Source organism: Bradyrhizobium cytisi (assembly GCF_008123515.1).
GTDB lineage: Bacteria > Pseudomonadota > Alphaproteobacteria > Rhizobiales > Xanthobacteraceae > Bradyrhizobium > Bradyrhizobium cytisi.
In genome coordinates, this window is sequence record NZ_VSSR01000021.1 from 173,015 (window position 1) to 395,015 (window position 222,001).

Below are 222,001 nucleotides of genomic sequence, written 5' to 3' on the forward strand. Positions count from 1 at the left end.
TGAGGTGCGTCAGCCGCGTATCGATCGCCTGGATCGTCTGGGAGGCGCCGTCGGTCAGCGTCGTCGTGAGGTGGGTGAGGCGGGAGTCGATGGACTCGAGCGCCTGCGATGCGCCACCGGTGAGTGTCGTCGTGAGGTGCGTCAACCGCGTGTCGACCGACTGGATCGCCTGCGCGGCACCATCGGTCAGCGACATCGCCAGCGTGTTGAGGCGCACGTCGATGGTCTCGGTGACGGACTTGGCGCGGGTGTCGAACGACTCTTCGAGAGCGGCGACTCGGCCAACGAGCTGTTCGTCGAAGGTCCTGATGTGGCCTTCGATGGTGCCGTCGAGGCTCGTGATCTTGCCGTTCAGCGAGGCGTCGAGGTTGGTGACGCGTTCGCCGATCGTGGTCTCGAACTGCACCAGGCGCTGGTCGAGGACGGCCGTGATCGCGCCGCCGTTGGAGGTGAAGCGGGTGTCGAAATTGTCGACATAGGTCTTCAGCGACTCATGGATGTCGTGGGTGCGCTGGCCCATGCGTTCGACGATCTCGCCGCCGAACGTTTTCACGGTGCGGTCGAACTCGGAGATGTGGCGCGTGATCAGGGCACCCAGCGTGCCGGAATCGCGGGCGAACTTCTCGACCAGCTCGGAACCCTGGTTCTTCACCAGCTCGTCGAACGCGCTCATCTGCAGCGACAGCGAGTCGTGCGCGGTCTCGGTCTGGCTGACGACCTTGGCGACGAGGGTGTTGACCGTGGCGTCGAGCGCCTCGCTCGCCTTGTCGCCGGAGGTCATGATCTGGCCGGCGAGGCGGTTGCCGGCGTCGTCGATCTTGGCGGAGAGGTCGTTGGAGCGCAGCTCGAGCTCGAGCAGCAGCGAGTCCGACGAGTTCTTCAGGCTGTCATGCACCTGCTCGGTGCGCTCGGAGATGCCGTCGACGATCGCGGCGGAACGCTGCTCGAACTCGCCGGTGATGCGGTCGATGCGCTCGTTCAGCATCTCGTGGACGCGGTCGGCGAGGTCGACGAACTCGTCGTGGACGTGGCCGGTCTTGAAGTTGAGGCTGGTGGTCAGCCGCTCGCTGGCGTCGAGCACCGCGCGCGTCGTCTCGGCGCTGGCCTCCTCGAGGCGGTCGAGCAGGTCGCCGCCGCGCTCGCCGAGCGCCAGGATCATGTTGTCGCCGGCGTGGCTCAGCGCGCCGGTGATGTGGGCGCCGCGCTCTTCCAGCGCGCCGGTGATGGATTTCGCGACCTCGTCGACGCGCGAGGCGATCGCGTCCGAGATCAGCGCGATGTCATGGCGGAGGTCGATCTGCACGCCGGAAATGGCGCTGCGGACCTGCTCGGCCTGGCCGACCAGGTTGTCGCGCTGATGCGCGATGTCCTGGAGCAGGGCGCGGATGCGGACTTCGTTGTCGGAATAGGCGCGCTCAAGCGCGGCGACCTCGTTGGCGACCAGCGTCTCGAGCTCACCGGCGCGCGCGATCGCCCGCTCGATGCCGTCGCCCATCGCCGCGACCTCGCGGCGGATGGCCTGGCCGACGGTGACCATGGAATCGGACGCAGAGCCTTCCGGCTCGGAGAAGCGGATCGCGACCTGCGCCATCGCCTGCGCGACCTGGCTCATCTGCTGGCCGCGCCAGACCAGGCTTGCGAGGAAGTAGAACAGCATGATCGGCGCGAAGAACATCGTGACGAGGCCGGCGATCGCCAGCACGCCGCCGCTCTGGCCCATGGCGGCCTGGATCGAGGGCAGGAAGCCGACCGTCAGCGCGGCGCAGGCCGCAAGCCAGACGACGGTGAAGATGGTCGCGCCGGTGTAGATGTTGCGGGCCGGGCGGCCCGTCTGCAGCGACTGGAGCAGCTGGCCGATGGTCTCGCGGTCGTCATTGGCGGCGCGGCGCGAGGTCCGCGGTTCCTCGATCGGATCGAACACGTCGCGCTCGTTGGCAGCAGGGCGCGGCTCGAATGTCGGCTCGTCGAACACGGAAGGTGCCGGCGGCGCCGTTTCGTTGCGCATCGATGCGTTGCGGCTGGTGTCGGCAGCCGTGTCGCTGATGTTGAGGGCTTCCTGGATCGCAGAAAGCGCAACTTCTGTGGGATCTTTGACCTTCTTGGGAGTGTTGGCCATGTGCAGTCGAGCCCTCGTTACTTGTACGCGTCCCCCCGCGAGCCCTGCGCGCTGCGCAAGCCCACAGTCCGGATCATGCCGCTTGCGCGGATCTCCGAGCCATCCCCACCCGGATGGCTTGTCCGCCAATTTCCGAAACATCCTATTGGCAGAGCGTCGCGAATGAAATGCCCGCGGTTAAGACAATCTTAATCATCGTTAACAGGATCGCGCCGTAACACCTTAGGCCTAAATGAAATTCTCCACGGAACTTGGCCGATTGCGGCAACTTTTCGTCAATAAACGGGCGGATTTGCGTAAAACGGTCCGAACACTTCGTTAACCATTTCCGTGCTTCGGTGGGGCAAACCGCCGAACCGGCGGACCGTCGCGCGATGCCGGGGCCTGCGCCATGCTGCCTGAACTGCAACGGATGGACTGGATGCCCTCGCCCCCGCTTGCGCCCATCGATAGCCCCCTCGACCTCGACCACCTCTCGCGGATGACGCTCGGCGATGCCGAGCTGGAACAGGAAGTGCTTGCGATGTTCGCCGAGCAGGCGGTTCGGCTGATCGCGGCGATGACGGCGCTGCCGGCCGAGACCGGTGCGCTCGCGCATAAGCTTAAAGGCTCGGCGCGCGGGATCGGCGCCTTTGCGGTTGCGGATGCCGCTGCCAGCCTGGAAACCGCGGCCCGGATCGGCCACAACCAGCCCCGCGCGTTCGCCGTGCTGAAAGAGGCGGTTGCCGAGGCTCGCGCGGCCATTGCGGCGATCCTGAAGCATTAGGCGGCGCTGCCACGAATGCGGGTGGACTGCGCACTAGCGCTGCCCTGACCGACCCGTTATAGGACAGCCCGGACCCTCCTTTCTCCCTAGATCGCGGCAGCACGAGCACTCATGGCCAAAATTCACTTTGTCGACCACAAGGGCGAAACCCGTACGGTGGATGTCGAGAACGGCGCGACCGTGATGGAAGCCGCCATCCGCAACAGCGTCCCCGGCATCGAAGCCGAGTGCGGCGGCGCCTGCGCCTGCGCGACCTGCCATGTCTATGTCGACGAAGCCTGGCGCGAGAAGGTCGGCAGCCCGACGCCGATGGAAGAAGACATGCTCGACTTCGGCTTCGACGTGCGCCCGAACTCGCGCCTGTCCTGCCAGATCAAGGTCTCCGACGAGCTCGACGGGCTCGTGGTGTCGACGCCGGAACGTCAGGCCTGATCTTTCTTACGATATGCTCGGCCGCGCGACCTCGATGCCGCGCTTGTGCCAGGGGCTGAACCTCTCGACGATCTCCATGGTCAGCGGCGCCGGCCGCCGCGTCGCCTCGTCGAGCAAGACGCCGACTGACGTTGCCGAGGCGATGCATTTTCCCTGCGAGAACACGACCTGCTCGAAGGTCACGGACGTCCGTCCCAGTTTCACGACGCCAAGGCCGAGCTCGATCGTGTTCGGCCAATGCAGCTCGGCCCGGAAATGGATGTCGAGCCGCACCATGATCCAGGCGAGCCCTGGCGGTGTCAGCCCGTATTCCGGGAGCTTCATCAGCGTGACACGGCCGGTCTCGAAATACGTGGCGTAGACCGCATTGTTGACGTGCTGGTTCGGATCGAGATCGCCGAAGCGGACATTGTCGCTGAGGCGAAAGGGGAAGTCTTCCAGACGCAGCGTCGTATCGAGGCGGCTTGGTGCGTTCACCGATTGATCTCCGTCATATCCAATCTCGTTACAGCCCAGTTATTTTGACCCGGCAAGTGGGCGCGGCTGCGGGGCGCTCCCGCTTTTATGCCTTCCCTGATCCATCCCCGTTGGATAGACAGGCAGGGTCACCTCTGTCCGCAGGGCGCCGTCCAACCGATAACGACCGATAAAGAGACGACATGAGCGACGTGATCAAAACCGATGTGCTGATTATTGGCGCTGGCCCTTGCGGTCTGTTCGCCGCCTTCGAGCTTGGCCTTCTCGACATGAAGGCGCATTTCGTCGACATCCTCGACAAGGTCGGCGGCCAGTGCGCCGAGCTCTATCCGGAAAAGCCGATCTACGACATTCCCGGCATTCCGCATGTGTCGGGGCAGGGCCTCACCGACGCGCTGATGGAGCAGATCAAGCCGTTCCACCCGACCTTCCATCTCGGTGAGATGATCGAGACCGTGGAGAAGATCGGCGATCCCCTGTTTCGCTGCACCACCGATACCGGCAAGGTGTTCGAGTGCAAGGTGGTGGTGATTGCGGCCGGCGGCGGCTCGTTCCAGCCCAAGCGTCCGCCGGTGCCGGGGATCGAAGCCTATGAAGGCACCTCGGTGCACTACGCCGTGCGCAAGATGGAAAATTTCCGCGACAAGAACGTGCTGATCGTCGGCGGCGGCGATTCCGCGCTCGACTGGACGCTCAATCTGCATCCGCTGGCCAAGCGCATCACGCTGCTGCACCGGCGCGACGATTTTCGCGCCGCGCCCCACAGCGTCGAGCAGATGCGCGCGCTGGTGGCCGGCGGCAGGATGGATCTGCGGCTCGGCCAGGTCACCGCGCTCTCAGGCGCCGATGGCCAACTGACCGGCGCCACCGTCAAGGGCAACGACAACAATGTCAGCGATATTGCCTGCGACACCATGCTGCCGTTCTTCGGGCTGACCATGAAGCTCGGTCCGGTCGCGAACTGGGGCATCGCGCTGGAGAACAATCTGGTTCCGGTCGAGACCTCAGCGTTCGAGACCAACGTATCGGGCATCTTCGCCATCGGCGACATCAATACCTATCCTGGCAAGATCAAGCTGATCCTGTGCGGCTTCCACGAGGGCGCCCTGATGTCGCAAAAAGCCCACCGCTACGTCTATCCGGAGAAGCGGCTCGTGTTCCAGTACACGACATCGTCCTCCAGCCTGCAAAAGAAACTCGGTGTCAACTGATCGCGACGGAAGCGGACGGGCGATGCCCCATGTTTCTGGTGCTGGAATCGTTCGCGAAATCGCCGTAGTCTGCGGCCATTGCAGTGGCGGCTCAGCAAGGTGATCATGATGCGGAATCTCTTTACCGGCTTTCGGCTGCTCCCGTTGCTCGCGCTCGCGCTGTCGCTCAATGCGGTGAGTCCGGCTGCGGCGCAAGCGCAGCAGCCAACTGCGGCGGGCCTCTGGCAGAAGGTCGAAGACGGCAGGACCGTGGGATGGTTTCTCTTCATCGACCACAACGGTATCTTCGAAGGCGTGATCGCAAAGACCTTTCCGCGTCCCGGCGACGATCCGAACGAGGTCTGCGCGAAGTGCACCGACGATCGCAAGAACGCGCCGGTGCTGGGGCTCTCCTTCATCCGCGACATGAAGCGCGACGGCTTGAAGTATGACGGCGGCAACGTGGTCAATCCGCGCGACGGCAACATCTGGAAGGCCAAGATGACGGTGAGCCCGGATGGGCAGACCCTGACCATGCGCGGCTTCCTCGGCATTTCCCTGTTCGGCAAGGACGAGACCTGGCAGCGTTTGCCGGATGCAAATATCGCGGAAGTCGATCCCGCCATCGTCGCCAAATATCTCCCCGCACAGGCCGCCGCGGCCAAACCGGTTCCCGCGCCTGCGACCAAGAAAGGTGGCGCGACGATGATGGCGCCGGCAGCGAAGAAGTAGGGCTGCTTTCACGCCGCCCGCTCTAACAATCTCAATATGTCCGCGCCTTCTTGCAAGGCGCATAGAACGTGCCGTTGCCGGCAACGACCCGCTCGAGGCATTGCCGGGGATCGGTGATCTCGCCATCGACCTGAAAATAATAGGCCTGCGGTCCCAGGCTCAGGACGTAATGTCCCGGCGGAAGCTCTAGCTCTGCATCGCCGGCGTGAAGCTCGTACATTTCGGCTTTCCCCGGAATCGGCGAGATCCGGAACGGATAGGAGAAGTTGCGGATCACGCCGACGTCGTCTCCGCCACTTGTCGTCTTGCCTGCAGCGTCGGTCGAAAACTCTTTGACCTTCGCGACAACACGGACCTCGACCCGCTCGGGGATCACATTTGCAACGTCCCGGCGGAACACGATGAACTTGACGTGGCCGTTCGGCAGATGCGGCCGATCGGGCTTCTTGAACTCCGGTGAAATCGCAATGCGCATGTCCGGCGCCATCACGCCGGTCGCGTTCAACTCAGCCAGCGACTTGTCGTCGATCAACGCATAGGTGCCGTAATCGCTCGGGAGCACGCGCACTGGTGGAGGCGGGGCGGAGGGGACCATTTCCGGCTTGGCGACCGCGATCGTCGTCTCCGGCCTGGGCGCGACCTGCGCGATCTCCGGCGTCTGCGACGACATCAGCCGGCGCAGTGCGGCGATCCTGTCTCGATGCGAGACGGTCACGATGACTGCGCCAACGACAACAAGGATTGCCACTGTACGCTTGATCACCGGTAGAAGCGGGCCCGAGGCCGCAGGCCGCTTGCTGCTGGACGTCCCGATCGCCGAAGGCAAAACGGTCGCATCGCCGGACACCAGAAGAGTCCCTGCTTCGGTCACCCCAGATGATGTGAGGTGTTGCGACGGCAAGCGCTCCAGCGGTGCCCGTTCGCGCGAAAACTTCTCGACCTCATTGATCGCGACCTCGAGGGCCTGCTTCATCTTGTCGACGTTTTTCGCGTCGGCGTAGGTGAACTGTTCCTGGAGCTTGTAGCGGGCGAGATCGTAGACCATCTGCCGCCGGGCTTCGGCGTCGTCTTTCACCGTCTCGAGCATGCGCGAAATCACCAGCGCAAATTGCACCTGGTTTGCGGGCAAATCGGCCGGGTCCTGTTGACCGGGAAGCAGCTCTTTCGAACTCATAGCGCTGACGGTCCAATGCCTGTCACGCCAACACCCAATTTTTGCATTCGAAACAGTTGGTTAAACGATGCGGTCGCGTCCGCGCCAGCTTGGTACACGTCCTGACACAACAAGGAAAGCCTCCGAACGAGCTGCGGCAAGCCGCAGAGACGTCACACTTGCACGGGGTGCAGGCCGGCCGAGGCCGCCTATCGCGCCAGTAGTTCCCCGGAATGTGCGCTGGCGCCGGATTTGCATAGCTGTCGCAAAGCTGCTGGGGGAACGGGTCGCCACATTTCCACGCCTGCCGCCGTTGCGCGGGTGGGCGGGCGGCCTTGTCTGTCCCTTGCGGCGCCGATTTGATCCGCAGGAAGACGATATGAGACTTGCAAGATTGTGTGCGGCGACGTTGCTGGGGCTAATGACGCTGCTGGCGACATCGGCGCTCGCGCGCGACGATGGACGCTACGCCAACTCGCCGCTCAAACCCTGGTTCGAGAGTCTGCGCAGCGAATACGGCCAGTGCTGCTCGGATGCCGACGGCTATATCGTCGCCGATGTCGACTGGGAGTCCGATAAGGGACACTACCGCGTGCTTCTCGACGACGAATGGATCGTCGTGCCCGATGGCGCGGTGATCACCGAGCCGAACAAGATCGGCCGTACCATGGTGTGGAAGCACTATATCGACGGCCACCCGCGCGTGCGGTGCTTCATGCCGGGCAGCATGACGTGAGAGGTGCGCGGCATTGCGGGCGACGCGTCGCGTCGAACCCGGAATGAAAGAATGAGGCGCAACGCGACGCCGATCGTGCCTCATGCCAGCTTGGACTCTCGCACCACTGCATCCGCGCGGCGGCCTCTTTGTCTTGCTCTTCGTCTTGCGGTCGCCGTCGCAGGCGCTCAGGTCACTGGTGCCGGATTAAACAGCGTGAGGTCGTTGTGGATGCCCCAGCGATCCGACCACGGCTTGGTGCGGCCGCTCGCAACATCGAGGATCAGGTGGAACAGGTCCCAGCCGGTTTCCTCGATAGTCTTCTCGCCGGTGGCGATTCCGCCCGCGTCGAAATCGATCAGGTCCTTCCAGCGCCGCGCCAGCTCGCTGCGGGTCGCGACCTTGATCACGGGCGCAGCCGCGAGGCCGTAGGGCGTGCCGCGGCCGGTGGTGAATACCTGCAAGGTCATGCCGGAGGCAAGCTGGAGCGTGCCGCAGATGAAGTCGGAAGCCGGCGTCGCCGCAAACAGCATGCCCTTCTGCGTCGCCTTCTGGCCGGGCGACAACACGCCGGTGATGGCGCTCGAGCCGGACTTGACGATCGAGCCGAGAGATTTCTCGACGATGTTGGCGAGACCGCCCTTCTTGTTGCCGGGCGTGGTGTTGGCGCTGCGATCGGCACCGCCGCGCGCCAGATAAGAGTCGTACCAGGCCATCTCGCGCACCAGCGCGCGGCCGACGTCCTCGTTGATGGCGCGGCGGGTGAGGAGCTGGATGGCGTCGCGCACCTCGGTGACTTCGGAGAACATCACTGTGGCGCCGGCGCGCACCAGAAGGTCGGCGGCGAAGCCGAGGGCGGGGTTCGCGGTGACGCCGGAGAAGGCATCGCTGCCGCCGCATTGCAGGCCGATCACCAGATCGGCAGCCGGGCAGGTCTCGCGGGTGCGCTTGTTGAGGATTTTCAGGCGGGCCTCCGCCTGGGTCATGATCGCGTCGACGATCGCGCCAAAGCCGTCAAAGGCTTCGTCCTGCATGCGCACGATGGCGTCGCTGACGCCTTCGGGCACCAGCCGCTCGGGCGCGAGCTTCTCGCAGCCGAGACTGATGACCAGGATCTCGCCGCCGAAATTCGGATTGAGCGCGAGATTTTGTAGCGTGCGGATCGGCACGACCGCGTCGGGGGCATTGATGGCAACGCCGCAGCCATAGGCGTGCGTCAGTGGCACGACGTCATCGACATTCGGATATTTCGGTAGCAGCTCAGTGCGGATGCGCTTCACCGCATATTCCATCGTGCCCTTGACGCATTGCACGGAGGAGGAAATGCCGAGGATGTTCTTGGTGCCGACCGAGCCGTCGGAATTGCGAAAGCCTTCGAATGTAAAACCTTCGAGCGGCGGCAGCGGCGCAGGCACGGCGGTGGAGATTTCGAGCTTGTCCAGCGCTGGCGCCTCCGGCATGCGGATGCGCGCCTCGTCCACCCACTCGCCGGCCAGGATCGGCGAGAGCGCGTAGCCGATCACCTCGCCATAGCGGATGATCGGCTGGTCTTGCGCGATGTCGACCAGAGCCGTCTTGTGCCCTTGCGGCACGAAGGCGCGCAGCGTCAATCCGCAGGCAAAACGGGAGCCGGCGGGAAGCCCGAAATCATTCACCACGATCGCGACATTGTCGCGCGCGTTGAGCTTGATGTAGCGGGGCTGTTCTTTCGCTGCGACGTCCTGGTCCATGCGGACTCCGGGGATTTGTAGGGTGGGTTAGCGCAGCGTAACCCACCAATGTCTCTGTCTGCAGGTGGGTTACGCTGCGCTAACCCACCCTACGATGTCTACGATATCAACCTATCAGCCCGGATAGGTATAGGCGGTCTTCACCGTGGTGTAGAACTCGCGCGCATAGGAGCCCTGCTCGCGGGCGCCGTAGCTCGAGCCCTTCCGGCCGCCGAACGGCACGTGATAATCGACGCCGGCGGTCGGCAGGTTGACCATCACCATGCCGGACTCGCTGTTGCGCTTGTAGTGCGAGGCGTATTTCAGGCTGGTGGTGCAGATGCCGGAGGCGAGGCCGAATTCCGTGTCATTGGAGATCGCCAGCGCTTCCTCGTAGTTCTTGGCGCGGATGACGGTCGCGACCGGGCCAAAAATCTCCTCACGCGCGATGCGCATGTTGTTGTTGGCTTCCGTGAACAGCGCTGGCTGGAGGTAGTGGCCGGGCGTCTCGCGCGTGAGCAGTTCGCCGCCCCAGGCGAGTTTCGCGCCCTCTTCCTGGCCGATCTTGATGTAGCGCAGGTCCTGGTCGAGCTGGCTCTGATCGACCACGGGGCCGATATGAACGCCCGCCTTGAGTGCGTCGTCCACCGACAGGCCCTTCAGGCGCTCGGCCATCGCCGCGACGAAGCGGTCATGGATGCCTTCGGTGACGATCAGGCGGGAAGACGCCGTGCAGCGCTGGCCGGTCGAGAAATAGGCCCCGTTGACGGCGACCTCGACGGCGGTCTTGAGGTCCGCGTCGTCGAGCACGACCAGCGGATTCTTGCCGCCCATCTCGAGCTGGAACTTCTTCATCGGGTTCGACAGCACGCAGGCCTGCGCGATCTTGCGGCCGGTCTGCACCGAGCCGGTGAAGGAGATCGCGGCGACATCCGGATGGTCGAGCAAGGTCTGGCCGACCACCGAGCCGGAGCCGACCACGAGGTTGAAGACGCCTGCCGGGATGCCGGAGCGGGCGATGATCTCGGACAATGCATGCCCGGAGCCCGGCACCAGCTCGGCCGGCTTGAACACCACCGTGTTGCCGTAGCAGAGCGCGGGCGCGATCTTCCAGGCCGGGATCGCGATCGGGAAATTCCAGGGCGTGATCATGCCGATGACGCCCACCGGCTCGCGGGTGAGCTCGACGTCGAGACCGGGGCGGACAGAGGCGCCTTTCTCACCGATCAGGCGAAGCGCTTCACCTGCGAAGAACGCGAAGATCTGGCCGGCACGCGCGACCTCGCCGATGCCCTCGGGGAGCGTCTTGCCTTCCTCGCGGGCAAGCAGGCGGCCGAGCTCTTCCTTGCGGGCGAGGATTTCGAGAGAAATCTTGTTCAGCGCGTCATAGCGCACCTGCGGCGTCGACTGGGCCCAGGCGGGGAAGGCGGCTTTCGCGGCCGCGATTGCCTTCTCGGTCTGCGCCTTGTCGGCCTTGGCGTATTCGCCGACCAGATCGTTGGTGTTGGAGGGGTTGATGTTCTTGGTGACGCCGGAGCCGTCGACCCATTCGCCGCCGATGAAGTTTTTCAGGATCGCTGTCATCTTTTTCCTCCAGGGAAGTTCTTAACGCATGAGGCAGGGACGCTTGTCGTCAAAGGTCCAGCCGGGGATCAGGTCCTGCATGGCAGTAGCGTCATCGCGGGCTCCGAGTCCATGCTGCTTGTAGAGCTCATGCGCGGCCTCGATGGCCGCACGGTCGATCTCGATGCCGAGGCCCGGACGATCCGGGACCGCGATCCTGCCGCCCTTGATTTGGAGCGGCTCTTTCGTCAGCGCCTGGCCGTCCTGCCAGATCCAGTGGGTGTCGATCGCGGTGACCTTGCCGGGGGCCGCGGCGCCGACATGGGTGAACATGGCGAGCGAAATGTCAAAATGGTTGTTCGAGTGCGAGCCCCAGGTCAGGCCGTTGTCACGGCAAGTCTGGGCGACGCGCACGGAGCCTTGCATGGTCCAGAAATGGGGATCGGCCAGCGGAATGTCCACTGCACCCAGGCGCAGTGCGTGGCTGAGCTGGCGCCAGTCGGTGGCGATCATGTTGGTTGCGGTCGGCAGGCCCGTGGCGCGGCGGAACTCGGCCATGATCTCGCGGCCGGAGAAGCCGGCCTCGGCGCCGCAGGGATCCTCGGCATAGGCGAGGATGCCGTGCATGTTCTTGCAGAGGCTGATGGCCTCGTCGAGCGACCAGGCGCCGTTCGGATCGAGCGTGACGCGGGCGTTGGGAAAGCGCTTTGCGATGGCCGTGACGGCCTCGATCTCCTGCTCGCCGCGGAGCACGCCTCCCTTGAGCTTGAAGTCGGCGAAGCCGTAATGGTCCTGGGTTGCTTCCGCCAGGCGCACCACCGTCTCCGGCGTCATCGCCTCCTGATGGCGCAGGTTGAACCAGTCGGGTTTGCCGGTTTCGCCCTTGACGTAATCGAGCCTGGATTTGCTGATGTCGCCGACGAAGAAGAGATAGCCGAGCGTCTCGACGCTCTTGCGCTGCTGACCTTCGCCGAGCAGCGCCGCGACGGGAAGATTGAGGTGCTGGCCGAGCAGGTCGAGCAGGGCGGATTCAATCGCGGTAACAGCGTGAATCATCACGCGAAGGTCAAACGTCTGCTTGCCGCGGCCACCGGCGTCGCGGTCGGCGAAGGCCGTGCGGACGTCCGCGAGGATGTTGTTCAGCGCGCCGACGGTCTTGCCGATCACGAGATCGCGGGCGTCCTGGAGCGTCTGCCAGATCTTTTGCCCGCCCGGCACCTCGCCGACGCCGGTGTGACCGGCATTGTCGGTGAGGATGACGATGTTGCGGGTGAAGAACGGCGCATGCGCGCCGCTCAGGTTGAGGAGCATGCTGTCGCGGCCCGCGACCGGGATCACCTGCATCGTTGTGACGACCGGTGCGCCGGCGACTGGCGCGCAGGAGATATCAGTCTGGGCCATCGCACGCTCCTCCCTGTCGTTTGTTATTCTGCAGCCTGTTGTGACGATCGAATGGCGGGCAGATTTTTGACCAGCGCGGTCAGTTCCGCAATCTCCTGCTCGGAGAGATCGGTCAGCGGCGGACGGACCGGGCCGGAATCGCGGCCGATGACCTTCATGCCGGCCTTGATGATCGACACCGCATAGCCCTTCTTGCGGTTGCGGATCGCGATCAGCGGCAGGATGAAATCCTTCAGGCCGGCGTGGATTGTCGCATGGTCGCGCTTGCGTACCGCGGCGTAGAAGTTGGTGGCGAACTCCGGAACGAAGTTGAACACGGCCGACGAGTAGGTCGTCACGCCCATGTCGAGATAGGGCAGCGCAAACGTCTCGGCGGTCGGCAGGCCGCCGACATAGGTCAGGCGATCGCCGAGCTTGGTGTAGACGCGGGTCATCAGCTCGATATCGCCGATGCCGTCCTTGTAGCCGACGAGGTTCGGGCAGCGCTCAGCGAGGCGGGCGACCGTGTCGGGCTGGAGGATGGCGTTGTCGCGGTTATAGACGATGACGCCGATCTTCACGGCGGCGCAGACGGCCTCGACGTGGGCGGCAAGGCCTTCCTGCTCGGAATGGGTGAGGTAGGGCGGCAGCAGCAACAGGCCGTCAGCGCCGGCCTTCTCGGCGCCGATCGCGATCTCGCGGGCGATTGCGGTGCCATAGCCGGTGCCGGCGAGCACGGGCACGCGGCCCTTGGTCTCCTCGACGGCGACCCTGACCACCTCAGGGACTTCGGTCGGGGTCAGCGAGAAGAACTCTCCGGTGCCGCCGGCGGCGAATAGACCTGCGACATCATAGCCGCACAGCCAGTCCATGTTGGCGCGATAGGTGGTCTCGTCGAAGGAATAGTCAGCCTTGAACGGCGTGACGGGGAAGGACAGGAGGCCGGATCCGATCTTCTCGGCCATTTCCTGCGGGGTCATCTTGCTCATGGGCGCTGCTCCCTGTTTCTCGTGTTGTGGCGGCCGCAACAAGGCCGCGCGTCCATGCGCCGCTGTTTAGGAGACCGTTCGATGCGCGTCCAAGCCAAAGCCTATATCGACCGATGCGGATTGAGCATCAATCTTCCATCACCTCGGCCGAGGACAATTCGCTGGCGATCTTGACCAGCGCGGACAGCAGCGGATTCTCGTCGTCGCGGCGCCAGACCATGAAGAGCTCGACCGGAACGCGGTTGCGCAGCTTCAGCGGCCGCAGCCGAACGTCGGAGATTTTCAGGCCGGCGGCCGCGGCCGGCACGATGGCGAGGCCAAGGCCGGCGCGCACCATCGCGAGGATCGAGTGGATCTGGCTCAGATGCTGGACATAGCGTGGCAGGATGTCGGCGCGGGTGAACAGCGCGACCAGGAGATCGTGGAAGTAGCGGCTCTCATAGGGCGAATACATCACGAAGGGCTGGCCGTCGAAGTCCTTGATGGTGATGCTGTCGGCATTCGCCAGCGGATGCTTCTTCGGGATCGCGGCGAGCAGCGGCTCGGCGACGACGCGGCGGCTGGCAAGCTCGGGTCGCGCGATCGGCGGGCGCAGCAGGCCGGCATCGATCTGGCCCGAGGTCAGCGCCTCGAACTGGTCGCCTGAGACCATCTCCTTCAGCGAAAAATCGACCTCCGGCAGCTTGGCGCGGCAGGCCGCGACCAACTCGGGCAGGAAGCCGTAGGCGGCCGCGGCCGTAAAGCCGATCTTCAGCGAGCCGATTTTGCCGAGCGCGATGCGGCGGGCGACCTGCGAGGCGCTTTCCGCGAGCTTCAGGATGCGGCGGGCCTCGGGCAGAAAGCTGCGCCCCGCCGGCGTCAGGCGCACCGAACGGCTGGTGCGCTCCAGCAGCGGCGCGTCGATGATGTGCTCCAGCACCTGGATCTGCCGCGATAGCGGCGGCTGGGTCATGTTCAGCCGCGCCGCGGCACGGCCAAAGTGCAGTTCTTCGGCCACCGTGACGAAACAGCGGAGCTGGTTGAGGTCGAACATCGATACATGCCTTAGATGAATAAGGCGTTTCCCCGGCACTTCTAGCATCGATCATCCCCAAAACAAAGACGGCGGCCTTGTGAGCCGCCGTTGAGTTGCCTGTCCCGCTCCGATCACTCGGAGCGCTCAGGAGGAACGTTTGAGCACCACCCGCTCGATCTTGCCGACCACCACGAGATAGGCGACCGCGGCCACCAGCGCGTTGATGCCGACGAACACCAAGGCACCGTTGAAGGAGCCGGTCGCGGCCACGATGTAGCCGATCACGATGGGCGTGGTGATCGAGGAGAGATTGCCGAAGGAGTTGAACAGGCCGCCGGAGACGCCGCCGGCCTCCTTGGGGGAGGTGTCGGAGACGACCGCCCAGCCGAGCGCGCCGATGCCCTTGCCGAAGAAAGCGAGCGCCATGAAGCCGACCACCAGCGCCTGGCCGTCGACATAGTTGCAGGCGATGATTGACATCGACAGCAGCATGCCGCCGACGATCGGGATCTTGCGCGCCATGGTCAGCGATCCGGTCTTGCGCAGGATGGCGTCGGAGATGACGCCGCCGAGTACGCCGCCGATGAAGCCGCACAGCGCGGGCAGCGTCGCGACGAAGCCGGCTTGCAGGATCGACAGGCCGCGCTCCTTGACCAAGTACACCGGGAACCAGGTCAGGAAGAAATAGGTCAGCGTGTTGATGCAGTACTGGCCGAGATAGACGCCGAGCATCATACGGTTGGAGAGCAGCTGGCGGATATGGTCCCATTTCGGGCCGGAATCCGGCGCACGCTCGCTCTTCACATCGTCCTTGGGCGCGTCGAGATCGACCAGCGCGCCGCCTTCCTTGATGTAGTCGAACTCGGCCTCGTTGATCGAAGGATGCTCCTTTGGTCCGTAGACGGTCTTGATCCAGGCGAGGCCCATGATGACGCCGAGGCCGCCCATCACGAAGAACACGTAGCGCCAGCCGTAATCATGGGCGATCCAGCCCATTAGCGGCGCGAAGATCACGGTGGCGAAATACTGTCCCGAATTGAAGAAGGCCGATGCGGTGCCGCGCTCATTGCCGGGAAACCAGGCGGCGACGATGCGGGCATTAGCGGGGAAGGACGGCGCTTCCGCGACGCCGACCAGGAGGCGAAGCGCGAACAGCACGACGATCGCAGCGCCGGCGCCGAAGAAGCCGACCCAGCCCTGCATCATCGTGAACAGCGACCAGACGATGATGCTGAAGGCATAGACGAGGCGCGAGCCGTAGCGGTCGAGCAGCCAGCCGCCCGGCACCTGCGCGGCGACATAGGACCAGCCGAACGCCGAGAAGATCCAGCCCATGGCGACGGGATCGAGATGAAGTTCCTTGGCGAGCGCGGGGCCCGCGATCGAGAGCGTGGCGCGGTCGGCGTAATTGACGGTCGTGACCAGGAACAGCATGGTCACGATGAACAGCCTGACGCGAGACCTCCTCACGTCGGTTGCGGACACGACTGCGCTCATCAGGCGCCTCCTTAGAACTCGAAATGTTTCCTCACCACGACTCCTAGAGGCGCACGCGGGAAAGTGTCCAAGTTCAAGGGAGTATCGATTGATACCGTTTTTGAATTGATGGAACGAGGTGGCGCCAAGAACCAGGATCGCTCGCTTCGCGGGCGATGGCGTGAGTGTGCGGCGGAGGGCTGTCGCCCTCCGCCGCCTCGGGGATCAGTCGCGAAGGATCAGTCCTTCAGCCGTACGCCCGGCAGCAGGCGGGTATGGTCCTCGCCGCGCACCGCCTCGAGCTCGTCCGGCTCCAGGCCGAGCGCCCTCAGGATGGTAGGCGCGACCTGCCTGTTCGCGACGCGCTCATCGACGACCGAGGGACCCAGTTTCGGATTGGAGACGACGAGCAGGACGTGCGTATCGTCCTCGGCGAAGCCGCCGTGCTCGGCGATCTTCTTCTTGCTCGCGCTATAGATCGTGCCGGCGATCGGCTGGATGATGATATCGGGCGTACGGCCGGCCGCGGGATCGCCGAACCGATCTACGAGCTCCTCGCCGGCATAGATCTTCTCGATGTGAGCCCGGTTGCTGGCCTTGCGGTCAGCCTCGAGGATCGCGGCGGCTTTAGCAGCGTCATTCTGGTCCTTGAGCCAGATCAGGGCAACGTCATCGGCAGTTTCCTGGGCCAGTGCAACGCCGCCATTCGTCAGCAGGTCAGCCGGATCGGTTACGTCGGCGCGCGTGCCGCCGCCCAGCTTCGGGTTGGTGCTGCCGGTCAGCATGTGAAGCTTGTTCACGTCGATCGGCGACTGGCCATGCTTGGCGCCGACGATGATAAGCGTGTCACGGGCGAGGTGCTGGTCCGCCAGCGCATCCAGCATCTGGCCAAGCGAGGCCTCGACGAAGTCGAGCGACGCCTGTAGTTGCGCACTCGGCGTTGCCGCGGCGTCCAGATAGCCGTCGGCGGTCACCTTCTGGCCGACGCTGACGGCCTGAAAATTCATGCCAAAGATCGCGGGAACGCCGACCTTGGTTGTACCGGTGTGATCGAAGCCCTTGATCCAGTTGAGCACGGCCTTGACCTTGAGCTCGTCATAGGTGCGCGTGAAGCTCGGATCGGTGGTCCAGTCTGCGCCGGGCTGCCCCGGCACCGAGGTCGAGTTGATCTCGGGCGTATAGAGCTCATCGAGTCCCTTGCCGGACGGACCGCTGACGATTTCGTAGGCGGGGTGCTTGTCCGACCAAGCGGTGCGCCGACCCGCCTCGTGGATTACTTCCATAATGGTGTTGAGCCGCTGGAATTGATGCGGATAGACCGGCTCGCATTTACCGGCCTTCAGGCGCATGGGCAGGTGCGTCGGATCGATATGGTTGGAGCCGGCAGGGCCGCCACCGTCGAGCTTCGTCAGGTCATAGTCGATCGATTCATCGAAGAGCGTCTCGGTTCCGGGATTGCCCTGGCAGTTGCTGCCGGGGGCGAACAGTGTGCGGTCGTAGGAATCGTCATAGAACACGCCATGGGTTTTCGGCGAACCGCCGGTCATGAACGCAAGGAGGCCCGGGAAGGAGTCCGAGGGCCGGGAGGTATGTGCATCGGTAAAGTGGACCCCATGCGCGAGCAGCCTGGCGAAGCTCGACGCAGGATGGGAACCGACATAATGCTGAAGGTCGACCTCATGCATGCCGTCGACGCTGATCAGCAGGACGTGCTTGACGTTGCTCTTGTCCTTGTCCTTGTCCCTGTCGTCGGCGTGCGCGAATGATGGTGCCAAGAGCGAAAGACTCAGGGTCGAAGCAAAGGCAAGAGCGACGGCCGCATGGGGCCGCTTTACGATCGTCATTATTGGACTCCCCAGTGGTGTCTGTTGTTGGTTGACGTGCAGTCGGGCGACACCGCGCAGCGGAGAGCCTGCGCTCCCGTCGCGTGCGTCAATTTGTAGCGTTGGGAAAACTAGGCAGCGGCGATGAACGTTGGATGACGCTGCGATTACGTGGCGCGCGAAAATTTGCCTGTGTGCGGCGGCGTCAGCTCCTCAAGTCGGATGAACGCCAACGCCAAAACACCTATTGCTGCGCGCTCGGCAGAAGCGGAGCCAGCAGTCCGCGTGTGACGCCTGGGGGCACCGCATCCAACCCGAGCACCGCGCTCGCAGCCGGCAGTGTGGCGTCTGCCATCGCGGCGTGGCCTTCGGCGCTCGGATGCACGGCGCCGCCATAGACCGCCGAGAGCACGCCCCAGGTCGCGTCGTGGATGTCGGTCGGCTGGCTCGCCGACGGCAACCCTTGCGGATAAGTCATCGCTGCAAAATAGCTGTCATTGGCATCGCGGATCCAGCGCGCGCGCGGCAGGTAGGCGCGATATTCCGAGGCGCCGCGGCCGCACAGCATCGGCTGGCTCGCCGCGCTGACGATATCCGGATTGAAGCTCTGGCCGTTCTCGGCGAAGCAGGTGCGATCGAATTCGGGATCATTGCCGGAATGAGCGCAAAAACCGTGATCGGCGAACGCAGCCTGATGCGTGTCGACGAAGGTCATGCGGTCAGCCTCGGGATCGCGGCACAGCGCGCCGTTCGTGCAGGTGGCGAGCCCCTTCAGTTGTGGCAGGAACTCGGTGTCGACGAAGGTCGAGACGCGGGCGAGACGTTGCGGATCGGCATTGAACGCGGGATGGATGTCGAAGCCGCCACGGCCACCGCGGCAGGGCACGCCGCCGTCGGCCAGCGCCGGATTGCCGTAGGAGACGTAGACCACGTGCGAGAGATCGTCGCCGACCAGCGGCTTCAGCGCCTCGCGCAGCTTGACGAAATTCTGCGGCAGCTCGCGCTGGAGCGCATCGCGGGACTCGTCGACGCTCGCCATCACGCCGGAGCGGCGGAACAGGGCACGCTCAGTTGCGGTATCGACGATGACGTCGGCGACGAGACCGGAGAAGTAGACGTCGTTGGCGCCAATCGAGAGCAGCACCAGATCGAGATTGCGATCCGGCTGGCGTTTCTTGGCCGCGGTGAGCGCCTCGCGCAACTCCGCGACCTGGGCATTCACGCTGGTGTTGCAGACGCCGCTCTTGCCGGGCGGGCATTCGCGGGCGCGCTGCGAGCCGAGCAGCCCGTCGCTGATGCTGGCGCCGGTGCAGGCGAGCGGCAGATAGGTGACGGCGATATGGGTGTAGCGCACCGCGAGCGCGAGCGCGGTGCGGGCCTGGTAGCTGTAGAGCGAGCGGTGGCAAGGTGAGTTGAACCAGAGGGCACCGTAGCGCTGCCAGTTGGCGAGCGTATCCGGCGCCTCGCAGGCGCGACCGCCCTTGAAGCCAGCGCGGCTCGGCCGGTAATACTGTCCGCCGGCGGTGCCGAGATAGGAGCGGAAGCAAAAGCCCTCGTCCGACAGCGCCAGCGGCCGGTCCGGATTGCCTTCGCCGGAGGCGATGCTGTCGCCAAGGCCGGCGATGAAGATGTCGCGGACCTGGATCTCGGTTTGGACGCGCTGGCTCGGATCGGAGCCGGAGGAGACGTCGACGCTCGCGACCGTCTGCTTGCCGTAGCGGACCCGCAGATTGACCGGCTCGGCGCAGTCGAAGGTCGAGGTCTGTGGTCCGTCGCCGTCGTCGAACGACCAGGCGCAGGTGGCGCCGACCGGCACCGCGCCGGTCAAGCGCACGGTAATGGGGTGGTCGATCGGGGTGATGTAGTTCTCTTTGACGTTGTCGCGGGTGCAGGGCTGGTTGACCCGGCCCTGGAGGTCGATGCAGAGCCGGTTGACCATGTTGCGGGCCCAGCCGCGGCCCTCGCTCTGCAGCTCCAGGGACTGTTCGGCGGCGAGGATGCTGCGGTTACGCGCATTCTCGACATGCAGCAGGAAGTCGCGCTCCTCGCGAAACAGGCGGAAGCGGTTGCGGACCTCCCAGTTGATCTGCATGGCGCCGGCATCCTGCGCGACTGCGCGCTGAAGCGGCAAAACGGTAAGGAGCCCGGCCAGCAGCAGGGCGCCCGAGAGAAAACGGCGAAGGGAAACAGGGATCATGGCCCGCGTCTTCAACGGCAAAGTTGAGGCGGAAATAAGAGAGCATAGCTCTCCGCCCCGCAACCTTTGTCTGCCGCCTTTTACGGGCTGCCGGCGTGACCGCTGGCTGGCCGTTATCGTTTGCTGGCCTGGCGCACCAGCCGCTCGCGCTCCATCGGCGCCACCTGCTTGGGCAGGTTGGCTTGCGCGCAGGCTTCCGCCAGCCGTCGCCGCTCCTGCCAGGGCCGGACGACGTTCATCCAGAGCTCGCGGGTGCCCATGATGGAGATGGCGAGGCCGAACGGGATCACGAAATAGAGGATGCGGAAGACGAGCAGGGTCGCCAGCAGCTGCTCGCGGCCGAATTCGGGCAGTGCCACCAGCATGGCGGCGTCGAACACGCCGATCGAGCCCGGCGCATGGCTGGCGAAGCCCAGCAGCGTCGCCAGGATGAACACCACGGCGAGCGACAGGAAGTCGATCGGCGGATTGGCCGGCATCAGCAGGTACATCGCAAGAGCGCAGAAGCCGAGATCGACCACCCCGATCAGGATCTGCACCAGCGTTAACGGCGCGGACGGCAGCACGACCTTCCAGCCCTTTTGGCCGAGCTCGCGGCGTTTGTCGCCCATGCAGAGCCAGACCAGATAGGCGGCAATCGAGGCGAGGCCGCCGAGCGCGATCAGCCGATTGATCCACGACGGCAGCTGATCCATGTAGGAGGCCGCATCCGGGTGGATGGTCATGCCGATCGAGAGCACGAAGATGTTACCGAGCCAGAAGGTCAGTCCGGAGAGGAAACAGATCTTGGCGACGTCGATCGCATTCAGCCCGTAGTCCGAGTAAATCCGGAAACGGATCGCACCGCCCGTGAACACGGTGGCGCCGATGTTGTGGCCGATCGAATAGGACGTGAAGCTCGACAGCGCTGCGATGCGGTAGGGCACGTGCTTCTTGCCGATCGTTCGCAGTGCAAAAAAATCGTAGAAGGTCAGCGTACAGAACGCGAAGAACACGCAGATCGCGGCCAGGCCGATATGCCCGCGGGGAATATCGCTCAATGCGGTCAGGATGACGCCGGTATCGATGCCCTTGAGGGTCCGCAGCAGCGTGGTGACCGCGAAGGCGATGATCATCACGCTCGCGGCAATACCGAGCCGTCGCCAGCCGATCCATCTCTTGAGGCCGCGTTTCAGCGCGGGCAGCATTCCGTGCATTCATCCTCCCGGCGGGGGGCAAAACCGACCGGCCAGACATTGGCCGGTCGGTTGCGATCAGTGCCCGAAATGAGCGTCGATCGCTAGGCATGATGTAGCTCATTTAAGGCAAAAACAGCGGCTTGTGCAGCCCTTGACAACGATAGGTTCTGCGCCGCACCGGCTGTTTTGTCATAAGTGGTTCACATGGCGCGCGCGTTAAGCATATGAGTCGGGGACCGATTTGCATCTTGCACCCCGGACGTTCAGATGGTTTCAAATCCTGCGGTCGCAAGCATTGTTCCAGCGCAACGCTGCGGGCTTTCTTTGGAACGACGGCGCCGTGGACAGGTTAGCGCCCCATCAGCGATCGAACACGGCGAAACAGCGGCTTTGCGTGCAAGCCGATGCCGTCGTGTTCCCGAAACCCAGGAGGATCGGAACGATGGGACTGTTCACAAAAGACATCAAGACCATGAACGACCTGTTCGTGCATCAGCTGCAGGACATCTATTACGCCGAGCAGCAGCTCACCAAGGCGCTGCCGAAAATGGCAAATAAGGCGACCGATCCGCAGCTGAAGCAGGGCTTTTTGACGCACCTTGAAGAAACCAAGCAGCACGTCACGCGGCTCGAGGAAGTGTTCAAGATGCATGGTGCCCAGGTGAAGGCGGTCGACTGTCCCGCAATCGACGGCATCATCGAGGAGGCCGCCGAGACCGCGGGCGAAGTCGCGGACAAGGCGGTGCTCGACGCGGCGCTGATCAACGCTGCGCAGGCCGCCGAGCATTATGAGATCGTCCGCTACGGCAGCCTGATTGCCTGGGCTAAGCAGCTCGGCCGCAGCGACTGCGCGTCCGTGCTCGCGAAAACGCTCGAGGAAGAGAAGGCGACGGACAAGAAGCTGACCTCGCTTGCCGAGAGCAAGGTGAACCTGCGGGCGGCGAGCTAAGGCTTAGCCGCAAGAGCGCCGCGCGGTCATCCGCGCGGCGCTCGCCTGTCGCGCATCCATCATTCGGTCATTGTCGAAACATGACGGCTGGGCGGTGGCGTATATGTCGCATGGGGCTGCAATCGAGGTGGCAGCATGCGAGCCAGCACCATCAAATATGAAACATTCGACGCAGATGGTGCCCCACGCACCGCATCGCACCTTGCAACCTCGCTCACGCTGGCTGCGATGAGTCTCGGCTATGGCGTGGTGCAGCTCGATGTCACCATCGTCAACACCGCGCTCGATGCCATGGGCAAGTCGCTCGGCGGCGGGGTCGCCGAGCTGCAATGGGTGGTCAGCGCCTATACCATTGCTTTTGCCGCCTTCATCCTGACGGCCGGCGCACTTGGTGACCGGATCGGCGCCAAACGCATCTTCATGGCCGGGTTCGCGATCTTCACAGCGGCCTCGCTGGCCTGCGCGCTATCTCCCAATGCCATCGTGCTGATCGGTGCACGGCTGGTTCAGGGGCTGGCGGCGGCGATCCTGGTGCCCAATTCGCTGGCGCTGCTCAATCATGCCTATACGGACGACCGCGCGCGCGGTCGTGCCGTCGCGGTCTGGGCCGCAGGCGCGAGCCTGGCGCTGACAGCCGGTCCCTTCGTCGGCGGCGCGCTGATCACGCTGGTCGGCTGGCGCGCGATCTTCCTCGTCAATCTGCCGATCGGCCTCGCTGGTCTGTGGCTGAGCTGGCGCTTTGCGACCGAGACCACGCGGGCGCGCTCGCGCGAGATCGATCTGGCTGGCCAACTCGCGGCGATCGGCGCGCTCGGAGCCCTCGCGGGCGCGATCATCGAAGGTGGTGCGCTCGGCTGGCAGCATCCGCTCGTGCTTTCGGCTTTCGCGGCGGCCGCGGTCCTGGCCACGCTGTTCGTCTGGCGCGAGAGCCGCGCGGCGCAGCCGATGCTGCCGCTGTCCTTGTTCGGTCACCGGCTGTTTACCCTGACCACGGTCGTCGGCCTCCTCGTCAACGTCGCGATCTACGGCCTGATCTTCGTGCTCAGCCTCTACTTCCAGCGGATCAACGGGCTCTCGGCCTGGTGGACCGGGCTTGCCTTTGTGCCGATGATGGGCGCGGTGTTGCCGGTCAATCTGCTGGCGCCGCGCTTGGCCGAGCGCATCGGCCCGTGCCCGACCATCGTCGTCGGCGCCTGCATCTCGGCGCTTGGTTGTCTTGGTCTGGTCTGGATCGAGGCGGGGACGAGCTATTGGGCAATCTTCGCGCAGATGATCGCGATCAGCGGTGGACTTGGCCTCCTGGTGCCGCCTCTGACCTCGACCTTGCTCGGCAGCGTCGAGAAGGCGCGCTCCGGTATCGCTGCGGGTGTGCTCAACGCGACGCGGCAGACCGGCAGCGTCCTTGGTGTTGCGTTGTTCGGTTCGCTGGTGGCGTCCGACAGCGCGTTCATGATCGGCCTTCATCAGTCGCTAATCATATCGGCGGCCGTGCTGCTGCTGGCCGCCGGTGTGATCGGCCTCGGCGCAAAGGCGCTCGGGCGAGCAATGTGAGCAGCCGCGCACATTCCCTGTTCACCATTCCGGCAACCGGCGCACAGCCGGTTACCGACTGTCCATCTCTGCCGGTTCTAGTGCCCGATGGAATAGGGGCCGGCAATGTATCAAGTTCTGTTTTGTCTCACGGACCAGCATGATTGGCGTCTGGTCGTCCTTGGCGGGGCGGTATGCCTGCTCGCCAGCGCGGCGGCAATCAGCCTGTTTCATCGCGCGCGTGCGGCGAGCGGGTCGGCTCGCCTGGTTTGGGTTGCGCTCGATGCCGTCGTCGCTGGTTGCGGTATCTGGGCAACCCATTTCATCGCGATGCAGGCCTACGGGCCGGGCGCCGGTGGGGCCTACAACATCCCCGTAACGGTCCTGTCGCTGCTCTTTGCGATCGCAGTCACCTTCATCGGTCTCAGCATCTCGGTTTCGACGACGCACAGGGGTCTGGTCGCGGTCGGCGGCGCCGTCGTTGGCACCGGCGTTGCCGCGATGCATTACACCGGCATGATGGCGTTCGAGATTCCTGCCCATGTCGGCTGGACCACCGGGACCGTGACGGTGTCGATCTTGCTCGGCATCGTCTTTGGATCGTTCTCCCTACACGTCGCGGGACGAGGCGATAGCCTGTCCAACGCGCTTGCCGCGACGACCCTGTTGACGGTCGCCATCGTCTCTCACCATTTCACCGCGATGGGCGCGCTGGAATTGACGCCCGATCCGACGCTTGTGATCAGCAGTCTTTCGATCCCGCCGACGTCGTTGTCGATCCTGACCGCCAGCGCGGCCGCTGCCATTCTCGTCATTGCGCTCACGGCGGCGGTGCTCGATCGTCGTGCCAAGGGCGAGATCGGACGCCAGCAGGTCGTGCTCGACACCGCGCTCGAGAACATGTCGCAGGGGCTCTGCATGTTCGATGCCGAAGGCAAGATCATCCTGTTCAACGAACGCTATGCGACGATGCTACGCCGCTCCGACATGCAGCTTACCGGCCGCGTCCTGCTCGACGTGGTCCGCGAGGAGGCGGCGAAGGGGCAGTGGAATGGCGAGCCCGAGCAATTCTTCGCACGCCTTGTCGAGGACGCCCGGGAGGGACGTACGACGACGGACGTCGTTCGACGGTTCGACCGCTCGATCCGCGTCGTCAACCAGCCGATGCAGGGCGGCGGCTGGGTCGCCACCTTCGAGGACATCACCGAATGGCTGGAGGCGCAGGCCAAGATCTCGCACATGGCGCGCCATGACGCGCTGACCAATCTGCCGAACCGCGTGCTGTTCCACGAGCAGCTCGAACAGGGGCTGCGCCGGGCTGGTGTGAACGACCAGCTCGCGGTGCTCTGCCTCGACCTCGACCATTTCAAGGACATCAACGACTCGCTCGGCCATCCCATTGGCGACGCGCTGCTGAAGGAAGTCGGCCGCAGGCTGAAGGCCACCGTCGGCAAGCACGACACCGTGGCCCGCCTCGGCGGCGATGAGTTCGCCGTGGTCCAGATCGGTCGCTCGGAGGAAGCCGCGGCGAGGGCGCTCGCCGGCCGCCTCGTCGAGGTGATCTCCGCGCCTTACGAGATCGACGACCATCAGATCGTGATCGGCGTCTCGATCGGCATCTCGCTTTCGCCGCAGGACGGCAGCAATCCCGACGAGCTGCTGAAGAACGCCGACCTCGCGCTGTACCGCGCCAAGGCCGACGGCCGCGGCACCTATCGCTTCTTCGAGACCGGCATGGATGCGCGGGCGCAGGCGCGGCGCTTGCTGGAAATGGATATGCGGGCGGCGCTCCAGCGCGACGAGTTCCAGCCGTACTACCAGCCGATCCGCGACGTCGCCAGCGATCGCGTGGTCGCCTTCGAGGCGCTGTTGCGCTGGAATCATCCGCATCGCGGCCTGATCTCGCCCATCAACTTCATTCCGCTTGCCGAGGAGACCGGCCTCATCATCCAGCTCGGTGAGCTCGTGTTGCACGCTGCCTGCGCGGATGCCGCGACCTGGCCCGACGATATCGGCGTCGCCGTGAATCTCTCGCCGGTGCAGTTCAAGAATCCGAACCTGATTACATCCGTGACCGACGCACTGGAGAGATCGGGCCTCGCGGCGCGCCGGCTCGAGCTCGAGATCACCGAATCCGTGCTGCTCCAGAACAGCGAGGCGACGCTGACCACGCTGCACGAGCTGCGCGCCATGGGCGTGCGCATCTCGCTCGACGATTTCGGCACCGGCTATTCCTCGCTGAGCTATCTGCGCAGCTTCCCGTTCGACAAGATCAAGATCGATCGTTCGTTCGTGTCGGAGCTTGCCACGCGCGAGGATTCGGTAGCGATCATCCGCGCCGTGACGGGCCTCGGCCGTAGCCTCGGCATCGTCACCACGGCGGAGGGCGTCGAGAACGACGCGCAGCTCGAGCTGCTCAGGCGCGAAGGCTGCACCCAGGCGCAGGGCTTTCTGTTCAGCAAGCCCAGGCCCGCATCCGAAGTGGCTTTGATGCTGGAACGCCTGCGGCTGCTTGCCTCGGCCTAGAGAGGCCTAGCCGCGGCGCAGCGCGAAATGCGCGCCGCAGAACGCCATCACGGCGCCGAGACACAGTGCCGCGAGGCCCGCCAGCACGCCGGAAATGGTCGGGATCGGGCTCGGCGCCGAAGCGGCTTGCCCGGCGCCGGCGAGCAGGAGCACGCCGACCGCGATCAGGAATTGGCGCATCCGTTGCGGGATCTGGCCGGAGACGGCGCTTTGCATCAAGGACGCGGTGAAATAGCCGCCGGAGAATCCGACGGTCGCGATCAGCCACCAGGCCATCGCCGCGCCCGTCGGCATGAACTCATGCGTGTCCGAACGCCAGAGGCCGCCGAGGTCGAGCCCGTAGCGCGCGCCGAGCATATGCACCGCGAGCGCGAGCAGCACGCCCGAGATCATGGCGGCCCCGAGAATCAGCCGGCGCGGAAAATAGATCGTCTCAGCCATGGCCCGCTTGTAGGATGGGGGAGGGCGATCGCGCAAGCGGATCGCGGACGGGATTGACAGATGCAGGTTTCGGACGGGCAGGGCCAGTCGGTCACGAGCTATGCCTACAAGGCGTCGCTGATCGGCTCGGCGCATCGCTTCGAGCTGACCGATGAGGGATTGTCCTGGCACATCGCCGGCCGCTCGGGTGTCTGGCGCTATGATGAGATCAGTACCGTCAGGCTGTCGTTCCGTCCGGTCTCGATGCAGCAGCACCGCTTTCGCGCCGATGTCAGCCGTACCAGTGGCGGCCGCATCGCGATCCTGTCGACCAGCTGGCAGACCGCGGCGCTGATGGCGCCGCAGGACAGAGGCTTTCGCGATTTTCTCCTCGAGCTGCACGCGCGGATGGCGAAGGCCGGCAGCCGCGCCGAGCTGACCGCCGGCCTCGGCCGCAAGACCTATGCGGCGGTGCTGGCGTTCCTCGCTATGCTGGCCGTGGCGATGGCCGGGTTGTTGATCCGCGCGCTGATGATCGGGGAATTCGCCGGCGTGCTGTTCATCCTCGGCTTCGCCGCGCTGTTCGCCTGGCAGGTCGGCGGCTTCGTCCGGCGCAACCAGCCGCGCAGCTACAGTTTTGATCGGCTGCCGCCCGGCTTGCTGCCCTAGCACTTGCAATCGGCCGCAATCAAAATTGACTTCGTAGCCGTGCGCCGGTCCCGCATCGTGCCGCGATGACAGTCATGGATCGCAGCACGCGCCTGCCGACGGCGGACGAGATCGCCGAGATCAATCGCACCCATCTGATCGATACGCCGCTCCGGCCGGTCGACCTGCTGTTTCTGTTCGGCACCCGCGAGGACGTCGCGCTGCGCGTCGAGACCGCCGCGCGGCTATGGCGTCAGGGCCTTTTCCGCTGGTCGATTGTGAGCGGCGGCGTGACGCCCGGCTCGGAGCAATCCGAGTGCATGATCATCAAGGCGGCGATGGTCGATGCGGGCATTCCGGCGGATCGAATCCTCGAGGAGCATCGCGCGATGAACACCGGAGAGAACGTGATCTTCTCGCTGCCGATCATCGATGTGGCGCTGGGACTGCGCAGCATTCGCAGCGTGATCTGCCTCGGCAACACCTGGACCGCGCGGCGCTATCCGATGACATTGCACCGGCACTGGCCCGAGGTGACGAAGCTGCTGCTCACCGTCGACAGTTTTGCGACGCCACGCGCGCTCTGGCATACCGACGCCGAATTTCGCCGTCGTGTCCTGCACGAATGGGACAAGATCGAGCCGTACAAGGCGACGGGTTTTATCGCGGAATGGCCGGAGCGCTGACCGGCGAGGGGCTACTCCGTCGAGTCGAAATCTTCCTCCTTGGTGCCGAGCAGCGAGACAATCGTGCGCAGCCCGGAATCGAGCTGCTCGAACGAGGGCGGGGCGAGCGCCAGCCGCACCGCATTCGGGGCATGGCCGTGCGCGACCGCGAAGGTCGAGGACGGCGTCAGCGCGATGCCGCGCCGGGCCGCCGCGGCAACGAATGTCTGCGAACGCCAGTGCGATGGCAGCGTCAGCCAGAGATGATAGGAGCGCGCATCGGCGGCGATCTGGTAACCGGCGAGCAGTCGTGCCGCGGTCTGCTGGCGGCGTGCGGCGTCGATGCGCTTGAGCCGGGTCAGCTCGGCGACGGTGCCGTCGGCCATCAATCGCTGACCGGACGCGAGCGCGTGGCCCGAGGCGATCCAGCCGCCGGTGCGGACCGCGCTCATCACGGTCTCGCGCAAGTGAGGCGGCGCGACGAGGATGCCGAGCGCCAGACCCGGCGCGACTTTCTTTGAGAGGCTGTCGAGCACGATGCAGCGATCGGGTCCCAGCGCCGCGAGCGGCGTGTCGTCTGCGAGGAAGCCGTAGACGGTGTCCTCGATGATGGTGAGATCGAGCTTCTCGGCGACACGCATGATGTCGGCGCGCCGCGTCGCGTTCATGGTGACGCCGAGCGGGTTCTGGATGATGGGCTGAAGATACAGCGCCGAGAGATGCGCCTCGCGATGCGCCTTCTGGATCGCGTCAGGCCGCGCGCCAAATTCGTCCATCGGGATCGGCACCAGCGTGATGCCGAGCCGCGCGGCGATGCTCTTGACGTAAGGGTAGGTCAGCGCCTCGACGCCGCATCGGCCGCCGGTCGGTACGAGTGCTGCGAGCGCGGCCGCGAGCGATTGCTTGCCATTGGCGGTGAACACGATCTGTTCGGCCTGCGGCGTGAAATCCTTGCGCGCGAGATAGGCGGCGGCCGCATTGCGCGCGCTCTTGGTGCCGGTGCTGGTCGATGCGCGCAGCGCGGATTCGAGCGCGTCGACCCGTTCGAGCCCGGCGAGGCTCTTGGCGATCATCGCCCATTGCTGCGGCAGGAGCGGATAGTTGACCTCGAAATCGATACGCGCATCGCGCGGCTCGGTGATGATCTCGATCTCGCGCCTGATGTCGCCGGAGATGAAGGTGCCGCGGCCGACCTCGCCGACCACTAGCCCGCGGCGCAACAGCTCCGTGTAGACGCGGCTCGCGGTCGAGACCGCAATGCCACGGTCATAGGCAAAATTGCGCTGCGGCGGCAACCGGTCGCCGGCTCTTAACGTGCCGTTAGAGATATCCGCGGCAATGGCATCCGCGAGCTTCACGTACTCAAACTTGGACATATTGCACCGAGAGCAATGTTTTCCTTGCTCCGAGCAATGTACTGGAGCATTTAAGTTCCATCAAGGTCCGCGATTGAGCCGAGGAAAGCGAGAGCAATCCGACGGCAAATGAGGTGCAGGCGCTCAGGCGTTTGCGCCAACGGCATCCGCTTCGCCGCGCAGGACCAAAGGCCGGAGAAGAAAAATGACCACGATCTCGCAAACTGCCGGGCGGAGCTTGCGCCCATCCTCGTCGAGCGGATTTTTTGGCACGCTCGCCACCGCTGCCTATGCGCTGTTCGACCGCCTGGAGCGCCGTTCCGCCGTCAAGACGCTGAACGAGCTCGACGACCGCGCCCTGCGCGACATCGGGATCAACCGCAGCCAGATCGAAGACGCCGTCTACGGGCAGTTCAAGGACGAGCTGACGCGGTATCTGTGAGCCCCTTCGCCTGTGTCCCGGACGCGCTGCAGCGTTCTTACGCTGCTGCGCAGAGCCGGGACCCAGAAAGCCGCAGAGCTCGCTGCCGCATGGGCCCCGGCTCAGCAGCGCACCGCTGAAGTGGCGCTGCGCTGCGTCCGGGGCACGAGACCTTTGCTCGACGTTAGACACGCCTTCGCCTTCTCGCGGCTGATCTCGCCCGAGCTTTGCTTCGTCGCCTTGCCCTCAATTGAAAGAGGGCGCAGGGAAAACCGGGTGCCGGCTGGCACCCGCGGTCCACTGTGCGAATTTGCGCTACGAAAAGCTGCACAGCGGCATACAGGTGAAGCCAGGACATCCGGCCTTCCCTGCGCAGTGGCTTTACGGCTTATGTCGTGCTCTCCCCGGGGAGCGATGCACTATTGCCCCCGTCGCCTTGCGGATGATCGATACGCATGTCCGGTTGGACACAACGCATCAGCGCAAATCTTGACGCACAGGCTCCGGGCGCCAGGACCACACGATTTTGCCGTACGCGGATCACACCGGTCGTATGCGCGAGGCCTTCGCTCACGGTTGCCCCCCCTGCAAAACCCTTCGCGCCGACGTGACCCACGTCCACCGCCATCCGGCCCGCGTTCGTGACGATCGCGATACGCCCCTCTTCCTTGGGCCGGGTTGCGCGACACATACGCCGTTTCCGAATTTCGGTAAAGCGGTATATTTTTTGTGATGCGGATTGACTGAGAGTTCGGGTGTTTTGCCCGTCGGGCAGCGCAAGACCTTGTAGCCAGGATCAGGCCAACACGACCTGGCCCCACACGCCGCCAAAAGCTCCATCGTCCTCGGACTGGACAGGCTTGCGGCGAGGCCGCATCGGAGTGCTGCGTTGCCGCCGGTGCCGGACATCGAGGCGCTGCAATTGCGTGGCAACGTGGCCTGCGAGCGATGCGATGCGGGCCGCCGCCTGCTTCACGACGAACAAGATCGTCGTGATGCGACTCAGCACGCCGAGCAGGAACAGCACCGAGAAGATGTCGATATAGGCCAGGAAATCGCCGATCAGCATCAGTTCCGGCGGAATCGGGATGCTGTGATAGTAGGCGGCTATGAGGATGACGACGGGGATGAAGGCGATGACCTTCCGCACCGTGAGCCTATCCAGCAGCGCGGCCAGTTGCACGACCAGCACCTCCCACAATGCATCGCCAATTGCGAGCGGGACCTCGTAGGTCCATCTCCGCCACCATTGCTTCACGACCTTGCTCCGCGTTTAGTGTCTCACCACCAGCACCGAGCACTTGGCATAACGCACCACATGCCCGGCATTGGAGCCGAGGAAATAGGTGCGCATCGCAGGCCGGTGCGAGGTCATGACGATCAGATCGGCCTTCATGTGCACGGCTTCCTCCAGGATCTCGTGATAGATGCCGCCCTGGCGCACCACGCTGGAGATGTGAGAGGCGTCGATGCCGGATTCGCGGGCGACGATGGCGAGTGCCTCTTCCGAGGTCTGGCGCTGCTGCTCGTCGAAATCGGCCGGGACGTATTCGGCCAGCATCACCGGCGTCATCGGCAGCACATTGAGCAGCCGGATCGATCCGCCCCAGTTCTGCGACAGCGTTGCCGCGGTCGCGATCGCCGGTTTTGCGAGATCGGTATCGGCGAGGTCGATGGGTACGAGGATGGACTTGAACATCTGCGCCTCCAAATCTTCCAGTCAAGATCCTGGGACCAAGCTGGATCAACCGGTCGAGACGGTGCCCGCGCGTCTCATCCCAGTCGAAGCAACTTGGGGCTGACGAACAGCACCAGTTTGCCGCGGCGGTAGGCCACGTCACCCCAATCCTTGACGTCAAAGTCGAGGACCGCAAGCCCCGCGGTAGGAAGATTGTCGGCAAGCGCCTTGGCGCCGGCCCGATCGCCGCTGCCCATCAGCATCAGGCCGGCCTCGTGCATGCCCGGATTGTGCCCAACCAGCAGCAATTGCCTGGGGTTGGCGGGAATCGTTGCAGTGCGAATGGTTTCGAGAATCTGCGCGGGATCAGCGCCGTAGAGCTCCGGCAGGATCTCGACCTGCGGCGCTGCGACGCGGTCCTTCATCGCCTGCCAGGCGATGTCCCAGGTCTGCCGGGCGCGGACGGCGTGCGACACCAGCACAGTCTCGGGCACGGCTGGGTGGGCGGCGATCCAGTCGCCCATCTCGGCGGCATCCCGCTGGCCGCGGTCGTCGAGCCGGCGGTCCTGGTCGCGGCCGCTCGGCGCGTGGGTCTCGGTCTTGGCGTGACGCAGCAGCATCAAACGGCGCATGGCATTCTCGAATCGTTCCACGTCCAGGATAATCTAAAAGGATAATCTACAGGTGTCGGTTGAGGACAAGGTGACAAGCGCCCGATTGGTCCTTTAAGAAGATTGCTCCGTTAACAAAAATGACATGAGCGAGACTTTCACAAGCGTGTCCCAGGAAGAAGCCGGCTTTCGTGAACGTGCGCGGCTGTCGTTCGATCTCGACGCCGACATTTGCGTGATCGGGGCGGGGCTTGCCGGCCTCTCCATTGCGCTGGAGGCGGCCCGGCTCGGGGCCAGCGTGGCGGTGCTCGAGGGCCGCCATGTCGGCTGGAACGCCTCCGGCAACCAGCTCGGCGCCGTGACGCCGGGCTTCGCGCTGCCGCTCACCGAGCTGATCGAGCGCATCGGCTTTGAGGACGCCAGCGAATTGTGGACGCTCTCGAAGCAGGGCGCCGAGTTCGTCCGCGCCAATGCCACCGAAGAGAACATGCCGGGCATCGGCCTCACAGACGGGGTGCTGGAGGTCTCCAACGTCGATGCCGGCGACCGGCTGATCAGCCGGCTCCAGATGCTGAACGAGGATTTCGACACCGAGGCCGAGGGCTGGCAGGTCGATCGCGTTCGCGCGGCGCTCAAGACCGATCGTTACTTCCACGGCGTCTACTACCCCAAAGCGTTCCAGGTCGACGGCCGCAAATATGTGCACGGCCTGGCCGCGCTGGCGCGGCGCGCCGGCGCCCGCATCTTCGAGGATACGCCGGTCGTCAGCATCGATCATTCCGGCATCCGCAAGCGCATCGTCACGCCGTCGGCGCGGCTGCGCGCGACGCACATCGTGCTCGCCGGCAACATCCATCTCGGCGCGCCGTTGCGGCGGCTGTCGGAGACACTGCTGCCGGTCTGGCGCTACGCCGGAATCACCGCGCCGCTCGGCGAGCGCCTGCACGAGATCATCGGCTTCAAGGGATCGGTGATGGATTCCGACGGCGTCGATCATTTTCGTATCGTCGACGGCGACCGCCTGATGTGGGAGAGCCCGGAGACCACCTGGGCCGCGCGGCCGCAGCGCTTTGCAGGTAGCGTGAAGCGGCGGATCCGCACGATCTTTCCGCGGCTCGGCGATGTCGAGATCACCGAGACGTTCGGCGGCGCCACCGGTCAGACCGTGCACGGCATGCCGCAGATCGGCCAGCTGCGCAGAGGCCTGTGGGTGGCGAGCGGGTTCGGCCGCCAGGGCATGAACACCTCCGCCATGGCCGGGCAGCTGATCGCGCGCAGCATCCTGTGGGGCGACGAGCGCTGGAAGCTGTTCTCGCCGTTCGAGCTGGTCTGGGCCGGCGGCACCACCGGGCGGGTCGCGGGCCAATTGGTCGGCATCTGGGGCAGGACGAGCTCGGCGGCTGCAGGGTCGCTCGCCCGCTATCGCGAGCGGGCACGGATCAAGGACAGGGAACGGGAGGCGCGGGTGGCCGAGGCCAACCGGGCCGCCGGCACCGGCCCGCGCCGTCCGCCGCCGCCCGAGGTTCGGCCGCGGCTGGCGCCAACGCCGCAGCCGGCTGCGACGGAGGAGGCGGAACCGGTTTCCCACGAGCAGGGCGTCTCGCAATAAGTTGAGAAAATTCCCGCCTGGACGTGTAACGTCCGCCGTTAGAACCCGTATCTCAGGGCGTGAACTTCCTGCGCACGGAGAAAGACATGTTTGACCGCCGCATCCTGTTGACGACCGTCGCCGGCCTGTTCGGCCTTTCGGCCTTCCGCTGGCTGAGAGCAACGCCGGCTCAAGCCGCCGAGAAGTTCGAGATCGAGAAGACCGACGCCGAGTGGCGGGCCCAGCTCACGCCGCAGCAATATGAGATCCTGCGCAAAGAGGGAACCGAACGGCCGGGCACCAGCCCGCTGCTCAAGGAGCATCGCAAAGGCGTCTTCGCCTGCGCCGGTTGCGATCTGCCGGTGTTCGCCTCGGAGACCAAGTTCGAGAGCGGCACGGGTTGGCCGAGCTTCTACCAGCCGATCGAGGGCAATGTCGGCAAGACCGAGGACCGCACCTTCGGCATGGTGCGCACCGAGGTGCATTGCCGGCGCTGCGGCGGCCATCTCGGCCACGTCTTCGATGACGGTCCGAAGCCGACCGGATTGCGCTATTGCATCGACGGTTTCGGGCTGGTCTTTCACCCGGCGTCGCCGTCGGCTACGTGAGCTTTGGGTGACGTTTAATCCCGGCAATTGTTGCCGGCCCGGCAATTGTGCCCCGGTCATGTGACCGGGGCCTTTCTATTCAAGTCATTGATTTCCTGAGAATACCCGCATTGGCATAGGCCTTGCGACGTCTCCTCCGAATGCGGCCATTGGTCTGCCGGCCGCCGAGATCGGATCTGGAGACAAAGTTATGGGTATCTTCGATGCAATGAACACCTCGGTGGGTGGCCTGCAGGCGCAGTCCTACGCGCTTCAGAACATTTCCGGCAACATCGCGAACTCATCCACCACCGCTTACAAGGGCATCGGGACCAGCTTCGAGGATCTCATTCCCGATTCCTCGGTGCCCAACAAGCAGGTCGCCGGCGGCGTCACCGCGCATGCGCAGGCAACGATCACCACGCAGGGCACGATCTCGGGCTCCAGTGTCGCCACCAACATGGCGATCACGGGCGATGGCTTCTTCTCGGTGCAGAAGGCGACCGGCGTCGTCGACAACGTGCCGGTGTTCGACGGCGTCTCCTATTACACCCGTCGCGGCGACTTCCAGGTCAACGCCAACGGCAATTTGATCAACGGCGCCGGCTACTATCTGATGGGTGTCACGGTCGACCCGAAGACGGGCAATCCGACCGGCAGCGTGCCGACGGTGCTGCAATTCCAGAACAACTTCGTCCCGGCGCAGGCGACCACCTCGATCCAGTATGCGGCGAACCTGCCGACAACGCCGAACACGGTGGCGAGCTCGACAGCGGCGAGCCACACGCTGCTGGCCAATGGTGGTCTCGATCCGACTGACTTCCTCGCGTCGAACCCCCTGCCGGTCGGCAGTCCGCCTCCGCGCACGGACGCCACCATCACGAGTGCGGGTGCCAACAACAGTGTGCCCGGTCCGATCACCGGTGCGACGAAATTGTCGGGCACCGCGCCGAGCGACTCGCTGACAACGAGCTTCGCGGCCGGTGACACCATCATCGTCGGTAGTTCCCCCGCGACGACAATCACGATTACTGCGGCGGGCACCGGCCTGCAGGACGCGACGCACGTTCGCGCCGACGACACCGTCGGCGACCTGCTCACGGCGATCGGCACCGCCACGGGCGTAGCGCCATCCATCAACGCCTCGAACGGCAAGATCACATTCCACACCGGCACGGCGCAGGACCTCAACATCACGAGCACGGCGCCCGCGTTCTCCGCGCTTGGATTGACGAGCCCGGTGACCCAGGCACGTGGCACCGGCATGACCGCAACCGGTGTGGTGATGGGCAGCGACGTCGCCACCTTTACCAAGGAGTCGATCAGCGGCGGCGCGGTGACGGCCTACAATGCGGCCGGTACGCCCGTGAACCTGCAGTTGCGCTGGGCCAAGACCGACAGTTCCGCACTGGGCGGCACACACAGCGATACATGGAACCTGTTCTACCAGACCGACCCCAGTGCGACCGGCAGCACGCAGCCGGCCTGGGTGAACACCGGCCAGACCTTCGCTTTCGCCAGTGACGGCTCGCTCACCTCGCCGAGCGGCTCGGGCATCACCATCAACAACGTCAGCGTCAGCGGCCAGTCGCTCGGCTCGGTCGCCTTCAACCTCTCCTCCGGCGGGCTGACGCAATTTGCGAGCACCAGCGGCGCGGTGACCATCAACACAATTACGCAGAACGGCTACGCCGCCGGCCAGCTCCGCTCGGTCGCCGTCAACAACAACGGCCTCGTTGTCGGCACCTTTTCCAACGGCCAGAACCTCGATCTCGCCTCGGTAACGCTCTCGCACTTCAACGGCACCAACTACCTGAAGGCATTGGACGGCGGCGCTTATGCCGTGACCGATCAGTCGGGCCCGGCGATCGCGGGCGCCTCGGGCACCATCAGCGGCTCGTCGCTGGAGGGATCCAACACCGATATCGCCGACGAGTTCACCAAGCTGATCGTGACGCAGCAGGCCTATTCGGCCAACACCAAGGTGATCACGACGGCGAATTCGATGGTGCAGGACCTCTTGAACGTGTTGCGCTGATCGGTCCGCCGGCGCGTAACGTAACCAAAGACGGCAGGTCAACATGGGTTTGAGTTCAGCCCTCGCCAGTGCGATGAGCGGTCTGCGTGCCAACCAGGCCGCGCTCTCGATCGTCTCGTCGAACGTCGCGAATTCGCAGACGCCGGGTTACGTCGCCCAGACGCCGAACCAGGTCGAGGTTACCACCGCGGACTTCGGATCGTCGGTGATGACGACCGGCGTCAGCCGGGAGCTCGACACCTTCGTGCAGAACCAACTTCGCACCGAGACCGGCGGTAGCGGCTACGCCGACCAGATGGCCAACATCCTGAAGCAGCTTCAGAACGTCTATGGCAACCCCGGTGGCAGCGGCACGCTCGAAACGGCGCTGAACAACTTCACCAGCTCGCTCCAGGCGCTATCGACGAGCGCGGGCTCGTCGTCGGCGCAGACGGTCGCGGTCGGGGCGGCGCAGGCGCTGGCGACGCAGCTCAACGTCACCACCAAGGGCATCCAGTCGCTGCGCTCCAACGCTGAGCAGGATCTCGGCACCTCGGCACAGCAGGCCAACGCGGCGATGAACCAGATCGCCGACATCAACACCAAGCTACAGGGCCTGTCTTCGAGCGATCCGTCCGCCGCAACGCTGATGGATCAGCGCGACCAGGCCATCAACTCGCTGTCCAAATATGTCGACGTTCGCGTCACCACCGACGGATCGAACCAGGCCAACATCTACACCACCACGGGCATCCAACTCGTCGGCGCGGGGCTCGCCTCGCAATTCACCTTCGCCTCCGCCGGCGCACTCTCGGCGACCTCGCTCTACAACACCAATCCGGCCAAGTCCGGTGTCGGCGCGTTCAACATCAAGCTTCCGAACGGGTCGCAGATCGACGTCGTCGCCAACAACGTGGTCTCCTCCGGCCAGATCGCGGCGGATCTGAAGCTGCGCGACCAGACGCTGGTGCAGGCGCAGACCCAGATCGACCAGCTCGCCGCGACGATGTCGAGCGCGCTGTCGGACAAGACCACGGCGGGCACGACGGTCTCGGGCCCACCGGCGGGCTTCGACGTCGATCTCGCCGGCGCCGCACCGGGCAACACGGTCAACCTGACCTACACCGATACGACGACCAACACGCAGCGCCAGATTACGCTGGTCAACGTGACCGACCCGGCGGCGTTGCCGCTCCAGAACGCGACGAATGCGAACCCGATGCAGGTCGGCGTGAATTTCTCCGGCGGCATGGGCGCGATCGCCTCGGCGCTCAACACCGCGCTATCCGGCACGCACCTGTCATTCTCCGCGGCGCCGCTGCCCGCCACGGCCACGACGCTGCGGATGACCGATGACGGCACCGGCCTCGCCAAGATCAACTCGTCCTCGATCACCAAGACGATCTCCTCGCTGACCTCGGGCAGTCCGCAGCTGCCGCTGTTCACCGACGGCGGTCAGGCGCTCTACACCGGCGCGATCACGGCAGCGGGCTCGCAGATGACCGGCCTTGCCGGGCGCATCGCGGTGAACACGCAGCTCGCCACCGATCCGACCCGGCTGTCGGTCTATAGCACCTCGCCGGTGACACCGGCCGGCGACACCACGCGCTCGGACTATCTCTATTCGCAGCTCACCAATGCTGTGTTCTCCTATTCGCCGCAGACCGGTCTAGGTTCGGCGAGCCAGCCGTTCAGCGGCAGCGTCTCGAACTACCTTCAGCAATTCCTGAGCGTCCAGAGCAACGCATCGACCCAGGCGACGCAGCTCCAGCAGGGCCAGAGCGTCGTGGTCTCGACGCTCCAGGCGAAATTCAACTCGACCTCCAGCGTCAATCTCGACGCCGAGATGTCGAACCTGATCCAGCTCCAGAATGCCTACGCGGCCAATGCCCATCTCATGTCGGTGGTGCAAAGCATGATGAACACGCTGCTCCAGGCTCAAGGGTAACCGCGCGTATCAAGTGTAGGGGCGACGAAACATGTCGATCAGCAGCATCAACTACTCCTCGTCGGTCCTCGGCGCGCAGATCCGCAACATCAATCAGCAGCTCACGGATCTGTCGACGCAGCTCTCGACCGGCAAGCTGTCGCAGAACTATTCGGGGATGGGCACCAACGAGGGCTTCGCGATCGCCTCGCGCGCGCAGTTGTCCAACATCGACGCCTATACCGACACGATCACCAACGTCAACGTCAACATCAACCTCACCAACACGGCGTTGCAGGCGCTGACGACGATCCGCAGCACGGCGCAGACGGGCGCCGCGAATACGTCGCAGGATCTCAACGTCAACGGCCAAACGGTTGCGCAGAACACCGCGGCCGCCCAGTTCGGCTCGATGATCGGCGTCCTCAACACGCAGTCCGGCAACCGCTATCTGTTCTCCGGAACCGCGGTCAACACGCCGTCGGTCACCGACGCCGGCGACATCATCAACGGCACCACGACGCAGGCGGGCTTCAAGACCGTGATGGCGGAGCGCCAGGCCGCAGATCTCGGTGCCAACGGAATGGGCCGGCTGGTGCAGACGCAGCCGACGCCGAGCTCGGTGAAGGTGTCGGAGGACGTCGCGGGATCGCCGTTCGGCTTGAAGATCGCCGCGGTCTCGTCGACGCTGACGGGCGCGACGGTCACCGGCCCAAGCGGCTCGCCGGTGTCGTTCTCCGTTGATCTCAACGGCGTTAACCCGAACAACGGCGACAAGCTCAGCGTTCAGTTCACGCTGCCGGACGGCTCGACCGAGCAGATCGACCTGACTGCGTCCAGCGCGACGCCGACGCCGGCGGGAAGCTTCGCGATCGATCCGACCATCCCCAACAACACCGCCGCGAACCTCAATACGGCGCTGAACACCGCGATCACGAAGCTCGCCAACACCTCGCTGGTGGCGGCATCCGCCGTGACCGCCGGCGACAACTTCTTCAATACCGCGAGCTCTGCGATCGGCACTGCCAAGAACAACCAGGCGGCCCCGCCCGCACCGATCAGCGGGGCGACCGCGCTGTCCGGCACGGCTCCCTCGAACTCGATCTCGCCCGGTTTTGCTGTCGGCGACACCATCACGGTCAACGGCACCACGCTGAGCTTCGTCGCGTCAGGCGCGGCCGGCAACCAGCTCAACGTCACCGACAGCATCCAGACCCTGATGAGCAAGATCGACCAGATCACGGGGACCTCGAAGCCGTCGACCGTCCATGGCGGTTCGATCACGATCAACACCGATGATGCGGCGAGCCTGAGCATATCGGGCTCGACCCCGGGCGCTGTGGCCGCGCTGGGTGCGCTCGGCTTCAGCACGTTGCCGATCACCGCCACGCAACCGCCGCTGCGCGTCGGCTCTTCGCCGGCGAGCTCGGCGACGACGCTGGTGAACGGCTCGGCCACGACAGTGAAATGGTACACCGGCAATGACGGGCCCGGCTCGCCGCGCTCGACCGCGGTGGCACGGGTCGACGATTCCATCACGATTCAATATGGCGCACAGGCCGATGAGGACGCGATCCGGCGGCAGTTGCAGGCAGTCGCTGTGTTCGGCACGTTCTCGACCTCGCCGGCCGGAAACTATTCCAGCGGACAGGTCTCGGCGCTGAGCCAGAGGGTGGCTCAGGCGCTTGCGCCGCAGCCTGGACAGCAGCGAATCGAGGACATCCAGACCGATATCGCGATGGCCCAGAACACCATGAAGGACGCCACCGCGCGGCAGACCCAGGCCAAGGCGCAGCTCCAGACCATGATCGACCAGGCCGAGTCGGCCCCGCCGGACCAGGTGGCGAGCGAAATCCTGTCACTTCAGAACGCGCTCCAGGCGTCCTACCAGACCACTTCAAAGCTCGCGCAGCTGTCGCTCGTCAAGTTCCTGTAGGAGCACGCGTTAAGGTTCCATTAACCATGCCTGTTTACCTCTTGGTGAGGGTTTGAGCGGGGGCGGAGCCATTGATGTGGGATCGGATGCAACTCGTGGCGGTCACGCCGTGCTTCGGCGGGCACGTCCTGCCGCGGGTGTTCCATGGCGACATCGCCTCGCAATTCGCGCCGGCCCCTGCGGCTGCGGCCGACGCGGCGTGAGCCTGGCGGGATGAGCATCGGCGCATCCCGCCTGCCAGACATCGAGCGAGCGTCCGAGGGCGGCTCGCGCTATCGCCTGCGCGATCTCTTCACGCCGCTGGATACGCTGCTCGCCTCCGGCGGAGACCAGCGGCTGGCGCTCGATCCCGGAGATCGCGTCAACGCTTATGGCTGCGGACCGTCCCCAGAACCCGAGATCTGGAATTTCGCTTCATCTACGGCATCGCCGATCTCGCAGGCGGCCTATGACCGCGCCGCGCTGGCGCGCGAGGAGCTGGTCCACAAATCGCTGTTCGACGAGGTCGAGATCGCCTTCGACCGGCGCTGCGAGGACATGCGCGACGAATTGCGCGGTCACTTCCAGCTCCCGCCGCACGTCGATGTCGTGTTCTCGCCGTCGGGTACCGATTCCCAGCTCCATGCCTTGTTCCTGGCGCACGCGGTGCTCGGCGGACCGCCGGTGTCCATCGTGGTCGGGGCCGACCAGACCGGCAGCGGCACGGCGCATACCGCACGCGGGCACCATTTCAGCGCGATGACGGCGAGCGGCGTTGCGGTGCGCAAGGACGCTGCGATCGCGGGCCTCGCCGGCGACAGCATCGCGGTGCCGCTGCGCGACGCCAATTCGGGCCTCGCGATGCGCACCGACGCGGACGCCGAGGTGATGCGTGCAACCGAGGACAGCCTCGCGCAAGGCCGGCGCGTTTTGTTGCACATCATGGATTCGTCAAAGCTCGGCTGGCGCGCGCCGAGTGCCGCCTGCCTCGATGAGATCGCGCGGCGCTGGCCGCGCAAGGTTCAGGTCGTCGTCGATGCCTGCCAGGCGCGGCTCGGCCGCCGGCGGCTGCGCTCCTATCTCGATCGCGGTTACATGGTGCTGATAACAGGCTCGAAGTTCTTTGGCGGGCCTGCCTTCAGCGGTGCGCTGCTGGTGCCGAAGGGCCTGTCGCGCGCGCTCGACCGGATTGAAGGTATCGCGCCGGGCCTTTTCGACTATGTCGGCCGTTGCGACTGGCCGATGACATGGACGGCGCTGCGCTCGCGCTTTGAACGGCGTCCGAATTTCGGCCAATGGTTGCGCTGGGAAGCGGCGCTGGTCGAGATCGGCAACTACTACGCCGTGCCCGGGGCGTTCCGCGCCAGGGCGGTCGCCGAGCTTGCGGCCGGCATCGACAGCATGATCGCGTTGTCGCCGTCGCTGCGCGCCGTACCCGCAGCCTTCGACAAGGCGGATGCGGACGATGAGGAGTTCGCGCAGCGTACGATCTTTCCATTCACGCTGCTACGTAACGGCAAGCCCGTGTCCATCGCCGACACCAGCACCGTTCATCGCGCGCTGGCGCGCGACATGAACGGCGACATCGTCGGGAGCGCTGCGGACCGGCAGGTTGCCGCACAACGCTGTCTCGTCGGCCAGCCGGTGCGGCTGGAGCAACCGGACGGCGTGCCGCAGGCTGCGCTGCGCCTGTGCATCGGCGCGCGGCTCGTCACCGACGCCTGGTCGGCCGACAGCGCGCAAGCGCAACGCAATGTGCAGCAGATCCTCGATCGCATCGCCCACGTCCTGGTGAAGACCGAGCTGCTGCTTGACCATACCGCCGCTGTGCCGGCGTAGCCCTCATAGGTGTGAGATGTTGCATACGCTTGCCGCGCCGAACTTTGCCGACCGTATCGGCTTTGCGCATTTGACGCGCCAGGCCTTCGAGGGCGTCGATCTGCATCCGTTGCGCGAGCGGCTGCTGGCCCGGATCGCGGAGGGCACGGCGCAGGCGGGCGAGGGCCTCGATCTGTCGCTGATTGCCCAGCTGATGGGCGAGAAGGAAGCCGGGCTCGTGATCCAGTCCGAGGTGCTCTCCTTCCACCAACTGTTTCGTACGCCCGCCCCAGTGCCGAAGCCGGGCTTGCGCGTGCTTGCGCTGGCGGCCGACATCGACATGGGCGGCAACACGCCGATCGAATTTTTGCTCGAAGGCTCCGACATCGAGCTCCTGACGCTCTATGTGACCAAGACAACAGGCTTGCCCGAAACGCTGCCCGATCACGACGTTGCCATCGTGGTCGCATCCGATTCCGAGGAATGCCGCGAAGCGCTGGCGCTGATCGAGAAGGCCGCGCCGTGCTGGCCGCGTCCGTTGCTCAATCGCCCCGAGCTGATCGGCAATCTCGATCGCGACAAGCTCTATCGGTTGCTGGCTGATATCCCCGGTCTCGATATTCCCGTGACCGCCAACGCGACGCGTGCGCAATTGACGGCTCTCTCGGAAGGACGGATCGCCTGCGCTGAGATCTCGGGCGAACTGCACTTTCCGATGATTGCGCGGCCGCGCGGCACGCATGCCGGTGTCGGGCTTGCGAAGATCGACGATGCTTCCGCGCTCGCGGCCTATCTTGCCGAACGGGAGGAGCAGGATTTCTTCGTCGCGCGTTTCGTCAACTACGCTGGTCCCGACGGGCTCTTTCGCAAGATCCGGCTCACCATGGTCGACGGCAAGCCTTATGCCTGTCACATGGCGATCGCCGATCGCTGGGACATCTGGTATCTCAACGCCTACATGGCGTTCAGCGAGGAGAAGCGCGCCGAAGAAGCCATCTTCATGCAAGACTTCGATCGCGCCTTCGCGTCACGTCACAGGAATGCGCTCGACGAAATGAGCCGGCGCGTCGGCCTCGATTACTTCATCGTCGACTGCGCCGAGAACCAGAACGGCGAGCTTCTGGTGTTCGAGGCCGACAACACCGCCGTCGTGCACAACATGGATTCGCCGGTGGTGTTTCCGTACAAGCCGCCGCAGATGCGCAAGATATTTGCCGCGTTCACGGCGATGCTGTCGCGGCATGCAAGAACGAGCGTGGGGAGCGCAGCATGAACGAGATCATCCGCAACACGCAGATATCTGCCACGAACGGATCGCTCGATCCGCAGGACTGGAGCGAGTTTCGTGCACTCGCCCATCGCATGCTGGACGAGGCGATCGACGGCATCGCCAATGTCCGCGCGCGTCCGGTCTGGCAGCCGATCCCCGACGAGATTCGCACGGCAATCCGGACTGACGTGCCGCGCGAAGCGACTTCTCTCGCGGACGTGTATCGCGAATTCTCCGAGCACGTCGCGCCTTACGCGACCGGCAACGTTCATCCCGGCTTCATGGGCTGGGTGCACGGCGGTGGCACCGCCGTCGGCATGGTCGCGGAGATGATCGCGGCCGGCCTCAACGCCAATCTCGGCGGCCGCGATCACATGCCGATCGAGGTCGAGCGCCAGATCGTCGAGTGGATGCGCGGCCTGTTCGGCTTTCCGCAAGGCGCGAGCGGCATTTTCGTCACCGGGACGTCGATGGCCAATCTAATGGCGGTGCTGGTTGCGCGCACGAGCGCGCTCGGCGCGCCGGCGCGGCAACACGGTATCGGCAATGACGGCGCGCTGCTCACGGCCTACGCGTCGAAGGCCGCGCATGGCTGCATCTCCCGCGCGATGGACGTCGCCGGGTTCGGCACCGATGCGCTGCGCAAGATCGATATCGATGCCGATCATCGCATCGATGTCGCCGCGCTGCGCGCGCAGATTGCGATCGATCGCGAGGTTGGCTTCAAGCCGTTCCTGGTCACGGCATCGGCCGGCACCGTCGACATCGGCGCGATCGACGATCTCAGGGCGCTCGCGGATCTGTGCCGCGAAGAAGGTCTCTGGTTTCACGTTGATGGCGCCTTCGGTGCGCTCGCGATCCTCTCGCCCGAGCTTGCGCCGCTGCTCGAGGGCATCGAGTTCGCGGATTCGATTGCGCTCGACTTCCACAAATGGGGGCAGGTGCCTTACGATGCCGGCTTCCTGCTGGTGCGCGACGGCGAACGGCACCGGCAGGCCTTTGCACAGCCGGCGGCCTATCTGAGCCGCGAGGCGAGGGGGCTTGCGGCCGGCGCTGTCTGGCCGTGCGATCTCGGTCCGGATCTGTCGCGCGGTTTCCGCGCGCTGAAGACGTGGTTCACGCTGAAGACATTCGGCACCGACCGTCTGGGTGCGGTGATCGCGCGCAGTTGCGCGCTCGCAAGATATCTCGAGACGCGCGTGCTCGCCGAACCGCGTCTCGAGCTGCTTGCGCCGGTCAATCTCAATATCGTCTGCTTCCGCTATCGCGCCGACGATGCGATCAACCGGGAGATCGTCGCCGATGTCCAGGTATCAGGCATCGCCGCACCGTCAGGCACGACGCTGGACGGCAAGTTCGCGATCCGCGCGGCGATCGTCAATCATCGCACCGCGGAGATGGATATCGACGCGCTGATATCGGCCGTGATCAGGTTCGGTATGCGGCGAACCGGCGGATTGATCGACGTTGAGGCGCCGCCGCTCGCGGCGCCGTAAAAGCGACCCGCTGGAACGACAACGGCCCCGGAGATGATCCGGGGCCGTTGTCGTTTGCGCGGGTCGTCTAGCTTAGGTCTTAAGACCTTGGATCAGGCGGCCGTGCTGACGTCGCTTTCGGGATGCGCTGCATTGTACTGGTCGCGCAGCTTCTCTTCATAGGCGATCAGCTTGCGGGCATCCTTCAGCGCCCGGTACAGATCGCCGCTCATGATATGGTTGTTGATGCCCTCGATGATCGGCCAGGCGCTCGGTACGGCGGTGACGATGTCGCGCACCAGGTTGAAATAGGTGCCGTGCTGTGACTGCGGATCCGGCGAGATGTACATCAGCTGGACCGCGAGATAGACGAGCTTGGCCGGCGTATCGGCGGTCTCGGGCGTGAGGATATCGCGCTCGCGCAGGATCGGCACATTCTCGCCGTTGATGAGAAGACGGGCGCGCTGATCGGTGTTGGTGATCACGCAGTTGCCAATGATGATGCGTTCGTGCGGTCTGAGCTCGACCTTGAGAGCCATGCTTGTTCTCCATCGATCTTTTGCAACTAGCGACCGCGGCGCCACCGCTGAGATTGTAATCTGGCATGCGAGCCATTGCTTCTGCAACATGTTCGTTGCTCGTTAACCATGTGATCAGCGTGTGATCGGGCGGCCGCCGTGGATCGCATCATGTTTTGTGGAGAATCTTTATCCTTCCTAAAGCATGCGCTCCGAAGGGCGTCGGGATCAGGAATTCCTGCGGGACCGATTCAGTTTTCGTTGATCACTTGCTTCGTACGGTCCGGTCCTCGGCCAAGAAGGCCGATTGTTGCGTAACGCCAGAAAGGTTGTTTCCATGTCCCTCTCCACCGTCACCCTCTCCGCTGCAGTCCGCCAGAACCTGCTCTCGCTGCAGGGCACCGCTGACCTGCTCGCGACGACGCAGAGCCGTCTCGCCACCGGCAAGAAGGTCAACAGCGCGCTCGACAATCCGACCAACTTCTTCACCGCCGCCGGTCTCGACTCCCGCGCCAGCGACATCAGCAATTTGCTCGACAGCATCGGCAACGGCGTGCAGGTCCTGCAGGCCGCCAACACCGGCATCACCTCGCTGTCGAAGCTGGTCGATACCGCGAAGTCGATCGCCAACCAGGTGCTGCAGCAGCCGTCGGGCTATTCTGCGAAGGCCACGTTCACCGGCAATGCGCCGGCAACTGGCGCCGCCGGTACTGCGACCGACCTGGTCAACATCGGAAGCGGCACCGCCAACGCGCTGAAGGGCCAGACCGTGGTCTTCAAGACCGCAGGTGGCGCGAGCAACACGCTGACCATCACGGACGTGATCGGTGCCAACAGTGCCAACTCGATCACCGCCGTCAACAGCTGGCTGTCGAGCAAGGGTATTCAGCTCACCGCCAGCCTTAACACCAACGGCTCGCTGACCTTCACCTCGTCCAATGATGCCGCCTCGCAAACGATCACCAACACCGGCACCTATGCGGCGCCGGGTGCCGGCTCGTCGAGCTCGGTGGACATCTCGGGCGGTGCGGCCTTCACCACCGGTACGGTGGTTGCGGCTGTCGCCGACCCGGTGTCGCAGGCCACGCGCTCGTCGCTGGTCACCCAGTACAACCAGATCATCCAGCAGATCACGACCACGGCGCAGGATTCGTCGTTCAACGGCATCAACCTGCTGAACGGCGACTCGCTGAAGCTGGTGTTCGACGAAACCGGGAAATCGACCTCCACGATCACCGGCGTCACCTTCAATCCGGCCGGTCTTGGTCTGGGTTCGCTCACCGCCGGGACCGACTTCATCGACAATACTGCGACCAACACTGTCTTGACGGCGCTCAACACCGCCAGCACGACACTGCGGTCGCAGGCGTCGGCCTTCGGCGCCAACCTGTCGATCGTGCAGATCCGCCAGGACTTCAACAAGAGCCTGATCAACGTGCTTCAGACCGGCTCGTCCGCCCTGACGCTGGCCGACTCCAACGAGGAAGCGGCCAACAGCCAGGCGCTGTCGACCCGCCAGTCGATTGCGACGTCCGCGCTGTCGCTGGCCAACCAGTCGCAGCAGAGCGTTCTGCAACTGCTGCGCTGAGCCCGGCGCAGTTCTCGATCTGGAAGAGCGGCGGGGCCTCGGCCCCGCCGCTTTTTTTTCGCGCTGCAGTTTGTGTTTTCCGGAATCGATCGAGGCCCGGCGCCGCGGAGGCTGCTTAACCGATCGACCGGCCTTGACCGTTTGTTAACCATAATTTTTCGAAAGCGCCTCGGCCGTTAACCAAGACCGGTCTGCTTTATCCTTTGTTGACCATAGCGTCCCTAGGGTTCCCCCATGCGCGGCCAAGGAAGGCCCGCTGAGTTACACCAGAAAGGTCGTTTCGCATGTCTCTGTCCAACATCACGCTCTCCGCGGCAGTCCGCCAGAACCTGCTCTCGCTGCAGGGCACCGCTGATCTGCTCGCGACCACGCAGGGCCGTCTCGCCACCGGCAAGAAGGTCAACAGCGCGCTCGACAATCCGACCAACTTCTTCACCGCCGCCGGTCTCGATGCCCGCGCCAGCGACATCAGCAATTTGCTCGACAGCATCGGCAACGGTGTGCAGGTCCTGCAGGCCGCCAACACCGGCATCACCTCGCTGTCGAAGCTGGTCGATACCGCGAAGTCGATCGCCAACCAGGTGCTGCAGCAGCCCTCGGGCTACAGCTCGAAGGCCACCTTCACCGGCAACGCGCCGGCCACTGGCGCTGCGGGCACCGCGACCGATCTGGTCAACATCGGCAGCGGCACCGCCAACGCGCTGAAGGGCCAATCGCTGGTTTTCAAGACTGCGTCTGGCACGACCACGCTGACCGTCACGGACGTGGCCGGTGCTGGCAACGTCAACTCGATCAGCAGCCTTAACGCGGCACTTTCGGCGGCGGGGGTTCAGTTGATCGCAAGCTTCAACACCAACGGCTCGCTGACCTTCACCTCGGCCAACGATGCCGCCTCCCAGACCATCACCAACACGGGTACCTATGCCGCCCCGTCGGCCACTTCGTCGACCTCGGTGGATATCTCTGGCGGTGCAGCATTCACCGCCGGAACGATTGTCGCCGCGGTTGCCGACCCGGTGTCGCAGGCCACGCGCTCGTCGCTGGTCACCCAGTACAACCAGATCATCACGCAGATCACCACCACGGCGCAGGACGCTTCGTTCAACGGCATCAACCTGCTGAACGGCGACTCGCTGAAGCTGGTGTTCGACGAAACCGGCAAATCGACCGTGACGATTGCGGGCGTGACCTTCAATCCGAACGGTCTCGGCCTGAAGTCGCTCACCGCGGGCAGCGACTTCATCGACAACACTGCAACCAACACCGTTCTGACGGCGCTCAACACCGCCAGCGTCACCCTGCGGTCGCAGGCGTCGGCCTTCGGTGCCAACCTGTCGATCGTGCAGATCCGCCAGGACTTCAACAAGAACATCATCAACGTGCTTCAGACCGGTTCGTCCGCCCTGACGCTGGCCGACTCCAACGAGGAAGCGGCCAACAGTCAGGCGCTGTCGACCCGCCAGTCGATTGCGACGTCCGCGCTGTCGCTCGCCAACACGTCGCAGCAGGGCGTTCTGCAGCTGCTGCGCTGAGTTCGACAAAAGTCTTGCTACGGAATTGCGGCGGGGCCTCGGCCCCGCCGTTTTGTTGGCTGCATGAGAGTCGTCCTGGAAACCGTGCGCCACTGCCTCGCGTCGGCCGCTGTACGAGTTTCTCGTTTAGCCTGTCAGGGCGGTCGAGTTGTCGTCGTGCCCACAGGTTTTTGCTACGAGAACGAGAACAAAAACAAGAAGCGGCGAAGCCAAGCCTCGCCGCCCCAATTTTATCGCCCGCAGAGAGGCCGGACTCAGCTGTCAACGCAAGAGCTGTAGCACACTCTGCTGCGACTGGTTGGCGAGCGAGAGCGCGGACACCCCGATCGACTGACGAGTCGACAGCGCCTGGCTGTTGGCCGCTTCCTCGTTGGTGTCGGCGAGCGTCAGGGCGGACGAACCGGTCTGCAGCACGTTGATGATCTGCTTCGAGAAATCCTGGCGGATCTGCACGATCGACAGGTTGGCGCCGAAGGCGGAGGCCTGCGACCGCAGCGTGGTGCTGGCGGCATTGAGCGAGGTCAGAACCTTGCCGGTCAGGACGTTGTCCGTGAAATCCACGCCGGCGGTCAACTGGCTCAGGCCGAGACCGTTCGGATTGAATGTCACGCCCGCGATCGTCAGCGTCGACTTGCCAGTCTCGTCGAAGATCATTTTCAGAGAGTTGCCATCGAGCAGGTTGACGCCGTTGAAAGAGGCGTCCTGCGCTGTGGTGGTAATCTGCTGAAGGATCTGGTTGTACTGGCTGACGAGGGTCGCCCTGGCTTGCTGCGAGATCGGGTCGGGCACCGCCGCAACGACGGCACCACCTGCGCCACCGCCCGCGGCATTGCCGCTGATATTGATGGCGTCCAGCGTGACGGGAGCAGCGGGAACGGCGGTACCCGTGATCACCTGTCCCGCACCGTCATTGGTCGACGTAAGAGTCAGACTGTCAGGGCCGGTGATTGAGCCCGCGAGGTTGACGCCCGCATCCGCCAGTGCCTGATTGAGCTGTGCCAGCGACTGGACCTGTGCGGTCTTGGTCACCGGATTGAAGCTTGACGGGGCAGTGCCGATGGTGATCGTGGCAGCAGTGCCGGCGGAATTGGTAAACGTATAAACGCCGCCGTTGAGCTTACTTGTCGTGAGGTCCGCGGAAGTGGCTCCGCCCGTCCCGGTGGGAGCGCCCGTGCCGGTGAACTGGATGTTTGATTTGGTGCTGTAGCCCGTGGGCTGCTGCAGCACCTGGTTGGCGATCGACTTCGCGGTATCGACCAGCTTCGACAGCGAGGTGATGCCGGTGTTGGCGGCCTGCAGGACCTGCACGCCGTTGCCGATGCTGTCGAGCAAATTGCTGATGTCGCTGGCGCGGGCATCGAGACCGGCGGCGGTGAAGAAGTTGGTCGGATTGTCGAGCGCGCTGTTGACCTTCTTGCCGGTGGCGAGACGGCCCTGCGTGGTCGCGAGCAGATCAGCGGTGCCCTGCAGCGAGAGCAGATTCTGACGGACTGCCGCGGTAAGGACGACGTCGGACATTTGAATGACTTCCCTTGTGTGCACCGCCGGCGTCCTAGTCCGGGTCAATGCGCTTTGTGGTTTCAGCCTCCGCAAGAGTGAACAAAAGCTTTTAAAATATGATTAACCACTGCTTACGAAATGTGGTTAACGATACGTTCCGATCGGCGACGGCTGGGGCAGTGCTGGACAACGCCGCGGTTCTGGCCGGGGAATCCTGCTTCGGCCGAAACAGACCGGTCAGCGATGATCTCGAAAGCCGCGCTCGGTTCGAGCCCGAAACTCCCCTGGGTCAAATCTGATGACGCGAATTCGGGCAGCGAGTAAGTTAATCTTAATTGGCCGCCTTTAGGGGTTACAACGAGGAAGTCCGGAAACTTGTCAGACGGAACAAGGTTTGCTGAGGTGACGAATGTCTAGTGCTGCCGCTCAAGCCTACGCGCGCGTCGCGAGTACCACCTCATCCCCGCGCGATATTGAAGCCCAGACATTGTTGAAAGCGGCGAACAAGCTGCAAGCCGTCGTATCCGACCCCGAAGCGAGCTATGTGCAGATGTCCGAGGCGTTGATCTATAACCGCAAGCTCTGGACAATCTTTCTCAGCGAAGCTCAGCGCGATGGGAACCCGCAGCCAATGGATGTTCGGCAGAACATCGCCAACATCAGCATCTTCGTGCTGTCCCAGACAGCGGCGCTGCAGATCAGCCCCCAGCGGGAGCACTTCAAGTCGTTGATCGAGATAAACCGCAACATTGCAGCCGGATTGAGCGGGCGCGCCTGAGCGGACGTGCCGATTGAGGTGAATTCAAGCGATGGCGGACATCCTTAGCATTCTGAGCAACAGCTATAAGACAGCGCCAACGGCTTCGTCATCGAATGTGAAGTATGTTCCGGTCGATTCCACCCTTTATACCGGAACCTGGAAGGGGACGTATTCCACAGGCGAGAAGTTTTCGTTCTCAATCTCTGACGTTCAAGGATTTCGCGCCAAGGTCAAATACCAGAGCGGCACGGGCCCAGTTCAGTACCAGGACGTGCTGATCAAGGAAAATTCCTTCCGAATCGGCGACTCCAAGTTCCTGCTGAAGAAGATCGGTCACGCGCAGATCAAGACGGTCGTCACCAATCCTGCGACCGGAGCGAACGTGCTCAATACGGCGTACGCCGACCTGGTCTGATCGCGGCATCGCGAAGCGTCCTGGTCACCGATCCGCGTTGTCGCGCCGCGGTAGTTAATGTCTCGTTAACCAAACCCATTTACCGTTTGGCAACGGAAATCCGCGCTACGGCCGGCAAGCCGACCGTTCGAAAGTAGCTCAGCCGGCCCGTGCGCAGCCGGCGGTGGGGTTCCCTCCGACGAACCTGGTCAGCTCGCTGGAGCAGGAGTCTTTCATCTCTCGCTTCGTCGCAGACGGCTTGTTTTTGGTATGAGCGCAGGAGGTAACAGCGATGGCGCTGAAAGTTGAACTGAAGCCCTTCGAGCGAATCATCATCGGCCAAAGCCTCATCACCAACTCAGATGCGCGAACCAGGCTATTGATCTCGGGAGAGGCGCCGATTATGCGGGAGAAGGATCTCCTGACCGCGGAGACCGCCGACACGCCGGTGAAGCGGCTCTATCTTTGCGTTCAGATGATGTACCTCGAGAACGACATCCCGAAATACCAGGAGCTCTATGTGAGCTTCGTCAAGGATCTGCTCGAGGCGGTGCCAAGCTTCAGAACGTCGATCGAGGCTGCAAGCAAGCTGATCCTGAGCGGCTCTCTGTACAATTCATTGAAGGAGATCCAGAAACTCGTCAAACGGGAGGACGAGTTGCTGAAGCAGAGCGTTTAGCTCTGCTGATCAGCCTCCACGACTTCAGGCGCTGCGGTCGGTCGACAGCGGGCGTTCTGCGTCGGCCTTGCTGAGGTCGAGCGCGTGAAAATAGGCGCGGCGGCGCAGCATCGCTTCGTCCGGAAATTGCTCCACGACCTGGTCGGTCTTCTCGTTGACGACCTGGAAAACGAAGGATGCGGCGGCCTGGTTGAACACGACCTGGCGCGAAACGTTCTGACTGTACAGATCATTGCGCGCGGCGGCGCCAGCGTCGCTCGCGCTGACGGTCTGGCTCGCGGGCAAATCGGTCCGCACGGCGTCGTTGGCCGCCGCGCTCGACGTCGCTATGGGTAGCGCGGCGACCGGTATCCCCACCGGCCTGATGCTGAAATCTGTACTCATGGCAGCCTCCTGGTTGCCTCGTGTGAGTCAAATCCCAACCCCTCTCAATACGCAACCATGGAACACCAGGATTGAACACCGGGTAAGCAAACGTGACTAACCGCGCGACGCTTTCGCCGCACGGTTTTTCGTAAAATTGGATGGAGTTCCTTGTCTGCGCTCAGAGCGTGCGGCTGACCGCGAGCGGCGTGATGTGACGCGGGCCAGGCGTGGCGCGGCGGCCCGCCGCCGTATAGGTGTTCGGCACGTTGCGCTTCTGGATCTCGGCATTGACGCCGCGCACGACGCTCTCGGAGACCGCATGGGCGGTCGCGAGCACTGTAAGATTGACCTGAAGCATGGCGCGGAAGGCGTCGTGGTGGCGGTGCAGCGTCGAGAGTAGCTCGGGCGCGGATTTCGAAAGCTGCACCTGGTTCGCCTTCAACTGGCTGACGGCGCCGGCGTAGCGCCGCGACAGCTCCTGCTTCTGGCTTTCCATCATCATCGCTTCGCGAACCTTGCCGGCACGGACGAGCTCGGTCTCGCGCTCGATCAGGCCGAGCAGGGCGCTCATCGCGTCCATCAGGTCCTCTGCGAGCTTGCGCGCAGCGGCGCTCTCGGGCGTATTGTTCGGGCGCTGCGCTGGCATCGGCCGACGTGACGCGTTGAAGTGGTTCATCTCGTTTGACCTTATGCCGTACGAAGAGTGGTTTTGGCCTGCTGCATGATCAGGGTACGGTAGACGTCGCGGGCTACACCGACGCCGCCGGCATTGGCGAAGTTCTTGGAATATTGCTCGGTCAGCATCGAGCGCCAGACGCCGGTGCCCGGCGTATCGCCGAACGGGCCTTCGCCCTTCAGCCCCGAAGTCATCTGCGCGAACATGCTGTTGAGGAACATGCCCTCGAAGTCAGTGGCGGTCTTCTGCGTCTTGGCCTGCTGCTGCGGCGAGACCTTTTGCAACGCTGCGGCGAGCTCGAAATCGGGACGGCCGTTGCGGCTTTCCACGGAGAACGCTGGGTTCGAGAGTGCGGCGGTGACGACGTGCGCGGTGTTGAGCATGCCGGTCTGCATCACATCACCTCTATGTCGGCTTCGATCGCACCCGCGGCCTTGATCGCCTGGAGGATGCTGATGAGGTCGCGCGGGCCGATGCCGAGGCCGTTGAGGCCGTCGACGAGCTGCTGCAGCGAGACGCCGTCCTTGACGACGGCGAACTTCTTGCCGTCCTCGGTGACGCCGACGCTGGAGCGCGGCGTGACCACGGTGCGACCCCGCGACAGCGGGTTGGGTTGGCTCACTTGCGGGCTCTCGGAGATCGTGACCGTGAGATTGCCCTGCGCGACCGCGACGGTGGCGACGCGGACGTCGCGGCCCATCACGATGATGCCCGAGCGCTCGTCGATGACGATCTTGGCGGCGAGATCCGGATCGACCTGAAGCTGCTCGATCTCCGTCAGGAAGGCGACCACGTTGCCCTTGAACTCCGGCGGGATCGTCAGCTGCACTGTCGAGGGATCGATCGGCTCGGCGCTCTTGACGCCGAGATAGTCGTTGATCGCCGCTGCAATGCGCTTGGCGGTGGTGAAATCGGCGTTGCGCAGCGCGAGCCGCACGTTCGGCAGCCGGTTCAGCGCGAACTCGATCTCGCGCTCGATGATGGCGCCGTTGGCGATGCGTCCTACGGTCGGAACGCCGCGTACGATTTTGGCCGCTTCACCCTCGGCCTGAAAGCCGGAGATCGCGAGCGAGCCCTGTGCCACTGCATAGACGTTGCCGTCGGCGCCGAGGAGCGGGGTGACGAGCAGGGTGCCGCCGCGCAAATCCTTGGCATCGCCGAGCGCGGAGACGGTGACGTCCATGCGGGTGCCTTGCGTCGCGAATGCCGGCAGATTGCCGGTCACCATGACGGCCGCGACGTTGCCGGTGCGGATGGTGGCGCCGCGGATGTTGACGCCCATGCGCTCGAGCATCGCTTGCAGCGACTGCTTGGTGAAGGGGATGTTGTTGAGGGTGTCGCCGGTGCCGTTGAGGCCGACGACGAGGCCGTAGCCGATGAGCTGGTTCTGCCGCACGCCTTCGATATTGGCGAGATCCTTGATGCGCGAGGTCGCACGCGCAGGCGCGACCGAGAGCGCCAGCGCTGACAGCGCGGCGCAGGCCACCCCAACAATCCTCACCCAACGAACGCCTGGCATCCTCTGCTCCCCGAGGCTCCTCACATCTCGGACCATCTGCGACACTCCCATGACGAGCTGGTCCGACGCTTTCCTTGCGAGCGCTGTGCCAACACGGGGCAGAGGGTGTAGTCGATTGAATAGGTTGAATAAATCTCTTCGGATCGGTGCCAGCCGGCATTCGCCCTAAGGAGCGAAACTGCCGCCTGTCGGCAGATTTTGCCGGGCCGTTTACGCCCCGTTAACCATAAAGCGGCGAATGTGGCGCATCGATCACCCGGATTGCTCCGATGCGCATCTACGGACCGAATGGCACCACGCTTGGAACGCCGGCCAGCCAGGCCAGGCGAACGAGCTCCGGCACCTTCGTGCTGCCCGACACGAATTCGGCGCAGGAGACCCGCGCAGCGGCCGCACCCAAGGCCTCCGCCAACATCGATGCGCTGCTCGCGCTGCAAGGCATCGAGGAAGATCCGGTCGAGCGCCGCAAGCGCTCGGTCGTCCGCGGCAAGACCGCGCTCGACGTGCTCGACGATCTCAAGATGGGACTCTTGTCCGGCAATCTCGATACATCGACCGTGATGCGGCTGCGCGATGCGGCTGCGAACCTGAAATCGTCCTCCGGCGATCCCGGTCTCGATTCCGTGCTGTCCGAGATCGAGCTGCGCGTCGAGGTCGAGCTGGCCAAGGCCGAGCAGGCGTAGTCGTCCAGCGGATCATTTGAGGCGCTTACGGAACGGCTTTACGCCGCTTCGTCTTTCTGCTGCGAATCGTAGCGGCGCTGGGCGGCGAGCACGTCTTTCAGATTTTCCTCGGCCCAATCGCGCAACGGATCGACCGCGGCGGCGAGCGTCACACCGAGCTGCGTGATCGAATATTCAACCGTCACCGGCACGGTCGCGATGGCGCGGCGCTTGATCAAGCCGTCGCGCTCGAGCGACTTGAGAACCTGGCTCAGCATCTTCTGCGAGATGCCTTCAATCGTGCGGCGTAACTGATTGAAGCGCATCGGCTCCTCGCGCAGCAACAACAGGATCAGCACGGCCCATTTGTCGCCGACGCGATCGAGGATCTGGCGCGTTGGACAATCGGCTGCATAGACGTTGGGTTTCATCTCATTCCTTGCACTTGCCTCGTACTTGCCTCGCACTTGCGTTCGGCTTGCCGGTTACTCCTGCGTAATCAGGTAAGCACAAAGTGCTCTCTTAACACCAGCGTTCCTTACGATATCTAGTTACCATTGGTTACTACAGAAGCGAAGGAGCCTTCCATGAAAATCGCAGTTGCCGGCGCCTCGGGCCGGGCCGGTTCGGAGATCACCAAGGAACTGTCTCGCCGCGGCCACGGCGTCACCGCCATCGCACGGAACCCGGAGAAGATTGCAATCCTGCCGAACGTCACCCCGACTAAGGGCGACGTGCTCGACCAGGCCGGCCTGTCCAAGCTCTGGGCCGGGCACGATGTGGCCATCAGTTCCGTCCACTTCCTGGCGAGCGACCCGCACAAGTTGATCGGCGCGGCCAAGGACGCCAAGGTCGGGCGCTATCTGGTTGTCGGCGGCGCCGGCAGTTTGGAGGTCGCGCCCGGCGTCAAACTGGTCACAACCCCCGGTTTTCCGGCCCAATACAAGGCCGAGGCGGAGGCGGGTGGGGCCTTTCTCGACCTGCTGCGCCAGGAAAAGGAGCTGAACTGGACCTTCATCTCGCCCTCGGCGCTGTTCATCGAGGGGGAACGGACCACCAAGTTCCGGCTCGGGACCGATCAGCTTCTCGCAGATGCGAACGGCAAGAGCTGGATCAGCTTCGCCGACTACGCCATCGCGCTCGCCGATGAGATCGAGAAGCCGGCCCATTTGAGGCAGCGTTTCACGGTCGGCTACTAGCTCGGCTTTTGGCCGCCCCCGGGCCCTCCCGGATAAACCTTCCTGTGCAAGGGCTTGGGGGCGCTAACTGCGCTATTAAGGAAATATTGTCTGTCACATGGGGTAGCTATATAAGCCCCGGCTCAACGGACCCCGTTCCGTTCATGAGTCGTTGCTTGAGAAGATAGGCCGCCCTTGGAAAAGTTGAAAAACTACCGACCGACCGAAAAAGAGCCTTTCATGAACGACCGGCAGAAGGAGTACTTCCGTATGAAGCTCCTCGCCTGGAAGGATGAGATCCTCAAAGAGTCCAAGCTCACGCTGCAGGCTCTGCAGGAGGAGAACGTGAACCACCCCGATCTCGCCGATCGGGCATCGTCCGAAACCGACCGCGCCATCGAACTCCGCGCCCGCGACCGCCAGCGCAAGTTGATCGCCAAGATCGACGCCGCGCTCCAGCGCATCGAGGACAACACCTACGGCTATTGCGAGGATACCGGCGAGCCGATCTCTTTGAAGCGGCTCGAGGCCCGGCCCATCGCAACGCTCTCGGTGGAAGCGCAGGAGCGCCACGAGAAACGCGAGAAAGTCTATCGCGACGAATAGAGTCAGGGCCGCAGCGATGCGGCTCTTTGTTTTTGGATATGCCGCCACCGAAAGAACGAGTCGGTAGCGCATTAAGAACGAGTCGGTTGGTGCCAAGGCATCTCTTCAACCGACAGTTGGCGCGCGACTACAAGAACGTTCTAGGTCGCGCTCGGTTGGGCGCGCGCCGAAGAATTTTTTGCTAAGAATGAATTAGCGCGAGCAGGACCTACAGGGGCGACGATGCAGGGCGTCGATCTTTCAGTACCACTTGCCTTGAAGTTCAACCCCTCTTAGTTCCTTGATCATTGGGATCATGCCTTCGGTCGGCACCCTTCCATCTGTCAGGTGGTCCAATAGCTCGTGGACTTGAAGAACACGCGGCATTCCCGCTTTGTCGTATAACGGCTCGTCCATCAGCCACGCGAACTCAACGAATGGCGACACGACACGCCATTCGATCGATTTGGCCCAGGACACGTCGAAGTTTGTGCCTTTTGGCTCCTTCGCGACCCGGTCTGCAAGTGACCGCGCCTGGTCGACCTTCTCCAGGATGAACTTCTTTCTCTTCTCGAAGACGCTCGGCTTTCCAAGCTCGAAGTCGAGAGGCAGCTCGTAGGAAAAACATTCGATCAAGATAAGCCGGTCGTTCAGCCGGACGGCGGCGTCGACCTCGCGCGGATTGCCGCTTGTCCACTTGAGGTCGCCTTCGAGGCAGAGGTCAAGTCCTCGAGCCCGGATCGCGCTGCGTACGGAGTTCTCAAAGCTTTCGCCGCCGCCGGCCGCCTTGCGCAGACCCACGAAGATCGTATGCAGGGCAGGTAGGATCGCCGCCAGATCGATCATTACCTTGCCCATCGATGGAAGAAGGATTGGGCGCTTACCGCCACTCCAGAGACCAATGTTCTTCTGAGCTTCTTCGCTCAAGGATATGAACTCGACGGCTTTGCGCACCTCTTCGACAGTAAATACCTTTTCGTGTCCGAGTTGCTTTGCGAACCAAACCGCTTCACCCGCGAATTCGTCGAGGTCGAAACTGACCATCGTGTAGCCGCGGAACATCAGGTTAGTGAAGTTGTTCATCGTCCGGTCGCGGCGCTGCGCCCACGTAGAATGATGCATCGTGATGCCGACGTAGGTGCCAAAGAACGCGGCAGCCCACACCGCGAACAGTACCGCGTCGAAATCGATCCCGTACTTCAGCCTGAACGGTTCGCTCATAAATGCATTTTCCTTTCGGAACTGCGCCAAGGAGAACGAGCCGATCTCGAAGTTGGTGGCGCCGTACCCGCGTCCGATGCGACCCGCGACGCTGTTCCAGGCGGGATACTCTTCCGTCTTCGGGTTCGGCTTCAACTGGGCGAACTTGATCGTGTCGCCACCTTCGGCTTCAGTCTCGCCGGCATTTTCTTCGTCGAGCCAGGTGCCAAGCCGCGTATGAAAGCCAAAGGTTTCGGCGTTCCTCGCGTCGTGAAGCTCGAACGTGAGAGGGTTGACGACGCTATCCTTGTAGCGGTGCGACCCTAGTGCAGGGTCCCACTTGATCATCGATCCCTTGCCGATGCATCGCATCGCGGCCGATGCCCGCCAGTATTCGTAGCAAAGCCCCTCGATGGCGAACACGTCTATCAAGTCGGACCGGCGGAAGTCGGTCATCACGATCTGGTCTGTTTCGCGCAAAGCCTGGTAGGCCTTCTTCGCCTTCAATTTCCCTCCATACGCTTCGGCCATGGCTTCATACCAGGTGCCGTCGAGTAGGGTCTGTAATCGCGTCCGGCGGACAGGACCAAGGTCATCGGTTTTGTTAAGCGCACCGTGCTTCGCGTATGCGAGCTCGGCGATGCCGCGCACCAACATCACGGTGGCATCGTCGTTGTTGAACCCGTGCGCCTCCGCGAGCATGGGGCGCAGACGCCGATGGAGATGAAACCAAAATCCAGGAGAGTGACCTCGAACGAGCGCTGCGATCTCCGCCTCGACTTTGTCCAGATACGCGCGGAAGACGAGCCACACCTGATCGCCTGCGGCTTCGCCCAGCGGGATGAGCTGAGGTGCCAACTCCCGTTGTCGCAGTTCGCGAGGAACGTCGACGAGCCGCCGACGAATTTCCGCGTGATGTTTGAACATCAGATACGGAAACGTCTGCGAGTAGTAGAACTGCGTTACGACAAGCGGATCCTCTCCACCCGCCTTTGTTCGAATATTCATTCACGCGATCTCATCATCCGGTCGCTGGATGCGACCTGGGACTCGAAAATTCTCTCAGAGACAAGGGTTTAGGCCTGAAAACATAGCATTTTGCGCGAAGGGCGTCGACTCGATAGTTTCTCGCGAACCTGCCGTCGGAGCAGCGTGGTGCGAGGCTATTCGAAGGCGCATCGTTCCTCGTTCGTGGCTCTGCAGTCTGTTGAAATCGGCGAAGGAGTGAAACGAGTCGCCGCTTCGAATCGATCAAGGACTCGATTGGGACCGAAAGGCAGATAGGCTATCGACGACATGTCGTTTCAGATCACGAGTCCATCCGAAAGGATTCGTTTGCATCTGCGCCACAACTTATTTGGAAGCGAAATAGAGTGAGGCACGCCTTTCACGGTGTGAGGTGAAAGGCGAAGCCAACAAGTCGCTGCTGTCGAGTCCTTCCACAACTAGCACAGTCGCCGCGAGCGAGCACTTGCCGAGGTCGGGAGTGGCGGAGAAAGTGGGAATCTCTTCCCCGATGCAGCAAATGCGCGAAAAACGCCGAAAAACAAGGATTCCAAAAAGGTCCGGTCGAGTTTTGTGACCACCGCTGTGTACCACTTAGGCGGCCGTCGGACCATCAATCTCGGCCGATTTCGGGGCAATTGGGGCAACTAACGCGCTCCCTGCGCTTCAAGGAATCCTCGAACGCGGTCTGCTCCGCCAGACCCGCGGCGTCGGCCTGCCGGCCGCCTCCAGCATTTACGGCGTTTTCGAAGGTCCGGATCGGGGTTGAGGTTGGTCCAGCTCGACGCTCACATGGCCGGCGCGTTCTCCCGCCGCGGCCCGTCCTCCGCCGACGCCCCGGACCGCACTTGGATTGCGGTGCGGGCGATTCCTTGCGAGATTCCTGGTTGGCCTCCTGGCTTTGAGCATCCGCGGATGCGGAACGTCCGGGCTTATGATTGGCAGGGTGTCACGCAAATGTTGAGAACAGTTGACGAGCCGCTCGAACCTCAGGTGTCTCGTTGCTCTCCCTGAACTTGGCACAGATAGGACCGAGAAGATTCCTCGCCTGAGTTCTCAGGCCTGATGCAGCCCATAGCGCCGCCAAGCTCGTTGCTGATCTTAGCTCCCAGATCGCCGCGCCTTGACGGACGGCTACCCGCAAAGCCTGTTTGAGGAGGGCGTCGGCCTGCGCCTGTTCACCGCCGGAGAGGCGCACGATTTCTGCGCGCAGGCGCAGGATCTCGGGGTCGCAAAGCCCTTCGCCGTTGGTTTCGGATTGTCGTTCGAGTTCGTTTAGCAGGTGGCTCGCGGGCTCAAGTCTTCCCATTTCGATCAGAGCGGTCGCGAGTTCGGCTTTGAAGCGGTTGTGATTGGCCGAAATTCCTCGGTCGTCCAACCGCGCGATTCCCGCAGCCAGTTCCTTAGCGCCCGTTTCCACTTCTCCCTGACGGATCAGGATCATCCCTCGAAGTGAAGGCACCCAGCTGGCATACGGCCGATGACGCTGGCCGTAGGTCTCGAGCCGGGTCAGATATTTCTCGGCCAGGTCCAGGCGACCGGCGAAGATCGCGGTCGGACACGCCGCCTGCTGGAGAGCGTAGAATTCTGAAACCGGGTCCGTTCGAGATTCGGCTTCACGAACGGCCTCTTGCGCCGTGCTGATGGCCTCTCCGATTTCGCCGCGCAGGAACTGGACCTGCGCGAGCGTGCTCAGTGCCAGGCTCCTTTGATCGTAGACCAGTCTCGCATCCATCGGAGTGTCCGACCGATCCAAGCGCTCCAGCACGCTCTGCAGGAGACGTGCGGATTCGATCTGGTCACCCATCGCGTGGCGGACGTTGGCGGTCAGCCGGTCTCCTACGAGTATCGCGGCAGCGTCGCCATTGCGGAGCCCCAGCTCTCTGAATGCCTCGGCATGTGCTGCCGAGACCTTGAATCGACCAGCGTTCCAGGCGTTGACCATCAGGCTCCATCTGGCCCTCAATTGGTGCGGCAGATCGCCGAGCTTTTCCGCGATTGCAAGCGCGCGCTCGGCGATCGCGATCATATGCCGTCCATGGGAGTCGATCTGGAGCAGCGATGCAAACAGTTCGACAAGGAGCCGCATCTCGGTTCCGGGATCGGCCGCAAGATCTGCGGACTCGAGCGCGTGGTCGACGCGCGCGCGGCACTCCTCGACGAGCTGCCACGACCACCAGAGGGGAACGGACGCGAGTGTGAGCGGCAGTCCGATCGTGTATGCCTCTCCATGCGCGAAGCTCCAGTCGAGAGCCGCGCGTACGTCGTCGATCTGCACCGGCGCCCCTCGGCGTAGCCGCTCGAGCATAAGCAATGCGTGCCGCTGACGAACGGTCGCTTCCTCGCCTTCCTGGCGAAGACGATCCAGCGCAAAATGTCTCGTTGTGACCAGCATCCGGAAGCGCCGTGTATATCCGTCGGATTCGGTCGAAAGAAGAGATTTAGCGGCCAAAGCAGCGAGGTCGCGGATCACCGCCACGGCAGGGTGGCTTTCATCCGCGGCGACCGCGGCGTCCTCGGCGGTGAACGAGCCGGCGAAGACCGACAATCGCCGAAACAGCGCGCGCTCAGAGGACGAGAGCAGATCGTGACCCCACTGGAGCATCTCGGTGAGCGTCCGATGGCGAGTGATGGCTGTCCTTCGCGAGCCCAGGTCTTCGAGCTGCAGCCGGCCGAGCTGTTCGGCCAGGCATCTGACGCCCAACGCACCTGCCTGCACCGCCGCCATCTCGATCGCGAGCGGCAGGCCGTCCAGGGCACGGCAGAGGGCGCAGACATAAGGTGCTTCGTGATCGCCAAGAGCGAAGCTCCCAGCAGCCGCTGCACGTTCAGCAAACAATTGGACGGCCGAATAGCTCAAGGCCTGCTGCGCCGAAGCCAGATCGGCGGGAGGAATATCGAGCGGATCGACGCGGTAGATCCATTCTCCTTCCACCCGGAGTATCTCGCGGCTGGTCGCGATGATGCGGACCCGTGGCGCACCTCGCGCCATCGCTTCGCAAAAAAGAGCGGCCGCCTCGACGAGGTGCTCGCAATTGTCCAGCAGTATCAGGACGCTCCTGTCCTTCAGCCCCGCGACCAGCATCTCCGTTGGATTTCCTGAAAGCACCACCTTTCCCAGCGCGGTTGCGATCGCTGTCGGGACCCGCTCGGGCTTGGCCACCGACGCAAGGTCGACGAAGACCGCGCCGTCGGGAAACTCGCGTTCCAATCGGGTCGACACGGCTTGGGCCAACCTCGTTTTTCCAATGCCTCCGGCACCTGCCACCGTCACCAGCCGGTTCTGTCGGATCAATGCGGCCAGATGGTTGATGGCGGCCTCTCGTCCGATCAGCGACGAGGGGGATTGCGGAATGCCTTCCTGCGTGCGGGGCTCCCGCACCGGCGCACTCGGCTTGTCTTCAATCGTTATAGGAGCCGCAAGCCGGTAGCCCCGACCGGACTCCGTCTGGATAAGGGACGCGCCGCCTTGGGTTCGCCCGAGCGCGTTGCGGAGCTTGGAGACGTGCGCTCGAACTGTGCCGTCGTCGACGTGGACTCGTCCCCAGACGCGCGCAACCAAGTCCTCTGGGCTCACGAGGTCGCCGCGAGCCTCTATCAGTGCGAGCAGGATTTCGAAGCCGCGGGGGCCAAGAGGGATCGGAGTTTCGCCGTCAAAAATCTGTCGCTTGAGGCGATCCAGGCGCACGCCTCCGAAACGAAGCACAACGTGTTCCGAGATGGCTCCTTCGGCCGTCCGCTCGCCCGCAAGTGTCATCATCGGCCGCTCGCCACACCGCAACAATTCTTCACAACACGCAACATGCTTGCCGGTGCCGTCCAATCTACAGTTTGCACGGCCCGATTGTCGTCGACAAGGACAGAGCTGGCGATGGGGAACACAAAGCCGAGAACGGTTATCCTGGTCCATGGCGCTTGGACCGACGGCTCCTGCTGGTCGTCGGTAATCGCTCAGCTCAATGGCGCAGCAGTCGAGACCACAGCAGTCCAACTTCCGTTGTCCTCGTTGGCTGAGGATGTCGCGACCGTTCAGCGGGCCATGGCTCTTGAGGAAGGACCGCTGCTGCTGGTGGGACATTCGTATGGTGGCGTGGTCATCACCCAGGCTGGCGATGATCCGAGGGTCGCGGGGCTCGTCTACGTGGCGGCGTTCGCACCCGATGCGGATCAGTCCGCCTTGACCTTGGCCGAACTGCTTCCGCCATCGCCGGCGGCATCGGAGCTGGAGCGCGATGGCTCAGGCTTCTTCAAGCTCACCCGCAAGGGGATCCTCGAGGACTTCGCCCAGGACCTGATCGTCGGACAGAAAGAAGTCATGATCGCTACTCAGGGACCGATATCCATCCACGCACTCGGCGCACCGGTCAGCAGCACCGCCTGGAGAGGCAGGTCCTGCTGGTACGTACTGGCCGAAAATGATCGCACCATCTGGCCCGCGCTTCAGGAAAGAATGTCGAGTCACATCGGCGCAGAGACCATCCGCGTTCCTGCCGGCCACGTCGCGATGCTCTCCTGTCCTCAAAAGGTCGCCGAGGTGATCCTGCTCGCAACCGCGGCAACGCCCTCACGAAAGAAATGCGAGCACATGCCCCCAGAGGGGAGCAGACCATGAGCCAGGCAAACATTCTGATCAGCGGGGCGACCGGACGCACGTGGGGCGCTGCTGTCAACGAATTGCTCAACATTGGAAAGAGCGTGCGGGCCTAGGCGTCTCCAACTGGAGGCTTCCGGTATCAACGAAAGCGCATATCATGCCGAAGACGTGGTTTATTACGGGTGCGAGCAGCGGCTTCGGACGTGAGCTGACCGAGCTGCTGCTTCATCGTGGCGACACGGTAGCCGCCACAGTCCGCAAGCCCGAGGCTCTCCAGGACCTCGCGAGCAAGTATCGCGAGCGTCTTTGGGTCGCGGTCCTCGACGTCACGGACGGCGAGGGCGTGCGCCAAATTGTCAGCCGAGCCTTCGCCGATTTGGGGCGGATCGACGTCGTGGTCAGCAACGCCGGCTACGCGCTGTTCGGCGCGGCGGAAGAGGTCAGCGACGCGCAGATCGAGCGCCAGATCGACACCAATCTACTTGGGTCGATCCGGCTCGCCCGCGCGGCAATCCCCCACCTTCGGCGACAGGGCGGTGGGCGGATCATTCAGATCTCGTCGTCTGTTGGGCAGGCTGCCTATCCGACGATGGGCGTCTACGCGGCCACCAAGTGGGGTGTCGAAGGCTTCTTCGAGGGTACGATCCCGGAGATCGCTCCGTTCGGCATCGAGGTCACGCTGGTTGAGCCAGGCGCTTCACGCACGAATTTTGCTTCGTCCAGCGCTGATATGGGCCAAATCCTTCTGGTCTATGAACAGACGCCTGCCGGCGAATTTCGCCGCAAGGCAGAGTCGGCCGGCCTCGCGATGTTTCCCGGTGATCCGCGCAAGGTCGCTGCGGCGATCATCGCCTCGGCCGATCAGGCCCCGGCGCCAAGGCGCTTGACGCTCGGCAGTGACGCCTACGCGCTCGTCCATGCGGCCCTGACGGAGCGGCTGGCGGTCCTGGAAAATCAGGAAGCATTGGCGCGCTCGACCGACATAGCGATCCAGGGAGCCGCAGTCTGACCGTTCAAATCGAAGGAGCGGGACGTCGCCGCCATCGTCTCTGACAAGGATTGCACACTTCGCGACATCACCTTCACGCAATCAAGCGCGAAACAATGGAGAAAGAAAAATGGTGAAATACAGCGAGTTTGAATTCAGGACACAGCCGTGGTTCGAAGCGTCATGGTTCGACCGGTCCAATTTCAAGGGTTTCAGCCATTTCATCCCGATGAAGACGATCGTCATTCACTGCTTTGACCCTCGAGCATCAGAGATTCCAAAGGCGGTCGCCGATCATTTTGGAGATGAGGTCTACCCTGGAGAGAACATCCTCGATGAACATGGCAACCGGATCGGAAACACGCGAACGCTGTTCGTCGTGTCCAACGCGGGCGGCCGGGCCCTTTCGGCCCTGCAATCAGTGGCCACGATGGACTATCTCTTTCAGGTTCAGAAGGTCGTTGTTGTGCACCATTCATTCTGCGGCGCGACGGCCTTCTTGCCGGAGACTCTCGTTGCTGATTTCCACGATCATCATCACGCCGACATTTCGAAGATGTTTGAGCATGATAGCCTTGCTATCACGGACTACGAGAAATCGATCAGGCACGATGTCGAACTGCTCCGCGCCAGTCCGGCAGTCCCGAAGCACATCAAGCTCTACGGTTTCTTTTTCGAGATGAATTCGGGCAAGTTAACCGAGGTTGTCCGGGACGTTCCCGCGTAGAATGCGGCGCGCAAGCGAACGCGGCCGAGTCGCAAGCAGACGCTTGCGATCATGGACGCGGGTTTGGCTGCAGACGCGCTGGAAGTTGTGAAGTGTGGTGTGTGATCGACTTACAGGACATCTCATGATCGTAGATATCAAGGTTCCGGATAGCAGCATCGTACGCCAGGCCGAAGAGCTCGTGCGCTCCGTTTCCGATGACACACTCTTCAACCATGTGATGCGCTGCTACTGGTTCGGCGAGCTGTTCGCGCAGCAGGAAGGCAAGAAGGTCGACAGCGAGCTGATGTTTCTTTCAACCATCCTGCATGACCTCGGTCTTACCACCCATGCACCCGGCCCGCACCGGTTCGAGATCGAAGGCGCGAGCGCGGCGCGGGCATTCCTGCGGGAGCAGGGCGTGACGGAGGATCGAGCCCAGAAAGTTTGGGATAACATCGCGTTGCATACCTGGGACGTGAATCAATTCAGGGGCGACACAAGTCGTTTGATGCAGCGTGGCCTCGCCTACGACGTCTCCGGTGTGCAGGACGCGCGACTCGACCCCGCTGACGTTGCCGAAGTGGTTCGGCGATATCCGCGACTCAATTTCAAGCGGGCGTTCAACGAAATGCTCAATCATGAGCTCGACTGCAAGCAACCCTATCCGCACTGGTTTCACATCTGCTCTCGCATTGCGCACAACAGGTCGCCGCTCACCATTGTGGATGCGCCGGTCGTTCTTGACTGGGCGCCGTTCGATGAGTGAGCGGGCGTTTTGTCGCGACGGTGCTTCCTTTCGGCTCGCGGGGTTTCGCAGTCGGACATCGACCTCGTACGGACCGCGATCGCACTCCGTACGACTCCAGGGATCCCGCAGCACATGCATCCGCTCGTTGCGCTCGTAACTGCTGGTGTCGAAATGGATGAGCTGGGCATCTCTTGTCGCGATTGCAGCGATGAAGAGCCTCCACCGAGGCAACTCTGTACTGTCGTCCGTCAATCGGCGTGGCCGAGTTAGGCGTGAGGCGCTTCCCAATGACCAAAGGATCAAAGCGATGAGTGAGTCGGACATCCTTGTGAGCGGTGCGACCGGTCGAACGGGGGGCGCTGCCATCGACGAGCTGGTGGCCATGGGAAAGCGGGTCAGGGCCTACCTGCGCTCCGACGACGAGCGGGCGGCGGCCCTGCGCCGGCGCGGTGTCGACATCGCCGTCGGGGATTTTACCGACATCGATGATATTCGCGCCGCGATGGAAGGCATCAAATCGGCCTATTTTCTTCACCCCATCGCACCGGGGATCATCAGCGCAGCCGCCTATTTCGCGCAGGCGGCGAAGGAAGCGGGCGTGTCGGCAATCGTCAACATGTCGCAGATTTCAGCGCGGCGCGAGTCGACGAGCCATGCCGCGCAGGATCACTGGATCTCCGAGCGCGTCTTCGACTGGTCAGGCGTGGCGACTACGCATCTCCGTCCCACCTTCTTCGCCGACTGGCTCGCCTACCCTCATTTCGCGAAGGAGATTTGGGCGAAGAAGAAGATCGAATTCCCCTTTGGGAACGGACGCCACGCCCCGATCAGCACGGACGACCAGGGAAGGGTGATCGCCCACCTTCTGGCCAATCCGGCAGGTCACGAGGGGAAGATCTATACTCTTCATGGCCCCGTCGAGATGAACCATACCGAGATCGCCGCTGCAATGAGCGAGGTCCTCGGCGCGGAAATCACATACGCGCCAACGTCGATCGAAGAGTTCAAGCGGAAAATGGAGGATCTGTACAGGTTTCCACCTTTTCTGGTGCAGCACCTGGTTGAAGTCGCCCAGAATTACCGCGAAGGCATCTTCGCAGGCACAAACGACGTGGTCGAAAAGATTACCGGCACGCCAGCGCTATCGGTCCCTGCTTTCATCGCGAAATACCGTGGTGCTTTCGTCTGACCGGCGCGCAGCCTAGGGCCAACGCGAACGGAACACGGAGAGGACGGGGATGCTGCGGGTCGAGCGATTGGCACCACAGCGGTTGCGATCGTTTCTTCCGTTCCACCAGCCGGAGCTACAGCCCCGGCATCATCCATTCAAGGAGGCATCAATATGACCGGTCGCTTTGTAAAGACACAAGACGGGGTCGAGATCTTCTACAAGGATTGGGGCACGGGCCAGCCGATCGTTTTTCATCATGGTTGGCCGCTGAGTTCGGACGATTGGGACACCCAGATGCTCTTCTTCGTGCATCAAGGCTACCGGGTCGTCGGGATTGATCGGCGGGGTCACGGCCGTTCCAGCCAGGTTTCCGAAGGCCATGACATGGACCACTACGCCGCCGACGCGGCCGCGGTCGTCGAGCATCTGGGCCTTCAGAAGACCATCCATATCGGCCATTCGACCGGGGGCGGAGAAGCAACCCGCTATGTCGCACGTCACGGCAAGGGCCGGGTCGCGAAGCTGGTACTTGTCGCCGCAGTGCCGCCGATCATGGTAAAGTCTCCGAACAATCCGGAGGGCTTGCCGATTGAGGTGTTCGACGGCTTTCGGAAAAGCCTGGCCGCCAACCGTGCGCAGTTTTATCGCGAGGTCGCGTCCAAGCCCTTCTACGGGTTCAATCGGCCTGGCTCGCCGCCGCTCGATGGTGTCGTCGATAATTGGTGGCGTCAGGGCATGATGGGGGGTGCCAAGGCCCACTATGACGGCATCAAGGCCTTCTCTGAAACGGACCTCACCGAGGACCTTAAGAGCATTGATGTTCCGACCCTATGCGTGCAGGGGGACGACGATCAAATTGTTCCGTATAAGGGCGCCGCTGAGCTGCAGGTCAAACTCCTCAAGAACGCCACTCTGAAGATCTACCCTGGATTCCCGCACGGCATGCTTACTACCTACGCTGACACCATCAACCCAGATCTCCTGGCGTTCGTGCGCAGCTAATGCTGTTCGGCAGTGCTCAATATCGAGAGCGGAGCACCGCCGTTCGGCCCGGAGCGTGCGGGGCCGGGCCGGGCGCGGCATTGCGGATGCCGCGGGGGCGTCAAGTCGAGAAGTCTAGAAGTCTCCAGACCAACAAATCCTTGGAATTTCGAATCCTTGAATCTGAGCCAATTTCGGCCGATCAAAGGTCCTCGCGCAGACCCTTGAAGAAGGGGTGGCGAACTTTTCCCTCCGCCGACTTGGCCCGGTACTCGATCTCGGCGAGCAGCTTCGGCTCGACCCAGATGCCTTTGTGGGCGATCCGCTTCGAATACGGCTGCGTCTTCCGGATGAGCGGCTTCAGCCGCTTCTGTAGGTCGGAGGCGGAAACCCTGTCGAAGCCATGGTCGACCTTGCCGGCATAGACTAGATCGGCCCCCTGGCGCCGGCCGAGATAGATGCCGTCCCATTTGCCTTCGTCGAGGGCGAAGCCGGCGATCGTCAGGGTCTCCCGCTGCGCGCAGGTCTTCTTGACCCAGTTGTTGCGGCGGCCGCTGGCATAGACGCTGTCGCGGACCTTGGAGACAACGCCCTCTAGCCCAAGCTTGCAGGCGTGGGCGAACATCTCTTGGCCCTCGATCTTGAAGCTCTCGCTGAACTGGACGTCTGTGCCGGCGATGATCTTCTTGAGCTCCGCCTTCCGCTGGTGGAGCGGAAGCTTCCGCAGGTCGCGGCCGTTCAGGTAAAGCAGGTCGAAGGCTACCAGCACGATGCGCTTCGAACTCCCCCTTAGCTCGTTCTGCAGTACCGAGAAGTCGGTGGTGCCGTCGGCGGCCGGCACGACGATCTCGCCGTCGATGATGGCGGAGCTTGCCTTGATGTGCCAGGCCTCGTCGGCAACCTTCTTGAAACGGTGGGTCCAGTCATGGCCCCGCCGGGTGAAGACCTTGACCGCCTCATTGTGGAGATGGACCTGCACGCGGTAGCCGTCGAACTTGATTTCGTGAATCCATCGTGACCCGGACGGCACCTTCTCGATCGATGATGCTAGGGCCGGTTCGACGAAATCCGGAAACGGGGCCTTCCCGCCAAGGCCGGCGGCCGGCTTCTTACGCTGAAACGCCACGAACGAGCTCCACGCAACACGTGATTCAAAGTGGCACAGGCGGAATCGTTCCGGAACCGGCGAATCCTTCGCGGCGTTGCACTTGTCTCAAGACACCTCGAGGAGAAAAGCGATGGCTGCAGCGAAGAAGGCGACCAAGAAGACCGCGAGAGGGCGCAAGCAGGACCGGGCGCGCGTCGCCGGCGGTCAGAAGTACGAGGTCGGCTATGAGGCGGAGAAAACCGGCCGGTCCGCGTCCGCCGTCAAGAAAGCGGTCAAGAAAGTCGGCAACTCGCGCAAGCGGGTCGAGAAGCGTCTCGGGCGCTGACGCGCAGGTGGCGGGCTGCCGCCTTAGATCCGGCTGGAGAAGCGGGTGAAGGCGGTCAGCGTCTGCAGACGCGGCTCGACGTCGCGCAGGTAGATTTCCGCCTTCAGGAATGCGAGCTCGTCGTCGACGGCGCACTCGCCGACGTCGACGTACCAGGACTTGGGGCGGCCATCCGTACCATCGCTCCAGCGATAGCCTCGCCGTTTCAACGAATCCTTCAACTCGAACGGCGAGTGCTCCGCCCAGATCCGGACCGTCTTCCGGCGTGCCGTGTCGAGCAGGACGGCGAGCGCCGGCGCGCCGGTCGTCGGTAGATCGAAGTCCAAGATCTCAAGCAGCGCGTGACAGTCGTCGACGGCGCGGTGCGCCTGGTGGAAGTAGCCGGCGCCGTTCAACAGGTAGCCGAGTTTCGCCCCATCGAAGCCGTGCTGTCGCCAATCGACCTCCGTCGCGGAGCATGCCCACGCCTTTCGCTCGAAGACCGGCCAGTAGCGTTCGGAAAATTTCCGATCGAACCCGCTATTGTGGCCGATAATCAAAACCACGGAATCATCGACGAATGCATCGACGGCGGCATCGTCGATTTTTTGGCCGGCCACCATTTCGTCGCTGATTCCGGTGAGCGCCGTTATCTCGGGCGGGATCGGCCCTGATGGCTCGTTGAAGGCTGAGAAAGTGTCCCTGACTCCGACGATCCTGCCGTCCGGCGCGTAGTCGAATTTGACCATCCCGAGCTCGATGAGTTCGTCCGATCGGTGATCAAGTCCAGTCGTCTCGGTGTCCAACAGGATCCCAACCCTGGTTTCTTGCCCGCTGGTTGGCGTGGATATCGGTCGCGGGACGAGGCGCCGTAACACCCGGTAGTCCGTCGAGCGCCCCAATGCCTCGGCCATCGCGGCCGGTTCCGATGTGTTTTGAATCATCTCTTCTCGAGGTCAGTTTATCCAACGGCCCGGTTTAGTCGCACAATAGCGGGGGCGTCGACCGCGAGGTATCTGAAAGGCGAGCCATTCACGGTTGTTTCGGCTCATGTTGACCCGATTCAGCCGGCTTGCGGGCGTGGTGCTCGACGTGCAGCTGTTCGATGCCGGCGCGATCTCGCCCACGACGGCACCGATTTTCCGCCACGAACCGACTCGGATAGTTTCGCTGTGTCCTTGGAGATGCGGGGCTTGCGATGGCTACCGAGCCGAAGCCGAAAGCGGTCAGTAAGTCCAGGCGCAAGGCGCGCGAGGAAATCGTCGACTACATCGTCGCGATCGAGGACTGGGACTGCGGCTACTCGTTTTCGCTCAACGTGGAGCGGTTGCCGATCGACCCCTACCACGAATTCCGCCACCTGCAGATCAAGGGCCGCCTGCTGACGCCCGCTGGGCTGAAGGTCGAGACGGCGGAGATCTCGTTGCTGCCGTCGTCCGACTTGGTGGAAGAGCGCCGCAAGGACTTGACGCCGGTCGCTCTCGGTTCGCTCACCGTCGGTCCGGACGGCATCCTGGGCAACATCGGCATCCCGTGGGACGCCCTAACGCCGATCCTGCAGATGCTGATCGCCGGCCGGTTCAAGTTCGTCTTGATGCGCGGCACCAGATTTCGGCACCGGACCGCGAAGCTGAATAGCCTCCGGATCGAAACCAGGCTCACGGAGGACGACGTGTCGGTCGGCTAAATCGGCCTTGCTGCCTTGAAGTCCCTCTTCAAAGCTCCACATACCATCCACCGGCCATCCACTTGGATGGTAAATCATGGAACTCTCATGGCTGACAACGTCCACGAGTTCCGGCCAAAGACCCCGGATACCGAGAAAATCACCATCAATCTGGGCTTCGTCGACCTCGGTCAGGTCGATCTGATGGTGCAGGAGGGGTTCTATTCGAACAGGACCGACTTCATCCGGACGGCCATCCGCAATCAGCTCGAACGGCATGCGGACGTCGTCAAGAATTCGACGGCCCGGAAGAGCCTGGATCTCGGGCTGCGAAACTATACCCGCCAGGATCTCGAGGCGGCGCGGCGCGCCGGCGAGATGCTGCACATCAACGTTCTCGGTCTGGCGACCATTGCCCAGGACGTCACGCCCGAGCTGGCCCGCGCCGCCATCGCCTCGGTCTCGGTGCTGGGCGCCCTGCATGCCACTCCCGCCGTCAAGGCCGCTCTCGCCGACAGAACGAGGTGAAACGATGCTGAATCCAGAGATGGTTCGCGAAGCGACCCGCCTCACGCGTGCCGGCCAACTGGTCGAGGCCACCGCACTCCTGCAGCGCATGCTGCGCGGTGATGGCGCCCACGCAGCGACGAGAGGCGGTGCTGTGCATGTCAAGCCGGCGAGGCTCGAGCCGCCGACACTCGATCTGAAGGCCAACGTCGTCGAGGAGAGGGAGAGCGGCCCGTCCACGCAGGCCACGTCTGTCCAGCGGCGCAAACGCCACTTGCCATTCGGCATGAAGAATCTTTCCGGAGTCAGCCTGCCAGGTCCGGTCGGACGCACTCCACCGTCCAAGGGGGATATCGCACCGGACGGCACCAGGTTCGTCGCTGCCACCTTCGCGAACGCGGCGGGAAGCCGGACCTACAAGCTGTTCATCCCGAGCCGCGCTGATAGAGCACCGCGGCCCCTTGTCGTCATGCTTCACGGCTGCACCCAGTCTCCTGACGATTTCGCCGCCGGCACCCGGATGAATTTTTTGGCGGAAGAGCAGAACTGCTTCGTCGTCTATCCGGAGCAGCCACGCGGAGCCAACCAGGCGAAATGCTGGAACTGGTTTCGTACCGGCGACCAGCAGCGGGACGGCGGCGAGCCTTCGCTGATCGCGGGCATCACCCGCAAGATCATGCGGGAGCACCCAATCGATCCCAAGCGCGTCTACGTCGCAGGCCTGTCGGCCGGCGGGGCCGCCGCAGCCATCATGGGCGCGACCTACCCGGACTTGTACGCTGCCGTCGGCGTCCATTCGGGTCTGGCGTGCGGGGCAGCCAGCGACCTTCCCACTGCCCTGACGGCGATGCGGCAGGGCAGTGGGCCGAGAGGTATTGCGAAGGCTTGCTCTCCGGTACCCACCATCGTCTTTCATGGCGACCGCGACACCACCGTGCATCCGGACAACGGTGAACGGGTTCTCGATCCGCCCGGCGAAGCTGAGGGCCAGCAAGCCAAGGTGGTTCGAGGGCGAGTACCCGAGGGGCACGCCTATACCCGCACCATCCTCGCCGACGGCGGCGGGGTGGCGATTTCCGAGCACTGGAGTGTCCACGGCGCTGGCCATGCCTGGTCGGGAGGCAGTCCCGCCGGATCCTACACCGATCCGCGCGGGCCGGACGCGACCAGGGAGATGCTGCGTTTCTTCCTCGAGCATTCGCTGGCAAGCTTCACGCGGAGATAGCGGCCTGAAACTCGCCGCCCGCCGGATCTCCGGTTTGACTGAACGCGACGGAGCGGGCGGCCCCTGAGAGACCTAAGATCAGGCCTCGCCCGGTCCGGAGAAGACGGAAGCCGGCGGCGTGGTGCGCGGGACGGGCAGCGGTCGTTCGGTTGCTGCGGATCGCGCGGTGCCGCCCTTGGCGTCGTACCGCTTGGCGAGATCCAGCAGACGACGTCGGGTGAACGGATCGGCCTTCTCGGCGATGACCCGGACCCGCTGTGCGAGACCCTGATAGAATTCCTGCTCCATGACGCACCCCCACAACATCACTCCCCAGAGTTGAGTAGCCTGCGGACGTGGAGTCAAGCGCGTCGACGCCGCGGCCTTTTCCGCGAACCGTCTTGAGATCGCGATGTCGGCGGACGTAGACTGCCAGCGCAGGGGAAATCAGATGCCAGTGTTCGATCCCGTCCGGAAGGCGTGCCCGGCGTGCGGCAGGCCTATGAAGGCTGTGCCCGACGAAGCTCGGGAGGGTAGGTCGCGGTATGGCTGCACCAATTGCGACGACGACCCGCTACACGACCCGGCGGCCCTAAAATGGGCCGACAGTCCGCTTCGCCCGTCGGCGAATTGAGCGGGATCCGCGCGACGACGTCGATCGTTCGAACCTCCAGTGGCAGGGTGGGCCGCTCTACGCGTGCGCTCCTCCCGCAGCGAGCGTTCCGGACGAAAGCGAGCGGCCGGCTCCGCCGTCAATTCGGTGAAGCGCGCCTGCGCATGGTTTTCACGGCTCTGACGATGTCCGCCGGATCATAGGGCTTCTGCAGGACCAGGCTGCCGGATACCGGACGCGGCGCGACGGGCGAGAAGCCGGTCGCGTAGATCACCGGGAGTTCGGGATCCTGCTCGCGGCATCGCTCGGCGATCTGCCATCCGTCGACTTGTCCCGGCAGCCTGACGTCGGTGACGAGCACGTCGGCGACCAGCCTCCCACACCATGCCAGCGCGTCTTCGCCGTTGGCCGCATGGATGACTTCGTAGCCCTCCTCCCGCAGAGCCTCCACCACGAATTCGCGGATGAGGGGGTCGTCCTCGACGAGGAGTATTCGCACCGGCGGCTCCCGGAAATCCTCACATCTCATGCCAGTTTGCGAACGGCCGAAGCTATGGACCGTTCCCGCAAACCCCCTCGCGTCCGACGCACGTCCGGCCGGTCGATCAAGCGGTCTTTGGGATTCAACGATGCGCGAGGGGGCGTCTGGGAAGCCAAGCCCGTGTCGCACGCGGTATTCGGCGAGCATTCGCCGTCCGGAGCGGAACGGGCTCACTCCATGCGACTTGATTCTCCGAAGTGCCTCAGCTCGGAGAACGATCATGAAAGCGATCTTGGCCATCACCTGCCTGTCCGTACTCGCCTTGGCGTCACCGGCGGAAGCCAAAGGATGCATCAAGGGCGCCATCGTCGGCGGCGTAGCCGGCCACATGGCGGGCCATGGCAAGCTGGGCGCTGCGGCGGGATGCGCGATCGGACATCACGAAGCCAACAAGCCGAACCCGAACAACTCGAACGCCCAAGTGCCATCGGGGCAGAAGTAGCGCGCTGGTACCTGGGCTGCGCGATGAAGATCAGATCTCATTCCGAGAGCCACATCGTCGAGCTCGACGATGGCTCGCGCTGGCAGATTTTCCCCGGCGATCTTGATCTGACGCTGAACTGGAAGCCCGAGACGGAAATCGTCGTCATGCCGGCTGACGATGATCTCAGTTCTCACGTGCTGGTCGGCGGAGACGCAAAGGTGCGCGTGATCGGGGACGGCGAGAGCTGGCCGGTACGTGAGGTCAAGTCGGCGCTGAAGGAAGGATAGGACCGGGCTCCGCCGGGTCAGAGGAACGCGTCCGGGAGGAAAATGCGATGAAATCGATGGTCGTTCTCGCGTTGGCACTCGTCGCCTCGACAGCGACGGTGTCGGCACAACCGGTGAGATGGACCAGGTACACCATTCCGCAGACCGGCACCGCGGTGGATTTTCCTTCCTCGATCTTCACGGAGGAAGCCGGCCGGCCGGACGGGTACGGCCAACGCTTCCGAACCGCCGACGGGCGCGCCGACCTCACGATCCAGGCCGCGCCCAACGTCGCGAACGATTCACCCGCCGCCTTTCTGGCGAAGAGGCATCCGCCTTCCCGCATCCAGTACAAGCGGGTGACACCACGCTTCTTCGCGGTTTCCAGCTACAAGGGCGACAAGGTGTTCTACGACCGCTGCAACTTCTCGGGGCGGCTGGTCCATTGCGTGCTGATCAACTATCCCGCCGAAGAAGAGCACGCCTGGGACGATGTCGTCACCCGCATCAGCCTGTCCCTCAGCGGCAAGTAGGTTGCACCGGGCCCACGACGAACTCCGTAGGCCCCGCGCTCTGAGCACACACAGATCGTCCGGCACGTCTCCGAACACGCGGACGACCTCGGCCTCGGGCCGACGCGGATTGTCGCCGGCGGCGCAGGCGCGCCGTCGACAATCGCATACCGCCGGGCAGCGGGTTAGCGGTGGTTTGGCTGCCGCGCGACCTTGGGCGGTTCGAGTAGCACTTCCTTCAAGCGGTCGCCGGTGGCGACGACGACAACGAAATTGAGCTTGCCGTCCTGTTTCATCAGCCCGCCAGCGAGCGCTTTTCCCTCCGCCGCTTTCTCCGCGATCCGCACCGCATCCGACAGCTCCTGCTTGATCCATTTCAGGGCGATGACGTTGGCGAGATCTTCTCGATCGAGCTCCTTCAAGGACGACGCAACCTCGCGCTGCGACACGCTCCCGGTGCTCGCATCTATCACGTTCTCGTAGATATGCTCGTTCTTGACCGTGCGCACGCGGTAGACGGGCGGACTGGATATCTCGAAGTTGACGTCGGCGGTCCTTGAGCCGTCGTGCAGGCGCTCGGCGATCGTCATCGCCTGATCCAGCGGCACGCGGGTGGCACGGAACTGCTCGAGCACATGGCGCATGGTGGCTTCATCGACATCGTCCAGCGCGGCGGCGCTTTGCTGTGCAGCGTCGGAAGGAGCCCGAGTGATGTCGGCCATCGCTCCCGTCCCGGTCGCAACGGCGGAGCAAAACAGGAGGGCAAGCAACTGTATTTTTGGCATCGGATAAGTCCTATGGTTTTCACTCATGGCTGGGGATTAGTTCGGCACCCACGCATACCGGCAATGACGGCGCTCGCGGATCGATGAACCGCAGGCACCAAGGCCGTTAGCGAAAGCAGAATGCGGAGCGTGCCGCCGCTTTACGGGATGGGCGCGATCGAGTTTGCGCTCTCGCACCGCGATGTCGCCTCGACTGGCGGTTTCGCCTGCGTGGTCGTCAACGTCAGGCTCCGATTGCGCCAGGCTTTGCCGAAGGCGCAGATCAGTTGGCTGCGTCGGAGTTTCGTCGCTACTTTCGAGGTGAGCTTCGGGCTGCCCCGCTAGACCGTCGGCGATGTCGTGCTCGGCAGCCCTCACGCGCAGTCCAAACCCGCTGGTATCGATGACGACCGCCTCCGGTGCCTTGGTGTCGGAGCGGATCCGGATCGGCGGCAGCGCAGAACGCGAGTCCGTGAGTGGGCTCGGCGCAGGAGCAGGCAGCGCCCAACCGGCCGCCAAAAGCAGCAAGAGCAGCGCGCCTCCGACCCAGAAAAAATAGCCCCGCAGGGGTAGCTCCGGTTCGACGAGGCCGCTCGCACTTCGTGACAGCATGGATTGCCTGCTCATGGCAGCTCGATCCTGGACATGGCACGAGACCTTCTCATCGTCAGATGCCCCAGGGTCGCGGATGCCGGCGCGCGAGCTGGGCATCGAGATACCCGCGCTCGTCGATCCATTCGACCGGGCAATAGGCCATGGCTTTTAGATCGATCTCGTGCCCATCCCGCTTGAGGGCTGTGCGCGTGCCCGTGAGGCCGGTCCACACTGGATGGCCGGTGGCCGGATCCGGGTGCATGACGTCGAAGACTTCGATCACGTCGAGCATGTCAGAATTTCCGCCAGGATTGTCGTGGGGTGCAACCGAGCGTCGTCGAAGGCATCCGGAGCCCGCTCGGCTCGCCACATCGCAGGGGCGCGGGCTGCCGGTCGGCAAGCTCGTGAAGCCAGGCGAGTGTCCCGATGGTCACCGTCAGCAGCAGGCTCATGCCCACGAGCGACAAGGCGACCATGAAATTGAGAGATGCGAGTGCGATTCCGGGCCAGGGATTTTCCCTTGCGAGCGTCAACAGCAGGCTTGACATCGTTCTACCATTAAATAAACTATACCGTATATTTCGCATACCGCATGGGTCGCGAAAGTGTCAAGTGCAGAGACTCACAAGCGCGTGTTCGCGCTGCTCGGCCGCGGGGCTTCGGGCCGAGCGACGCTGCGCCGTCGAATGAATCAACCGGTGAAAGGGATCGGATATGTTTAGGAAGCGAGCAGCGCTCGTCGGTGTGACGTTAGTTTTAGTGGCCGGTGCGGCGTTCGCGCAGGAGGACCGGGGCACGGCCGAGCAGAGGGCCGCCTGCGCGCCTGACGCGTTTCGCCTGTGCATCGGCTACATTCCCGACCCCACCGGTGTGGAAGCCTGTCTCCGGCAAAGAAGGTCGGACCTGAGCGAATCTTGCGGGGCCGTCTTCGACCAGGCAGCCGCCGCTGCAGCCTCGATCAGAACGATGGAAGCGCGTCGGCATCGCGGCGCAAAAGATGAGGAGTGATCGCATGAACACGATCTATTTCCCCGCTTTCGCCGCGTTCGGAGGCTCGGCCTTCGGAGCGATTTCCACGATCGTCACGGGGTGGGCGACCCGCCGTCGGAGGGTCCGCGAACGCCATCATGCTCACGCGTTCGTCAAACGTGAAAAGCTGTATCGATGCTTCATCGAGGAGGCGTCCCGGCTGTATGCGGACGCGCTGACCAGCGACAAATCCGAGATTCCGGCTCTGGTGAATCTCTATGCGCTGATCGGGCGCATGCGGATACTGTCCGACGACGAGGTGGTCCATGCCGCAGAGCGGGCGGGACGGCTGATCATCGAGACCTACCTGGCACCGAACACCTCGTTCGTCGACCTGCCGGGCTTCCTCGAAGAGATGGATCCGCTGCGTGAATTCGGCGAGGCTTGCCGGCGCGAGGTGCAGGCAATTCCGCCGCATTGAGCCCGAAGATGAACAAGACCCAGGCATCCCCGGGCGGATCGCCGTGCCCTCGCGAAAGAATCGTGCAGGCCGCCATTCGACTGTACCGGGCCATCGGCTATCGGAAGACGACCGTTGCGGACATCGCCCGCAGCGCCTCCATGTCCCCGGCAAATATCTATCGGTTCTTTCCTTCCCGCCAGGCGGTAGAGGAGGCCGTGGTGGCAGGACTCCTCGGCGAGGTGTGCGCCGGCGCGGGAATCGAGGCCCGCAGTAATGTCTCGGGCGAAGAGCGCCTGGAGGCTGTCTTTTGGACGATCTGCCAGCGTCATGAACATAGGCTGGCGCACGATGCGAGGCTGCACGAACTGGTCGTAGCCGCAGGACAAGCGAATTGGCCCGTCGTCTTTTTCCACGCCGAGAGGGTCCGCGGACTCGTCGGGTCGATCATCGCGGCCGGGCAGGCAAGCGGCGAATTCCGGGCAGGAAGCGCGACGGCGCTGGCTCGCTGCACGTGCGAGGCGATGGGTTCGTACCTGGATCCGTCGCGCATCAGAACGAGGGCCGGCAGGGCGACCTTCGAGGAGATGATGAGCTTCTGCTCGGGCGCGCTCCGCAACGCCGCGCCGGCGCAGGTTGCCGGGCTGCGGCTGCAGTACCGCCCGACGTGCCGCGCCTAGCGCCCGGCGAAGGCGCGGTTCAAGGTGTCCAATCCGCCTCGCACGCCGAGAGGAAAAACCGGACGCGTTCCCGCACGAAAGACGGCAACTCCCGTCGCAGGTCTTTCGGCGGTTCCCCCACCAGCGAACGGAAGAGCATCGGGAGCAGGATCAGATCCAGGAAGATCTGAGCGGTGGCGATGCTGCGCTTTCCGGTGAAGGGGCCTCTCGGTGCGCGCGCGACCTTCTGGGTCGTCTCGTTCAGCAGCTGAGAAATGGCGCCGACGGAGCGATCCCGCGCTGCGTCGTGGACGTTGCGGCTCAGCTCCGGGAAACGCTGCGCTTCCGCGATCGTGGCGCGAACCATCCCCAGCGATTCCTCGATGACCTTCTCCACGATCGCGGTGCCCAGGCTCATGAGTTTGTCCTGCAGCGTGCGGCCCTCCGGCTCGAAGCCTTCGAAATCCGACAGGCCGCTGATGGTCCGGGCCACCACCGCCGCGAACAGCGCCTCCTTGCCCTGGAAATGCGCGTAGATCGTCGGCTTGCTCGCGGGGGCCAGTTCGGAAATGTCGTCGATGCTGGCGCTGCGGTAGCCCTTGTCGAGAAAAAGCTGCTGGGCCGCATCGAGGATCCGGGCCTGGACGTCGCCGGCGAATTCCTTCGCCGGCCGGCCCCGTTTCGGGGTGGTCTTCTTCGTCATCGACGGTCTCCCAATCACGAGTCTGTGCGTACGCAGAAGCCACTTGACATAGGCGGCAGTGAAAGGCAAGAAAAAGAAAATATACGGTATAGTTTGATTAACGCTTTGCAGCGCCTTCGGGTGATCGGGGCCGCAAGAGCCTTCGCGCAGAGGCCGATCATCCGAGCCCACTTCAGGAGAACGCAGTGCCCGTTTTGAGCCAAGATTCGCATCGTCTGCCGGAAGGCGTCCTGTTGCGGGAGTCGCATCACAGGGTCGCGGACGGCGTCGCCTCGGCGCTCGATCTGGTCTCGGCTGCGATCGTCCGGGCCGAAGGGGCCGAAGCGAAGGCCGCCTTGAACGATGTGGCCTCCCTGCTGCACGGACATGCCGAAGTGCATCTGATGCTCGCGCGGCCTCAGGGCGAAGCCCTCGTCGATGCCGCAGCGCACGTCCACAAGTTGGGCTGCGCGATGCGCCGGTCCCGACTGGACGGCATGAGGATTCAGCTGATCTTCGACACCGAGTGCGTCCCCCTTCAGTCGGAGCGGTGCTGGCGGCTGGGTCTGATCGTCCATGACCTGATCGCGACGGCGGCCAAACACGCCTGTTTCGATGCGCGTGCCGGTGAGATCAAGGTCAAGCTGACCCGTCGCGGCGCACTGGTGAACTGCGTCGTGCTGGACAACGGCTCGCGTTCCGTGCGGTCGGATGCCGGACGGCGCGTTCGGACCGACAACGACCTGGCGAGGAGCCTGGGCGGTCGGATCGAGCAGGGTTTCGGCAGCGAGTTCACGTCGGTCGTTCTCTCGTTTCCGCTGACCGAGCGAGAGCGGCAGACGAATTGGGGGATGGCGACGCGGCGCATGAGGTTGACGCGGCCCGTCAAGGCCAAGTCGGCCGACACCGCGGCTCTTCCTCCGCCTGCTGCCGTCTCGCACCAGGCCAATCATCCCGTTGCAGCCAAGCCGGATCCTAAACCGTCCGATGCCTTGGGTCAGCTGTTCTCATCCCCCAACCGCATGGTCGCGCTATGAAACCTCCCTGTCCAAAATTCGTCCGTGAGAAGCGCTTGGTGAAGCCCATCGGCGGACTGACGCTCGCGCTCGTCGCCGCCGCGCTCGCAGGCTGCGGCGATCACGCGGCCGCTCCCGCTGCCCGCGCCGCCTTCGTGCGCACGGAAATCGTGCAGCCGAAGGATCGGCAAGCCTCCCTCACCTTGACCGGGGAGGTCCAGCCTCGCTTCCGCGCCGATCTGTCGTTCCGTGTCAGCGGACGTGTGATCGCGCGCTTCGTCGAAGTCGGGACCCACGTCGAGGCGGGCGAGGTGCTGGCACTGCTCGACCCGGCCGAGCAGGAGGCCGATGTCGATGCCGCGACGGCTGCAGAGCTGGCGGCCGAAGCCCAGCTACGTGTGGCGAAGACGACTTTCGAGCGCCAGAAGTCGCTGATCGCAAGCGGCTTCACCACGCGCACGGCCTACGACCAGGCGCAGGAAGGATTGCGAACCGCTGAAGGTGCGCTTGAATCGGCGCGAGCGTTGCTGGGGACGTCGAAAGACGCCCTCGGCTACACCGCGCTGCGGGCCGAGGCAGACGGCGTCGTCACCGCCCGCAACCTGGAAACGGGCCAAGTCGTGCAGGCGGCGCAACCGGTCTTTTCGTTGGCACAAGATGGCGAGCGGGACGCGGTCTTCGATGTGTACGAGTCGATGTTTCTTGGAAACGCCGACGGTGGCGACGTTTCGTTGAGGCTGGTGGCCGACTCGGGCGTGACCGCGAACGGCGAGGTTCGAGAGATCTCTCCGGCCGTCGATCCGAGGAGTTCGACCATTCGGGTGAAGGTGGCGATCAAGGCTCCGCCCCCCACGATGACGCTTGGAAGCGCCGTCGCGGGAACGGTGAAAGTAAAGGCCGAGCGGCAGGTCGCCCTGCCATGGAGCGCCTTGATGGCGGCGGGCACCAGACCCGCGGTCTGGACCGTCGATCCGGCGACGCGGATCGCCTCCCTGAAGCCGGTGATCGTCGGTGGCTACGAGGCCGGGGAAGTGTTGATCAAGGCGGGTCTCGAGCCCGGCGAGCGAGTGGTGGTGGACGGCGGCAAACTCCTGAGCGTGGGCCAGCCCGTGACTTACGAAGGAGATCACTCATGACGAGCCCCGTGACCATCGCCGGCACGCTGGCATGCGCGCTTGCGCTTGCCGGATGTCAGCAGGAAGCGAAGGCGCCTGAGCCCACGCGTCCCGTCCAATCGATGCTTCTCGAAGCCGATCATTCCGCCGATACCGTCGCGGTGGGCGTCATCGAGCCGCGCTACAAGACCAATCTCGGGTTCCGCGTGCTGGGACGCCTGACGAGCCGTCCCGTCTACGTCGGTGATCTCGTCAATGAGGGACAGACGATCGGCACCATCGACGCGACGGCCCTCGAACTCGCCGTTCGCGCCGCCAAAGGACAGCTTGCCAAGGCCGAGGCGCAGTTCGCGACGGTTCGAGCGACGGAGGAACGGCAGCGGACGCTCATCACCACCGACGCCACCACGAAGCAGACTCTGGACAATGCCGAGCAGGCGCGCGCCGGCGGCGAAGCAACGGTAGCGCGCGAACAGGCAAATCTAACCAAAGCGATGGAGCAGCTCGGCTATTCGCAGATCAAGGCCGACTTCGCCGGCGTGGTCACCGCGATCGGCGCGGAAGTCGGCCAGGTGGTGTCCCCTGGTCAAACGGTGGTGACGATCGCAAGGCCGGACGTTCGCGAAGCCGTCGTCGATATCGGCGAGGACTTTCCGCTGCCGCTGGAGATCGGGCTGCCGTTCACGGTCTCCCTACAGCTTCTTCCCGCTGTTCAGGTGCAGGGGACCGTCCGGGAGATTGCGCCCCAAGCCGATGCGGTCACCCGACTGCGGCGCGTCCGGATTGCCCTCGACAATCCGCCCGACAGCTTTCGGCTTGGCGCGACCGTGACCGCCAGGCTCGACAGGGCTCAACCCCGGGCCCTGCACGTGCCTGCTTCGGCGCTGCTCGCCAAGGAGGACGCAAATTTCGTCTGGGTTGTCGATCAGACCGCCAACACGGCCTCGCTGCAAAAGGTCGATGTCGTTGCCGATCCAACCGGTCTCCGCGTCGTCGGCGGTCTTGTCCCCGGCGCCCGCGTCGTTACCGCCGGAATCCACAGCCTCAAGCAAGGACAGCACGTCCGCATCGAACAGGATCAGAAGCCATGAAGTCGTTCAACCTCTCCGACTGGGCGCTCGGTCATCGTTCGCTCGTCTGGTATTTCATGATCGCCTTCATGGCGGCGGGCCTGTTTGCCTACCTTCAACTGGGCCGGCAGGAAGACCCAGACTTCACCATCAAAACCATGGTGATCCAGGCGCAGTGGCCGGGTGCCTCGCCCGCGGAGATGACCCGGCAGGTCACCGACAGGATCGAGAAGAAGCTCGAGGAGCTGGAATCGCTCGACTACACCAAGAGCGTCACCGTCGCCGGCCGGACCACCGTCTTCGTCTATCTGCGTGACACCACCAAGGCCGCCGACGTGAAGCCGACCTGGATCCGGGTCCGCAACATGATCGCGGACATCAAGGGCGAGTTTCCGCAAGGGGTGATCGGGCCGGGCTTCAACGACCGCTTCGGCGACGTGTTCGGCAACATCTATGCGTTCACCAGCGACGGCTTGAGCCAGCGTCAGCTGCGCGATCACGTCGAAGACATCCGCGCCAAGGTGCTGACCGTGCCGGACGTCGGCAAGGTCGACATTCTCGGTGCGCAGGACGAGGTGATCTATCTCGAATTTTCGACCCGGAAGATCGCGGCCCTTGGCCTCGACGTCCACGCCATCATGACCTCGCTGCAGGGGCAGAATGCGGTCGCGCCCTCCGGTGTGTTCCAGGAAGGGCCGGAGCGGATCAGCGTGCGGGTGAACGGCCAGTTCACCTCGGAGGCAAGCCTGAAGGCGGTCAACCTCCGCATCAACGATCGCTTCTTTCCCCTGACCGACGTCGCAACCATCACGCGCGGCTATGAGGATCCGGCCAAGACGTTGTTCAGGTACGACGGCGAGCCCGCGATCGCGCTTGCCATCGGCATGAAGTCCGGCGCCAACCTGCTTCACTTCGGGGAGGGCTTGAAGGAGGAAATGACGAAGATCATCGCCGACCTGCCGATCGGCGTCGGCGTTCACCAGGTCGCCGATCAGCCCGTCATCGTCGAGCATGCCGTCTCCGGCTTCACGGAAGCGCTGTTCGAGGCCGTGATCATCGTGCTCGGCATCAGCTTTCTCAGCCTGGGCCTGCGCGCAGGCCTGGTGGTCGCCGTCGCTATCCCGCTGGTGCTCGCCATCACCTTCGTCGTGATGGCCTATGCCGGGATCTCGCTTCAGCGAATTTCGCTTGGCGCGCTGATCATCGCTCTGGGCCTGCTGGTCGACGACGCCATGATCGCGGTCGAAATGATGGTGGCGCGGCTCGAGATCGGCGAGCCCCTGGAGAAGGCCGCGACCCACGTCTATACGTCGACCGCGTTTCCGATGCTGACGGGCACCCTGGTCACGGTGGCCGGGTTCATCCCGATCGGGCTCAACAGCAGCAATGCCGGCGAGTTCACCTTCACGCTGTTCGTGGTGATCGCAGTCTCCCTGATCGTGTCCTGGATTGTCGCGGTGCTGTTCACGCCGCTGCTCGGCGTCACGATCCTGCCCGCCAAAATGAAGGGCCACCATGGAGAGAAGGGCCGCGTGGCGCAGCTGTTTGCGCGTCTGCTTCTGTTCTGCATGCATCATCGCTGGACGACCATCTCGGTGACGGCCGCAGCCTTCCTGGTCGCCTTGTTCGGTCTTCAATTCGTCCAGCAGCAGTTCTTCCCGTCCTCGGACCGCGCCGAGCTCGTGATCGACTGGAATCTGCCGCAGAACGCCTCCATCGCCGACACCAACGTGCAGATGGCGCGGTTCGAGCGCGAGCAGCTTGAGGACAACCATTCGGTCGATCACTGGTCGACCTACGTCGGCACCGGCTCGCCGCGGTTCGTCCTGTCGTTCGACGTGCAGACGGCCAACACCTGGTTCGGCCAGATGGTGGTCGTGACCAAGGGCGGCATCAACGCCCGCGACCAGCTCAAGGCGCAGTTCGAGGCCTACCTGAAGAAGACGTTCCCCGGCACCGACACCTACGTCAAGCTGCTCGAGGTCGGTCCCCCGGTGGGCCGTCCCGTGCAGTACCGCTTGAGCGGGCCTGACATCGCCAGGCTGCGGGATCTTTCGCAGAAGCTTGCCGGGATCGTCCGGAGCAGCCCCGATCTGGGCAACGTCGTGTTCGACTGGATAGAGCCGGCGCGGGTCGTCAAGGTCGACGTTCTCCAGGACAAGGCCCGCCAACTCGGCGTGACCTCGGAGGACATCGCCACGGCAGTGAACTCGGTGCTCGAGGGAACGCCGATCACGCAGGTGCGCGACAGCATCTACCTGGTCAATGTCACGGGACGGGCGACGGCGGCGGAGCGTGCGTCCATCGATACTCTGCGCGATCTGCAGTTGACGGGCGTCGGCGGTCAGTCCGTGCCCCTCGGGGCCGTGGCTAATCTGCGTTACGAGCTCGAGCAGCCGACGATCTGGCGGCGCGCGCGGATCCCGACCATCACGTTGAAGGCGGGCGTCGTCGGCAGCGCGCAGCCCAAGACGGTGGTCGATCAGCTCGCGCCGAAAGTTGCGGAGTTCACCAAGGAGCTGCCGGCGGGCTATTCGGTGAATATCGGCGGCTCGGTGGAGGAGAGCGCCAAGAGCCAGGCGCCGATCGTGGCCATCGTTCCGCTCATGCTGTTCGTCATGGCGACGGTGCTGATGATCCAGCTGCAGAGCTTCCATCGCCTGTTCCTGGTGTTTGCGGTCGCCCCGCTCGCCGTGATCGGCGTCGTCATGGCTCTGTTGCCGAGCGGAGCGCCCCTCGGCTTCGTCGCCATCCTCGGCGTTCTCGCCCTGATCGGCATCCTGGTCCGAAACTCGGTGATCCTGATCGTGCAGATCGAGGACCTCAGGAAGGAGGGGCGCCCGGCCTGGGACGCCGTGGTGGAGGCGACCGAGCATCGCATGCGGCCGATTCTGCTGACCGCCGCCGCCGCAAGTCTCGCCCTGATTCCGATCGCGCGCGAGATCTTCTGGGGCCCGATGGCCTACGCGATGATGGGCGGCATCATCGTCGGCACGCTGCTGACGCTTTTGTTCCTGCCGGCGCTGTATGTGGCCTGGTTCCGCATTCAGCCCGATCTCGACCACGAAGCATCGGCGCAGGAGCCTGCTGCGCCTGCGCACGATACTCCCCGTCCGGACGCGCAGATGCCGGCACACGTTCCCGCGTCCAAGCCGACGCCTGTCCTCGAAACGCAGTCTTGAGAGAGAAAACACCATGACACGAAAGACACTGATGCTGTCGCTCGCCGCGACGTTCGCGACAATGACGCTGTCGGCGCACGACGCGTTCGCGCAGTTTCCGCCGCCGCCCCCGATGGCGGGACCTCCGCCGATGGCAGCCGGCGGTCCGCCGCCGATCGCAGCGGGGGGTCCTCCGGCCTTTGCGGCTCGTCCTCCGATGGGACCCGGCGGTGCGCCGCGTGCCGGCCTCGCCGGCGGGGCGCCTCGTCTCGGTGCAGGACCCGCGGTGCGCGGCGATCTCGCCGGGGTCGGAAGGGGCGGACCGGCGAGCGCCACTCGTGCTGCATCGGTCGGCTCCGGCCGCTTCGGCGGCTACGGCCGTTACGATGGATCGCGGTACGGCTATCGTGGTGCGTATGCGGCGAGCGCTTACGCGGGGGCCGCTGCGGGCTACGCCTATGGACGCGGCTACTCGTCCGACGGCGACTGCTACCTACACCTACACCCGCCACCGCCGCGTTCTGGCCTGCGACTGACGAAGCACGCGCATGTGAACGTGGCCATCTTGACCATTTAATAAACTATACGTTATAGTTTATTAAATGGTCGGCCGACGGGCCGGGCCGGCCGAACAGGCGCTGCCTCAGCCATCCCAAATCAAGGGCAACAACAATGAACTTTCAGCCTCGACAGAACCTCGCGACCGCCGACCGGCGTCTGCCGTTCGATTGCATCGCCCTGCTGCTGCAGGGCGGCGGCGCCTTGGGGGCCTACCAGGGCGGCGTCTACGAGGCCTTGGCCGAAGCCGACATCCATCCCGACTGGATCGCGGGCATTTCGATCGGGGCGATCAATGCCGCGATCATCGCCGGCAATCCGCCGAACGCCCGGGTGGACCGGCTCCGCGAGTTTTGGACGCAGGTGACCTTGGACACGCCTTTCACCCATGGGATGAATGGCGATCACACTCGCAGTTTTCTCAATCAGGTGAATGCGGGCTTTGCGGCGATGTTCGGGGCGAACGGATTCTTTTCCGCGCGGCCGTTCGCGCCGTGGCTGCAAGCGGGTGGAACGCTTGCCGCCACCAGCATCTACGACACCAGCGCGCTGAAGACGACACTGGAGCGCCTGGTCGATTTCGATCGCATCAACGCTGGTGTGACGCGGTTCAGCGCAGGGGCCGTGAACGTGAGGACCGGCAATATGGTCTATTTCGACACTGCCACCCACACCATCCGGCCGGAGCACATTCTGGCGAGTGGTGCGCTGCCGCCGGGCTTTCCGGCTGTCGAAATCGATGGCGAACAGTATTGGGATGGCGGCCTCGTATCCAACACGCCGCTGCAGTGGGTGATCGAGTGCGGCGCCCGACAGGACACGCTCGTGTTTCAGGTCGATCTCTGGAGCGCGCGCGGCCAGATCCCGGGCAACATGGCGGAAGTGATCACTCGCCAGAAAGAGATCCAATACTCCAGTCGCACGCGGGCGAGCACCGACCAGTTCAAGAGCCTGCACCGGTTGCAGCGAGACCTGGCGGCTCTCTTGAGCAGGCTGCCGGAAGAACTGCGCGAACAGGACGACGTCAAGCTGCTCAGGACTGCTGCCTCCAACAACGTGCACAGCCTGGTCCACCTGATCTATCGCGCGCGGGATTACGAAGGCCACTCCAAGGACTACGAGTTTTCCCGTCTGTCGATGCAGGATCATTGGCGCGCCGGCTATCACGACGCCTTGCGCACCCTTCGGCATCCCGAGGTGCTGGCCCGCCCGACGAGTGCGGACGGCGTCTCCACGTTCGATCTTGAGCACGACGGTCGCGAATAGGCCGGCCGGGCCCTTCCCAGTCACAGGAGAATTCAAATGCGCGAGAGTGAGGTCGTTAGGCGTGCGTTCGCCATGCCGCTGACGAATCCGGCCTATCCGCCGGGACCGTATCGTTTCGTCGACCGCGAATACCTGATCATCACCTATCGCACCGATCCGGCGAAGCTGCGATCGGTCGTCCCGGCTCCGCTCGATCTCGATGAAGGCGAAGCGCTGGTCAAGTACGAATTCATCCGCATGCCGGATTCCAATGGTTTCGGCGACTATACCGAGAGCGGCCAGGTCATCCCTGTGTCGTTCCGCGGACGCAAGGGCGGCTACACCCACTGCATGTTCCTGAACGATGAGGGACCGATCGCGGGTGGCCGGGAGCTCTGGGGCTTTCCGAAAAAGCTCGGCCAGCCGACCTTGCGGACCGAGCTCGATACGCTCATCGGCACGCTGGATTACGGTCCGCTGCGGGTAGCGACCGGCACGATGGGATACAAGCACCGCGAAGCCGACGTGGCCCAGGTGAAGGCCGCGCTGCAGGAGCCGAACTTCCTGCTCAAGATCATTCCGCACGTCGACGGCAGCCCGCGGATCTGCGAGCTCGTCGAATATCACCTCGAGCAATTGGTCTTGAAGGGGGCGTGGACCGGACCCGCCGCTCTCTCCTTGACGCCTCACGCCCTCGCTCCCGTGTCCGATTTGCCGGTGCTCGAGATCGTCTCCGCGGTTCACATCCGTGCAGACCTTACGCTGGGATTGGGCAAGGTCGTTCACGACTATCTGCAGCAGCCGGTCCGACGTCCCGTCGGGGGCCATGAGAGAGCCCTGGTCACCTGAGTGCAGTCTCGACGGGCTGCGTAGGTCCGAAAACACCGCGGCGACGAGCCGCACACGGTACAACAAGGAAAGGCAAAATGAGTATTCTGAAAGGTAAAGTCGCAGTCGTGACCGGCTCCACCAGCGGCATCGGTCTCGCGTATGCTCGTGCTTTCGCAGGCGCCGGGGCCAACGTCGTGCTCAATGGAATGGGGGCGCGGGCCGATGTCGAGAACGAGCGCTCTGCGATCGAGAGGGAATTTGGCGTCAAGGCGGCCTATTCGGCTGCGGACATGGCAAGCCCGGACCAGATCGCCGAGCTCATCGCGCTGGCGGAAAGCACCTTCGGCAGCGTCGATGTCCTCGTGAACAATGCCGGCGTCCAGCACGTCGCCCCTGTCGAGGAGTTTCCGGTCGACAAGTGGAATGCGATCATCGGGATCAACCTGTCGTCCGCGTTCCACGCAATCCGTGCAGCCGTGCCCCGCATGAAGAAGCGCGGTTGGGGCCGGATCATCACCACGGCCTCGGCGCATTCGATCGTCGCTTCGCCCTTCAAGTCGGCCTACGTCGCCGCCAAGCACGGCATCGTCGGACTCACCAAGACGGTGGCGCTGGAGCTCGCCCGGTCCAAGATCACCTGCAACTGCATCAGCCCCGGATACGTCTGGACGCCGCTGGTGGAGAAGCAGATCCCGAACACGATGGTGGCGCGCAACATGAGGCGGGATGAGGTGATCAGCGAGGTCCTGCTCGCGGCCCAGCCGACGAAGGAATTCGTCACGGTGGAACAGGTCGCTTCGCTGGCGCTGTTCCTGTGCAGCCAGGACGCCGCTCAGATCACCGGTGCCAACCTTTCCGTCGACGGCGGCTGGACGGCCGCGTAGGCCGCCCAAAACGAGCGACCGAGAAGCGGACCGCTAAAGAAGTTCTCGCGAACACATGGGTTAGATCAAGCGACGGTGCTCCCACCTGCGCTCCCTTGGTACCGAACATCAACAAATCATCTGGAGAGAAGATCATGAACAAGCGACTACTCGCGAGCGTCGTCGGCTGTGCCTGCCTTACCCTGGCGACGGCCGTCGAGGCTCGAACCTCTTACGATGGATCCTGGAATCTCCTTTTCGTCACGCAGCGCGGCAGCTGTGATCCGACCTACAGCTTTACCGTGAACATAAACGACGGCTTCGTCACGCATCCCAACCTGGTGAAATTCGCCGGCCACGTCGGACGTTCGGGCGCGGTTCACGCCTCGGTTACGGTCCACGACAAATACGCAGCAGGGTCCGGGAGGTTGACGCGAGACGCCGGTCGCGGGAGCTGGAGTGGCCACGCAGCGGGCGGGCGCTGCTCGGGATATTGGACCGCGCAGCGAAACGGGTAGGAAGCGAGGTCCGGGATTTTGCTCCGAAACCGCTCAGGCCCTGCATCGGCGCGGCGTTTGCGAACCGGCGCGTCGCGCCAGTGCGCCGGTGATGGACGGCGGAGCGGCGAGCCGAGTTGATCCTGGTCAAGGTGGAGCAGGCGCAGGGTGCGTACGCTGATCGCGTCGATGAAACCGATGGAGACGAGCGATGAGCACGCAAGCAAACTTTCAGTCTTGGGCTAAGGAGCGGCTCGACGAAATGGAAGCCACGCTCACCTTTCTCGATGGCAAAGCGGGGGAGGTGCAGGCGGAGCTTCGAGCCAAGGCCAACGAACTTCGCGCCGACCTTCGGGCCAAGCAAAGTGAGTTCCGAAAGACGGTCAAGAAGCAAGCCGAGGCGAACGAAGCGGCCTTCGTTGCCGCCAAGGCAAAACTGGAAGTGGATTGGAAGGCTTTCGAGGCCGATGTGGCGAAATACGTCGATGGCTTCAGCAAGCGGGTCGAACAGCAGCGGGCCGCTTTCGAGGTTCAGGCCGCAGCCCAGCTGAACGCCTGGCGCGAAGCGGCCGACAAGATCGCCGGCGATGGCAAGCAGTTTGCTGCAGAGCGTCGGGCCCAAATAGAGGAGGCCGTGAAGCGCATGAAGGCCGAGGCGGCCGAGGCGGAGGGAAAGCTCCAGAAGCTAAGCCAGGCCGGAGCGCAGTCATGGTCCGCCCTGATGGTGGCTCTGGCCGAAACGCGGACCAGCTTCGATCGCGCCAACCAGGCCGCCCAGGAAGCGTTCAAACGAGCGGCCTGAGACTGATACCTTTCGGGGGAGACTGCCGCGAGGCGGTCTCCCCCCGTTCACTCAATTCGGCCTCGCCGAGCCGCCGCTCTCGACGCGTGCGGAGAGCGCCGACCATCTGAGCCGGTCCGTGAATGACGCTGGCCCGCTGCAGCATCTGGATCTCGCGCTCCTGGGTTCGGATCAGCCCGCGCAAGCCGGCGGATCTCATTCCGGACCCAGTGAAGTCTCATAGGGTACTGAGGTCGTCCGGCACCTCGCCGAACTTCCGGATCACGGTGGCATCTCCGAAGTCGCCCGTCGCAGGATCCCCGCTGCGGCTGAACGCGACGGCGCCGACGATGCCGGGCTTCCGCGAAAGCGCCTCGGCTTTCATCACGGCAGCGTTCGGATTGAAGCACTCGACCGCCTCGCCGGCGGCGACGCCGTCGTCGGCGGCCACGAAGGGCAGGGCTACGTAGTAGGTGACCTCGGACATCTCAGTCGTACCAATCCTTCCGATCGCGCGGGAGGTCGAACCGGCCGCGCGAGTAGCCGGCGGAAACAGAAGCCCGGAGCTCCTCGACCTGCGCCTCGAGGAAGCCGTTCGCAACGATGAGCGCCTTGACGGCTTCCCGGGCGTCGCCGCCGCAGGCCGCGATGGCCTGGTCGGCGGCGGCATCGAGGTCGTCGGGGGACGGTCCGGATGGCTCGGGGGCAGCGGTCATCGGAGGATGTTCTCATTTTGTTCGCAGGAGTCAAGCGTCCGCGCCGTGTTTCGCTGGCGGCTGCTGCGGGGACGGGCTTGAATTGCGGCCCTAGCCAGGAGCGGGTTGCTGTCGAAGAGGGAAGGGCAGTTCGCGATGTTCGCGCGTGCGGACGTGCAAAAGGTTGGCCGGCAGTACATTTTCGGCCCCGAAATGATCAGAGCGAGCGTGTTCAACCAGATGGCTCAGCTGAACCGGTGGCTGAAGTCCGTCGGCGTGCTACCGGTGGCCTCCCTCATCGGCGAGAAGGGCAAGGTCTACGACCGCAAGCTTTTCGAGGCTACGCTGCATTTGCAGCCGAAGCCTCTCGACGAAGTTGTTCCCGGAAAGCGGGAGAACCATCGGCTCTCGCAGAAGGACAAGGAGGAGGCGGTCGCTGCCGTAAAAAGCGGATTGACGCCGCACCACGTCGCCCAACGGTTGGGCGTGCATCATTGCACGGTCGCCAAATGGGCCAAGGAGTTCGAAGAGACCGGCCGGGTGCGACCGGTCGGGAAGCTCGCCCCCTGGGCGGCCGCAATCGTCGCGATGATCGAGGCCGATCCTGCACGAAGCGCGCACGCGCTTTGGAAGAAATTCAACGAGATCAACAAACTGACGGTGGCCTACACGACTTTCTCCGCCTTCATGGCCGAGATCGGGTTTTCGCGCGATCCTACGACAGGTCTGTTCCACCGACCGGATCGACACTGAATTTGGATCAGTGTGCGAGGCTGCGAGATGGTGGGCTTACAGCTGCGGTTGGCCGTCAATGGCGGCTAAGGATCAGGCACAGCAACGCTGGGATCGTCGGCGCGGACCGAAGTCTGAAATGCCCTGGATCATGCGCTTTGCCCATTCCACAAGGTTCTGAGACCGGTACACGCGCAACGGCTAAAACTGGTCAGCGAGTCCTCAAGGTTTGCAGGGCGCCTTCGTGATTTAGACGATTATATCGTCCCGGTAGTCGAAGCAAACTCACCCCAACGAAGCCTGCATCATGTGGTTCAGGACCGTCAATTCGGTTCCGAAGGCATCGGAGAGCGGGTTTTCCTCCGAAATCGCAACTACAGTGCCGACCTTCAACGGCATGACGACCGGCCTACTGTTCTCGGGATGCAGGGCAACGGTGGGACAGAACGCGAGACAAAGTACCGACCCGGTCGCCTTCTTGCCGTGGAAGAGAGCGTCGATCTTCGCCTGACCATTGTCGACGACGATCTGTCCGACCATCTGCCGGCACGCCTCGGCTAGATGGATCGCGGGGAGGCGCCAATCAGCAAAGCACCCCCCTTCGGGCCAGACCGCGTGCGCCTGAAGCAGCCGCGGCGTCAGATTGAACGCGACGATCCCATCGGTGCTCGACGATACCTCGATCTGATTGATGCCTTTCTCAAGATGATCGAGCATGTTCTGCGTGTACGGCGATCGAACCGTCTTAAACGCGTAGCCATGCCTGGATCGCCTCAGATCTGTTCCGGTAATCACATCCGGATTTTGGCCGTTGGAGTTGGTTGGGTGATCGAGGTCGATGGTCAAACCAGCGCCGAGGCAGAGACCGGCCCAGTAGAGTTCGATCAGCTTGTTGTACCCGTCCGGGTAGGCTGGCGGTGGGGCCGTCAGATGAATTGCTCCTTTTGCCAGCAACTCGAGATGCGGCACCAAATCCGCGAATTGCGGGCGTTGGCTCACGTCGAGCATTTTCGCTGCCAGATCGTGTGCCGCCAATCCGGCCGTGTATTCATGCCGGAGTTCGTCCGGACTCCCTCTAAACCCGGCCCGAACACGCTCCAACACCTTCCACATTGAGAGCATGTCCGCGCCAGTCTCCGAGTGCTGTGGAACGCTGATGCCGTATGCCGACAACAGTTCCTCGAAGAGGTCGATCAGTTCGGACGCGGATGCGACGGTGACGTCCATATTCGCCCTCCTAACAAGCCAACGCGGAGGCCGAACGGATTCCTCCTCACGCTGCCGACCGCGATCCTACCACGGCGCACCCGTCGTTCCGGTATCGGCGGATCGCCGTCGCCGACGAGAACTCTAGGTCTCGCGTGGTTTCAATGCTTTGCATCGTGCGCCCCGATCCTATCGTCAAAGGCCGCTGATCGTCCCGTTCCTAAAGTCGATGCTGACTCGTTCATTGGCGGCGACTTCAAGCAATTTCAATGCCTTAGGTGCCCCGTTCTTATTGGACTCACGGCGCCGTTTCGCGCCGCAATCGATATTTTTGCCTGACGTTTGCCGCCGCGCGCTTCGACGCGCGAGCGCAATCGCGAAAAGTGAATCGCGATCAAGGAGGTAGAGTCGATTGCTGCAAGCTCACGTGAGTTCACATCAGAAACAGCCTTCACTTCAGGTGCGGGAGGTTTTGCGAGTCGCATCAACGAGATCGTCTCGGATGCTGAGACACTGATCCAGCGGCTTCACTGCAACCAGGCTTCATGCGACGCTGTAAGGCGTGCATCTCCATAAGGCTTGGACCAGCTCAATATTTCCTTAACCGGCGGCAGCAGGCCGCAAGCCGCATCTGCGGCGGGAACTGGGACCGCGGGCGCGCCGGGTTCCGCGGCTCCAGGCCCGGACTGGCCGGTGCGGCGCGCCACGAGCCGGATTCCCTTGCAGGCGATGCTCGGCCGCGTCAGGCATTCCAGCAGCGTCAAGGATCCGGCTCGGCCTGGTCAAGGCGTGATGCCACAAGCCGCCCGCGCTTGTCAGGCCCGGGCGGGGATGCTCCACTGCCGCCCTCGATTGGGTAGCGTGGGAGCCGGCGCCGATGGACAAAATTCTCGAAGCCGCAAAGGCGATCGCGCTGGCGCGCCGCAACCATGCGCCGCTCGCAGCGCTCGAGGTTCCGCCTGATGACGAGGCCGAGGGCTACCAGGTCCAGCGCGCGCTGCATGATCTGCTGCTGAAGAATGTCGGGCCGCTGGTCGGCTACAAGGTCGGCTGCACCAGCCAGGTGATGCAGGACTATATCGGCATCCCGCACCCCTGCGGCGGCGGCGTGTTCCAGAAGGGCGTGCACGACAGCGGCGTCAAGCTCGCGGCCTCCGACTATGTCCATGTCGGCGTCGAGTGCGAGATCGCTGTGCGCCTGAAGCGCAACCTCGCCGCCGGCGAGGCGCCGTTCACCGCCGAATGGGTCGGCGAAGCCGTCGAGGCCTATCATCCCGCGATCGAGATCGTCGACGACCGCTACGTGAAATGGGAGACGATGGGCGCGCCGACGCTGATTGCGGATGATTTCTTTGCCGCCGGCTGCGTGCTGGGCGCCTCCGTTCCGCGCTCGGCGGTGCCGGACCTGAAGGCGGTCAAGGGCCGCGCCCTCGTCAATGGCGAGGAGGTCAGCCACGGCACCGGTGCCGACGTGCTCGGCCATCCCCACAACGCACTCGCCTGGCTCGCCAACCACCTCGCCGCCGAAGGCAAGGGCCTGCACGCGGGACAGCTCGTGCTGACCGGAAGCCTGGTGAAGACGCTGTGGCTGAAAGCCGGCGACAAGGTGCGGATGGAGCTGGATGGGCTCGGAGTGGTGGAGGCGGAGTTTACGTGAGGCGTTGCGACTCTCTCCGATGTCATTCCCCACAAAGGCGGGAATCCAGTACACCGTGCTGTATCGGTTCAGCAACGAAGGTCTCGGAGTACTGGATCGTCCGCCTTCGCGGACGATGACAGCAACACCTTGCAAAATACATGCGGCCCTCGCCAGGGGAGCTGGCGAGGGCCGCGTCGTACATCGTCGTTCGCGCCTAGGTTCGCGAACACGATGTGGGAGCTCGGGAGAGGGCTAGAAGGGCAGCAGCACGTCCATGACTTGCTGGCCGTAGCGCGGCTGCTGCACGTCCGTGATCTGGCCGCGGCCGCCATAGGCGATGCGGGCCTGCGCGATCTTGCTGGAATCGATGGTGTTGTCGCTCTGGATGTCTTCGGGGCGGACGATGCCGGCGACCACGAGCTCGCGGATCTCGAAGTTGACCCGGATCTCCTGCTTGCCTTCGACCACGAGGTTGCCGTTCGGCAGCACCTGGGTCACGACCGCCGCGACGTTGGTCTGCAAGGCTTCCGTGCGCTGCACGCTGCCCTTGCCGTCGCTGGAGGCGGTGGAGTCGGCGGTGAGGATGCGGCCGGGCAGCACCTTCTGCGCCTGGACGCCGAGCGTCTTCGAACCGATGAAATCGGTGATGCCCGAATCTTCCGAATTGGTGCGGCTGCGCTGGGTCTCGTTGGAGAGATTGGCCTTGTCGGTGATATTGACGGTCACGGTCAGGAGGTCGCCGACATGGGTCGCGCGCTGATCCTTGAAGAAGGCGCGGCTGCCGTTCCGCCACAGCGAGTTCGGATTGTAGGAGGCGACTTCCGGCTTCGGCATCGGCATCTGCACCGGCTTGTAGCCGGGCTGCGTCGTCGGATTGTCGATCGCCGACAGCTTCGGTTGCTCGCCGATCTGCGACAGACGGTCAATCGAGGAGCAGCCGCTTGCGAGCGCGCAAGTGGCGAGCAGCAGGGCAGAGATCGCGATACGACGAAGACGGGAAGCCGAACTGAACGAGGACATGACTTACTCTGACTTGGCTGGAGCTTGCTTGGCTGGAGCTTGCGAGACGCGAACTTGCGGGATCTGGGCTTGTGCGATCTGCGCCGGTGACGCGGGGGCCTGGACCAGGTTCCGGACGAGGGCTGCAGTGTCGACAGGAGCGGGCGCTTCGTCACGCCTAAGCGAGGAGGTCTGCTCGACCGCAGTCTCCATCGGTGCGGACTGGCTGGCGCCCAGCACGGTCACCTGGCCGCGGCCGGTGACGACGCCGGTCAGCGTACGCTTGGTCTGCAAATTGAGGACGCTCACGGTGTCGCCCTCGGCGCCACTCTCGATCGCCTTGCCGCGGGTGGTGAGGTGGATTCCGGGGACCTGGTAGATGACGGTGACGCTCTGGTCGCGCGACACGAATTCGGGCTTGGCGATGTCGGCGGCGCGGATCGGCGTGCCCGCGCGCATCGGCCGGCGAAGCTGCATACCGACCGCGCGGTCGCGCAGCGCAGGTTCGCCCGTCACTTCGGCCTTTGGCCGTCGCTCCTGCGCGACGTCGGAAGATTTCAGCGTCTCGGTGCGTTCGATGTCGCGGGTCAGGACGGCGACCTCCACGGTCTCGATCGCGGTGCCGGTGAAGCGCAGCTTGGTCGGCGCCGGGCTGCTGTCGTTGTTGATCTCGAAGGCGATGTCGAAGCGGCCGCTGCGGGCATCGTAGCGCGTCGCAACCGGCTGCAGCGCGCCGGTGTTTGAGGCATCGAGCCGCATGTCGGAAATGCCGCGGTCGAAGGTCACGGTGATGTTGGCGGCGTCGCCAAGCCCGAAGCGGCGCTCGAGCGCGGAGCCGACCGCGTTTTCGAGATCCTTGTTGGCAAAGGTGCGGGCAAGCCGCGTGACCTGGACTTCCCTGATGTCGCCGGTCATCACGCCGATCACCTGCTTGGCGCGGAGCACGCTCACGACCTGGGCAACGGGCAATGCGCCGGTGGTGCCGAGATCGGGCGAGCGGTAGACCGCAATCAGCGCGGCCGAGCCGGCGTTCTCGATGAGGTCGCCGACCCGCACCACGTCGGACGTGACGGTGATGCTGGCGCGCAGCGTCGGCGCGGCGATGCCGTCGTCGGCGGCCTGCGCCGGCAGCGCCAGCACGAGCAGGGCGGAGAGGGTGGCAAGCGTCGCGCGGATCATGATCATCACCTCAGCGGAACAGCGCCGTGGTCGATTGCATCATCTGGTCGGCGGCGCTGATCACCTTGGCGTTCATCTCGTAGGCGCGCTGCGCGGCGATCAGGTCGCTCATCTCCGAGACGACGTCGACATTGGCCTGTTCGAGGCTTCCTTGCGTGATCTTGCCGTAGCCCTCGGAGTTCGCGGTGCCGTCCTGCGGCGCGCCCGACGACGTCGTCTCGGTAAACTGGTTGCTGCCGACGGGCTGCAGGCCGGCCTTGTTGATGAAACGGGTCACGCCGATCTGGCCGAGGATGGTGTTGCTCGACGAGCCCGGCAGCGTCACCGACACCTGGCCCTGCTCGTTGACGGTGATGCCCGAGGCGTTGTTCGGGATCGTGATGGTCGGCTGCACCGGGTTGCCCTGCGCGGTGACGACGCGGCCCTGGTTGTCCATCTGGAACGTGCCGTCGCGGGTGTACTGGTAGGTGCCGTCAGGCATCAGGATCTTGAAAAAGCCTTCGCCCGACATCGCGAGATCGAGGTCGTTGCCGGTCTGCGACAGCGTGCCCTGCGTCATGCTGCGCGGGGTGCCGACGGTCTTGACGCCGCCGCCGATGTCAACGCCGACCGGCAGAATGGTGCCCTGGTCCGAGGCCTGCGCGCCGACGCGGCGGATGTGTTCGTAGATCAGGTCCTGGAACGCTGCGGTCTGCTTCTTGAAGCCGGTGGTGCGCAGGTTGGCGATGTTGTTGGAGATCACCTGAACGTTCAGTTCCTGTGCCGCCATTCCGGTCGCAGCGGTGTGGAGCGCTTGCATGTCAGTGGTCCCCTAATCAGGCCGGAACGTCGGCGAGCTTTTCGATCGCCGATTTGTGGAGGTCGCTCTGCTGCTGGAGCAGGTTGGCGATCGCGGTGTAGCTGCGCATGACCTCGACCATGCGGCTCATCTCGCCGACCGAATTCACGTTCGACTTCTCGATGTAGCCCTGCTGCAGGGTGGATTTGGCGTCGGTCTGCTGGTTGGCGGAGCCGGCGCCGTAGAGATTGGCGCCGAGCTTGGTCAGCTTGGCCGGATCGTCGAACGTCACCATGCGGATCTTGCCGCGGATCGAGTCGGTCTTGGCCGTGCCTTCGAGCACAGTGACGGTGCCGTCGGGGGAGACGTTGATGTCGTGGTCGGTCGGCTGGAAGACGATCGGGCCGCCGGTGCCGAGCACGAGATTGCCGTCGGAGGTCATGAGCTGGCCGGTGCTGCTGAGCGCGAACTTGCCGTCGCGGGTGTAACGCTCGGCGCCATTGGCCTGCACGGCGAAAAAGGCGTTGCCGCTGATCGCCATGTCGAGCGGGTTGTTGGTCGCCTCCATTGGCCCCTGGCCGACGTCGCGGTAGGTGCCGCGGTCCTGCACATAGGAGACGCGGCGGTCGGAGCCGACGAAATTGTCCTCATGCGCGTTCGAGTTGAGGTACTCCTCGAACAGCGAATGGTCGGCCTTGAAGCCGTTGGTATTGGCATTGGCGACGTTGTTGGCGATGACATCCATCTGCCGTTCCAACGTCATCTGCCGTGACAAGCCGATCAGAAGCGCATTCTGCATCGGTCAATCTCCCCTGCGTGAGATCCGCCATTTCGCTCTCCCAAGCGCCTTGGCCGATCCCGTGAACGAGACCGTCGGGTTCTCCCAAACCGTTCAGTCTCGCCCCTCTCTCAGCGAAAGCCGTGCCAACCTGAAATGATATGCAATTACAATGAGTTGGCTATTTTTCAGCGGCGCGGGCGGCGGGCAGAAAGGTTCTGTTAGCCATGTTTGCCCGGCAGATTTTTCCTAGTGGAGGCCCGATCGAAAGGTTCCGTTAACCATTATTACCGTAGCGTTTGCAGGTAAGAGGAGCGCTTTGCGCTGGGGCATTTGTATCGCGTCACTGTCTGCCAGGAGGCTTCGCTCTTTCGGCCCTTTTTGAGATGAGCGAGCCCGGACGATCATGGCAGAGAATGGAGCGGAAGGCGGTGCAGTCGCCGAAGGCGCGGAAGCCGCTGCCCCCAAAAGCAAGTTCAAGCTGATCCTGATCGTCGTCGGCGCGCTGGTCGTGCTCGGCGGCGGTGCCGCGACCTGGTTCCTGTTCTTCCGCCATGGCGAAGACGAGCACCATGCCGAGGTCGCACCCCCGCCGAAGCCGCCGGTATTCGTCGAGGTGCCCGACATGATGGTCAACCTCGCCGGCGCGCCCGGCGAACGCGTGCAATATCTGAAGCTCAAAATCGTGCTCGAGCTGAAGGAAGAGAAGCAGGTCGAGGCGATCAAGCCGACGATGCCGCGCGTCACCGATATCTTCCAGACCTATGTGCGCGAGCTGCGCTCCTCCGACCTCAACGGCTCCGCCGGCATCTTCCGTCTCAAGGAAGAGCTGACCAAACGCGTCAACGCCGCGGTCGCGCCGGTGCAGGTCAGCGCGGTGCTGTTCAAGGAAGTCGTGCTCCAGTGAGGATGCTGCGGAAGGGTACGGGCTAGCGTCATGGCCGGCAACGAGCAGATGGACCAGGATGCGATTGCCGCCCAATGGGAGGCGTCGCTCGATTCCGAGGATCCCGCGGAGGCCGCGAAGGCTGCTGCCGAAAACGAGCTGTCTGAGACCATGGCCCTGCAATGGGCGGCCATGGTCGAGGACGGCAGTCGCGATCTCGGCACCGGCAAGAACTCCGGCGAGCGGGTGCTGTCGCAGGAGGAGATCGACAATCTCCTCGGCTTCACCGTCGGCGACGTCACGCTCGACGACCATTCCGGCATCCGCGCCATCATCGATTCGGCGATGGTCTCCTACGAGCGTCTGCCGATGCTCGAAATCGTCTTCGACCGCCTGGTGCGGTTGCTGACGACATCCTTGCGCAATTTCACCTCCGACAACGTCGAAGTCTCGCTCGACCGCATCACCTCGGTGCGGTTCGGCGATTACATGAACTCGATCCCGCTGCCTGCCGTGCTCTCGGTCTTCAAGGCCGAGGAGTGGGACAATTTCGGCATGGCGACGGTCGATTCCAACCTGATCTACTCGATGATCGACGTGCTGCTCGGCGGCCGCCGCGGCTCGAGCCAACTCCGCATCGAGGGCCGGCCCTACACCACGATCGAGACCGAGCTGGTCAAGCGGCTGGTCGAGGTGGTGCTGACCGATGCCGAGCAGGCGTTCCGGCCGCTGTCGCCGGTGACCTTCACGATCGACCGGCTCGAGACCAATCCGCGCTTCGCCGCGATCAGCCGTCCCGCCAACGCCGCGATCCTGGTGCGCCTGCGCATCGACATGGAAGATCGCGGCGGCAACATCGAACTGCTGCTGCCTTACGCGACCATCGAACCGATCCGGGCCGTTTTGCTCCAGATGTTCATGGGCGAAAAGTTCGGCCGCGACCAGATCTGGGAGGGTCATTTCGCCACCGAGATCGTCCAGGCCGAGATTTCCGTCGACGCCGTGCTCTACGAGGCCGACATTCCGCTCAAGCAGCTGATGCGGCTGAAGGTCGGAGACACGCTGCCGCTGGACATGCGCGCCGATGCCAACGTCACCGTGCGGTGCGGCGATGTCACGATCACCGAAGGACGCATGGGCCGGGTCGGAGAGCGCGTTGCGATTCGCGTGACGAAACCCTTGCGCAAGCCAAGTACGACACTTGCGATGTTCGAGAAGGTGGACGAGCAGAACAAGCTGATGGAGGCCCCATGAACCACTCCCTAGGAATGGCGATCGAGACGCTGGTGGCCATCCTGCTGATGCTCACGATCGGCTACTGTATCCTGCTCAACAAGCGGCTGACGCGGCTGAAGGCGGACGAGCATTCGCTGAAGGCTGTCATCGGCGAGCTGATCACCGCGACCGAGATCGCCGAGCGCGCGATCGGCGGGCTCAAGCTCGCGGTGCGCGACGTCAACGAGAATCTCGGCAGCCAGCTTGCCGCCGCCACGCAGATGTCCGGCCAGTTGCACAAACAGCTCGGCGAAGCCGACAACGTGGTGCGCCGCCTCTCCAAGATCGCGATCGCGGCGCGCCCCGTCACGAATCCGGAAGCCGCAGCCGCCCCCGTCGCCAAGCCGTCGGCGGCGAAAGCGGTGGCCGCTGCCGCCGAAGCCTTCTCGGAGCGACGCAGGTCCAACGGCCTTGGGTCCAACGGTCTTGCCGCATAAAGTCAGGGTATGAAGTCCTTTCGTAACATCCGCGTCATTCCGGTCGTCCTGGTTGCGGTCGCAGGTCTCGCCACGCTGAAGGTGGCGGGCCTCGTGATCAATGGCGGCTATGTCTTCGACTACCAGCCGAACCATGTGAAGAAGTCCTGGGCGCAGGAGAATTTGAATTTTCCCGGGGGCGAAGACCCTGACATCACCGGCTCGACGCACGGAGCGCCGAAGGAAGCTCCGAAGCCGGCCGCCCCCGAGACCAAGCTCGAGGGCACCCCGGTCAAGATGGACGAGGCCCAGTCGCAGGTCTCGGCCTCGGAGCGCGCGATCCTTGAGCGGTTGCAGGCGCGCCGCCAGGAGATCGAGTCCCGCCAGCGCGAGATCGATATTCGCGAGAGCCTCTTGAAGTCGGCCGAGAAGCGCATCGAGAACAAGGTCGAGGAGATGAAGGCGGTGGAGTCCCGCATCACCGCGACCCAGGCCGAGCAGAAAGCCGCGGAGGCCCAGCGCTTGAAGGGCCTCGTGACCATGTATGAGGGCATGAAGCCCAAGGACGCCGCGCGGGTGTTCGACCGGCTGGAAATGGGCGTGCTGATCGAGATCGCCTCGGCGATCGCCCCGCGAAAGATGTCCGATATCCTGGGCCTGATGTCGTCGGAAGCCGCCGAGCGGCTGACGGTCGAGATGGCCCGCCGCGCCAATGGGGGCGGGGATCAGGCTGCCTCCGCCGGCGATCTCCCCAAGATCGACGGCAAGCCGACGCAAAAGCCGAATTGAGGGCTCAAGAGGCGCGGCGCGCGGCGGCAACCTGCGTGCACGCGGCGGACGCGTTGCGTGTCTAATTCGCGACCCGCTGTTGACCCTTGCGACCAGTCGAGCTCAGCGGATTCTCGACGGGAAGGAGGGACTCGCAGTGTTGCTTGATCAGCGCTGCGTTCTCAACGCGAGTCACGAGATGCAGGGTGCTGTGGCAGCAGGGGCATTCATATACCTTTAGGGCATAGCCCCGCGCGATTGGAAAGACGGCTACGACCGCTCTGGCCCTGCTACACACAATGCAGTTGGCTTCTCCGCTCATTGATTGCCCCCCAAGCTGACCAATCGAATTCGAATCGCCGTGATCACATCTGATTCAGAGTCGTTGATGGACCGCAACGTCTCGGGGGTTGTACGTGCGCAGCACGTCTACTCGCGTTTCGGCTGCAGCGAGAACAAGCGGCATCTTCTGAGGCTGCGATGAGTTGACGCGCACAAATGTGAAGTGGAGTACAGTGGGGCTGAAGAGTTCGTCCTAGGCTTCGGCCATTCGCAATCGGCAGCGCGGGAGGAAGCCATGAACTACTCGTCCGCAGCAGAACGCGCAATCGAAGCCGCCAATCGGCTGCTCATCGCGGCGATGACGTTTGCCTGGACGTCCGCGCTGAGCCACCAGCATATATTGCCGCCGCAAGAGGAAGATGGCGACACCGACGATGATGCTTGTCTCGAGCGGGAGAGCTCCTCTGCGCCGGATGGCGCGGGAAAGCAACATTGAAGCTGCGGTCGGCTTGCAGGCGTCAACTCCTCCTTAACCACTTGCTCGCCAGATTCTGGGCGCGAACGTCTCGGTCCACGAACAAGGCGTCGCGACACATTGTGCCGGATCAAGTCGTCATTACAGCATTAACAAGTCCTTAATTGGCAAAACCTACAGTCGACGGCACGGGCCGGCGCCAGTGCCGGCATGGACCGCCGAACCGGAAGAAGTGCCGCCAATGGCGCGAGAGGCTGCCGCTGGATTGATGTCGCGAGCCCGCGCTTTGGCGCTGGGGCTGTCGCGTCATGTCCGCAAGGCTGTCTTGTTGGCGGCCTGTCTGCTGATCGGCCTTGATAATGGTGCCCGAGCTGCCGATGCGGTCCGGGGCGAGGCGAGCTTTTCAGCTGGCGGCGGCTTTGCCCGTCTTGTGATCAAGCTCGGCGAGGACGTTCCCTCCGAGGTCACGACCGCCGGCTCCATCCTCATCATCCGCTTTGACCGTCCCGTCGACGTTCCCGTCGACCGCGTGCCGGAAGGCGCACCCGATTACGTCAACTCCGCCCGCCGAGACCCCGACGGCAGCGCGATCCGGCTGTCGCTGGCGCGGCGCGTCACCGTCAACACCATGAATGCCGGCGAGCGTACTTTTATCGATCTGATGCCGGAAGGCTGGAAGGGGCCGCCACCGAGCCTGCCCCAGGAGGTGGTCAAGGAACTCGCCGAACGCGCGCGCGCTGCCGAGCGCGCGCTGCGCGCCCAGCGCGCTGCGGCCGAGAGCAAGAAGCGGCCACCGATCCGCGTGCGCGCCTCGGTGCAGCCGACCTTCGTGCGCTTCGTGTTCGAGATGCCCGACGGCGTCGGCGTCTCCTCCGTGCTCAACGAGCAGAAGCTGACGCTCGCCTTCAACGCCAATCTCAGCTTCGACCTCGCCGATGCCGTCGTCGCCGCGCCGCCGAATGTCGCGTCGATCAAGCAGAAGTCCGACATCGACCAGACCAGCGTCGAGATCGCGCTGATCGGCGATTCCGACGTGCACTCCTTCCGCGATGACAAGAACTACGTCGTCGACATCGCGTTCCAGCCCGACAAGGGCAAGGCGGCGACGCCTGAAGCCACGATCGCAAAGGCCGAATCCGGCGGTCACGGACCGGCGCCGGCCGCTGAAAAGCCGACGGTCGCAAAGCCGAAGGACGCCCATGGCGAGATCAAGCCGCCGACCTCGGAGGCGATCGCGCGCGAAGCCAGGATTGAGGTGAAGCCCGAGGTGAAATCGGAGGCGAAGCCGGAAGCATCCGCTGCGATGCCGTCCGCCGAGGCGCCAAAGCCGGCACCGGCAATAACCTCGACCGAAGCTCCGCACGTCACGGAAGCGCCCAAGACCGCGCCGCCCGCAATGGAAGCCGCCGCGCCTGCTGCTCCTGCCAAGCCGGTAGTAACCGAAGCGCCCAACGAGGTGGTGAAGGAAGCTGCGAAGGAGCCGGTCAAGGAAGAGCCTAAGGAAGCGATCAAGGAAGCTCCGAAGGAAGGGCCCAAGCCTGCGCCCGCTGAGGCTCAGGCCGCGCCGCCGCCTCCTGTTGCCAGCGTCGATGCGCGCCGCGACAGCGATGGCCTGCGCGTGACATTCCCGATTCCTGTCGCAACGCCGGCGGCCGCGTTCCGCCGCGGCGACACGGTATGGCTGGTGTTCGACTCGCCAAAGCCGATCGACATCGAGGCGATCCGCACACGGGGTGGTGCGATGATCGGCGAGGTCAGCCGCATGCCGCTCGAGAAGGGGCAGGCGATACGCATCCGTCTCACCCGGCCGCTGGTCTATTCGCTGACCAGCGAGGAGGTCGGCAAGGAGACCAACTGGCTGCTGACGCTCGCCGACAAGATCCAGGCAACGCCGCTGCCGCTGCTGATCTCGCGCAACATCACCGATCCCGCGCTCGCCAACATCGCCATCCCCTTTGCCAATCCGGGCCTGCTGCACAAGCTCACCGACCCTGATGCCGGCGACATGCTCTACGTCGTCACCGCGCAACGGCCGGTCCGCGGCTTCATCAAGCGGCAGGATCTCGTCGATCTCTCGCTGCTGGAATCCGCGCATGGCATCGCGATCCGGCCGAACTCCGACGAAGTCGGCATTGAGGTCGGATCGGACAAGGTCATCCTCGGCAAGAAGGGCGGCCTGACGCTGTCGCCGGTCGACGTTTCGGCCGAGCGGGCACCGACTGCGGTGCGGCCGATCTTCAATCCCGAGGGCTGGCGCAAGGGCCAAGCGGAAGATTTCTGGACCCGCCAAAGCGATCTGATCACGGCGATCTCGGCCGTCGAGCCGGCGCAGCGTTCGCTGCCGCGGCTCGATCTCGCCCAGTTCTACATGTCGCGCGCGATGTATCACGAAGCCAAGTCCGTGACCGAATTGATGCTGAGCGATCCTCTCAACAAGGAGGAGAGCAGCGCGCTGATCATGCATGCGATCGCCAGCATTCTGATCGGCCGGCCGGCGCTGGGCCTGAAGGATCTCGCCAATCCCGTGATCGGCAACAGCCACGATTCCCAGCTCTGGAAGGCACTCGCCTATGCGCGCCAGGGCAAATGGGCGGACGCCCGCGAAAAATTCAAGAATGTCGAATTCGCCATCGCCTCGCTGCCGCTCGACATCCAGCGCATCGTGACGATGGATGCGATGCGCGCCTCGCTCGAGGTGAAGGACTATGCCGGTGCCTCGAAGCGCCGCGGCGAGATGGAGGTTGTTGGCGTCTCGCCGGAGGCTGGGCCCGGCTTTGCCGTGCTGCGCGGCCGGCTCGCCGAGGCGCTCGGCCACGACAGGGATGCGCTCGACGATTACAAATTCGCGGTCGCATCGAATGACCGGCCGGCCGCCGCCGAAGCCAAGCAGCTCGAAATCGCGCTGCGGCAGAAGCGTGACGAGATCAGCAAGGAAGACGCGCTGAAAGAGCTAGAGACGCTGTCGATGACCTGGCGCGGCGACGCGATCGAGGTCAAGACGCTGCAGATGCTGTCGCAGCTTTATTCCGAGAACGGACGCTATCGCGATGCGCTCACCGCGGCGCGTACCGCGACCAAGCTGCAGCCGAACGCGGAAGCTTCGCGCCAGGCGCAGGATCTGGCGTCGGATCTGTTTACGCAGATCTTCCTGGGGCCGAAGGGCGACGAACTGCCGCCGGTCGAGGCGCTCGGGATGTTCTACGAGTTCCGCGAGCTGACGCCGATCGGCCGCCGCGGTGACGAGCTGATCCGCCGCCTGGCCGATCGTCTCGCCTCGATCGATCTGCTCGACCAGGCCGCCGAGCTCTTGCAATACCAGGTCGACCACCGTCTCGAAGGCGCGGCGCGCGCGCAGGTCGCCGCGCGCCTTGCCATGATTTACCTCGCCAACCGCAAGCCCGACATGGCGATCACGTCGCTGCGCGCCAGCCGCATCAGCGATCTCTCCGGCGAGTTGCGGCAGCAGCGCCTGCTCTTGGAAGCGCGCGCGCAGAGCGACGTCGGCCGCCATGATCTCGCGCTCGACATCGTCTCCAACGTCAGTGGGCGTGAGGTGCTGCGGCTGCGGTCCGACATCTTCTGGGCAGGGCGACGCTGGCGCGAGTCCGCCGAGCAGATCGAGCTCTATTACGGCGACCGCTTCCGCGACTTCAAGCCGCTCAATGCGGTGGAGAAGAGTGACATCATCCGTGCCGCGGTCGGCTATGCGCTCGCCGACGACTCGATCGGGCTGTCGCGCTTCCGCGAGAAATATGCCCCCCTGATGAGCGAGAGCGCCGACCGGCTCGCCTTCGACATCGCCAGCAAGCCGGCGGGCGCCTCCAGCGCCGAATTCGCCGACATTGCAAAGCTCGCTGCAAGCGTCGACACGCTCGACGGCTTCCTCCGCGAAATGAAGCAGCGTTTCCCCGACGCCACCGCGCGCGCCCCCGCCGCCCCGCAGGCCAAGGACGAGACCGATCATACCGGCTCGCTGCCGACGATCCCCGTCGTGCGGCAGATCAAGATGACGCGGTAGGAACCCTGCTTCCGCGCGAAGCGCGGCCGGGACAGCGCCGCATCCTCCGTCATTGCGAGCGCAGCGAAGCAATCCAGAATCTTTCCGCGGTGGGATTCTGGATTGCTTCGTCGCAAGGGCTCCTCGCAATGACGGGGAGAGGGCGGAGGCTATCTATCGTCGGGGCAGAGGGGATGCGCCGCTGGCGTCATCACCCCCCGTAACTCTGCACCAGGCTTCCCGCCACCAGCGACCAGCCGTCGACCAGCACGAAGAAGATCAGCTTGAACGGCAGCGAGATCGTCGCGGGCGGCAGCATCATCATGCCCATCGACATCAGCACCGAGGCGACGACGAGGTCGATGATCAGGAAAGGGAGGAACAGGAGGAAGCCGATCTCGAAGGCACGCTTGAGCTCGGAGATCATGAAGGCGGGGACGAGGATGCGCAGGGCGAGCTCGTCGGGCGTCGCCGGCGGTGGCTCGCCGGAGAGATCGAGAAACAGCTTCAGGTCCTTCTCGCGCACGTTCTTCTGCATGAAGCCGCGCAAGGGGACGGAGGCGCGCTGGAGCGCGTCCTCGACGCCGATCTGGTTGGCGACGAGCGGACGGATGCCGTCGTCGTAGGATTTTTGCAGCACCGGCCCCATCACGAAGAAGGTGAGGAACATCGCCAGCGCCAGGATCACCGAGTTGGGCGGCGCGGTCGCCGTGCCCATCGCTGTGCGCAGCAGCGACAGCACGACCACGATGCGCGTGAACGACGTCATCATGATCAGGATCGACGGCGCGATCGACAGCACCGTGAGCAGCGCGATCAGCTGGATCGCGCGCTCGGTGACCCCGCCGCCGCCCTGGCCGCCGAGATTGATGCTGATGTCCTGCGCATGCGCAGGGGTGGCGAGCAAGGCCGCGGCGATCAGGACAGAGGGGACAAGAACTCTACGCGGGAAGGACGTCAGCCTCACGAAGACGGCTTCGGACGGCCGAGCAGCGAGGCCATCTCGTCTTCGAGATTTTCAAAGCTGGTCTTTTCCGGAGCCGGCCTGGCCGGCGGCGCCGGAGGGGCCGGCGGATCGACCCGTGCGGCGCGCGGCGGCGCGGCGGGCGGATCCGGCGCAACCGGTGGGGCGATGGTCTCGCCGGCCGGACGACGGAGCGCCGCCTCGAGGCGCTGGGCCATCTCGGCGAGATTTTGCTCGGCACTCGACGGCGCGGCAACTGCGGCCGGCGGCGGAACGGGCGGTGCCTGCGGCACGGGCGGAGGAGGCGGCGGCGCGGCCGCGCGCTCGGCACGCACCGGCGGCACCTTCACCGGCTCGCTCGCGCGCGGCGGGCGCGGCATCAGCGGCGGTTCGCTGCGCGCAACGCGCGGCGGCATCGGCTCGGGGCGGGGCTCACGCTCGAGACGCGGCGGCATCGGTTCGGGCGAAAAGCCGCCGAGCGCCGGTTCGCCACGGCGTTCGGCCAGAGCGGGCGCCGGCCGGCGGACTTCGTCGGCAAAGGACGGACGTGCGGGCCGCGGCGGCGGCTCGGGCATTTGCGGCTCGGGATGGTCGAGCACCTCGGGTCGCGGCGCTTCGTCGGCCCAGCTGCCGGCATCGGGCATCGGGGCGAGGCGCGGCGGCTCGGCCGCGCTGGGACGCTGCGGAATCTGGTCGCGGCCGGCTGCGGCGCGCACGATATTCGGTTCGACGACGATGTCGGTCGGGCCGCCGATCATCAGGAGATGTTCGACATTGTCACGGCGCACCAGCACCAGGCGCCGGCGGCCATCGACTGCGGCCGCGTCGATCACCGCAAGTCGGGGCATCCTGCCGCGCTGGGTGTTGGCGCCGAGCCGGGTGGTCGCGAATCGGCGGACCAGCCACGCCGCGACGCCGATCAACGCCAGAACGACGATGAACGCGACGATGAAGGTGATAGGGCTACCGTTCATACCTGTCCCCGGTAAATGGCGCTTCTCTCGTGCCTATGGTCGGATGCGCCGACCACCGGCGTGCGATGCCCCAAAACTGTGATCTCTTAACGTCCCACGGCAAGCTTTGCCGTCCCCAAGTCTTAATAACCTATGAATCGCCCGATCCAAAACGACTTCTTGGCCTGCGCAGGGCCGCCAGGCAGTTGGGTTAATGCGGCTTTTGGAATGGGTAGAATCACGGGGGACCGTTGCATGTCTCAATCAGAAACATGCATCCGCCACGCCTTAACCACCTGTTAACCATACACGCGGCAAATTCTGCCTAGCTTCGGACCTCAGGGTCTGCAAGAGGCGCAAGGAGCCGCAACGATGTCCATCAACGATCTTCCGGTGCTGTCGGCGCTTCGCACCAAGATGCAGTGGCACCAGGAACGCCAGCGCGTCCTGTCCGAGAACGTCTCCAATTCCGATACCCCCAATTTCCGGCCGCGCGAGCTGGTCGAGCCGAAATTCGACAAGACCGGCGCCCCGGCGGGCTCGATCGGGCCGCTCGCCATGGCCGTCACCAGCGCCTCGCACATGACGTCATCGGGCTCGGCCTCGAGCTTCGACCAGAACAAGAATGCGGGCTTCGAGACCCGTCCTGCGGGCAATGCCGTCAATCTCGAAGAGGAGATGATGAAGTCCGCCAACAACCAGATGGATTATGCGGCGGTCACCTCGCTCTATTCGAAGAGCCTGCATCTTCTGAAGACCGCGATCGGCAAGGGCTAGAGCTAGGAGAGGCGCAACATGGCGAATGACAGCAGCGACTTTGCCCGCTCGATGGCGATCGCGACCTCCGGGTTGCGGGCGCAGGCCGGGCGAATGCGGGTGATCTCGGAAAACATCGCGAATGCGGACTCGACCGCGCCGACCGCAGGCGGCGATCCCTATCGGCGCAAGGTGCCGACATTCTCCGCGGCGCTCGACCGCACGCTCGACGCGCAGGTCGTCACGCTCGGCAAGATCAAGCCCGACCAGTCCAACTTCCGCGTCAAATACGAGCCGAGCAATCCGGCGGCGGATGCCACCGGCAACGTCAAATATCCCAACGTGAATTCGGTGGTCGAGATGACCGACATGCGCGATGCGCAGCGGTCCTACGAGGCCAATGTCAACATCATCAGTGCAACGCGCCGGATGATCCAGCGCACGCTCGACATCCTCAAGAGCTGAACAGGAAACCCCAGGCCATGGCAACACCGACAATCGCGGCCAATGCTTATGCCAACCTTGCCCGCGTGCTGGAAAACAGCGGCGCCGGCAAGGGCAGCGAGGCGAGCGGGCAGTCCTTTGCCTCGCTGCTGAAAGACGCCGTTGGCAGCGTCATGGAATCCGGCCGCAAATCGGACGCGCAGACCGTGGCGATGGCCTCCGGCAAGGCCAACGTGATGGACGTGGTGACGGCGGTCGCCGACACGGACGTTGCGGTGTCCACGCTGGTCTCGGTCCGCGACCGCGTGATCGCGGCGTATGAAGACATCATGAAGATGCCGATCTGATTTCGGCCTCCGCCGTCATTGCGAGCGAAGCGAAGCAATCCAGAATCTTTCCGCAGGCACCAGTCTGGATTGCTTCGCTGCGCTCGCAATGACGGGGAGGGGTGTGTGGTTCTCGTCGGTGCGGCGGGGATGAAGCTTGAATAAGGGAATTCTGAAATGACCGGACCCGAGACCCTCGACGTCGCCCGCGATGCGATCTGGACCATCGTCATCGTGTCCTCGCCGCTGATGGTGGTCGGGCTCGTGGTCGGCGTGATCGTGTCGCTGTTCCAGGCGCTGACGCAGATTCAGGAGCAGACGCTGGTCTACGTGCCGAAGATCCTGGCCATCTTTGCCACGATGCTGCTGGCGCTACCGTTCATGGCCGACGCGCTTCATTCCCACATGCTGCGGATCTCGTCGCGAATCATCGGCGGCTGAGGCACTATGCGCCCACCATGCGCATCGACGTCTCGTTGCTGCCGGCGCTTGCCGCGGCCTTCATGCTCGCCTTCGCCCGGGTCGGCGCGATGGTGATGCTGCTGCCGGGGCTCGGCGAGACCAACATCCCGACGCGGGTGAAGCTGTCGATCGCGCTTCTGCTGACGCTGATCATCCTGCCGCTGCATCGCAATGCCTATCAGGTCGACATGGGCTCGCTCGCGCCGATGCTGGTGCTGATGCTGCATGAGATCGTGATCGGCATCGTGCTCGGCGCAACCGCGCGCGTGACGCTGTCGGCGCTGCAGGTCGCAGGCGCCGTGATCGCGCAGCAGATGGGACTTGGCTTCGTCACCTCGGTCGATCCGACGCAAGGGCAGCAGGGCGTTCTGGTCGGCAATTTCCTCACCATGCTGGGTGTCACGCTGCTGTTCGCCACCGACAGCCATCACCTGGTGATCGCGGCGCTGAACGACAGCTACGCGATCTTCGCGCCGGGCGAGACCGTATCGAGCGGCGACGTCGCTTCGCTCCCCACGCGGGCCTTCTCCGCCGCGTTCCTGCTCGGCCTGCAGCTTTCCGGCCCGTTCCTGGTGTTCGGCCTCGTCTTCAATATCGGGCTCGGCGTGCTGGCGCGGCTGATGCCGCAGATGCAGGTCTATTTCGTCGGCGTGCCGCTATCGATCTTCGCGGGCTTCATGGTGCTGGCCGTGGTGCTCACGGCGATGATGGGCACCTATCTCGACTACTTCATCGGTGTCATGCACCAGATGATGCCGCTCAAGTAACTGGTAACGGGTGATCGATGGCGGAAGACAACGATCCAGAGAGCCAAACAGAAGACCCGACCCAAAAACGTCTCGAAGAGGCGCTCGAACGCGGCGACGTCGCCAAAAGCCAGGAGATCAACACCTGGTTCATGATCGCGGGCGGCACGCTCGTGGTCTCGACCTTCTCCGGCTCGGTCGGCAGCGGGCTGCTGACGCCGATGCGCAATCTGCTCGCCAATTCCTGGATGATCAAAACCGACCCCGGGAACCTGCTCCTGCTGATGCAGCAGGTCGAAGTCGCGGTGTTCGCGGCGGTCGGCGTGCCCCTGCTGATGCTGGTGCTGGCTGCGATTGCCGGCAATATGCTCCAGCACCGGCTGGTGTGGTCGGCCGAATCTCTCACGCCGAAATTCAGCAAGCTCTCACCCGCTGCCGGCTTCAAGCGCATCTTCGGCAAGCAGGCGGGAGCCAATTTTCTCAAGGGCATCGGCAAGCTCGTCGTGCTCGCCGTGGTCATGACCACGATCCTGTGGCCGGAACGGCACCGCATGGAGGCGATGGTCAAGCTCGATCCGATGGCCATGCTGGGCGCCACCACCGGCCTGACCGTCCAGCTGCTCGGCGCAGTGGTCGCCGCGCTCGCGATCATCGCCATTGGCGACTATTTCTTCCAGTATCGCAGCTGGTTCCAGCGGCAGAAGATGTCGCTCCAGGAGATCAAGGAGGAGTTCAAGCAGTCCGAAGGCGACCCGCATATCAAGGGCAAGCTCAGGCAATTGCGCCAGCAGCGCTCCAAGAAGCGCATGATGGCGGCGGTTCCCAAGGCCTCCGTGATCATCACCAACCCGACCCACTATTCGGTGGCGCTGTCCTACGAGCGCGGCATGTCGGCGCCGATCTGCGTCGCCAAGGGCGTCGACAACCTCGCCTTCAAGATCCGGGAGATCGCGCGCGAGCACGACATCCCGATCGTCGAGAACGTGCCGCTGGCCCGCGCGCTGTACGCCACCGCCGAAATCGACAAGGAAATTCCTGTCGAGCACTACCATGCAGTCGCCGAAGTCATCGGCTACGTCATCCGGCTGAAGCGCGGTTTCAGCGCCGCGCGGCAATAAAACCCCGAAAAGTACCGGAAATGGCTGTAAACTGGGAATCAGCGTACGTTTCGCCGCTGCCGCCCTTGCGTCCGCGGGTCCGATTCAGGCAGGGAGGACCCCACGTGCCCCGTGGCGCGTTGATTCTCTGTCGACAGGCCATGCCAGCGTGAAATGACTGCCGAGACCGACCACGACCTGTCACGCGAGCCCGTTGCGGCGCATGAGCCGTCGCCGCGCTCGGGCAGCATTGCGCTGGTGCTCCTGGTGGCCACCGGCCTCGTCGCGGTCGCCATCGGGCTGATGACGCTCGGGCGCGCGCAGGCGCAGCCCTATATCCTCGGGATCCTCGCCGTGCTGGCGATGATCGGCCTGTTCAATCTGTTCGCCTTCGCCGCCGGCATCATCCGCTTCGTCGACCGCAATCTCGACGATCCCGTGATGGGGCGTATCGCCGATCACGCCTTCGACGGCCTCGCGGTGACCGATCCGCGTGGCCATGTGGTCTATTCCAACGCGGCCTATCTGACGCTGACCGGCGCCTCAGGTCCGCAGGATGTGCGCCCCGTGGAGCGCGTCTTCATCGGCAACCCGGACGTTTCGGAAGCGGTGTTCCGCCTGCTGAAGGCCGCGCGCGAAGGCAAGCGCCAGCAGGAAGAGGTGCGCATCTCCGGCCACGACGGTAGCCAGGGCCGCTGGCTGCGCATGCGGGTGCGCCCGCTCGGCACGGGCAAGCGCGAGGCCAAATATGCGGTGTGGTCGATCGCCGACATCACCCGCGACCGCGAGCGCCAGGAGGACGTGTTCCAGGAGCTCCAGCACGCGATCGAATATCTCGATCACGCGCCGTGCGGCTTCTTCTCGGTCAATCCCGCCAGCGAGCTCGCTTACGTCAATGCGACGCTGGCGAACTGGCTCGACTATGATCTCGCCGAGATCGGCTCCGGCGGGCTGAAGCTCGCCGACATCGTCTCCGGCGACGGCGCTTCGCTGCTGAGCTCGATCGTGGCGGTGCCGGGCGAGGTGAAGACCGAAGTCTTCGACATCGATCTGCGGATGCGCACCGGCAAGACCATGCCGGTGCGGCTCTACCACAAGCTCGCGTTCGGCGCCGACGGCGCGCCGGGGCCCTCGCGCACGCTCGTCATCAGCCGAGCCCGCGACGAGCGCAGCGATCCCGACCGCGCCGCCGAAGTGCGCTTCATGCGCTTCTTCGATCACACGCCGATGGCGATCGCCACCGTGGACCGCGGCGGCAACGTGGTGCGGGCCAATGCGCGCTACGCCAAGCTCGCGCAGGCCCTCGGGCTCGACAGCGCCAGCAAGTCGATCTTCCGCGCGATCAATGCGCGCGATCGCCACCTTTTGATTGCAGCCATCAACCAGGCCGCCGAAAACCAGGCCGACATCGCGCCGGTCGAGGTGGCGCTGGAAGGGACCAAGGAGCGCTGGGGCCAGTTCTTCGTCACGCCGGTCGATGCGGCCGAGAACGACGCCGAAGCCGCGATCGTGCACATGCTCGAGACCACCGAGCGGCGCGCGCTGGAGAACCAGATCAACCAGTCGCAGAAGATGGAGACGGTCGGCCAGCTCGCCGGTGGCATCGCGCACGACTTCAACAACGTGCTCTCCGCCATCATGATGGCGAACGACTTCCTGCTGAACGCGCACAAGCCGACCGATCCGTCGTTCCAGGACATCATGCAGATCAAGCAGAACGCCACGCGTGCTGCGACGCTGGTGCGGCAGCTGCTCGCGTTCTCGCGGCGGCAGACGCTACGGCCGCAGGTGCTCGATCTCGGCGATGCGTTGTCCGATCTCACCATGCTGCTGCGCCGGCTGATCGGCGAGAAGGTCAAGCTCGACCTGATCCACGGCCGCGATCTCTGGCCGGTCAAGGTCGATGTCTCCCAGTTCGAGCAGGTTATCGTCAATCTCGCGGTGAATGCGCGCGACGCCATGCCCGACGGCGGCAAGCTGATCATCCGCACCGCCAATGTCGCGACCGACGAGGCGGGCAAGCTCGCCTACAAGGGCATGCCGGCGGCGGACTACGTACGGATCGAGGTCGCCGACACCGGCACCGGCATCCCCGCCGACATCCGCGACAAGATTTTTGAGCCGTTCTTCTCGACCAAGGAAGTCGGCAAGGGCACCGGCCTCGGGCTGTCCACCGTCTACGGTATCGTCAAGCAGACCGGCGGCTTCATCTACGTCGATTCCGCGCAGGGGCAGGGCACTTCGTTCCACATCTTCCTGCCGCGCCATCACGCCGAGGCGGAAGTGCAGGTCGAGCAGCCGCCGGCGGCGAATGGTGTTGCGAAGGACGCCGCGCCCGCAGCGACGGAGGCGAAGCCGCGCACCGATCTTACCGGGCAGGGCACCATCCTGCTGGTCGAGGACGAAGAGGGCCTGCGCGCATTGAACGCCCGCGGCCTGCGCTCGCGCGGCTACACCGTGGTCGAGGCCGAGAACGGCGTCGAGGCGATGGAGATGCTGGAGGAGCAGAGCGGCGGCATCGATCTCGTCGTCTCCGACGTCGTGATGCCGGAGATGGACGGGCCGACACTGCTCAAGGCGATGCGGGAGAAGAACCCTGATATCCGCTTCATCTTCGTCTCGGGCTATGCCGAGGATGCCTTCGAGAAGAGCCTGCCCGAGGGACAGCAGTTCGACTTCCTGCCAAAGCCGTTCACGCTCAGCCAGCTCGTGGCGGCGGTGAAGGAGACGATGACGAAGCAGGGGTGAGGGCGGCACGCTCGCAATAGAGAGAGCGGAATTCTCGCCGCAATAGCCGCCGGTACCCCGCGACCACAGTTCCTGGCCACATCCGGCCAAACCCCCGGCGAATATGGGCTTTTGCCACATCCCCGCGACTGAGGGCCGCAGCCGGGGGTTCCGAAACCGGCTTCCCTTTTGCTAAAGGGTGCCCATCTTACTGGCACGTCCCCATGCCGGGGATTTGGGAAACGAACATGAATTTCTCGCAATGGTCCCGCACTCTCGTGAAGACGATTGCCGTCGTTCTGGCGCTCGCGCTGCCGACGGCGCTTGCGATCTCCTCCGCTGACGCCCGCGTCGGCGGTGGCGTCTCGTCGGGCTCGCGCGGTTCGCGGACCTTCTCGGCCCCGCCATCGACCACGACCGCGCCGGGCTCCACCTCACAGTTCAACCGCACCTACAGCCAGCCCGGCGCCGGCATGAACACGGCTGCGCCCGCACGCGGCGGCCTGTTCGGCCGCGGCGGTGGGTTCCTGGGTGGTCTTGCGGCCGGCTTCCTCGGCGCAGGCCTTCTGGGCATGCTGTTCGGCGGCGGCCTGTTCGGCGGCCTCGGCGGGCTGTCATCGATCCTGGGCCTGATCATCCAGATCGTGCTCGTCGTGTTCGTGGTGCGGCTGGCGATGTCCTGGTGGCAGCGCCGCAACGCGCCGCAGGCGGCCTATGCCGGCGCTGACGCCGGTCCGGGACCGCAGACGAGCTATCGCAGCGGTCTCGGTGGCGGTCTTGGTTCGGGTCTCGGCGGCGGCTTCGGCTTCGGCGCCAACAATGCGCCGCTCGAGATCAAGCCGGACGACTACGAAGCATTCGAGCGTCTGCTCGGCGACGTCCAGGCCGCCTGGTCGAACGAGGACGTTGCAAAACTGCATACGCTGGCGACGCCGGAGATGGTCTCCTATTTCGAGCGGGATCTCGCCGAGAACCGCGCGCGCAACGCCGTGAACAAGGTGACCAACGTCAAGCTGCTGCAGGGCGACCTCGCGGAAGCCTGGCGCGAAGGCGAGACCGAGTACGCGACCGTGGCGTTGCGCTTTGCGCTCACCGACAAGACGGTCGACCGCAACACCGGCGCGCTCGTCGCCGGCAGCGAGCAGCCGGGCGAAGTCACCGAAGTCTGGACCTTTGCTCGCCGCCCCGGCAGCGCCTGGGAATTGTCGGCGATCCAGCAGACCAACTGATCGCGCGCGCAACATGAGAAACCAGGGCGCCGTGCTTCTTGCACGGCGCCTTTTTCTTTGGACGTCTCGCATCGCGGCAGCGGAATAAGCGGGCGCGCGTCGGGTTGACATCAGGCGGCCAAATACAACACAACCGGGAGGACAGGATGATCCGCACCGCAAGATCCGTGACAATGTCAGGCCTTGCGCTCGCTGCAGCCTTGCTTGCGGCGCCATCGGTACAAGCGCAGTCGCCCGACATGACGTTCTTCGTGACCTCCATCGGTCCCGGCAAGGGCGCCGATCTGGGCGGCCTTGATGGCGCAGATGCGCAGTGCCAGAAGCTGGCGCAGGTTGGCGGTGCCGCTGCAAAAACTTGGCGCGCCTATCTCTCGACACAAGCCGCCGACGGCAAGCCGGCTGTCAATGCCAAAGACCGCATCGGCAAGGGACCGTGGCAGAACGCCAAAGGCGTGGTGATTGCCAAGGACGTGGCCGACCTCCACAGCGCGGCCAACAATCTCACCAAGCAGACCGCGCTCAGCGAGAAGGGCGAGGTCATCAACGGCCGCGGCGACACGCCGAACCGGCATGACATCCTCACGGGATCGCAAGCCGACGGCACCGCCTTTGCCGCGGGCGACGACAAGACCTGCAAGAACTGGACGTCGAGCACGCAAGGCGCGGCGATCGTTGGTCATGCCGATCGCCAAGGCCTGCGCGACGACGAGCCCTCAAAGTCCTGGAATAGCTCTCACCTCTCGCGTGGCCCCGATGGAGGCTGCTCGCAGGCCGATCTGAAGAGCACCGGCGGCGATGGCCTGCTGTATTGTTTCGCGGCGAATTGAGGCCTCCGTCATTGTGAGGAGCTCGCGACAAAATTGCGAAGCAATTTTTGCGCTGATGCGACGAAGCAATCCAGCGTCCCTCCGCGATGATTGTCTGGATTTGCTTTGCGGGTGTGTGGTGCGAGCGTCTCGTCCCTCTCTGACGGAACCTTCCGCTGCGTGTTACATTGGTTCCGTCGCTTCCACGCTCACGGACCCTTCTCATGAAGTACGAGCTCTACTACTGGCCCGAGATCCAGGGCCGCGGTGAATATGTGCGGCTGGCGCTGGAGGAAGCGGGCGCGGCTTACGACGACGTCGCACGCGGCCCCCGCGGCAGCGGCGCAATGATGAAGATGATGGGGGCCCACAAGGGCACGCCGCCCTTTGCGCCGCCGTTCCTGAAAGCGGGCAAGCTCGTCATCGGGCAGACCGCCAACATCCTGCTCTATCTCGGCGCCCGTCACGCCCTCGCGCCGAAGACCGATGCCGGAAAACTCTGGGTGCACCAGCTTCAATTGACCATCACCGATCTCGTGGTCGAAATCCACGACACCCATCATCCGCTCGGGCCCTCGATGTACTACGAAGACCAGAAACCGCCGGCGAAGAAGCGCACCGCCGAGTTCTGGGACGAGCGCGTGCCGAAGTATCTCGGTTATTTCGCGCAGCTGCTCGACGACAATGGCGGCGCCTATGTCACCGGTCGGCGCCTGACTTACGTCGATCTCTCGCTGTTCCAGATCGTCGATGGCCTGCGCTATGCCTTCCCGAAGCGGATGAAGGCGTTCGAGAAAGACATTCCTGGCCTCGTCGGCCTGCACGACCGTCTCGCGGCGCGGCCGAATATCAAGGCCTATCTTGCAAGCGAACGCCGCATTCCCTTCAACGAGCAGGGCATCTTCCGCCGTTACAAGGAGCTGGATGCGTGAATCACCACAGTCCGGGCAGCAGGCGGTAGCGCACCCGTGCCGCATAGTCGGCATAGCCGGGCAGGCCCGCGATGAGCGTGCGCTCCTCGATGCGGATGCGGACCGCAAGCAGCACCAGGAAGAGCGGCGCAATCGCCATTCCCCACCACGAGCCGAGGATCAGCGGCACGCTGGCGAAGAACAGGATCATGCCGCTGTACATGGGATGGCGGACATGGGCGTAGGGCCCGGTCGAGATCACGCGCTGCGCGCGCTCGGCCTGCAGCTTCACCACGGGTGCTGCGAACGAATTCTCGCGAAATACCCACAGCGTGAACAGTGTCGAGGCGAGGAACAGCATGAAGCCGAGTGCCTGCCATGCGATGGTCATGTGGGACGCAAGATGACGCCGGTCGAGTCCCATCGCGACGAGCCAGCCCAGCATCGCCACGACGAACACGACCATGAATATCTTGTCCGCGGCCGGCTGATCTCTCTGCAAAACAGGCCGCAGTCGTTCGGCCAGAAGCGCCGGGTCGATCCGGTAGAGCCACCAGCCGCAGAGCGGGCCGAGCAGGACGGAGGTGAGGAGAAACACCCACGCGCCAGGCCAATGCAGCGTGCCGGCGGCGGCAAACAGCAGCGCGCCCATTCCGGCGGTGAGAACGGTGTTCTGCAACAGCAGGCGTGCGATCATGTTCGATCTGGCTCCCTCACGCGACCGAGCCATTGATAGCATTGTTTCGGCCAGCATGCGGCCGGCAGCAATCGCATGATGCAATAGGAGGCGTGCGATCAAGCGCGGTTCCCCGCCGTCCCCGCACGAATCTGGCCGCGCTATCCCGCAAGCCCGGACGCGCGAAAAGCCCGGTCAACCGGACCGGGCGATCCATCGCAGGCAAGCCGGATCAGGCGAGCTGATCGATCCGCGTGCCCTGGCCCGGCGGCAGCGGCGCAGGCGGCGTCGGCTGATAGGTCGGGTCGTTGTCCTTGGCCTTGGTCGGGTCGTCCGCCTGCTTGGTCGTGTCGTAGCTCGGGACCACGACCGTCACAGGCGGCGGCGCAACGCTGGAAACGCTCATCCACAAATCCTCACAGATTGAAACAATTGATCCTGCTCCGGAGGGGACGAAAGCTCCGTCAAGCCAATCGTTAAAATGCGAGGGAAAGACGCACTGTTTTCGCGCCTGACATTGTTCTGTGTCAGGGAGAGCTCCGATCTCTCCTCGTCATTGCGAGCGCAGCGAAGCAATCCAGAATCCCTCCGAGGAAAGACTCTGGATTGCTTCGCTGCGCTCGCAATGACGGAGTGTGTGGCGGCAGCTCGACCTACTCGACCTACTCGTCCTTAGGCCGCGTGATCGCGATCGTCGCATCCGTCTTGGTGCGCGTGCATTCCATGTTGAGACGCTTGTAGCGCATCGTCACCTTGTCGCCGCGCAACAGGCCCATGCGCTTGAGGCAGCGCGTCGCACCGGTCGTGGTGTCATCCTTCGTTACCGTGAAGATGATCGCGGCCGTGGAAGCGACCAGATCATAGAACGGCGGCGTCGGCTTGCGGTCGCCCTTGGCGTAGAGCTCGTTGGAATAGGTCTGTCCCTGGGCACGGCAGCCGAGCGACAGTTCCTTCGCCGCCGGATGGGTCAGGTAGATGATGTTGGCGGCCTTGAAGTTGACCTTCAGCCCGTCAACCCCACCGGCGAGCTGCTTGGCGATATCGTCGCACTGGTCCGCGCGCGCAGGCACAGCGAGGGTCACCAGGCCGATGATTGCGGCGGCGAGGACAATCGCGCCGCGGAGGTGCAGTTTGAAAATCATGATGAAAAGCCCCTTGAGGGCGCGCATTCAACCGTCGCCGCGCGCGAAGTGCAAGGGGTGCAACCCGGCTTGATTGGGCACAACCGTGACCACCCGCTGATCGAACGAGGGGATCGCAAAATGGCCGCCATGGCACCGAATCGGGATGCCCCGGCCGCGCCAGAACGCCTTCCCTTTGCGGCAAAAAAGCTTAGAACGCTTCTATGCTTAGAGGCCCGCGAGGGCTCCAAAACCCCGAGATTGCCCCCATGAACGCTCCCACCGCCTTCCCCGACGCCTCAAAACCCGTCCCGCCCTACAAGCACACCCCGCTGTTCCCGCTGGGCAAGGACGAGACGCCCTACAAGAAGATCACGTCAGAGGGTGTCCGGGTCGAGAAGGTCTTGGGGAAGGACATGCTGGTGGTGTCGCGCGAGGCGCTGCGGGCGCTGTCGGAGGCGGCTTTCGGCGACATCAACCATTACCTGCGCCCCGGCCATCTGAAGCAGCTCCGCGCGATCCTGGAGGATGGCGAGGCGAGCCCGAACGACAAGTTCGTGGCGCTGGATTTCCTCAAGAACGCCAACATCGCGGCCGGCGGCGTGCTACCGATGTGCCAGGACACCGGCACCGCGATCATCATGGGCAAGAAGGGCTGCAACGTCATCACCGACGGTGACGACGAGGCCGCGCTGTCGGAAGGCGCGCGCGATGCCTACCTGCGCCGTAATCTGCGCTACTCGCAGGTGGCGCCGCTCTCGATGTACGAGGAGAAGAACACCGCCAACAACATGCCGGCGCAGTGCGAGATCTACGCCGAAGGTGATGACGCCTACAAGTTCATGTTCATGGCCAAAGGCGGCGGCTCCGCCAACAAGAGCTTTCTGTTCCAGGCCACGCCTTCGGTGCTGACCAAGGACCGGCTGCTTGCCTTCCTGAAAGAGAAGATCCTCACTCTCGGCACCGCGGCGTGCCCGCCTTATCACCTTGCGATCGTGATCGGCGGCACCTCGGCCGAGCTCTGCATGAAGACGGTGAAGCTGGCGTCGGCCCGCTATCTCGATGCGCTGCCGGCCCACGGCTCGCCTGACGGCAACGCCTTCCGCGACGTCGAGATGGAGAAGGAAATCCACAAGATGACGCAAAGCCTGGGCGTGGGCGCTCAGTTCGGCGGAAAATATTTCTGCCACGACGTCCGCGTGATCCGCATGCCGCGCCATGGCGCCTCGCTGCCGATCGGGCTTGGCGTGTCCTGTTCAGCCGACCGCCAGGTGCTCGGCAAGATTACCAAGGACGGCGTCTATCTCGAGGAGCTCGAGCACAACCCGGCGCAGTATCTGCCGCAGGTGGAGGAGTCGCTCGGCGGCGAGGTCGTCAAGATCGACCTCAACCAGCCGATGAAGGACATTTTGGCGACGTTCTCGAAGAACCCGATCAAGACGCGGGTCTCGATGACCGGCACCATGATCGTCGCGCGCGATAGCGCGCATGCCAAGCTGCGCGAGCGGCTGGAGAAGGGCGAGCCGCTGCCGGATTATTTCAAGAACCATCCGGTTTATTACGCGGGACCTGCCAAGACGCCCGAAGGCTACGCTTCCGGTGCATTCGGTCCGACTACTGCGGGCCGCATGGACTCCTTCGTCGACCAGTTCCAGGCCGCCGGCGGCTCGATGGTGATGGTGGCGAAGGGCAATCGCGCGCCAGCGGTGCGCGAGGCCTGCAAGAAATATGGCGGCTTCTATCTCGGCTCGATCGGCGGCGCCGCGGCAAACCTCGCCGAGCACTGCATCAAGAAGGTCGAGGTGCTCGAATATCCCGAGCTCGGCATGGAAGCGATCTGGCGAATCGAAGTCGTCGACTTCCCGGCGTTCATCATCATCGATGACAAGGGGAATGATTTCTTCAAGGAATTGAATCTGGGCTAGCTCCACTTTCCCCGGATGCTGCGCAGCGCGAAGCGGTGCGCTGCTGATCCGGGGTCCATGTGGCGGCATGGGTCCCGGCTCTGCGGAGCAGCGTTACACGCTGCACCGCGTCCGGGACACGAGAGGATAAGCTTACGCCTTCGCGCCAGTGAACGGAAAACTGCCCATCGGGCCGATGCCCATTTCGCCGCTCATGCTGTCGCCGGAGACCGTTCCGATGAACTCGAGCGTTAACGGCATCGGGTTGGTGATGGAGACCTTCCAGTTGACGGCGTCACCGCTGACGGTGCCGTCAAAAATCTCGGCAGTATTGCCTTCCGCACCTTGCGTGCCCGTGAGCGTGCCGCCCGCTTCCTTCAGGCTCAGTGTCGCCTGGCGTTCGCCCATCGGCGTCGTCATGGTCAGATTCCAGTTTCCGTCCACGGCCATTCGCGTCTCCCGAACAATGTCCCGGCAGGCTGCGATGATCCGCAACCCGTCCTGGGCCGAGCCTATAGCGCAACTTGAAGCCGCTGCCTAACGCCTGCCTAATGCCGCTTGGGCGGCATTCAGGCGCGGGCGGCGGCGCGCCGGCGGCTGGTGACGACGAGCCTGAACACCACGTATTGCACGGCAAAGGCGAGGGCCTTGGCGCCGCCCGCGACCGCAGAGATATAGAACGCCCACAGCTTCAGATCGCCGGTGGATGCGACCGCGATCGTGCCGGCGCCGAGGACGAACATCAGCGCGGCCCAGGCATAGCCCGCAGCGGTGACATATTCCGGCGCGGTCCCGACAACGATCGGCGGCATGTAGCGCAGCATCCAGCCGCGCTTGAGCATGATCGCGCCGATCGCGAAATGCGCGATCGCAGGCTTGGCCAGCATGAAGCGGGGATCGTTGGTCAGCAGCGTGACCGTGCCAAGCACGATGACGAGTGCGACGCTGGCATAGGTCATGTAGCCGAGCTCACGCCCCTTGACGCGCGCATAGATCACCTGCGCGATCGCGCCGGCAATCGCCACCGACGTAGCCAGGATGACGTTGTCGGTGACGAGATAGATCACTAGGAAGACGATGGCCGACAGGAAATCGGAGGCGAGGCGGGCGAATACGTCCTTCATTGTCGGTCCTGTCTCACTGGGCTTCGGGCAACGCGCCGGCGGGCGCACCATACTTGATCTGGCGATATTCGGGATACCACTTGGTGAAATAGATCGCGCTGTTGCGGGCGGCGAAGGCAACCGCGAGACCGAGCCACACCGGCAAGCCCGGGAAGTAGAGCAGCACGATGTTGGCGGCCATCATCAAGAGCGCGGCCGCGGTCCATGCGGCGGTGATGACGTAGTTGGCGGTGAGGAAGCCGGGCATCGCCGCGGTCTCGGCCGGCACGGATTCAACCGCGTATTGCAGTGTGAAGGGCCGGCGCGCCAGCATCGAGCCGAGCGAGATGACGAAGATGCCAATATCGACCGAAAGCCTGACGCCGAGCGCGCTGAGCGAGGGGGCGCGCAGCGCGAGGGTGAGGCCGATGCCTGCGAACAGGATCGCCGAGCCCGCGGCCAAAATCTTCACCGAGCGGCCGCAGGCCACGTCGATGGCGATGGTGGCGAGGCAGATCGCGGAGGCCACGAACACGCTGGTCGTGGCCGACGTCACCATCATCAGGATAGTGTAGACGCCATAGGGAGCAAGGATCAGGAAGATCGTCATGGTCGCCTCGGTCGAACCAATCTTTACGATGTCAAGATTGGTAGTTCAGGGCCGGCGTCGGGTCAAGCGAAATCTTTACAGTGTCAAAATGACGTGAACAACATGTAAAAACTCAATCGTTGCAATGGCTTGATCCGATATCTCGTCGGCGACGGCCGCCCAGGGCAGGCGCGACAGAATGGTCAGTGCACAAGAGACCAGCAGGCCGATGGTCAGGAAGATGCTGCCGCTGCGGCAGATCATGAATTTGAGCGAGCCCGGCGTCGCGGACATGCCGAGCGGATGCAAGAGCCGCGACAGCACGAGCGCCCCCATCAGCAGGTGAATGCGCAAGGGCGATGCGCCGGACATTTCGAGAAACGCCACCATCAGCGCGATGATCGGAACGTATTCCATGAAATTGCCATGGGCGCGGATCGCGCTGCGCAAGCCTTCATTGCCGCCGTCGTTGAACGGCGCAGCGTTGCTCCGCCGCAGCCGGATGACCTGCAGCGCGAGCGCGGCGTAGATCAGCGCGAGGATCGCGAGATAGTTCGCCGTGATGGCGGGGACGTGCATGCGAAGTCTCCTCGATCCGTCATTCCGGGCTCGCGCCAAGCAAGTGGCGCAAGCCGGAATGACAGGGGGAGGGAGCTACTGCGCTCCCACCCAATTGCCGTGAAAGCCGTCGGGCACGCGATGGCCGAGTTGCACCAGCGCGGCTGGACCGGCCTCGATGTCGGTGGCGTTGAACACCGCGAGGTCGCTGCGGTTCTCCCGCGCGCGCCAGACCACAGCGAGCAGCCAGCCGTCGCCTTCCGCAGCATCTTTCGACCGCTCGACGAAAACAGGCTCCGAGATGGTGTCGCCGGCCGGCAGCAGATAATGGCCGAGCCGCTTTCCATTGCCGTCGACATGGACGATGCCGGACAGTGCACCGAACATCGGCAGCCGCGGATTGGCGCAGGCGTACCAGCCGTGACGGCTTTTCAAGCCGGCGCGGCGATCGTCGATGCGCGGGAATTCGCCGGTGAGGTCGTCGAGATAGGTCTGCTGGAAGCGGTCTGTATTGCCCGCGAGATCGAAGGTCCAGCGGCAATGGCGCGCGAAGGATTTCTCGGGATTCGTCGGCCGGCCGTCGGGATGCGGAAACAGCGGCGCCTCCTCGAACTGCATGACGTCGGCGACGATGCAGTCACCGTCCTCCCACGCGTTCATGACGTGGAAGACGTAGCAGGCTTCCGCGCGGAACCAGACGATGTCCTTGCTCGCCCCCTTGCGTTTCATCACGCCGACATAGGCGCCTTTCTCCGGCTCCCAGGCGTAAGGCGGCCGGCCCGCCATCGCGCGCTCCACGCTGCCGGTGAGCGGCAGGATCGGAAACAGCAAATGGTTCTCGGTGACGATGAAGTCGTGCACCATGCTGGCATAGGGCGCCTCGAACCGCTCGAAGCGCGTCGCTTTGCCTGATGCATCGATCGATCCAAATGAGAGCGCGGGCGTGAGTGGCCCCGCCGCGTTGTAGCCGAAGAACACCAGTTCGCCGGTGACAGGATCGATCTTCGGATGCGCCGTGAACGTACCGGCGACGCGGCCTTGGTAGTTGCAATAGCCGCGCGTCTGAAGCGTGCCCGGCTCGATCTCGGTTGGCAGATGCGCCTCTTCCAGCGCGAGCAGCTTGCCGGCGTGGAAGATGATGTTGGTGTTGGCGACGCCGCCGTCAGTCACATGGGCAGGTGCGTCCGGCAATTTGCGGCCGAAGCCGTTGCCGAAGAACGCGCGGCCGGCATCGTGCTCGGCAAGCCATTTCGGCGTGCGGACCCAGCGGTTGCGGTAACTGGCGCGGCCGTTTTCCAGGTGGAAAGCATGCAGCATGCCGTCACCGACGAACCAGTGCGCGCCGGGCGTGTCGAACTGCGGATTGGGGCCGTTGCGGTAGAGCGTGCCGTTCAACTCGCGCGGCAATTCGCCGACGATCCTGAGGAAACGCGCGTCCGCCTCGAACGGAATCGGCGCGATATTGTTACGGCGCTCAGGTGTGGCGTCCTGCTGCACGGCGTATCCCTCCCTATCTTTACATCGTAAAGATGGAATAGGACCAAGCGCGGCGTCCGTCAAGCGAAATCTTTACACTGTCAATATTGCGTCATATAGCTTGTAAATGGCCAAGAGCAGCACCACCGCCGACACCAAGAGCGAAACGGCGCACCTCGCGCGCGCCCCGAAAAAGACATCGCCGGCATCTCGGCCGGCGCGCCGCCGGGCGAGCGCGAAGGCCGAGACGCCCTATCATCATGGCGCCTTGCGCGAGGCGCTGCTGCAGGCGGCCGAACGGGTGCTGGAGCGCGACGGGCTCGGCGGCCTGACGCTGCGCGCGGTGGCGCGCGAGGCGGGGGTCTCGCATGCCGCGCCGACGCATCATTTCGGCGATCTCACCGGCCTCGTCAGCGAGCTCGCCGCAATCGGCTTCCGCCAGTTCAATGCGGCGATGGCGTCTGCCTGCGACGCGGCCACCTCGCCGCTGGAACGGGCGCTGGCGCGGCCCAAAGCCTACGTCGCCTATGCCCAGGCCCATCCCGGCATGTACGGTCTGATGTTCCGCACCGAGCGGCTCGACTATTCCAGGCCTTCGCTGCACGAGGCCGCGGAATCCTCGTTTGCCGGACTTGCCAATGCGATCGGCGCGATGCGGCAGGAACCGATCAGCGGCGACAAGTTGACCATCGAGCAGGGCGCCGCGATCGCGCGGGCCTGGTCGATGGTGCACGGCTTCACCATGCTGCTGCTCGACGGTCGGCTCGAGGACATTTTGGAGCGGCTGCCCGATGGCACGACGGCCGAGCAGCTTCTGGAAGCGATCCTGAAGTCGACGGTGGCGGGAAAGCTGCCAAGCACCTGATCGAACGGAACGTCGGCAATTCCTGTCATGCATGCTCGCGCGACCGCGCGAGCCGTCGCGCCCAGGGATTGAGCAGAAAGCATTGGGCATTGGCGGAAGATCGAGGCCGGCGCGGGCGAGCGATGATGCGGAACTCGCGGCTCCCGACACTTTCACTGTGGGCAAGGTCAATCGCGCTTCCGATAGTCCTGACAGGGGCGCGGAATCGTTCTAGAAGAGCGGCTTCGCTTGGGCTCATGCAGCCTCGTTCGCGTCCTCTTTACACTTGATCATGCCAGCCATCTCGTCGAACAAACCTTATCGCGTCGGCCGCTCCAAGACGGGGCTTGGCCTCTTCGCCACCAAACCGATCAGGAAGGGCACCCGGATCATCCGTTATTTCGGGCCGATTCTGGACTGCCGAATCCCTGCGCAGGACGACATCGAGAACAAATATCTGTTCGAGCTCAACGGCCGTTGGACCATCGACGGCTCGGTGCGCAAGAACGTCGCCCGCTACATCAACCATTCCTGCCGGCCCAACGCCGAGTCGGACGTCCGTCCGCGCGAGCGCAAGGTGTTCATCCGCGCCATCAAGAACATCGAGCCGGGCGACGAGATCAACTACGACTACGGCACCGACTATTTCAAAGCCTATCTGAAGCCGATCGGCTGCAAGTGTCCTTCCTGCGAAGCCAAGCGCAAGAAGCAGCGTGCCGCGGAGCGGGCCGAACGCGCCAAGGTGAAGGCGCGCGCCGAGCGCAAGGCGCAGAAGGTGGGCGCGAAAACCACCGCGGCGAAAAAGAAGAAGCTGAACGGCAAGCACTTCGCCGGCAAGGTCGGCCGCGCGAAGGCGTAGCTTCCGTCAGCCGCGCGACGTCGTCCTGTGCTTCGCCTCGATTGCGGCGCGGTTTCCGAAGTAGTTCGCTTCTCATAGTCGCCCCACGCTGCCGGTGCGGTCCGTCCTCAACGAAGGTGCGCCTTCGTAGGTACATTGGTGCGGCGTCCTGAATTTTGATGTTCACTTTGGAACAGAACCCGCGCCTTCTGCATATTAATTTCGCTGGAACTCAAACCCCAACGGTTAGGACCCGTCAGACGAGGTTGTACCATGCAGCGCCGACGCCGCTTCAAACAGACCGTTCCCCTTGAAGAACGACTTGCCGAAGAGGCGCAACGCCTCCGGGACAAAGCCAAATCCCTTCCCCCCGGTCCTCAACGCGAGGATGCACTTCGTAGAGCCAGACAGGCCGAGACAGGCTCGCACATGAGCGAGTGGCTGCGAACGCCCGGGCTTCAGCCACCCGAGTAGATCCTAGCGGTGTGCGTGCGCTGCTGAGCCGGGGCCTATGTCTCCGAGAGCAATCCGTGCTGCGTGGGTCCCGGCTCCGCGCCGCAACGCCAAAAGCGTTGCGGCGCGTCCGCGACCCGAGATCTTACGCCGCCACCACACTCCCGCTCCTCCGCAGCCCCACATATTGCAGCTCGGCGAATACGCCGGTCGCGACCGCCTGCGTCGCGACCATGAGCTCGCCGGCGAGGTTCGGCGACACCGCGCCCGAGAACAGCAGCGCGATGCTGCCGACCGTCCAGGCCGCGTTGCCGATCACGACCAGCAGCACGATCGCCTTCGGCACTACTGCGCGGGAGGCGAGCCATCCGACCAGTGCGGTATAGGCGACCAGGAACAGGCCGGTTTCGCGCAACAGCACCTCGGGCAGATTGAACAGCGTGGCGAACGCGCCAGCGCCAAAAATGAAGCCGAGCGCGGCGACACCGCTGAACACGGCGTCGGCGAGCAGGGCGCGGCGCAGGAAGGTGGATGCGTCAATCATCAGAGGTCTCCATGGTTGGGTTGGCTTGGGGTGAACTCAATGCAATCCGCGCCACCAGGTGCGGAGCAGGCGAGCGAGGCGGAACGGGCAAAGGCTTCTGCCGACGCTGTGCTCGAACGCCGTGACGTGCGCGACGACGTAGTGGCCGGTGGAATGCACCAGCGGCTCGGGCATGTTGAGGCTGCGTGCCAGCATCCTGGTCGCGAACGCCATGGCCCAGGGAAGAAGGTTGTCTGCAAGGGTGCGGTAGAGCAGCAGCGCGATCATGGTCATCTCCTGTGCTTAGGAAGATGCGCCACGGAGGGACCCAATTCGATTACCTCATGGGTAATGGAAGGGCTGAAATCTGCGTGGTAGGTTTTCGACCATGAACGCACATGCATCCACGGCCCGCGCCGAACCCAGCCAGCCGGTCCATATCGGCGACCATTTGCGCGAATGGCGGCAGCGCCGCCGCATGAGCCAGCTCGATCTCGCGGGCGAAGCGGAGATTTCCGCGCGGCATCTGAGCTTCGTCGAGACCGGCCGCGCCGCGCCCTCGCGCGACATGGTGCTGCGGCTCGCCGAGCGTCTCGACGTGCCCTTGCGCGAACGCAACGTGCTGCTGGTTGCCGCCGGCTACGCACCGGCGTTTCCGCAGCGCCCACTGGAGGATCCCGCCTTGAAATCAGCCCGGCAGGCGATCGACCTCGTGCTCAGGGCACACGAGCCCAATCCGGCGCTGGCCTATGACCGGCACTGGAATCTGGTCACCGCCAATCGCATGGTGGCGCCGCTGCTCGAGGGCGTTCCGGAGCGGCTGCTCGGCCAGCCCTTCAATGTGCTGCGGCTCGCCTTCCATCCGGAGGGGCTGGCGCCGCGTACCGTCAATCTCGCGGAATGGTGCGCGCATCTGCTCGAGCGCTTGCACCGGCAATGCGAGGCGACGGCCGATCCGGAGCTGATCAAGCTCTATCATGACCTCAAGAGCTATCCGATCCCGGCGCGCTCCGGCCCGCTGTCGAGCGACAATGTCGCAATCCCGTTCAAGCTGCGCCATGACGGCGGGATACTAAGTTTCTTCTCCACCACCATGGTGTTCGGCACGCCGGTCGACATCACCCTGTCGGAGCTGGCGCTGGAGACGTTCTTTCCGGCGGACGAACGCACCGCCGCTTGGCTGAAACAGACGGCCGCAAATCTGGCCTAGCACCCTTGCCCCGGGCGGCGTTCGGCTTATCTTCCGACGAAACCGCACTGCCCGAAGGAGGCGCTCATGAGCACGCTGAAACCGCTCCAGATCGATGTCGTCTCCGACGTGGTGTGCCCGTGGTGCTATATCGGCAAGCATCGGATCGAGAGCGCGCTGGCGCTCGTGCCCGACGTTCCCGTCAAGCTGAATTTCCGGCCCTTCTTCCTCAATCCCTGGGTGCCGCGCGACGGCATCAGCCGCGAGGATTATCTCACCACCAAGTTTGGCTCGGTCGAGGCCTATAAGGGCATTGCCGGCCGCGTGGTCGCGGCTGCCAGCGAAGAGGGCCTCCTCTACAAGCCCGAGCTGGTTGCGCGCCAGCCCAACACGACCGACTGTCACCGCCTGATCCTCTGGGCCGAGGCGATCGGCAAGGCGCCCGAGATGAAGCAGCGGCTGATGGAGCTGTATTTCCGCGACGGCGGCGATCTCACTGACGTCAACGTGCTGGTGCAGGCGGCCGCCGATGTCGGCCTCGATGCCGAGGACGTACGCAAGCGCCTTGCCAGCGACGAGGATGTCGCGCGCGTGTCGGCCGACGCGCAGGAGGCTGCCGAGAAGGGCATCTCCGGCGTGCCGACCTACGTGTTCGCGCAGAAATACGCCGTCTCCGGTGCGCAGGATCCGAACTTGCTCGCCCGCGCCATCCGCCAGGTCTCGGCGGAGATCAACGCGCAGGCGGCGGAGTAGCGCAGACCTACTTGCGGAGAAGATGAAGCGCGCGGCGTGCTGCTTCGCGTGCGAAGCCGCGCGCGGTCAGCGACGCGTGGATGAGTGCCACCATCGGATCGTTGCGCCTGAGCGGAATCAGCACGTCGCTGATCGCAAAGCGGCCGCGCCAGATCGGGTTGATCATAGGATGATCGGCGCTCGCGGTGGAATCCGCGCTCGCGATGGACCGATCGGCGCAGAGATGGCGCGTCAGGTTGAGCGTGAGCTGCACGCCCGGCGAATATTTTGCAAAACGCTCGTCGATGCCGAGCTTGAAGAAGAAGGCGCGGTCCTGGTGGCGCAGCACGATGCCGGCGGCAACCGGTGTCGCGCCGGCGCGCAGGGTGACGATCTCGCATTGCGCGGTCTCGGCAAGTGCGGGGACGGCGCGGCGAATGAAGGTCGCATCGCCCGCGTCCTGAATCAATGCAGTGCGGCGCTCGCCCTTCCAGCCGCTGGCTTCGAGTTGCAGGAAGGTTTCGAGCGCGGGCCTGATCTCGTCGGGCTTGCGCGCGACGTCAAAGCTGATCGCGCCGTGCGCCTCAAGGCGATGGCGCTGTCGTCGCAACTCCTTGAGCTTTTTGGCGCCAAGAGCCTCGTACAGCAGCGCCTCGCCATCCTGTGTCGCATCGAGGCTGGCGCGGACATAGGAGCCGAGCACGCGCGGCTTCAGGCAGGCCTGGCCGAGCGCTTCCTTGAGCGATGCCATCGCAGCGCCGTCCAGCGCGACGTCGCGCAGGATCAGCGCATGCGCGCCGGCCTCGCGGGCCCGTTGCAGCAGGCGCGTCGCGGCGTCGATCGGCGCGTCACGGTCAATCAGCGGGCTGCACAGCGTGCCGTAGGGATGCGCGCTTACCAGCGCCGGCAAGGGAATCTTCCAGGCCTGCCAAAGCGAGACCATCGGCATCAACCCGATCAGCCGCGTCGAGGAACCGCCGTATACGGACAAGGCCGAGGCGCCGATACGGCCGCGCGCGGTTGCGCTGACGGCGAGCTCCCAGGCAGGCAAATAATAGCCGTTCGGCTCGACCGCCCGCTGCGCCAGTGCGCGCCATTGACCGGGCTCGATCGCCGTGAGCGAGACGAGCGCGGGCGTTGCATCCTTCGCCGATGCCGGATTGATCGCAGCCTGGTGCGCGATGTCGACCACGTCTCGTCGTTCCCCGTTCACGCGGGCTTGAGCCGGCGTTACGCGGTCATGCTTAGCGCAAAGATTGGAAAATCCCGTTGGGACGCCGCTTCAATTCGAGTGGTATTGTTAACGTCTCATTGAGCATTCGGCGGGCCCACTGGCGGATGCTGTCTCGATCCGGAGGATCAAAATGGTCGCTACGTCTTTCACGCCGATTGCCTCGCTGCTCGGGGGCGTGCTGATCGGCCTGTCCGCCGTGCTGCTGATGTGGGCGACGGGACGGATCGCCGGCATCAGCGGCATCGCGGCACGGTTGTTTCCGCCTTACGAGGACCGCGAATTTGCCGGCCGGCTCGCCTTCGTCGCCGGCCTCATCGCCGCACCCGTGCTGGTGAGGCTCGTGACCGGAAGCCTGCCGGCGCAGACGATCGCGGCGGGAGCGCCGGTGCTGATTGTCGCAGGGGTGCTCACCGGCTTCGGCACAGTGTGGGGCAGCGGCTGCACGTCAGGCCATGGCGTCTGCGGTCTGTCGCGATTATCGGTACGCTCGCTGGTCGCGACCCTCACCTTCATGGCGACGGGCATCGCCACCGTCTTTGTGATCCGGCACTGGAGCTGAGGGCAATGACCATTCTCGTTCAATTTGCGATCGGCTTGTTGTTCGGCCTGGGGCTCGTTGTCTCCGGGATGTCGAATCCGGCAAAGGTGCTGAACTTCCTCGACCTCGGCGGCATCCCGGCGGGGACATGGGACGCGAGCCTCGCCTTCGTGATGGCGGGCGCGGTCGCCGTGACCTTCGTCGGCTTCAGGCATGTCCTGAAGCTTGCACATCCCCTGTTCGCCGAACGCTTCTCCGTGCCGACGCGCAACGACATCGATCCGAAGATCGTCGTTGGGCCCGCGATCTTCGGCGTCGGTTGGGGCTTGGCCGGCTTCTGTCCAGGACCGGCACTGACTGCGCTTGGCTTTGGCTCGACCTCAGCCGTCATCTTCGTCGCCGCGATGTGCGCCGGCATGGTGCTTGCCCGCTTCATCGCGAAGCTGCAATCATCGACACGGATCGCGGCGCCGGTTCATCCGCTGGAGTCCTGACGCAGACAGGACCGGACAGGCCGGTGCGATCGATTGCTAGATCGGCTCGTAAGCTTCCGACCCGCAGATGTCATCAGCTTCCGCGCGCCGCCTGTCGACGACCTTTCCGCCGTTGATCGTCACGATGTAGGTCTGGGTGCCTAGCGCCGAGCCGGTGGCCGAGGTGAGTTGTGCGCGGACGCAGGCCGTCCAGCCCGGTCCGTGGACCTCGTGATGGGGCAGGGCGACTTGCACCTCGCGCGGATAGGAGGTGTTGAGGAAGACCACTTCGATCTGCTCGCGGACCACGCGCTTGATGTCAGGCGGCGGTTCGGGCGGCGGCTGGTCGGCTTCCTTGAGGCGCATGAAATCGGGCACGGGCGCGCGGCTGTCGGCGAAGCCACACGCGCCGAGCGCGAGCGCGCCGGCGAGCAGCGCCACATGAGCAACAATCCGCAACATTCGTGAAGGTCCCCTGCGGGCCAACAGATAGGCGCGAATTCGACCGGACGAAGTCCCGGCCGATCAACATTTGCTGAAGGGGTGGAAACCACCAGGTTTGCTATTAGAGGATTGCGGGCTAGTTTGTACCCCGGATGAGGGGGATTGCACCAATGAGAATTTTGGTCATGGCGGCTGCGGTGCTGGCACTGACGGTTGCGTCCGCGCAGGCGCAGATGGGCGGCGGCCGGCGTCACCAGGATAGCGGCCAGAAGGCGGACAACAAGCCCAAGGCCGATGAGAAGGCCTACAAGGCCGCGCTCGAGCGCATTCCGGAGTCCAAGGAAAAGTATGACCCGTGGGGCGGGGCGCGCCCGAGCGAGCCCGCCAAGAAGCCGAAATAGCGCGAGGCGCGCGGTGGCGGGCCGGCTGCGATATCTGGTTGGCCTCGTCGTTCTGCTTGTTGCGCGGCCGTGCGTCGCCTGGGAGAGTTGGGGCGGCGATCCCGGCGGTTCACGCTTCTCGCCATTGCGCCAGATCACGTCCGACAATGTCGGCCAGCTTGTCCGCGCTTTCGAATTTCACACCGGCGGGCGATTCTTCGCGGCGTCGTCGGCGATCGCGCTCACGATTGTCGCGCTGGTCATCGCGGGGCTGCGCTGGCGTCGCCGACGTCGTATCAGGTCGACATGATGTTTGCGTGCATACGATGCGAACGGTCATTCACATCGTACGCGCTGTTGCACGAAGGCAAGGCCGATGCGCTTGTCGTTGCGCCACACCGTGCGGCAATTCCGCACGAAATTGTCGCGTGAAATCCACAACAATACTGGCGCTACTTGCACAGCGCTTCAGACTTCGTTTACGACGTTGAAGCGGCGAGTCACTTCCCGCCGAGTTTACCCCGCAAGCCTTTCTTTTATGGCGTTACACGCCGATGGAGATTTCGATGAAGACCACGCTTTCGCTTCTGTTCGCCGCAGCGCTCTCGCTGTCGTCCATGCCCGCCCATGCCACCAAGCTCGATCTTGCCACGATGAGCTGCAAGCAGTTCCTCGAGAGCGGCGACGACACCATCAAGATGGTGCTGACCTGGATGGACGGCTGGTACAAGGGCGACGAGGACAATGCGATCATCGACACCGACGTGTTCGTCGACAACGCCAAGAAGTTCGGCACCTATTGCGGCACCAATCCGAACGTCAGCATCGTCACTGCCGCCGACGAAGTGCTCGGCAAGTAATTTTGGAAGCGTCGCGGCGGGAGCGTGATTGCATCGTGCTTGCGTCTCTTGCGATCGCCATCGAGAGCCGCGGTGCGTTTGCGCTCACGCGGCTCTCTTCGATTCGGATCAGGCTCAGCCGGGCAGCATCGCGAACGCGCCCGACACCATCGCCACCTGCTTGTTGTCGGTGGCGGACAGCAGGGTGACGCGGCCAAAGCTCATGGTGCGCCCGAGCCGCACCACGCGCGCATCCGCCAGCACGTCGGACGAGGAGACCGCGCGCATGAAATGCGTGGTCTGGTCCACCGTGGTCATTGGACGATAACCGCGATTGGCGGCGAGGTTCGCGATCACCATCGCGGTGTCGGCAAGCGCCATCAGCGCCTGGCCGCAGACCACGCCGCCGTTGCGGCACAGCCGCTCCGAGAACGGCATGCGGAGCAGTGCGCCCGGCTGCCAGTCCGACGCGTCTGCGGGTGGGGTGTGCTCGATGCGCTCGAGGGAGAGGCTGAGATCCTGGACCCAGGGGGCAAAGACCTCGGCGAGGATGCGTCTGGCCTCAGTGATGCCGAACTCGGCGTCTGGCTGCGGTGGCATGGCTGTCGTTCCCTCCTGTGTTGCCGGATGTTTCGCTCATTCTGCCCGCTCGGGCGCGGCAAAGTCACCGGGCCGCCGGCTTGAAAATGCCCGACTTCGCCCGATATGATGCCACGCTTGGGAGCGGGTGGACGATGTTGCGTCGATGTGTCCTTGTCATTTGCCTGGCCGCGCTTGGTCTGGCGCTGAACGGTTGCACCAGGTGCGGCCCGATCTGGGACGACTGGCTCCACGGGCCGAAATCGTGCAAATCGGATCGGCTTTAGCGGAGCCGTGAAGAAGGTCAGGGTGCGGCATCCGTCCCCTCTATCGATGATCAAGGAGTGAGTGATGAAGCTTTTCCGTATGGCGGCGGTGTTGGCGCTGGTGGCTGGACCGGCCTTCGCGCAGGAGTCGCCCCATATCAATCTGATGGCGGACGGCCCCTCCAAGACCGAGGACGAGAAGGCCGCAGATGCCGCGCGCGACAAGGCCTACAAGGAGACGTTGAAGAAGATTCCGGACGCCAAGGCGTCCAGCGATCCCTGGGGCGGAATGCGCGCCGACCAGCCGAAGCAGCCCGCGCCGAAGGCCTCGGCCGCCACCAGCGCGCCCAAGAAGACCAAGGCCGGTACTGCCGCCAATTGACCAAGGCCTCCGGGGGAGCCAATCGACCATGGCTCCGGAGGCGGGTGACGCCTCCTTTCGGGACTCCCCTTGGCCTGGCCCTGATCCTACATTCCCTCGTAGTGTTGCGTTGAGGAGGCAGGAGATGGCGGATCGCCCGCGGGACCTCGCCGAGCGGATGGCGCGCCGGCACAAGCCGGCTGCTGGATCGGGCGACAAGGCCGGTGACGGCTATCTGCGCGAGAGTTTTACTCTGCCGCGTGCGGCCGCACGGGCAAGGGCGCAGGCCTTCTTCGCGCGCTATCCCAAGGCCGGCTACATGAGCGAAGTCGAGAGCTGGCGCGAGCTGCCCGGCGGGGACGTCGAATTCACCATGCGGCGGCTGCCCAGCGCCGACTAGCCCTGGTCCAGCCTCTCAACCCGCCGGTTCAGGCCGTCTCGTTCAGGCCGTCTTGCGGCCGATCGCCTTCAGCTCCCGATCGATGCGCAGCTGCACGCGACGGATCGCCAGCAGGTCGATCTTCGTCTCGGTCTTGCCTGTCTTGGTCTCGTCGCCGATCCGGAACTGCCATTGCCAGACGCCCGGGATCGCCGTCTTTGCAACCGTGAACTCAACGCCCCTGTGATTCATGGTCACCTCCACGATTCACCTCGCCATGTCGGGTAACATGTTGGCCGTCGCAATATTCCAGCGACAAGCAAAATTTGCCGCCAAGTCGCAGGTGGCTCATCGGAATTCAGCAAGCGCGTTCGAAATAAGCGAAATCGGATTCCGAAAATGGAACCGATGGATGCTTTTTCATGCGCGCGGCCACCCGGCCAGGAACTCCGTTCATGGTCGGAGAACCACGGAGGCATACGCGGAGCACGCGCGATGGATCCGTGCTCGCGCAAGAAAAAACCCCGCCAGGGGAGAGCCGGGCGGGGTAGAAGGTTATTGGAGGCTGAGGTGCTGGGCTGCAACACCATAGCCGGACGACCCTAGCCCGTTCAGCTTACGACAGCCTGACAGACCGGGGCTTGCGGCCACGTCGAGAGCCGCTCTCACGTCCCAATTCAGACATCCCCCCGCACAACTTCAGACACATCCGTTGGCGACACTTTGCGGGCACGGCGAAGCCATGGGGGAAACGTGGCGCGCTGCTAGCGGGGTGGCATCATGGACAAGGTAGAGCGGTCATTTGCCGCCGCGACGGCGGCTGGCTTCGTGGTATTGGTCATCGGCATCGTGCTGCTGGCGTTGATGTAGCGGCGGCCTTGGCGGCACGTGCCGCCAAAAGCTGCGAAAACAACCCCATGCACAGTAGGCAACGGCCTGTTTCGGCTGGCGTTTCCTAATGCACCTTTCCTAATGCACCTTGATCTCGTCCAGCGGCAGGCGGAGGTCGGCGGCACGCTCCGCGCGGTCCTTTTTGCGGAACTCGATTTCCTTGCGCTCGAACTTCGCCATCTCCTCGAGCGCCGCCTCGAGCAGAGAATTGCGCCTGACAGCATGGTGCTGCGTGTCTTCCGTCATGATCCAATCCCCCATGGGTGGCGGCCCCCTTTTCAAGTCGGCAGCCACGGAAAGGTTCGGTGCCACAAGATTGCGGAATGATGACGGCGCGTGCGGCTCCGGAAAAATAAAACGCCGCCCGCTTAAATGAGACGCAGGCGGCGGCTTTCCAGCCCCGGGAGGGGAAATGTAAAATCCCGATACCGGTGTGTCTGTCGTGCCGTGCCAAGGTTCATCGTGGTTCATCGTGCCCGGACGGAACGCCCGCAGGGCGGCCGCGCGCGCCACCTCCGCCGCATCCCATGCCCCTGTCGTGAATGAGGCGGCCCTATTGCATCAGCACGTAAACGCAACCGATTGCCACAATGGCTAACCACACCAACGAAGCGCTGAAAATTAGGATTTCCCGGTTCATCGCCAGCGCTAGTGTTTGATAGGGGAGACAGTCTCACTCTTGAGGCCGTCCGCATCTCGAACAGTCACCATCCGGCCTGTTTTCAACGCAGTGACCTTCGCGACGCGCAAAACTTCGGCCTCATCATCCAAATCCGGAACCACAATCGATGGGCAGCCTTTGGCGGGTTCGCTCATTGCCACTGCCTGCCTCAGTTGTCTTGCTGCACATCTGTTTTGGGAATCTGTAGAGCGGGTGAGGTCAGCCACGCATTCATGTGCGAAGCCGTCTCGGCTTGGCGGGCCCTGCGCAGGAACAGTTCGCGAGCGGTGCTGCCTGGAGCCTCTTTTTCGGCCGCCTGTTTGAACCGTCTGGCTTCTTGTGCCAATCGTTCTTCAAAGGACGTCGTGTGCTTGATCCGCCTACGCTGCATGGCGCGGTCCTCCATTTTCCGGCCCCACGAATCTAAAATCGGCCATAGAGCTCCGTCTGTTCGGTGTCCGACAAAAGCCAAATCAAGCCACTGTGATTTTCAAGCTAGGCCACTGGGGATTGGAAACAGGCCAGTACCAAATTCCGCAAAAGAACATATTGCGAACCTAGAACAAATGGGGTACATTACTTTTATCGACGACCCGCCGCGCCAATCGTTTGTCCCGCACCCGAATCCTCGCCATAAGGAGCACGACCCGATGTCCACCACTGCCCTGCGTATCGTCGAAGGATCCTCCATGGACAAGAGTAAAGCTCTCGCTGCCGCGCTCTCCCAGATCGAGCGCCAGTTCGGCAAGGGCTCGGTGATGAAGCTCGGCAAGAACGACCGCTCGATGGATGTCGAGGCGGTGTCCTCCGGCTCCCTCGGGCTCGACATTGCGCTCGGGATCGGCGGCCTGCCCAAGGGGCGCGTCGTCGAGATTTACGGGCCGGAATCCTCGGGCAAGACCACGCTGGCGCTGCACACGGTGGCGGAAGGGCAGAAGAAGGGCGGTATTTGCGCCTTCATCGACGCTGAGCACGCGCTCGACCCGGTCTATGCGCGCAAGCTGGGCGTCAATATCGACGAACTTCTGATCTCCCAGCCGGACACTGGCGAGCAGGCGCTGGAAATCTGCGACACGCTGGTGCGCTCGGGCGCGGTGGACGTGCTGGTGATCGATTCGGTTGCGGCGCTGGTGCCGAAGGCCGAGCTCGAGGGCGAGATGGGCGACGCGCTGCCGGGACTTCAGGCGCGGTTGATGAGCCAGGCGCTGCGCAAGCTCACGGCCTCGATCAACAAGTCCAACACCATGGTGATCTTCATCAACCAGATCCGTATGAAAATCGGTGTGATGTACGGCTCGCCGGAAACCACCACCGGGGGCAACGCGCTGAAATTCTACGCCTCCGTCCGCCTGGACATTCGCCGCATCGGTGCGATCAAGGAGCGCGACGAAGTGGTCGGCAACACCACCCGCGTCAAGGTGGTGAAGAACAAGCTGGCGCCGCCGTTCAAGCAGGTCGAATTCGACATCATGTACGGCGAAGGCGTCTCCAAGATGGGCGAGATCCTCGATCTCGGCGTCAAGGCCGGCATCGTCGAAAAGTCCGGCGCCTGGTTCTCCTATGACAGCCAGCGCCTCGGCCAGGGCCGCGAGAACTCGAAAGCGTTCCTGAAGGCCAACCCCGACATCACCGCCAAGATCGAGACCTCGATCCGCCAGAACTCCGGCCTGATCGCCGAGCAGATTCTGGCCGGCAGCCCCGAGCGCGACGCCGACGGCGAAGAGCCCGCGGACGAGTAAGCTTACCGCGAAGAACTTTTCGCGAGGAGCGGGCGCTGAGGACGTTGAGTTGCCGACGTCATCAGTGCCCGTTTCTTTTTGCGTTTCGTTGATCAGGTGGTGTGATGAGGCGTGTGATTTTGACGGGTTCATCCGGGAGCAATCTCATGCGCTCGGGCCTCGCCGAGGCCGTCATTCCGTTCATGTTCCGTCTTGTTGATGGGCCTTTGCCTCTCGACGAACTCGCAGTCTATGTCGCCGCCCGTTCGGAGACAGCAAAGCCGGGCAGGCACTGGTCGGACTACGTCGGACGAAAGCCTCAAGCTGTCAAAGAGACTGGACATCTCTCTCTGGTCGCGTTCTGCCAGCCCTGCGACGTTGTGGAATTGTGGTTTGATCGGAATCCTAATGATCAGCTCCAGCTGATCTGGCTTCTCGATTACCTCCGCTCCCACCCAGAGATTCTGGCTAAGGCAAGACTACGCCTGATTGCCTTCGATCTCATCACAGAGGACGCAAATTCTATCGCCAAGTCGCTGCCCCATATCCCCACCATCGGCGTGACCGCAGATGAACTTGAAACAGCAAGTATGGCTTGGCAGGCCTACGCTGCGCCGACGCCCGAGACTTGCGCCGAGCTCGTTCATAGGGATCTGAATGCGCTGCTGATGCTGAGGCCGGCCTTGATCGACCTCTTGGCTGAGCTTCCTTCAATTTCGACGGGTCTCGGTGCAACAGAGATCCGATTCCTTGAGCTCATCGCACGTGGTTATGAGGGGACGAATGCACTCTTCCATCTCCGCTCGCTTCGCCGCACGCGCGTCTTTAATGAATGGGAGCTTGGCTGGTTGCTCCAGGGGCTCGCACTCGGCCCGAGACCTGCCGTGGCAGGACTTGACGACGAACTCCGGACGATTGACCGGGAGAATCTGAGGGACCGCCATACGGCTTATTTGCGCAGCAGACTATCGCTGACCGAGTTTGGTAAAGCGGTGCTGGCGGGTAGTGAAGATTTCACCCGTTACAATCCATATCGATCGCTGGTGGGGCGGCACGCACCTGACCAACGATTGCCTCTGGCGCTATGGCCCTGTTCTAACGAAATCCTGAGGCCACGGCATGACGCGGCTCATTGTCACGACGGACTCGTCCATTGCCGGCGCCCTTCAACAGGCAGGCCTGGCCGACCTCGTGATTGCGATCGAGCGCCGGCTGGTCTGGGAGCCATTGCCGTCCAACGCAGAGCTCGATGCGTTCTTCGCGCCGCGCACGACGCAGCCTCGAGGGCTTCATTGGCTGGATGATACGCCGCCCTGGCGCCTCGAGGACTCGGGCGCGGAAGACCGAGGACTGATTGAATTGTTCGCGGAATACGACTCAGTCGAGTTTTGGCGAGGGCCGGAGCCAAATGCGCAATTGATTCTGCTCTGGCTGCTCGATCATTGGCACCGCAAATGCAATGCAAATCCCGACTTTGTCGTGCGCGCTCTGTTTTTGGGGGCCAGGGATGTCGACCCGCCGCGAGGGGAACTCTACCCGCCGGTTGTCGGGATCACACCTCGTCAACTCAAATCGGCCAGCCGTGTGTGGCGGGCCTATTGCGCGCCGAACCCGCAAAGTTGGCGCGGTCTCTTCAAGACGGATTTGCACTGGCTGCCGCAGCTCGGCCCTCACGTAAGGGCTCTCCTGGCGGAACTTCCGCGCCCCGCCTCGGGGCTTGGAGCCACGGAGGCCCGGATCCTCCGGCTCATCTCGCGAGGTGGCGCGCAGCCTTTCGATGTCTTTCCGGGCCATCAGAAGAGCTACGAGCTGCATGTATGCGGATATTGGGAAGCCGGAGCACTGCTTGACGGCCTCGCGCGATGCGAGAGGCCGGCCGTGTCAGGACTGGATGAAGGTCCGTTTTCGCTGGAAATGCACAATGATTCAACCCGCTTTGACCGGTACAAGCGGTCGCGATTGTCGTTGACCGAGTTCGGCAAGGCGGTGCTGGGAGGCGATGAGAATTTTCGGCGCTACAATCCGATCGACCGCTGGTGGGGCGGTACCCACCTGACCAACGAACGGCTCTGGCGGTGGGACCCTGAGACCCGCGAACTGATTGCGCCTGTCTGATGTGAGAGAGCCGCTGCTAGCACCCCTGAGTTTCATGTTGTCTTGAGAGGCGACCGTGTCACATTTGATCTTGGCAACGAACGATCGCGCGGCAGATACGCTCCGCCAGTCCCGTGTTGCGAATGTCGCGATCGGCTTTGGCCTGCGCTTCGTCTGGGGGAAATTGGCTTCCGGAGAGCAGCTCCTGATGGGCCTCGAGCGGCGATCGGCGAAGCATTGCAATCCCGGCGATCACTGGCTGGACGACGCGGGTTGCGGTGCGCTGGACGGTTTCGGCACGCGCGATGTTGGTTTATTCGAGCTATGTGCGAAGTTCGACTCGATCGAAATATGGGTTGATCCTTTGCCGAACGATCAGCTCGTGCTTGTCTGGCTGCTCGACCTGCTTCGCCCTTACAAGGAGATCACGACGAAGTTGAATCTGGTGTATGCGGACGACTCTGTTGCGGATTACGCTGCGGAGGCGGTCGCAAAATGGAAGTTGCCGACCTTCAAGGTGGCCGACAATCATTTTGTGATGGCAAGCCGCGCATGGCGCGCCTATCGGGCTGAAACGCCGGAATCCTGTTTCGATCTGCTGATGACGGATCTGATGATCTTTCCGAGACTTCGATCGGCGCTCATTGCGCTGCTTGAGGAGCTTCCGGACAAGGTTACGGGACTAGGTGCCAGCGAAATGGATATGCTGGGCTGTGTGAATGAAGGGCACACCGACCCAAAATACATCTCCGAAGGGAGATGGTATCGCGATGTGTTCGACGGACGCGACGCACAAGATGCCTTGATCGAACTGGCGGAGTATTCGGTCCCGCCCGTTCTGTTGGGCGATCCGTCGTTCAACAATGATGACCGCTACTTCGGCAGGAGCGAGTGGAAGGTCACGCTCACTGAACTCGGACGTTCCCTTGTCGCCCGAGAAGACGATATGTGGCGTCACAACCCGATCAAACGCTGGTGGGGCGGCACTGAATTGACCAACGAGCGGCTCTGGCGATGGGACCGCGAAAGCCGATCGTTGGTCGCGCCGTAGAGGCGCATTCGGGAACGCGGTGCCGTAGGGTGGGCAAAGGCGCGCAAGCGCCGTTGCCCACCATATTTCAACGCACACAAAGGTTGTGGGCACGCTTCCGTTTTGCCCACCCTACGAAACCTCCGTCGAGCCTTACTCCGCGGCTTCGGCGTAATCGCTCACCGGCGGGCACGAGCACACCAGATTGCGGTCGCCGTAGACGTTGTCGACGCGACCCACGGGGCACCAGTATTTGTCGGTGCGCGAGGATCCGGCGGGGAAGCAGCCTTCAGCGCGGGTATAGGCGCGCTTCCAGTCGTCATCGGCGATGTCGTGCACGGTGTGCGGGGCATGGCGCAACGGCGAGGCCTCGATCTTGAAGCGGCCGGCCTCGACTTCGGCGATTTCCTTGCGGATCGCGATCATGGCATCGCAAAAGCGATCGAGCTCCGCCTTGGATTCCGACTCGGTCGGCTCGATCATCAGCGTACCCGGGACTGGAAAGCTCATGGTGGGCGCATGGAAGCCGTAGTCGATCAGGCGCTTTGCGATGTCATCGACGGTGACGCCGGACGTCGTCTTCAGCGGACGGGGATCGACGATGCACTCATGGGCGACGCGGCCCTTCTCGTTCTTGTAGAGCACCGGGAAATGCGCATCGAGGCGTGCTGCGATGTAATTGGCATTGAGGATCGCGATCTCGGTCGCGCGCTTCAATCCTTCGCCACCCATCATCAGGATGTAGATGTAGGAGATGGTGAGGATCGAGGCCGAGCCGAACGGTGCGGCCGAGACCGGGCCGACCGGAGCATCCGCGCTCGTCGCGGGATGGCGATTTTCAGGATGACTTGGCAGGAACGGCGCGAGATGCGCCTTGACGCCGATCGGGCCCATGCCCGGGCCGCCGCCGCCATGCGGGATGCAGAAGGTCTTGTGCAGATTGAGATGGCTGACATCGGCGCCGTAATCGCCGGGCCTGCTAAGGCCGACCTGCGCGTTGAGGTTGGCGCCGTCGAGATAGACCTGGCCGCCATGGCCATGCACGATGTCGCAGATCTCGCGAATGTGCTGCTCGAACACGCCATGCGTCGAGGGATAGGTGATCATGACCGCGGCAAGGTCGTTCGAATGTTTCTCGGCTTTGGCGCGGAGATCATTGACGTCGACGTCGCCATTGGCCTCGCAGGCCACCACCACCACGTCCATGCCGACCATCGCGGCCGAGGCCGGGTTGGTGCCGTGGGCGGAGGAGGGGATCAGGCAGATCTTGCGATGCGTCTCGCCGCGCGCGGCGTGATAGCCGCGGATCGCGAGCAGGCCGGCATATTCGCCTTGCGCGCCGGAGTTCGGCTGCAGCGAGATCGCGTCATAGCCGGTGATGTCGCACAGCCACTTCTCCAGCCGCGCGAACAGCGCGTGATAGCCCTTGGCCTGCTCGCGCGGCGCGAACGGGTGCAAGGAGGCGAATTCCGGCCAGGTCAGCGGCATCATCTCGGTGGTCGCATTCAGCTTCATGGTGCAGGATCCGAGCGGAATCATCGCGCGGTCGAGCGCGAGGTCGCGATCGCTGAGCTTGCGCATGTAGCGCAGCATCTCGGTCTCCGAGCGATGCGCATGGAACACGGGATGGGTGAGGAAGGCGGTGGTGCGCTTCAGCGCCTCCGGCAGCGCCTCGCGCGTGGTCGCGTCGATCTCGGCGTAGGAAAGCTGGCCGCCGAACGCGCGCCAGACCGCTTCGACGGTGGCGGGCGTGGTGGTCTCGTCGAGTGCGATGCGGAGCGCGCTTTCACCGACGCCGAGATTGATCTTCTCCGCGGTCGCGCGCGCGATGACCTCGGCGCGCTCGGCGCCGGCATCGACGCTGAGTGTGTCGAAGAAGGCTTCGCTGGTCACAGCAAAGCCGAGCTTGCGCAAGCCGGTGGCGAGCACGGCGGCACGGCGATGCACATTGCGCGCGATCTGCGCGAGGCCCTCGGGGCCGTGATAGACCGCATACATCGCGGCGATCACGGCGAGCAGCACCTGCGCGGTGCAGATGTTGGAGGTCGCCTTCTCGCGGCGAATGTGCTGCTCGCGGGTCTGCAGCGCGAGCCGATAGGCAGGCATCCCGCGCGAGTCGACGCTGAGGCCGACGATGCGGCCGGGCAGCGAGCGCTTCAGCGCATCGCGCACCGCCATATAGGCGGCGTGCGGGCCGCCATAGCCCATCGGCACGCCAAAGCGCTGCGCCGAGCCGATCGCGATGTCGGCCCCTAACTCGCCGGGCGAGGCAAGCAGCGTTAGCGCCAGCAGATCGGCGGCAACGATTGCGAGCGCGCCCTTGGCCTTCAGCGCCGCGATCGCGGGCCTGAGGTCGCGCACCGCGCCGGATGATCCCGGATATTGCAGCAGCGCACCGAGCACGTCGGCCTTGTCGAGATCGGTGAGGGGATCGCCGACCACCAGCGACCAGCCGAGCGGCTCGGCGCGGGTGCGCATCACCGCGAGTGTCTGCGGATGCACATCCTTGTCGACGAAGAAGGCTTTCGCCTCGACCCGCGAATGCCGTTCCGCGAGCGCCATGGCTTCGGCCGCAGCGGTGGCCTCGTCGAGCAGCGAGGCGTTGGCGACGTCGAGCCCGGTGAGATCGCAGATCATGGTCTGGAAGTTGAACAGCGCGTCCAGCCGGCCCTGGCTGATCTCGGGCTGATAGGGCGTGTACGCCGTGTACCAGGCGGGGCTTTCGAGGATGTTGCGCTGGATCACCGCGGGCAAAATCGTGCCTGAATAGCCCTGGCCGATCAGCGAGGTGAAGACCTGGTTCTGACGCGCGAGCTCGGCCATGTGCGCGATCGCCTCGGTCTCGCTCAAGGGCTTGCCGAGATCGAGCGGGGCGGCCTGCCGGATCGAGGCCGGCAGCGTCTCCGCCATCAGTGCGTCGACGCTCTTTGCGCTGACGGTCTCGAGCATTGCGCTGACATCGCGCGCCGACGGGCCGATGTGGCGGCGAACGAAACTGGCGGTGTCGCCATTGGATTTGCGGTGCGCGGTCATCATGGGTCCTCGCTTTAGATTATCTGTCGTCGGCGTCATGCCCCGCGAAGGCGGGGCATCCAGTACACGCAGGCGTCACGGCTTGAGCAGAGGAGCCGCGGCGTACTGGATCGTCCGCCTCCGAGGACGATGACACCGAATATGAGGTCAAAGTTCTCGTCATCTCACGCCGTGTGTGCCTTGTAGGCGGCTTCATCCATGAGGCCGCCGAGCTCGCTCTTGTCGGCAATCCTGATCTTGAAAAACCAGGCTTTGCCTTGCGCATCCGAATTGACCAGCGCCGGCTCGCTTGCGAGATCGGGGTTGGTCTCCAGCACCTCGCCGGTCACAGGCGCGTAGACGTCGGAGGCGGCCTTCACCGATTCCACGACGGCTGCGGCTTCGGCCTTCTTGAGGACGCGGCCGAGCTTGGGCAGCTCGACGAACACGACGTCGCCGAGCTGCGACTGCGCGTAATCGGTGATGCCGACAGTGGCGACATCGCCCTCGATCGCGAGCCATTCGTGGTCGGTGGTGTACAGTGTCGTGGTCATTTTCTTAAAGTCCTCAGCGTTTGTAGGTGTTTTTCACGAAGGGCATGGCGGCGACGGTGAGCGGCAGACGTTGCGCGCGCACCTCGGCAAAGAGTTTTGTGCCGAGCGCGCTCAGGCTTGTGGGCACACAGCCCATCGCGACCGGCGCATTCAGGCTCGGGCCGAAACCGCCCGAGGTGACCTTTCCGATCGGCTCGCCGCCAGCGCTATCGGCAAACAGCAGCGCGCCTTCGCGCACCGGCGCGCGGCCCTCAGTGCGCAGGCCGACGCGGCGGCGGGATGCGCCGTGATCGAAATGAGCGAGGATCTTTTCGGCTCCGGGAAAACCGCCGGCGCGGGCGCCGCCGCTGCGGCGGCTTTTCTGCACCGACCATTCCAGCGCGGCCTCGACCGGCGTGGTCGCAGTGTCGATGTCGTGGCCGTAGAGGCAGAGGCCGGCTTCCAGCCGCAGGCTGTCGCGGGCCCCTAAGCCGATCGGCATCACGTCAGGATTTTCCAGCAGCGTCCTGGCCAGGCGCTCGGCATCCGCAGCGGGCACCGAAATTTCAAAACCGTCCTCGCCGGTGTAGCCGGAACGCGAGACAAAGCAGGCAAGCCCGGCGACCTGATGCGGGCCGGCGTCCATGAACTTCATGGCGGGCGCCTCTGCACACAATTTCGCCAGTGCAGCCTCGGCCTTCGGGCCCTGTAAGGCGATCAGCGCGCGATCGGCGAGCGAATCGATGACGCAGGCGTCGGAGAGATTGGCGCGCAGGTGCGCCTCGTCCTCGGCCTTGCAGGCGGCGTTGACGACCAGGAACAAATGATCGTCGAAATTGGCGACCATCAGGTCATCGAGAATGCCGCCATCCGCATTGGTGAACTGGGCGTAGCGCTGCCGCCCCTGTGCAACCGCGACGATATCCTGCGGCACCAGCCGCTCCAGCGCGCGGGCGGCGTCCTCGACCTTGCCCGACTTCGGCCGGAGCGCGATCTGGCCCATATGGGAGACGTCGAACAGGCCGGCCTGGTTGCGGGTCTGGAGGTGCTCTTTCAGGACGCCCGCGGGGTACTGCACGGGCATGTCATAGCCCGCGAACGGCACCATCTTGCCGCCGAGCGACACATGGAGGTCGTAGAGGGGGGTACGTCTCAGGGAGTCTCGGTCGTCGCGCACTGACATCACAGGGGCCCTCGGCGGTTCCCCGGGGACGATTCCCCTGAGGACACCAATCGAAGCCCCATCTGTCGCTGTGCCTGAGAGTATTATCCCGTCGGCGGACGCAGTCCGGGCCTTAAGCCCGTCGGCGCCTCTTTCCAGATGTCGTCAAAGCCACGCGGTCCTTTTGCCTGAGAGTTTCCGGGGCGGTTGCTCCTTCGGCGCCGGCTACCCAAAGCCGGTCTCTCCCGACGTGGCCGTACGATACAGATGGGTACAGACCACAGCCCGGCCAAGCCTGTCAACGCGCCCTTTGCGGCTTTCCAACGGGATTGCAACGGGATCGCAACGGGATTGCGCGACTGCGGCAACCCTCTGATCTCTCTGCACAGTTTCTGGACAGCGAAGCTGGCCTTGTCTAAAAGCGCTTTGGCCCGCAGATATCAGCCGAATCCCAGGTTTGGACGGCAAGGAAGCGGGTCCAAGCACACCCGATTGGATGAACATGAGCGGCGTCAACGAGATCAGGTCGACCTTTCTGAACTTCTTTGCCGAGAACGGCCACGAGATCGTGTCGTCCTCGCCATTGGTGCCGCGCAACGACCCGACGTTGATGTTCACCAATGCCGGCATGGTGCAGTTCAAGAACGTTTTTACAGGTGTCGAGAAGCGGCCGTATCAGCGCGCCACCACTTCGCAGAAATGCGTGCGCGCCGGCGGCAAGCACAACGACCTCGACAATGTCGGCTACACCGCGCGCCATCTCACCTTCTTCGAGATGCTCGGCAACTTCTCGTTCGGCGACTACTTCAAGGAGCGCGCGATCGAGCTGGCCTGGAAGCTCATCACGAAGGAGTTTGGGCTGAACAAGGACAAGCTGCTCGTCACCGTCTACCACACCGACGACGAGGCGCACGGGCTCTGGAAGAAGATCGCCGGCTTCTCCGACGACCGTATCATCCGCATCCCGACCTCGGACAATTTCTGGGCAATGGGCGACACCGGCCCGTGCGGCCCGTGCTCGGAGATCTTCATCGATCGCGGCGACCACATCTGGGGCGGCCCTCCGGGCTCTCCGGAGGAGGACGGCGATCGCTTCCTCGAATTCTGGAATCTCGTCTTCATGGAATACGAGCAGGTGACGAAGGAGGAGCGCGTGGATCTGCCGCGTCCCTCGATCGACACCGGCATGGGCCTGGAGCGCATGGCCAGCATCATGCAGGGCGTCGACAGCGTGTTCGAGACCGACCTGTTCCGTCACCTGATCGATGCGACGTCGTCCGCGCTGGGCCACGGGCCGAACGAGCAGACGGTGGCCTCGTTCCGCGTCATCGCCGACCATCTGCGCTCGTCCGCCTTCCTCGTCGCGGATGGCGTGCTGCCCTCCAACGAGGGCCGCGGCTATGTGCTGCGCCGGATCATGCGCCGGGCGATGCGCCATGCGCAGCTTTTGGGCGCGAAAGAGCCGCTGATGCATCGCCTGGTCTGGGCGCTGGTTCGCGAGATGGGCCAGGCCTATCCCGACCTGATGCGCGCCGAGAATCTGATCGAGGAAACGCTGCGGCTGGAAGAGACCCGCTTCCGCAAGACGCTGGTGCGCGGCCTCGCCATCCTCGACGAGAAGAGCGCGTCCTTGAAGCAGGGCGACATGTTCGACGGCGACGTCGCCTTCACGCTGTACGACACCTACGGCTTCCCGCTGGACCTGACGCAGGACGCGCTGAAGTCGCGCGGCATCGGCGTCGACCAGTCCGCCTTCACCGACGCGATGGAGCGCCAGAAGGCCAAGGCGCGCGAGTCCTGGAAGGGGTCCGGCGAGGCGGCTTCCGAAGCGATCTGGTTCCCGCTGCGCGAAAAACTCGGGGCCACCGAATTTCTGGGCTACGAGACCGAGAGCGCCGAAGGCGTGGTGTCCGCGCTGGTGAAGGACGGCCGAGAGGTCGCGAGCCTCAAGGCCGGCGACACCGGCGCGCTGCTGCTCAACCAGACGCCGTTCTATGCGGAGTCCGGCGGCCAGGTCGGCGACACCGGCGTGCTGACGGGTGAGGGCGGCATCAAGTTCCGCGTCACCGACACGCAGAAGAAGCTCGGCGATTTCTTCGTTCACGTTGGCACGTTGGAGAGCGGCGAGCTGAAGGTCGGCACCGCGCTGCAGCTCGAGGTCGATCACGGCCGGCGCTCGTCGATCCGTGCGCATCACTCGGCGACGCATCTCATTCACGAGGCGCTGCGCCAGGTGCTCGGTGATCACATCGCCCAGCGCGGCTCGATGGTCGCGCCGGATCGTTTGCGTTTCGACTTCGTGCATCCGAAGCCGATCACGCCGGAGGAACTCGCCCGCGTCGAGGACATCGCCAACGACGTGGTGCTGGAGAACGACGAGGTCACCACCCGCGTCATGGGCGTCGATGAAGCGCGCGAGGCCGGGGCGCGCGCGCTGTTCGGCGAGAAATATGGCGACGAGGTTCGCGTCGTCTCGATGGGCCGGACCGCGCGCGAGCGCGGCACCAATGCGCTCGGCTGGTCGGTCGAACTCTGCGGCGGCACGCATGTGCGGCGCACCGGCGATATCGGACTGATCACGCTGACCGGCGAGAGCGCGGTGGCCTCGGGCGTGCGCCGCATCGAGGCTTTAACCGGCAACTACGCGCGAAAACACGCCAACGAGACCATGGCGCTGGCGAAGGCTGCGGCCAACGAGCTGCGCACCTCGATCGACGACGTCCCGGCGCGGATCACCGCGCTGATGGAGGAGCGCAAGAAGCTCGAGCGCGAGCTCTCCGACGCCCGCAAGAAGCTTGCGATGGGCGGCGGCGCCTCCGCCGGCGGCAATGGCGCAGCCAGCGGCGTGCGCGAGGTCGGCAACGTCAAGCTGATGGCGCGAGCGGTCGAGGGCATCGAGATGAAGGATCTCAAGAGCCTTGCGGACGACGGCAAGAAGCAGATCGGCTCCGGCGTGGTCGCCATCGTCGGCGTCACCGAGGACGGCAAGGCGGGCGTCGTGGTCGGTGTCACCGCCGACCTGACCGCGCGCTTCAACGCCGTGAACCTGGTGCGCGTTGCATCCGAGGCGCTGGGCGGCAAGGGCGGCGGCGGCCGGCCCGACATGGCGCAGGCCGGCGGCCCCGACGGGGCCAATGCGGCCGCGGCGTTGTCGGCGATCGAAAAAGCGATGGCGGACGCTTAAGATGGCGGGCGCGTAAAGCGCCGCGCCTCGCTCCTCAGCCCTTCTTCAGGAAGACGTACTCGGCCGAATAGGGCGCGCTCCTGAACTCGCCGGCCTTGTCGCATGCGCCGTCGAGCTTGCCGCCGTGGGTGTTGATGCGCTGGACCGTGGTGACCGGCGTCAGCACGCCGCTGCCGCGGCGGGCGGTGACGTCCAGCTTCAGCCAGGGGATATCGGCAGCCGTGGCACCCGGCGCATTGCCGGTGGCCTTGCCTCCGACGGCGCTGCTGTCGGCAAGCTCCCAGTTCGGGCCGGCATAGTGACGGCCGATGGTCTTGCCGTCGGCGAAGAGCGTCGCGATCGGCTCGCGGAAAGCCCAAGCGAGCTTGCCGTCGGTGCCGGCCTTGCACTCATAGACCTGCGCGCCCTCGGCATGGACGCTGAGCACGACGCTCTCGCCGGGCGCGGCGATGGCGTCGGGGAGGGCATCGGCGGCGAACGCGGACGCGCTGGTCAGCGCGAGGATCGCAAGCACAACGCTCTTGAGTGTCGGCATGATGTTTCCGCAGGCAAAAGTCTCGTCATTGCGAGGAGCCCTTGCGACGAAATTGCGAAGCAATTTTGCGCTGGTGCGACGAAGCAATCCAGTCTGCCTCCATGGAAGGATTCTGGATTGCTTCGCTGCGCTTGCAATGACGGTGTGGTTGGCAGCTTACGCCGCCAGCGCCTTCCCGAGGTTCTCCGCGACCTTGTCGAGGAAGCCGGTGGTCGAGAGCCAGCGCTGGTCGGCACCGACCAGGAGCGCGAGGTCCTTGGTCATGTAGCCTTCCTCGACGGTGTCGACGCAGACCTTCTCCAAGGTGTTCGCGAACTTGGCGAGCTCGGCATTGTTGTCGAGCTTGGCGCGGTGCGACAGGCCGCGGGTCCAGGCGAAGATCGACGCGATCGAGTTGGTCGAGGTCTCCTTGCCCTTCTGGTGCTCGCGGTAGTGGCGGGTCACCGTGCCGTGGGCGGCTTCGGCTTCGACCGTCTTGCCATCGGGGGTGAGCAGCACCGAGGTCATCAGGCCGAGCGAGCCGTAGCCCTGCGCGACCGTGTCGGACTGCACGTCGCCGTCGTAGTTCTTGCAGGCCCAGACATAGCCGCCTGACCATTTCAGCGCCGAGGCGACCATGTCGTCGATCAGGCGGTGCTCGTAGGTCAGGCCCTTGGCCTCGAATTCCTTTTTGAACTCGCGGTCGTAGATGTCCTGGAAGATGTCCTTGAAGCGGCCGTCATAGACCTTGAGAATCGTGTTCTTGGTCGAGAGGTAGACCGGGTAGTTGCGCAGCAGGCCGTAGTTCAGCGAGGCGCGGGCGAAGTCGATGATGGAATCGTCGAGATTGTACATCTCCATGGCGACGCCGGCGCCCGGAGCCTTGAACACCTCCTTCTCGATCACGGTGCCGTCCTCGCCGACGAACTTCATCGACAGGGTGCCCTTGCCCGGGAACTTGATGTCGGTGGCGCGGTACTGGTCGCCATAGGCGTGGCGGCCGATGATGATCGGCTTGGTCCAGCCGGGAACCAGGCGCGGCACGTTCTTGCAGATGATCGGCTCGCGGAAGATCACGCCGCCGAGGATGTTGCGGATGGTGCCGTTCGGCGACTTCCACATCTGCTTGAGGTTGAACTCCTTCACCCGGGCCTCGTCCGGGGTGATGGTGGCGCACTTGACGCCGACGCCGACCTTCTTGATCGCCTCGGCAGCGTCGATGGTCACCTGATCGTTGGTGTGGTCGCGGTATTCCATGCCCAGGTCGAAATACTGCAGCTCGACATCCAGGAACGGGGTGATCAGCTTGTCCTTGATGTACTGCCAGATGATCCGGGTCATCTCGTCGCCATCGAGCTCGACGACGGGATTGGATACCTTGATTTTTGCCATGATCGGGGAAGCCCTCTTGGGAACGGCGCCGCTGGCGCCGACGTGAATATCCGCCGCCTCTTAGCACCGGACCGCGGCGGGCGAAAGCCAAGTGATTATGCAGTTTTAGCTCATCCAGTTTCCACGGATGGGGGGCGAGCCGCCCGCCGCCGGCCGCGGGCGAGCTGAAGTTTCGGGCGAGATTCAAAAGTCGAATCCAACCCGTTATTTCCCCTTGAGAATTCTGTCAGGACAGGCAAACGACAGGCGGACGAGGCCGTGCCGGTCGGCGGCCGGCCTTGAATCTATTCCTGAAGAACGTCTCTCCAAGGCCTTGGAGAGACAATGTGAAAGCGAAACGAGATGTCGGGCACTGACAAGACCAAGGCGGGCCTCGCCCTCGACGGTCCCATCGTGATCCTGGTCGAGCCGCAGCTTGGCGAAAACATCGGCATGGCCGCGCGCGCCATGGGCAATTTCGCGCTGAGCGCTTTACGTATCGTCAACCCCCGCGACGGCTGGCCCAACATCGCGGCCCAGCGGGCCGCCGCCGGCGCCGACTACATTCTGGAAAAGGTCGAATTGTTCGAGACCGTCGGCGAGGCCGTCGCCGATCTCGACCTGCTGTTCGCCACGAGCGCGCGTCCCCATGACCAGGCCAAGCCGGTGGTGGGGCCGGAAGCCGCAGCTAGCGAGATCTCGGGGCACGTCGCCACCGGGGGCAAGGCCGGCATCCTGTTCGGCCGGGAGCGCTGGGGCCTGACCAACGAGGAGGTCGGGCTCGCCAACCGCATCATCACCTTCCCGGTCAATCCGGGCTTCGCCTCGCTCAACCTCGCCCAGGCCGTGCTGCTGGTCGGCTACGAATGGTTCAAGCGGGCGACATCCGGCGAGCTGCCGCACGCCATGCCGGAGCGCTCCGAGCGCGCCTCGCAGCACCAGATGCAGGCCTTCTTCGACAACCTCATCCGCGAGCTCGACCGGGTCGAGTTTTTGCGACCCGCCGAGAAGCGCGACACCATGCTGGTCAATTTGCGCAACATCTTCACCCGCATGGAGCCGACCAAGCAGGACATGCACACCCTCCATGGGGTGGTGATGGCGATCGCCGAAGGTCGCAAGGGTCCAGCCAAGGGCGGCGTGCTCGACGGCGAGCAGGCCACGCGCCTGCGCGCGCTGCTGGCCGAGCACGGGCAAGGCGGCGGCGTTCCCGACAGCGGCTCGACGGTGCGCGGCCTCGCGCGCCTGCTCCGCCGCAACCCGACCGATGCCGAGCGCCTGCTCTGGCAGGCCCTGACCCGCGATCGCCGCTTCGCCGGAGGGTTCAAGCGCCAGACCCCGGTCGGCCGCCACATCCCGGACTTCGTCTCGTTCCCGCACCGGATCGCGATCGAGCTGGTCAACCCGGGCGAAGGCGAGACCATCGCGGCGGATCGCGCCTCGCGGCGGGCGTGGCTGGAGGCGCGCGATTATCGCGTGCTGGAGATCCGGGCCGCTGATGTGGAGCGGGATCTCGAGGCGGAGCTGGTGCGGCTCGAGAGCATGATCGCTGAAGGATCGAGCGCCTCGTAGGTGGTAGCCTAGGCTTTGTCCGCTCTACCCCCCTCGGGAGGCAGGGCTATCGCATATGAAGAAAAACGTGGCTGGAAACTCGCCTGCGGCCATCCTTCGAGACGCCCGCCTGCGGCGGGCCCTCAGGATGAGGTCGCGTTTTGCGGCGCGATATCTGACCCTCATGGTGAGGAGCCCGCCAAAGCGGGCGTCTCGAACCATGCAGGCCGAGCTCGTGCGGCAGCCTCCCGCTGTCATATGCGATAGCTTTGCCTCGGAAGGGGAGAGGGACGACTTGCATTGCAGGGCCTGCGAGAGATCAACAACTGACATGAATGCGGTTACGGTTGCTTAACTGACAAAGCTCTTCGAGTTGTATTCGCGCTCGACAATTATTATTGATTGTCCGTTGGGCAGCTGATTTGTCTCTCGTATGCCTCCGCACGCTAGGTCCAAGGATGCCGAAAACACGCATCATGTACATCGAGGATAAATCTAGTTCGCTGAATGGACTGGCACGGATCGGCCGCGTCACATTCTCGAAGACGGGCAAGTCTATCAGCTATGGAGGACGCACTTTCCAAAGCCTGAAAGGTAGCGGCTTCAAGGCAAACTACTTTGACGTTGAAACCGGAGAGAGGTTTTGGATTTCAGGTCCGCGAAAAGACGGCAAGGATCGCCTCGATCCTGAAAGCTCCGCGCCAATCGAAATCGACCCCGACGTTGCCGAAGAATACTGGCGCCAAATCAGGGGAGAGCGATTTCACCACGCCGCCGAGAATTAGATGAGCTATGCGTCAAGGGTCATTCTCCAACTGCCAATATCGAACGAAGACCTATTGGATGCCTTCGTCGAGCAGTGCCTTTGCGACAACGTCGCTCTTATCGCAGTCGCTGGAGAAGGCGCGGCGCGGATAGAGAACATCATCGATGAACTCGTGGTAGGCGACGGGTCGGATGACACGCGCTTTGTTACGACCACCTCTCACGCGAATGAGACGGTGGAAGAGGTTTTGGAGTTCGCCGGTTGCTGGCCTGACGAGCGAAACCAGCCCGTTCAAATAGTAAGTTTATAGCCTTGTAGGGTGGGCAAAGCGAAGCGTGCCCACCAATCCTCGACCGATCAACCGAGGCAGAAATGGTGGGCACGGCGCTTTGCGCCTTTGCCCACCCTACGAAGATCACACCGCCTCTAACTGATCCGCCGCGCGCTTCTTCTTCGGTTTCGACTGGCCGAGCAGGGGGCCGGCAGTCAGCGCTGCCGTGTCGGCGACGCCGGGATCGCGCGAGATCATCGCTGCGACAATGGCGCCATCGATCAAGAGCCCGAGCTGATGCGCCAGCACGGCTGGCTCGCTCGAGCCGAGCTCGCCGGCGAGCTTCTCGATATGGCCGAGCACGATCTTCTTGTGCTTCATCGCGATGTTGCGGAATTGCTTGGCGTCCTTGTCGTGCTCGCCGACGGCGTTGATGAAGGGGCAGCCGTAGAAGCGCTCTTCCGCGAACCAGCTCTTCAGCGCCGGGAAGATGCGCGTCAGTTTCGCCCGCGCGTCGCCGCCGCCTTCTTCCATGGCGCCGATGAACCATTCGCGCCACTGCTTGCCTTCGCTCTCCAGCACCGCGTTGACGAGATTGGTTTTCGAGCCGAATAGCTTGTAGAGCGTGGTCTTCGCCGTGCCGGCTTCCTCGATGATCGCATCGATGCCGGTGGCGTTGATTCCGTTCTTGCAGAACAGATGCGTCGCGGCGCTGAGCAGCCGCCCGCGCGCTGATTCGTCTTCGCCCGCGCCGGCGTGAGGCGAGGTCTTCTTCGAGGACGTCTTGTTGAGTAAGGACTTGGCCATGAGTCCAAACTTACCTGCAGCGACGCCGCGTCAGCAAGGCGCATCTGTTCCGCGCTGAAAAGATTCGCACGGGAAAGCTCATCTGCATCGCCTTTAAGCAAAGGGCGGCTGATCAATCCACGGGCAGCGTCGGCTAAGCGGCTCCAATGCTTCGCGTTTCGGTTTGGCCCAGCTGTGGCACGCTCCGTGCAAGGAAACAGACCGTTCGGTATCCTGCCGATTTCCACTTCTGCCAGGGAGAAGATGATGACTGCCGTCGTTCAGAAGACAGTGCTGACGGGGTGCCTCGCGCCCATCGACAAGAATGGCCTCGAGCAATTGATTGCGAGCGGCAAGGCCAATCCAAAGGTCGTCAAGACCTTGAAGTGCAAGACGGTCGCGGAAGGAAAATTCCGCCACGCCAACTATATCCGCAATCTGCCGCCCTATATCGTCGACGAGCCGCCGGGCCTTTTGGGTGACGACACCGCGCCCAATCCGTCGGAAGCCTCGCTCGCCGCGCTCGGCTCCTGCCTCGCTGTCGGCCTGCACGCCAATGCCGTGCATCGTGGCTGGATCGTCAACAAGCTCGAGCTCGAGCTCGAGGGCGACCTCAATATCACCGCAGTGTGGGGCACCGGCGATGTCTCCGACAAGCCAGTCGGCTTCACTGATGTCCGCGTCAAGGTCGACATGGAGTGCGAGGGCATCGCGCAGGAGGAGATCAACGCCCTGGTGGCCCATGTGAAGCAATGGTCCCCGGTCGCCAACACCTTCACCCGCCCGGTCAATCTCGAGGTCGGTCTTTAGCTGACGGCAACAGGACATCAGGTGCGGGAGACGATCATGGGTTCACTGGCACTATCGCGGGTCGAAGCTTCAGATCAGCCCGCACCGTCCATTGCGGGAGAGGTGGCGCGGATTGCGCGGGAGCAGCTCGCCCCGCTCGCCATGGGTATCGACGACGGTTCGGTCTATCCGGCCGACGTGATGCGCAAATTCGGCGAGGTCGGCGCGTGGGGCAGTCACATGCCCCCCGAGGGACCTGCGGACTTGCGCTGCGCGATCCAGGCGATGGCGGCGATCGGCGAGGTCTGCGGTGCCACGGCGTTCATGGCCTGGTGCCAGAACACGCTGGTCTGGTACGCCGGCAACTCGACCAATCTGAAGCTGGCAAAACGTTTTGGCGACGGCTTCTCCACCGGCCGCGTGCTCGGCGGCACCGGACTGTCCAATCCGATGAAGAGCTTTTTCGGCATCGAGAGATTGAAGCTGAAAGGGCGCAAGGTCGATGGCGGCTATATCGTGCGCGGCGCGCTGCCTTGGGTCTCCAATCTCGGCCCCGATCATTATTTCGGGACCATCTTCGAGCGCGAGGGCGAGCCGGGCATCGCAAGTGGCGAGCCGGGCCAGGTGATGTTTTTGGCGGACTGCTCCGATCCTGCGATCACGCTGACGCCGTGCAAGCCGTTTCTCGCGATGGACGGCACCGGCACCTATGGCGTGCAGTTCCGCGACGTCTTCGTGCCGGACGAGCTGATCCTCGCCGATCCCGCCGCGCCTTTCGTGAAGAAGATCCGCGCCGGCTTCATTTTGCTCCAGGCCGGCATGGCGCTCGGCCTCATCAGGGACTGCATCAAGATCATGGACGAGGTCGGTGGCCCGCTCGGCCACATCAACCGCTATCTGCCGCAACAGCCGGTGCAGTTCGGCGAGCTCGCCGCCGAGCTCGAGGCGGAGACCATGGCGCTGGCGCGCGATCCCTACAACGAGGAGGAGACCTACTGGCGCAAGGTGATCGCGCTGCGCTTGCGCGCGGGCGACGCCAGTGTCGCGGCTGCGCATGCCGCGATGCTGCATTGTGGCGCGCGCGGCTACCTCAAGAGCCACCGCGCGCAGCGGCGCCTGCGCGAGGCCTATTTCGTCGCGATCGTCACGCCTGCCACCAAGCAGCTGCGCAAGATGCTCGCCGATTCCTGAGTCTCACGAGTCCACCCCCACGTCCACTGAACCTCAACGGAGAGGCTACCATGACTGACGTTCTGATGAGTGCCGTCGAACTTGCCGATCTCTTGAAGCTAGAGCCGTGTGTCATCGTCGACACGCGCAATCCCGACGCCTATGCCGCCGGGCATCTTCCCAACGCCGTCAATGTACATGAGATCTTCACGTTTCTTGCGACCTCGACCCCTGAAGGCATGGCCGAGCTGAAGACGAAATTCGCCGACGCCTTCGGAGCTGCCGGTTTGTCCGGCAAAGAGACGGCGGTCATCTACGAGCAGTCGATGAACTCCGGCTTCGGCCAGTCCTGTCGCGGCTATTATCTTCTCACCATGCTCGGCTATCCCAAAGTGAAGGTGCTGCATGGCGGCTTCGACGCGTGGTCGGCCGCGGGCTTCCCGGTGACGAAGGATGTGCCGACGCCGGCGAAAGCCTCGTTCTCGATCGTACCGGAAGCCGGCGAGATCCTGATCGACGCGAAGACCATGCTTGGCGCCGTCGGGAAGCCCGGCATCGCCATCCTGGACGTGCGTGACGTCGACGAGTGGATCGGCGACAGCTCCTCGCCCTACGGCAAGGATTTCTGCCCGCGCAAGGGCCGCATTCCCGGCGCTGTCTGGCTGGAATGGTACCGCATGATGAAGCCGACCGCCGAGGGACCGCGCTTCAAGTCCAAGGACGAGATCCTCGCGGAATGCGCCACCGTCGGCATCGCGCAGACGACGCCGGTCTATCTCTATTGCTTCAAGGGCGCGCGCGCCTCGAACACGTTCCTGGCGCTGAAGAACGCTGGCGTGAAGGACGTACGGATGTATTTCGGCTCCTGGAACGAATGGTCGCGCGATCCGTCGCTGCCGATCGAGCAGGGCCTGCCGATTGCAGCGGAGGTCACGACCAAGGCGGCGTGAGCGTGTGCCTGCCGCGCGCTTCTTCCCTTCTCCCCTTGTGGGAGAAGGTGGCGCGAAGCGCCGGATGAGGGGTCTCTTTCCGCGATTCCGATTGGCGTCGGACTCGCGGAGACAGACCCCTCACCCAAGTGAGCCTGGGTCTGCCAGCGTCGCTGCCCTCTCCCACAAGGGGCGAGGGCGCATCAACGTGCATCTCCACACTCAGTACCGTTTCTCCCATAAGGAGAGGTGAACCTCGACGCATCGTCCGGCTCCAGTCTCACCATTCTCTAGCCGTTCAAGCCCGCACGCGGACGAGGCGCAATTCCCAGCGCCTTGATCCGCGAGGCCAGCGTGGTCGGCTTGAGGTCGAGCAGCTCGGCCGCGCCGCCGGAGCCGAAGACTTTTCCGGCGCAGGCTTCGAGCGCGGCGAGGATATTGGTGCGCTCGTGGTCGCGCATCTCCGAGGAGGTCATGACCGCCGGCCGGGCATCGGTCTTCTGGCGCGCCGCACCGGGCGTGGGCGGTGCGCCGGAAGGATCGGGCAGGTCGATGCGCAGGCGTCCGTTCTGCGACAGGATCGCGGCGCGCTCGATCACGTTCTGCAATTCGCGGACGTTGCCGGGCCAGTCGTAGCGGGTCAGGCGCCTTGCATCGCCCTCCGACAAGCGCAACTTGGATTTCAGCGCCTTGCTCTCGCGCGTCAGGAAGTGCTGGGCGAGCAGGGGAATGTCCTCGCGCCGCTCGCGCAGCGGCACGGTCTCGATCGGGAATACGTTGAGGCGGAAATAGAGGTCCTCGCGGAAACGGCCGCGTTGCACCTCCTGCTTCAAGTCACGATTGGTCGCGGCGATCACGCGGACGTCCACGGTGCGCGTGCGTTCCTGGCCGACGCGCTCGAAATTGCCTTCCTGCAACACCCGCAGCAGCTTGCCTTGCAATTCGAGCGGGATCTCGCCGACCTCGTCGAGAAACAGCGTACCGCCATCGGCAAGCTCGAAGCGGCCGATGCGGTCGCGGGTTGCGCCGGTGAAGGCGCCGCGGACGTGGCCGAAAAACTCGCTCTCGAACAATTCGCGCGGGATCGCGGCGCAGTTGACGCGGATCAGCGGCCGGTCGCTGCGGGTGGAATCCTCATGGATGGCGCGCGCGATCAGCTCCTTGCCGGTGCCGGATTCGCCGGTGATCATCACGGCAGCCGTGGTCGGCGCCACCAGCTTGACCTGGCGCAGCGTCTGCTGGACCACCTCGCTTCGACCGATGATGCCGCGGGGATTGGTCTCGATGCGGATTTCCTCCTGAAGATAGGCATTTTCCAGCTCGAGCCGCTCGCGCAGGCGATCGACCTCGGTGAGCGCGGCGTGCAGCTTCTCGTCGGCTTCGCGCCGCTGGCTGACGTCGCGAAATACCACGACAGCGCCGACCACCACGCCGCGGTCCCGGATCGGGGTCGAGGTGTATTCGACCCAGGCCGGCGAGCCGTCCTTGCGCCAGAACACCTCGCCGTCCACCTGGTGCACGGCGCCATCGCGGAACGCCGCGTAGATCGGGCAGTCATGGTTGTGATAGTGCCGGCCATCGTGGTGGGTATGGTGCACGATCGGGTGGATCTCCTTGCCGACCAGCTCGTCGGCGGTCCAGCCGAGCATCCGCTCGGCCGCCGGGTTGACGAAGGTGGTCTTGCCTTCGGCATTGACGCCATAGATGCCTTCGCCGGCGGCGCGCAGGATCAGCTGGTTCTCGCGCTCGATGTCCTGGAAGACGCGCTCGACCCGCTGCCAGCTCGCAATGCCGCTGCGCATGTGGTCTTCGGCGGCGGCGTCCACGTTGCGCCGCCGGCGCGCTTCGAGATCGTTGAGGGTGAACAGCAGCAGGATACGGTCATCATGGCTGACGAGGCAGCCGGAATATTCCAGCCGGAGCTCCTGACCCGTGGCGTGACGCGGGGTCAGTGCGGTGGTCCAGTACGCGCCCTTGTGCAGCACCGCCTGGGTGAACACGGTCAGCGCCGGAAGCTGGCCCGCATGTAGCGTGCTGGCCCGGGTTTGCCGCAGCAGAGCGCGGTCGTAGCCGAGCAGGGCGCAGGCGGCCGGATTGGCATCGATGATCTGGTCGCCATAGGGATCGACCAGCAGCATTGCCTCGACGGACGATTCGAAGGCTGCGGCACGCAGATCGAGGTTTTGGGCCGCTTCGTCGCGGCCATGCGCTGGCGTCGTTGCCATTACGAAATCTCGTTATTTGATTACGAGTTTTCGTATATCACGAGTTTTCGTAGTGACCAACCGCGAGCGAAATCCCTGTGTCATCAAGGCGGTGGCCCGAACGATAGCGGTGGCACGCGCCTTGCGTAATTCATCCTGCAATGACGCGCAGGAGGTCCGATGTCCACTTTCGACAATCCGTTTGATCCCGATCGCAACCTCCGGGCCGGCTGTGCCTGTGGCCAGCACGGTTCGGCCGCCGAGCATGATCAGGCCTCGCTGGCGCTGCGCTGCGAGCCGACGGAGAGCGAGGAGAGACGTTACGAAGGCGTCGTCGCCTCCGCCGTGATGCGCGCGATGTTTCCGCAGGATGTGGCGCGGCGCGCCTTCCTGAAATCGGTCGGGGCCTCGACCGCACTTGCCGCGTTGTCGCAATTCTTCCCGCTGAAGACGGCGACCGAGGTCTTTGCGCAGGCCGGCACGCCCGAGAAGAAGGACCTCAAGGTCGGCTTCATCCCGATCACCTGTGCTACGCCGATCATCATGGCTGCTCCCCTTGGCTTCTATGCCAAGCACGGCCTCAACGTCGATGTGGTCAAGACCGCCGGCTGGGCGGTGATCCGCGACAAGACCATCAACAAGGAATACGACGCCGCCCACATGCTGGCACCGATGCCGATCGCGATCTCGCTGGGCTTGGGTGCCAACGCCATTCCCTTCGCCGTCCCCGCGATCGAGAACATCAACGGGCAGGGCATCGTGCTGGCGACCAAGCACAAGGACAAGCGCGACCCGAAGGACTGGAAGGGCATGAAGTTCGCCATCCCCTTCGACTACTCCATGCACAATTACCTGCTGCGCTACTATCTCGCCGAGCATGGCCTCGATCCCGATACCGACGTGCAGCTGCGCTCGGTGCCGCCGCCGGAAATGGTGGCGAACCTGCGCGCGGACAACATCGACGGCTTCCTTGCGCCCGACAACGTCTGCCAGCGCGCGATCTATGACGGCGTCGGCTTCATGCACCTGCTGTCGAAGGAGATCTGGGACGGCCATCCCTGCTGCAGCTTCGCCGCCAGCCGCGAGTTCATCACGACGGCGCCGAACAGCTTTGCCGCGCTGACCCGCGCCATCGTCGATGCCACCGCCTACGCGTCGAAGGCGGAGAACCGCAAGCAGATCGCCGAAGCCATCGCGCCCGCCAACTACATCAACGCGCCGGTCACGGTGCTGGAGCAGGTCCTGACCGGCACCTATGCCGACGGCCTCGGTGGCGTGAAGACCGATGCCAAGCGCGTCGATTTCGATCCGTTCCCCTGGCAGTCATTTGCGGTGTGGATGCTGACGCAGATGAAGCGCTGGGGTCAGATCAAGGGCGATGTCGACTACAAGGCGGTCGCCGAGCAGGTGTATCTGGCCACCGACACCAAGAAGCTGATGACCGAGATGGGCCTCACGCCGCCCGCCGGCAGCTACAAATCGTTCGCGGTGATGGGCAAGACGTTCGATCCGGCCAAGCCGGAGGATTATGTCGCTAGCTTCAAGATCAGGAAGGCGTCGTGAGGGGCGTCGCTCTCGTGTCCCGGACGCGATGCAGCACACAGTGGTGCATCGCTGAGCCGGGACCCAGTGAAGCCGCATGGGTCCCGGTTCTGCGGCGCGTCACTTCGCGCCGCACCGCGCCCGGGACATGGCGGAGTGCGAGATGACCACATCCTCCCTTCGCCTGCGCGCCGGCGTTGTCTCGATCGTGCTGCTCGCTGCGTTCCTCGGCATCTGGCATCTCGCCACGCGCTCGACCGGCACCACCGCAGCGATGAGCCCGGAATACGCCAAGCTGATGGGCCTGACCGCGACGCAGGGCAAATCCGCGATGCCCGGTCCAGTCGACGTTGGCGCCCAGCTCTGGGAGCATCTGAAGCGGCCGTTCTACGACAACGGGCCGAACGACAAGGGGCTCGGTATCCAGCTCGGCTATTCGATCGCGCGCGTCGGCACCGGCTATCTCCTGGCCGTGCTCGTCGCCATTCCGCTCGGCTTCCTCATCGGCATGTCGCCGCTGCTCAGCAAGGCGCTCGATCCCTTCATCCAGGTGTTGAAGCCGATCTCGCCGCTGGCCTGGATGCCGCTCGCGCTCTACACCATCAAGGATTCCTCGATCTCCGCGATCTTCGTGATCTTCATCTGCTCGATCTGGCCGATGCTGCTCAACACCGTGTTCGGCGTTGCGGGTGTGCGCAAGGAGTGGATCAACGTCGCGCGCACGTTGGAAGTCGGCACCTTCAGGCGCGCCTTCACCGTGATCCTGCCGGCGGCGGCACCGACGATCCTGACCGGCATGCGCATCTCGATCGGCATCGCCTGGCTCGTGATCGTCGCCGCCGAAATGCTGGTCGGCGGCACCGGCATCGGCTACTTCGTCTGGAACGAGTGGAACAACCTCTCGATCACCAACGTCATCATCGCGATCCTGCTGATCGGGATCATCGGCATGCTGCTCGACCAGATCCTCGCGCGCTTCACGCGCATGGTCACGTTTCCGGAGTAGGGCCGTGACCGACAAGTTCATCTCCATCGAAGGCATCGCCAAGCGCTATCCGGCCGCGGGTGGGGCTACGACCACCGTGTTCGAAAACCTCTGGCTGTCGATGCCGCGCGGCGAGTTCGCTTGCGTGATCGGCCATTCCGGCTGCGGCAAGACCACAGTACTCAACGTCCTCGCCGGCCTCGATGCGCCGAGCGAAGGCGCCGTCATCGTCGACGGCCAGGCGATTTCGGGCACCAGCCTCGACCGCGCCGTGATCTTCCAGAGCCATGCGCTGCTGCCCTGGCGCACGGTGCTCGGCAACGTCGCCTACGCCGTGAGCTCGAAATGGCGGCGCTGGGATCGCGCCAGGGTCAAGGCACATGCGCAGACCTTCATTGATCTCGTCGGCCTGACCGGTTCCGAGCACAAGCGCCCGTCGGAGCTATCAGGCGGCATGAAGCAGCGCGTCGGCATCGCGCGTGCGCTGTCGATCACGCCGAAGATCATGCTGATGGACGAGCCGTTCTCGGCGCTCGACGCGCTGACGCGCGGTACACTCCAGGACGAGGTGCGGCGGATTTGCCTGGAGACCGGTCAGACCGCGTTTATGATCACCCATGACGTGGACGAGGCGATCTATCTCGCCGACAAGATCTTCCTGATGACCAACGGTCCGGGCGCGGTGCTGGCGGAAGTGGTCGAAAACCCCTTGCCGAAGGATCGCGGCCGCACCGACCTCCACCGCCATCCGCTCTACTATGCGCTGCGCAACCACATCATCGACTTCCTGGTGACGCGCAGCAGGACCTTTACGACCGAGAAGCCCGATCACGATCCGCGCAACGTGCCGGTGGTGCAGATCGGCAAGCCCGGACTGACGATCGCGGCGAGCGATGAGCAACAACAGACACGGACCCCCGGGACCAGTCCCGGACTGACTGCCTAAGAAGGAGACCCTGACATGAAACGCGAAGACCTCACCGAGAAGCTGCTCGACATCAAGCGCGAGAAGGGCTGGAGCTGGAAATACATCTGCGAGAAGATCGGCGGCTATTCCGAGGTGCTGATAACAGGCGCGATCCTCGGCCAGATGAAATTGACAAAGCCGCAAGCCGCGAACGCCGCTGAACTGTTCGGCCTGTCGAAGTCCGAGACCACCATGCTCAACGAGACGCCGATGCGCGGCATGCCGATGCCGCCGACCGATCCCTTGATCTATCGTTTCTACGAACTGGTCATGGTGAACGGGCCGGCGTGGAAGGCGCTGATCGAGGAGGAGTACGGCGACGGCATCATGTCGGCGATCGACTTCGACATGGTGATGGAGCGCCTGCCGAACCCGAAGGGCGACCGCGTCAAGATCACGATGTCGGGCAAGTTCCTGCCGTACAAATACTACGGCGCCAGCGGCAATGTGCCGGAATATGGCTTCAAGGAGGAATAGAGGGCGAATGGCGAATTGCGAGTAGCGAATGGAATCTTCCACTCGCTATTCGCCACTCACCATTCGCTACAAGATCGCGCCGGGCGTGTACTTGGCCGCTTCAGGCTTTGCCTTCGCCAGCGCATCAACCTGCTCGGCGAAGTAGTCGACCTGGGCGCCGGCATCGCCGGAATTGGCGCGGCCGTGATCGAGCACCTGCTGCAGCTCGGCTTCGCTCAAGCCGAGGCGCTGATCGGCGGCAAGGCGCTGCAGCAGGTCGTTCTGCACGATCGTGCCGGTGCGCAGGTCGCGGATGGCCGCAACCGCGTGCTCCTTGATCGCCTCGTGTGCGCCTTCGCGGCCGGCCCCCTTCTTCACCGCTTCCATCATGACCGTGGTGGTCAGCAGGAAGGGCAGGTAGCGGTTGAGCTCGGTCGCGACGACGGCGTCGAACACTTCCATCTGGTCGAGCACGGAGAGCAGGGTCTCGAGCAGGCCGTCCATGGCGAGGAAGGCGTCCGGCAGCATGACGCGGCGGACGACCGAGCAGGAGACGTCGCCCTCGTTCCATTGATCGCCGGCGAGGCCGGCGGCCATGGCGAGATAGCCCTTCAGCACGACATGCAGGCCGTTGATGCGCTCGCAGGAGCGGCTGTTCATCTTGTGCGGCATCGCGGACGAGCCGACCTGGCCTTTGGCAAAACCTTCGCTGGCGAGCTCGTGGCCCGCCATGAGGCGAATGGTCTTCGCGAAATTGCCGGGACCGCTGGCGAGCTCGACGAGCACGCTGACCGCGCGAAAGTCGAGGCTGCGCGGATAGACCTGGCCGACCGCATCAAAACTCCTGGGCAGGCCGAGGTGGACGAGAATGCGCTGCTCGAGCGCGCGGGCCTTGCCGGCATCGCCGTTGAATAGCGTGATCTGATCGAGCCGGGTGCCGACCGCGCCCTTCAGGCCGCGCGCGGGATAGGTGTCGAGCACGTTGACCAGGCTCTGATGCCCAATCAGCATCTCTTCGCCGAACATGGCGATGCGCTTGCCGAGCGTCGTGACCTGCGCGGCCACGTTGTGCGTGCGCGCCGTGAACGGCATGTCGCGCAATTGCTTGGCATGCCCGGCAAAGCGAATGAGCGCGGCGATGCTCTTGGTCTCGATGAGCTGCAGCCCGCGGTAGACCTGCAGCTGCTCCACGTTCTCGGTGAGGTCGCGGCTGGTCATGCCCTTGTGCAGGTGCTCATGACCGGCCAGTTCGCAGAACTCCTCGATCCGCGCCTTCACGTCGTGGCGGGTGATGCGCTCGCGCCGCATGATAGAGGCCAGGTCGACCTGGTCCTTGACGCGCTCGTAAGCCTCGATCACGCCATCGGGCACGGGAATGCCGAGATCGCGCTGGCCTTTCAGCACGGCGATCCAGTAGTCGCGTTCGAGGCGAACCTTGCCTTCGCCGCTCCAGATGGCGCGCATCGCGGGCGAGGCATAGCGTTGGGCGAGGACGTTGGAGATGTGATCTTGGGCGTGATCCTGGGACATGCCGCTCATTTGGCATTGCCCGGGGCTCGCCGCAAGCTGTTATGGAGCGAGCGGCCAACGGGGTTTACCTCGCCATTCGCCGCTCCCAGCGGGCCTATTTTCCAGCCTTCACCTCGGCGGCCGCGACCGCAATCAGCTCACTCATCTTGGCGCGAATCGCCTGCTCGGTGACGGCGACGTTCCCGGCGGCGAAATCGGCCATGACCTTGCGCAGGACGTCGCCGTCGCCGGCCTCCTCGAAATCGGCCGCGACCACCTCCTTGGCATAGGCGGTAGCGGCTTCGCCTGATATTCCGAGCTTTTCGGCCGCCCACAGCCCCAGCAGCCGGTTACGGCGGGCTTCCGCCCTGAATTTCTGCTCCTCGTCGAGGGCAAACTTCTTCTCAAAGCCTTCCTCGCGCTTGTTGAATTCGCTCATGCGTCTTCCAATTCCCCTGGGGCTGTCGATGTGGGGGCCTCGTTGCGAGGGCCCCTGCGCATGCCTAGATAGGGGGCACGAATCGGCGAAACAACGAGCCGTAAAGCCGCAGGCAAGGTGGTATAAGTCAGCGTCGGACGGGCCGGATCGATTGTGCTGGGACAGCCAATCGGATAGGTTGCCTAAAGGCTTGGTTCCCGTTCTGTTTCCAAGGATTCGGATGGGGTTCCAGGCCGTTCACGGCAGCTCCGCTGTGGGTCGTAACCTGGTAACCGGAGCACACCAAACACATGGATTTCAACAAAACACGGTACATCCCAATGAGCCGTCGGCGTCGCATTTATGAAGGCAAGGCAAAGGTTCTCTATGAAGGTCCGGAGCCTGGTACCCTGATCCAGCACTTCAAGGATGACGCCACCGCGTTCAATGCGAAGAAGCATCAGGTGATCGAGGGCAAGGGTGTCCTCAACAACCGGATCTCGGAGTACCTGTTTCAGCACCTCAACGACATCGGGGTGCCGACCCACTTCATCCGCCGCCTCAACATGCGCGAGCAGTTGATTCGCGAGGTCGAGATCGTGCCGCTCGAGGTGGTGGTGCGGAACGTTGCCGCCGGCTCGCTGTCGCAGCGCCTCGGCATCGAGGAGGGCACCCAGCTGCCCCGTTCGATCATCGAATTCTATTACAAGAACGACCAGCTCAACGACCCCATGGTGTCGGAAGAGCACATCACTGCCTTCGGCTGGGCCACGCCGCAGGAGATCGACGACATCATGGCGCTCGCCATCCGCGTCAACGACTTCCTCACCGGCCTCTTCCTCGGCATCGGCATCCGCCTCGTCGACTTCAAGATGGAATGCGGCCGGTTGTTCGAGAACGAGATGATGCGCATCATCGTCGCCGACGAGATCTCGCCGGATAGCTGCCGTCTGTGGGACATCAAGTCGAACGAGAAGCTCGACAAGGATCGTTTCCGCAGGGATCTCGGCGGCCTGCTCGAGGCCTATACCGAGGTCGCCAAGCGCCTCGGCATCCTCATGGAGAACGAGCGTCCGCAGGGCACCGGTCCGGTGCTGGTGAAGAGCTGAAGAGGGTTTTGACGTGAAGGCACGTGTTACCGTTACCCTGAAGACCGGCATCCTCGATCCGCAGGGCAAGGCCATCGAAGGCGCGCTGAAGTCGCTCGGCGTCGACGGCGTCGCCACCGTCCGGCAGGGCAAGGTGTTCGACATCGAGCTCGCCGGCGCCGACAAGGCCAAGGCGGAAGCCGCGCTGAAGGAAGCCGCCGACAAGCTGCTCGCCAACACCGTGATCGAGAACTACCGGGTCGAGATCGTGTAACTCGTGCGGGCGCGTCACAGCCATCCGACGCGGCGGAAGCGCCAGTACAATCCGAGGCAGGCGAGCGCCATCAATCCCAACACGATGAAGTAGCCGTATTCCAGCTGTAGCTCCGGGATGTACTTGAAGTTCATCCCATAGATGCCGGCGACTGCGGTCGGGACGGCCAGGATCGCAAGCCAGGAGGCGAGCTTCTTCGACACCGCCGTCTCCTGCGCCTGGCCGACCAGCAGGCTCGCCTCAAAAGCGAAGGCCAGCACCTCGCGCATGGAATCGATGCGCTCCTGGATGTTGCGGACGTGGTCGGTGACGTCGCGGAACAGGGTCTGCATCGCCGGGCGCACCATCGACAACTCGTCATGCTCCAGCCGGCGGCAGACTTCGACCAGGGGCCCGACGGCATTGCGCAGCCGCAACAGGTCGCGGCGCAGCATGTACAGCCGTTCGATCTGCGCCTTGGTGATCGCGTTCGAGAGCACGTAGTCCTCGATCTCCTCGACCTCCTCGTGAATGCTCTCGAGCACAGGGGAGTAGTTGTCGACGATGAAATCGAGGATCGCATAGAGGATATAGTCCTCGCCTCGCGCCAGCGCCCGCGGACAGCTCTCGCAGCGTTCGCGCACCGCCGTGTAGGAGGTCGAGGCGCCGTGACGGACCGTCACGAGATAACCGTCGCCGATGAAGATGTGGGTCTCGCCGAAGGCGATCCGGCCCTCGATCAATTGCGCCGTGCGCGCGACGATGAACAGGGCCTCGCCATATTGCTCGATCTTGGGCCGCTGATGGGCGTTGTTGGCGTCCTCGATGGCGAGCTCGTGCAGGTCGAATTGCTTCTGCACCGCGCCGAGCAGCGCCATGTCGGGCTCGTGCAGCCCGATCCAGACCACATGGCCGGGCTTGGCCCGCCAGCTCGACGCCTCGCTGATGGCGATGTTGGCGACGCGCCGGCCATCGACATAGGCGCCGGCGGCGACGACGCCCTCTGCGGAGACCGGTTCGGACTCGGATGTGGGCAGTGACGGGACATTCATGGCTTCAATCCCGGGCAAAATACTTGGGCAGACGCGCCGTGGTCATGGCCTGTGCACAAGGCCGTCCGGCGAGGCTAGCACTGGTAAAATCCCCGTCAAATGGCTATGTCTCTTCACGATTTGGCCCGCGGGCCAACCCGATTCCCACCCTCGTTGGAACCTGAATCATGAAAGCCGCCATCCTCGTCTTTCCCGGAATCAACCGCGAGCGCGACATGGCGCGCGCGCTGAGGCTGATCTCGGGCCACGAGCCTGCGATGGTGTGGCACGCCGAGACGTCGCTGCCTGATGGCACCGATCTCGTGGTGGTGCCCGGCGGCTTCTCCTACGGCGATTATCTGCGCTGTGGTGCGATTGCGGCGCGGGCGCCGGTGATGGATGCGGTGCGCGACTATGCGGCCAAGGGCGGGCTCGTGCTCGGCGTCTGCAACGGTTTCCAGATCCTCTGCGAATCCGGCCTGCTGCCGGGCGTGCTGATGCGCAATGCTCGGCTGAAATTCATCTGCAAGGACGTGCATCTGCGCGTCGAGCGCTCTGATACGCCGTTCACCCGCGGCTACAATGCCGGCCAGGTGATCCGCGTGCCGGTCGCGCACGGCGAGGGCAATTACGAGGCGGACGAAGAAACCATCAAGCGCATCGAGGGCGAGGGGCGGGTGCTCTATCGCTACTGCTCGGCCGACGGTGCGGTCGACGAGAACCACAACATCAACGGCGCGGCGCATTCCATCGCCGGCCTCGTCAACGACAAGGGCAACGTGCTCGGCATGATGCCGCACCCGGAAAATCACGTCGAAGACATCATGGGCTGCACCGATGGCCGCGGCCTGTTCGCAGGTCTCACCGCGCATCTGGAAAAGGCCGCGTGATTTCCTTCGTGGTGAAGCGTGCACTCGCCGCGTTCGCGGTGCTCTTGTTCGCGACGGCTGCGTTCGCGCAGGATTTTCCAAAACATCCGATCACCATGATCGTGCCGTTCGCGGCCGGCGGCACCTCGGACGTGATCGCGCGCACGGTGGCCGAACAGATGGGCGTGGCGCTCGGCCAGTCCATCGTGATCGAGAACGTTGCGGGGGCCGGCGGCTCGACCGCGCTGGCACGCGCTTCGCGTGCCGAGCCTGATGGTTACACCATCGCGATCGGCAATGCCGGCACCAATGCCGCGACCTACACGATCTATCCCAAGCTGCCGTTCACGCCGGAGTCTTTTGCGCCGATCGGCATGGTGGCCAAGACCTTCGGCATCATCGCGCTACGCAAGGATTTTCCGGCGAAAGATCTGAAGGAGTTCATCGCCTACGCCAAGGCCAACCCGGGCAAGATCAATCTCGGCCATGCCGGCGTCGGCTCGTCGAACTACCTCATCTGCAAGAGTTTCGTGACGGCCGCCGGGATCGACGCGACGCTGGTCGGCTATCGCGGCGCGTCGCCCGCGCTGACCGATGCGATCGGCAGCCAGATCGACGGCGTCTGTGACGCAGCGGCCTCGGTCTCGCAGTCGATCAACGAAAAGCTGGTGAAAGGGCTCGTGGTCGGCTCGACGGTGCGGCTCGCGACGCTGCCCGATCTGCCGACATCAGCCGAAGCCGGCCTGCCCGAATTCGAGGCGCAGGGCTGGAACGGCCTGTTCGCGCCCAAGGGCACGCCGCCGACCATCATCGCCAGGCTGAACGCGGCTGCGCGCGCGGCCGTGGAAACCGACGCGGTGAAGAAGCGTTTTGCCGAGCTTTCGACCGTCGCGCCCGATCCCGACGAGCACACGCCCGAGGTGCTGCAAAAGCTCGTGACACGCGACGTAGAGAAATACCGGAAGATGCTGGCCGACGAGGGCAAGCAGTAGAGGTTCGCGCTAGCGGCGCGAAAATGAAAAGTGCGGCGCTATGCGTTTGCCTGCAGTGCCGGCTTCCGCTTCACGCGTTTGATCGTGCCGGAGAACGTGAACAGCGGCCGGTCGGCTGAGCTCAGCTTGCCCCGCAGGAAGATCAGGGAGCCACCGGCCCGGGACACTTCGCCTGTGCATTCGACCAGCTCGCCCTCGCGCGCCGCGTCGAGGAAATCGCAGGCGAAATTGGTGGTCACGGCCGGGCCATCCAACTCGTGGGTGGCGATTGCGAACAGGCAATAGTCCGCGAAGGCCATGAAGCAGCCGCCGTGGACATTTCCGGAGCCGTTGAGGTGCTTTTTCTCGACCCGGAAGGCGCAGCGAATGCTGCCGTCGTCCTCGATCTTGTGCCAGAACGGGCCGATATGGCTCTCAAAACTATCGCGAATCCAGGTCCGCCACCCACTGAACTCGCCCTCGGTGGCGACGTGCAGATCGGGACGGCGGGACGGGGTCACTTTGGTCAATTCGTGCAAGGAAATGGGCCTTCAATTGCGGGTCTTTAGCCCTTAAATCCGATCCGTCAGCGCCTTGCAATTCCCGTTCCCGCCGACCCTCCTTGCAAAACGTGGGACAGCGGGAAAATGCGTCATAAAGGGCTTTTCGTGAGGCCCCGATGTTCCTAAGAACGGCCAAACGCCCGCCGAAAGCCCAAAATCCATGAAGAACGAACCCAAGATCACCCCCGAACTGGTTGCCGCCCATGGGCTCAAGCCCGACGAGTATGAGCGCATCCTGAAGCTGATCGGGCGGGAGCCGACCTTCACCGAGCTCGGCATTTTCTCGGCAATGTGGAACGAGCACTGCTCGTACAAATCCTCGCGCATCCATCTGAAGGGCCTGCCGACCAAGGCGCCCTGGGTGATTCAGGGGCCCGGCGAGAACGCCGGCGTGATCGACATCGGCGATGGCCAGGCCGTGGTATTCAAGATGGAGAGCCACAACCACCCGAGCTACATCGAGCCCTATCAAGGCGCGACCACCGGCGTCGGCGGCATTTTGCGCGACGTCTTCACCATGGGCGCGCGCCCGATCGCCTGCCTCAACGCGCTAAGCTTCGGCGCGCCCGAGCACGCCAAGACCCGGCATCTCGTGTCCGGCGTCGTTGCCGGTGTCGGCGGCTACGGCAATTCCTTCGGCGTGCCCACGGTCGGCGGCCAGGTGCGCTTCCACACGCGTTATGATGGCAACATCCTCGTCAACGCGATGGCGGTCGGTCTCGCCGATGCCGACAAGATCTTCTATGCGGCCGCCTCCGGCGTGAACATGCCGATCGTGTATCTCGGCTCCAAAACGGGCCGCGACGGCATCCACGGCGCCTCGATGGCGTCGGCCGAGTTCGACGACAAGTCCGAGGAGAAGCGCCCGACGGTGCAGGTCGGCGATCCCTTCGCCGAGAAACTTCTGCTCGAGGCCTGCCTCGAGATCATGGAGAAGGGCTGCGTCATCGCGATCCAGGACATGGGTGCGGCGGGCCTGACCTGCTCGGCGGTCGAGATGGGCGCCAAGGGCGACCTCGGCGTCGACCTCGATCTCGACGCGGTGCCGACCCGCGAGACCGGCATGAGCGCCTACGAGATGATGCTCTCGGAGAGCCAGGAGCGCATGCTCATGGTGCTCAAGCCCGAGAAGGAACAGGAAGCCGAGGCGATCTTCAGGAAATGGGGCCTCGACTTTGCCGTCGTCGGCTACACCACGCCGAGCAAGCGCTTCGTGGTCAAGCATGGCGGCGACGTCATGGCCGATCTGCCGATCAAGGAGCTCGGCGACGAGGCGCCGCTCTACGACCGTCCGCATGTTCCCTCCGCCGCGCTGCCGATCGTGCATGCGCGCGAAGTGCCGGCGCCGATGGCGCTCGGTGCGGCGCTGGAGAAGCTGATCGGCACGCCCGACATGTGCAGCAAGCGCTGGGTCTGGGAGCAGTACGACCACGTCATCCTCGGTAACACCATGCAGCGCCCCGGCGGCGACGCCGCGGTCGTGCGCGTGCAGGACGGGCCGAAGGGCCTGGCGCTTACCGTCGACGTCACGCCGCGCTATTGCGAAGCCGATCCTTACCAGGGCGGCATGCAGGCGGTGGCGGAGGCCTGGCGCAACATCACGGCCGTCGGCGGCAAGCCGCTCGCGATCACCGACAATCTCAATTTCGGCAATCCCGAGCGCCCTGAGATCATGGGCCAGCTCGTCGGTTGCCTGAAGGGCATCTCGGAAGCCTGCCGCGCGCTCGACTTCCCGGTCGTCTCCGGCAACGTCTCGCTCTACAACGAGACCAACGGCCGCGCGATCCTGCCGACGCCCTCGATCGGCGGCGTCGGCCTGCTCGACGATTTCACTAAGTCTTCGTCGCTCGCCTTCAAGGCGGAGGGCGAGGCGATCCTCCTGATCGGCGACACCCATGGCTGGCTCGGCCAGTCCGTTTATCTGCGCGACATCTGCGGTCGCGAGGAGGGCGCGCCGCCGCCGGTCGACCTTGCTGCCGAGAAGCGCAACGGCGACTGCGTGCGCGGCATGATCCATGCGGGCACTGCAACCGCCGTGCACGATCTTTCCGACGGTGGCCTGCTGATCGCGCTCGCCGAAATGGCGATGGCGGGCGGCATCGGCGCGAAGCTGCTGGCAGCACCGGCGGCGCTCGTGCCGCAGGCCTACTGGTTCGGCGAGGACCAGGCGCGCTATCTCGTCACCGTGCCGGAAACCGAAGCCGGCCGCGTACTCGCCAAGATGCGCGGCTGTGAGGTGCCCTGCGTGCGCATCGGCACCACAGGTGGCGATGCGATAGCGATCGCGGGCGAGGCGCCGGTTGCGATCGACACGCTGCGGACGTCGCACGAGCGCTGGTTGCCGGATTATATGGGCGGGAAGGCGGCGTAAGCCGCCCTCCCCAAACTCACAGCACCTTCGTTGCCCCGGGGATTTGGCGCAAGGCGCGCGTCAGCGCCCAACTGAACGCGACCGTCAGCACGAATCCCATCGTCGCCTTGACGATCGCTGGCAGGTCATAGTCGAACAGCCAGTATTGCAGCCAAAGCGCGATCGGGTAGTGCACCAAAAACATGCCAAAGGCGTCCGCCTGCATCGGATCGAGTAGTCTGGCCGAACCCGATTGCTTGAACCTCTGGAAGAAGGCCAGGATGAGAAACATGATGGCCACGCTGAAGACAGCGAAGCAGATAGCATAGAGCCCCTCATACCAGTTCGGCAGCGGCGACGGATTTCCCAGTATTTCGCGCTTGATGAAGATCAGTACCCAGAGCAGGCAATACGGAACGATCGCCAAGACCATCCAGTCCCAACTGACCTTCGCCATCCGGCCGTCAGCCGCGAGCAGTCCGCGGTCCATATTCGCGACGCCGATGCCGGCACCGAAAAAGAAGTAGCTCGCATAGAGCATCACGCGCCCGTGCTGCACCGAGAAGGGCCCGAACTCGAACCAGCTGCTTGGCCCAAAATACATCAGCCCGGGAACATAGAACGCTGCGGTGACGGCAAGCATGACCGCGAAGAACACCGCCGGCCGGCGGCGGCCGTGCAGCGACAGGCGATTGATCGGATCGAGCAGGTTGGGTGACAGTCGATGCAGGATGCAGGCAACCACGTCGAAGGCGAACAGGACCCAGAGGAACCAGATCGGCCCGCTCGGCCACGGGCCCTTCGTGACCATATTCCACCAGTACTCCGAGAAGCCGATCTCGGGATTGTGCCGGAGCGAGATCGCGTAGTAGGCGAGCGGAATGATCGTGAATGCGCAAATCACGAACGGCAGCCCAAGCCGCAGCAGGCGATCTGCCAAATAGCTCGGCGCCCCCTTGCGGGCGATGCCTGACCACGCAAACAAGCCCGACAGAAAAAAGAACATCGCCATGAAGAAGCTATCGGTAGCGAGCACGATCATGTCGAAGCCGAAGAAGGACTTCGGGTCGGTATGACCGAAATAGGTATAGGGGATGACAGCGTGATGCAGCAGCACCACCAGCGTCAGGAAGGTGCGGGCGCGGTCGAGCGACAGGTTGCGCGTCTTGCTTTTTGGCGCAGCATGCGCTTCGGCGCCAATCGTCGCTGACTGTGAGATCGTGCTCATGGTTGCCCCGGTTGTGCCTCTGTCGCTACACGACTCTGCCGCCGGGAACCCGATTCAGCAAGGGCAGTTTGTGCCGCGACGACCTTCCGTCGTGCGTCTAGGAACCAGCTCCGCGCAACGCGGTTAGCGTTTCCGAAACCGGTGAGGGCCGCCGATTGCAGTGGCCACTGTCGCGGAGCTGGCGATGACGATCTTGAAATGGGCGCTGATCTTCCTGCTGATCTCGATCGTGGCAGGTGTGCTCGGCTTCACCGGCATCTCGGCCGCCTCCGCCGACGTCGCCCGCTTCCTGTTCTATGTCTTCGTCGTGATCTTCCTGGTGCTGCTGATACTCGGGCTCACGATCTTCAGGGCGTAGCGGCGCTGCTCCCACACGCCCAGTCGTCGTGCCCGGGCTTGTCCCGGGCATCCACGTCTTCGTTCTGACTGCCAAGAACCTGGATGGCCGGGACAAGCCCGGCCATGACGACGGCACAGAACGTGGACTACCCCACTTCCTCGATCTTCACCTTGTCCGGATAGAAGGCGAGATGGCCAGTGATCTCGGTCATCGCGGGGAAGGGCGTCTCATAGGTCCAGATGGCGTTATCGAGCGTCTTGCCGTCGGCCTTGATGCTGTAATAGCTGGCGTCCCCCTTGTAGGGGCAGTGGGTGGTGCGCTCGGTGCGCTCCAGCAGCGCCATGTTGGCATCCTCGCGCGGCACATATTGCACCGCCGGATATTTGGCCTCTTTCAGCGTCAGCGCCTTGGCGCTCTCGGCAATCACGACATCACCCGCCGTGACGCGGACGCGCCGGGGGTTTTGGGTGATGGTGATGGGGTGGTCGGGGCCTGGAAGCTTCATGATTTCACGCCTTTTCGATCAATCTGCCACGCGCGGCACTTTGTCGTGCCTTTATCCTGATGGGATCAGGGATATAGTGCCTGAAGGCGTGACGTAGAAGGCCGTTCACGCTAAGTTTGGCCCTGCCGGCAAGTTTGGCTTTGCAGGGCCGGACCCCGGCAAGGCGATTCGACGCCGAGGCTGTAAGCCGACACAAGGAGCAAGACCCGAATGCCCATGGACGCCCACGATATCGAGGCGATGATCAAGGCCGCAATCCCCGATGCCGAGGTGACCATCCGTGACCTCGCCGGCGATGGCGACCATTATGCCGCGACCGTGATCTCGGAATCCTTCCGCGGCAAATCCCGCGTCCAGCAGCACCAGATCGTCTATCGGTCCCTGCAGGGTCAGATGGGCGGCGTGCTGCATGCGCTGGCGCTGCAAACCGGCGTACCAAGTACTTGAATAATTTGGACCTGACCTGATCGCGCGACGGGGACGATGATGGCGGCCGACAACCCGCGCGGCGCGATGTTTCGCGTGGTCGTGCCGAACCAGCCGAGCCGCGTCACCAATGCCGAGCTGTTCTTCGACCTCGTCTTCGTCTTCGCCGTCACCCAGATCTCGCACACGCTGCTGCACCACTTCACGCCGCTCGGGGCGGTCGAGGTCACGCTGCTGTTCCTGGCGGTGTGGTGGGTGTGGGTCTACACCGCCTGGGTCACCAACTGGCTCAACCCCGAGCTGACGCCGGTCCGCATCCTGATCTTCCTGATGATGCTGGGCGGCCTCGTGCTGTCGACGACCATCCCGGGCGCGTTCGAGGGGCGCGGGCTGTGGTTTGCGCTCGCCTATGCGGTCATGCAGGTTGGACGCACTGCCTTCTGGCTGTTTGCGACCCCGCGCCATCGCACCGCCGTGCGGCACAATGCGATCCGCATCCTGGTCTGGCTCTCCTGCTCCGCCGTGTTCTGGATCCTCGGCGGTCTGGCCCATGCCGAGCAGAGGCTGTGGTTCTGGATCGTGGCGCTGACGATCGAATACGTCTCGCCCGCGGTGCGCTTCTGGGTGCCGAAGCTGGGCTTCTCGTCGGTCGAGGCCTGGGCGGTCGAGGGCAACCACATGGCCGAGCGCTGCGCCGGCTTCATCATTATCGCCCTCGGTGAAGCCGTCGTCGTCAACGGCGCGACCTTTGCCGAGCTGGACTGGACCGCAGACAACATCCTGGCCTTCCTCTCGTGCCTGGTCGGCAGCATCGCGATGTGGTGGGTCTATTTCCACAAGGGCGCCGAGGCCGGCTCCGAGCGGATCTCGAAGAGCGCGGAATCCGGCCGGCTGGCGCGGCTCGCCTACACCTATCTGCACATGCCGATCGTCGCCGGCATCATCCTGACCGCGGTTTCGGACGAGCTGGTGCTGAAGCACCCGACCGGACATTCCGACGTCCGCACCATCGTGAGCACGATCGGTGGCCCCTTGGTGTTTCTGGTCGGCACCATCCTGTTCAAGCACACGATCCGCGGGTTTCTCCAGCTCTCGCACGGCATCGGCATCATCTTGCTGATGGCGCTGTGGTGGTTCGCCGCCGATCTCTCGCCCTTATGGCTGTCGGTTGCGACCAGCGCGATCATGATCGTCGTCGCGGTGTGGGAGTCGGTGTCGCTGGGATCGAAGCCGGAAGAAGCCGCGGAGCGTTAAGCTGGCGGCCGCCGGTAGCTCCGGAACGTTTACTCCGCCGCCTCCAGCGCGTGCACCGAGAACATCTTCGCGGCATCCGTCCAGCTCTCGCGCACTCGCCAGCCGGCGCTCTGCGCCAGCGCGGCGAAACGCTCGAGGCTGTATTTGTAGCTGTTCTCGGTGTGAATGCTCTCGCCGGGCTTGAACGAGAAGCTGGTCCCGAGCAGGCGCACCGTCTGGCTCTTCCGGCTGATCAGGTGCATCTCGATGCGGTGCCGCTCGTGATTGTAGATCGCGCCATGGCTGAAGGCGGAGAGGTCGAAATTGCCGCCGAGCTCGCGGTTGATCCGCACCAGCACATTGAGGTTGAAACGCGCGGTGACGCCGGCCGCGTCGTTATAGGCAGCGTGGAGCACGCGCTCCTCTTTCTCCAGGTCGGCGCCGATGATCATCTGCGCGCCCTTCCCCAGGATTTGGCGGGCACTCTTCAAGAAGGCCTGCGCCTCATGCGGCTCGAAATTGCCGATGGTCGAGCCGGGGAAGAAGCCGACCTTGGGCATGGACGCGACCGCCTTGGGCAGCTCGAACGGCGTGGTGAAGTCGGCGGCCACCGGATAGATGCTGAGCGAGGGGAAATCCCGCTTCAGCCCGTTGGCCTGTGCCTTCAGGAAATCGCCGGAGATATCGACGGGCACATAGGCTGCGAACTTGCAGTGGTTGAGCAGCAGGCGGACTTTCGTGGTCGCGCCTGCTCCGAACTCGACCAGCGCGGCATGTTCGGGAATGATCTTAGCGATCTCGCTGCCGCGCTCCTTCAGGATCGCAAGCTCGGTGCGCGTCGGATAATATTCCGGCAGGCGCGTGATCGCCTCGAACAGCTCCGATCCGGTCGCGTCATAAAAATATTTCGGCGACAGTTTTTTCGGCTGCTGCGAGAGGTCCCCGATGGCCTCGCGGGCGAAGGCAGTCGTCTGCTCGTCGGGGAGATGGGCTTCGGCCAAAGCGCTGGCATGCACATTCATGATACTCTCCTGAACGCGCTGTCCGGCGCGCATTTGTCGTCGGATGAGACTTCAAAGACTTCAGACGTAATCGGCGAGCCGCAACCCCGTGAACTGCCAGCGGTGGTGCGGATAGAAGAAGTTGCGGTATGTGACACGGCTGTGACCGTCCGGCGTCGCGAGCGAGGAGCCGCGCAGCACCAGCTGGTTGACCATGAACTTGCCGTTGTACTCGCCGAGTGCGCCCTCAATGGCGCGGTAGCCGGGGTAGGGTGAATACGAAGAACGCGTCCACTGCCAGACGATGCCGAAGGCGTCGTTGAGCTGGCCGGCGCGCGCGGCAACCTCCCATTCCATCTCGGTCGGCAGGTGTTTTCCGGCCCAGCGCGCAAACGCATCGGCCTCGTAATAGCTGAGGTGGCAGACCGGCGCGTCGGGATCGACCGGCGTGACGCCGGCGAGCGTCATCAGCTGCCATGCGCCGTCGACCTCGCGCCAATGGCCCGGAGCCTGCCAGTCTTCCTTGCTTGCCGCGGCGAAGCCGTCCATCAGCCACAGCGTTGCGGTCCGGTAGCCGCCGTCGCGCATGAAGGCGAGCCATTCGCCATTGGTGACGAGATTGCGGGCGATCTTGACCGGGCCGACGAGAGCGCGGTGCGCCGGCTTCTCGTTATCGAAATGGAAGCTGTCCTCGACATGGCCGACGGTGTGGATGCCTTCGTTGAGCGTCAGCCAATGGTCGCCGGTGCGCGTCGCGGCTGGAAAGCGCCAGTCCTTGTCATAGGACGGATAGACCGGATTCTGCGCGAAGGCGTGCAGGATGTCGGTGAACATCAATTCCTGATGCTGCTGCTCGTGGTTCAGCCCGACCTCGACCAGTGGCGCCAGAGCGCGGAGCTCGTCTTCGCCAGCTTCGCGGAAGAATTTGACGACCGCCGCATCGACATAACGGCGATAGGCGCCGACCTCGTCGGCACTGGGACGGGTGATGTCGCCGCGATGATTGCGGGCGTGACGGGGACCGGCGCTGACATAATAGGAATTGAACAGGAAGGCGAAGTCGGGGTGGAAGGGACGGTAGCCGGCGGCATGCTCGCCGAGCAAGAACTGCTCCCAGAACCAGGTGGTATGCGCCCGGTGCCATTTGATGGGGCTCGCGTCCGCCATGGACTGGATCTGCTGGTCCTCGGGCGAGAGCGGCGCGGCTCGGCGCTCCGTCTCGTTGCGGACGGCAAGAAACGCGGTCTCCAGCCCCTGCGCGAGGCCGTCCGGGGCGGCCGACCGTGACGAAAGCGGTGAGGTGGCCGTGGCGGAGGCTTGTTTCGTCACGTTTTTCTCCAGACAGGACAAGAGAACGTTGTTGGCGGGACCCGGTTCCAAAACCGAGGTTCGTCCTAGATAGGGGCTCTGTTACGGTATGAAAGTCCTCCCCGCTGATGATATTCGTGCCGTCATGCAATGGGGCCGGGGCCGTCAGGCCTGGCCCCGGGGGGCCGTTCGCCGCCATTTTACTTTGGATGCACAACGGTTTGGGCTACATATATAGCCAGGTATCGGGTTAGATCGGCTGAGCCGGCCCGGATTGATAGGTGAGGGCTCTGCCCCAGAAGGACACGGATATGAGCATCGCGGAATTCATCGACAACGAAGTGAAGTCGAACGACGTGGTTCTGTTCATGAAGGGTACGCCGCAATTTCCGCAGTGCGGTTTCTCCGGCCAGGTCGTCCAGATCCTCGACCATATCGGCGTCGGTTATAAGGGCCTCAACGTCCTCGAATCGGCCGAACTGCGTAACGGCATCAAGGACTACTCGAACTGGCCGACGATCCCGCAGCTCTACGTGAAGGGCGAGTTCGTCGGCGGTTGCGACATCGTCCGCGAGATGTTCCAGGCCGGCGAATTGCAGCAGCTCTTGTCCGAGAAGGGCGTTGCGGTCGCGGCCTGATCCGTGACGGTGCTGACGCGCCGGATCGGCGCCGTCCAGCTCGACATCATCGTGGCTGACATCACGACTCTCGGCGTTGACGCCATCGTCAACGCCGCCAACACGTCGCTCCTTGGCGGGGGCGGCGTGGACGGCGCGATCCATCGGGCGGCCGGACCCGAGCTCGTCGCCGAATGCCGCACGCTCCATGGCTGCAACACCGGCGATGCCAGGATCACCAAGGGATATCGGCTCAAGGCCGCGCATGTGATCCACACCGTCGGACCGGTCTGGACCGGCGGCACAAGCGGCGAGGACGATCTGCTCGCCTCCTGCTATCGCCGCGCGATGGAGCTGTGCGGAAAGCACAAGCTGACCTCGGTGGCGTTCCCCGCGATTTCGACCGGCATTTATCGTTTTCCAGCTGACCGGGCGGCCGAGATCGCTGTCCGCGCGATTGTCGAAATGCTGCCCGGCGCGCCATCCGTTGGTCGGGTCGTGTTCTGCTGCTTCTCCGAGCCAAGCGCCAAACTCCATGCCGAGGCGCTCGCGCGACACGGCAGCCCTTGTGCCTGATGACGCCGTCAGTACACTCCGCCCGGCCATGTTCCGGGGAGGGGATATGATTTTACGTTTTGGGCTACGCGCGTTCGTTTGCGGCGCGCTCGTCTCGTTTGGCACGATGTCGCTCGCGCGCGCGGAGGGCACTTACGAGATTCCAGCCGGCGCGCATTTCAATCAGGACAAGCTCGCCAAGGTCACCGAGTTCTTCAAGAACGAGGTCGCGACCGGCAAGATTGCGGGTGCAACCGTGCTGATCAAGCAGCACGGCAAGCCGGTCTACCACGAAGCCTTCGGCGTGCAGGACGTGGTCAGCAAGGCGCCGATCACCGACAAGACGATCTTCCGACTGTTCTCGATGAGCAAGGCCATCACCGCGGTTGCCGCGATGAAAATGCTCGAGGACGGCAAGATCAAGCTCGACGATCCGGTCTCGAAATACATCCCGTCCTTCGCGAATGTGAAGGTCGGCGTCGAGAAGAAGGCCGAGGACGGCACCAAGTCGCTCGAGCTGGTGCCGCCGAACCGGCCGATGACGGTGAAGGATCTGATGACGCACACCTCGGGCGTCACCTACGGCTTTTATGGCGACAGCCTGGTCCGCAAGGCCTATCGAGACGCCAATATCTATGCCGGCGATTTCGACCTCGCTGAGTTCGCCGAGCGCATCGCAAAGCTGCCGCTGCATAACCAGCCGGGCGCGCTCTGGCAATACGGCCATTCCACCGACATTCTTGCGCGCGTGATGGAAGTCGCGGCGGGCAAGCCGCTGCTCGATATCGAGCGGGAGACGCTGCTCGGTCCGCTCGGCATGGTCGACACCGGCTTCCTCGTCACGGACCCCGAGAAGCAGAAGCTGCTGGCGCAGCCGGTGCTGAATGACAGCGATTTCCGGGTCGGCCGGATCAACGATCCGACGGTCGTCAAGAAGATCCAGTTCGCCAGCGGCGGCATGGTGACGACCATGGCGGACTATGAGCGCTTTGCGCAGATGCTGCTCAACGGCGGCAGCCTCGACGGCAAGACCATCCTCAAGCCCGAGACGTTCAAGCAGATGGTGAGCGACCAGGTCGGCCCGAATTCCGGCGTCGGTCGTGACTATTTCTACTTTCCCGGCGACGGTTTCGGCTTCGGACTCGGTCTTGCCGTCCGCACCGATCCCGGCAACGCAAAACCGCCGCCGCCCGGCGATCTCGGAGAATTGAAGTGGGACGGCGCCTCCGGCTGCTATTTCGTGATCGACCCCAAGCAGGACATGTTCTTTGTGCTGCTGGAACAGACCCCGACCGAGCGCCAGCGCATCCAACGGACATTGAAGCAACTGGTCTATGAATCCATGGAGAACTGACATGCACGGGCGCCGCGGGCTGATGGCGGCGCTCGTAGTTTTATTCGGCCTTGTCAGTGCGCAAGCGGGCTCCGAAGGCCGCGCGCACAAGCTGACGCCCGAGGGCCTCTCAAAAGTCTCTGACTACATCAGGAACGAGATCGCGACCGGCAAGTTTCCGGGCGCGATCCTGCTGCTCCAGCAGCACGGCAAGCCGGTCTATTGCGAGAATTTCGGCGTCCGCGACGTCGCAACCGAGATCTCGATGAGCGCGGACACGATCTTCCGGCTGTATTCGATGTCGAAGCCGATCACCTCTGTCCTTGCGATGATGCTGGTCGAGGAGGGCAGGCTCGCGATCAACGATCCCGTCTCGAAATACATTCCGGCCTTTGCCGGCATGAAGGTCGGCGTCGAGAAGAAGGCCGAGGACGACAAGATCTCGCTGGAGCTGGAGCCGCTCAATCGTCCGGTGACGATCGAGGATTTGATGCGCCACACCGCCGGGATTCCATACGGCTATTATGGCGGGGGCCTGGTGAACAAGCTGTATGCCGATGCCGGTCTGTTCGCCAACAAGGATTCGACCAATGCCGAACTCGTCGCGAAGATCACCACACTGCCGCTCGCCGAACAGCCCGGCACGATCTGGGATTACGGCCACTCCACCGACGTGCTCGGCCGCATCATCGAGGTGATATCCGGGAAATCGCTGTTTCAGTTCGCAAGGGAGCGGCTGCTTGATCCTCTCGGAATGAAGGACACCGCGTTCTATGTCGCCGATCCCGCCAAGTGGCCGCGTATCGCCGAGCCGATGCCGGAGGATCGCGCGATCAGTCCGATGACGCAGGTCCGCGATATCAGGAAACCACTGAGATGGGAGTCGGGCGGCGGCGGCCTCGTCGGCACCGTCGGCGACTATGCGCGCTTCTCGCAGATGCTGCTCAATGGCGGCAGCTATGAAGGCCGGCGCTATCTCAAGCCTGATACCATCGCCTTGATGGCGTCGGATCACGTCGGTCCCGAAACCCATGTCGAACGCGACAGGAATTATTACCCGGGAGAGAGCTCCGGCTATGGTCTCGGTGTCGCCGTGCGCACCTCGGTGCCGCCGGGCACCGCGTGGCCGCTCGGCGAATATCGCTGGGATGGCGTCGGCGGCACCTTCTTCTTCATCGATCCCGAAGACGACCTGTTCGGGATTTTCATGGTGCAGACCCCGTCGCAGCGCGGCCGGATTCAGCTCGCGCTGAAGACGCTGATCTATCAGGCGATGGGGCGGTAGATTTTTACGCCTCGCGCACGATCTCTCTGACGTATCCGACCGTTTCCTCGATCTGGCTCGCATTGACGTCGAGATGGGTGCAGGCGCGGATGCGGCCGTCCATCATCGCGAGCGTCACGCCGCGCTGGCGCAGTGCGGCGACCATCTTGTCGCCGGGCACGCCGGCGCCATCGGGCTTGAAGAACACGAGATTGGTTTCTGGCTCCTGAACCTCGACGCCCGATATCTGCGACAGGCCGCGGGCCAGAGCTCGTGCATTGGCGTGATCGTCGGCGAGGCGCTCGACGTGATGGTCGAGTGCGTAGATGCAGGCCGCGGCGCAGACGCCGGCCTGCCGCATCGAGCCGCCGAGGCGCTGCTTCCACTGCCACACCGCGTCGATGAAGGCGCGGGAGCCCGCGAGCACGCCACCGATCGGCGCGCCCAGGCCCTTGGAGAAATCGATCCAGGCTGAGTCCCAGCCCGCGGTCATGTCACGCGGCGAGATGCCGCTCGCCACTGTCGCGTTGAGCAGGCGCGCGCCGTCCATGTGGGTGACGAGGCCGTGTTGCCTGGCGATCGCGACGATCTCGTCGAGCGCGGCCTTCTTCCAGATCGTGCCGCCACCGATATTGGCGGTCTGCTCGACGCTGACGACCGTCTGGGTTGGCTGGTAGCGCGTGCGCGGATGCAGGGCCTTGCGGAACGTCTCCGGCGTGAACTGGCCGTCGGCGCCCTTGAGCTGCGTCACCTGGAAGCCGCCGATCGCGGCATGCGCGCCGCCTTCGCGGGCGATGATGTGCGCGGTCTCGTGCGCAAGGATCTCGTCGCCGGGACGGCAATGCACCAGCGTCGCGGTGACGTTGCACATAGTGCCCGAGGGCATGTAGACGGCCGCCTCCTTGCCCATCAGCTCGGCTACGCGCTCGCACAGGGCATTCACGGTCGGGTCGTCGCCGACCTGCTCGTCGCCGACCTCGGCCCGCGCCATCGCCTCGCGCATCGCAGATGTCGGCCTGGTCTGCGTGTCCGAGAGCAGATTGATGCGCACCGGCGGCGCCTTGGGATCGATGGGGGGAGGGGTGTAGAGCATAGCGAGTCTCATTCTCTTATCGAACAACGATAGTCAGCCATGGCCGCGCTGGGCAACGCGTTGCCGCGCGGTGGCGAGGATGTCGTCTGGAGTTTCTGAAGTGAAGTTGTTGCAGTTGGGCTGTGCGAACAGCTTTTGATATCGGCGGACCTGCTCGTCACGTGACAACGTGGCCCATACCTCGCGCTCCGCTTCGGTCGGAATTGCCGACGGTCCAATGTTGGCGAGTTGGTCAGTGATCTGAGACATTCAGATTGCCCATACCACAACAAAAAGGCCCCGGAAACCGGGGCCTTTGAGCGATGAATTGGTGGTCTATCAGCGCGAATAGAATTCGACGACCAGATGGGGCTCCATCTGCACCGGGAACGGCACGTCGGAAAGATGGGGGATGCGCACGTACTTTGCGGTCATCTTGCCGTGGTCGACTTCGAGATAGTCGGGGGTGTCGCGCTCAGGGAGCTGGCTCGCTTCGAGAACGTGGGCGAGCTGCTTGGAGGCTTCCTTGACCTCGATCACGTCGCCGACCTTGACCTGGTAGCTCGAGATGTTGACCTTGCGGCCGTTCACTCTGATGTGGCCGTGGTTGATGAACTGGCGCGCGGCGAAGATCGTCGAGACGAACTTGGCGCGGTAGACCACCGCGTCGAGACGACGCTCGAGCAGGCCGATCAGGTTCTCACCGGTGTCGCCCTTGAGGCGGCTCGCCTCGACATAGACGCCGTGGAACTGACGCTCGCTGATGTTGGCGTAGTAGCCCTTCAGCTTCTGCTTGGCGCGCAGCTGCACGCCGAAATCGGAGAGCTTGCCCTTGCGGCGCTGGCCGTGCTGGCCAGGGCCGTATTCCCTGCGGTTGACGGGGCTCTTTGGGCGGCCCCAGATGTTCTGGCCCATACGGCGATCGAGTTTGTACTTCGCCTCACTGCGCTTAGTCATCGCGTCCTCTTCAGGTACTTGGTTTGAGGAAACGCGCCCTCCTGGGTGACGGGCTAGCCCGGCACTGACAGGTCCGATCCCCAAAGCTTAAGGGAGAGGACCACGGGTCGCGAAACGCTTCGCGGGCCGAAATCGGCCCGCGAGCAGGGGGCTTTTAGGAGAGTTTGGGCCGCTTTGTCAATGCGAATGGCCCTGGAATCAGGTCCCGACAGCCCGGATTGGTTTGGAGCCGGCCGCCCGCAATTCGGCAGCGATTTCAGTGTTCAGCACCTGTTCCAGCCGGGTCAGGACCCGGGCAATCGGGGCGGCGTCGGTGACCCGGTGATCCCAGCGGATCACGACATGGATGGTCTGGTCGGGCTCGACGAGGCCATAGCTGACGATGAACGGGCCAGGCGTCACAGGATGGAGCTCGCCGCCTCCATAGGCGGCCACCGAGCTCACCGCGAAACTGCCGAACCAATTGCCCCGCTGCCGGCCGAAATTTAAGCCCACCGCCCAGGACAGCCGCCGCAGCGGCAGCGGCAGGCGGGTCGCCCGCATGATCTTGCGGAACATCGGGACGTCGTCGATCGGCGCGGTCTTGGCGCGCCGGATCTCGGCGTCGACTGCGGCCAGCGCCATGGCCTCCGGGGCCGCGATCCGCTGCGGCATCACGCATTCCTCGCCGTTCTCGACCCGGGCGACGGCCACCAGCGCCACGCTCTTCGGCAGCTCGTAGAGCGATGGCCAGGGCCATTTGGCATAGACGGTGCGCAGCACCGGCTCGTCCTTGGCGACCAGGGCGAAGGCCTTGACGAACATCGCGGCCCAGCCGACCGGCGCCACCGCGCTCGCGCGGGCCTCCAGCAGGGGTCGAATATTGAGCGAGCGGGACAATGAGACGAACGGCACGCCCATCGAGGCGCGCATGAGGTCGATAATCAGGCGGCGCGGCAGTGAAATGTTCTTGGGTTGACCGCGCATCGTTCTCCGGTTCCCGCGGACTGACAGGGGATTGACTTGGGGGCGGCGAGGGGGCGCCCGTTCGCCGCTTGCTCTAGCACGAACTAACCCGCTTTGGGCAGATCGGTTCGGCCCGATCAAGGCGCTGGCGAGGCCAGCGGCCTGGTCTTGTCGACGACGTAAACTCCAAGCACTTTCAATGATTTGTCGCCTTTGGCTGGGGTGTCATACACACGACACCTGGCCATCGATAGCGCGACCTTCGGCCTGTTCAGCGCTTGATCCCGTCGAACGCCGCCATGATGCCGCGCTGGAACAGCGACCAGTCGAATCCGAGCGCGATCGCGCGGTAGCCGCGGTCGACCAGGGCGTTGGCCTGGTCTGCGGTGCGCGCCACGCCGCCGATTGGCACGCCGCTTCTGAGGATGCCGGCTTCCGCGCGGGCGACCAGCTCGAGCAGCTCGGGATCGTCCATCTGTCCGCGCTTGTTGATGGAGGTCGCGAGATCGCCGGGGCCGATGACGGCGACGTCGATGCCCGGCGTCGCCATGATCTCGTCGATGCGGTTGACGGCGTCGACATGCTCGATGGTGATCATGCAGAGCATTTCGTCGTCGGCTGACGCCATGTAGTCCGGCATCGTCTGGCCCCAGCGGAACGGCGCGTGGAACGGACCCCAGAGCCGGTCGCCGCGCGGCGGGTAGCGCACGCTGCGCACCGCCTTCTCCGCCTCGCTGCGGTTCGTGATCATCGGGAAATTGATGCCGAAGGCGCCGATGTCCATCGGCGCTTTCGCAAGCCACGGCTCGTTCGCCGCGATCCGCACCAGCGGCGTGCACGGCGTGCCCGTCGTCGCGGCAATCATCGCATGCGCTTCGGTCAATCCAATCGGGCCGTGCTCGAGATCGACGATGATCCAGTCGAGCGAGCGCGCCATGATCTGCACCATCTGTACGCTCGGGATCGTTGCGATCGCGCCGAAGGCGGGGCGGCCTTCACTCCACAATTGGCGGAGGCGATTGAGCGGCGTTGCGGGGACCGGCATGTGATGACCTTGCGCGATGACAACGGCGAAGCCTAGCAGCGCGCCGTGTCCGCGAAAAGTCAGGCCAGCGCGCGGCCGCCGAAGAATGGCGTCAGGGTCGCCCCGAGCCCATGGGCGCGGTTCGACGTAAAGATCATCGCGGCGCCGGATTGCACGATGTCCCCACCGTGCGGGCCGAGCAGATCCGAGACGCGGCGGGCGATGGCAGGTGCAGGATCGATCCATTCGACCGGCCAGGGCGCCAGCCGCTCCAGCCGGTCGAGCAGCAGCGGATAATGCGTGCAGGCGAGGACAATTGTGTCGGTGCGTGCACCCGCGTCTGCCGCGTCGCCGACGAAGCAGGGGGTGAGCTCGGCGAGGATATCGCCGTCGCTGATCGCCTGCCCCCTGAGCTCGCGCTCGGCAAGCGAGGCCAACTCGGGCGAGCCGACCAGCGTCACCTCGCAGCCTAGCGCGAAATCGCGGATCAGCGCCTTGGTGTATTCGCGCTTCACGGTGCCCTTGGTGCCGAGCACCGAGACGCGGCGGGTCTTCGACCGGGCGCAGGCCGGCTTGATCGCCGGCACCGTGCCGACGAACGGTACGGAATAAGCGGCCCGCAGATGCGATAGGACCAGGGTGGAGGCGGTGTTGCAGGCGATGACGACGAGGTCAGGATCATGGGTGCCGATCAGCTCCCCCATCAGCGGCACCACGCGGGCGATGATCTCGTCCTCGCTGTGATGGCCATAGGGGAAGAAGGCGTCGTCGGCGACATAGACGTAATGCGCCTCGGGGCGCACGGCCACGACCTCGCGCAGCACGGTGAGGCCGCCAAGGCCGGAATCGAATACCAGGATCGTCGGAGAATTGGTCACGTCACCACCCTAGCCCGTCATGGTTACCATTGGGTTTTTTGGGCGGTTTTGCGGCGGGGGGCGGCCGGCGCCCGGTTTGGAACGATTCAATTTCACCTTTGCCGCACGTTCCCGCTATTTGCAGCCGTGCTGCGCTGCGGTTGGGACATCCGCAAATTTTCGGGAGTCGACATGATCAGAAACACGAGGACCGGCTGGGGGAGCGTTGCCCGGTGGTTTCACTGGGGCTTGGCGCTGGCGATCCTCGGCATGATCGGCTTCGGCTGGTGGATGAACCACATTCCGGCGCGCGCCGATAAGTTCTTCTATCGCTCGATCCATGCCGACATCGGCTATGTGATCCTGCTGCTCACGGTGCTGCGGATCGTCTGGCGCGCCCTCAACCCGACGCCGGCGCTGCCGGCCGAGACCTGGCGCTGGCAGAAGATCGCGGCCCGTGTCAGCCATGGCGCACTCTATCTCGTCGTCATCCTGGTCGCGATGCTGGGCTGGGCACACTCGGGCGCGCGCACGCCCAATTATTCGGACTTCTTCGGCCTGTTCAACGTGCCGCAATTCACCTCTCCGGACAAAGCGGCGGCGGGCGCCTATGAGGACCGCCACATCTTTTTTGCCTATGTGTTGCTGGCCCTGATCGCGATCCACGTGATCGCAGCCCTCTGGCACCACTTCGTCCGCCGCGACCGCGTCGTGGCGCGCATGGTGACCGACGAGGCGGGGTAGGGGACGGTCTCTCCATATCGTCATTGCGAGCGCAGCGAAGCAATCCAGAATCTTTTCCGCGGTGGCAGTCTGGATTGCTTCGCTGCGCTTGCAATGACGGAGTATGATGCAACGTCACGACAAACACTCGCGGCGCAATCGCCGGAGTCATCTGCACAGGAAATGCCCATGCTCACCGTTCACCATCTCGGCAAATCGCAGTCCGAACGCATCGTCTGGCTCTGCGAGGAGCTCGAGATCCGCTATGAGCTGAAGCGCTATGCGCGCGATTCCGTCACCATGCTGGCGCCGCCCGACTACAAGGCGCTGCATCCGATCGGGGCGGCGCCCGTCATCGTCGACGGTGATCTCGTGCTCGCCGAATCCGGCGCCATCGTCGACTACATCATGGTCAAATACGGCAAGGGCCGCCTCGTGCTTGGCCCGGACACGCCCGACTTCGCGCAATTCCTGTACTGGTTTCACTTCGCCAATGGCACGCTGCAAGCCGGCATGGGCCGCCTGATGCTGCTGAACCGGCTCAAGCTCGCAGAGGACAATCCGATGCTGGTCGCGACCAAGGCGCGGGTCGATCGCGCATTCGACCTGGTCGATACACGCGTGCGCGATGCGGAATATCTGGCGGGCAGCAGCTTCACCACGGCCGACATCATGATGGGTTTCTCGCTCATCACGATGCGCTATTTCCAGCCCTACGATCTCGCGCGCTGCCCGAACCTGGTCAAATATCTCGGCCGCATCGGCGCGCGTCCGGCCTACCGGCGCGCGATGGAGAAGGGCGATCCCGGCATGGCGCTGCTGCTGAGCTGAGCGGTGATCAGGCGATCCTGTTCGTGGTCGCCGCCTGTGCTGCGGCCAGCTGCTTCTGCAGGCGATCGATGTTTTGCAGCAGGCGCTGGCTGGTCAGCACCAGGAAGTAGTAGCCGAATTGCGGATCCTGAAAGTAGATCTCGAGCAGGCGGTCATAGGTGATCGTCAGCACCTGGCCGTCTTCGGTGCATTCGATCGTTCCGGTGCGCCGGTTGTCCGGCGTGAGGAAGCCGAGCTCACCCATCAGCGCGCCGGGCCCGATCTCGACGTTGATCTCCTTGACCAGGAACTTGCCGGTGACCGTGAGGAGCATCTCCTTGGCCGGATCGCCCAGCTTGAAGAGCGTGTCGCCGTGGCGATATTTGCGCTCGGTCATGAACGGCTTGAGCCACTCGATCGACATGTCGCCTTCGGCCGCATGGCGCGCCTTCTTGACCAGCTTGAGCATCTGCCGCAGGCGCAAGGCGTTGATCGGAAGCAGCAGCAGATACAGCAGGAACGTCGAGACATTGGCCGAGAGCGCGCCGAAGATGGCGAAGAAGGCGCAGCCGACCATGTTGGCGACGCGAAGCGGCACCATCGTCCGCATCAGCAGGGTGGCGACGAAGAAGCCGGCGCCGACTGCGGCGAACATGTTGGCCAGCGTGATGTTGTGGACGAAGATCTCGAGCAGCCGGTTGAAGATTGCGTCGTAGGTGACGTTGTTGGGATCGAGGCCCATCTGGACCAGGATCTTCGCGATCCTCAGATTGTCCGTGGCCGCGTCGAGAATGCGGTCGAGGATAGAGGAAATGTCTGCACTGCCGGACGGCATGGTACTATCCCTGCGTAAGGCTTTCTGTCCTGCTTGGTATTCGTATAGCCGAAATCGAATGACGACGGATTGAATGAAGCCTTCGGCCGTCATGCTGCAAGAGGCAAATTTTAGCCTGAACGGGCATTTCGGCAATTGCCCGTTGGTTGCGCGTATGACCTCGGTGCGGCCCGTGATTCGAGGCCACCGGGGGCGCCGGCTTGGGGTATCGTGAACGGACTTTGGACGGACTCGGGCGCCCTGGCGGCGGGGGCGCGGGCTATCTCCGCCTCAGGGCTTGGCGGTGGGCTGGATGACCTGCTGCTCGACGAGCGTGAGGTGCCCGGGCAGCGCGCCGGCGCGGAGCAGCATGGCGACGCTGTTGGCCTCCTCGAGGGTGAAATTACCGGAGATCTGGACCGAGCCGCCGGTGATGGGCTCGCGGATCACGGGGGCGGAGATCACCTTGTCGTCGAGCACGATGGCGAAGGATCTGCCGACGTCCTCTTCCGTTACGTGGGCGAGGCGCCGCGTGCCGCGTCCGTTGAAGCGGAACGAGGCGACCGGGTCCTTGGTGCCGGCTGCAAAGCCGGGCGCCGCGTAGTTGATGTCCTCGCCGTCGAGCACACTGTCCTTGGCGACCAGATAGGGCTGCTTGTCCTTGAAGCCGAGCAGGACTTCCGAGCCTTCGGGCGGCGTGCCGGATTGCGCCTGCTCCGGTGACATCGAGGCATCGATCAGGCGGAAGCTGACCTTGACCTTCCGGGCGAAGATCGCGGTGATGCGCTCGGGTTCGGTCGCGCCAGGCAGAAAGATGCGAATGCGGTCGGTCCCGTCAGGGGCGACACTGGCAAGCTTGACGCCGGAATCCTTGAGGCGCTGCTCGATCATGGCGATGGACTCTTCGACGAGTTCATTCAGCCGTGCAACGGATGCGGCATCGGTCGGCGCGAGCCTGACCGCTCCGTTGCCGCCGTCAGTCACGGCGAGCGCATGCGAGGGCAGTCCGTCCGCGGCTGCGGCGAGCTTGCGCGCGAGCTGATCGCGGCCTTTGGCGTCCGCGATCTTGACGTCGACGCCGCCGTCGCGGATCGCAAGATTGGAGAAGGCGATATGGCCGTCGTGCAGGTTCTTGTAGACGTCGTCGCGCAGATCCGTGAGGACGCTCTCGCGCAGGCCGGAGCTGTCCACCCTGTAGATGATGCGCGACCCGCCCTGCTTTTCCATCTTGTCGCCGACGAAGGCCACGATCCTGGCGCGCATCTTGTCGAACTGGTCATCGGCGAGCGCGGCGCGCGGCAGGGCGATGGCAATTGCCATGATCGCGGACATCATCGCGATTGCGACGATCAGCCGTGTGGCGCGGTCCCGCGGGGGCGTGGTCATGATCACCTCAAGTCTTGCGGCAGGACGCTGGCAGGCGAATCCGACCCATGTTCTTGGTCCCCGGATCGGGCACGGAGGTTCAAACGCCGCGCACCCCAGTGCTACGACAGTAGCCGTTAGGTCATGGACGAACGCCAAATCATCCATCATGCTGTCGGCGCTCGGCCGGCCAATCGGTCGAGGCCTTGCCAAACCAAATGTCAAAAGACAGGGGCGAGGAGATGCATCTGAGGGAGGACGGAATTCCATGGCGGGCATCCACGCGCTCGATCGGCTCATCGGCAACGACTATCCGGAGCTTTTGACGGACGAGGAGGTCCGGGCCTTCGAGCAGGTCCCTTACGCGGACCGTGTCGCGGCCGAGAGCACCTATGATGCGATCAAGCTCGGGGCTGCGCGCAACCCCGACGGGGCGGCGATCCAGTTTCTGCAAAATGCCGATCCGGCCGATACGCCGCTCGTGGTCACCTTCCGCGATTTCATCGCGCGCGCGACGCAAGCCGCCAACATGTTTCACGCGCTCGGCGCGGAAAAGGGCGACGTCATCAGTTTCATGTTGCCGCTGCTGCCCGATGCCTTCGTGACGCTGTTCGGTGCGGAGGCTGCCGGCATCGCCAATCCCGTCAACCCGCTGCTCGAGCCGCACCAGATCGCGGAGATTCTGGAAGCGGCCAACACGAAAATCCTGGTGGCACTCGGGCCGATGCCGGGCACCGACATCTGGCAGAAGGTCGAGCAGATCCGCCCGCAGCTCAAGCACCTCAAGGCGATCGTGCAGGTGGCCGGCGGCGGCGATCCCACCAACGGAATTTTTGCGTTCAACGACCTGATCAAGCAGCAGCCGTCCGACCGGCTTGTCAGCGGGCGCAAGATCGCGGGCCGCGACATCGCGGCGTATTTCCACACCGGCGGCACCACCGGCACGCCGAAGCTGGTGCGGCACACCCATGCCAATCAGGTCTATCAAGCCTGGGCGCTCAATCTGCTGCTGAAGCCGAAGCCGGGCTCCAACCTTCTGTTCGGCATGCCGCTGTTCCATGTCGGCGGATCGTTGACGCAAGTCTTGTTGACGCTGTCGAGCGGCGGCTCGCTGGTCGTGCTGTCGCCGAGCGGCTGGCGCAATCCGAACGCGGTGAAGAACATCTGGGGCCTGGTTGAGCGCTTCAAGCCGGAGGCGCTGTCGAGCGTGCCGACGGTGCTCGCCGCTACGCTCGCGGTGCCGCCCGGCAATGCCGACATCTCCAGCCTGAAATATGCAGCCGGCGGCGGCTCGGCGATCCCGGTTGCGGTCGGCTCGGCAATCCAGGAAAAGCTCAAGCTGCCGGTGGTCGAGGTCTACGGCATGACCGAGACCTCGAGCGTGCACACGCTCGCCTATCCGTCACGGCCGATCCGGCTCGGCTCGGTCGGCCTGCCCATGCCTTATTCGCGGGTGCGCATCGTGCAGCTCGACGCCGATGGCCGCCTGATCCGCGACTGCAAGCCGGACGAGATCGGCGTCGTCATCATGGCCGGGCCCGGCGTGTTCGGCGGCTATCTCAACGACGCCCACAACAAGGGGGCCTTTGTCGATGAGGTCTGGGTCAATTCCGGCGATCTCGGCCGGCTCGATGCCGATGGCTATCTCTGGATCACCGGCCGCGCCAAGGACCTCGTGATCCGCGGCGGTCACAACATCGATCCGGCGCCGATCGAGGAGATCATGTTCCGACATCCCGCCGTCGGCTTTGCCGCGGTGGTCGGCCAGCCCGACGCTTATGCCGGCGAACTGCCTGTGGGCTATGTGCAGTTGAAGCCCGGCGCGTCCGTCGAGCCCGGCGAGCTCGAGTCGTGGGTGCGTGAGCGCACGCCGGAGCGCGCCGCCGTTCCGGTGCAGGTCATCCCGATCGACCCGATGCCGGTGACCGGCGTCGGCAAGGTGTTCAAGCCGCAACTGCGCTGGGATGCGGCGCAGCGCGTGTTCACCAAGGTGCTGGCGCCGCTGATCGCGCGCGGCATCGACTGCAAGGTGAAGGTCGGCGCCCATGGCAGCCACGGCTCGATCGCAACCGTCACGCTTGCGGGGCTTCCGGCGGACCAGCGCGAAATCGTTGCCGGCGAGGTGCACACGCTGCTTGCACCGTTCGTGATGCGGCACGAGGTGGTGTTCGGCTAAGTGCGGCCGTGCATGGCACGGCCCCAACACTTCCGATTGGACAATGCCTCGCCACTAGCCGCGGATCGCCGCGTTGGCCCTTTCGGCCGCGCCCGTCATCGCATCCTTCGCCGGTTTTGCCCCGTTGACCACTTCATTCACGCCGATCATGAAGGCGTCCAGGATCGGTCGCGATTGCGCATGGAAAAGGATCGCCTTGGCACGGTCGACATCGGCATTCTGCAGATTGGTCAACGCCGCCTCGGCGGCTTGCGAGCCGAACGCCTTCTTGAAGCCATCGCTCGACCAGGCCGACACGCGCGTCGTCGCCAGTCCCGCTGCAGCAGTCCGCAGCGAGGTCGCCTTGCTCGTCGCCCAGAGCAGGAACAGGAAAGCCGCGCGCTTGTTTCGGGATTTGGAATTGATGCACGCCTGCCAGTGCGACATGAAGGGAACGGGTTCGCGACCGGCGAGATGCGGAAAGCTTGCAAAGCCGGCCTGCTTAGCGACACGGCTTTTCGCAGGATTGGAGATGTCGGTCGCGAAGTTGCTGCTGTCGATGGCCATGGCCGTCCGTCCCTGGAGGAAGTCATCCAGCACGTTGTACCACTCATAGCTGCCAACGCCGGCGGGCCCGGCCTGACTGAGCAGCTGACCGTACATCTCGACGGCCGCGATCGCCTCCGGGCTCGCGAAGGCGACCCTGTTGTGCTCGACCATGGCCCCACCGTAGGAGAACACGAAGCCCATGGCCGGCGGGGAGGAATTGCCGCCGGCCTGGGCCCGCATGGCGATCCCCGAGATCCCGTTGGCCTTGACCGCCTTGGCGGTGGCAAGCAGCTCTTCGAAAGTCTGGGGAACAGGCAGATCCTTCGCTGCCATCGCATCTCGGTTGATGAACAGGGTCATCGCCTCTGAGGTAATCGGAACGGCGTACCGTTCGCCGTCCGACCACAGCGGGAAGGCTCGGGCCGTCTTGAGCAGGTCGCTCTCGTCATACCAGGCGGGATCGGTCAGCGACTTCAGGGAATAATAGCCGTTCAGCGGCTCCAGCCATCCATTCGAGATGCCCTGGCCATAGGTCGTGAACATGAAGACGTCAGGCGTGCTGCTGCCGCGGGCGAGCCTGATCGGCAGCGCGCCGAGATACGTGGTTTCCAGTTGGAAATCGATGGTGACATTGATGCCGGTGAGTATGGTGAACTCCGGCAACAGCGGCGTGATCGCATTCGACCACGGATGGATCGCGCCCGAAAGCGCGATCGTCTGTCCCGCAAATTGCTTCCAGTCGATCGCGGCGCCGGCATCGGCCGGGGGGGCATCCTCCGCCAGGCCCCGCCCTGGCAACAGCCCGACTGCCGGTAAGACGGCTCCCGCCGCGCCCAATCCCTTGACGAAGCTCCGACGGCTGGTTGGCACCCCACCGCTCCCTGAGTTTCCGGCTGGCACCATGTTGGCGCTCCTAATTGCGGGCAGTCAATTACAACAAGGGAGACGTCACCCGTGACATTGTGCTCCGCCAACTGGCGGATTTCGGCGCCAGTGGAGCATGCGTCGCGAATGGCTGGTTCCCCTCACCTGCGCGGACCGCCCATGCTATCGTTCCAGCAACGCTCCGGTCCGACGCGCGTCGAAGATCCACGGCCAATGTCAGTCCTTGCTCCGGGCTATTATCTGCGGTGGTTTGCTCGTCCGCTGATCCTTGCGGTCGCAGTGCTTTTGACCCTGTTTGTCGCGACCGGCTTCCTTGGCCTGCAATATTGGCAGGAGCGGCAAGCAGCTCATCACTTCACCGAGCATAGCCGCCAGGTACTCGAAACGCTCGATCGGCTGCGGGCGATCGTCGCGGAGCTCGAGACCGAAAGGCGCGGGTATCTCATGACCCTCGACCCCGCCTATCTCAAGGCCTACGGCGTCTCTGACGAAAGTGTACGACGGGAAGCTCAGGCGCTGCAGACGCTGGTCGCGGACGATCCGTTGCAGGGCCTTCGGGCCGGACATCTGGCACTGACAGTTGCAGCCACGCTGCGCGAGATCGACGAGCTGCTGAAGACGGCCGGCACGTCCGGGCAGGCCGCGTTGGCAATGATCCGCAGCATGGACGAGATCCGCTCGCAAATCGACCAGATGGTGGATCACGAGCGCTTTCGGCTCGCCAACCGGGAGGCGCGTGCCGAAGCATTCGAGCGACGCTGGACCTGGCTGATCGCCGGCGCCGTTGTCCTCGTCGTCGCGCTGGCCGGAGCGGCGCTGGCGCTCGCGCGGCTCGAAGCGAAGCGGCGGAGAAAGGCGACCGAGGAGAACATCCAGCTCCAGAGTGATCTTGCAGCACGAGATATCAAGATCAGGCGCCTGTTCGATGCCAACATCATCGGCATCATCATCTGGGAAGTCCAGGGGCGCATTCTCGAGGCAAATGATGCGTTCCTGCGCATCGTGGGATACGACCGGGAGGATCTCGCCTCAGGACGCTTGCATCGGACCGATCTCACACCGCCGGAATGGCGCGACCGCGACTTGCAGACCGTGGCGGAATTGAAGCGGGTCGGGACGGCCCACCCATTCGAGAAGGAGTATGTGCGGAAGGACGGAAGCCGTGTGCCGGTGCTGATCGGCGGGACCATGTTTGGAGAAGGTACGGATAATGGCGTCGGCTTTGTCCTCGATCTGACGGCTCTCAAGCGGGCTGAAGCCGAAGGCCGCGAACACGAGCGGCGCTACCGTGAAGCCTTGATGGAGCTCGCGCACGCCAATCGCGTCACTACGATGGGGCAACTCACCGCTTCGATTGCCCATGAAGTCAACCAGCCGATCGCCGCGATCGTGGCGAACGCCGAGGCCGGGTTGAACTGGTTGGAGGCTCAACCGCCAAATCTGGAGCGGGTGCGACAGACGCTCGACTGGATCACCAATGACGGCATGCGAGCCGGCGACATCATCGGTCGGATCCGGGCGCTCATCAGGAATGCTCCCCCGCAAAAGGAGAATCTGGAGATCAACCAGGCGGTGCTTGAGGTCATCGCGCTGACACGCAGTGAAGCGTTCAAGAACGGCGTCTCGGTGCGAACGCAATTTGACGAGGGCTTGCCACCCATTCAGGCAGATCGGGTTCAACTTCAGCAAGTGGTGCTCAACCTGATCGTCAACGCGATCGAGGCGATGGCCGCGGTCGGCGAGGGAGGACGCGAGTTGCTGATCAGCACCGGCAGAGATGGATCGGACGGCGTGCACGTCACCTTGCGGGATTCCGGTCCGGGGCTGGATCCGCAGAACATGGAGCGCCTGTTCGACGCCTTCTACACCACCAAGCCCACAGGTATGGGGATGGGCCTGGCCATCTGCCGCTCGATCATCGAGGCGCATGGCGGGCGGATGTGGGCCGGCCCAAACGAACCTCGGGGCGCCGTCTTCCAGTTCACCCTGCCTCTCGCGTCAGACCAGACCGCATCTCGCGCGATGAGCGCGGGTGAGCCGATGGGCCTACGCTCGGTGGTCCGATGATGGGCTCCGCGGTGCGCGTGTTCAAGGTGCACACGCTGCTCGCGCCGTTAGTGATGCGGCACGAGGTCGTGCAGGCGTAGGAGCGCGCAAGGCTTGCATGCCTCGCCACGAGCGCGCATCATCCCCAAAAAACACTGGGGGAAACCGATGTGCCAAGTCTCTCGCCGCCGCCACCTTCAACAATTGTCGGGCGTGTTCGGAGCCGCTGCGCTCTCCGGGTGGTCGAGCCAGGCGCGGGCTGCAGAGCCGGATATTCCCCCTGAAGGCATCGGTAAGGGCATCCAGCACATCTCCTACAGCGACATCGGCGGACGGCCCGACAGCGTCCAGGTGATGTTAAACCGGCAGCACATCTATGTCGGGCACATGTTCAGCGACGGCGTGACGATTTTGGACGCCTCCGATCCGCGTGCGCTGAAGCCGGTCAATTTCTTCACGGCGGGACAATACACCCGCACCCACCATCTCCAGGTGGCCGAAGACATGCTGCTGCTTGCAAACGGCGCCCATATCGTCGCGATGCAGTCCTACGACAATATGCGCGGCTATTTCGAGAACACGCTGGTCGACAGCATCACCAAGGCGAAGAAATTCCGCTCGGGCCTCTCCATTCACGACATCTCCAAACCCGGCAAGATGCGCGAGATCGCATTCCTCGAAATACCCGGCTTTGGCATCAACCGTCTCTGGTGGCCGGGCGGCCGCTATGCCTATGTGTCGGCGCATTTCGATGGATTCACCGACCACATCCTCTGCGTGGTCGACCTCAAGACCATCACCAAGCCGGAGATCGTCGCAAAATGGTGGCTGCCGGGCATGAACCGCGCGGCCGGCGAGCCGGCGACGCCGAAAGGCAAGCGCTTCGCGCTCCATCACATGATCACGGCGGGTGATCGCGGCTATGCCGCTTGGCGCGATGGTGGCTTCACCATCCACGACATCAGCGATCCCACAAATCCAAAACTGCTGTCCCACATCAACTGGTCGCCGCCCTTTGCCGGCGGCACGCACACGCCGCTGCCGCTGCCGAAGCGTCAGCTTGCGATCGTCGCGGATGAAGCGAACGCGGATCAATGCGCCAAGGGCCTGTTCCATACATTCGTGCTCGACGTCCGCGCGCCGGAAAACCCGGTGCCGATCGCAACCCTGCCGACGCCGCGCGACCGCGATTTCTGCACGAACGGTACCTTCGGCCCGCATAATCTGCACGAGAACCGTCCGGGCTCATTCCAGAGCGAGGAGACGATTTTCGCGACCTATAACAATGCCGGCATGAGGGTGTTCGACGTCAGGGATGCCTTTGCGCCGAAGGAGATCGCGTACTGGGTGCCGCCGACGCCGAACAAGCTCGTCGACCCTCGCCCGAACGTCGCGCTCGCGGCGAAGACCTGTGACGCCTATGTCCGGCCCGACGGCATGATGTTCGTCAGCGACTGGAACGCCGGCATGCACGTGCTGCAATATCAGGGGTGAGAAGCCTTCGCTAACCCACCGTACGATTTCAGCCCACCGGCATCGTCGTTTCGATCAGGCGCACCCAGAACGATGCGCCGTGGCCGAGGATGTTGTCGTTGAAGACGTAGGCCGGGTGGTGGCACGCCGGGCTGTCACCCATGCCGACCAGCACCATTGCGCCGGGCCGCTCTTCGAGCATGAACGAGAAATCCTCCGCGCCCATCATCGGAATGATTTTGTCGTTGACGCGGTCGGCACCGACGATGCCGCGGGCGACGTCGGCGGCGACGCCGGCTTCGCGCGCATGATTGAAGGTCACCGGATACATCCGCGTGTATTTCGTTTCCGCCGAGCCGCCATAGGCGCGGGCGACGCTTTCGGCGACTTCGCCGATCCGGCGCTCGACGAGATCGCGTACGTCGGGATCGAGCGTGCGCACGGTGCCGCTGAGCTCGGCGGTCTCGGGGATGATGTTGAAGGCGGTGCCGGCGTGGAATTGCGTGACCGAGATCACCGCCGATTTCAGCGGATCGACGTTGCGCGCGACGATCGATTGCAGCGCGTTGACGATCTGCGAGCCGATCAGGACGCTGTCGATCGCCTGGTGCGGGGTGGCGCCGGCATGGCCGCCCTTGCCGTGCACGGTGATGCGGATGTTGTCGGAAGAGGCGAGCAGCGGACCGGGCGTGGTCGCGAAATGCCCCTCGGCGAGGCCCGGCATGTTGTGCATGCCGTAGACCTGGTCGATGTTCCAGCGCGTCATCAGCCCGTCCTCGACCATGGCCTTGCCGCCGCCGCCACCTTCCTCGGCGGGCTGGAAGATCACGACCGCCGTGCCGTCGAAATTGCGCGTCTCGGCGAGGTACTTTGCGGCGCCCAGCAGCATCGCGGTGTGGCCGTCATGGCCGCAGGCGTGCATCTTGCCCGGGATCTTCGAGGCGTAGGGCACATCGGCGGTTTCCACGATCGGCAGCGCGTCCATGTCGGCGCGCAGGCCGATAGCCTTCCCGGAGCCGGACTTGCGGCCGCGGATCACGCCGACCACGCCGGTGCGGCCGATCCCCGTGACCACCTCGTCGCAGCCGAACTCGCGAAGCTTGTCGGCGACGATGCCGGCGGTGCGGTGGACTTCGTAGAGCAGCTCCGGATTCTCGTGGAAATCATGGCGCCAGGCGGCCATTTCGTCGGAGAGGGCGGCGATGCGGTTGACGATGGGCATGGGGAGGATCCGTTTCTTCTTCGTAGGGCGGGTGAGCGCAGGGTAACCCGCCGGGGAGGTGGGCGGCGACTCTAGGGGGTGGCGCCGGTCAAAATGCTTTTTACGCCGTGATTTGGCAGAGGGGGAGGGCCAAACAAACGGTACGGCAAGGTGGCGGGGGATGATGGATGTTTTCAGCCTCCGACGCGGCCGGCGGCCCGGGCCGGGTCGGCTGGCAAGGCTGTCCGCAAATATTAGCTGTCAATCACGGATCATTGACTGACAGATATTGAAATCTGTCAGAGAGAGATGTATATCCGTTCTCGGACGCTCCGATTGGGCGTCTGGCGGCATCCGGGAAGCCCAGAGTCCCAACAAACGAGGATCGAGGGTCGAAATTGAATAATGGGGACCGCCAATGATTGGAGACTTGCGACAATGACGACCGAAATCATCAATCTCACCGGGACGATTGGGCACTGGCTCAATTTACTGGTAGCGCGCCAGATCGCGGCGCAGGCTGCAAAACTGCCTCATTAAAGCGAGAGCTTTCCGAACCGACCGGTGTGGGCGCTTCGGTAAGCATCCATCGCCGGGTAACTGGACCCTGAACGGGGAATATGGTGCTGGCATGAACGAAGCCGTTATCTTGACGCCGGAGCGAATCCTCGAAGTCACCGAGGACGTCTTGCGGCGCTACGGACTTGCCAAGGCCACAGTGGTCGACGTTGCCCGTGCGCTCGATGTGAGCCACGGCAGCGTCTATCGCCATTTCCCGAGCAAGGCCTCGCTGCGTGAGGCCGTAGCCAAGCGCTGGCTCGACCGTATTGACGCGCCGCTCCTGGCCATCGCCGAGGAGCAGGGCTCTGCGCCGGCGCGGCTCGACCGCTGGCTTCGCACGCTGTTCGCGGCCAAGCGTTCACGCGTGCTCGAGGACCCCGAGATGTTCGAGACCTATCTGACGCTGGCCCGCGAGGCCTGCGCGGCGGTCAAGTGTCACAAGGACACCATGATCGACCAGATCGCAGCGATCCTGTCCGATGGCGTGAAGCAGGGCGTGTTCGAAGTGACCGACGTCAAGACCACCGCACGTGCCCTGTTCGATGCGACCTGCCGCTTCCACCATCCGGCCCATGCCGACGAATGGAAGGATGCCGAGCTGCCCGCGCGCGTCGATGCGACGCTCGCCCTGTTGCTGCGTGGGCTGAAGGCGGCCTAGAAGCGCTCCTCCTAGCTTACCCTCTTGGCTTGAAGCGCTCCGCCGTTGCGGGGCGCGGACGAGGATGTGGCGTGCCTTCGCGGGTGGAATGTGCCGTCGGACGACGGGACGACCGGCGGGCTCTCCGGATATGCACTGACCGCGATTTCGACGACGTCCTTCGACTGCTTTCGGAGGCGGTAGAATGTCAGCTCCTGATCGAGCATAGGACAGCGGAACTGGACAACAGCCGTGTCCGGCAAGCGGCAAAGCTGGTCGATCAGCTCGCCTACGGTGATGACGGTGGGATGGTCGACTGCCTTGTGATGAGCTTTACTCATGGCGTGTTACTCCTCCGCTCCGCTACTAACCGGGGTTGGATGGCCTGCGTTCCATTGCGTTCAGCAGATTGAAGGACCCGGAAATCCGGCAGTCCCGCTGCTAGATCTTCGTCAGCCCGCAAGCTGCCGCCAGCCGGACGAGCTGCGCATCCGTGCGTGTGCCAGTCTTGGTCTTGATCAAGTAGTGATAATTCTGGACCGTCTTGACGCTGAGATTGAGATGCGTCGCGATCTCTTCGGTGGTGGCGCCGCCGGCGAACTGGCGCAAAATCTCGATCTCGCGCTCGCCCAGCTGATCCAGCGCTGAGCCTGTCGACAGGCTGTCCTCGGCCAGCACATGCGCGATGTCGTCGCTCATGGCCCGCTCGCCGCGGGCGACGCTGCGGATGGCGTTGACGACGGCGGAGGGGGCGCTGCTCTTGGTGACGAAGCCGGAAGCGCCGGCGCTGAACGCGGCTTTCACCAGCACGGCCTCGTTGTGCATGGTGAAGACGAGGATCCGCGCCCGCGGATTGCGCGCGCGGATGTTGCGGATCGCCTCGAGGCCGCTGGCACCGGGCATCGAGATGTCCATCACGACGACGTCGGGATCATGCGTCTTGAAGGCGCCATAGGCATCCGCGGCGTTGTCGGCTTCCGCCACGACGTGGAGATCGCCCTGGCTCTCCAGCACGCGCCGATAGCCTTGGCGGACGATCGGATGGTCGTCGACAAGCAGCACCGAAATGCCTGTTGCTGCGACCTCGCTCATGGCCGCCTCATGCTGCGAGCGGGATCGTTGCGGCGACACTGAGGCCGCGGCTCGCAGGCAGGATCGACAATGATCCGCCGGCGGCTGCGACACGCTCGCGGATTCCGGTGAGGCCGAAGCCCGCCGAGCGCGCCACGCGTGCCGCATCGCCGCCGCCGTCGTCCTCGACGCGGATCAGAAGCGCATCGTCCTCGCCTGCGCACCGCTCGACGTGCAACGAGATCTCGCGGGCCGCACCGTGGCGCAGCGCATTGGTCAGGCATTCCTGGGCGACGCGATAGGCGGTCGTAGCGGCCGGACCGCTGATGTCGGTGAGGTCGCCCTTGAGGTCGAGCTGGATCGTCGGCTGCGTCGCGCTCTGCGAGCGCCAGCTGTCGACGAGGTTGACGAGGCTCGCTTCCAGCCCGAGCTCCTCGGGCAGGGGATTGCGCAGGCGCTTCAGCGCATCACGCAGCGAAGCCATCAAATGGTGAGTGGCCTGCGAGATCATGTGCGCGTCCTGCGCGATGCCATGATCCCCGTCTTTCGGACTCGCGGTCTCGATCGTGTTGGCGAAAGCGAGGATGGCGGAAAGATTCTGTCCGAATTCGTCGTGCAGCTCGCGGGCGAGCGCGCGACGTTCGTCGTCGCGGATCTCGATCAGGCGCCGTGTTAGCGCCGCGCGTTGCTCGACGGATTCTTCTAGCCGGCTGCCGAGCTTCTCGACGGCGCCGCCGATCATCCCAAGCTCCATGGAGCGGAAGCGCGGCAGCTTGGTGCGGTACTGGCCGCGCGCCATGCGTTGCAGGGCCGTTACGATGGCGCGCGCCGGAGCCAGCGTGTGTGCGATCGCAAGCGAAGCGAGCAGCGCGATCGCCGCCGCCATCAGCAGCGCGACGTCGATCACGTTGAGGATGTACTCCCAGGCGAGCAAGATTGCGGCTGCTTCGTCCGGCGTCGCGACGACCGTTCCGGCGGCAGCGGCGCGCGGGCTGACGGGCCGCACCACCTCGGCGTGGCTGCCGAGGAAGGTCGGCACGATCGACGCGAACCAGCGCGGCGGCGCCCTGCCGATGCCCTGGCTCTGGCCGCACAGTGGCTTTTCGAATGCGGTCGCCGGTTGGAACTCGACGCAGACGCCGGGCGAGATCAGCTTCATCGTCTCCAGCGTCCGCCACTCCGGAACCGGCACGAGATGCTCGCGCATTCTGCTGCTGCGCAGCAAGAGCTCATGCCAGTACAGTGCCTGAAGCGCCTGCGCGACCCGCTGCGCGGAGGCCGCAGTCGCCCGGTCGATGCTGCGATAGGCATCGAACGTGGCCCATATGGTCGCGGCGCCCAGGCAGAGCGCAACGATGAGGAGCAGGCGGGCGACAAGCTGAAGCACGAGGCGCATGCGATCACCCCAAAGTTTGGTAAGCTCAGCCTAACAACGTCGCCGCGCCTTGCCAATTGCAGGGTTTGGGCCGGAGCGCGGCTCGGGCAAATTTCCCAAGCCGGATTGGGCATGGGTCTTTGGACCTGGTGCGGCGGCTTTGATCTAATCGGCAAGGATCCTTTACAAGCCAATCGTCGCAGGCCAATCCCTGCAGGTCAGGAGCAGTGCAGCATGAGTTCGATGACGATTGGACCGATCGCGAACACCGCGACTGACCCATCCGAGCGCAGCGCGCTGCTGTTCTGGATGATCTTCACAGGGCTGTCGATCTTTGCCGTCGTGCTGCTGTGGCGGTTCGGCCTGATCCATCTGATGCTGACCTCGGACCGGACCTACATTTCGAGCGTGATCGCGGTGCTCTATATCCTGACCTGCGGTCATTGCTTCCTGCGCACACGGGCAATTGCCCGTGAGGGGGCGGCGGCACGGCGCTGCCGCGCGGTGCTGGCGGCGCCAGATGGCAGCAAGGTGCTCGATGCGAGCGCGTCTGCGCTGCCGCGCGGGCTGGTGCGGGATCACATCGAGAGCCTCGTGACCAAGGCCGCCGCGCAGGACTACCGCCCGGTCGACCAGACGCTGCTGTTGCGGACGCTTGCCGACCGCCTGCGCGGCTCCAACGGGTTCGGTGCCTTCGTCTCCGATACGCTGATGAAGCTCGGCCTGCTCGGCACCATCATCGGCTTCATCATCATGCTGGCGCCGATTGCCGGACTGGATGCCGCGGACAAGGTCGCGATGCGCTCCTCGATGGGGCTGATGAGCGACGGCATGGCGGTTGCGATGTACACGACTCTCGCCGGCCTCGTCGGCTCGATCCTGGTCCGCATCCAGTACTACATGCTCGATTCCGCGACCCAGCGGGTGTTCTCGGATGCCGTGGTGCTGACGGAGACCTATGTGACGCCTGTCCTGGAGCGCAAAGGCGCTGGAACGCCGTCATGATGGATGATTTCGGCCTCTATCCGCGCGAGGAGCCGTTCGATCCGCTGGGCGTGATGCTGTTCAAGGCGCTCCAGGTGGTCGCCTTCCTGTTCTTCCTCGCGCTGCTCGCGGTCTCGCCCGATGCCAAGGAGGGCAAGATCGACTCCAAGGCCGAGTTCATGATCACGCTGGACTGGCCGGACAATCACCCTGACGATCTCGACCTGTTCGTGCAGGACCCCGCCGGCAACATCGCCTGGTATCGCCACCGCGAGGCCGGCTTCCTCACGCTCGATCGCGACGATCGCGGCGGGGCCAACGACTTCATCATGGTCAACGGCAAGAAGATCGCCTCGCCCATCCGCGAGGAGATCGTGACGGTGCGCGGCATCGTCGCCGGCGAATACACCGTCAACGTCTCGCATTTCGTCGCCACGACCGGCGAGCCTGTTACGGCCAATGTGAAGGTGCAGAAGCTCAATCCGACCGCGCAGGTGGTCTTCGACAACAAGTTCACGCTCGACCACACCGGTGACGAGAAGACCGCGGTGCGGTTCCGGCTCGATGCCGAAGGCAAGGTGGTCAATGTGGACCAGCGGCCGAAATCGCTGCTGGAAACCTTCCGCAGCACCTGGCGCAACGGCGCTGACGTCGACCCCAAGACCGGTGTGAGGATACGCCGTGATTAATTTGCCGACGGTCATTCTCACGCTGTCGGTCGCCTATGCCGTGATCGGCGCGTTGTTGCTGGTCGTGCTGGTCTATGCGCGGCTGCACTGGTCGCTGAAGGCGGTCGCGGTGGTCGTGACCAGCGCCTTCTATGTCGTCAGCTTCTCGGAAATGCGCGGGCTGCTCGGCTGGGCCAGCACGGACAGGCTGCCCACCGCGTTCAAGCTGCTCAAGGCGCGGATCGTCGAGCCGCATTCGCTGGAGGGCGATCCCGGCTCGATCTATCTGTGGGTCGAGGAGCTCGACGAGGATCACCGTCCGAGCGGAATTCCGCGCGCCTTCCGCGTCCCCTACAACGACACTCTGGCCGACAAGACCCATGCAGCCGAGAACGAGATCGCTGCGGGCCACCCGCAAGGCGGGCGCGCGGCCGATTTTGGCGGCGGCGAGGGCAGCCTGATCGACATGGTCCGGGAATATGTGACGCCCAAAGCTATTCTCGAGACCAGCGGCGGCGATTCCTCCACCGGCGAGTTCAGTGCCCCGCCGGCCGGCGCGCAAGGAGCGGTGTTCACGCCGCTGCCGCCACCCCGGATGCCGCCCAAGGACGAGCAATAGCCTCTTCACCATTGCGCAGCGCGGCACTGGTAAACCGCCCGGCGCTGGCGCATCTTGTTGACCTCCCTCAAATCGGCTTTATCGGCCTCAAGAATTTGAGGGTGGAGGGTGCGTGCTTCTCGCTGTCTTCTCGGATATCCACGGCAACCGGCAGGCGTTCGAGGCGTGCCTGAAGGTGGCCCGCGCGAAGGGCGCAGAGCGGTTTGTCATGCTCGGCGATTTCGTCGGCTATGGTGCCGATCCGGAATGGGTCGTGGATACCGCGATGGAGCTGGTCGCCCAGGGCGCCGTCGCCGTTCGCGGCAATCACGACCAGGCCGTGAACTCCTCGTCCGAGACCATGAACAATGAGGCGCAGATCGCGATCGAATGGACGCGCGGGCGGCTCGACATCGCGCAGCGCCGGTTTCTTGCCGAGCTGCCGATGCTCGTCGAGGACGGCGACCGTCTGTTCGTGCACTCGGAAGCCTCTCATCCCCAGCGCTGGCACTACATTCGCTCGACGGCGGACGCTGCCAAGAGCCTGATATCGACCCCCGCCCACGTGACCTTCTGCGGCCACATTCACCGTCCCGCGCTCTATTCGATGTCGGTCACGGCGAAGATGACGGGCCTCGTGCCCAAGACCGATATTTCCATGCCGCTCCTGCGCGGGCGGCAATGGCTCGCCGTGCTTGGTGCGGTCGGTCAGCCGCGCGACGGTGATCCATCGGCGGCGTTCGTGCTGTTCGATACGACCTCATGCCAGATCACGTATTGCCGCGCCCCCTACGACGTGGCGAGCGCGGCGAACCGGATTCGGGAGAACGGCCTGCCGCACTGGCTCGCAGACCGGCTATCGGAGGGGCGCTAAAGGCCGATGCCGAAACCCATGGTCAAACCCGGCGCCGTGATCGACGGCTACACGATTGGCGAATGCGTTCATGCCGGCGGCATGGCGACGCTCTGGACCGTCACCCATGCCGGCATTGACGCCCGGCTGCTGATGAAGATCCCAAGGGCGTCCGAGGGCGAGGACCCTGCGGCGATCGTCTCCTTCGAGATGGAGATGATGATCCTGCCCCGGCTGACAGGGCCGCATGTGCCGCACTGCTATGGCACCGGCGATTTCGCGCATCAGGCCTACGCTGTGATCGAGCGAATTTCGGGGACAACGCTCTACAAGCGGTTGCCCGACCTGCCGCTGCCTTACGGCGAAGTTCGGCTGCTCGTCGCCAAGATCGCGACCGCGCTCGCTGATTTGCACCGGCAGAACGTGATCCATCACGACATCAAGCCGAGCAGCATCATGTTCCGCGATAATGGTGAGGCCGTGCTGATCGACTTTGGCCTGTCGCATCATAATCATCTGCCCGATCTGATGCAGGCGGAGTTCCGCCTGCCTTACGGCACCGCGCCCTATATGGCGCCGGAACGGCTGTTGGGGGTGCGCGACGATCCCCGCAGCGATCTGTTTTCGCTCGGCGTGCTGCTCTATTTCTTCACCACCGGCGAACGTCCATTCGGCGAGGGTGAGACGCTGCGCGCGATGCGGCGCCGGCTGTGGCGCGATCCTTATCCGCCGCGTGCGCTACGCAGCGACTATCCGCCCTGGCTCCAGGAGGTGGTGCTGCGGTGTCTCGAGATCGAGCCGGACTGGCGCTATCCGACAGCGGCCCAGCTCGCCTTCGATCTGACCCATCCGGACCAGGTCAAGCTCACCGCGCGCGCGGAGCGGATGAAGCGCGACCCCCTCAGTGTCGCCTGGCGGCGCCGTTTCAATCCCGACGTCAAGCCGTCGGGTGCGAGATCGGATCTTGCGACGCAAATTGCGATGAGCCCGATCGTTACGGTCGCGCTCGACACGGCGGAGGGTGCGCCGGAATTGAACGAGTCGCTGCGAGTCACCACAGAGCGCATCCTGGCGACGCTGCCGTCAGCCCGGCTCGCCTGTGTCAATGTGTTGAAGCTCAATCGCATTGCCGTCGACAAGACGCTGGACGAACAGGGCTCCAACAAGCACATCGACCGCCTCGTCGCGCTCCGGCACTGGGCGACACCCTTGAAGCTGGACGAGAGCCGGCTGTCGGTTCATGTGCTTGAGGCCGTCGATCCCGCGGCTGCATTGCTGGAGTTCGCCGAGGTCAACCAGGTCGACCATGTCATCATCGGCGCGCGACAGGGCTCGTTTCGGCGCACGTTGCTCGGCAGCGTCTCGGCCAAGGTGGCTGCGGAGGCGACCTGCACCGTCACCGTGGTGCGGCCGCCCCGGATGGCTGCGGACGCCGGCGAGGCTGATGCGGACGAGGCCGCGGGTTAGATAGATCAGGCCGCGTGGGCTATGTGGACCGAGCGCTTGCGGCGGATCGGCCAAGTGAAGTGCGGGCCGGCCTCGCCGTGATCCGCGCTGCCGCCGAAGTACTGAATGATCTCGCGGCAGGGTTCGCAGTTGAAGAGGTTACGCGACGCTGACGCCTTGGTCATTTCCTTCAGGCAGTTCGGGCAGTGCGGTTTCATCGATCTGGTCCAGAGCAAGATTTCAATGCTGGCGCGATGACCGGAACGGGTGGTCCGGGTCCGCCGTCTCGACGCGGGGATCGTCGATCATCGCGCCTTCGGTGCGTTCAAGCCGCCCGAAGAAATAATCGAGATTTGGATGCGGACGGCGCGGGATGCGGCACCTGCGTTTCGGCTGACGCTTGACGAGGGCGATCTGCATGGCATCAGGCCCGATAGCCGTTGCGGCCGATGATGCGGGTCGAACGCGCCGGGGCCCTTACCGGTCCGGCCGACGGGCCGAAAACAACGAACGCGCAAAAACCAATCCACAACGCCACGCCAGTCCAAACCAGGGTCGTCGTCATGATGTGCTCCTGTCCAATCAGGCAGGAATCACTAGCGGTGATTTGCGCGAATCAGGGAAGCCCGGAGGAGTACGGGTCGTGGTTGCAATTTTAGGCATTGCGCGTCGCAACACCCGCGAGGACCGCAGGTTTGCGGGCGCGTAGCGGTGCTTCAGATCGCTTCGCCGCGGGCCCCGAGCGCCGCGTTGCGGATCGCTGCGATGTTGGTCTTGTAGGCGTCCTGCGTGCCGCCTTTGAACACGGAGGTGCCGGCGACGAAGGCATTGGCGCCGGCGGCTGCGAGCGCGCCCGCGTTGTCGGGGCCGACGCCGCCGTCGACCTCGATGTCGATCGGCCGGCCGGCCATCATCGCGCGGATGTCGCTGATCTTGCCGATCGCCGAATGGATGAAGGCCTGGCCGCCGAAGCCCGGATTGACCGACATCACCAGCACGAGGTCGACCAGGTCGAGCACATATTCGAGCACGCTGATCGGCGTGCCAGGATTGAGCGAGACGCCGGCCTTCTTGCCGAGCGCGCGGATCGCTTGGAGCGAGCGGTGCAAGTGCGGGCCCGCCTCGGCATGCACGGTGATGTGGTCGCAGCCGGCCTTGGCAAAGGCCTCGAGATAGGGATCACAGGGCGAGATCATCAGATGCGCGTCGAACACCTTCTTGGTGTGCGGGCGCATCGCCTTGATGACGTCGGGGCCGTAGGAGATGTTGGGCACGAAGTGGCCGTCCATCACGTCGAGATGGATCCAGTCGGCGCCTGCGGCGTCGACCGCGCGAACCTCCTCGCCGAGCTTCGAGAAATCCGAGGCCAGGATCGAGGGCGCGATAGCCAGGGGGCGGCGGGCGAAGGCTTGGGTCATGGCGCGGTTTCCCGTGGCGGCCGAAGGGCGAATGGCCTCGCCTAACATGGGCCCCTCGGCGCGGCAATGCAGGGGGATGCGCTTCCTGTGGGCGGGAAAATTCTGCCCTCGGCGGCATGAATTGCCGATGTTCCCCGATCCCGGAGAGTGCGGCGGATACGGATTTCATTGAGCTTTTCGCGCTGGCACGACGCTTGCTGACCTGACGGCCAGAACATTGGCCGCGGCATGCCGCATGGGTTGGAGTTGTGCAATGTTGTTTGCGCTTGGCGCCGTCTCGAGTGCGCTCGATGCCATTCAATCGCTGACGAGCTCGAAGTCCTCGTCGTCGACCCAGAAGACCGGATCGTCGCGAGCTGCGACCGATCCATTCGCAATCGACACCGGCAGCAACAGCACGAGCAGTGGCGCGACCTCATCGGTCAATTCCGGTAATTGCGCGCAGATCTCGCCGGAGACGATGAGCGCGCTGATTGCCGCGCAAAGTCAGTCGTCGGACGGCACGAGCAGCTCGACCGGCTCCACGTCGGCGAGCTCGACGTCCTCGACATCGACGAGCCGGGATGATGCGTTGAAGGATCTGTTCTCGCAGCTCGACGCCAATGGCGACGGCCAGATCAGCAAGTCCGAATTCGAGAACGCGCTGGGCGCCGGCGGCACCAACCTGGCACAGGCCGACGACGTGTTCTCCAAGCTCGATGGCAATTCCGACGGCAGCGTCAGCCTCGACGAGATGTCGAAGGCGCTGAAGGGCAGCGGACATCATGGCGGCCACCACCATGCGCAGGCCGCGAGCGGCTCGGGCGATGCGTCCGGCAGCGACAGCGATTCCTCGTCGTCATCGTCGAGCGGCGGGTCGACCTCGACCACGTCGACCGGCGCCGACGGCTCGACCACCACCACCGTCACCTATGCCGATGGCTTCAAGATGACGACGACCGTGCCGGGCGCCTCCAGCTCTTCAAGCGCGTCGGGGGGCGGCAATTCGCCCTATGACTGGTTCGGCCAGATGATGCAGCGCCAGGCGCAGACCGGAGCGGGATCCGCGGCTTCATCGATGTCGATGAGCGTGTAAGCGCGCTCTGAAGCCCTAGCCAAACCGATCCTTCCACGCCGGCTGCGCGCCGGGGAACGGCAACGCGGTCGCGCTGTAGACGCCGCGGGCGATCGCGCGCGCAACCACGTTGGCTGCGACCATGCCGAGCTCGGTGAGGCCTGCGACCGGATCGATCGGCTTCGCACATGTCGCGGCGGCAAACAGCACGTCACCGTCCGTCGGGGCATGCACCGGATAGATCGCGCGCGCAAAGCCGGTATGCGCGATCATCGCCAGCCGCTTGGCCTGCGGCTTGGTCAGCGCCGCTTCGGTGACGACGATGCCGATCGTCGTGTTCTCGCGCTCGGTTGCGGCGGGGCCGCCCTTGATGCGCATCTTGAGCATGTCGTCGGTAAATTTGTCAGGCAGCCCGCGGCCGCCGAACTCGCCGTCGACCTCGAACGGCGCCGCCCAGAACCACGGTCCGTCGCCGACGGTGGCGCTGCCGACCGCATTGACGGCGATGAGCGCCGCGACCATCACGCCATTGCTGGTGACGGCGGAGGCCGAGCCGAGCCCGCCCTTGAATGTCGCGGTGGTGGCACCAAAGCCGGCGCCGACGCTGCCGAGCGCAAAATCCATCCCGGCGGCAACTGCTGCGGCATAGCCGAGATCGCGATAGGGCGCGAAGCGGCCCCACGCCTTATCGCCGCCGTTGAGCAGATCGAACAGGATCGCGCCCGGCACGATCGGGATCAGCGCCTCGCGCACGCGGAAGCCGCGGCCCTGCTCGGCAAGCCAGGCCTGGATGCCGCCGCCGGCCTCGATCCCGAAGGCGGAACCGCCGGACAGTGCGATCGCGTCAACGCGTTCGACCGTGCCGGCAGGATCGAGCAACGCGGCCTCGCGTGTCCCGGGTCCGCCGCCACGGATGTCGATCGCTGCCACCGCCGGCTGGTCGAACACGATCGCCGTCGCGCCTGAAGCGAGTCTTGCATCATGGGCGTGGCCGACGCGGACGCCGGCGATATCGGTGAGGAGGTTTTTCAAGGATGGCACTCCGCTGCGTCGCCTTCAGCGATAGCGCAGGCGAGCGGCCCGCTCAACTCGCCAGCGCCGTCCTGAGCATCTTGGCAAGCTCCGATTTGCGGTAGGGCTTTGCCAGCAGCAGCACGCCGGAATCGAGCCGGCCGTGATGGACGATGGCGTTTTCCGTATAGCCTGAGGTGAACAGCGTCTTCAGGTCGGGGCGCCGCCGCGCCGCCTCGTCGGCGAGCTGGCGGCCATTCATGTTGCCCGGCATGATGATGTCGGTGAAGAGCAGGTCGACGTCCTTGTCGGCATCGATGATGGCGAGGGCTTCGGCGGCGTTCGCCGCTTCGAGCGCGGTATAGCCGAGGCTCTTGACCTGGGTCATGACATACTGCCGCACCAGCGCGTCGTCCTCGACGACGAGGATTCTCTCGTTGCCGCCGGTGATGGGCACGTTCTGGAGCGACTCGTACTCGGTCTCCTGCACGCCGGTGGAACGCGGCAGGTAGATCTTCACGCTCGTGCCGTGGCCTTCCTCGCTGTAGATCTTGATGTGGCCGCCGGATTGCTTGACGAAGCCGAACACCATGCTCAGGCCGAGGCCGGTACCCTTGCCGACTTCCTTGGTGGTGAAGAAGGGGTCGAACACCCGCTCGATCAGGTCCGCCGGTATGCCCGAGCCGGTGTCGCTCACCGCGATCATCACGTAATTGCCGGCGACGACGTCGGGGTTCATGCTGGCATAGCCGTCGTCGAGGAAGATGTTGCGGGTCTCCAGCACCAGCGTGCCGCCGTCGGGCATCGCATCGCGCGCGTTCAGCGCCAGATTGAGAATCGCGGTGGAGAGCTGGCCCGGATCGACCATAGCGGGCCAGGCATCCTCGGTGAGCTGCGGCAGGATGGTGATCTGCTCGCCCAGCGTCGGGTGCAGCAGCTTGGCGGCCTCGAGCGTCAGCGCGTTGACGTCGATCTCGCGCGGCTGAAGCGGCTGCTTGCGGGCGAAGGCGAGCAGATGCTTGGTCAGTTGCGCGCCGCGCTCGGCGGCATCGTCGATCAGCTTGGTGATGGCGGCGAGCTCGGGTCGATCGGCCACGGCGTCCGCCAGGATACCGATCGTGCCGGTGATGACAGTGAGCACGTTGTTGAAATCGTGGGCGACGCCGCCGGTCAGCTGGCCGATCGAATCCATCTTCTGCACTTGCCGGAACTGGGCTTCCGCAGCCTGCTTCTCGGTCAGGTCGCGACCGATGAAGAAATGGCGCTTCACAGGCTCCGACCAGGTTCCCATCCAGTTCAGTGAGACCTCGTGACCGTCATAGTGGTAGTAGCGCGCCTCGAAGCTGCGCTTGGTCTGGCCGCGGCGCGCCGCGCGCATCTCGGCCCGCGTCTTCTCGAGGTCGTCGGGATGGATGAAGTCGGTCGCGCTATGCCCGATCATGTCCTCCGGGCTCAAGCCGAGAATGTCCTTCACGCTCGGGCTGACCTGGATGAAATTGCCAAAACCGTCGGTGACAAGGATCAGGTCGCGCGAGGTTTCGAAGATGCGCTCACGCTCCTCGATCTCGCGCCGCAGCTTCTCGCGCGATTGCTTTTCCTCGGTGATGTCATGGGCAATCTTGGATGCACCGATGATTTGCCCGCTGTCCGATCGCAGCGGCGAGACATTCAGGACGACGTGAAGTAGACGGCCGTCCTTGCGGAGGCGGACCGTCTCGTGCTGGGCGATCGACTCGTTGCTGCTGATGCGGTTGAGAATTCCCCTGGCTTCGGCCCTGCGGTCCTCGGGCACCATGAGGTCGATCGACTGGCCGACGGCCTCGGCGGCAGAATAGCCGAACAGGTGCTCGGCAGCCTTGTTCCAACCGGTGATGATGCCGTCGAGCGACTCGGTGATGATCGCATCGTTGGAGGACTCGACGACGGCGCCATACAGCGCGAGGCGTTTGCCGTAGAAGTCGCGATCCGACGCCGACTGTTCGCGCAACCGGCCGACGAGGCCCACCGTGTGGGCCTGAAGGCGGACATTCTCGATCAGTAGCACCGCGAGCACAAAGATTGCGGCGCAGAGCCCGTAGAGGCGGCCCGCGTAGAAACCGAGATCGTAGCGGGCGCTGTTGAATATCCCCGATAGGGCAATATCAAATAGCCAGGCGCACATCACCGCCATGAGCCAGACGTCGATCACCGCATGCGGCCGCTTGAACCACAGACCGATCAGGGCAGCAAAGCTCAAAGACCACACGAACGAGATCACGCCTACCTGCACGGTCGTGAAGCCGCCGCCTGCCTTCAACAGCGGCGGAAGCAGACCGTGCCCGGCGGTCACGATCCAGGTGAGGGCCGCCACTGCTGCGCCGACACCGAGCAAGCTGCCGATGATCGCGTTTCGCGTCGAACCGGAGATTTCGACTCCGCCGTTCACCCCCTTGCACCAGACATAAGCCAGCACGAACCCTGGAAAGCCGCCGTGCCAGATCATGTAGAGCCAGGCGGTTGTCTGCGGCCCGGCGCCAAACAGCCCATTCGGAGCGAAAAGGCCGGGAAAGCTGAGCGCGTGGACCAGGGCGGCTGTTGCTGTGAACAGATAGCCGCTTGAAAGCCACAACAGTGCGCGGGTCCGCAACACCGCAAATTGCGAGAACAACAGCACTGCAGTGATGATGTCGCAGACAGCGAGAGCGGATTGATAGCTCCCGATGAAGGCCGGCACCTGTATCAGCGGCGTACCCGCGAATGGGACGGCCAGCGCGAACAGGATCGCGGAGATGCCGACGATCGCCAATGCTGCAGTACGATCGCTCTGCGTGGCCGGCAAGGTCGAAAGGAATGTGCTTCGGTCGTTCTTTGCGTGCACGTTGACCTCTCGCTGGGTCGGCATGGTAGTCCGCATGACTTCGTTGGCCGGCTGCCTTGGTCTTCTGTCTTGGCATCCATGTTAGCCGGCTCCGGGCGCGTGTCCCGACGGAACCCGCCCGCGACTCAACCGAGGGTTACAGCTTACTTAACTTGGGCCGGGAATCGGAATAGGGAATCGGTAAGGTTGGCTTTACTCGATCGACCCATACTGCCTTGGCGCACGTTGCCGTTGAATTGAACCAATTCATGGTACGAATCCGGGAGTTGTTCCCATGCCCTGTGTCCTTGTTGTCGACGACCAGAAGGACGTCCGCGCCATGGTCTCGATCGTGCTTCGGGTCAATCGTTATGACGTTGTTGAAGCGGAGAGCGGCGCGGGCGGCCTGAAGGCCTTCGACGAGAACGTTTTCGACGCAGCGATTGTCGACATTTTCCTGACCGATACCAGTGGTATCGAGGTCATGGCCGCTATTCGCGAGCGGGTTCCCGGATTTCCGATCGTGGCGGTATCAGGCATGACGGCGCTGGACTTCATCGGCGAGGCGCCCGGCCTTGACGGCGTGGTCTGCCTGCAAAAGCCGTTTCGGCCGAACGACCTGCTGCAAGCGCTCCGGAAGGCGCAAGGAGATGCGGGCGGCGAATTGTCCGCAGCCGTCTGACCGGACTTCAAAAGAAAACGCCCCAGCGAACCGGGGCGTTGACGTCGTCTGGCTATAAGGTCAGGCGTCCTGTCTCAGGTGCCATTGCCCTTGATCTGGGCGTAGCCACCCTTCGCGTCCCACTTGTAGACAACGTAGTCGAGCTGCTTGATGTCGCCCTTGGCGTCATACTCGATCGGGCCGATCACGGTGTCCCACTTGCCGGCCTTCATCGCTTCCATGACCTTCTTGGCGTCGGTGGTGCCGGCCTTCTTGGCCGCCTGCGACCAGACCTGCATCGCCGCGTAGGTGTAGAGCGTGTAGCCTTCGGGATCGATGTTCTTGGCCTTGAAGGCGTCGACGATCTTCTTCGCGGTCGGCTTGTCGCGCGGATCGGGGCCGAAGGTGAACAGCGTGCCTTCGCCGGCAGGGCCGGTGATGGAGGCGTATTCCTTGTCGGCAAGCGCGTCGCCGGCCATCAGGATCGTCTTGAGGCCCTGGTCACGCATCTGACGCAGGATCAAGCCGCTTTCCTGGTGGTAGCCACCGACATAAACGAGATCGATGTTGTCGCGCTTCAGGCGCGAGACGATCGCGTTGAAGTCCTTGTCGCCCTTGTTGTAGGACTCGTACATCTTCTCGGTGACGCCGGCCTTGTTGAGCGCCTTCTTGGTCTCGTCCGCCAGACCCTTGCCGTAGGTGGTCTTGTCGTTGAGGATCGCGATGTTCTTGCCCTTGAAGTTCTTGGCGATGTACTGCGCCGCGATCAGGCCCTGCTGATCGTCACGGCCGCAGACGCGCGCCACGTTCCAGAGCTTGCGCTCGGTGAAGAGCGGGTTGGTCGAGGCCGGCGTGATCTCAAGCACGTTGCCGTCGGCATAGGCTTCGGAGGCGGGGATCGACGACGACGAGCAGTAATGCCCGGTGACGAACGGGATCTTGGCGCCGGCGATCTTTTCCGCGATCGAGCGCGCCTGCTTGGGATCGCAGGCATCGTCCTCGACGTTGAGCGCGAGCTTCTTGCCGTTGACGCCGCCGGCGGCGTTGATATCAGCCACGGCCATCTCGGCGCCGTTCTTCATCTGGCGGCCGAATGCGGACTCCGTGCCTGTCATCGGGCCTGCGACTGCGATGGTGACATCCTGCGCGAATGCCGCGCTCGACAGCGCGATCGAAGCGCCGAATGCCAGACCGATGAGCTTCAGTGATTTCATGAGATACCTCGTGGGTGATCGTCTGTGGAAGTTGCCGGGTTGGCCCGGTTCAAACCGGCGCCATTCTTGAATGAATCCCGGGAGAAGTCACCGGCAAAATACGCGCACTGCGGCAAAATTCGCAACATTCGACCGCACTCCGGCCCAATCAGCCGTGCCGGCCGCCCTCCAGATAGGCGGCGCGAATCTCGGGGCGCTGCAGCAACTCGGCGCCTGTTCCGGCAAGCGTGATCAGGCCATTGACCATGACGTAGCCGCGATGGGCAAGCTTGAGCGCATGGTTGGCGTTCTGCTCGACGATCAGGACGGTCAGGCCGTCCTGCCGGTTCAGGGTCCGGATCGCGTCAAAAATCTGCCGGGCGATCAGCGGTGCAAGCCCGAGCGAGGGTTCGTCGAGCAGGAGCAGGCGCGGACGGCTCATCAGGGCGCGCCCGATCGCCAGCATCTGCTGCTCGCCGCCGGACAGCGTGCCGCCGCGCTGGACGTAGCGTTCCTTCAGGCGCGGAAACAGCGAAAATACGCGCTCCAGCGTCGCCTCGCGCTCCGCATCGGTGCATTCTGTGGCGTCCGCGCCCATCTGGAGGTTTTCCGCCACGCTCATGCGCGGAAAGATGCGGCGGCCTTCCGGCGACTGCGCGATGCGCAGATGTGCGATCTCGTGGGTGGGGACGTCGGTGATGTCGCGGCCTTCGTACAGAATCTGGCCGGCGCGGGCGCGCGGCTTGCCGAAGATCGTCATCATCAGTGTCGATTTGCCGGCGCCGTTGGCGCCGATCAGCGCCACGATCTCGCCTGCATCGATCTGAACGTCGACGCCCTTCAGGGCCTCGATCTTGCCGTAGGCGGCGTGCAAGCCGCGGATCGCGAGCAGGGGAGTGGGGGCGGACGTCACGACCCGCTCTCCATCACGGCTACAGCCTCTTCCTCGTCGGTGCCGAGATAGGCGGCGATCACCTTGGGGTCGTCCCGGACCTCTCGCGGCGTGCCCTGGGCGATCTTCACGCCATGGTCCATCACCACGATGTGGTCGGAGATCTCCATGACCACAGACATGTCGTGCTCGATCAAGAGGATCGAGGTGCCGAGCTCGTTGCGGATCGACAGCAAGAGCTCGCTGAGCGCGGCGCTCTCGCGCGCATTGAGGCCCGCGGCCGGCTCGTCCAGGCAGAGGAGCGCAGGCTCGGTGCACATCGCGCGCGCGATTTCGAGCCGGCGCTGGTCGCCATAAGCGAGGTTGCCGGCGGCGTCATCGGCGCGGTCGAACAGTTTGATCCGCTTGAGCCAGTCGGTGGCGAGCGCGATCGCCCGCTTCTCGGCGGCGCGATAGGTGGGGACGCCGATCAGGCCGAGCAAGGTAAAGCCGGAGGCGAGCATCAAGGCATTGTGCTGCGCCACCATCAGGTTCTCGAGCGCCGTCATGCCGGGAAACAGCCGGATGTTCTGGAAGGTGCGGGCGACCTTCGCCTGCTTGGCGATGCGGAAATCGTTGAGCCGTTCCAGCGCGATTTGCCGGCCGTCGTCATGGGTGAGGCGAATGGCGCCGTCGCTCGGCTTGTAGAAACCGGTGATGCAGTTGAAGACGGTGGTCTTGCCGGCGCCGTTCGGCCCGATCAACGCGGTGATCTTTTTCCGTTCGGCTTCGAACGACAGCTCCTGCACCGCGACGATGCCGCCGAAACGCATGGTGAGCCGGTCGACGCTGAGAATTGGCTCGCCGCTCATCCATGCCCCTCCTTGACGAGGTCGGAGGAGATGACTTGCGCCTTGGTGAGATACACGGTCGGCGCGCGATGGCCGATGATGCCGCGCGGCCGCCAGATCATGATCAGCACCATCGCCATGCCGAACACCAGCATGCGGTAGTTCTCGAGGCTGCGGAACAGCTCGAAGCCGCCGATCATTGTGAGCGCCGCGAGCGCGACGCCGAGCTGCGAGCCCATGCCGCCGAGCACGACGATAGCAAGCACCAGTGCCGATTCCTGGAAGGTGAAGGATTCCGGGCTGATGAAGCCCTGGCGGGTCGCGAAGAACGCGCCGGCAAAGCCGCCGAACATGGCGCCTGTTGCGAACGCAGTGAGCTTGGTGGTCGTGGTGTTGATGCCGAGAGCGCGGCAAGCGACCTCGTCCTCGCGCAGCGCCTCCCAGGCGCGGCCGATCGGCAGGCGGCGCAGCCGGATCGTGACCCAATTGGTCAGCAGCGCCAGCGCCAGGATCAAATAGAACAGGAAGACGATGCGATGGGTCGGCGAGTATTCGATGCCGAGTTTTGCCGCCAGCCCGTCGTCGCTGTTGTCGAGCGGAATGCCGAAGAAGGATGGGCGGGGAATGCCGGAGACGCCGTTCGGACCACCGGTCAGACTCTGCCAGTTGATGATGACGAGACGGATGATCTCGCCGAAGGCGAGCGTCACGATCGCAAGATAGTCGCCGCGCAGGCGCAACACGGGAAAGCCGAGCAGCACGCCCCAGAACGCGGCAAGGATGCCGGCGAGCGGCAGGCAGATCCAGAACGACCAGCCGAAACTGGTGGCGAGCAGCCCGTAGGAATAGGCGCCGACCGCGTAGAAGGCGACGTAGCCGAGATCGAGCAGGCCGGCGAGCCCGACCACGACGTTGAGGCCCCAGCCCAGCATCACATAGGTGAGCACGAGGATCGCGAGGTCGAGGATGTAGCGCTGGTTATAGAAGATCACCGGCACCAGCAGCGTGAAGATCAGCAGTGCCGGCGCAAGGTAGCGGCCAATGAACGACATCCCGCTCTGCACGCTAGGTGGCACCAGCTTCTCGGCGCCGGTCGGGCCGATCCATTGCCTGAGCAGCTCGATCACGATCGAGCCGCCGAACACCGCACCGACGAGCGCGGCGACGTCGCCGAAGCGCGCCCAATAGGTGAGCTGGCCGTCGGAGCCCGCTTCGGTACGGATGCCGACCATCAGCGAGAACAGCACCAGCGCGATCAGCGCGTTGATGAAGGCGGTCTTCAGAAGGAAGGGGATGCCGGCGGTGCGACTTGCTTTGGTGGTCTCGTGCGGGGTGGCTGTCACGCGGGGCGGTCCGTCAGACTTTTTCGACTTCGGGACGGCCAAGCAGGCCGGTCGGCATGAAAATCAGCACGACGATCAGGATCGAGAACGCGGCGACGTCCTTGTACTCGACCGAGAAATAGGCCGACCAGAACGTCTCGATCAGGCCGATCGCGAGTCCGCCGAGCATGGCGCCGGGCAGTGAACCGATGCCCCCGAGCACAGCGGCGGTGAAGGCCTTGATGCCGGCGACGAAGCCCATGAAGAAATCGACCAGGCCATAATAGAGCAGGTACATCAGGCCGGCGACCGCGGCGAGCGCAGCGCCGATCACGAAGGTCATGGAGATGGTGCGGTCGACGTCGACGCCGAGCAGCGCAGCCATGGTCTGGTCCTGCTCGCAGGCGCGCATGTCGCGCCCGAGCCGTGTGCGCGAGACCAGCCAGGTGAAGATTCCAAGCAGCACGATGGTGGTGATGACCACCATGATCTGGATGTTGGAGAGCTGGATCACGAAGCCGTCGGCGCTCTCATGCAGCGTGTAGCCGCCGGTGATGAAGGGCGGGATCGGCTTGACGCGCGCGCCCTGCGCTATCTGCGAGTAGTTGGTCAGCACGAAGGACATGCCGATCGCCGACAGCATCGGCGCGAGGCGGAAGGAATGGCGCAGCGGCCGGTAGGCGATGCGCTCGATGGTCCAGCCATAGAGTGCCGTGATCGCCATCGAGACCAGCAGCACGACCAGCAGGATCACCGGGATCGCGGTCAGGCCGAGCGAGATCAGGATCAGGAAGGTGATTAGCGCAATGAAGCCGCCGATCATGAAGATGTCGCCATGGGCGAAATTGATCATGCCGACGATGCCGTAGACCATCGTGTAGCCGATCGCGATCAGGCCGTAGATGGAGCCGAGCACGAGGCCGTTGATGAGCTGCTGGGCGAAATAATCCATAGGCTGCCGTTACCCAAACCTGACGCGACTCAAAGGGAGGTCTTCGAGAGAGTGCTTAAGTTTCTTCTCGGGCCCCGGCAGCCCTCGAGCGTTCTTCCCGTTTTGTAACAGCAGGGAACTGGTGGCTGCAACTGGCCATTGCCTCGGCATAAAGGCTTGTACAGAGATCATTTCGGCTACGGCTGTCATATCCCGGTTCCCCGCATTGCGAGGAACCAGGTTCCGCGCGGCAACTAAATCGGCTGCCGCTTGTTGTCACGGACTGACGTCCAACAAGGGAGTTTCCCCCCAATGACGAAGCAGCAGAACCAGAATCCGGGCCAGCAGAACCAGAGTCCCGGCCAGCAGCGCCCAAGCCAGCAACCAGGGCAGCAGCAAGGCGGTGGGCAGAAACCCGGACAGCAGCAGCAGAACGACCCGATGCGCCAGGGCGACAAGCCCGGCCACCAGCAGGGTGGCCAGCACGGTCAGGACAATTAGGGAGCCGAGAGCCAAGGCTAATGAAGCGAACAGGGCTAATGAAGTGAAGCGGGTCCCGCCGAAAGGCGGGGCCTTTTTTGAATGAACTGGCCAGCCGGGCGATTAAGGTAAACAAAGGGTTTAAATTGCCGCCACAGTCCGATGCGAGTTAGCTCCCCGGCAAAGCCTTCCGTCCGAAGGCGTGGTGCAGGCGAAGCGGGAAGCGGCATGTTCAGGAATTGGCGGATCGGCTCGGTCAACGGCGCGCTGCTGGCGGCTTATTTCATTCCGGCCTGGACGATGGTCGCCTTCAACATCATGGTGGCGCCGGTGCACGGCCTCTACGAGCGGCCGAGCGTTGCCGTGGCGCTGTTCCTCAGCGACCAGCTTCAGATGTCCGGCCTGAGCACGGTGCGCGCCGCCTGGCTGCTGGCGCTCGGGCGCCTGACCGTGGTGGCGTTCTTCGCGATCTATCTTGCGCTGCTCGCCATTCCGCGCACCCGCAAGAGCGGAGCCAGCGACGAGACGCTTGGCATTGCGCTCGCGATCGGCAGCCTGATCTCGTTTGTGAGCATGGTGATGGCCTCGAAGGTCGGCGAGATGGCCGCGCTTCGGCTGCACGCCACCGAGCTCCTTCTGCTGCTCGGTGCGGCGGTCGTGCTGGTGATCGAGCGGCCGGCTGCTGCGCCGAAGACCGTCGACGTCGCGGACACCGCGCCGCTAGGTATCGAGCAGGCCGAGCTCCTGCACAATCGCTGAGGCTTCCTTGACGGCGTGGTTCGCCGCCGGAACGCCGCAATAGATCGCCTGCTGCAGCAAAATTTCCTTGATGTCGTCGGGGGTGAAGCCGCCCTCGGCGAGCGCCGCGCGCACGTGCAGGCGGAATTCGTCCCATTGCCCAAGCGCGACCATGGTGCCGATCACCAGAACCCGCCGCGTGCGCTCATCGAAATGCGGCCGCGTCCAGATCTCGCCCCAGGCGTAGCGGGTGATCATGTCCTGGAAGTCGGTGTTGAAGGCGTTGCGGTTGGCGATCGACTTGTCGACCCAGGCATTGCCCAGCACTTTTCGGCGCACGTTCATGCCGGCATCGCGGCGCTTCTGGTCGTCCATGTTGTTTCCTCCTTCGTCATTGCGAGCGTAGCGAAGCAATCCAGTCTGCCGCTGCGGAGGGATTTCTGGATTGCTTCGCTGCGCTCGCAATGACGGCGTTGTGAGATCAGCGTTGCGTCAAGAAGCCCACGACCGCGTCGGTGAACGCGTGCGGCTGCTCGACATTGGAAATGTGAGCGGCATCGATGATGGTCATGCTGGCGCCGGGAATGTTCGAGCGGATCAGCTCGCCTGCAGAAATCGGGGTTGCCTGATCGTGGCGGCCGGCGATCACCAGCGTCGGGTTCTTGATGGCAGGCAGCAGCGCGCGCTGGTCGAGGGTCGATAGCGCCTCGCAGCAGGCGAGATAGCCCTCGACCGGGGTCGCGAGCAGCATCGCCTTCATCCTGGCGGCGATGTCAGGTTCGCGCTCGCGGAAATCCTGGGTGAGCCAGCCGGCGATCACGCCGTCGGCGACCGCGGCGATGCCGCCCTTCTTCACGGCGTCGATACGCTCCAGCCATTTGGTCGGCTCGGCGTAATAGCAGGAGGTATTGGCGAGGATGAGCTTGCCGAAGCGCTCCGGCGCGTTGGCGCCCAGCCATTGCCCGACCATTCCGCCCATCGACAGGCCGCACCAATGCACCTTTTCGATGTTGAGATCG

At 64.0% G+C, this 222,001-nt stretch carries 227 protein-coding genes, 3 pseudogenes and 1 riboswitch (2 of these 231 cut by a window edge); of the genes and pseudogenes, 126 read left to right on the top strand and 104 right to left on the bottom strand.

Annotated elements, in window-relative coordinates; all coding sequences use genetic code 11:
• Positions 1–2,116, bottom strand: partial view of an apolipoprotein A-IV repeat region-like domain-containing protein gene (locus tag FXB38_RS13325; protein ID WP_148751305.1) — the start only. 3,587 nt of this gene lie to the left of the window's left edge; only the first 2,116 of its 5,703 coding nucleotides appear in the window; the start codon lies at positions 2,114–2,116; the stop codon falls past the left edge of the window.
• Positions 2,117–2,507: 391 nt separating this feature from the next.
• Here FXB38_RS13325 and FXB38_RS13330 point away from each other — a divergent pair, with 391 nt between their 5' ends.
• Entirely contained in the window at positions 2,508–2,882 is a 375-nt protein-coding gene (locus FXB38_RS13330; RefSeq protein ID WP_148751306.1) for an Hpt domain-containing protein, read from the top strand.
• A gap of 111 nt (positions 2,883–2,993) precedes the next feature.
• Positions 2,994–3,314: a 2Fe-2S iron-sulfur cluster-binding protein gene (locus FXB38_RS13335; protein ID WP_148751307.1), complete on the top strand. Its 321-nt coding sequence runs from the start codon at positions 2,994–2,996 to the stop codon at positions 3,312–3,314.
• 6 nt (positions 3,315–3,320) lie between these two features.
• Here the strand turns inward: FXB38_RS13335 and FXB38_RS13340 are convergent, their stop codons facing one another.
• On the bottom strand, positions 3,321–3,791 hold the full coding sequence (locus FXB38_RS13340; RefSeq protein ID WP_148751308.1) for an acyl-CoA thioesterase: 471 nt from the start codon (positions 3,789–3,791) through the stop codon (positions 3,321–3,323).
• Positions 3,792–3,973: 182 nt separating this feature from the next.
• On the opposite strand from FXB38_RS13340, the gene FXB38_RS13345 reads away from it, so the two are divergent.
• Positions 3,974–5,002 (top strand): NAD(P)/FAD-dependent oxidoreductase, encoded by a 1,029-nt coding sequence (locus FXB38_RS13345; RefSeq protein WP_148751309.1) that lies wholly within the window; start codon positions 3,974–3,976, stop codon positions 5,000–5,002.
• Positions 5,003–5,110: 108 nt separating this feature from the next.
• Positions 5,111–5,713, top strand: coding sequence for a DUF2147 domain-containing protein (locus tag FXB38_RS13350; protein WP_187434878.1), 603 nt, complete (start codon positions 5,111–5,113; stop codon positions 5,711–5,713).
• A gap of 31 nt (positions 5,714–5,744) precedes the next feature.
• Here FXB38_RS13350 and FXB38_RS13355 read toward each other — a convergent pair whose 3' ends face one another.
• Positions 5,745–6,887 carry a hypothetical protein gene (locus FXB38_RS13355; protein WP_148751311.1) on the bottom strand — a complete coding sequence of 381 codons (1,143 nt, stop codon included), beginning with the start codon at positions 6,885–6,887 and terminating at the stop codon, positions 5,745–5,747.
• 358 nt (positions 6,888–7,245) lie between these two features.
• Between FXB38_RS13355 and FXB38_RS13360 the strand changes: the two genes are divergently transcribed.
• Positions 7,246–7,602 (top strand): hypothetical protein, encoded by a 357-nt coding sequence (locus FXB38_RS13360; RefSeq protein WP_187434847.1) that lies wholly within the window; start codon positions 7,246–7,248, stop codon positions 7,600–7,602.
• A gap of 167 nt (positions 7,603–7,769) precedes the next feature.
• On the opposite strand, the gene garD is transcribed toward FXB38_RS13360, so the two are convergent.
• The 9 genes from garD to FXB38_RS13405 all read right to left on the bottom strand — a co-directional run bounded on the left by garD (position 7,770) and on the right by FXB38_RS13405 (position 20,929).
• A complete protein-coding gene (gene garD / locus FXB38_RS13365; protein WP_148751312.1) occupies positions 7,770–9,311 on the bottom strand; it encodes a galactarate dehydratase in 1,542 nt (513 codons plus the stop codon).
• A 114-nt stretch (positions 9,312–9,425) separates the two neighbouring features.
• Complete coding sequence (locus tag FXB38_RS13370; protein ID WP_148751313.1) at positions 9,426–10,874, bottom strand: aldehyde dehydrogenase family protein; 1,449 nt, start codon at positions 10,872–10,874, stop codon at positions 9,426–9,428.
• A gap of 21 nt (positions 10,875–10,895) precedes the next feature.
• Positions 10,896–12,254, bottom strand: a complete 1,359-nt coding sequence (gene gudD, locus FXB38_RS13375; RefSeq protein WP_148751314.1) for a glucarate dehydratase — start codon at positions 12,252–12,254, stop codon at positions 10,896–10,898.
• Between the two features lie 23 nt (positions 12,255–12,277).
• A complete protein-coding gene (kdgD, locus tag FXB38_RS13380; protein WP_148751315.1) occupies positions 12,278–13,222 on the bottom strand; it encodes a 5-dehydro-4-deoxyglucarate dehydratase in 945 nt (314 codons plus the stop codon).
• A gap of 127 nt (positions 13,223–13,349) precedes the next feature.
• On the bottom strand, positions 13,350–14,255 hold the full coding sequence (locus tag FXB38_RS13385; protein WP_148751316.1) for a LysR family transcriptional regulator: 906 nt from the start codon (positions 14,253–14,255) through the stop codon (positions 13,350–13,352).
• Positions 14,256–14,381: 126 nt separating this feature from the next.
• Positions 14,382–15,734: an MFS transporter gene (locus FXB38_RS13390; protein WP_187434848.1), complete on the bottom strand. Its 1,353-nt coding sequence runs from the start codon at positions 15,732–15,734 to the stop codon at positions 14,382–14,384.
• 218 nt (positions 15,735–15,952) lie between these two features.
• Positions 15,953–17,557, bottom strand: a complete 1,605-nt coding sequence (locus FXB38_RS13395) for an alkaline phosphatase family protein (RefSeq protein ID WP_148751318.1) — start codon at positions 17,555–17,557, stop codon at positions 15,953–15,955.
• A gap of 223 nt (positions 17,558–17,780) precedes the next feature.
• Positions 17,781–19,733, bottom strand: a complete 1,953-nt coding sequence (locus FXB38_RS13400; RefSeq protein ID WP_148751319.1) for an SGNH/GDSL hydrolase family protein — start codon at positions 19,731–19,733, stop codon at positions 17,781–17,783.
• A gap of 113 nt (positions 19,734–19,846) precedes the next feature.
• On the bottom strand, positions 19,847–20,929 hold the full coding sequence (locus FXB38_RS13405; protein WP_148751320.1) for a lysylphosphatidylglycerol synthase transmembrane domain-containing protein: 1,083 nt from the start codon (positions 20,927–20,929) through the stop codon (positions 19,847–19,849).
• Positions 20,930–21,353: 424 nt separating this feature from the next.
• Here FXB38_RS13405 and FXB38_RS13410 point away from each other — a divergent pair, with 424 nt between their 5' ends.
• From FXB38_RS13410 to FXB38_RS13420, 3 genes are all read left to right on the top strand, one after another.
• Positions 21,354–21,860 carry a YciE/YciF ferroxidase family protein gene (locus FXB38_RS13410; protein ID WP_148751321.1) on the top strand — a complete coding sequence of 169 codons (507 nt, stop codon included), beginning with the start codon at positions 21,354–21,356 and terminating at the stop codon, positions 21,858–21,860.
• A gap of 135 nt (positions 21,861–21,995) precedes the next feature.
• The gene (locus FXB38_RS13415; protein WP_148751322.1) at positions 21,996–23,411 is read left to right on the top strand and encodes an MFS transporter; all 1,416 of its coding nucleotides are present in this window, start codon (positions 21,996–21,998) and stop codon (positions 23,409–23,411) included.
• A 105-nt stretch (positions 23,412–23,516) separates the two neighbouring features.
• A complete protein-coding gene (locus tag FXB38_RS13420; protein WP_148751323.1) occupies positions 23,517–25,916 on the top strand; it encodes a bifunctional diguanylate cyclase/phosphodiesterase in 2,400 nt (799 codons plus the stop codon).
• Positions 25,917–25,922: 6 nt separating this feature from the next.
• Here the strand turns inward: FXB38_RS13420 and FXB38_RS13425 are convergent, their stop codons facing one another.
• Complete coding sequence (locus FXB38_RS13425; RefSeq protein WP_148751324.1) at positions 25,923–26,357, bottom strand: hypothetical protein; 435 nt, start codon at positions 26,355–26,357, stop codon at positions 25,923–25,925.
• A gap of 60 nt (positions 26,358–26,417) precedes the next feature.
• Here FXB38_RS13425 and FXB38_RS13430 point away from each other — a divergent pair, with 60 nt between their 5' ends.
• Together FXB38_RS13430 and FXB38_RS13435 are read left to right on the top strand one after the other, a co-directional pair.
• Complete coding sequence (locus tag FXB38_RS13430; RefSeq protein WP_148751325.1) at positions 26,418–27,005, top strand: hypothetical protein; 588 nt, start codon at positions 26,418–26,420, stop codon at positions 27,003–27,005.
• 65 nt (positions 27,006–27,070) lie between these two features.
• On the top strand, positions 27,071–27,670 hold the full coding sequence (locus FXB38_RS13435; RefSeq protein ID WP_148751326.1) for a YdcF family protein: 600 nt from the start codon (positions 27,071–27,073) through the stop codon (positions 27,668–27,670).
• A gap of 11 nt (positions 27,671–27,681) precedes the next feature.
• On the opposite strand, the gene FXB38_RS13440 is transcribed toward FXB38_RS13435, so the two are convergent.
• Positions 27,682–29,025 carry an aminotransferase-like domain-containing protein gene (locus FXB38_RS13440; RefSeq protein WP_148751327.1) on the bottom strand — a complete coding sequence of 448 codons (1,344 nt, stop codon included), beginning with the start codon at positions 29,023–29,025 and terminating at the stop codon, positions 27,682–27,684.
• A 184-nt stretch (positions 29,026–29,209) separates the two neighbouring features.
• Between FXB38_RS13440 and FXB38_RS13445 the strand changes: the two genes are divergently transcribed.
• Positions 29,210–29,446, top strand: a complete 237-nt coding sequence (locus FXB38_RS13445; protein WP_148751328.1) for a DUF1127 domain-containing protein — start codon at positions 29,210–29,212, stop codon at positions 29,444–29,446.
• Between the two features lie 775 nt (positions 29,447–30,221).
• Here FXB38_RS13445 and FXB38_RS13455 read toward each other — a convergent pair.
• The 3 genes from FXB38_RS13455 to FXB38_RS13465 all read right to left on the bottom strand — a co-directional run bounded on the left by FXB38_RS13455 (position 30,222) and on the right by FXB38_RS13465 (position 31,735).
• Positions 30,222–30,683, bottom strand: coding sequence for a hypothetical protein (locus tag FXB38_RS13455; RefSeq protein ID WP_148751330.1), 462 nt, complete (start codon positions 30,681–30,683; stop codon positions 30,222–30,224).
• A 15-nt stretch (positions 30,684–30,698) separates the two neighbouring features.
• Complete coding sequence (locus tag FXB38_RS13460; RefSeq protein WP_148751331.1) at positions 30,699–31,124, bottom strand: universal stress protein; 426 nt, start codon at positions 31,122–31,124, stop codon at positions 30,699–30,701.
• Between the two features lie 74 nt (positions 31,125–31,198).
• Positions 31,199–31,735 carry a SixA phosphatase family protein gene (locus tag FXB38_RS13465; RefSeq protein ID WP_187434849.1) on the bottom strand — a complete coding sequence of 179 codons (537 nt, stop codon included), beginning with the start codon at positions 31,733–31,735 and terminating at the stop codon, positions 31,199–31,201.
• A gap of 124 nt (positions 31,736–31,859) precedes the next feature.
• Here FXB38_RS13465 and FXB38_RS13470 point away from each other — a divergent pair, with 124 nt between their 5' ends.
• The 9 genes from FXB38_RS13470 (at position 31,860) to FXB38_RS13505 (ending at position 44,332) form a co-directional block, all read left to right on the top strand.
• Complete coding sequence (locus FXB38_RS13470) at positions 31,860–33,323, top strand: NAD(P)/FAD-dependent oxidoreductase (RefSeq protein WP_148751333.1); 1,464 nt, start codon at positions 31,860–31,862, stop codon at positions 33,321–33,323.
• Between the two features lie 86 nt (positions 33,324–33,409).
• Positions 33,410–33,910, top strand: a complete 501-nt coding sequence (msrB, locus tag FXB38_RS13475; RefSeq protein ID WP_148751334.1) for a peptide-methionine (R)-S-oxide reductase MsrB — start codon at positions 33,410–33,412, stop codon at positions 33,908–33,910.
• Between the two features lie 190 nt (positions 33,911–34,100).
• A complete protein-coding gene (locus FXB38_RS13480; protein WP_148751335.1) occupies positions 34,101–35,927 on the top strand; it encodes a flagellar hook protein FlgE in 1,827 nt (608 codons plus the stop codon).
• Positions 35,928–35,970: 43 nt separating this feature from the next.
• Positions 35,971–37,854 (top strand): flagellar hook-associated protein FlgK, encoded by a 1,884-nt coding sequence (gene flgK / locus FXB38_RS13485; RefSeq protein WP_148751336.1) that lies wholly within the window; start codon positions 35,971–35,973, stop codon positions 37,852–37,854.
• Between the two features lie 31 nt (positions 37,855–37,885).
• On the top strand, positions 37,886–39,769 hold the full coding sequence (locus FXB38_RS13490; protein WP_148751337.1) for a flagellar protein: 1,884 nt from the start codon (positions 37,886–37,888) through the stop codon (positions 39,767–39,769).
• 74 nt (positions 39,770–39,843) lie between these two features.
• Entirely contained in the window at positions 39,844–39,972 is a 129-nt protein-coding gene (locus tag FXB38_RS44610) for a hypothetical protein (RefSeq protein WP_283812727.1), read from the top strand.
• Between the two features lie 10 nt (positions 39,973–39,982).
• Positions 39,983–41,587 (top strand): hypothetical protein, encoded by a 1,605-nt coding sequence (locus FXB38_RS13495; RefSeq protein ID WP_148751338.1) that lies wholly within the window; start codon positions 39,983–39,985, stop codon positions 41,585–41,587.
• Positions 41,588–41,603: 16 nt separating this feature from the next.
• On the top strand, positions 41,604–42,839 hold the full coding sequence (locus tag FXB38_RS13500; RefSeq protein WP_148751339.1) for an ATP-grasp domain-containing protein: 1,236 nt from the start codon (positions 41,604–41,606) through the stop codon (positions 42,837–42,839).
• Positions 42,836–44,332: a pyridoxal phosphate-dependent decarboxylase family protein gene (locus FXB38_RS13505; protein ID WP_148751340.1), complete on the top strand. Its 1,497-nt coding sequence runs from the start codon at positions 42,836–42,838 to the stop codon at positions 44,330–44,332. The genes FXB38_RS13500 and FXB38_RS13505 overlap by 4 nt, the downstream gene beginning before the upstream one ends.
• Before the next feature lie 92 nt (positions 44,333–44,424).
• Here the strand turns inward: FXB38_RS13505 and flbT (FXB38_RS13510) are convergent, their stop codons facing one another.
• Complete coding sequence (flbT, locus tag FXB38_RS13510) at positions 44,425–44,850, bottom strand: flagellar biosynthesis repressor FlbT (RefSeq protein ID WP_148751341.1); 426 nt, start codon at positions 44,848–44,850, stop codon at positions 44,425–44,427.
• A gap of 316 nt (positions 44,851–45,166) precedes the next feature.
• Here flbT (FXB38_RS13510) and FXB38_RS13515 point away from each other — a divergent pair, with 316 nt between their 5' ends.
• Entirely contained in the window at positions 45,167–46,417 is a 1,251-nt protein-coding gene (locus FXB38_RS13515) for a flagellin N-terminal helical domain-containing protein (RefSeq protein WP_148751342.1), read from the top strand.
• A 284-nt stretch (positions 46,418–46,701) separates the two neighbouring features.
• Positions 46,702–47,949, top strand: coding sequence for a flagellin N-terminal helical domain-containing protein (locus FXB38_RS13520; RefSeq protein WP_148751343.1), 1,248 nt, complete (start codon positions 46,702–46,704; stop codon positions 47,947–47,949).
• Positions 47,950–48,210: 261 nt separating this feature from the next.
• Here FXB38_RS13520 and FXB38_RS13525 read toward each other — a convergent pair whose 3' ends face one another.
• Positions 48,211–49,467 carry a flagellin N-terminal helical domain-containing protein gene (locus FXB38_RS13525; RefSeq protein WP_187434850.1) on the bottom strand — a complete coding sequence of 419 codons (1,257 nt, stop codon included), beginning with the start codon at positions 49,465–49,467 and terminating at the stop codon, positions 48,211–48,213.
• Positions 49,468–49,858: 391 nt separating this feature from the next.
• Here FXB38_RS13525 and flaF point away from each other — a divergent pair, with 391 nt between their 5' ends.
• The 3 genes from flaF (at position 49,859) to flbT (FXB38_RS13540) (ending at position 51,282) form a co-directional block, all read left to right on the top strand.
• Positions 49,859–50,227, top strand: a complete 369-nt coding sequence (gene flaF, locus FXB38_RS13530) for a flagellar biosynthesis regulator FlaF (protein ID WP_148751344.1) — start codon at positions 49,859–49,861, stop codon at positions 50,225–50,227.
• A gap of 31 nt (positions 50,228–50,258) precedes the next feature.
• Positions 50,259–50,624, top strand: a complete 366-nt coding sequence (locus FXB38_RS13535) for a hypothetical protein (RefSeq protein ID WP_148751345.1) — start codon at positions 50,259–50,261, stop codon at positions 50,622–50,624.
• A 271-nt stretch (positions 50,625–50,895) separates the two neighbouring features.
• Entirely contained in the window at positions 50,896–51,282 is a 387-nt protein-coding gene (gene flbT / locus FXB38_RS13540; RefSeq protein WP_148751346.1) for a flagellar biosynthesis repressor FlbT, read from the top strand.
• A 24-nt stretch (positions 51,283–51,306) separates the two neighbouring features.
• Here the strand turns inward: flbT (FXB38_RS13540) and FXB38_RS13545 are convergent, their stop codons facing one another.
• The 4 genes from FXB38_RS13545 to FXB38_RS13560 all read right to left on the bottom strand — a co-directional run bounded on the left by FXB38_RS13545 (position 51,307) and on the right by FXB38_RS13560 (position 53,843).
• Positions 51,307–51,666: a hypothetical protein gene (locus FXB38_RS13545; RefSeq protein WP_148751347.1), complete on the bottom strand. Its 360-nt coding sequence runs from the start codon at positions 51,664–51,666 to the stop codon at positions 51,307–51,309.
• Between the two features lie 160 nt (positions 51,667–51,826).
• A complete protein-coding gene (locus FXB38_RS13550) occupies positions 51,827–52,324 on the bottom strand; it encodes a hypothetical protein (protein WP_148751348.1) in 498 nt (165 codons plus the stop codon).
• An 11-nt stretch (positions 52,325–52,335) separates the two neighbouring features.
• Positions 52,336–52,719, bottom strand: coding sequence for a flagellar assembly peptidoglycan hydrolase FlgJ (gene flgJ, locus FXB38_RS13555; RefSeq protein WP_187434851.1), 384 nt, complete (start codon positions 52,717–52,719; stop codon positions 52,336–52,338).
• Positions 52,719–53,843 carry a flagellar basal body P-ring protein FlgI gene (locus FXB38_RS13560; protein ID WP_148751350.1) on the bottom strand — a complete coding sequence of 375 codons (1,125 nt, stop codon included), beginning with the start codon at positions 53,841–53,843 and terminating at the stop codon, positions 52,719–52,721. Before FXB38_RS13560 ends, flgJ begins: the two co-directional genes overlap by 1 nt.
• A 269-nt stretch (positions 53,844–54,112) precedes the next feature.
• Between FXB38_RS13560 and FXB38_RS13565 the strand changes: the two genes are divergently transcribed.
• Positions 54,113–54,526 carry a flagellar assembly protein FliX gene (locus tag FXB38_RS13565; protein ID WP_148751351.1) on the top strand — a complete coding sequence of 138 codons (414 nt, stop codon included), beginning with the start codon at positions 54,113–54,115 and terminating at the stop codon, positions 54,524–54,526.
• Positions 54,527–54,564: 38 nt separating this feature from the next.
• Here FXB38_RS13565 and FXB38_RS13570 read toward each other — a convergent pair whose 3' ends face one another.
• Complete coding sequence (locus FXB38_RS13570; RefSeq protein ID WP_148751352.1) at positions 54,565–54,936, bottom strand: winged helix-turn-helix transcriptional regulator; 372 nt, start codon at positions 54,934–54,936, stop codon at positions 54,565–54,567.
• Between the two features lie 156 nt (positions 54,937–55,092).
• On the opposite strand from FXB38_RS13570, the gene FXB38_RS13575 reads away from it, so the two are divergent.
• Positions 55,093–55,704 carry an NAD(P)-dependent oxidoreductase gene (locus FXB38_RS13575; protein WP_148751353.1) on the top strand — a complete coding sequence of 204 codons (612 nt, stop codon included), beginning with the start codon at positions 55,093–55,095 and terminating at the stop codon, positions 55,702–55,704.
• Between the two features lie 219 nt (positions 55,705–55,923).
• Positions 55,924–56,289 carry an RNA polymerase-binding protein DksA gene (gene dksA / locus FXB38_RS13580; protein ID WP_008142458.1) on the top strand — a complete coding sequence of 122 codons (366 nt, stop codon included), beginning with the start codon at positions 55,924–55,926 and terminating at the stop codon, positions 56,287–56,289.
• A gap of 240 nt (positions 56,290–56,529) precedes the next feature.
• Here dksA and FXB38_RS13585 read toward each other — a convergent pair whose 3' ends face one another.
• Together FXB38_RS13585 and FXB38_RS13590 are read right to left on the bottom strand one after the other, a co-directional pair.
• The gene (locus tag FXB38_RS13585) at positions 56,530–58,476 is read right to left on the bottom strand and encodes a hypothetical protein (protein WP_148751354.1); all 1,947 of its coding nucleotides are present in this window, start codon (positions 58,474–58,476) and stop codon (positions 56,530–56,532) included.
• A 946-nt stretch (positions 58,477–59,422) separates the two neighbouring features.
• Positions 59,423–62,233: an ATP-binding protein gene (locus FXB38_RS13590; RefSeq protein WP_187434852.1), complete on the bottom strand. Its 2,811-nt coding sequence runs from the start codon at positions 62,231–62,233 to the stop codon at positions 59,423–59,425.
• 111 nt (positions 62,234–62,344) lie between these two features.
• Here FXB38_RS13590 and FXB38_RS13595 point away from each other — a divergent pair, with 111 nt between their 5' ends.
• From FXB38_RS13595 to FXB38_RS13630, 6 genes are all read left to right on the top strand, one after another.
• Positions 62,345–63,085, top strand: coding sequence for an alpha/beta hydrolase (locus tag FXB38_RS13595; protein ID WP_148751356.1), 741 nt, complete (start codon positions 62,345–62,347; stop codon positions 63,083–63,085).
• Between the two features lie 139 nt (positions 63,086–63,224).
• On the top strand, positions 63,225–64,076 hold the full coding sequence (locus FXB38_RS13605; RefSeq protein ID WP_148751357.1) for an SDR family oxidoreductase: 852 nt from the start codon (positions 63,225–63,227) through the stop codon (positions 64,074–64,076).
• Between the two features lie 109 nt (positions 64,077–64,185).
• Positions 64,186–64,782, top strand: coding sequence for a carbonic anhydrase (locus tag FXB38_RS13610; RefSeq protein WP_148751358.1), 597 nt, complete (start codon positions 64,186–64,188; stop codon positions 64,780–64,782).
• Positions 64,783–64,906: 124 nt separating this feature from the next.
• Positions 64,907–65,530 (top strand): HD domain-containing protein, encoded by a 624-nt coding sequence (locus tag FXB38_RS13615; RefSeq protein WP_148751359.1) that lies wholly within the window; start codon positions 64,907–64,909, stop codon positions 65,528–65,530.
• A gap of 289 nt (positions 65,531–65,819) precedes the next feature.
• Positions 65,820–66,701 (top strand): NmrA family NAD(P)-binding protein, encoded by an 882-nt coding sequence (locus FXB38_RS13625; RefSeq protein ID WP_148751360.1) that lies wholly within the window; start codon positions 65,820–65,822, stop codon positions 66,699–66,701.
• Positions 66,702–66,788: 87 nt separating this feature from the next.
• Positions 66,789–67,685: an alpha/beta fold hydrolase gene (locus tag FXB38_RS13630; protein ID WP_246229892.1), complete on the top strand. Its 897-nt coding sequence runs from the start codon at positions 66,789–66,791 to the stop codon at positions 67,683–67,685.
• 181 nt (positions 67,686–67,866) lie between these two features.
• On the opposite strand, the gene ligD is transcribed toward FXB38_RS13630, so the two are convergent.
• Positions 67,867–68,790 carry a non-homologous end-joining DNA ligase gene (gene ligD, locus FXB38_RS13635; protein WP_148751362.1) on the bottom strand — a complete coding sequence of 308 codons (924 nt, stop codon included), beginning with the start codon at positions 68,788–68,790 and terminating at the stop codon, positions 67,867–67,869.
• A gap of 112 nt (positions 68,791–68,902) precedes the next feature.
• On the opposite strand from ligD, the gene FXB38_RS13640 reads away from it, so the two are divergent.
• A complete protein-coding gene (locus tag FXB38_RS13640; protein WP_148751363.1) occupies positions 68,903–69,097 on the top strand; it encodes a DUF3606 domain-containing protein in 195 nt (64 codons plus the stop codon).
• A gap of 23 nt (positions 69,098–69,120) precedes the next feature.
• Here FXB38_RS13640 and FXB38_RS13645 read toward each other — a convergent pair whose 3' ends face one another.
• Positions 69,121–70,020, bottom strand: a complete 900-nt coding sequence (locus tag FXB38_RS13645) for a 3'-5' exonuclease (protein ID WP_148751364.1) — start codon at positions 70,018–70,020, stop codon at positions 69,121–69,123.
• Between the two features lie 254 nt (positions 70,021–70,274).
• Between FXB38_RS13645 and FXB38_RS13650 the strand changes: the two genes are divergently transcribed.
• The 3 genes from FXB38_RS13650 (at position 70,275) to FXB38_RS13660 (ending at position 72,474) form a co-directional block, all read left to right on the top strand.
• Positions 70,275–70,763: a hypothetical protein gene (locus FXB38_RS13650; RefSeq protein WP_148751365.1), complete on the top strand. Its 489-nt coding sequence runs from the start codon at positions 70,275–70,277 to the stop codon at positions 70,761–70,763.
• An 87-nt stretch (positions 70,764–70,850) separates the two neighbouring features.
• A complete protein-coding gene (locus tag FXB38_RS13655; protein WP_148751366.1) occupies positions 70,851–71,270 on the top strand; it encodes a CopG family transcriptional regulator in 420 nt (139 codons plus the stop codon).
• Between the two features lie 4 nt (positions 71,271–71,274).
• On the top strand, positions 71,275–72,474 hold the full coding sequence (locus tag FXB38_RS13660) for an extracellular catalytic domain type 1 short-chain-length polyhydroxyalkanoate depolymerase (RefSeq protein ID WP_148751367.1): 1,200 nt from the start codon (positions 71,275–71,277) through the stop codon (positions 72,472–72,474).
• 78 nt (positions 72,475–72,552) lie between these two features.
• Here the strand turns inward: FXB38_RS13660 and FXB38_RS13665 are convergent, their stop codons facing one another.
• Both FXB38_RS13665 and FXB38_RS43790 read right to left on the bottom strand, forming a co-directional pair.
• Positions 72,553–72,762 carry a hypothetical protein gene (locus tag FXB38_RS13665; RefSeq protein WP_148751368.1) on the bottom strand — a complete coding sequence of 70 codons (210 nt, stop codon included), beginning with the start codon at positions 72,760–72,762 and terminating at the stop codon, positions 72,553–72,555.
• A 443-nt stretch (positions 72,763–73,205) separates the two neighbouring features.
• Complete coding sequence (locus FXB38_RS43790) at positions 73,206–73,847, bottom strand: response regulator transcription factor (protein ID WP_246229870.1); 642 nt, start codon at positions 73,845–73,847, stop codon at positions 73,206–73,208.
• On the opposite strand from FXB38_RS43790, the gene FXB38_RS42700 reads away from it, so the two are divergent.
• The 3 genes from FXB38_RS42700 to FXB38_RS13690 are packed head-to-tail and all read left to right on the top strand — an operon-like array spanning position 73,828 to position 74,830.
• On the top strand, positions 73,828–74,049 hold the full coding sequence (locus FXB38_RS42700) for a hypothetical protein (RefSeq protein ID WP_187434853.1): 222 nt from the start codon (positions 73,828–73,830) through the stop codon (positions 74,047–74,049). The genes FXB38_RS43790 and FXB38_RS42700 overlap by 20 nt on opposite strands.
• Before the next feature lie 23 nt (positions 74,050–74,072).
• On the top strand, positions 74,073–74,318 hold the full coding sequence (locus FXB38_RS42705; RefSeq protein ID WP_187434854.1) for a hypothetical protein: 246 nt from the start codon (positions 74,073–74,075) through the stop codon (positions 74,316–74,318).
• Between the two features lie 47 nt (positions 74,319–74,365).
• On the top strand, positions 74,366–74,830 hold the full coding sequence (locus FXB38_RS13690; protein ID WP_148751372.1) for a hypothetical protein: 465 nt from the start codon (positions 74,366–74,368) through the stop codon (positions 74,828–74,830).
• A 164-nt stretch (positions 74,831–74,994) separates the two neighbouring features.
• Here FXB38_RS13690 and FXB38_RS13695 read toward each other — a convergent pair whose 3' ends face one another.
• The 4 genes from FXB38_RS13695 to FXB38_RS13710 form a co-directional block, all read right to left on the bottom strand.
• Complete coding sequence (locus FXB38_RS13695) at positions 74,995–75,531, bottom strand: PepSY domain-containing protein (RefSeq protein WP_246229872.1); 537 nt, start codon at positions 75,529–75,531, stop codon at positions 74,995–74,997.
• Positions 75,532–75,630: 99 nt separating this feature from the next.
• Entirely contained in the window at positions 75,631–76,200 is a 570-nt protein-coding gene (locus FXB38_RS42710) for a hypothetical protein (RefSeq protein WP_187434855.1), read from the bottom strand.
• A gap of 40 nt (positions 76,201–76,240) precedes the next feature.
• Positions 76,241–76,459, bottom strand: coding sequence for a hypothetical protein (locus FXB38_RS13705; RefSeq protein WP_148751375.1), 219 nt, complete (start codon positions 76,457–76,459; stop codon positions 76,241–76,243).
• Between the two features lies 1 nt (position 76,460).
• Positions 76,461–76,715 carry a hypothetical protein gene (locus tag FXB38_RS13710; protein WP_148751376.1) on the bottom strand — a complete coding sequence of 85 codons (255 nt, stop codon included), beginning with the start codon at positions 76,713–76,715 and terminating at the stop codon, positions 76,461–76,463.
• A 166-nt stretch (positions 76,716–76,881) separates the two neighbouring features.
• Here FXB38_RS13710 and FXB38_RS13715 point away from each other — a divergent pair, with 166 nt between their 5' ends.
• The 3 genes from FXB38_RS13715 to FXB38_RS13725 are packed head-to-tail and all read left to right on the top strand — an operon-like array spanning position 76,882 to position 78,276.
• Positions 76,882–77,175 (top strand): hypothetical protein, encoded by a 294-nt coding sequence (locus tag FXB38_RS13715; protein ID WP_148751377.1) that lies wholly within the window; start codon positions 76,882–76,884, stop codon positions 77,173–77,175.
• Between the two features lie 4 nt (positions 77,176–77,179).
• Positions 77,180–77,617, top strand: coding sequence for a hypothetical protein (locus FXB38_RS13720; protein WP_245289054.1), 438 nt, complete (start codon positions 77,180–77,182; stop codon positions 77,615–77,617).
• An 8-nt stretch (positions 77,618–77,625) separates the two neighbouring features.
• Positions 77,626–78,276 carry a TetR/AcrR family transcriptional regulator gene (locus FXB38_RS13725; RefSeq protein WP_148751379.1) on the top strand — a complete coding sequence of 217 codons (651 nt, stop codon included), beginning with the start codon at positions 77,626–77,628 and terminating at the stop codon, positions 78,274–78,276.
• A gap of 19 nt (positions 78,277–78,295) precedes the next feature.
• On the opposite strand, the gene FXB38_RS13730 is transcribed toward FXB38_RS13725, so the two are convergent.
• On the bottom strand, positions 78,296–78,958 hold the full coding sequence (locus FXB38_RS13730) for a TetR/AcrR family transcriptional regulator (protein WP_148751380.1): 663 nt from the start codon (positions 78,956–78,958) through the stop codon (positions 78,296–78,298).
• Between the two features lie 185 nt (positions 78,959–79,143).
• Between FXB38_RS13730 and FXB38_RS13735 the strand changes: the two genes are divergently transcribed.
• The 10 genes from FXB38_RS13735 (at position 79,144) to FXB38_RS13780 (ending at position 90,095) form a co-directional block, all read left to right on the top strand.
• Positions 79,144–79,974, top strand: coding sequence for a sensor histidine kinase family protein (locus tag FXB38_RS13735; protein ID WP_246229874.1), 831 nt, complete (start codon positions 79,144–79,146; stop codon positions 79,972–79,974).
• Positions 79,971–81,089, top strand: coding sequence for an efflux RND transporter periplasmic adaptor subunit (locus FXB38_RS13740; protein WP_148751381.1), 1,119 nt, complete (start codon positions 79,971–79,973; stop codon positions 81,087–81,089). Before FXB38_RS13735 ends, FXB38_RS13740 begins: the two co-directional genes overlap by 4 nt.
• A complete protein-coding gene (locus tag FXB38_RS13745) occupies positions 81,086–82,159 on the top strand; it encodes an efflux RND transporter periplasmic adaptor subunit (protein WP_148751382.1) in 1,074 nt (357 codons plus the stop codon). The genes FXB38_RS13740 and FXB38_RS13745 overlap by 4 nt, the downstream gene beginning before the upstream one ends.
• Positions 82,156–85,320, top strand: a complete 3,165-nt coding sequence (locus tag FXB38_RS13750; protein WP_246229876.1) for an efflux RND transporter permease subunit — start codon at positions 82,156–82,158, stop codon at positions 85,318–85,320. Before FXB38_RS13745 ends, FXB38_RS13750 begins: the two co-directional genes overlap by 4 nt.
• 13 nt (positions 85,321–85,333) lie before the next feature.
• Positions 85,334–85,876, top strand: coding sequence for a hypothetical protein (locus tag FXB38_RS13755; protein ID WP_246229877.1), 543 nt, complete (start codon positions 85,334–85,336; stop codon positions 85,874–85,876).
• Positions 85,877–85,971: 95 nt separating this feature from the next.
• On the top strand, positions 85,972–87,123 hold the full coding sequence (locus tag FXB38_RS13760) for a DUF3734 domain-containing protein (protein WP_148751383.1): 1,152 nt from the start codon (positions 85,972–85,974) through the stop codon (positions 87,121–87,123).
• Between the two features lie 36 nt (positions 87,124–87,159).
• Positions 87,160–87,951 carry an acetoacetate decarboxylase gene (locus tag FXB38_RS13765; protein ID WP_148751384.1) on the top strand — a complete coding sequence of 264 codons (792 nt, stop codon included), beginning with the start codon at positions 87,160–87,162 and terminating at the stop codon, positions 87,949–87,951.
• Positions 87,952–88,028: 77 nt separating this feature from the next.
• Complete coding sequence (locus FXB38_RS13770) at positions 88,029–88,817, top strand: 3-hydroxybutyrate dehydrogenase (RefSeq protein ID WP_148751385.1); 789 nt, start codon at positions 88,029–88,031, stop codon at positions 88,815–88,817.
• A gap of 134 nt (positions 88,818–88,951) precedes the next feature.
• Entirely contained in the window at positions 88,952–89,314 is a 363-nt protein-coding gene (locus tag FXB38_RS13775; protein ID WP_187434856.1) for a hypothetical protein, read from the top strand.
• A 190-nt stretch (positions 89,315–89,504) separates the two neighbouring features.
• Positions 89,505–90,095: a hypothetical protein gene (locus tag FXB38_RS13780; RefSeq protein ID WP_148751386.1), complete on the top strand. Its 591-nt coding sequence runs from the start codon at positions 89,505–89,507 to the stop codon at positions 90,093–90,095.
• Between the two features lie 217 nt (positions 90,096–90,312).
• On the opposite strand, the gene FXB38_RS13785 is transcribed toward FXB38_RS13780, so the two are convergent.
• On the bottom strand, positions 90,313–90,561 hold the full coding sequence (locus FXB38_RS13785; RefSeq protein WP_148751387.1) for a hypothetical protein: 249 nt from the start codon (positions 90,559–90,561) through the stop codon (positions 90,313–90,315).
• 1 nt (position 90,562) lies between these two features.
• Entirely contained in the window at positions 90,563–90,790 is a 228-nt protein-coding gene (locus FXB38_RS13790) for a hypothetical protein (protein WP_148751388.1), read from the bottom strand.
• Positions 90,791–90,895: 105 nt separating this feature from the next.
• Here FXB38_RS13790 and FXB38_RS13795 point away from each other — a divergent pair, with 105 nt between their 5' ends.
• Positions 90,896–91,522: a helix-turn-helix domain-containing protein gene (locus FXB38_RS13795; protein WP_148751389.1), complete on the top strand. Its 627-nt coding sequence runs from the start codon at positions 90,896–90,898 to the stop codon at positions 91,520–91,522.
• 264 nt (positions 91,523–91,786) lie between these two features.
• Here FXB38_RS13795 and FXB38_RS13800 read toward each other — a convergent pair whose 3' ends face one another.
• Positions 91,787–92,728, bottom strand: a complete 942-nt coding sequence (locus FXB38_RS13800; RefSeq protein WP_148751390.1) for a hypothetical protein — start codon at positions 92,726–92,728, stop codon at positions 91,787–91,789.
• Positions 92,729–93,584: 856 nt separating this feature from the next.
• On the opposite strand from FXB38_RS13800, the gene FXB38_RS13815 reads away from it, so the two are divergent.
• Entirely contained in the window at positions 93,585–94,364 is a 780-nt protein-coding gene (locus tag FXB38_RS13815) for a 2-keto-4-pentenoate hydratase (protein ID WP_148751391.1), read from the top strand.
• Between the two features lie 234 nt (positions 94,365–94,598).
• Here FXB38_RS13815 and flgH read toward each other — a convergent pair whose 3' ends face one another.
• From flgH to flgF, 4 genes are read right to left on the bottom strand one after another with little or no spacing between them, the layout of a single operon-like run.
• Positions 94,599–95,366 carry a flagellar basal body L-ring protein FlgH gene (gene flgH / locus FXB38_RS13820; protein WP_148751392.1) on the bottom strand — a complete coding sequence of 256 codons (768 nt, stop codon included), beginning with the start codon at positions 95,364–95,366 and terminating at the stop codon, positions 94,599–94,601.
• Positions 95,367–95,369: 3 nt separating this feature from the next.
• Complete coding sequence (gene flgA, locus FXB38_RS13825) at positions 95,370–96,524, bottom strand: flagellar basal body P-ring formation chaperone FlgA (protein WP_187434857.1); 1,155 nt, start codon at positions 96,522–96,524, stop codon at positions 95,370–95,372.
• 10 nt (positions 96,525–96,534) lie between these two features.
• Complete coding sequence (gene flgG, locus FXB38_RS13830) at positions 96,535–97,323, bottom strand: flagellar basal-body rod protein FlgG (RefSeq protein ID WP_148751394.1); 789 nt, start codon at positions 97,321–97,323, stop codon at positions 96,535–96,537.
• A 16-nt stretch (positions 97,324–97,339) separates the two neighbouring features.
• Entirely contained in the window at positions 97,340–98,101 is a 762-nt protein-coding gene (gene flgF / locus FXB38_RS13835; RefSeq protein ID WP_148751395.1) for a flagellar basal-body rod protein FlgF, read from the bottom strand.
• 385 nt (positions 98,102–98,486) lie between these two features.
• Here flgF and fliL point away from each other — a divergent pair, with 385 nt between their 5' ends.
• The 6 genes from fliL to FXB38_RS13870 all read left to right on the top strand — a co-directional run bounded on the left by fliL (position 98,487) and on the right by FXB38_RS13870 (position 106,200).
• Complete coding sequence (gene fliL, locus FXB38_RS13840; RefSeq protein ID WP_148751396.1) at positions 98,487–98,987, top strand: flagellar basal body-associated protein FliL; 501 nt, start codon at positions 98,487–98,489, stop codon at positions 98,985–98,987.
• Between the two features lie 30 nt (positions 98,988–99,017).
• Entirely contained in the window at positions 99,018–100,220 is a 1,203-nt protein-coding gene (gene fliM / locus FXB38_RS13845) for a flagellar motor switch protein FliM (protein ID WP_148751397.1), read from the top strand.
• Positions 100,217–100,678: a DUF6468 domain-containing protein gene (locus FXB38_RS13850; protein ID WP_148751398.1), complete on the top strand. Its 462-nt coding sequence runs from the start codon at positions 100,217–100,219 to the stop codon at positions 100,676–100,678. The genes fliM and FXB38_RS13850 overlap by 4 nt, the downstream gene beginning before the upstream one ends.
• 9 nt (positions 100,679–100,687) lie before the next feature.
• Positions 100,688–101,446, top strand: coding sequence for a MotE family protein (locus tag FXB38_RS13855; protein ID WP_148751399.1), 759 nt, complete (start codon positions 100,688–100,690; stop codon positions 101,444–101,446).
• Between the two features lie 556 nt (positions 101,447–102,002).
• Positions 102,003–102,203 carry a hypothetical protein gene (locus tag FXB38_RS13865; RefSeq protein WP_148751400.1) on the top strand — a complete coding sequence of 67 codons (201 nt, stop codon included), beginning with the start codon at positions 102,003–102,005 and terminating at the stop codon, positions 102,201–102,203.
• A 220-nt stretch (positions 102,204–102,423) separates the two neighbouring features.
• Positions 102,424–106,200: a tetratricopeptide repeat protein gene (locus tag FXB38_RS13870; RefSeq protein ID WP_148751401.1), complete on the top strand. Its 3,777-nt coding sequence runs from the start codon at positions 102,424–102,426 to the stop codon at positions 106,198–106,200.
• A 190-nt stretch (positions 106,201–106,390) separates the two neighbouring features.
• On the opposite strand, the gene fliP is transcribed toward FXB38_RS13870, so the two are convergent.
• A complete protein-coding gene (gene fliP, locus FXB38_RS13875; RefSeq protein WP_148751402.1) occupies positions 106,391–107,146 on the bottom strand; it encodes a flagellar type III secretion system pore protein FliP in 756 nt (251 codons plus the stop codon).
• Positions 107,143–108,117 (bottom strand): flagellar biosynthetic protein FliO, encoded by a 975-nt coding sequence (locus FXB38_RS13880; RefSeq protein WP_148751403.1) that lies wholly within the window; start codon positions 108,115–108,117, stop codon positions 107,143–107,145. The genes fliP and FXB38_RS13880 overlap by 4 nt, the downstream gene beginning before the upstream one ends.
• A gap of 351 nt (positions 108,118–108,468) precedes the next feature.
• Here FXB38_RS13880 and flgB point away from each other — a divergent pair, with 351 nt between their 5' ends.
• The 10 genes from flgB (at position 108,469) to FXB38_RS13930 (ending at position 117,621) form a co-directional block, all read left to right on the top strand.
• The gene (flgB, locus tag FXB38_RS13885; RefSeq protein WP_148751404.1) at positions 108,469–108,873 is read left to right on the top strand and encodes a flagellar basal body rod protein FlgB; all 405 of its coding nucleotides are present in this window, start codon (positions 108,469–108,471) and stop codon (positions 108,871–108,873) included.
• An 18-nt stretch (positions 108,874–108,891) separates the two neighbouring features.
• Positions 108,892–109,317, top strand: coding sequence for a flagellar basal body rod protein FlgC (gene flgC, locus FXB38_RS13890; RefSeq protein ID WP_148751405.1), 426 nt, complete (start codon positions 108,892–108,894; stop codon positions 109,315–109,317).
• Positions 109,318–109,334: 17 nt separating this feature from the next.
• Positions 109,335–109,643, top strand: coding sequence for a flagellar hook-basal body complex protein FliE (gene fliE, locus FXB38_RS13895; RefSeq protein WP_148751406.1), 309 nt, complete (start codon positions 109,335–109,337; stop codon positions 109,641–109,643).
• Between the two features lie 156 nt (positions 109,644–109,799).
• Positions 109,800–110,063: a flagellar biosynthesis protein FliQ gene (gene fliQ / locus FXB38_RS13900; protein WP_027534765.1), complete on the top strand. Its 264-nt coding sequence runs from the start codon at positions 109,800–109,802 to the stop codon at positions 110,061–110,063.
• Positions 110,064–110,080: 17 nt separating this feature from the next.
• The gene (gene fliR, locus FXB38_RS13905) at positions 110,081–110,851 is read left to right on the top strand and encodes a flagellar biosynthetic protein FliR (protein WP_148751407.1); all 771 of its coding nucleotides are present in this window, start codon (positions 110,081–110,083) and stop codon (positions 110,849–110,851) included.
• A 17-nt stretch (positions 110,852–110,868) separates the two neighbouring features.
• A complete protein-coding gene (gene flhB / locus FXB38_RS13910; protein ID WP_148751408.1) occupies positions 110,869–111,948 on the top strand; it encodes a flagellar biosynthesis protein FlhB in 1,080 nt (359 codons plus the stop codon).
• 153 nt (positions 111,949–112,101) lie between these two features.
• A complete protein-coding gene (cckA, locus tag FXB38_RS13915; RefSeq protein ID WP_148751409.1) occupies positions 112,102–114,675 on the top strand; it encodes a cell cycle histidine kinase CckA in 2,574 nt (857 codons plus the stop codon).
• A 203-nt stretch (positions 114,676–114,878) separates the two neighbouring features.
• Positions 114,879–115,883 (top strand): Tim44 domain-containing protein, encoded by a 1,005-nt coding sequence (locus FXB38_RS13920; RefSeq protein ID WP_148751410.1) that lies wholly within the window; start codon positions 114,879–114,881, stop codon positions 115,881–115,883.
• A 146-nt stretch (positions 115,884–116,029) separates the two neighbouring features.
• Positions 116,030–116,710, top strand: a complete 681-nt coding sequence (locus tag FXB38_RS13925; RefSeq protein WP_187434858.1) for a lectin — start codon at positions 116,030–116,032, stop codon at positions 116,708–116,710.
• 203 nt (positions 116,711–116,913) lie between these two features.
• The gene (locus FXB38_RS13930; RefSeq protein ID WP_148751412.1) at positions 116,914–117,621 is read left to right on the top strand and encodes a glutathione S-transferase; all 708 of its coding nucleotides are present in this window, start codon (positions 116,914–116,916) and stop codon (positions 117,619–117,621) included.
• Position 117,622: 1 nt separating this feature from the next.
• Here FXB38_RS13930 and FXB38_RS13935 read toward each other — a convergent pair whose 3' ends face one another.
• The 3 genes from FXB38_RS13935 to FXB38_RS13940 all read right to left on the bottom strand — a co-directional run bounded on the left by FXB38_RS13935 (position 117,623) and on the right by FXB38_RS13940 (position 119,418).
• Entirely contained in the window at positions 117,623–118,297 is a 675-nt protein-coding gene (locus FXB38_RS13935; protein ID WP_148751413.1) for a methyltransferase family protein, read from the bottom strand.
• Between the two features lie 211 nt (positions 118,298–118,508).
• Positions 118,509–118,682, bottom strand: coding sequence for a hypothetical protein (locus FXB38_RS42715; protein ID WP_187434859.1), 174 nt, complete (start codon positions 118,680–118,682; stop codon positions 118,509–118,511).
• Positions 118,683–118,938: 256 nt separating this feature from the next.
• On the bottom strand, positions 118,939–119,418 hold the full coding sequence (locus tag FXB38_RS13940) for a hypothetical protein (protein WP_148751414.1): 480 nt from the start codon (positions 119,416–119,418) through the stop codon (positions 118,939–118,941).
• 248 nt (positions 119,419–119,666) lie between these two features.
• Between FXB38_RS13940 and FXB38_RS13945 the strand changes: the two genes are divergently transcribed.
• Entirely contained in the window at positions 119,667–121,322 is a 1,656-nt protein-coding gene (locus tag FXB38_RS13945) for a fumarate hydratase (RefSeq protein WP_148751415.1), read from the top strand.
• 132 nt (positions 121,323–121,454) lie between these two features.
• Here FXB38_RS13945 and FXB38_RS13950 read toward each other — a convergent pair whose 3' ends face one another.
• The 5 genes from FXB38_RS13950 to FXB38_RS13970 form a co-directional block, all read right to left on the bottom strand.
• Entirely contained in the window at positions 121,455–121,751 is a 297-nt protein-coding gene (locus FXB38_RS13950; RefSeq protein ID WP_148751416.1) for a hypothetical protein, read from the bottom strand.
• 119 nt (positions 121,752–121,870) lie between these two features.
• A complete protein-coding gene (locus FXB38_RS13955; RefSeq protein ID WP_148751417.1) occupies positions 121,871–122,425 on the bottom strand; it encodes an inner membrane-spanning protein YciB in 555 nt (184 codons plus the stop codon).
• A gap of 13 nt (positions 122,426–122,438) precedes the next feature.
• Positions 122,439–123,014 (bottom strand): hypothetical protein, encoded by a 576-nt coding sequence (locus FXB38_RS13960; protein WP_148751418.1) that lies wholly within the window; start codon positions 123,012–123,014, stop codon positions 122,439–122,441.
• A 75-nt stretch (positions 123,015–123,089) separates the two neighbouring features.
• On the bottom strand, positions 123,090–123,572 hold the full coding sequence (locus FXB38_RS13965; protein WP_148751419.1) for an MAPEG family protein: 483 nt from the start codon (positions 123,570–123,572) through the stop codon (positions 123,090–123,092).
• 75 nt (positions 123,573–123,647) lie between these two features.
• Positions 123,648–125,048, bottom strand: a complete 1,401-nt coding sequence (locus FXB38_RS13970; RefSeq protein ID WP_148751420.1) for a carotenoid oxygenase family protein — start codon at positions 125,046–125,048, stop codon at positions 123,648–123,650.
• 106 nt (positions 125,049–125,154) lie between these two features.
• Between FXB38_RS13970 and FXB38_RS13975 the strand changes: the two genes are divergently transcribed.
• From FXB38_RS13975 to FXB38_RS43795, 3 genes are all read left to right on the top strand, one after another.
• Positions 125,155–125,892, top strand: a complete 738-nt coding sequence (locus FXB38_RS13975) for a TetR/AcrR family transcriptional regulator (protein WP_148751421.1) — start codon at positions 125,155–125,157, stop codon at positions 125,890–125,892.
• Positions 125,893–126,163: 271 nt separating this feature from the next.
• Positions 126,164–126,730 (top strand): SET domain-containing protein, encoded by a 567-nt coding sequence (locus FXB38_RS13980; RefSeq protein WP_148751422.1) that lies wholly within the window; start codon positions 126,164–126,166, stop codon positions 126,728–126,730.
• Between the two features lie 252 nt (positions 126,731–126,982).
• Positions 126,983–127,183: a hypothetical protein gene (locus FXB38_RS43795; RefSeq protein ID WP_148751423.1), complete on the top strand. Its 201-nt coding sequence runs from the start codon at positions 126,983–126,985 to the stop codon at positions 127,181–127,183.
• A 124-nt stretch (positions 127,184–127,307) separates the two neighbouring features.
• Here FXB38_RS43795 and FXB38_RS13990 read toward each other — a convergent pair whose 3' ends face one another.
• Both FXB38_RS13990 and FXB38_RS13995 read right to left on the bottom strand, forming a co-directional pair.
• Complete coding sequence (locus tag FXB38_RS13990) at positions 127,308–127,706, bottom strand: hypothetical protein (RefSeq protein WP_148751424.1); 399 nt, start codon at positions 127,704–127,706, stop codon at positions 127,308–127,310.
• A gap of 36 nt (positions 127,707–127,742) precedes the next feature.
• The gene (locus FXB38_RS13995) at positions 127,743–127,973 is read right to left on the bottom strand and encodes a hypothetical protein (RefSeq protein ID WP_148751425.1); all 231 of its coding nucleotides are present in this window, start codon (positions 127,971–127,973) and stop codon (positions 127,743–127,745) included.
• 100 nt (positions 127,974–128,073) lie between these two features.
• On the opposite strand from FXB38_RS13995, the gene FXB38_RS14000 reads away from it, so the two are divergent.
• On the top strand, positions 128,074–128,895 hold the full coding sequence (locus tag FXB38_RS14000; RefSeq protein ID WP_148751426.1) for a helix-turn-helix domain-containing protein: 822 nt from the start codon (positions 128,074–128,076) through the stop codon (positions 128,893–128,895).
• A 66-nt stretch (positions 128,896–128,961) separates the two neighbouring features.
• A complete protein-coding gene (locus FXB38_RS14005) occupies positions 128,962–129,627 on the top strand; it encodes a DsbA family oxidoreductase (RefSeq protein WP_148751427.1) in 666 nt (221 codons plus the stop codon).
• 7 nt (positions 129,628–129,634) lie between these two features.
• Here the strand turns inward: FXB38_RS14005 and FXB38_RS14010 are convergent, their stop codons facing one another.
• On the bottom strand, positions 129,635–130,798 hold the full coding sequence (locus FXB38_RS14010) for a GNAT family N-acetyltransferase (protein WP_148751428.1): 1,164 nt from the start codon (positions 130,796–130,798) through the stop codon (positions 129,635–129,637).
• A 157-nt stretch (positions 130,799–130,955) separates the two neighbouring features.
• Here FXB38_RS14010 and FXB38_RS14015 point away from each other — a divergent pair, with 157 nt between their 5' ends.
• On the top strand, positions 130,956–131,399 hold the full coding sequence (locus tag FXB38_RS14015; RefSeq protein WP_430640173.1) for a YeeE/YedE family protein: 444 nt from the start codon (positions 130,956–130,958) through the stop codon (positions 131,397–131,399).
• 5 nt (positions 131,400–131,404) lie between these two features.
• A complete protein-coding gene (locus FXB38_RS14020; protein ID WP_148751430.1) occupies positions 131,405–131,872 on the top strand; it encodes a YeeE/YedE family protein in 468 nt (155 codons plus the stop codon).
• Positions 131,873–131,908: 36 nt separating this feature from the next.
• Here the strand turns inward: FXB38_RS14020 and FXB38_RS14025 are convergent, their stop codons facing one another.
• A complete protein-coding gene (locus FXB38_RS14025) occupies positions 131,909–132,313 on the bottom strand; it encodes a hypothetical protein (protein ID WP_148751431.1) in 405 nt (134 codons plus the stop codon).
• Between the two features lie 152 nt (positions 132,314–132,465).
• On the opposite strand from FXB38_RS14025, the gene FXB38_RS14030 reads away from it, so the two are divergent.
• From FXB38_RS14030 to FXB38_RS14040, 3 genes are all read left to right on the top strand, one after another.
• Positions 132,466–132,696, top strand: a complete 231-nt coding sequence (locus FXB38_RS14030) for a hypothetical protein (RefSeq protein WP_148751432.1) — start codon at positions 132,466–132,468, stop codon at positions 132,694–132,696.
• Between the two features lie 13 nt (positions 132,697–132,709).
• Positions 132,710–132,985, top strand: a complete 276-nt coding sequence (locus FXB38_RS44840; RefSeq protein ID WP_148751433.1) for a hypothetical protein — start codon at positions 132,710–132,712, stop codon at positions 132,983–132,985.
• 256 nt (positions 132,986–133,241) lie between these two features.
• On the top strand, positions 133,242–133,535 hold the full coding sequence (locus FXB38_RS14040; RefSeq protein ID WP_187434860.1) for an HdeA/HdeB family chaperone: 294 nt from the start codon (positions 133,242–133,244) through the stop codon (positions 133,533–133,535).
• A 114-nt stretch (positions 133,536–133,649) separates the two neighbouring features.
• Here FXB38_RS14040 and FXB38_RS14045 read toward each other — a convergent pair whose 3' ends face one another.
• Entirely contained in the window at positions 133,650–134,114 is a 465-nt protein-coding gene (locus FXB38_RS14045; RefSeq protein ID WP_148751435.1) for a PaaI family thioesterase, read from the bottom strand.
• Positions 134,115–134,444: 330 nt separating this feature from the next.
• Here FXB38_RS14045 and FXB38_RS14055 point away from each other — a divergent pair, with 330 nt between their 5' ends.
• Entirely contained in the window at positions 134,445–134,741 is a 297-nt protein-coding gene (locus FXB38_RS14055; RefSeq protein ID WP_148751436.1) for a hypothetical protein, read from the top strand.
• A 124-nt stretch (positions 134,742–134,865) separates the two neighbouring features.
• Positions 134,866–135,120, top strand: a complete 255-nt coding sequence (locus tag FXB38_RS14060; RefSeq protein WP_148751437.1) for a hypothetical protein — start codon at positions 134,866–134,868, stop codon at positions 135,118–135,120.
• A gap of 42 nt (positions 135,121–135,162) precedes the next feature.
• On the opposite strand, the gene FXB38_RS14065 is transcribed toward FXB38_RS14060, so the two are convergent.
• From FXB38_RS14065 to FXB38_RS14075, 4 genes are all read right to left on the bottom strand, one after another.
• On the bottom strand, positions 135,163–135,351 hold the full coding sequence (locus FXB38_RS14065) for a hypothetical protein (protein ID WP_148751438.1): 189 nt from the start codon (positions 135,349–135,351) through the stop codon (positions 135,163–135,165).
• Between the two features lie 717 nt (positions 135,352–136,068).
• A complete protein-coding gene (locus FXB38_RS14070) occupies positions 136,069–136,503 on the bottom strand; it encodes a hypothetical protein (protein WP_148751439.1) in 435 nt (144 codons plus the stop codon).
• A gap of 135 nt (positions 136,504–136,638) precedes the next feature.
• Entirely contained in the window at positions 136,639–136,806 is a 168-nt protein-coding gene (locus FXB38_RS42720) for a hypothetical protein (protein WP_187434861.1), read from the bottom strand.
• Positions 136,807–136,820: 14 nt separating this feature from the next.
• Positions 136,821–137,057 (bottom strand): hypothetical protein, encoded by a 237-nt coding sequence (locus tag FXB38_RS14075; protein ID WP_246229880.1) that lies wholly within the window; start codon positions 137,055–137,057, stop codon positions 136,821–136,823.
• A 244-nt stretch (positions 137,058–137,301) separates the two neighbouring features.
• On the opposite strand from FXB38_RS14075, the gene recA reads away from it, so the two are divergent.
• From recA to FXB38_RS14095, 3 genes are all read left to right on the top strand, one after another.
• A complete protein-coding gene (recA, locus tag FXB38_RS14080) occupies positions 137,302–138,390 on the top strand; it encodes a recombinase RecA (RefSeq protein WP_026233157.1) in 1,089 nt (362 codons plus the stop codon).
• A gap of 1,098 nt (positions 138,391–139,488) precedes the next feature.
• Positions 139,489–140,484: a hypothetical protein gene (locus FXB38_RS14090; RefSeq protein WP_148751440.1), complete on the top strand. Its 996-nt coding sequence runs from the start codon at positions 139,489–139,491 to the stop codon at positions 140,482–140,484.
• A 55-nt stretch (positions 140,485–140,539) separates the two neighbouring features.
• Complete coding sequence (locus FXB38_RS14095) at positions 140,540–141,514, top strand: hypothetical protein (RefSeq protein WP_148751441.1); 975 nt, start codon at positions 140,540–140,542, stop codon at positions 141,512–141,514.
• A gap of 132 nt (positions 141,515–141,646) precedes the next feature.
• On the opposite strand, the gene gcvP is transcribed toward FXB38_RS14095, so the two are convergent.
• From gcvP to gcvT, 3 genes are all read right to left on the bottom strand, one after another.
• The gene (gene gcvP / locus FXB38_RS14100; protein WP_187434879.1) at positions 141,647–144,526 is read right to left on the bottom strand and encodes an aminomethyl-transferring glycine dehydrogenase; all 2,880 of its coding nucleotides are present in this window, start codon (positions 144,524–144,526) and stop codon (positions 141,647–141,649) included.
• A gap of 164 nt (positions 144,527–144,690) precedes the next feature.
• Positions 144,691–145,059 carry a glycine cleavage system protein GcvH gene (gene gcvH, locus FXB38_RS14105; RefSeq protein ID WP_148751443.1) on the bottom strand — a complete coding sequence of 123 codons (369 nt, stop codon included), beginning with the start codon at positions 145,057–145,059 and terminating at the stop codon, positions 144,691–144,693.
• Between the two features lie 13 nt (positions 145,060–145,072).
• Positions 145,073–146,221, bottom strand: a complete 1,149-nt coding sequence (gene gcvT, locus FXB38_RS14110) for a glycine cleavage system aminomethyltransferase GcvT (RefSeq protein WP_148751444.1) — start codon at positions 146,219–146,221, stop codon at positions 145,073–145,075.
• A 146-nt stretch (positions 146,222–146,367) separates the two neighbouring features.
• Positions 146,368–146,458: riboswitch (glycine riboswitch) on the bottom strand.
• 244 nt (positions 146,459–146,702) lie between these two features.
• Between gcvT and alaS the strand changes: the two genes are divergently transcribed.
• On the top strand, positions 146,703–149,384 hold the full coding sequence (alaS, locus tag FXB38_RS14115) for an alanine--tRNA ligase (protein ID WP_187434862.1): 2,682 nt from the start codon (positions 146,703–146,705) through the stop codon (positions 149,382–149,384).
• 34 nt (positions 149,385–149,418) lie between these two features.
• Here alaS and FXB38_RS14120 read toward each other — a convergent pair whose 3' ends face one another.
• Complete coding sequence (locus FXB38_RS14120; protein ID WP_148751446.1) at positions 149,419–149,919, bottom strand: DUF3455 domain-containing protein; 501 nt, start codon at positions 149,917–149,919, stop codon at positions 149,419–149,421.
• A 156-nt stretch (positions 149,920–150,075) separates the two neighbouring features.
• Positions 150,076–151,290 (bottom strand): NADP-dependent isocitrate dehydrogenase, encoded by a 1,215-nt coding sequence (locus FXB38_RS14125; RefSeq protein WP_148751447.1) that lies wholly within the window; start codon positions 151,288–151,290, stop codon positions 150,076–150,078.
• Positions 151,291–151,632: 342 nt separating this feature from the next.
• Between FXB38_RS14125 and FXB38_RS14130 the strand changes: the two genes are divergently transcribed.
• From FXB38_RS14130 to FXB38_RS14140, 3 genes are all read left to right on the top strand, one after another.
• Positions 151,633–152,841, top strand: coding sequence for a TrmJ/YjtD family RNA methyltransferase (locus FXB38_RS14130; protein ID WP_148751448.1), 1,209 nt, complete (start codon positions 151,633–151,635; stop codon positions 152,839–152,841).
• Between the two features lie 455 nt (positions 152,842–153,296).
• Positions 153,297–153,605, top strand: a complete 309-nt coding sequence (locus FXB38_RS14135; RefSeq protein WP_246229882.1) for a 1-deoxy-D-xylulose-5-phosphate synthase — start codon at positions 153,297–153,299, stop codon at positions 153,603–153,605.
• On the top strand, positions 153,606–153,896 hold the full coding sequence (locus FXB38_RS14140) for a DUF7684 family protein (RefSeq protein ID WP_148751450.1): 291 nt from the start codon (positions 153,606–153,608) through the stop codon (positions 153,894–153,896).
• A gap of 105 nt (positions 153,897–154,001) precedes the next feature.
• On the opposite strand, the gene FXB38_RS14145 is transcribed toward FXB38_RS14140, so the two are convergent.
• Positions 154,002–154,664 (bottom strand): TetR/AcrR family transcriptional regulator, encoded by a 663-nt coding sequence (locus FXB38_RS14145; RefSeq protein WP_148751451.1) that lies wholly within the window; start codon positions 154,662–154,664, stop codon positions 154,002–154,004.
• Between the two features lie 246 nt (positions 154,665–154,910).
• Here FXB38_RS14145 and FXB38_RS14150 point away from each other — a divergent pair, with 246 nt between their 5' ends.
• Genes FXB38_RS14150 through FXB38_RS14160 form a run of 3 tightly spaced genes read left to right on the top strand, consistent with a single transcriptional unit; the run spans position 154,911 to position 157,552 of the window.
• Positions 154,911–155,453, top strand: a complete 543-nt coding sequence (locus FXB38_RS14150; protein WP_148751452.1) for an OsmC family protein — start codon at positions 154,911–154,913, stop codon at positions 155,451–155,453.
• Between the two features lie 36 nt (positions 155,454–155,489).
• Positions 155,490–156,623: an acyl-CoA dehydrogenase family protein gene (locus tag FXB38_RS14155; RefSeq protein WP_187434863.1), complete on the top strand. Its 1,134-nt coding sequence runs from the start codon at positions 155,490–155,492 to the stop codon at positions 156,621–156,623.
• A gap of 50 nt (positions 156,624–156,673) precedes the next feature.
• Complete coding sequence (locus FXB38_RS14160) at positions 156,674–157,552, top strand: sulfurtransferase (RefSeq protein ID WP_148751454.1); 879 nt, start codon at positions 156,674–156,676, stop codon at positions 157,550–157,552.
• 269 nt (positions 157,553–157,821) lie between these two features.
• On the opposite strand, the gene FXB38_RS14165 is transcribed toward FXB38_RS14160, so the two are convergent.
• Positions 157,822–159,756: a sigma 54-interacting transcriptional regulator gene (locus FXB38_RS14165; protein ID WP_148751455.1), complete on the bottom strand. Its 1,935-nt coding sequence runs from the start codon at positions 159,754–159,756 to the stop codon at positions 157,822–157,824.
• Between the two features lie 159 nt (positions 159,757–159,915).
• On the opposite strand from FXB38_RS14165, the gene FXB38_RS14170 reads away from it, so the two are divergent.
• The 4 genes from FXB38_RS14170 to cynS all read left to right on the top strand — a co-directional run bounded on the left by FXB38_RS14170 (position 159,916) and on the right by cynS (position 163,706).
• Positions 159,916–161,298 (top strand): CmpA/NrtA family ABC transporter substrate-binding protein, encoded by a 1,383-nt coding sequence (locus FXB38_RS14170; protein ID WP_148751456.1) that lies wholly within the window; start codon positions 159,916–159,918, stop codon positions 161,296–161,298.
• A 142-nt stretch (positions 161,299–161,440) separates the two neighbouring features.
• Complete coding sequence (gene ntrB / locus FXB38_RS14175; protein ID WP_148751457.1) at positions 161,441–162,283, top strand: nitrate ABC transporter permease; 843 nt, start codon at positions 161,441–161,443, stop codon at positions 162,281–162,283.
• A 4-nt stretch (positions 162,284–162,287) separates the two neighbouring features.
• Positions 162,288–163,208: an ABC transporter ATP-binding protein gene (locus tag FXB38_RS14180; protein WP_148751458.1), complete on the top strand. Its 921-nt coding sequence runs from the start codon at positions 162,288–162,290 to the stop codon at positions 163,206–163,208.
• A gap of 15 nt (positions 163,209–163,223) precedes the next feature.
• Positions 163,224–163,706, top strand: a complete 483-nt coding sequence (gene cynS, locus FXB38_RS14185) for a cyanase (RefSeq protein WP_148751459.1) — start codon at positions 163,224–163,226, stop codon at positions 163,704–163,706.
• A 66-nt stretch (positions 163,707–163,772) separates the two neighbouring features.
• Here cynS and purB read toward each other — a convergent pair whose 3' ends face one another.
• Both purB and FXB38_RS14195 read right to left on the bottom strand, forming a co-directional pair.
• A complete protein-coding gene (purB, locus tag FXB38_RS14190) occupies positions 163,773–165,224 on the bottom strand; it encodes an adenylosuccinate lyase (protein ID WP_246229884.1) in 1,452 nt (483 codons plus the stop codon).
• A gap of 85 nt (positions 165,225–165,309) precedes the next feature.
• A complete protein-coding gene (locus tag FXB38_RS14195; protein WP_148751460.1) occupies positions 165,310–165,633 on the bottom strand; it encodes a DUF1476 domain-containing protein in 324 nt (107 codons plus the stop codon).
• A gap of 320 nt (positions 165,634–165,953) precedes the next feature.
• On the opposite strand from FXB38_RS14195, the gene purC reads away from it, so the two are divergent.
• Entirely contained in the window at positions 165,954–166,721 is a 768-nt protein-coding gene (gene purC / locus FXB38_RS14200; protein WP_172782948.1) for a phosphoribosylaminoimidazolesuccinocarboxamide synthase, read from the top strand.
• Between the two features lie 13 nt (positions 166,722–166,734).
• Positions 166,735–166,974, top strand: a complete 240-nt coding sequence (gene purS / locus FXB38_RS14205) for a phosphoribosylformylglycinamidine synthase subunit PurS (protein WP_148751461.1) — start codon at positions 166,735–166,737, stop codon at positions 166,972–166,974.
• Positions 166,975–166,988: 14 nt separating this feature from the next.
• On the opposite strand, the gene corA is transcribed toward purS, so the two are convergent.
• Positions 166,989–168,005 carry a magnesium/cobalt transporter CorA gene (gene corA / locus FXB38_RS14210; protein ID WP_148751462.1) on the bottom strand — a complete coding sequence of 339 codons (1,017 nt, stop codon included), beginning with the start codon at positions 168,003–168,005 and terminating at the stop codon, positions 166,989–166,991.
• A gap of 167 nt (positions 168,006–168,172) precedes the next feature.
• Here corA and purQ point away from each other — a divergent pair, with 167 nt between their 5' ends.
• Both purQ and FXB38_RS14220 read left to right on the top strand, forming a co-directional pair.
• Positions 168,173–168,874, top strand: a complete 702-nt coding sequence (gene purQ, locus FXB38_RS14215) for a phosphoribosylformylglycinamidine synthase subunit PurQ (protein ID WP_148751463.1) — start codon at positions 168,173–168,175, stop codon at positions 168,872–168,874.
• Positions 168,871–169,845 (top strand): tripartite tricarboxylate transporter substrate binding protein BugD, encoded by a 975-nt coding sequence (locus FXB38_RS14220; RefSeq protein WP_148751464.1) that lies wholly within the window; start codon positions 168,871–168,873, stop codon positions 169,843–169,845. Before purQ ends, FXB38_RS14220 begins: the two co-directional genes overlap by 4 nt.
• A 38-nt stretch (positions 169,846–169,883) precedes the next feature.
• Here the strand turns inward: FXB38_RS14220 and FXB38_RS14225 are convergent, their stop codons facing one another.
• Positions 169,884–170,363: a PaaI family thioesterase gene (locus FXB38_RS14225; RefSeq protein WP_148751465.1), complete on the bottom strand. Its 480-nt coding sequence runs from the start codon at positions 170,361–170,363 to the stop codon at positions 169,884–169,886.
• 184 nt (positions 170,364–170,547) lie between these two features.
• Between FXB38_RS14225 and purL the strand changes: the two genes are divergently transcribed.
• The gene (gene purL, locus FXB38_RS14230) at positions 170,548–172,758 is read left to right on the top strand and encodes a phosphoribosylformylglycinamidine synthase subunit PurL (protein ID WP_148751466.1); all 2,211 of its coding nucleotides are present in this window, start codon (positions 170,548–170,550) and stop codon (positions 172,756–172,758) included.
• Positions 172,759–172,774: 16 nt separating this feature from the next.
• Here purL and FXB38_RS14235 read toward each other — a convergent pair whose 3' ends face one another.
• A complete protein-coding gene (locus FXB38_RS14235) occupies positions 172,775–173,965 on the bottom strand; it encodes an acyltransferase family protein (RefSeq protein ID WP_148751467.1) in 1,191 nt (396 codons plus the stop codon).
• A gap of 184 nt (positions 173,966–174,149) precedes the next feature.
• Between FXB38_RS14235 and FXB38_RS14240 the strand changes: the two genes are divergently transcribed.
• Positions 174,150–174,323 carry a DUF1328 domain-containing protein gene (locus tag FXB38_RS14240; protein ID WP_092228199.1) on the top strand — a complete coding sequence of 58 codons (174 nt, stop codon included), beginning with the start codon at positions 174,150–174,152 and terminating at the stop codon, positions 174,321–174,323.
• Positions 174,324–174,450: 127 nt separating this feature from the next.
• Here FXB38_RS14240 and FXB38_RS14245 read toward each other — a convergent pair whose 3' ends face one another.
• On the bottom strand, positions 174,451–174,810 hold the full coding sequence (locus tag FXB38_RS14245; protein ID WP_148751468.1) for a DUF427 domain-containing protein: 360 nt from the start codon (positions 174,808–174,810) through the stop codon (positions 174,451–174,453).
• Between the two features lie 210 nt (positions 174,811–175,020).
• Here FXB38_RS14245 and FXB38_RS14250 point away from each other — a divergent pair, with 210 nt between their 5' ends.
• Both FXB38_RS14250 and FXB38_RS14255 read left to right on the top strand, forming a co-directional pair.
• Positions 175,021–175,257 (top strand): BolA/IbaG family iron-sulfur metabolism protein, encoded by a 237-nt coding sequence (locus FXB38_RS14250; RefSeq protein ID WP_148751469.1) that lies wholly within the window; start codon positions 175,021–175,023, stop codon positions 175,255–175,257.
• Between the two features lie 39 nt (positions 175,258–175,296).
• Positions 175,297–176,490, top strand: a complete 1,194-nt coding sequence (locus FXB38_RS14255; protein ID WP_187434881.1) for a low temperature requirement protein A — start codon at positions 175,297–175,299, stop codon at positions 176,488–176,490.
• Between the two features lie 29 nt (positions 176,491–176,519).
• On the opposite strand, the gene egtD is transcribed toward FXB38_RS14255, so the two are convergent.
• Both egtD and egtB read right to left on the bottom strand, forming a co-directional pair.
• Positions 176,520–177,491 carry an L-histidine N(alpha)-methyltransferase gene (gene egtD, locus FXB38_RS14260; RefSeq protein WP_187434864.1) on the bottom strand — a complete coding sequence of 324 codons (972 nt, stop codon included), beginning with the start codon at positions 177,489–177,491 and terminating at the stop codon, positions 176,520–176,522.
• Between the two features lie 60 nt (positions 177,492–177,551).
• Positions 177,552–178,850 carry an ergothioneine biosynthesis protein EgtB gene (gene egtB / locus FXB38_RS14265; RefSeq protein WP_187434865.1) on the bottom strand — a complete coding sequence of 433 codons (1,299 nt, stop codon included), beginning with the start codon at positions 178,848–178,850 and terminating at the stop codon, positions 177,552–177,554.
• A gap of 239 nt (positions 178,851–179,089) precedes the next feature.
• On the opposite strand from egtB, the gene grxD reads away from it, so the two are divergent.
• The 4 genes from grxD to FXB38_RS14285 are packed head-to-tail and all read left to right on the top strand — an operon-like array spanning position 179,090 to position 182,568.
• Positions 179,090–179,416: a Grx4 family monothiol glutaredoxin gene (grxD, locus tag FXB38_RS14270; protein ID WP_148751473.1), complete on the top strand. Its 327-nt coding sequence runs from the start codon at positions 179,090–179,092 to the stop codon at positions 179,414–179,416.
• Positions 179,417–179,419: 3 nt separating this feature from the next.
• Positions 179,420–179,971 (top strand): O-acetyl-ADP-ribose deacetylase, encoded by a 552-nt coding sequence (locus tag FXB38_RS14275; protein ID WP_148751474.1) that lies wholly within the window; start codon positions 179,420–179,422, stop codon positions 179,969–179,971.
• 46 nt (positions 179,972–180,017) lie between these two features.
• Entirely contained in the window at positions 180,018–181,304 is a 1,287-nt protein-coding gene (locus tag FXB38_RS14280; RefSeq protein WP_187434866.1) for a serine hydrolase domain-containing protein, read from the top strand.
• A 1-nt stretch (position 181,305) separates the two neighbouring features.
• Entirely contained in the window at positions 181,306–182,568 is a 1,263-nt protein-coding gene (locus FXB38_RS14285) for a serine hydrolase domain-containing protein (RefSeq protein ID WP_187434867.1), read from the top strand.
• A gap of 4 nt (positions 182,569–182,572) precedes the next feature.
• On the opposite strand, the gene FXB38_RS14290 is transcribed toward FXB38_RS14285, so the two are convergent.
• The 7 genes and pseudogenes from FXB38_RS14290 to murI all read right to left on the bottom strand — a co-directional run bounded on the left by FXB38_RS14290 (position 182,573) and on the right by murI (position 187,423).
• The gene (locus tag FXB38_RS14290; protein ID WP_148751571.1) at positions 182,573–183,640 is read right to left on the bottom strand and encodes a threonine aldolase family protein; all 1,068 of its coding nucleotides are present in this window, start codon (positions 183,638–183,640) and stop codon (positions 182,573–182,575) included.
• Positions 183,641–183,673: 33 nt separating this feature from the next.
• Positions 183,674–183,889 carry a hypothetical protein gene (locus tag FXB38_RS14295; protein ID WP_148751476.1) on the bottom strand — a complete coding sequence of 72 codons (216 nt, stop codon included), beginning with the start codon at positions 183,887–183,889 and terminating at the stop codon, positions 183,674–183,676.
• A 69-nt stretch (positions 183,890–183,958) separates the two neighbouring features.
• Positions 183,959–184,576 carry a 30S ribosomal protein S4 gene (gene rpsD, locus FXB38_RS14300; protein ID WP_148751477.1) on the bottom strand — a complete coding sequence of 206 codons (618 nt, stop codon included), beginning with the start codon at positions 184,574–184,576 and terminating at the stop codon, positions 183,959–183,961.
• A gap of 198 nt (positions 184,577–184,774) precedes the next feature.
• The gene (locus FXB38_RS14305) at positions 184,775–185,542 is read right to left on the bottom strand and encodes an acyltransferase (RefSeq protein WP_148751478.1); all 768 of its coding nucleotides are present in this window, start codon (positions 185,540–185,542) and stop codon (positions 184,775–184,777) included.
• Positions 185,543–185,658: 116 nt separating this feature from the next.
• Positions 185,659–185,754 (bottom strand): annotated as a pseudogene (locus FXB38_RS43810) (cupin domain-containing protein); the annotation flags it as partial.
• A gap of 38 nt (positions 185,755–185,792) precedes the next feature.
• On the bottom strand, positions 185,793–186,566 hold the full coding sequence (locus FXB38_RS14315; protein ID WP_148751479.1) for an HpcH/HpaI aldolase family protein: 774 nt from the start codon (positions 186,564–186,566) through the stop codon (positions 185,793–185,795).
• Between the two features lie 59 nt (positions 186,567–186,625).
• On the bottom strand, positions 186,626–187,423 hold the full coding sequence (gene murI, locus FXB38_RS14320; RefSeq protein WP_148751480.1) for a glutamate racemase: 798 nt from the start codon (positions 187,421–187,423) through the stop codon (positions 186,626–186,628).
• A gap of 171 nt (positions 187,424–187,594) precedes the next feature.
• On the opposite strand from murI, the gene FXB38_RS14325 reads away from it, so the two are divergent.
• Both FXB38_RS14325 and FXB38_RS14330 read left to right on the top strand, forming a co-directional pair.
• Positions 187,595–188,146, top strand: a complete 552-nt coding sequence (locus tag FXB38_RS14325) for a cytochrome b (protein ID WP_148751481.1) — start codon at positions 187,595–187,597, stop codon at positions 188,144–188,146.
• 168 nt (positions 188,147–188,314) lie between these two features.
• Complete coding sequence (locus FXB38_RS14330) at positions 188,315–188,956, top strand: glutathione S-transferase family protein (RefSeq protein WP_148751482.1); 642 nt, start codon at positions 188,315–188,317, stop codon at positions 188,954–188,956.
• Between the two features lie 7 nt (positions 188,957–188,963).
• On the opposite strand, the gene FXB38_RS14335 is transcribed toward FXB38_RS14330, so the two are convergent.
• Positions 188,964–189,770, bottom strand: a complete 807-nt coding sequence (locus FXB38_RS14335; RefSeq protein ID WP_187434868.1) for a Crp/Fnr family transcriptional regulator — start codon at positions 189,768–189,770, stop codon at positions 188,964–188,966.
• 270 nt (positions 189,771–190,040) lie between these two features.
• Positions 190,041–191,135: a SecDF P1 head subdomain-containing protein gene (locus FXB38_RS14340; RefSeq protein WP_148751484.1), complete on the bottom strand. Its 1,095-nt coding sequence runs from the start codon at positions 191,133–191,135 to the stop codon at positions 190,041–190,043.
• A gap of 247 nt (positions 191,136–191,382) precedes the next feature.
• Here FXB38_RS14340 and FXB38_RS14345 point away from each other — a divergent pair, with 247 nt between their 5' ends.
• Complete coding sequence (locus FXB38_RS14345) at positions 191,383–193,290, top strand: acyl-CoA synthetase (RefSeq protein ID WP_148751485.1); 1,908 nt, start codon at positions 191,383–191,385, stop codon at positions 193,288–193,290.
• Between the two features lie 54 nt (positions 193,291–193,344).
• Here the strand turns inward: FXB38_RS14345 and FXB38_RS14350 are convergent, their stop codons facing one another.
• Entirely contained in the window at positions 193,345–194,688 is a 1,344-nt protein-coding gene (locus tag FXB38_RS14350) for an ABC transporter substrate-binding protein (RefSeq protein ID WP_246229886.1), read from the bottom strand.
• Between the two features lie 228 nt (positions 194,689–194,916).
• Here FXB38_RS14350 and FXB38_RS43815 point away from each other — a divergent pair.
• The 3 genes and pseudogenes from FXB38_RS43815 to FXB38_RS14360 all read left to right on the top strand — a co-directional run.
• A pseudogene (locus tag FXB38_RS43815) lies at positions 194,917–195,378 on the top strand (CHASE3 domain-containing protein); the annotation flags it as partial.
• 96 nt (positions 195,379–195,474) lie between these two features.
• Positions 195,475–196,770, top strand: a pseudogene (locus FXB38_RS14355) (sensor histidine kinase); the annotation flags it as partial.
• Between the two features lie 147 nt (positions 196,771–196,917).
• Positions 196,918–198,243, top strand: a complete 1,326-nt coding sequence (locus FXB38_RS14360) for an LVIVD repeat-containing protein (protein ID WP_148751487.1) — start codon at positions 196,918–196,920, stop codon at positions 198,241–198,243.
• A gap of 28 nt (positions 198,244–198,271) precedes the next feature.
• On the opposite strand, the gene FXB38_RS14365 is transcribed toward FXB38_RS14360, so the two are convergent.
• Positions 198,272–199,444 carry a M20 aminoacylase family protein gene (locus FXB38_RS14365; protein WP_148751488.1) on the bottom strand — a complete coding sequence of 391 codons (1,173 nt, stop codon included), beginning with the start codon at positions 199,442–199,444 and terminating at the stop codon, positions 198,272–198,274.
• A 610-nt stretch (positions 199,445–200,054) separates the two neighbouring features.
• On the opposite strand from FXB38_RS14365, the gene FXB38_RS14370 reads away from it, so the two are divergent.
• The gene (locus tag FXB38_RS14370) at positions 200,055–200,642 is read left to right on the top strand and encodes a TetR/AcrR family transcriptional regulator (protein ID WP_148751489.1); all 588 of its coding nucleotides are present in this window, start codon (positions 200,055–200,057) and stop codon (positions 200,640–200,642) included.
• Positions 200,643–200,653: 11 nt separating this feature from the next.
• Here the strand turns inward: FXB38_RS14370 and FXB38_RS14375 are convergent, their stop codons facing one another.
• From FXB38_RS14375 to FXB38_RS14385, 3 genes are all read right to left on the bottom strand, one after another.
• The gene (locus tag FXB38_RS14375) at positions 200,654–200,962 is read right to left on the bottom strand and encodes a hypothetical protein (protein WP_148751490.1); all 309 of its coding nucleotides are present in this window, start codon (positions 200,960–200,962) and stop codon (positions 200,654–200,656) included.
• A gap of 100 nt (positions 200,963–201,062) precedes the next feature.
• The gene (locus FXB38_RS14380; RefSeq protein ID WP_148751491.1) at positions 201,063–201,713 is read right to left on the bottom strand and encodes a response regulator; all 651 of its coding nucleotides are present in this window, start codon (positions 201,711–201,713) and stop codon (positions 201,063–201,065) included.
• Between the two features lie 7 nt (positions 201,714–201,720).
• The gene (locus FXB38_RS14385; protein ID WP_148751492.1) at positions 201,721–203,088 is read right to left on the bottom strand and encodes a sensor histidine kinase; all 1,368 of its coding nucleotides are present in this window, start codon (positions 203,086–203,088) and stop codon (positions 201,721–201,723) included.
• A 213-nt stretch (positions 203,089–203,301) separates the two neighbouring features.
• Here FXB38_RS14385 and FXB38_RS14390 point away from each other — a divergent pair, with 213 nt between their 5' ends.
• The 5 genes from FXB38_RS14390 to FXB38_RS14410 all read left to right on the top strand — a co-directional run bounded on the left by FXB38_RS14390 (position 203,302) and on the right by FXB38_RS14410 (position 207,637).
• A complete protein-coding gene (locus FXB38_RS14390) occupies positions 203,302–204,072 on the top strand; it encodes a MotA/TolQ/ExbB proton channel family protein (RefSeq protein WP_148751493.1) in 771 nt (256 codons plus the stop codon).
• Positions 204,069–204,740, top strand: a complete 672-nt coding sequence (locus FXB38_RS14395) for a DUF2135 domain-containing protein (RefSeq protein WP_027534510.1) — start codon at positions 204,069–204,071, stop codon at positions 204,738–204,740. Before FXB38_RS14390 ends, FXB38_RS14395 begins: the two co-directional genes overlap by 4 nt.
• Positions 204,733–205,338 (top strand): hypothetical protein, encoded by a 606-nt coding sequence (locus FXB38_RS14400; protein WP_148751494.1) that lies wholly within the window; start codon positions 204,733–204,735, stop codon positions 205,336–205,338. Before FXB38_RS14395 ends, FXB38_RS14400 begins: the two co-directional genes overlap by 8 nt.
• 112 nt (positions 205,339–205,450) lie before the next feature.
• The gene (locus FXB38_RS14405; protein WP_148751495.1) at positions 205,451–206,191 is read left to right on the top strand and encodes a metallophosphoesterase family protein; all 741 of its coding nucleotides are present in this window, start codon (positions 205,451–205,453) and stop codon (positions 206,189–206,191) included.
• A gap of 6 nt (positions 206,192–206,197) precedes the next feature.
• Complete coding sequence (locus FXB38_RS14410) at positions 206,198–207,637, top strand: serine/threonine protein kinase (protein WP_148751496.1); 1,440 nt, start codon at positions 206,198–206,200, stop codon at positions 207,635–207,637.
• Between the two features lie 5 nt (positions 207,638–207,642).
• Here the strand turns inward: FXB38_RS14410 and FXB38_RS14415 are convergent, their stop codons facing one another.
• The 4 genes from FXB38_RS14415 to rpe all read right to left on the bottom strand — a co-directional run bounded on the left by FXB38_RS14415 (position 207,643) and on the right by rpe (position 209,034).
• On the bottom strand, positions 207,643–207,834 hold the full coding sequence (locus FXB38_RS14415; protein WP_148751497.1) for a hypothetical protein: 192 nt from the start codon (positions 207,832–207,834) through the stop codon (positions 207,643–207,645).
• Positions 207,835–207,856: 22 nt separating this feature from the next.
• A complete protein-coding gene (locus FXB38_RS14420; protein WP_148751498.1) occupies positions 207,857–208,036 on the bottom strand; it encodes a hypothetical protein in 180 nt (59 codons plus the stop codon).
• A 4-nt stretch (positions 208,037–208,040) separates the two neighbouring features.
• Positions 208,041–208,181 (bottom strand): hypothetical protein, encoded by a 141-nt coding sequence (locus FXB38_RS42725; protein ID WP_187434870.1) that lies wholly within the window; start codon positions 208,179–208,181, stop codon positions 208,041–208,043.
• Positions 208,182–208,332: 151 nt separating this feature from the next.
• The gene (gene rpe, locus FXB38_RS14425; protein WP_148751499.1) at positions 208,333–209,034 is read right to left on the bottom strand and encodes a ribulose-phosphate 3-epimerase; all 702 of its coding nucleotides are present in this window, start codon (positions 209,032–209,034) and stop codon (positions 208,333–208,335) included.
• A 253-nt stretch (positions 209,035–209,287) separates the two neighbouring features.
• On the opposite strand from rpe, the gene FXB38_RS14430 reads away from it, so the two are divergent.
• Positions 209,288–210,109 (top strand): EF-hand domain-containing protein, encoded by an 822-nt coding sequence (locus FXB38_RS14430; protein WP_148751500.1) that lies wholly within the window; start codon positions 209,288–209,290, stop codon positions 210,107–210,109.
• Between the two features lie 15 nt (positions 210,110–210,124).
• On the opposite strand, the gene FXB38_RS14435 is transcribed toward FXB38_RS14430, so the two are convergent.
• Together FXB38_RS14435 and FXB38_RS14440 are read right to left on the bottom strand one after the other, a co-directional pair.
• Positions 210,125–211,120 (bottom strand): P1 family peptidase, encoded by a 996-nt coding sequence (locus FXB38_RS14435; RefSeq protein WP_148751501.1) that lies wholly within the window; start codon positions 211,118–211,120, stop codon positions 210,125–210,127.
• Between the two features lie 52 nt (positions 211,121–211,172).
• Complete coding sequence (locus tag FXB38_RS14440; RefSeq protein ID WP_246229888.1) at positions 211,173–213,980, bottom strand: PAS domain S-box protein; 2,808 nt, start codon at positions 213,978–213,980, stop codon at positions 211,173–211,175.
• Positions 213,981–214,230: 250 nt separating this feature from the next.
• Here FXB38_RS14440 and FXB38_RS14445 point away from each other — a divergent pair, with 250 nt between their 5' ends.
• A complete protein-coding gene (locus tag FXB38_RS14445; RefSeq protein ID WP_148751503.1) occupies positions 214,231–214,617 on the top strand; it encodes a response regulator in 387 nt (128 codons plus the stop codon).
• 74 nt (positions 214,618–214,691) lie between these two features.
• On the opposite strand, the gene FXB38_RS14450 is transcribed toward FXB38_RS14445, so the two are convergent.
• The 6 genes from FXB38_RS14450 to FXB38_RS14475 form a co-directional block, all read right to left on the bottom strand.
• The gene (locus FXB38_RS14450) at positions 214,692–215,810 is read right to left on the bottom strand and encodes a branched-chain amino acid ABC transporter substrate-binding protein (protein ID WP_148751504.1); all 1,119 of its coding nucleotides are present in this window, start codon (positions 215,808–215,810) and stop codon (positions 214,692–214,694) included.
• A 148-nt stretch (positions 215,811–215,958) separates the two neighbouring features.
• On the bottom strand, positions 215,959–216,702 hold the full coding sequence (locus tag FXB38_RS14455; protein WP_148751505.1) for an ABC transporter ATP-binding protein: 744 nt from the start codon (positions 216,700–216,702) through the stop codon (positions 215,959–215,961).
• Positions 216,699–217,532, bottom strand: a complete 834-nt coding sequence (locus tag FXB38_RS14460) for an ABC transporter ATP-binding protein (protein ID WP_148751506.1) — start codon at positions 217,530–217,532, stop codon at positions 216,699–216,701. The genes FXB38_RS14455 and FXB38_RS14460 overlap by 4 nt, the downstream gene beginning before the upstream one ends.
• Positions 217,529–218,854, bottom strand: coding sequence for a high-affinity branched-chain amino acid ABC transporter permease LivM (livM, locus tag FXB38_RS14465; RefSeq protein ID WP_148751507.1), 1,326 nt, complete (start codon positions 218,852–218,854; stop codon positions 217,529–217,531). Before livM ends, FXB38_RS14460 begins: the two co-directional genes overlap by 4 nt.
• Before the next feature lie 13 nt (positions 218,855–218,867).
• Complete coding sequence (locus FXB38_RS14470; protein WP_148751508.1) at positions 218,868–219,785, bottom strand: ABC transporter permease subunit; 918 nt, start codon at positions 219,783–219,785, stop codon at positions 218,868–218,870.
• Positions 219,786–220,040: 255 nt separating this feature from the next.
• Positions 220,041–220,250 carry a hypothetical protein gene (locus FXB38_RS14475; protein ID WP_187434871.1) on the bottom strand — a complete coding sequence of 70 codons (210 nt, stop codon included), beginning with the start codon at positions 220,248–220,250 and terminating at the stop codon, positions 220,041–220,043.
• A gap of 222 nt (positions 220,251–220,472) precedes the next feature.
• Between FXB38_RS14475 and FXB38_RS14480 the strand changes: the two genes are divergently transcribed.
• Positions 220,473–221,003, top strand: a complete 531-nt coding sequence (locus tag FXB38_RS14480; protein WP_148751509.1) for a hypothetical protein — start codon at positions 220,473–220,475, stop codon at positions 221,001–221,003.
• On the opposite strand, the gene FXB38_RS14485 is transcribed toward FXB38_RS14480, so the two are convergent.
• Together FXB38_RS14485 and pcaD are read right to left on the bottom strand one after the other, a co-directional pair.
• The gene (locus FXB38_RS14485) at positions 220,965–221,357 is read right to left on the bottom strand and encodes a carboxymuconolactone decarboxylase family protein (protein WP_148751510.1); all 393 of its coding nucleotides are present in this window, start codon (positions 221,355–221,357) and stop codon (positions 220,965–220,967) included. The genes FXB38_RS14480 and FXB38_RS14485 overlap by 39 nt on opposite strands.
• A 106-nt stretch (positions 221,358–221,463) precedes the next feature.
• A protein-coding gene (gene pcaD / locus FXB38_RS14490; RefSeq protein ID WP_148751511.1) for a 3-oxoadipate enol-lactonase crosses the window boundary here: on the bottom strand, positions 221,464–222,001 show its 3' portion. 245 nt of this gene lie beyond the right edge of the window; the window shows 538 of its 783 coding nt (coding positions 246–783); its start codon lies beyond the right edge, outside the window; the stop codon is at positions 221,464–221,466.

Excerpts from the sequence above, each read along its gene's own strand:
- FXB38_RS13330 (WP_148751306.1), top strand. The coding sequence starts at position 2,508 with ATGCTGCCTGAACTGCAACGGATGGACTGGATGCCCTCGCCCCCGCTT.
- FXB38_RS13335 (WP_148751307.1), top strand. The coding sequence starts at position 2,994 with ATGGCCAAAATTCACTTTGTCGACCACAAGGGCGAAACCCGTACGGTG.
- FXB38_RS13345 (WP_148751309.1), top strand. The coding sequence starts at position 3,974 with ATGAGCGACGTGATCAAAACCGATGTGCTGATTATTGGCGCTGGCCCT.
- FXB38_RS13350 (WP_187434878.1), top strand. The coding sequence starts at position 5,111 with ATGCGGAATCTCTTTACCGGCTTTCGGCTGCTCCCGTTGCTCGCGCTC.
- FXB38_RS13355 (WP_148751311.1), bottom strand. The coding sequence starts at position 6,887 with ATGAGTTCGAAAGAGCTGCTTCCCGGTCAACAGGACCCGGCCGATTTG.
- FXB38_RS13360 (WP_187434847.1), top strand. The coding sequence starts at position 7,246 with ATGAGACTTGCAAGATTGTGTGCGGCGACGTTGCTGGGGCTAATGACG.
- garD (WP_148751312.1), bottom strand. The coding sequence starts at position 9,311 with ATGGACCAGGACGTCGCAGCGAAAGAACAGCCCCGCTACATCAAGCTC.
- FXB38_RS13370 (WP_148751313.1), bottom strand. The coding sequence starts at position 10,874 with ATGACAGCGATCCTGAAAAACTTCATCGGCGGCGAATGGGTCGACGGC.
- gudD (WP_148751314.1), bottom strand. The coding sequence starts at position 12,254 with ATGGCCCAGACTGATATCTCCTGCGCGCCAGTCGCCGGCGCACCGGTC.
- kdgD (WP_148751315.1), bottom strand. The coding sequence starts at position 13,222 with ATGAGCAAGATGACCCCGCAGGAAATGGCCGAGAAGATCGGATCCGGC.
- FXB38_RS13385 (WP_148751316.1), bottom strand. The coding sequence starts at position 14,255 with ATGTTCGACCTCAACCAGCTCCGCTGTTTCGTCACGGTGGCCGAAGAA.
- FXB38_RS13390 (WP_187434848.1), bottom strand. The coding sequence starts at position 15,734 with ATGAGCGCAGTCGTGTCCGCAACCGACGTGAGGAGGTCTCGCGTCAGG.
- FXB38_RS13395 (WP_148751318.1), bottom strand. The coding sequence starts at position 17,557 with ATGACGATCGTAAAGCGGCCCCATGCGGCCGTCGCTCTTGCCTTTGCT.
- FXB38_RS13400 (WP_148751319.1), bottom strand. The coding sequence starts at position 19,733 with ATGATCCCTGTTTCCCTTCGCCGTTTTCTCTCGGGCGCCCTGCTGCTG.
- FXB38_RS13405 (WP_148751320.1), bottom strand. The coding sequence starts at position 20,929 with ATGCACGGAATGCTGCCCGCGCTGAAACGCGGCCTCAAGAGATGGATC.
- FXB38_RS13410 (WP_148751321.1), top strand. The coding sequence starts at position 21,354 with ATGGGACTGTTCACAAAAGACATCAAGACCATGAACGACCTGTTCGTG.
- FXB38_RS13415 (WP_148751322.1), top strand. The coding sequence starts at position 21,996 with ATGCGAGCCAGCACCATCAAATATGAAACATTCGACGCAGATGGTGCC.
- FXB38_RS13420 (WP_148751323.1), top strand. The coding sequence starts at position 23,517 with ATGTATCAAGTTCTGTTTTGTCTCACGGACCAGCATGATTGGCGTCTG.
- FXB38_RS13425 (WP_148751324.1), bottom strand. The coding sequence starts at position 26,357 with ATGGCTGAGACGATCTATTTTCCGCGCCGGCTGATTCTCGGGGCCGCC.
- FXB38_RS13430 (WP_148751325.1), top strand. The coding sequence starts at position 26,418 with ATGCAGGTTTCGGACGGGCAGGGCCAGTCGGTCACGAGCTATGCCTAC.
- FXB38_RS13435 (WP_148751326.1), top strand. The coding sequence starts at position 27,071 with ATGACAGTCATGGATCGCAGCACGCGCCTGCCGACGGCGGACGAGATC.
- FXB38_RS13440 (WP_148751327.1), bottom strand. The coding sequence starts at position 29,025 with ATGTCCAAGTTTGAGTACGTGAAGCTCGCGGATGCCATTGCCGCGGAT.
- FXB38_RS13445 (WP_148751328.1), top strand. The coding sequence starts at position 29,210 with ATGACCACGATCTCGCAAACTGCCGGGCGGAGCTTGCGCCCATCCTCG.
- FXB38_RS13460 (WP_148751331.1), bottom strand. The coding sequence starts at position 31,124 with ATGTTCAAGTCCATCCTCGTACCCATCGACCTCGCCGATACCGATCTC.
- FXB38_RS13465 (WP_187434849.1), bottom strand. The coding sequence starts at position 31,735 with ATGCGCCGTTTGATGCTGCTGCGTCACGCCAAGACCGAGACCCACGCG.
- FXB38_RS13470 (WP_148751333.1), top strand. The coding sequence starts at position 31,860 with ATGAGCGAGACTTTCACAAGCGTGTCCCAGGAAGAAGCCGGCTTTCGT.
- msrB (WP_148751334.1), top strand. The coding sequence starts at position 33,410 with ATGTTTGACCGCCGCATCCTGTTGACGACCGTCGCCGGCCTGTTCGGC.
- FXB38_RS13480 (WP_148751335.1), top strand. The coding sequence starts at position 34,101 with ATGGGTATCTTCGATGCAATGAACACCTCGGTGGGTGGCCTGCAGGCG.
- flgK (WP_148751336.1), top strand. The coding sequence starts at position 35,971 with ATGGGTTTGAGTTCAGCCCTCGCCAGTGCGATGAGCGGTCTGCGTGCC.
- FXB38_RS13490 (WP_148751337.1), top strand. The coding sequence starts at position 37,886 with ATGTCGATCAGCAGCATCAACTACTCCTCGTCGGTCCTCGGCGCGCAG.
- FXB38_RS44610 (WP_283812727.1), top strand. The coding sequence starts at position 39,844 with ATGTGGGATCGGATGCAACTCGTGGCGGTCACGCCGTGCTTCGGCGGG.
- FXB38_RS13495 (WP_148751338.1), top strand. The coding sequence starts at position 39,983 with ATGAGCATCGGCGCATCCCGCCTGCCAGACATCGAGCGAGCGTCCGAG.
- FXB38_RS13500 (WP_148751339.1), top strand. The coding sequence starts at position 41,604 with ATGTTGCATACGCTTGCCGCGCCGAACTTTGCCGACCGTATCGGCTTT.
- FXB38_RS13505 (WP_148751340.1), top strand. The coding sequence starts at position 42,836 with ATGAACGAGATCATCCGCAACACGCAGATATCTGCCACGAACGGATCG.
- flbT (WP_148751341.1), bottom strand. The coding sequence starts at position 44,850 with ATGGCTCTCAAGGTCGAGCTCAGACCGCACGAACGCATCATCATTGGC.
- FXB38_RS13515 (WP_148751342.1), top strand. The coding sequence starts at position 45,167 with ATGTCCCTCTCCACCGTCACCCTCTCCGCTGCAGTCCGCCAGAACCTG.
- FXB38_RS13520 (WP_148751343.1), top strand. The coding sequence starts at position 46,702 with ATGTCTCTGTCCAACATCACGCTCTCCGCGGCAGTCCGCCAGAACCTG.
- FXB38_RS13525 (WP_187434850.1), bottom strand. The coding sequence starts at position 49,467 with ATGTCCGACGTCGTCCTTACCGCGGCAGTCCGTCAGAATCTGCTCTCG.
- flaF (WP_148751344.1), top strand. The coding sequence starts at position 49,859 with ATGTCTAGTGCTGCCGCTCAAGCCTACGCGCGCGTCGCGAGTACCACC.
- FXB38_RS13535 (WP_148751345.1), top strand. The coding sequence starts at position 50,259 with ATGGCGGACATCCTTAGCATTCTGAGCAACAGCTATAAGACAGCGCCA.
- flbT (WP_148751346.1), top strand. The coding sequence starts at position 50,896 with ATGGCGCTGAAAGTTGAACTGAAGCCCTTCGAGCGAATCATCATCGGC.
- FXB38_RS13545 (WP_148751347.1), bottom strand. The coding sequence starts at position 51,666 with ATGAGTACAGATTTCAGCATCAGGCCGGTGGGGATACCGGTCGCCGCG.
- FXB38_RS13550 (WP_148751348.1), bottom strand. The coding sequence starts at position 52,324 with ATGAACCACTTCAACGCGTCACGTCGGCCGATGCCAGCGCAGCGCCCG.
- flgJ (WP_187434851.1), bottom strand. The coding sequence starts at position 52,719 with ATGCAGACCGGCATGCTCAACACCGCGCACGTCGTCACCGCCGCACTC.
- FXB38_RS13560 (WP_148751350.1), bottom strand. The coding sequence starts at position 53,843 with ATGCCAGGCGTTCGTTGGGTGAGGATTGTTGGGGTGGCCTGCGCCGCG.
- FXB38_RS13565 (WP_148751351.1), top strand. The coding sequence starts at position 54,113 with ATGCGCATCTACGGACCGAATGGCACCACGCTTGGAACGCCGGCCAGC.
- FXB38_RS13570 (WP_148751352.1), bottom strand. The coding sequence starts at position 54,936 with ATGAAACCCAACGTCTATGCAGCCGATTGTCCAACGCGCCAGATCCTC.
- FXB38_RS13575 (WP_148751353.1), top strand. The coding sequence starts at position 55,093 with ATGAAAATCGCAGTTGCCGGCGCCTCGGGCCGGGCCGGTTCGGAGATC.
- dksA (WP_008142458.1), top strand. The coding sequence starts at position 55,924 with ATGAACGACCGGCAGAAGGAGTACTTCCGTATGAAGCTCCTCGCCTGG.
- FXB38_RS13585 (WP_148751354.1), bottom strand. The coding sequence starts at position 58,476 with ATGAATATTCGAACAAAGGCGGGTGGAGAGGATCCGCTTGTCGTAACG.
- FXB38_RS13590 (WP_187434852.1), bottom strand. The coding sequence starts at position 62,233 with ATGATGACACTTGCGGGCGAGCGGACGGCCGAAGGAGCCATCTCGGAA.
- FXB38_RS13595 (WP_148751356.1), top strand. The coding sequence starts at position 62,345 with ATGGGGAACACAAAGCCGAGAACGGTTATCCTGGTCCATGGCGCTTGG.
- FXB38_RS13605 (WP_148751357.1), top strand. The coding sequence starts at position 63,225 with ATGCCGAAGACGTGGTTTATTACGGGTGCGAGCAGCGGCTTCGGACGT.
- FXB38_RS13610 (WP_148751358.1), top strand. The coding sequence starts at position 64,186 with ATGGTGAAATACAGCGAGTTTGAATTCAGGACACAGCCGTGGTTCGAA.
- FXB38_RS13615 (WP_148751359.1), top strand. The coding sequence starts at position 64,907 with ATGATCGTAGATATCAAGGTTCCGGATAGCAGCATCGTACGCCAGGCC.
- FXB38_RS13625 (WP_148751360.1), top strand. The coding sequence starts at position 65,820 with ATGAGTGAGTCGGACATCCTTGTGAGCGGTGCGACCGGTCGAACGGGG.
- FXB38_RS13640 (WP_148751363.1), top strand. The coding sequence starts at position 68,903 with ATGGCTGCAGCGAAGAAGGCGACCAAGAAGACCGCGAGAGGGCGCAAG.
- FXB38_RS13645 (WP_148751364.1), bottom strand. The coding sequence starts at position 70,020 with ATGATTCAAAACACATCGGAACCGGCCGCGATGGCCGAGGCATTGGGG.
- FXB38_RS13650 (WP_148751365.1), top strand. The coding sequence starts at position 70,275 with ATGGCTACCGAGCCGAAGCCGAAAGCGGTCAGTAAGTCCAGGCGCAAG.
- FXB38_RS13655 (WP_148751366.1), top strand. The coding sequence starts at position 70,851 with ATGGCTGACAACGTCCACGAGTTCCGGCCAAAGACCCCGGATACCGAG.
- FXB38_RS13660 (WP_148751367.1), top strand. The coding sequence starts at position 71,275 with ATGCTGAATCCAGAGATGGTTCGCGAAGCGACCCGCCTCACGCGTGCC.
- FXB38_RS13665 (WP_148751368.1), bottom strand. The coding sequence starts at position 72,762 with ATGGAGCAGGAATTCTATCAGGGTCTCGCACAGCGGGTCCGGGTCATC.
- FXB38_RS42700 (WP_187434853.1), top strand. The coding sequence starts at position 73,828 with ATGAAAGCGATCTTGGCCATCACCTGCCTGTCCGTACTCGCCTTGGCG.
- FXB38_RS43790 (WP_246229870.1), bottom strand. The coding sequence starts at position 73,847 with ATGGCCAAGATCGCTTTCATGATCGTTCTCCGAGCTGAGGCACTTCGG.
- FXB38_RS42705 (WP_187434854.1), top strand. The coding sequence starts at position 74,073 with ATGAAGATCAGATCTCATTCCGAGAGCCACATCGTCGAGCTCGACGAT.
- FXB38_RS13690 (WP_148751372.1), top strand. The coding sequence starts at position 74,366 with ATGAAATCGATGGTCGTTCTCGCGTTGGCACTCGTCGCCTCGACAGCG.
- FXB38_RS13695 (WP_246229872.1), bottom strand. The coding sequence starts at position 75,531 with ATGGCCGACATCACTCGGGCTCCTTCCGACGCTGCACAGCAAAGCGCC.
- FXB38_RS42710 (WP_187434855.1), bottom strand. The coding sequence starts at position 76,200 with ATGAGCAGGCAATCCATGCTGTCACGAAGTGCGAGCGGCCTCGTCGAA.
- FXB38_RS13705 (WP_148751375.1), bottom strand. The coding sequence starts at position 76,459 with ATGCTCGACGTGATCGAAGTCTTCGACGTCATGCACCCGGATCCGGCC.
- FXB38_RS13710 (WP_148751376.1), bottom strand. The coding sequence starts at position 76,715 with ATGTCAAGCCTGCTGTTGACGCTCGCAAGGGAAAATCCCTGGCCCGGA.
- FXB38_RS13715 (WP_148751377.1), top strand. The coding sequence starts at position 76,882 with ATGTTTAGGAAGCGAGCAGCGCTCGTCGGTGTGACGTTAGTTTTAGTG.
- FXB38_RS13720 (WP_245289054.1), top strand. The coding sequence starts at position 77,180 with ATGAACACGATCTATTTCCCCGCTTTCGCCGCGTTCGGAGGCTCGGCC.
- FXB38_RS13725 (WP_148751379.1), top strand. The coding sequence starts at position 77,626 with ATGAACAAGACCCAGGCATCCCCGGGCGGATCGCCGTGCCCTCGCGAA.
- FXB38_RS13730 (WP_148751380.1), bottom strand. The coding sequence starts at position 78,958 with ATGACGAAGAAGACCACCCCGAAACGGGGCCGGCCGGCGAAGGAATTC.
- FXB38_RS13740 (WP_148751381.1), top strand. The coding sequence starts at position 79,971 with ATGAAACCTCCCTGTCCAAAATTCGTCCGTGAGAAGCGCTTGGTGAAG.
- FXB38_RS13745 (WP_148751382.1), top strand. The coding sequence starts at position 81,086 with ATGACGAGCCCCGTGACCATCGCCGGCACGCTGGCATGCGCGCTTGCG.
- FXB38_RS13750 (WP_246229876.1), top strand. The coding sequence starts at position 82,156 with ATGAAGTCGTTCAACCTCTCCGACTGGGCGCTCGGTCATCGTTCGCTC.
- FXB38_RS13755 (WP_246229877.1), top strand. The coding sequence starts at position 85,334 with ATGACACGAAAGACACTGATGCTGTCGCTCGCCGCGACGTTCGCGACA.
- FXB38_RS13760 (WP_148751383.1), top strand. The coding sequence starts at position 85,972 with ATGAACTTTCAGCCTCGACAGAACCTCGCGACCGCCGACCGGCGTCTG.
- FXB38_RS13765 (WP_148751384.1), top strand. The coding sequence starts at position 87,160 with ATGCGCGAGAGTGAGGTCGTTAGGCGTGCGTTCGCCATGCCGCTGACG.
- FXB38_RS13770 (WP_148751385.1), top strand. The coding sequence starts at position 88,029 with ATGAGTATTCTGAAAGGTAAAGTCGCAGTCGTGACCGGCTCCACCAGC.
- FXB38_RS13775 (WP_187434856.1), top strand. The coding sequence starts at position 88,952 with ATGAACAAGCGACTACTCGCGAGCGTCGTCGGCTGTGCCTGCCTTACC.
- FXB38_RS13780 (WP_148751386.1), top strand. The coding sequence starts at position 89,505 with ATGAGCACGCAAGCAAACTTTCAGTCTTGGGCTAAGGAGCGGCTCGAC.
- FXB38_RS13785 (WP_148751387.1), bottom strand. The coding sequence starts at position 90,561 with ATGTCCGAGGTCACCTACTACGTAGCCCTGCCCTTCGTGGCCGCCGAC.
- FXB38_RS13790 (WP_148751388.1), bottom strand. The coding sequence starts at position 90,790 with ATGACCGCTGCCCCCGAGCCATCCGGACCGTCCCCCGACGACCTCGAT.
- FXB38_RS13800 (WP_148751390.1), bottom strand. The coding sequence starts at position 92,728 with ATGGACGTCACCGTCGCATCCGCGTCCGAACTGATCGACCTCTTCGAG.
- FXB38_RS13815 (WP_148751391.1), top strand. The coding sequence starts at position 93,585 with ATGGACAAAATTCTCGAAGCCGCAAAGGCGATCGCGCTGGCGCGCCGC.
- flgH (WP_148751392.1), bottom strand. The coding sequence starts at position 95,366 with ATGTCCTCGTTCAGTTCGGCTTCCCGTCTTCGTCGTATCGCGATCTCT.
- flgA (WP_187434857.1), bottom strand. The coding sequence starts at position 96,524 with ATGATCCGCGCGACGCTTGCCACCCTCTCCGCCCTGCTCGTGCTGGCG.
- flgG (WP_148751394.1), bottom strand. The coding sequence starts at position 97,323 with ATGCAAGCGCTCCACACCGCTGCGACCGGAATGGCGGCACAGGAACTG.
- flgF (WP_148751395.1), bottom strand. The coding sequence starts at position 98,101 with ATGCAGAATGCGCTTCTGATCGGCTTGTCACGGCAGATGACGTTGGAA.
- fliL (WP_148751396.1), top strand. The coding sequence starts at position 98,487 with ATGGCAGAGAATGGAGCGGAAGGCGGTGCAGTCGCCGAAGGCGCGGAA.
- fliM (WP_148751397.1), top strand. The coding sequence starts at position 99,018 with ATGGCCGGCAACGAGCAGATGGACCAGGATGCGATTGCCGCCCAATGG.
- FXB38_RS13850 (WP_148751398.1), top strand. The coding sequence starts at position 100,217 with ATGAACCACTCCCTAGGAATGGCGATCGAGACGCTGGTGGCCATCCTG.
- FXB38_RS13855 (WP_148751399.1), top strand. The coding sequence starts at position 100,688 with ATGAAGTCCTTTCGTAACATCCGCGTCATTCCGGTCGTCCTGGTTGCG.
- FXB38_RS13865 (WP_148751400.1), top strand. The coding sequence starts at position 102,003 with ATGAACTACTCGTCCGCAGCAGAACGCGCAATCGAAGCCGCCAATCGG.
- FXB38_RS13870 (WP_148751401.1), top strand. The coding sequence starts at position 102,424 with ATGGCGCGAGAGGCTGCCGCTGGATTGATGTCGCGAGCCCGCGCTTTG.
- FXB38_RS13880 (WP_148751403.1), bottom strand. The coding sequence starts at position 108,117 with ATGAACGGTAGCCCTATCACCTTCATCGTCGCGTTCATCGTCGTTCTG.
- flgB (WP_148751404.1), top strand. The coding sequence starts at position 108,469 with ATGTCCATCAACGATCTTCCGGTGCTGTCGGCGCTTCGCACCAAGATG.
- flgC (WP_148751405.1), top strand. The coding sequence starts at position 108,892 with ATGGCGAATGACAGCAGCGACTTTGCCCGCTCGATGGCGATCGCGACC.
- fliE (WP_148751406.1), top strand. The coding sequence starts at position 109,335 with ATGGCAACACCGACAATCGCGGCCAATGCTTATGCCAACCTTGCCCGC.
- fliQ (WP_027534765.1), top strand. The coding sequence starts at position 109,800 with ATGACCGGACCCGAGACCCTCGACGTCGCCCGCGATGCGATCTGGACC.
- fliR (WP_148751407.1), top strand. The coding sequence starts at position 110,081 with ATGCGCATCGACGTCTCGTTGCTGCCGGCGCTTGCCGCGGCCTTCATG.
- flhB (WP_148751408.1), top strand. The coding sequence starts at position 110,869 with ATGGCGGAAGACAACGATCCAGAGAGCCAAACAGAAGACCCGACCCAA.
- cckA (WP_148751409.1), top strand. The coding sequence starts at position 112,102 with ATGACTGCCGAGACCGACCACGACCTGTCACGCGAGCCCGTTGCGGCG.
- FXB38_RS13920 (WP_148751410.1), top strand. The coding sequence starts at position 114,879 with ATGCCGGGGATTTGGGAAACGAACATGAATTTCTCGCAATGGTCCCGC.
- FXB38_RS13925 (WP_187434858.1), top strand. The coding sequence starts at position 116,030 with ATGATCCGCACCGCAAGATCCGTGACAATGTCAGGCCTTGCGCTCGCT.
- FXB38_RS13930 (WP_148751412.1), top strand. The coding sequence starts at position 116,914 with ATGAAGTACGAGCTCTACTACTGGCCCGAGATCCAGGGCCGCGGTGAA.
- FXB38_RS13935 (WP_148751413.1), bottom strand. The coding sequence starts at position 118,297 with ATGATCGCACGCCTGCTGTTGCAGAACACCGTTCTCACCGCCGGAATG.
- FXB38_RS42715 (WP_187434859.1), bottom strand. The coding sequence starts at position 118,682 with ATGAGCGTTTCCAGCGTTGCGCCGCCGCCTGTGACGGTCGTGGTCCCG.
- FXB38_RS13940 (WP_148751414.1), bottom strand. The coding sequence starts at position 119,418 with ATGATTTTCAAACTGCACCTCCGCGGCGCGATTGTCCTCGCCGCCGCA.
- FXB38_RS13945 (WP_148751415.1), top strand. The coding sequence starts at position 119,667 with ATGAACGCTCCCACCGCCTTCCCCGACGCCTCAAAACCCGTCCCGCCC.
- FXB38_RS13950 (WP_148751416.1), bottom strand. The coding sequence starts at position 121,751 with ATGGCCGTGGACGGAAACTGGAATCTGACCATGACGACGCCGATGGGC.
- FXB38_RS13955 (WP_148751417.1), bottom strand. The coding sequence starts at position 122,425 with ATGAAGGACGTATTCGCCCGCCTCGCCTCCGATTTCCTGTCGGCCATC.
- FXB38_RS13960 (WP_148751418.1), bottom strand. The coding sequence starts at position 123,014 with ATGACGATCTTCCTGATCCTTGCTCCCTATGGCGTCTACACTATCCTG.
- FXB38_RS13965 (WP_148751419.1), bottom strand. The coding sequence starts at position 123,572 with ATGCACGTCCCCGCCATCACGGCGAACTATCTCGCGATCCTCGCGCTG.
- FXB38_RS13975 (WP_148751421.1), top strand. The coding sequence starts at position 125,155 with ATGGCCAAGAGCAGCACCACCGCCGACACCAAGAGCGAAACGGCGCAC.
- FXB38_RS13980 (WP_148751422.1), top strand. The coding sequence starts at position 126,164 with ATGCCAGCCATCTCGTCGAACAAACCTTATCGCGTCGGCCGCTCCAAG.
- FXB38_RS43795 (WP_148751423.1), top strand. The coding sequence starts at position 126,983 with ATGCAGCGCCGACGCCGCTTCAAACAGACCGTTCCCCTTGAAGAACGA.
- FXB38_RS13990 (WP_148751424.1), bottom strand. The coding sequence starts at position 127,706 with ATGATTGACGCATCCACCTTCCTGCGCCGCGCCCTGCTCGCCGACGCC.
- FXB38_RS13995 (WP_148751425.1), bottom strand. The coding sequence starts at position 127,973 with ATGATCGCGCTGCTGCTCTACCGCACCCTTGCAGACAACCTTCTTCCC.
- FXB38_RS14000 (WP_148751426.1), top strand. The coding sequence starts at position 128,074 with ATGAACGCACATGCATCCACGGCCCGCGCCGAACCCAGCCAGCCGGTC.
- FXB38_RS14005 (WP_148751427.1), top strand. The coding sequence starts at position 128,962 with ATGAGCACGCTGAAACCGCTCCAGATCGATGTCGTCTCCGACGTGGTG.
- FXB38_RS14020 (WP_148751430.1), top strand. The coding sequence starts at position 131,405 with ATGACCATTCTCGTTCAATTTGCGATCGGCTTGTTGTTCGGCCTGGGG.
- FXB38_RS14025 (WP_148751431.1), bottom strand. The coding sequence starts at position 132,313 with ATGTTGCGGATTGTTGCTCATGTGGCGCTGCTCGCCGGCGCGCTCGCG.
- FXB38_RS14030 (WP_148751432.1), top strand. The coding sequence starts at position 132,466 with ATGAGAATTTTGGTCATGGCGGCTGCGGTGCTGGCACTGACGGTTGCG.
- FXB38_RS14040 (WP_187434860.1), top strand. The coding sequence starts at position 133,242 with ATGAAGACCACGCTTTCGCTTCTGTTCGCCGCAGCGCTCTCGCTGTCG.
- FXB38_RS14045 (WP_148751435.1), bottom strand. The coding sequence starts at position 134,114 with ATGCCACCGCAGCCAGACGCCGAGTTCGGCATCACTGAGGCCAGACGC.
- FXB38_RS14055 (WP_148751436.1), top strand. The coding sequence starts at position 134,445 with ATGAAGCTTTTCCGTATGGCGGCGGTGTTGGCGCTGGTGGCTGGACCG.
- FXB38_RS14060 (WP_148751437.1), top strand. The coding sequence starts at position 134,866 with ATGGCGGATCGCCCGCGGGACCTCGCCGAGCGGATGGCGCGCCGGCAC.
- FXB38_RS14065 (WP_148751438.1), bottom strand. The coding sequence starts at position 135,351 with ATGAATCACAGGGGCGTTGAGTTCACGGTTGCAAAGACGGCGATCCCG.
- FXB38_RS42720 (WP_187434861.1), bottom strand. The coding sequence starts at position 136,806 with ATGAGCGAACCCGCCAAAGGCTGCCCATCGATTGTGGTTCCGGATTTG.
- FXB38_RS14075 (WP_246229880.1), bottom strand. The coding sequence starts at position 137,057 with ATGGAGGACCGCGCCATGCAGCGTAGGCGGATCAAGCACACGACGTCC.
- recA (WP_026233157.1), top strand. The coding sequence starts at position 137,302 with ATGTCCACCACTGCCCTGCGTATCGTCGAAGGATCCTCCATGGACAAG.
- FXB38_RS14090 (WP_148751440.1), top strand. The coding sequence starts at position 139,489 with ATGACGCGGCTCATTGTCACGACGGACTCGTCCATTGCCGGCGCCCTT.
- gcvP (WP_187434879.1), bottom strand. The coding sequence starts at position 144,526 with ATGACCGCGCACCGCAAATCCAATGGCGACACCGCCAGTTTCGTTCGC.
- gcvH (WP_148751443.1), bottom strand. The coding sequence starts at position 145,059 with ATGACCACGACACTGTACACCACCGACCACGAATGGCTCGCGATCGAG.
- gcvT (WP_148751444.1), bottom strand. The coding sequence starts at position 146,221 with ATGTCAGTGCGCGACGACCGAGACTCCCTGAGACGTACCCCCCTCTAC.
- alaS (WP_187434862.1), top strand. The coding sequence starts at position 146,703 with ATGAGCGGCGTCAACGAGATCAGGTCGACCTTTCTGAACTTCTTTGCC.
- FXB38_RS14120 (WP_148751446.1), bottom strand. The coding sequence starts at position 149,919 with ATGCCGACACTCAAGAGCGTTGTGCTTGCGATCCTCGCGCTGACCAGC.
- FXB38_RS14125 (WP_148751447.1), bottom strand. The coding sequence starts at position 151,290 with ATGGCAAAAATCAAGGTATCCAATCCCGTCGTCGAGCTCGATGGCGAC.
- FXB38_RS14130 (WP_148751448.1), top strand. The coding sequence starts at position 151,633 with ATGTCGGGCACTGACAAGACCAAGGCGGGCCTCGCCCTCGACGGTCCC.
- FXB38_RS14135 (WP_246229882.1), top strand. The coding sequence starts at position 153,297 with ATGTACATCGAGGATAAATCTAGTTCGCTGAATGGACTGGCACGGATC.
- FXB38_RS14140 (WP_148751450.1), top strand. The coding sequence starts at position 153,606 with ATGAGCTATGCGTCAAGGGTCATTCTCCAACTGCCAATATCGAACGAA.
- FXB38_RS14145 (WP_148751451.1), bottom strand. The coding sequence starts at position 154,664 with ATGGCCAAGTCCTTACTCAACAAGACGTCCTCGAAGAAGACCTCGCCT.
- FXB38_RS14150 (WP_148751452.1), top strand. The coding sequence starts at position 154,911 with ATGACTGCCGTCGTTCAGAAGACAGTGCTGACGGGGTGCCTCGCGCCC.
- FXB38_RS14155 (WP_187434863.1), top strand. The coding sequence starts at position 155,490 with ATGGGTTCACTGGCACTATCGCGGGTCGAAGCTTCAGATCAGCCCGCA.
- FXB38_RS14160 (WP_148751454.1), top strand. The coding sequence starts at position 156,674 with ATGACTGACGTTCTGATGAGTGCCGTCGAACTTGCCGATCTCTTGAAG.
- FXB38_RS14165 (WP_148751455.1), bottom strand. The coding sequence starts at position 159,756 with ATGGCAACGACGCCAGCGCATGGCCGCGACGAAGCGGCCCAAAACCTC.
- FXB38_RS14170 (WP_148751456.1), top strand. The coding sequence starts at position 159,916 with ATGTCCACTTTCGACAATCCGTTTGATCCCGATCGCAACCTCCGGGCC.
- ntrB (WP_148751457.1), top strand. The coding sequence starts at position 161,441 with ATGACCACATCCTCCCTTCGCCTGCGCGCCGGCGTTGTCTCGATCGTG.
- cynS (WP_148751459.1), top strand. The coding sequence starts at position 163,224 with ATGAAACGCGAAGACCTCACCGAGAAGCTGCTCGACATCAAGCGCGAG.
- purB (WP_246229884.1), bottom strand. The coding sequence starts at position 165,224 with ATGAGCGGCATGTCCCAGGATCACGCCCAAGATCACATCTCCAACGTC.
- FXB38_RS14195 (WP_148751460.1), bottom strand. The coding sequence starts at position 165,633 with ATGAGCGAATTCAACAAGCGCGAGGAAGGCTTTGAGAAGAAGTTTGCC.
- purC (WP_172782948.1), top strand. The coding sequence starts at position 165,954 with ATGAGCCGTCGGCGTCGCATTTATGAAGGCAAGGCAAAGGTTCTCTAT.
- corA (WP_148751462.1), bottom strand. The coding sequence starts at position 168,005 with ATGAATGTCCCGTCACTGCCCACATCCGAGTCCGAACCGGTCTCCGCA.
- purQ (WP_148751463.1), top strand. The coding sequence starts at position 168,173 with ATGAAAGCCGCCATCCTCGTCTTTCCCGGAATCAACCGCGAGCGCGAC.
- purL (WP_148751466.1), top strand. The coding sequence starts at position 170,548 with ATGAAGAACGAACCCAAGATCACCCCCGAACTGGTTGCCGCCCATGGG.
- FXB38_RS14235 (WP_148751467.1), bottom strand. The coding sequence starts at position 173,965 with ATGAGCACGATCTCACAGTCAGCGACGATTGGCGCCGAAGCGCATGCT.
- FXB38_RS14240 (WP_092228199.1), top strand. The coding sequence starts at position 174,150 with ATGACGATCTTGAAATGGGCGCTGATCTTCCTGCTGATCTCGATCGTG.
- FXB38_RS14245 (WP_148751468.1), bottom strand. The coding sequence starts at position 174,810 with ATGAAGCTTCCAGGCCCCGACCACCCCATCACCATCACCCAAAACCCC.
- FXB38_RS14250 (WP_148751469.1), top strand. The coding sequence starts at position 175,021 with ATGCCCATGGACGCCCACGATATCGAGGCGATGATCAAGGCCGCAATC.
- FXB38_RS14255 (WP_187434881.1), top strand. The coding sequence starts at position 175,297 with ATGGCGGCCGACAACCCGCGCGGCGCGATGTTTCGCGTGGTCGTGCCG.
- egtD (WP_187434864.1), bottom strand. The coding sequence starts at position 177,491 with ATGAATGTGCATGCCAGCGCTTTGGCCGAAGCCCATCTCCCCGACGAG.
- grxD (WP_148751473.1), top strand. The coding sequence starts at position 179,090 with ATGAGCATCGCGGAATTCATCGACAACGAAGTGAAGTCGAACGACGTG.
- FXB38_RS14280 (WP_187434866.1), top strand. The coding sequence starts at position 180,018 with ATGATTTTACGTTTTGGGCTACGCGCGTTCGTTTGCGGCGCGCTCGTC.
- FXB38_RS14285 (WP_187434867.1), top strand. The coding sequence starts at position 181,306 with ATGCACGGGCGCCGCGGGCTGATGGCGGCGCTCGTAGTTTTATTCGGC.
- FXB38_RS14290 (WP_148751571.1), bottom strand. The coding sequence starts at position 183,640 with ATGCTCTACACCCCTCCCCCCATCGATCCCAAGGCGCCGCCGGTGCGC.
- FXB38_RS14295 (WP_148751476.1), bottom strand. The coding sequence starts at position 183,889 with ATGTCTCAGATCACTGACCAACTCGCCAACATTGGACCGTCGGCAATT.
- rpsD (WP_148751477.1), bottom strand. The coding sequence starts at position 184,576 with ATGACTAAGCGCAGTGAGGCGAAGTACAAACTCGATCGCCGTATGGGC.
- FXB38_RS14305 (WP_148751478.1), bottom strand. The coding sequence starts at position 185,542 with ATGCGCGGTCAACCCAAGAACATTTCACTGCCGCGCCGCCTGATTATC.
- FXB38_RS14315 (WP_148751479.1), bottom strand. The coding sequence starts at position 186,566 with ATGCCGGTCCCCGCAACGCCGCTCAATCGCCTCCGCCAATTGTGGAGT.
- FXB38_RS14325 (WP_148751481.1), top strand. The coding sequence starts at position 187,595 with ATGATCAGAAACACGAGGACCGGCTGGGGGAGCGTTGCCCGGTGGTTT.
- FXB38_RS14330 (WP_148751482.1), top strand. The coding sequence starts at position 188,315 with ATGCTCACCGTTCACCATCTCGGCAAATCGCAGTCCGAACGCATCGTC.
- FXB38_RS14335 (WP_187434868.1), bottom strand. The coding sequence starts at position 189,770 with ATGCCGTCCGGCAGTGCAGACATTTCCTCTATCCTCGACCGCATTCTC.
- FXB38_RS14340 (WP_148751484.1), bottom strand. The coding sequence starts at position 191,135 with ATGACCACGCCCCCGCGGGACCGCGCCACACGGCTGATCGTCGCAATC.
- FXB38_RS14345 (WP_148751485.1), top strand. The coding sequence starts at position 191,383 with ATGGCGGGCATCCACGCGCTCGATCGGCTCATCGGCAACGACTATCCG.
- FXB38_RS14360 (WP_148751487.1), top strand. The coding sequence starts at position 196,918 with ATGTGCCAAGTCTCTCGCCGCCGCCACCTTCAACAATTGTCGGGCGTG.
- FXB38_RS14365 (WP_148751488.1), bottom strand. The coding sequence starts at position 199,444 with ATGCCCATCGTCAACCGCATCGCCGCCCTCTCCGACGAAATGGCCGCC.
- FXB38_RS14370 (WP_148751489.1), top strand. The coding sequence starts at position 200,055 with ATGAACGAAGCCGTTATCTTGACGCCGGAGCGAATCCTCGAAGTCACC.
- FXB38_RS14375 (WP_148751490.1), bottom strand. The coding sequence starts at position 200,962 with ATGAGTAAAGCTCATCACAAGGCAGTCGACCATCCCACCGTCATCACC.
- FXB38_RS14380 (WP_148751491.1), bottom strand. The coding sequence starts at position 201,713 with ATGAGCGAGGTCGCAGCAACAGGCATTTCGGTGCTGCTTGTCGACGAC.
- FXB38_RS14385 (WP_148751492.1), bottom strand. The coding sequence starts at position 203,088 with ATGCGCCTCGTGCTTCAGCTTGTCGCCCGCCTGCTCCTCATCGTTGCG.
- FXB38_RS14390 (WP_148751493.1), top strand. The coding sequence starts at position 203,302 with ATGAGTTCGATGACGATTGGACCGATCGCGAACACCGCGACTGACCCA.
- FXB38_RS14395 (WP_027534510.1), top strand. The coding sequence starts at position 204,069 with ATGATGGATGATTTCGGCCTCTATCCGCGCGAGGAGCCGTTCGATCCG.
- FXB38_RS14410 (WP_148751496.1), top strand. The coding sequence starts at position 206,198 with ATGCCGAAACCCATGGTCAAACCCGGCGCCGTGATCGACGGCTACACG.
- FXB38_RS14415 (WP_148751497.1), bottom strand. The coding sequence starts at position 207,834 with ATGAAACCGCACTGCCCGAACTGCCTGAAGGAAATGACCAAGGCGTCA.
- FXB38_RS14420 (WP_148751498.1), bottom strand. The coding sequence starts at position 208,036 with ATGCAGATCGCCCTCGTCAAGCGTCAGCCGAAACGCAGGTGCCGCATC.
- FXB38_RS42725 (WP_187434870.1), bottom strand. The coding sequence starts at position 208,181 with ATGACGACGACCCTGGTTTGGACTGGCGTGGCGTTGTGGATTGGTTTT.
- rpe (WP_148751499.1), bottom strand. The coding sequence starts at position 209,034 with ATGACCCAAGCCTTCGCCCGCCGCCCCCTGGCTATCGCGCCCTCGATC.
- FXB38_RS14430 (WP_148751500.1), top strand. The coding sequence starts at position 209,288 with ATGTTGTTTGCGCTTGGCGCCGTCTCGAGTGCGCTCGATGCCATTCAA.
- FXB38_RS14440 (WP_246229888.1), bottom strand. The coding sequence starts at position 213,980 with ATGCCGACCCAGCGAGAGGTCAACGTGCACGCAAAGAACGACCGAAGC.
- FXB38_RS14445 (WP_148751503.1), top strand. The coding sequence starts at position 214,231 with ATGCCCTGTGTCCTTGTTGTCGACGACCAGAAGGACGTCCGCGCCATG.
- FXB38_RS14450 (WP_148751504.1), bottom strand. The coding sequence starts at position 215,810 with ATGAAATCACTGAAGCTCATCGGTCTGGCATTCGGCGCTTCGATCGCG.
- FXB38_RS14460 (WP_148751506.1), bottom strand. The coding sequence starts at position 217,532 with ATGAGCGGCGAGCCAATTCTCAGCGTCGACCGGCTCACCATGCGTTTC.
- FXB38_RS14470 (WP_148751508.1), bottom strand. The coding sequence starts at position 219,785 with ATGGATTATTTCGCCCAGCAGCTCATCAACGGCCTCGTGCTCGGCTCC.
- FXB38_RS14480 (WP_148751509.1), top strand. The coding sequence starts at position 220,473 with ATGTTCAGGAATTGGCGGATCGGCTCGGTCAACGGCGCGCTGCTGGCG.
- FXB38_RS14485 (WP_148751510.1), bottom strand. The coding sequence starts at position 221,357 with ATGGACGACCAGAAGCGCCGCGATGCCGGCATGAACGTGCGCCGAAAA.